Below are 228,242 nucleotides of genomic sequence, written 5' to 3' on the forward strand. Positions count from 1 at the left end.
GGCGGCCTGGCGCGCGGGGATCTGCCCGGCCCCGGCCTGCAGGACCTGGCCCATGATCACGTACTGCACCTGATCACCGCCGATGCCCGCCCGGTCCAGCGCCGCCTTGATGGCGAAGCCACCGAGATCGGCGCCGGAGAAGGACTTGAGCGAGCCGAGCAGGCGTCCCATGGGCGTACGGGCGCCCGCGACGATCACTGAGGTGGTACCGGTCGTTCCTGACATGAGGCACGATCCCCTTCCAGCGCGCAGCTGAGGAGTGAACGAGGGTTTACTTCAAATGTACTGAGCGGTACCGCCCCAGGTCACCGGGCGGCGAGTGTGATCGCGCGCACGTTGCGTAACCACGTCCGGGGCGCTGCACTGGGGGAATGCTGACGCGAATCGACCACATCGGGATCGCCTGTTTCGACCTCGACAAGACTGTCGAGTTCTACCGGGCCACCTACGGCTTCGAGGTGCTCCACACCGAGGTCAACGAAGAGCAGGGCGTGCGCGAGGCCATGCTCAAGATCAACGAGACGTCCGACGGCGGCGCCTCCTACCTCCAGCTCCTGGAGCCCACCCGCGAGGACTCCGCGGTCGGAAAGTGGCTGGCCAAGAACGGTGAGGGGGTCCATCACATCGCCTTCGGCACCGCCGACGTCGACGGCGACGCGCAGTCCATCCGCGACAAGGGCGTGCGAGTTCTCTACGACGAGCCGCGTATCGGCTCCATGGGCTCTCGTATCACTTTTCTCCACCCCAAGGACTGCCACGGCGTTCTCACCGAACTCGTCACCTCTGCAACGGAGCACTGACCTGAGGATTCCCGGCCCGGTAGAGTGGGCGATTCCGGGCCGGGGCCGGGTCGGGGCCGCGCCGCGTCCCCACCGTTGATCTGTCACCATTCCCCGGGGGGCCGTTCGCCGGCGAACGGTGCTCGTACGGAGAAAGTTGCGACCAGGGGACGGATGGGACCGCGCAGTGCGGGGCTACGAACGCCAGGAGAGCCACCGAGCTGACGACGACCACCTTTCGCGGTTCGAAGCCGAGATGGACCGGCTGAAGACCGAGCGGGAGAAGGCCGTCCAGCACGCCGAGGACCTCGGCTACCAGGTCGAGGTGTTGCGCGCCAAGCTCCATGAGGCTCGGCGCGCTCTCGCGTCCCGTCCTGCCTACGACACCGCCGACATCGGCTACCAGGCGGAGCAGCTGCTCCGTAACGCCCAGATCCAGGCCGACCAGCTGCGCACCGACGCCGAGCGCGAACTGCGCGAGGCCCGCGCCCAGACCCAGCGCATCCTCCAGGAGCACGCCGAGCACCAGGCCCGTCTCCAGGCCGAGCTGCACTCCGAGGCGAACCAGCGCCGCCAGCGCCTGGACCAGGAGCTGGCCGAGCGCCGCCAGACCGTCGAGGCGCACGTCAACGAGAACGTCGCCTGGGCCGAGCAGCTGCGCGCCCGTACCGAGTCCCAGGCCCGCCGGCTGCTCGAGGAGTCCCGCGCCGAGGCCGAGCAGTCGCTTGCCGCGGCCCGCGGCGAGGCCACCCGGGTCGCCGAGGAGGCCCGGCGGCGGCTTGGCTCCGAGGCCGAGGCGGCCAGGTCCGAAGCGGAAGCGATCCTTCTGCGCGCCCGCAAGGACGCCGAACGGCTGCTGAACGCCGCCTCGAACCAGGCTCACGAAGCCACCAGCCACGCCGAACAGCTGCGCTCCTCCACCAGCGCCGAGTCCGACCAGGCCCGCCAGCAGGCCTCCGAGCTGAGCCGCGCCGCCGAGCAGCGGATCCAGGAGGCCGAGGAGAAGCTGCGCGAGGCCCGCGCGGAGTCCGAGAAGCTGCTGACCGAGGCCAAGGAGTCGGCGGCCAAGCAGCTGGCGTCCTCCGAGTCCGTCAACGAGCAGCGCACCCGTACCGCCAAGGCGGAGATCGCCCGGCTGGTCGGCGAGGCCACCACGGACGCGGAGGCGCTCAAGGCGGAGGCGGAGCAGGCACTTGCGGACGCCCGCGCCGAGGCCGAGAAGCTGGTCGCCGCCGCGGCGGAGAGTGCCAAGACGGTCGCGGCCGAGGACTCGGCCGCCCAGCTCGCCAAGGCGGCCCGTACTGCCGAGGACGTCCTCACCAAGGCCTCCGAGGAGGCGAAGGCCACCACGCGCGCGGCGGGCGAGGAAGCGGAGCGGATCCGCCGCGAGGCCGAGGCCGAGGCGGACCGGCTGCGTGGCGAGGCCGCCGAGCAGGCCGATCAGCTCAAGGGCGCGGCCAAGGACGACACCAAGGAGTACCGGGCCAAGACCGTTGAGCTGCAGGAGGAGGCGCGCAGGCTGCGCGGCGAGGCCGAGCAGCTGCGCGCCGAGGCGATCGCCGAGGGCGAGCGGATCCGCGGCGAAGCCCGCCGCAAGGCCGTCCAGCAGATCGAGGAGGCGGCCAGCACCGCCGAGGAGCTGCTGACCAAGGCACGGGCCGACGCCGACGAGATGCGTTCGGCCGCGACGAACGACAGCCAGCGGGTGCGTACCGAGGCGATCGAGCGCGCCACCACCCTGCGCAAGCAGGCCGAGGAGACGCTGGAGCGCACCCGGGCCGAGGCCGAGCGGATGCGCGGCGAGGCCGAGGAGCAGGCGGAGAGCGTCAAATCCGCGGCCGAGCAGGCCGGGGCGGAGCTGCGTGAGGAGGCGGAGCGCGCGGTCGCGGCCCGCCAGGCCGAGGCCGCCCAGGAGCTGACCCGGCTGCACGCCGAGGCGGAATCCCGCCTCGCCGCTGCCGAGGAGGGCCTGGCCGAGTCCCGCGGCGAGGGCGAGCGGATCCGGCGCGAGGCCGCCGAGGAGACCGAGCGGCTGCGTACGGAAGCGGCCGAGCGGATCCGTACGCTCCAGGCGCAGGCCGAGCAGGAGGCCGAGCGGCTGCGCACGGAGGCCGCTTCGGACGCTTCGGCCACCCGCGCCGAGGCCGAGAACATCGCGGTACGGCTGCGCAGCGAGGCCGCCAACGAGGCCGAGCGGCTCAAGAACGAGGCGCAGGAGAGCGCCGACCGGCTGCGCGCCGAGGCTGCGGCCGCCGCGGACCGGATCGGCGTCGAGGCCGCCGAGGCGCTGGCCGCGGCCCAGGAGGAGGCGAACCGCCGGCGCCGCGAGGCCGAGGAGACCCTCGACTCCGCGCGCGGCGAGGCGAATCAGGAGCGCGAGCTCGCCCGTGAGCAGAGCGAGGAGCTCCTCGCCTCGGCCCGCAAGCGGGTCGAGGAGGCCCAGACCGAGGCGCACCGCCTCGTCGAGGAGGCCGACCGCCGCGCCACCGAGATGGTCGGCGCGGCCGAGCAGACCGCCCAGCAGGTACGTGACTCCGTCAACGGCCTCCATGAGCAGGCCGAGCAGGAGATCGCAGGGCTGCGTTCGGCGGCCGAGCACGCGGCCGACCGCACCAGGACCGAGGCGCAGGAGGAGGCGGACCGGGTCCGCGCCGACGCGTACGCCGAGCGGGAGCGGGCCACCGAGGACGCGGGCCGCCTGCGGGCGAGGGCTCAGGAGGAGACCGAGGCTGCGGCCGCGCTCGCCGAGCGGACTGTCTCGGACGCGATCACCGAGTCGGACCGGCTGCGTGCCGACACCGCCGAGTACGCGCAGCGGATGCGTACGGAGGCGTCGGACGCCCTGGCATCGGCCGAGCAGGACGCCTCGCGCTCCCGCGCCGAGGCCCGCGAGGACGCCAACCGCATCCGCTCCGACGCCGCCGCCCAGGCCGACCTGCTCATCGGCGAGGCGACGAGCGAGAGCGAACTGCTGCGTACGGAAGCGGCCGAGGCGCTGTCCGGCGCACAGGCGGCCGCGGCCCGGCTGCGCAGCGAGGCCGAGCAGGTCAAGACGCAGGCCGAGGCCGAGGCCGAGCGGCTGCACGCCGGCATCCGGGCCGACGGCGAACAGATCCTGGACGATGCCCGCGAGGCGGCCGACAAGCGCCGCTCCGACGCCGCGGCCCAGGCGGACCAGCTGATCGGCGAGGCGACCGGGGAGGCGGAGCGGCTGCGTGCCGAGGCCGCCGACACGGTGGGTTCCGCGCAGCAGGCCGCCGAGCGCATCAAGTCCGAGGCCCAGAAGGTCAAGGCGGAGGCCGAGGCGGCGGCGGAGCAGATGCGCGCCGAGGCCCGCGAGGACGCCGACCGTACGCTCGACGAGGCGCGGGTGGCCGCGGCCAAGCGCCGCGCGGACGCCGCCGCGCAGGCCGACCAGCTCATCAACAAGGCTCAGGAGGAGGCACTGCGCGCGGCCACCGAGGCCGAGGAGCAGGCCGACACGATGGTGGGCGCGGCCCGCAAGGAGGCCGAGCGGCTGGTCGCCGAGGCGACCGTCGAGGGCAACACCCTGGTGGAGCAGTCCCGTACGGACGCGGACGAGCTGCTCGTCGGCGCCCGCCGGGACGCCACCGCCATAAGGGAGCGCGGCGAGGAGCTGCGGACCCGGGTCGAGGCCGAGATCGAGGAGCTGCACGAGCGCGCCCGCCGGGAGACCTCCGAGCAGACGAAGACGGCCGCCGAGCGCGTCGACCAGCTGGTGAAGGCGGCGACCAAGCAGCAGGCGGAGGCCGAGGCGAAGGCCAAGGAGCTGGTGGCCGACGCCAATTCGGAGGCGAGCAAGGTCCGCATCGCCGCGGTCAAGAAGGCCGAGGGCCTGCTCAAGGAGGCGGGCCTGAAGAAGGCCGAGCTGATCCGCGAGGCGGAGCGGGTCAAGGCGGAGGCCGACGCCGAGGCGGAGCGTCTGGTGGGCGACGGCAAGCGGGAACTCGATGTGCTGGTCCGCCGGCGCGAGGACATCCAGGCCGAGATTTCCCGTGTTCAGGACGTTCTTGAGGCGCTGGAGTCTTTCGAGGCGCCGTCCGGGGGTAGCAAGGAAGGCGGCGGCGTGAAGGCGGGTGCGACGGCGGGGGTTACACGTTCGAGTGGCAAGCCTTCCGAGAGCTAGCCACTCAAAAGGCTGGACATTCTCCAGATCAAACGGGCATCCGCTCGATGACACGCCGCTTTGACCCCTAGGATTCCCCCTAACACCTCACCGGTCTCATTCGACAGGAACCCCATGAGCGACACTTCCTCCCCCTTCGGCTTCGAGCTCGTGCGGCGTGGTTACGACCGCGGTCAGGTGGATGACCGCATTACCAAGCTCGTCGCCGACCGTGATAGTGCTCTCGCCCGAATCACCTCTCTGGAAAAGCGCATCGAGGAGCTCCACCTCGAGACGCAGAACGCCCAGGCCCAGGTCAGCGACGCGGAGCCGTCGTACGCCGGTCTCGGTGCGCGCGTCGAGAAGATCCTCCGTCTCGCCGAGGAGGAGGCGAAGGACCTGCGCGAGGAGGCCCGTCGCGCGGCCGAGCAGCACCGCGAGCTCGCCGAGTCCGCCGCGCAGCAGGTGCGCAACGACGCCGAGTCGTTCGCCGCCGAGCGCAAGGCCAAGGCCGAGGACGAGGGCGTCCGCATCGTCGAGAAGGCGAAGAGCGAAGCCTCTACGCTGCGTGGTGAAGCGCAGAAGGACGCGCAGTCCAAGCGCGAAGAGGCGGACGCGCTGTTCGAGGAGACCCGCGCCAAGGCCGCCCAGGCCGCCGCGGACTTCGAGACGAACCTCGCCAAGCGCCGCGAGCAGTCCGAGCGCGACCTGGCTTCGCGTCAGGCCAAGGCCGAGAAGCGCCTGGCGGAGATCGAGCACCGCGCCGAGCAGCTGCGTCTCGAGGCCGAGAAGCTGCGTACGGACGCGGAGCGCCGGGCCCGTCAGACGGTGGAGACCGCGCAGCGCCAGGCCGAGGACATCGTGGCCGACGCGAACGCCAAGGCCGACCGGATCCGCAGCGAATCGGAGCGCGAGCTGGCGGCGCTCACCAACCGCCGCGACTCGATCAACGCCCAGCTGACCAACGTCCGCGAGATGCTGGCCACGCTGACCGGTGCGGCCGTCGCGGCGACCACCGCCCCCGCCGACGACGAGCCGATCTCCCGCGGCGTCCCGGCGCAGCAGTCCCGCTAGTCCGGCACAGCCCGACTGCGATACGTCTGAGAGTGCCCGGCGCCGATGCGGCGCCGGGCACTCGCGCGTACCCGCAATTGGGGTGGCGCGGGCCACCTTGCCCCCTTAGCGTGGCCGCATGATTGAGCTCGAGGGCCTCACCAAGCGCTTCGGCAGTCTGACCGCGGTCGATCATCTCTCCTTCACGGTCCGGCCGGGCATGGTGACCGGCTTCCTCGGCCCGAACGGCGCGGGCAAGTCGACGACGATGCGGATGATGCTCGACCTCGACAACCCGACCAGCGGCACGGTCAGGATCGACGGCAAGCACTACCGCGATCTCCAGGAGCCGCTCAAGTACATCGGCGCGCTGCTGGACGCCAAGGCGATGCACGGCGGCCGCAGCGCGTACAACAACCTGCTCTGTCTCGCCCAGTCGAACCGCATCCCCGCCTCCCGTGTCTCCGAGGTCCTCGACACGGTCGGGCTTACACCGGTGGCGAAGAAGAAGTCCAAGGGCTTCTCGCTCGGTATGGGCCAACGGCTGGGAATCGCCTCCGCACTGCTCGGCGATCCGGAGATCTTGATGTTCGACGAGCCGGTCAATGGCCTGGATCCCGAGGGAATTCACTGGATCCGCAATCTGATGAAGACTCTTGCATCAGAAGGACGCACAATCTTCGTCTCCTCGCATCTGATGAGCGAAATGGCACTGACCGCGGACCACTTGATCGTGATCGGGCAGGGGCGACTTCTGGCCGACACCTCGATGGCTGATTTCATCCACCAGAACTCCCGGAGTTATGTACGGCTGCGCTCCCCGCAGCAGGAGCGGCTGCGCGATCTCCTGCACACGTCGGGATTCGTCGCCGTCGAATCGGGCCACGGCGTGCTGGAGGTCGACGGCGCCACCACCGAGCAACTGGGCGAACTGGCGGCCCGGCACCAGGTGGTGCTGCATGAGCTGAGCGCTCAACGTGCCTCGCTGGAGGAGGCGTTCATGCAGATGACGGCGGGTTCGGTGGAGTACCACGCGCATTCCACCCACGAGGCGCCGCCACCGGCCGAGCCACCGGGTCCCCAGTGGGGCCAGAGCTACCAGAGCAGCAAGGGAGCCTGACCCATGGCCTCGGTACCCGCGGTCCTCCAGTCCGAGTGGACCAAGATCCGTACGGTCTCCTCGACCACCTGGACCCTGGTGAGCGCGCTCGTCGTCACGGTGGCGATGGGCGCGGCGATCAGCGCGCTGCTCAGGTCGACGTTCGACGATCTCTCCCGCGAGGAGCAGCTCACCTTCGACCCGACGTTCATCAGCTTCTCCGGGATGATCCTTGGGCAGCTGGCGATGGTGGTCTTCGGGGTGCTCGTGGTCGGCACGGAGTACAGCTCCGGAATGATCCGCACCTCGCTGGCCGCCGTTCCGCAGCGCGCCACCTTCCTCTTCAGCAAGATCACGGTGGCGACGGCGCTGGCGCTGGTGGTCGGTCTGGCGACGAGCTTTGTCTCGTTCTTCCTGGGGCAGGCGCTGCTGGGCGGCCACCGGACGACGATCGGCGCGGAGCATGTCCTGCGCGCGGTCGTCGGCGGCGGGCTGTACATGGGTCTGATCGCCCTGTTCTCGATGGGCGTGGCGACGATGCTGCGCAGCTCGATGCTGTCGCTGGGCATCCTGATGCCGTTCTTCTTCCTGGTCTCGCAGATCCTCGCGTCCGTACCGAAGGCGAAGACGGTTGCCCAGTACTTCCCCGACCAGGCCGGCTCCAAGATCATGCAGGTGGTCCCGGACGCGCTGGACAGCGACAAGGCTCCGTACGGGCCGTGGGGCGGACTGGGGATCATGGTTCTGTGGGTGATCGCCGCACTGCTCGGCGGCTATCTGGTGCTCAAGAAGCGGGATGCGTAGAGGGCGGCGGGGTGCCCTGGTCGGGCAGCAGATCGTCGAACTCCCTCCAGCCCTTCCATGACCAGACGTCCTTGGCAAGATTCGGCTCCAGCGGCACGAAGCGGCCGGTCTCGAAGTCGTCGCCGTCCAGGTCGAACCAGCGCTCGTCGACCACTTCGGTCCCCATGCCGACGGTCCGCGCGGTCAGCCGCACGAGCAGCTTCGCCCCGTGCGACTGGGACAGATCCTTGCCCTGGATCCGGGTGACGGGCAGCGTCGGCACCGGAGCGTCGACCGGTATCCACACGGTGAAAGGAGCGCCCCGCTCCACCGCGAGCCATGAGCGCTCGTCGGCCGGATCACCCTTCTCGTCGAGCACCCTGAGCCACTTCTTGTAGATGACCAGGCTGCCGTCGTGCGGGGAGCGCTCCAGATAGCGCAGATGCACCCGCGCTTTCAGATCGACCACCGAGAGGTTGTCGAGGTGGTTGTAGAAGCGCACCGCGATGATCGCGTCCTCGCTCTGTGCGTGGAGCCGCGCATAGCCAGGGAAGTCCGCGGCCCAGGCGTGTGAGATGCTCGCCCGCCGCCGCCAGACGAACGGCCGCAGGGCGAACATCTTGATCAGCACGATGCCGAGCAGCACCGCGGGCGCGAGCGCCCCGGTCAACGAGGCAAGTGTGGCGAGCAGTTCATGGGCCAGGCTGTCCCGCTCGGGGCTGAGACTGTCGGTGCCGACGCAGGCGCGCAGCGCCTCCAGGGCCAGATTCAGCAGCCCTTCCCCGTCCCGCAGCCGCTCCCCCACGCTGCGCTTCGAGTCTTCGGTGAGCGTCCAGGCGACCGCGATGCCCGCAGCGAGCGCGGCCAGCGCGCTGAGCGCCATCAGGATCAGCGCGTGGACGGAACGGCCTGCGATCCACCAGCGAACCGACGTCCGAAATCGGGGGTGCGGCCTGCGCCGCCCCGGCCACCCCGGAAACCATTTCAACTCCCGCCTCCCCACCGTGAGTTCACATCCAGAAGATCCTCCTCCCCGGTTCCCGTCTGCGCCAACCGCATCGCGCGGGAGGGTCCCGTACGCTCGGCAGGGGTAGACCTGAGATGGAAGGCTCTGCCCGCACAAGCGAACAACCCCGAAGGGCGTCTCCCGTGAAGGACCGAAGCCTCGAAGCGCTGGGACTGGACGACGTGCCGGCCAAACAGCCGCTGACCTATCCGGGCCGGCCCACCACCGAGCCCTCGCTTCTCACCGGTGACGAGCTGCTGCAGCTGGACGTCCGCCCGGTGCGGCTCGGCGACTGGTACGTCGAGGAAAAGGCGCAGCAGCAGAGCCTGGACGAAGCGCTCTCCGGCCTCGGCCAGGTCGTGACGGGCCACCGCCACCCCGTCATCGCGGTCGGCTCCAACGCCTCGCCGGGACAGGTCAGCCACAAGCTCACCCGGCTCGGCATCCCGGCGACCGTCCCGATGGTGCCGGTGCGGGTGCGCGGCATCGGCGTCGGCTGCTCGGGACACATCAGCCCGGCCGGCTACGTCGCGGGAACGCCGTACGTCGAGCGGGACGCCGAGACCGTCCTCGTCGTCACTTGGCTGGATTCCACCCAGCTCAAGGCCGTCGACGACACCGAATTCCCCGACTACCGGCGGGCGATACTGCCGGGCGACGTCTTCGAGATGACCATGCCCTCCGGCGAGCGGCTGGGCGGCGCGTACATCTACTTCAGCGCGCACGGCGTCCTCGCGGACCCGGACGGCAGGCCCCGCCCCGGCGGCGGCGACCAGTCCGAACTGCTCGCGGCACTGCTCGCGGCCTCGCCCCGGCTGCGTGAGCTGCTGGGACCCGATCCTGCGGACTGGGTGAGTAAGGCGGGCGCGGACCGGGCGCTGCGTGAAGAAGGTACGCAGATCTTCGGCGACGAGGGCTGGGTGCTGCCGCAGACGGACTTCCTGCCGTATCTCGACGACGGCGCCGAGCTCCGGCTCTACGACGATCTGCCGCCGCTCGGCGACTCCCTCCCGCCGAGACCGTAGCGTTACGGCTTGGCCGGAACCGTCAAGGCCCGGATATCCTCCTAACTCTTACGGGGGCGTACGGCCGGACGGCCTCTGCCCCGACGACCCAAAAGCCGATGGGGCTGCAGAATGATCGAGGCAGTCGGCCTGACCAAGCGCTACGGCGCCAAGACGGCCGTGTACAACCTTTCCTTCCAGGTGCGGCCCGGTGCCGTCACCGGGTTCCTCGGCCCCAACGGCGCGGGCAAGTCGACCACCATGCGGATGATCCTCGGGCTCGACCAGCCCACCGAGGGCCACGTGACGATCGGCGGCCGCCCCTTCAGGCAGCTGCCGAACGCCCCGCGCCAGGTCGGCGCCCTCCTCGACGCCAAGGCCGTCCACGGCGGCCGCAGCGCGCGCAACCATCTGCTCTCGCTGGCGCAGCTCTCCGGCATCCCGGACCGCCGGGTCGACGAGGTGCTCGGTGTCGTCGGTCTCCAGGAGGTCGCCAAGAAGCGCTCCAAGGGCTTCTCGCTCGGCATGGGCCAGCGGCTCGGCATCGCGGCCGCGCTGCTCGGCGACCCGCAGGTCCTGCTCTTCGACGAGCCGGTCAACGGCCTGGACCCGGAAGGCATCCTCTGGGTCCGCAATCTGATGAAGCAGCTCGCCTCCGAAGGCCGTACGGTCTTCGTCTCCTCTCACCTGATGAGCGAAATGGCGCTCACCGCCGATCACTTGATCGTCATCGGGCGCGGACAGCTGCTCTCCGACATGAGCGTCAAGGACTTCATCTCGCACAATTCCGCCGACTTCGCCCGTGTGCGTACGCCGCAGACCGAGCCGCAGCAGCGCGAGAAGCTCTCGGCCGCGCTCACCGAGGCGGGCGGGCAGGTCATGCCGGAGCCGGACGGCGCGCTGCGCGTGACCGGACTGCCGCTGCCGCGGATCAGCGATCTCGCGCACTCCGCGGACGTCCGGCTGTGGGAGCTCTCGCCGCACCAGGCCTCGCTGGAAGAGGCGTACATGCGGATGACCCAGGGCGCGGTCGACTACCGCTCGACGGCCGACCAGAAGTCCGGCCTGATGCAGCAGCAGCCGGCGGGGTACGCCCCGCCCATGCCGCAGATCCCCGAGGTGCCGCAGCAGGGCTGGTACGCCCCGCCGCCGCCCCAGCCGGGACAGAACCCCTACGCCGCCGCGCCCACGGCTCCCGGTGCGCCCGGCGGTGCGCCCGCTCCTGCCGCCCCGCCCGTGACGCCTCCGGCGGCCGCCCCCGCCGACCTGACCAAGCCCGAGGACGCCCGATGAGCACCCCGTACCAGCAGCAGGCGACGTACCAGCAGCACGGCGCGCCCGCCGGGGCGTACTCCTCGCCGATCCCCGTGCGCAGTGCCCACCTCGGCGACGCCCTCGCCTCCGAGTGGACCAAGATCCGTTCCGTACGCTCCACGATGTGGACGCTCGGCGTCATGATCGTGCTGATGATCGGGCTCGGCATCCTGGCCGCGGTGGCCGCATCCGCTTCCGATGCCGATCTCGGCGACCAGTCGCCCCTCTTCCTCGGTTTCTACGGTGTCCTGCTCGGCTCCATCTGCGTGGTCACGCTGGGCGTGCTGACCATCGCGTCCGAGTTCGGCACCGGCATGATCCGTACGACGCTGACCGCGTGCCCGGGCCGCGCGCGGGTGCTCGCCGCCAAGTCCATCGTCTTCTTCGTGCTCGTCTTCACCCTGACCACGGTCCTCGCGGGGCTCGTCGGCGCGCTGCAGAACAGCATCGTGACCACCGGCCGTGAGTCGACCGGCGAGGAGTGGTTCCGCGCGACGGTGGGCGTGGGCCTGTTCGTCGCCGTCCTCGGGCTGCTGGCCCTCGCGATCGGCACGATCATCCGGCACTCGGCGGGCGCGATCACCATCATGATCGGCGTGATGCTGCTGCCGCTGGTGGCCGCCATGTTCATGTTCTCGGAAGCGCTCCAGGACGTACAGCGGGCTCTGCTGGACTACGCGATCCCGAGCCTGCTCATCGCGTTCTACAGCGAGGCCGCGCTCACCGACACGGGCCCCACCGGCTGGACCCCGCTGTGGATCCTGATCGGGGTGACGGCGGTGGCGATGGCCGGCGCCTTCTTCTCGCTCCAGAAGCGCGACGTCTGACCGCTCGGGCTGCTCGGGCTCCGACTGCTCCGGCGTCCGACCGCTCTTCAGTACCTGGGCGCGTTACGGGACCGCTGCACCCGCGTGGTGCGGCGGTCCTTCGCGTTCCAGCACGCCTTGTGCCAGTGCCGCCGGTCCTCCACGCCGCCGCCGTGTTCCGGCCAGGCGACCACATGCGGCACCCCCGAGGGGATCTCCTGGTCACAGCCCGGGCAGCGATACCTCTTGCCCGCGGCACTTGCGCCCGCGACATCGCGGACCGCCCACTGTTCGCCCTGCCAGGACTCGCTCCGGCCGAAGCCGCCGTACCTCTCGCCCGGCTCGCTGGCATGCTCGGTCGGCTTCTCGCCACCTCGGGGGCGGTTGCGGCGCGGGGACACGTGACACCTCACGGGGCAAGTCCGGACAGTTCCCCTCCAGCCTACGGGCCGCTGTCAGGGGTACACGCAACCCACGGCGTGAGACCGGGACACCCACAGGGGCCAGTTACCGGAAAATCGCAACAACTTCACGATTGGCCGTGCCTTTGGCACGTGTCAGACGTTGTTGCCGGTAGGGGGAGTGACGCGTCGGCCGCAAGGAGGCAATAGGCGATGCGCGTGGGAACTTTTGTACTGGCGGCCCAATTCCCGGGCCAGGGGCAGGGGGAGGCTCTGCACCGAGCGGTGCGGTCCGCCGAGGTCGCGGAGGAGTCCGGGCTCGATTCGGTCTGGCTCGCCGAGCACCATTTCGTGCCGTACGGCGTCTGTCCGTCGGCTGTGACCCTCGCCGCACTGCTGCTCGGCCGGACCCGGCGCATCCGCGTCGGCACGGCCGTGAGCGTGCTGCCGAACGCCCATCCCGTGGCGCTGGGCGAGCAGGCGGCGCTGCTGCATCTCACCAGTGGAGGCAGGTTCTCCCTCGGCGTGGGCCGCGGCGGCCCCTGGGTCGATCTGGAAGTCTTCGGCACGGGTCTCGCCGCGTACGACAGGGACTTTCCCGAATCCCTGGACCTGCTGCTGCGCTGGCTGCGCGAACCGCGCGTCGCGGCGCGCGGGGAGCGATACAGCTTCCGTGAAGTCCCGGTCGTACCCAGGCCGGACGAGCTGATCGGCGGCCCCGCCCAGGGCCCCGAGGTGATCGTCGCCTGTACGTCCCCGAAGAGCGTGAAGCTCGCCGCCGAGCACGGACTGCCGATGCTGCTCGGGATGCACTGCGACGACGGGGAGAAGGCGGACATGGTGGCACTCTGGCGTACGCACGCGCTCGCCGCAGGACATCCGCCCGAGGAGGTCCACGGCGCCGGACATGTGTCGGCCGGAGTTGCCCAGATCGGGGACCGCACGGCCGAGGCCACGGAGACTCTCGTCAAGGCGATGCCCGGCTGGCTCAAGCAGGGCCTGGACGCCCATGTGACGGTCGACGGGCGCCCCCGCGCCATGCGCGACCCCGTGGCATACACGGAACTGCTGTGCGGGCTGCACCCGGTGGGCCCGCCACGGCTCGCCGCGGACCGGATCGCGGCCACTGCGGAACGCACCGGCATCACACGCTTCGCCCTGCTCACCGAGGGCTCCGGCGACGTCGCCGCCACCGAGGAGAACGTGCGGCGGCTCGGCACGGAAGTGCTGCCCCTGCTCGGCTGACCGGCGCTTCGCCGCCGCTCGGGAGGTGCTGCCGCTCCGACATCTGTAGCACCTCCCGCGATGCGGAGCGGCAGCAAAAGACGTCAGCAGTCGCGCAGTTCGGGCGACTGGTTGAGCAACTGGCCCCGTATGGAAGTGAAGCGGGCAAGCCGCTCGTCGACCGAGGAGTCCAGCGGGAACACCGCGACGCGGTGGCAGTTCTGGAATGCCAGACGCACCCCGAAATGCCGCTGGAGCGCACCGCGAATGGCGTCACTCGCGAGCGCACGCAGCAGCTGACCACGTGCCTGCTCGTCCGGCGGCGGCGTCTGGTTGTCGGCGAAGTCGCCGCCGTCCACCTTCAGCTGAGCCACCAGAGAACTGATCATCTCCCATGCGAAGGGCAGGGAGGTCCGGACGCAGTCGACGAATGCAGCTTCGTCGACCTCGCCTCGCTCGGCCTGTTCCAACAGCGCCGGTGAGACGTCGAGCGACATGGGTTCTCCTCTCGCGACCCCGGTGAACGGGGTCTTACGGGCAGGGAAGGAGGACGACGGACAACGACGTCGTACGAGACGCACGACGACGCAGAGTGCATGACCGACAACCTCCCGCTTACACGGTAAGTGCGCCGTCCGGAGCGCACCAGGAGATTGGGAGCACAACCGGCCAATAACGAACAGGGCGAAAAGGGGCAGGCAGCCCGAACGACCTCGAACGAGGGTGGCGGTGGGCTACGGGTGGGAGAATCGCGCGCACCGGTCCGCGTCGAGTAGCGTTGCCGACCATGCGTCTTGTCATCGCCCGCTGTTCCGTGGATTACGCGGGCCGGCTCACCGCCCACCTGCCCTCCGCTCCCCGTCTGATCCTGGTCAAGGCCGACGGCAGCGTCTCGATCCACGCGGACGACAGGGCGTACAAACCCCTGAACTGGATGTCCCCTCCCTGCACGCTCAAGGAGGGTGACGACAGCGTCTGGACCGTCATCAACAAAGCGGGCGAGAAACTGATCATCACGATGGAGGAAATCCTCCATGACTCCTCGCACGAACTGGGCGTGGACCCCGGCCTGATCAAGGACGGCGTGGAAGCACACCTGCAGGAACTGCTCGCGGACCGGATCGAAACACTGGGCGAGGGCTACAGCCTGATCCGGCGCGAATACCCCACGGCCATCGGCCCGGTGGACATCCTGTGCCGCGACTCGGACGGCGGGACGGTGGCGGTCGAGATCAAGCGGCGCGGCGAGATCGACGGGGTCGAACAGCTCACGCGCTATCTGGAACTGCTGAACCGGGACCCCCATCTGGCGCCGGTGAAGGGCCTGTTCGCGGCGCAGGAGATCAAGCCGCAGGCGCGGGTGCTGGCGACGGACCGCGGGATCGGGTGTGTGGTGCTGGACTACAACGCGCTGCGGGGCATCGAGGACGACAAGCTGCGGCTGTTCTGAGGCCGCCCGAGCCTGTGACACGAGTACGGCCCCGGACGGCGAGGCGGTCCGGGGCCGTGGTGTGTGGTGACGGGGTCAGATGACGGGTGCGTCGCCGGAATCCGAGGGGGCGGCGCTGCCGGTCATCGGGGCGCTGGCCGAACTTCCCTCTCCGCCGCCCGCCGGGGGCGGGGATGAGGACGGCGGCGGCGAGCTGGTGGGCGGCGTGGTCGTCGGAGTCGGAGTCGGCGAAGACGACGACGGGGGCGAAGTCGGCTTGGTCGTCGAGGACTTCGTCGGCGTCGGCGGCCTGCCCGATGTCGACGGCCTCCCGCCCGGCGTCGACGCGTTCGACGACGGCCGTCCTCCGGGCGTCGACGCGTCGCCCGTCGACGAACTCGCCCCCGGTGTCACCGGGTCCGGCTTCTTCGGGTCGTCCGAGGGCCCGCCGCCCGGGCTGTTGGTCGAGCCGTCCGCTGGCACGTCCGCGTCCAGGCCGTCGTTGCCGTCGTCCTCGTTCGCGGACTGGCCGTTCCTGACCTTGTTGCTCGGCGGGTCCTGCTGGTCCGAGGTCGCCCCGAGCGTCACCACCGTGCCGAGCACCGCGGCGAGCAGTGCGCCCGCGCCCGCGGCGACCAGGTTGCGCCGTGCGCCGCCGAAGACGGCGAGGCGGCGGATCGGCTTCGCGCCGCCCCCGGACGGCGGTGCCAGCAGCGTCGCTGCCTCCCCGTCTTCCTTCTGTGCTCCCCCGGCTCCCGGGCCGGGCCCGATGCCGCGGCCGAGGGCCAGTACGGGCGCCGGCGACGCCGACTGCTCGGAGCGCGCGGCCGGTATCTCCTCGCCCGCCGGGGTACGTGCGGCGACGACGGGCCCGCCCGAGCGGTCCTCGACGAGCGCGAGCGCCCTGCGTCCCGCGACGGTGCCGCGCTTGTCGGAGAGCGCGCCGCGCATCCCGATGGAGGTCTCCAGCTCGGCGCGCGCCCGGTCCAGGTTTCCGGTGCAGAGTGCGAGGACGCCCAGCTCGTGGTGGAAGTACGCCTCTTCGGCCACCTCGCCCGCGATACGGGCCGCTTCGGAGCCGGCCCGCAGGGCCCGCTCCCAGGCGCTCCAGTGCAGGCCCGCCGCGAAGGCGGGCGCCGCGCTGCGGGCGAGCAGGACCGCCGCGCTCGGATGTCCGGCCTCAAGGCCCGGCACCAGCATGCCGAGCGCGGCGAGAACGGCGTCCGCCTCGGCCACAGCCCGCTCGGGGGTGACGGAGGGGTGGCCGGCCCACCAGGTGTAGTGCTGGGCGGCGGTGTGGGCATGGGCGGCCGCCTCGTCGGCGTAGCCCTTCTCCGTCAGCTGCGCCGTCACACCGGCTGCGAGCCGGTAGCGCGTACCGACCGGGGAGAGCAAGCCGCAGCTCATCAGCTCGCCGAGCGCGGCGTCCGCGTGGGTGTCCCCGACGAGCGCCGGCAGATGCGCCTGGTGCGGGACCTCGCCGCCGAGCGCGACCGCGAAGCGCAGGGTCTCGCGGGCGGACTCGCTCAGCCGGGAGGCGAGCAGGGCAGCGGGCGCGGCCCCCTCCCCCAGAGTCGGCAGCGGTACCTCGACTTCCTGGACGCCGTCGAAGGGCGTGTAGTCGTCGAGGGTCTCCGGGTCGGTGCGCAGGCTGTCGCACTGCCGCAGCAGCGCGCCCGCCTGGACGAAGCGCAGCGGCAGGCCCTCGGACTCGAACCAGAGGTCGCCCGCCCAGTTCGACTCGTCCTCGGTGAGCGGCCGCTCCACGGTGCGCTGCAGCAGCTCCAGCGAGGCGCTTCGGCCCAGTCCGGCGAGAAAGACCTCTTCGAGGTGCGAGTCGGCCGCGGGTGCGGCGACATCGGGTGTGGCCGCGACCAGGAAGGCGCACTCGGGCGCGGCGTCGAGCAGCTCGCCGAGGGCGGCGCCGCCGAACTCCAGGTCGTCGAGTACGACGATCGCGCCGATGTCCTTGACGTGTTCGAGCAGTGCGGCGCGGTCGGGCCGGTACAGCGGAGCGCTGTGGACGGCGGCGAAGAGCTCGTGGAGGAGTTCGGTGGGGGTGCGGTTGTGGCCGCTGAGGCGCACGACTCCGTCGGGCGCGAGGTTCGCGCAGTTCTCGGCGACGATGTCGAGCAGGGCGCTGCGCCCGGAGCCCGCGGGGCCGGTGAGCCGGACCGAGCGTCCGTGGCTGAGCAGCCGTACCAGCCGCTCTCGCTCATCGCCGCGCTCCAGCAGCGGGAGCCGCGGCGCGGGAGGCCCGGCCGGTACGGGCGGCTGCGCCGCGCGCTGCCGCTCGCTGCGATCGGCCTCGCTGTGCCGACCCGGCCGGGTGGGCAGCTGCCCCGGCGGGCAGGGCTCTATCTCGCTGCCGTCGACGGGGTTGACGGTGAGCAGGAAGTCGCCCGCCACGAGCTGGACGGTGCGCGCGGGCGCCTTCGCCGACTTCTTGAAGTCCGGGGCGCCGGTGTCGCGCGGGGGCCGGGCCTGGCCCGCGCCATCGCCGAAACTGTCGTTGTCCATGGTCCAAGCCCCCCAGATACGCTTCGCTGAGCTTCGTCCCCGCCGGGGTTGATCGAGTTCTGGCGGCGGAGTCGCGTGCGGATTGTCCCTCCGGCCTTTCTGCACGCCTAGGGCGTGTTTGAGAAGTAGCGCCGTCCGCCCGCAGGGCGGGCCCCGCGGCGTCTGGTGCGTGCAATCGCAAGGCGGAGGATCGCCCTCGTACTGGACGTACTTGGGCGACTCCGACAACACCGCGAGTGCGCGTGCCAGGCGTCGCGGGGCAGGCGCAACTTCTCAAACACGCCCTAGCTGTCGCTTCGGTCCGGTGCCCGCCGCATGGGTCTTTCAATTCGCCGGGCGACCGAACCTTAGACCTTCGCTCAGTATCTACAAAGGGGCGGGGTGCTGCCCCGTCCGCGACGTCACAGTCTTATGAGGATTGCGAGCGTCGTACGGTTCACACCCGGGGGAGCGATTCGGCCGCGATGCCGCCTTCGATGGCAAGAATCCGGTGCAGACGGGTGGCGACCAGGAGTCGCTGCATCTGTGGCGGTACGCCGCGCAGCACCAGTCGGCGACCGCACCGGCCGGCTCTGCGGTGCGCGCCCATGATGACCCCCAGGCCGGTGGCGTCCCAGGAGTCGAGGTCGGTCAGGTCAAGCACCAGGTCGCCGTCTCCGTCATCGACGGCCGAATGCAGGACCGTACGGGCGTCCGCCGCGCTGCGGACGTCGAGGCGGCCCCCGACGACCAGCTCGGCGTGGTCGCCCCTGATGTGCATATGCGCTCCCCGTGAGTGCGTCAGTGCCCTGTGATCTCTTCTGGTTACTCTTCTGGTTTGCTCTTCAATGTTCTGCAACAACTGACTCCCGCATGGGCACAGCAGTTGCGCTTTGTAAGCGAACCGATACCGAATTCACCCCTTGGGGTGATACCAAACCGGTCGATGAGGGTCAGTGCTTGTAGAAGCCCTGCCCGCTCTTGCGTCCGATGTCACCGGCGTCCACCATCCGGCGCATCAGCTCCGGCGGGGCGAACTTCTCGTCCTGGGACTCGGTGTAGATGTTGCTCGTGGCGTGCAGCAGGATGTCCACGCCCGTCAGGTCGGCGGTGGCGAGCGGCCCCATGGCGTGGCCGAAGCCCAGCTTGCAGGCGATGTCGATGTCCTCGGCGGACGCGACGCCCGATTCGTACAGCTTCGCGGCCTCGACGATCAGCGCCGAGATGAGGCGGGTGGTGACAAAACCGGCGACGTCGCGGTTGACGACGATGCAGGTCTTGCCGACGGACTCGGCGAACTCCCGTGTGGTGGCGAGAGTTTCGTCGCTCGTCTTGTAGCCGCGCACCAGCTCGCACAGCTGCATCATCGGGACGGGCGAGAAGAAGTGCGCGCCGACGACACGGTCCGGACGCTCCGTCACCGCGGCGATCTTCGTGATCGGGATGGCGGAGGTGTTGGAGGCGAGGACGGTGTCCTCCCGTACGAGCTTGTCGAGCGTACGGAAGATCTCGTGCTTGACCTCGAGCTTCTCGAAGACCGCCTCGACGACGATGTCCGCGTCGGCGGCGCCGTCCAGATCGGTGGTCGTGGTGATGCGCGCCAGCGCCGCTTCGGCGTCGGCCGCTTCGAGCTTGCCCTTGGAGACGAACTTGTCGTACGAGGCCTTGATGCCGTCCGTGCCACGGGTCAGAGCCGCGTCGGTGACATCACGCAGCACGACCTCCCAGCCCGCCTGGGCCGAGACCTGCGCGATGCCGGACCCCATGAGTCCGGCCCCGATGACGGCGAGCTTCCTGGCCACTGCGGCACCCCTTAACACGCGTTTACATTTCTGCTCTCCGGCGGAGGTTAGCGCTCGTGAGGTGCCCTGTGGCGGTGAAGAGATGCGCGTCACGTCTCGGATGACGGACATCACACCGGTACGGCCCATCAGGCGGCCCGTACCGCGTAATTGAGCGCTTCATGGGCCACTTCGCCCGGCCTGCGGCTGCGGCGTAGGCTCGGCCTCATGGTCAATCTCACGCGCATCTACACCCGCACCGGCGACCAGGGCACGACCGCCCTGGGCGATATGAGCCGCACCGCCAAGACCGATCTGCGGATCGCCGCGTACGCCGACGCGAATGAGGCCAATGCCGTCCTCGGCACGGCCATCGCGCTGGGACAGCTGCCGCAAGAGCTCGTGAAGGTCCTCGTCCGCGTGCAGAACGACCTGTTCGACGTGGGTGCGGATCTGTCCACGCCGGTGGTCGAGGAGCCGGAGTATCCGCCGCTGCGGGTCGAGCAGTTCTACATCGACCGTCTCGAGGCGGACTGCGACCGCTTCAACGAGGAGCTGGAGAAGCTGCGCAGCTTCATCCTGCCGGGCGGCACGCCGGGGGCGGCGCTGCTGCACCATGCCTGCACGGTCGTACGGCGCGCGGAGCGCTCGACCTGGGCGGCGCTGGAGGTGCACGGCGACATCATGAACCCGCTGACCGCCACCTATCTCAACCGGCTCTCCGACCTCCTGTTCATCCTCGCGAGGACGGCGAACAAGGAGGTCGGGGACGTGCTCTGGGTACCGGGCGGCGAGCGCTGAACAACGGCCCCGGACACGCCCCTGCCGGGGGTCCGGGGGTCGCCCCCCGGGAGATGCAGCATCCTCGCGAGGACCGCGAACAAGGAGGTCGGGAACGTGCTCTGGGTACCGGGCAGCGAGCGCTAGCGCTCCACCCGGACCGGTTCGCGCTCGGGCTTGGAGGCCGCCGCCGGGGCCTTCTTCGGCCAGATCGTGTACGTGAGAGCGATCAGGCCGTGGATCCCCGCGGCCCGCAGGGCCGTGAACTGCCAGGAGCTGAGCGAACCGGTCCGGCTCGCGTCGCCGACGTACCAGATCGCGATCTGCAGCAGAGCGACGGCGACCGCGGCAGCCAGCACGGTCCGCAGCCACAGCTTCCCCTCGTGCTTGGCGCGGGCGACTCCGTAGCGCGGCGGCTTCTGCGGCGGCGGGGCGCCCGCGAAGCGGTGGGCGACGTGCCCGTCGATCCACTTGATCGTGTAGTGGCCGTACGCGACGGTGTAGCCGATGTACAGCGCGGCGAGCCCGTGCTTGAAGTCCGGCTCGGCGCCGTTCTTCAGGTCGATCGCCGTCACGACGAGCAGGACGACCTCCAGCAGCGGCTCCAGGAGCAGCAGGCCCGCGCCCAGCCGCGGCATCTTCAGTGCATAGCGCGTGGCGAGTCCCGCTGCCAGCAGGACCCAGAAGCCGACCTCGCAGATCACGATCAGCGTGACGATCACGGCACTCTCCTTTCGGTTCCCCTCCAGCTTCCCGTCCGCCGGGCCGCCGATCGTCGTCGCCAGTGACGAGGTGGCACTGCATCCTTCGATGTACCGGACCATCGCCCCGGACGTGGAGGCCCGCGTGCCGTCCGCCGTGTTTGATGGGTACGTGACCGCTCCGACCCGCCCGCACCGCGACGACGTGCTCATCGCCGTGGCCGGATTCCTCGGCGGCCTGGTGCTCTACGCGCTGGGACTGGACACCCGCAGTGGACACGACGTCGATCCGCGCTGGCTCCTGCTGCTGCCGCTTGCGGTGATGAGCGGGGCGGAGCTGCTGCGCCGGACGATGCCGAACACCGCGCTGGCCATCGGCTGCGCGGCGTTGCTCGCCGACCAGTTCACCGACGGGAATGTCGCCACCATCGCGATGTTCACGGATCTGGTCTACGCGGCGGTGCTGTACGGCACGCCCGCAGCCGCACGCCGTATCCCCGCCGTGTCCATGGTTGCGACGGCCGCCGTGACGGTCACCGCGCTCGTCGTCTTCCAGGACGCGCAGGCCGTTCTGCTGGGCCTGGTCTTCGCGGTCGTCACCGTGGCCCCGGCCTGGACGGGCGTGAGCGTACGCACCCATCGCGACGCCGCCGAAGCCGCGCAGCTGCGCGCCGAGCAGACGGCCCTGCTCGCCGAGATCGACCGCACCCAGGCGGTGACCGCCGAGCGCGCCCGGATGGCCCGCGAGCTGCACGACATGGTCGCCAACCATCTCTCGGCGATCGCGATCCACTCCACCGCCGCGCTCTCCCTCGACGATCCGAGGACCTCGCGCGAAGCACTCGGGGTGATCCGCGAGAACAGCGTCGACGGTCTCGCGGAGATGCGCCGGCTCATCGGACTGCTGCGGGACAGCGGGGGCGGTACGGCCACGGCGGCCGCCCCCACACTGGCCGGTGTGGACGCGCTGCTCAGCCAGGCGGGCACCAACGGGGGCGCCAGCGGTCTGGAGTTCGGGCTCGACGACCACCGCGCGGCGGGCCTCGCGCTTCCGGCGCCGGTCGAGCTCGCCGCGTACCGCATCATCCAGGAGTCGCTGACGAACGCCCTCAAGCACGCGTCGCCCGGCCGGGTCAGGGTCGCTCTGGCCCAGCACGAGGGGACGCTGACGGTGCAGGTGACCAGCCCGTTCGGCGACCGGCCCGGGCCGCGGGCGCCCGGCTCGGGGGCCGGTCTGGTCGGGATGCGGGAGCGGGTGGCGCTGCTGGGCGGGCAGTTCGAGTCGGGACCGGTGACCGACGGGGACGGCAATGGCGACGGCAACGGCAAGACCTGGCGGGTACGGGCCGAACTGCCCGTCGACGAAGGGAACGGCAGGGCATGACGATCCGGGTACTGGTCGCCGAGGACCAGAGCGCCGTACGCGCCGGTCTGGTCCTCATCCTGCGCAGCGCACCGGACATCGAGGTCGTCGGCGAGGCGTCGGACGGCGAGCAAGCGGTGCGGCTGGCCCGCGAACTGTGTCCGGATCTGGTGCTGATGGACATTCAGATGCCGCGTCTGGACGGGGTGTCGGCCACCCGGCAGGTTGTCTCGGAACAGCTCGCCGACGTACTCGTGCTGACCACCTTCGATCTGGACGAGTACGTCTTCGGGGCGCTGCGTGCGGGGGCCGCGGGCTTTCTGCTGAAGAACACCGACGCGGCGGATCTCCTGGAGGCGGTACGCACGGTGGCACGCGGCGAGGGTCTGATCGCGCCGGCCGTCACGCGCCGTCTGATCGCGGAGTTCGCCGCACCGACGCCCGTACGCAGACCGGACGCGCCCGACCCGGCGGTCCTCGATGTGCTCACCCGGCGCGAGCGCGAGGTGCTCTCGTGCCTCGGCGAGGGTTTGTCGAACGCCGAGATCGCCGTACGTCTCGACATGGCCGAGGCGACGGTGAAGACCCACATGAGCAGGCTGCTGGGCAAGCTGGAGCTGCGCAGCAGGGTCCAAGCGGCAGTCCTGGCACAGGAGTTGGGTATCTGATTTTCCCTTCTCCCCCACCCCTTACACCTATGGTCTGGACCTATTGACGATTGGTCCAGACCTTCCTAGTCTCACCGCACACACACTGCGTCGAGCCACGCAGGGTGCGCAGTGCACGGACCATCCCCCGAACGTCCCGGACCTCCTCGAGGAGCACCCGTGAACACGCAACCCCCACTGCACAGAACCCGATTCAGACTCAGATCCAGAGCCGTCGCGGGACTGACCGCGCTGCTCCTCCCCCTGGCCGCCATGGTCGGCCTCGCAGCACCCGCCGAAGCCGCCACATCCGCCACGGCCACCTACACCAAGGTCCAGGACTGGGGCACGGGCTTCGAGGGCAAGTGGACGGTGAAGAACACCGGCACCACCTCCCTCAGCTCCTGGACCGTCGAGTGGGACTACCCCTCGGGCACCGTCGTCACCTCCGCCTGGGACGCCGACGTCACCAGCTCCGGCACCCACTGGACCGCCAAGAACAAGAGCTGGAACGGCACGCTGGCTCCCGGCGCCTCGGTCTCGTTCGGCTTCAACGGCAGCGGCTCCGGCGCCCCTTCGGGCTGCAAGCTGAACGGCGCGTCGTGCGACGGCGGCAGCGTCCCCGGCGACAACCCGCCCTCAGCCCCCGGCACCCCGTCCGCGAGCAACATCACCGACACCTCGGTGGCGCTGAGCTGGACCGCCGCCACCGACGACAAGGGCATCAAGAACTACGACGTACTGCGCGACGGCGCCAAAATCGCGACGGTGACCGGCACGACGTACACGAACACCGGCCTCACCGCCGGCACCGACTACTCGTACACCGTCCAGGCACGTGACACCGCCGATCAGACAGGACCGGTCAGCGGAGCCCGCGCGGTGCGCACCACCGGCGGTGGCCCCGGCCCCGGCCCCGGCTCCACGGTCAAGCTGGGCTACTTCACCGAGTGGGGCATCTACGGGCGCAACTACCACGTGAAGAACCTGGACACCTCCGGCTCCGCCTCGAAGATCACCCACATCAACTACGCCTTCGGCAATGTGACCGGCGGCCGCTGCGCCATCGGTGACTCCTACGCCGACTACGACAAGGCGTACACCGCCGACCAGTCCGTCGACGGCGTCGCCGACACCTGGGACCAGCCCCTGCGCGGCAACTTCAACCAGCTGCGCAAGCTCAAGGCGAAGTACCCGCACATCAAGGTGCTCTGGTCGTTCGGCGGCTGGACCTGGTCCGGCGGCTTCGGCCAGGCCGCGGCAAACCCGGCGGCCTTCGCGCAGTCCTGCTACGACCTGGTGGAGGACCCGCGCTGGGCCGATGTCTTCGACGGCATCGACCTGGACTGGGAGTACCCGAACGCCTGCGGCCTGTCCTGCGACACCAGCGGCGCCGCCGCCTTCAAGAACCTGATGCAGGCGATGCGCGCCAAGTTCGGTACGAACAACCTGGTCACCGCCGCCGTCACCGCCGACGCCTCGTCCGGCGGCAAGATCGACGCGGCCGACTACGGCGGCGCGGCGCAGTACGTCAACTGGTACAACGTGATGACGTACGACTTCTTCGGCGCCTGGGCCGCTCAAGGCCCCACGGCCCCGCACTCCCCGCTCACCTCGTACGCCGGCATCCCGCAGGCGGGATTCAACTCCGCCGAGGCGATCGCCAAGTTCAAGGCGAAGGGTGTGCCGTCCGCGAAGCTGCTGCTCGGCATCGGCTTCTACGGACGCGGCTGGACCGGAGTCACCCAGGCGACGCCGGGCGGCACCGCGACAGGGCCGGCCCCCGGCACGTACGAGCAGGGCATCGAGGACTACAAGGTCCTCAAGAACACCTGCCCGTCCACCGGCACCATCGCGGGTACGGCTTACGCCAAGTGCGGCAGCAACTGGTGGAGTTACGACACCCCCGCCACGGTCACCTCGAAGATGAGCTGGGCGAAGGGGCAGGGCCTGGGAGGCGCGTTCTTCTGGGAGTTCAGCGGTGACACGACGAACGGAGAGCTCGTCGGCGCGATCAACAGCGGTCTGAACTGACACTGCGCACAGCGAAGCCCGGGAGACTCGCTCTCCCGGGCTTCGTCACACTCTCAGGCGACATTCACTCTCTGGCCGGGCGGCGCCGCCTCCAGCCAGGCGAGGAAACCGGTCAGCGCGTCCTCGCTCATCGCCAGCTCCAGCCGCGTCCCGCGGTGGACACAGCCCAGCACGGTCGCGTCCGAGAGCAGCGCAAGCTCCTCCTCGCCCTCGGGCGTACGCCGGGTCACGACCTCGATGGCGGAGCGCTCGAGGACACGGCGGGGGCGGGGAGCGTACGAGAAGACCCGGAACCACATGATCCGGTCACCGCTGTAGCGGGCGACGCCGTACACCCACCCCTTGCCGGAGAGGTCGGTCTCCTCCGGGACGTTCCAGCGCAGACTGCAGTCGAAGGTGCCGCCGGAACGCTGGATCAGCCGTCGGCGCAGTCCGAAGACGAACAGCCCGATCCCCACCAGTGTGACGACGACCAGGGCGCTCACAAGCAGAGCGAGGAACATGTCCACCGACCTCCTCGCATCGTCCCGTAACGGATTCCCACGTGCACCTGCACCTGCATCGCCTCAGCCGCGGCCCGGTCTGGAGAAATCCAGCCCGGGCCGCGGCTGAGGGCTACGACTGTCGGCGGGGTGCTCAGCGCACCGCCACCGCACGCAGCCGGACATCGGCGCGCCGCTCGGCGGCGGCGTCCTCGTCCGACTTGGCGCGCTCCAGCGCACGCTCGGCGCGCCGTGCGTCGATCTCGTCCGCCAGCTCGGCGATCTCCGCCAGCAGCGACAGCTTGTTGTCGGCGAACGAGATGAAACCGCCGTGCACAGCGGCGACGACCGTTCCGCCCTCGCTCGTACGGATGGTCACCGGGCCCGACTCCAGCACACCGAGCAGCGGCTGGTGACCGGGCATGACGCCGATGTCGCCGGACGTGGTGCGCGCGACGACCAGGGTGGCCTCGCCGGACCAGACCTGCCGGTCGGCGGCGACCAGCTCGACGTGCAGCTCAGCAGCCAAGGTTGGCTCCTCGGGTCACCACCCGGCGGTTCTGCCGGGTGTTGGGTCAATTCTACGGGGCGTGGGGAGGGGGGCGGGACGCACCCGCCCCCCTCCAGGAGTCAGCAGACTCAGGAGACGCCGAGCTCCTTGGCGTTGGCCTTGAGGTCCTCAATGCCACCGCACATGAAGAACGCCTGCTCGGGGAAGTGGTCGTACTCTCCGTCGCAGATCGCGTTGAACGCGGTGATCGACTCGTCGAGCGGCACGTCCGAACCGTCCACGCCGGTGAACTGCTTGGCGACGTGGGTGTTCTGGGACAGGAAGCGCTCCACGCGACGGGCACGGTGGACAACGAGCTTGTCCTCCTCGCCCAGCTCGTCGATACCGAGGATCGCGATGATGTCCTGGAGGTCCTTGTACTTCTGCAGAACACCCTTGACACGGGTCGCCGCGTCGTAGTGGTCCTGCGCGATGTAGCGCGGGTCCAGGATCCGGGAGGTGGAGTCCAGCGGGTCCACGGCCGGGTAGATGCCCTTCTCGGAGATCGGACGGGAGAGAACCGTCGTCGCGTCGAGGTGGGCGAAGGTGGTGGCCGGGGCCGGGTCGGTCAGGTCGTCCGCGGGGACGTAGATCGCCTGCATCGAGGTGATCGAGTGACCACGCGTCGAGGTGATGCGCTCCTGCAGCAGACCCATCTCGTCGGCCAGGTTCGGCTGGTAACCCACCGCGGACGGCATACGGCCGAGCAGGGTGGACACCTCGGAGCCGGCCTGGGTGTACCGGAAGATGTTGTCGATGAAGAAGAGCACGTCCTGCTTCTGCACATCGCGGAAGTACTCCGCCATGGTCAGACCGGCAAGCGCGACGCGAAGACGGGTGCCCGGGGGCTCGTCCATCTGACCGAAGACAAGCGCCGTCTTGTCGATGACGCCGGACTCGGTCATCTCCTCGATGAGGTCGTTGCCCTCACGGGTACGCTCACCGACGCCCGCGAACACCGACACACCGTCGTGGTTGTTGGCGACGCGGTAGATCATTTCCTGGATCAGAACGGTCTTGCCGACACCGGCACCACCGAACAGACCGATCTTTCCACCCTTGACGTACGGGGTGAGAAGGTCGATGACCTTGACGCCCGTCTCGAACATCTCGGTCTTCGACTCGAGCTGGTCGAAGTTCGGGGCCTTGCGGTGGATCGGCCAGCGCTCGGAGATCTCGACCGTGGACGGATCCACGTTCAGGACCTCACCGAGGGTGTTGAACACCTTGCCCTTGGTGATGTCACCGACCGGGACGGTGATGCCCGCACCCGTGTTGGTCACCGGGGCCTGGCGGACCAGACCGTCGGTGGGCTGCATCGAGATCGCGCGGACAATGCCCTCACCCAGGTGCTGGGCGACTTCGAGGGTCAGGGTCTTGAGCTTGCCGTCCTCGGCCGGGTCGGCCACCTCGACGGTGAGCGCGTTGTAGATCTCCGGCATCGCGTCGACGGGGAACTCCACGTCGACGACCGGGCCGATGACCCGGGCGACGCGGCCCGTGGCGGCGGCCGTCTCAACAGTGGTCGTCATTACTTGTCACTCCCCGCGGTCGCGTCGGCCAGGGCGTTGGCGCCACCGACGATCTCGCTGATTTCCTGGGTGATTTCGGCCTGGCGGGCCGCGTTGGCAAGCCGGGAGAGGCTCTTGATGAGCTCCCCGGCGTTGTCGGTCGCCGACTTCATCGCGCGGCGGGTGGCAGCGTGCTTGGAAGCAGCGGCCTGGAGCAGCGCGTTGTAGATCCGGCTCTCGACGTACCGCGGCAGCAGGGCGTCAAGGACGTCCTCCGCCGACGGCTCGAAGTCGAACAGGGGCAGGATCTCGCCCTTGGTACCCGACTCCTCGGCCGCCTTCTCGAGGCTGAGGGGCAGCAGCCGGTTCTGCACCGGCGTCTGCGTCAGCATCGAGATGAACTCGGTGAAGACGATGTGGAGCTCGTCCACGCCGCCCTCCGCCGTGTCCAGCTGGACGGCCTCGATCAGCGGTCCCGCGACGTTCTTGGCGTCCGCGTAGGTCGGGTTGTCCGTGAAGCCGGTCCACGACTCCGTGACCTTGCGCTCACGGAAGCCGTAGTACGAGACACCCTTGCGGCCGACGATGTACGTGTCGACCTCCTTGCCCTCGCCGCGGAGCAGCTCGGTGAGCTGCTCAGCCGCCTTGATGGCGTTGGCGGAGTAGCCGCCGGCCAGACCGCGGTCGCTCGTGATGAGCAGAATCGCGGCGCGGACCGGAGCGTCCGCCTCGGTGGTGAGGGGGTGCTTCGTGTTCGACCCGGTCGCCACCGCGGTCACCGCGCGGGTGAGCTCGGTCGCGTACGGCGTGGAGGCCGCCACCTGGCGCTGCGCCTTGACGATGCGCGAGGCGGCGATCATCTCCATCGCCTTGGTGATCTTCTTGGTCGCGGTGACGGATTTGATGCGACGCTTGTAGACCCGGAGCTGGGCTCCCATGAGTCAGGTCCCTTCCGTCGTCACTTGGCCGTGCTGACCGGCGCGTCTTCGCCGAGAAGCTTGCCGTCCGAGGTCTCGAACTGACGCTTGAAGGCGGCGATCGCGTCACCGATGGACTGCAGGGTGTCGTCCGACATCTTGCCGCCCTCGGCGATGCTGGTCAGCAGCTCCTTGCGCTCACGGCGCAGGTGCTCGAGCAGCTCGGTCTCGAAGCGGCGGATGTCCTGGACCGGGACGTCGTCCATCTTGCCGGTGGTGCCGGCCCAGACGGAGACAACCTGCTCCTCGACGGGCATGGGCTGGTACTGAGCCTGCTTGAGCAGCTCGACCATGCGCTTACCGCGCTCCATCTGCGCCTTGGAGGCCGCGTCCAGGTCGGAACCGAAGGCGGCGAACGCCTCCAGCTCACGGAACTGGGCGAGGTCCACACGAAGCCGGCCGGAGACCTGCTTCATGGCCTTGTGCTGGGCGGAGCCACCGACACGGGAGACCGAGATACCGACGTTCAGGGCCGGACGCTGGCCGGCGTTGAACAGGTCGGACTCCAGGAAGCACTGGCCGTCGGTGATGGAGATGACGTTGGTCGGGATGAACGCCGACACGTCGTTCGCCTTGGTCTCGACGATCGGCAGACCCGTCATCGAACCGGCGCCCATGTCGTCGGAGAGCTTGGCGCAGCGCTCCAGCAGACGCGAGTGCAGGTAGAAGACGTCGCCCGGGTAGGCCTCGCGGCCCGGCGGGCGGCGCAGCAGCAGCGACACGGCGCGGTAGGCGTCGGCCTGCTTCGACAGGTCGTCGAAGATGATCAGGACGTGCTTGCCCTGGTACATCCAGTGCTGGCCGATGGCCGAGCCGGTGTACGGCGCCAGGTACTTGAAGCCGGCCGGGTCGGACGCCGGAGCCGCGACGATCGTCGTGTACTCGAGGGCGCCTGCCTCCTCCAGCGCACCGCGCACGGACGCGATGGTGGAGCCCTTCTGGCCGATGGCGACGTAGATGCAGCGGACCTGCTTCTTCGGGTCGCCCGAGCGCCAGTTGTCGCGCTGGTTGATGATCGTGTCGACGGCCAGAGCGGTCTTGCCGGTCTGACGGTCACCAATGATCAGCTGACGCTGGCCGCGGCCGATCGGCACCATGGCGTCGACAGCCTTGTAGCCGGTCTGCATCGGCTCGTGCACCGACTTACGGACCATGACGCCCGGGGCCTGCAGCTCGAGGGCGCGGCGTCCGTCGGTCTCGATCTCGCCGAGGCCGTCGATCGCGTTGCCGAGCGGGTCGACGACGCGACCCAGGTAGCCCTCGCCTACTGCGACGGACAGGACCTCGCCGGTGCGGGTGACCGGCTGGCCTTCCTCGATACCGCTGAACTCGCCGAGAACGACGCAGCCGATCTCGCGCTCCTCGAGGTTGAGGGCGAGACCGAGGGTGCCGTCCTCGAACTTCAGCAGCTCGTTCGCCATGGCCGAGGGAAGACCCTCGACCTTCGCGATGCCGTCGCCGGCAAGGCTGACTGTGCCGACCTCCTCGCGCGAGGCCGCGTCCGGCTTGTACGCCTGGACAAAGTTCTCCAGCGCGTCCCGGATCTCCTCCGGCCGGATCGTGAGCTCCGCCATCTGGGTTCCCTGCTCTCCTTGTTGGGCCCGAAGTTTCTTAGGGGGTCTGGGGGCGACCCCCAGGAATCTTCTGCAATCTCTGCACGGCCCAACCGGGCCGCTCGTACTGCTTGTTCAGTTACCGGCTTGGTCAGCCGGCCATACGGCGTGCTGCCTCGTCGAGACGCTCCGCGATGCTGCCGTTGATGATCTCGTCACCGACACGCACCGAGATCCCGCCGAGGACCTCGGGGTCCACGTCGAGGTTCAGGTGCATCTCGCGGCCGTAGATCCGCGCAAGACCGGCGCCGAGGCGCTGCTTCTGCTCGTCGGTCAGCGGCACCGCCGAGGTGACGACGGCGACCATCCGGTCCCGGCGCGCCGCGGCGAGCTTGGACAGGGACTCGAGTCCCGCCTCCAGGCTACGTCCCCGGGGCTGGGTGACAAGACGGACCACCAGACGCTCGGTGACCGGGTTGGCCTTGCCGCCGAGCAGGCTGCGCAGCAGCTCACCCTTGGCGGAGGCCGGCGCCGACTTGTCGGTCAGCGCGGACCGCAGGTCCTTGGCGGAGTCGATGATCCGGCCGAACCGGAACAGCTCGTCCTCGACCTCGTCGAGCGCGTCGGCCCGCTGGGCCACGGTGAGCTCGGCGGAGGCCGCCAGCTCCTCGACCGAGTCGACCAGGTCACGCGACTGCGACCAGCGAGAACGCACCATGCCGGAGATCAGGTCGGCAGTCTCGCCGCCCACCTGACCGCGCAGCAGGCGTCCCGCCAGCTCGGCCTTGGCCTCGCCGGCCTGCGCCGGGTCGGTCAGGACCCGACGCAGCGACACCTCACGGTCGAGCAGCGCGGTGACGGCGGCCAGCTCCTCGGCGAGCTTTGCCACGTCGACCGACGTGTTGTCGGTCAGCGCGTCAAGGGACTCGCGTGCGGCAGCCAGTGCCTCGCGGCTCGCTCCGTTCATCGCCCGGCCTCTGCCTTCGAAGCGCTGTCCTCGAGTGCGTCGAGGAAGCGGTCGATGGTGCGGCTCTGCCGGGCGTGGTCCTCGAGGGACTCACCGACGAGCTTGCCGGCCAGTTCGGTGGCGAGCTTGCCGACGTCCTGGCGCAGCGCCGCGGCAGCCGCCTTGCGGTCGGCCTCGATCTGGGTGTGACCGGCAGCGATGATCTCCTCACGCTGCCGCTGGCCTTCCGCCTTCATCTCCTGGATGATCGCGGCACCCTGCTCGGTCGCCTCCTGGCGCATCCGGGCCGCCTCGTGGCGGGCCTCGGCGAGCTGCGCCTTGTACTGCTCGAGCACGCTTTCGGCTTCGACCTTGGCCGCAGCGGCCTGCTCGATGCCACCTTCGATGGCCTCTCGGCGCTGCTCCAGAACCTTGTTGATGTTCGGGAGGAGCTTCTTGGCGAGGAAGCCGAAAACGATGACAAAGGCGATCAGGCCGATGACGAGCTCAGGGATCGGCGGGATGAGCGGGTTTTCCGCCTCTTCCTGCGCGAGCTGAACCAGAGGGTTCACGTCAGTGCCTTTCGTCGAATGGGCTGTTCGCGACCGGTCAGGAGGTCGGGTAGACGAACGGCATGACCAGACCGATCAGGGCGAGCGCCTCACAGAAGGCGAAGCCGAGGATCTGGTTCTGGCGGATCAGGCCGGCGGCCTCGGGCTGACGGGCGAGAGCCTGGGTACCGTTACCGAAAATGATGCCCACGCCGACGCCGGGGCCGATGGCCGCAAGGCCGTAGCCGATGGAGCCGAGGTTGCCCTTGATTTCGACGCTGGTGGCGGCGAGGGTCTGGAGAGCAGACATGCCGGTTCTTCCTTCTCTTTCTTGGTCCGGTGGGGGTTGGCCACCGGGTGCTTCAGGAGGTCGGGTGCTCAGTGGCCCTTGGCGAGAGCGCCCTGGATGTAGCTGCAGGTCAGCAGGACGAACACATATGCCTGGACAGCCTGGATGAAGAGCTCGAAGGCGGTCATCACGATGACCATCACGAACGACACACCTGCGTAGGCGATGCCGATGCCGTTCAGCAGGTACCAGGTGGCGATCGTGAAGAGCAGCAGCAGGGTGTGACCCGCGAACATGTTGGCAAAGAGCCGGACGGCGTGCGTGAACGGCCTGACGAGCAGGTTCGAGAAGAGCTCGATGGTCATCGAGAGCGGCAGGACCGGGCCGAGGCTCTTGTCGTAGCCGGAGAAGTTCTTGAAGGCTCCGACGAAACCGTGCTTCTTGAAGGTCAGGCTGACCCACAGGACGTACACGATCGCGGCGAGCGCGGCCGGGTACGCAATGATCGCCGTCACGGGGAACTGGGCGACCGGAATGATGGACCAGAGGTTCATCATCCAGACGAAGAAGAACAGGGAGACGACCAGCGGGACGTACTTCTCGCCGTCGCGCTTGCCGATCGTCTCGTAGACGATGCCTCGGCGGACGAAGTCGTAGCCGGTCTCGGCGACCATCTGGAGTTTGCCGGGGACAACCTGCGGCCTACGGAAAGCCGCCCAGAAGAAGCCGACGATGATGACCGAGCCGAGCAGGGCCAGCAGCATTGTCTTGTTGAAGTACAAGTTGCTGTCCCCGTCGCCCCAGAGGGGCTGGAACAGGAACGAGTGCAGGCCGGGAGCCGGGAATCCACAACCGTCGCTCTGGAAGATGTGGCAGTCGGTCTCGAAGGCGAGCACCTGCGTCGGGTCAGCACTCACCGCGGGCTCCTTCAGCGTGGCGCATAGGTACGGCAACCTCGTTGTGTCGGCGCGGCGCACAGCCGCTGATCGGCACTGGACTGGTGTTACGGATATGGGGGCGGCTGGCAGGCATGGAGCCTCGCGCTTGAGCAGGCGTCAGCTCAGATGCCCGCGCCCGCAGTGCCGCAGTTGGCACCGGACGATAGCAGGATCGCGAACGCGCACTTATACCGGCCCTACCCCTCACGACTTCGACCCCTTGTTTTCGGGCTTCTCGCTCGAGGAGGGGTCGGGTTCGACGTAAAGCAGCTTGGCCTTCATGTGCGCACGGGTCTGAGCGGCGATCCATACAAGGGTCACCGCGACCAGCGTGATCGCGAAGGCCTTCGGGTTGAACAGCGTGGTGTTCTTGAATGCGGCGACGAAGATGAACAGCAGCAGAATCTGCGCCGCATAGAGCATGAGACCCATGGCCTGGAACAGATGCGGAAGGGACTTGGCCGTCCGTTCGAGGACCACAAGTCCCATTCCCATGAAGAGGATCACGATCACCGTCGCGACAACGGCGCCCACAGCTCCCTTGCCACCCGCGACCACGCCACTGATTACGGCGGCAAGAATGCCGGCGCCTGCGGCGGGCAGGGCTGCTTGGAGGAGTGTTCGGGCGTCATTGGACCGCATGGCGGCAGCTCCGCAGGTGGTGGGGGCATGAGTGTCGTCATGGACGAGCGTAGGCCCGGAGCGAGAGTGAACCTCGCGCCAATGGGCCGTCGCACTACGGCCCTTCGGCTCTGTCGCCGGGTTTCGTGAACGGTATCACAAACTATTTGATGAGGTCTTTACCTAGAAGTGTGCCGACCATCACACATGAGAGTGACCCCGCGCGTGTGTGCAGGACAAGACGCCGTTATGTCTGGTATTGGGCGCCCATGTCTCGACACGTCAGCCGCGCGTCCCGGCCTTTCGCCGGTCCGGGAGGCGCGAACGGGCGCCGATGGCAGTCGCTCCGTTGACGCCGTTGACCCCCGCCGCGACGGGCGCGCATTCCTCGGGCTCCTCGTGCGCGGCATCCGTCTCGTACGCGAGCGCGGGCAGCGCGGCCGGCTCGGGCCGCACCGCACGGCGCCGGTAGCGGGGCGGCACGAAGGCCTCCGCCCAGCGCGGGGCGCGCGGGGTGAAGCGCGGCAGCAGCAGAAGCACCAGCCCCACCGCGCTGAGCGCGACGATGAGCAGGACGATCCACATCGACGCCGAGTGCACGGAGTACGCGACCACGCCGAAGGCGATCAGTGCCGACCAGAAGTACATGATCAGGACAGCGCGGCTGTGCGAATGTCCGATCTCCAGAAGCCGGTGGTGAAGATGGCCGCGGTCGGCGGCGAAGGGCGACTGTCCGTTCCACGTACGCCGCACGATCGCGAGCAGCAGGTCGGCGACCGGGATCGCGATGATGGTCAGCGGCAGCAGCAGCGGGATGAAGACCGGCAGGGCAGCGTGCGTGGCCTGCCGGGTGCTGCCCTCGAAGATCTTCAGGGCGTCGGGGTCCACCTGGCCGGTCACCGAGATCGCTGCCGCGGCGAGCACCAGCCCGATCAGCATCGAGCCGGAGTCGCCCATGAAGATCCGCGCCGGGTGCATGTTGTGCGGCAGGAAGCCGAGACACATGCCCATCAGGATCGCGGTGAACAGGGTCGCGGGGGCGGCGGCCTCGATGCCGTAGCTGAACCAGATCCGGTACGCGTACAGGAAGAAGGCCGCGGCGGCGATGCAGACCATGCCGGCGGCGAGACCGTCGAGGCCGTCCACGAAATTCACCGCGTTGATGGTGATCACGACCAGCGCGACGGTCAGCAGCGTGCCCTGCCAACTGGTCAGCGCGACGACGCCGACGCCGGGCACGGGGATCCACAGGATCGTCAGACCCTGGATCACCATCACACCCGCGGCGATCATCTGGCCGCCGAGCTTGATCAGGGCGTCGATCTCGAACTTGTCGTCCAGAACGCCGATGATCCAGATCAGGGCCGCGCCGGAGAGCAGCGCACGCGGTTCGTTGGACAGCTCGAAGACGCTGTTCAGGTTCTGCAGATGGTCGGCGACCAGCAGTCCCGCGCACAGCCCGAAGAACATGGCGATACCGCCGAGTCGCGGTGTCGGCTCTCGGTGTACGTCTCGGGCACGGATCTGCGGCATCGCGCCGGACGCGATGGCGAACTTGCGCACCGGACCGGTCAGCAGATAGGTCACCGCAGCCGTGACACAAAGCGTCAGCAGGTAATCACGCACGGGCTGCCCCACAGGAATCGCTGGCCATCTCAGCCCCACACACTAGCTCTGTAGCCACATGCTTGAGGACATACGGGCGCCGACGACGGTTCCACGGCTCGCGGCTAGCCCTGATAAGGCGGAAATCTACCGGCCAGCGTACGTACTTCCGCACGGACCTCTCGCGCCCCTTCTCCCTCTTCACGCATCGCTGCCGTGAACAGCGCGGCGATATGGGCCATCTCGGCCTCGCCCATGCCCTGTGTGGTGACCGCCGCGGTGCCCAGGCGGATGCCACGTCCGTCGCCGTACGGCAGTGCGCAGGTGTCCAGGACCAGCCCGGCCGCGGCGAGACGGCCGCGGGCCGTCTTGCCGTCCACGCCCAGTGGGGCGGGATCCGCGCTGATCAGATGGGTGTCGGTGCCGCCGGTCAGTACCGCGAAGCCCTCCGCGGCGAGCCCGTCGGCGAGCACGCGCGCGTTGGCGACCACCTGGTGGGCGTACGCGCTGAACGCGGGGGTCGACGCCTCGCCGAAGGCGACGGCCTTGGCGGCGATCGTGTGCATCTGGGCGCCGCCCTGCGTGAAGGGGAACACCGCCCGGTCGATGCGCTCGGCAAGCTCGGCCCCGCACAGGATCATTCCGCCGCGCGGCCCGCGCAGCACCTTGTGGGTGGTGGCGCACACCACATCGGCGTACGGGACGGGGCTGGGGGCCGCGCCGCCCGCGATGAGGCCCATCGGATGGGCGGCGTCGGCGATCAGATACGCGCCCACCTCGTCGGCGATCTCGCGGAAGGCGGCGTAGTCGGGGTGGCGGGGATACGAGATCGAACCACAGACGAGGGCCTTGGGCTTGTGGTGCCGCGCCAGGGTGCGGATCTGCTCGTAGTCGATGAGCCCGGTGTCGGCGTCGATGCCGTATCCGACGAAGTCGAACCAGCGGCCGGAGAAGTTGGCGGGCGAGCCGTGGGTGAGATGGCCACCGTGCGAAAGGCCCATGGCCAGGACCGTGTCGCCGGGCTTGAGCAGCGCCGCGTATGCGGCGAGGACGGCGGAAGAGCCGGAGTGCGACTGGACGTTGGCGTGCTGTGCGCCGAACAGGGCCATGGCGCGCTCGACGGCGATCCGCTCGGCGGCGTCGACGAGTTCACAGCCGCCGTGATGGCGGGCGCCCGGGTAACCCTCGGCGTACTTGTTGGCGAGCGGGGAGCCGAGGGCGGCGAGGACCGCGGGCGAGGTGAAGTTCTCCGCGGCGATGAGCTGAAGGCTGTCGCTCTGCCGGCGCAGTTCCCCCAGGATCACCTCGGCGATCTGGGGATCCTGGCGGCGCAGGGCCTCGAAGTCCGCGCCGTGGTGGGTGATGTGGGCGGCGTCTGGTGCAGCGGTGACCGACATCTTGGGCTCCGGGCCTCGCGTGGTGTGGCGGCCCCTCCAATGTAGGCCGGGCCCCGCCGCCGCGCCCGCCATGACGGAGGTCCGGACTCAGCGGCGCGCGGGTACCCCCGTGAGCGCCGTCACCACCGGATCCAGCGCCTGCTGGATCTCGTCGCCGATCGACCGGAAGAAGGTGATCGGCGCACCGTAGGGGTCGTACACCTCGTCCGCGTCCGGGCTCGGCGCCAGCAGCCAGCCGCGCAGCGCCGCCGCCGCCCTGACCAGGGCACGGGCGCGCTCGACGACGCCCTCGTGCGGGTCCGGCAGCGTTGTCGGGTCTATCGCGCGCACGAGTCGTGTGAACTCCTTGAGCGTGAAGGTGCGCAGGCCCGCCGAGTGGCCCATCGAGATCACCTGGGCGCGGTGGTCCCTGGTCGCCGTGAGGACCAGGTCCGCGCGGATCACATGCTCGTCGAGCAGCTCGCGGCCCACGAACCCGGTCGCGTCCGCGCCGAAGTCGGCGAGGACGATCTCGGCGTTGGCCTCCATCGGGGCGCCCTCGTGGCCCCAGGTGCCCGCGCTCTCCACGATCAGGCCGCCCGTGAGCGGGTCGCCGAGGCGGACGCTCAGGGCATGGCGGGTCAGCCGCTCGGTGATCGGCGAGCGGCAGACGTTGCCGGTGCTGACGTGGAGGATGCGGAAAGTGGAGTTGCTGCTGACGGATTCCGCTATGCCACGCCCCTCAGGGGCGGTCAACTGGCCACCTCGAGGTCGGGTACGACTTTGCGCAGCTCGTCCGGCGAGAGCGCTCCCTCACGCAGCAGCAACGGGAACTTGCCCGTGACATCGACGATGGAGGACGGAACGATGCCCGGGGTCGGGCCGCCGTCCAGGTAGACCGAGACCGCGTCGCCGAGCATCTCCTGCGCGGCGTCACAGTCCTCCGGCGCCGGGTGCCCGGTCAGGTTGGCGCTGGAGACGGCCATCGGGCCGACCTCGGTGAGCAGTTCGATGGCGACGGGGTGCAGCGGCATACGGATCGCGACGGTGCCGCGGGTGTCGCCCAGGTCCCACTGGAGCGAGGGCTGGTGCTTGGCGACGAGGGTCAGCGCGCCCGGCCAGAACGCGTCGACGAGCTCCCAGGCCTGCTCGGAGAAGTCGGTGACGAGGCCGTGCAGGGTGTTCGGCGAGCCGATGAGGACAGGGGTGGGCATATTGCGGCCGCGCCCCTTGGCCGCCAGCAGGTCGGCGACGGCCTCGGAGCTGAACGCGTCCGCACCGATCCCGTACACGGTGTCGGTGGGCAGCACGACCAGCTCGCCGCGGCGGACGGCCGATGCGGCTTCACGCAGACCGGTGATGCGATCCGTCGCGTCGTTGCAGTCGTATCGCCGAGCCATCAGCGGGCCTCCTCGTACACATGCGTGGTCACGTGCTTCGTCATGGCGTTGCCTTGCGCGCGGTCGCGAAGCGCGGCCGCTTGTTCAGATCAGGGTGGTCGGCGGCATCCGCCCAGCCGGCCTCTTCACTGAAGATCCACGGCACCTGGCCGCCCTGCGTGTCCGCGTGCTCGACGACGACGAGGCCGCCGGGACGCAGCAGCCGGTGCGCGGTGCGCTCGATGCCGCGGATGGTGTCGAGGCCGTCCTCGCCGGAGAACAGAGCCATGTCCGGGTCGTGGTCGCGGGCCTCGGGGGCGACATACTCCCACTCCGTGAGCGGGATGTACGGCGGATTGGAGATGACCAGGTCCACCTGCCCGTCCAGCTCAGGCAGGGCGCTCAGCGCGTCGCCCTGGTGGATGGTGACGCGCGTGCCCTCGGCGTTCTTGCGCGTCCACCTCAGCGCGTCCTCGGACAGCTCCACGCCGTGCACCCGCGAGCGCGGCACCTCCTGCGCCATGGCCAGCGCGATCGCGCCCGATCCCGTACACAGGTCGACGATGAGCGGCTCGACGACGTCCATGGCCCGTACGGCGTCTATGGCCCAGCCGACGACCGATTCGGTCTCCGGGCGCGGGACGAAGACGCCGGGTCCGACCTGCAGTTCCAGATAGCGGAAGAAGGCGCGGCCGGTGATGTGCTGGAGCGGCTCGCGGGCCTCGCGGCGGGCGACGGCCTCCCAGTAGCGGGCGTCGAAGTCACCGTCCGGGACATTGTGCAGCTCTCCGCGCTTCACCCCGTGGACGAAGGCGGCGAGCTCCTCCGCGTCGAAGCGCGGTGAGGGCACGCCGGCGTCGGCCAGCCGCTGGGTGGCCTGGGCCACCTCGGCAAGCAGCAGACTTCGGGGGCTTGGGGGTCGCCCCCCAAAATGTTGCTGCACGCTGGTCCTCCGGGCTGGTGCTGTCTGCTGGGTGCTGTGCTTACTGGGCGGCGGCGAGCTTGGCGGCGGAGTCGGCGTCGACGCAGGCCTGGATCACCGCGTCGAGATCCCCGTCGAGGACCTGGTCCAAGTTGTACGCCTTGAAGCCGACCCGGTGGTCCGAGATGCGGTTTTCCGGGAAGTTGTACGTACGGATCTTCTCGGAGCGGTCAACTGTGCGGACCTGGCTGCGGCGGACATCCGACGCTTCCTGCTCGGCCGCCTCCTGGGCCGCGGCCAGCAGCCGCGAACGCAGGATACGCATGGCCTGCTCCTTGTTCTGGAGCTGGCTCTTCTCGTTCTGGCAGGAGGCGACGACGCCGGTGGGCAGGTGCGTGATGCGCACCGCGGAGTCGGTGGTGTTGACGGACTGGCCGCCCGGCCCGGAGGAGCGGTACACATCGATACGGAGATCATTGGCGTGGATCTCGACGTCGATCTCCTCCGCCTCGGGCGTGACCAGCACACCGGCCGCGGAGGTGTGGATACGGCCCTGGGACTCGGTGGAGGGCACCCGCTGCACGCGGTGCACGCCGCCCTCGTACTTCAGCCGCGCCCAGACGCCCTGTCCGGGTTCGGTCGCTCCGTTGCCGCCCTTGGTCTTCACCGCGACCTGGACGTCCTTGTAGCCGCCCAGCTCGGACTCGGTCGCGTCGATGATCTCGGTCTTCCAGCCGACGCGCTCCGCGTAGCGCAGATACATCCGCAGCAGATCACCGGCGAACAGGGCGGACTCGTCGCCGCCCGCGCCCGCCTTGACCTCGAGGATGACGTCCTTGTCGTCGCTGGGGTCGCGCGGTACGAGCAGCAGTCGCAGCTTCTCGGTGAGTTCCTCGCGCTGCTTGTCCAGCACCTTGACCTCGGCGGCGAACTCCGGGTCGTCGGCGCCGAGTTCACGCGCGGTCTCGATGTCGTCCCCGGTCTGCTTCCAGGAGAGGTACGTGCCCACGATGGGGGTCAGCTCGGCGTAGCGCTTGCCCAGCTTGCGCGCGTTCGCCTGGTCCGCGTGGACCGAGGGATCGGCGAGCTTCTTCTCGAGATCGGCGTGTTCGCCGATCAGTTCCTCGACCGCCTCGAACATCGGGGGCTCCTGGTCTTTCGTACGCGAAGGGGGCTGCTCAGAACGGACAAAGCGCCGGCCTCGGCCACCCCGGTCAGGGGCGGCCGAGGGCCGGCGCAGTGGCTCGCTACTTCTTGGCGGAGCCGGCAGCCTTGCCGAAGCGGGCCTCGAAGCGGGCCACACGGCCACCGGTGTCGAGGATCTTCTGCTTGCCCGTGTAGAACGGGTGGCACTCGGAGCAGACCTCGGCACGAATGCTGCCGCTGCCGATCGTGCTGCGAGTGGTGAACGACGCGCCACAGGTACAGCTGACCTGGGTCTCGACGTACTCGGGGTGGATGTCGCGCTTCAAGGTGTCTCCTAGTTTCGGGAGGGCACCGGGTCGCACGCGCGGATTGCTCGTACGTGAACCGGGGCCGACGTACCAGTCTGCCAGGACTGGCCGTAACTCCCAAAACCGGGGTCCGGCCGGAACTATTCCCCCTGGGGGTGGGTCCCGGGGAGCGGCCCGGCTACCGGTTCTTGACGACGGTGCCCGCGTCGCCCTTGTCGCCCGCCGAGTCCTTGACCGCGGAGGCCGGAATCGGCCTGTCCTGCTTGATCGCCGTCCATACCTGCTGGGCCGCGGCCTTGATCGGCACCACGCGGTTGGGGTCGGCCGGGTCGTACTCCACCGGCATCGTGATCATGTGGACGTCCTTGGCTCCGAGGCCGCTGAGCCCCCGGGCGAAGTCCATCAGCTCGTTGACCGAGTCGAGCTCGGAGTCGGGCGTGATCGCCTTGGTGGCGGTGTCGGCGACGTCGAAGAGCCGCTTGGGGTTGCTGAAGACGCCGACGTGCTTGACCTGGTCGATGAACGCCTTCATGAAGGCCTGCTGCAGCTGTATTCGGCCAAGGTCGCTGCCGTCGCCGACGCTCTTGCGGGTGCGTACGAGACCGAGCGACTGCTCCCCGTTGAGCTTGTGCGTGCCGGGCTCGAGGTCGAGGTGGCTCTTGGAGTCGTCAATCGCCTTGGTGGTGGTGATCTCCACACCGCCCAGCTTGTCGATGAGCTTCTTGAAACCGGTGAAGTCGACCTCGATGTAGTGGTCCATGCGGATGCCGGACATCTTCTCGACGGTCTTGACCGCACACGCGGGGCCACCGACCTCGTACGCGGTGTTGAACATCGCCCGCTTCTCGGCGGCGGCGGGCTTGCCCTTCTCGTCCGTGCACTGAGGCCGGTCGACGAGGGTGTCACGCGGGACGGAGACGACGCTCGCCTTCTTGTGGCCCTGGTAGACGTGCACGATCATCGCGGTGTCCGAGCGTGCGGCGCCTTCGTCCACGCCGTACTCGGCGTTGGCACCGGAGCGGGAGTCGGAGCCCAGGACCAGGATGTCCATGGAACCGTTGTCGATGTTCTTGGGGCGGTCGGTGCCGAGTGCGGCGTTGATGTCGACGCCCTGGAGATTGCCGTTGAGCTTGAAGTAGACGTAGCCGAGGCCGGACCCGCCGACCAGCACCAGTCCCGCGACCGACCACCCCGCGACGGTCAGTGCCCGGTGGCGTGCGGTGGGCTGTTTACGGCGCTTGCCACGGCTGCGTATTCGGCTGCCGCTGCTGCTCTGGTCGGCCATGTTCCCCTCGGCTCTCGATGGTCCCGCTACCCCCTGCCGTGGTGTTTCAGGCGCGGTGTCGGCACTGGTTCAGACGGTGAAGCACCAAGAAGGGTTGCACAGGGGGCTGAGAACCCCCTGAGAAACGCCTGGTGCCCACCGCGCATTGCACGGTGGGCACCAAACGGCGTGTGCGCTGGAGCTTTAGCCGAAGAGGTTGTACGCCTGCCAGCCGGTGCCGAAGGCGACACGTGTGGCGAAGATCCCACCGGTGGGCTTGCCGTTGCCCGGGTAGAGCCACAGCTTGCCCGTGGTGTCACGGACGAGCAGGTCGGCGTTTCCGTCGCTGTTCACGTCGCCGGTGGTGACCAGCGCGTTGAAGGAGCTGCCGAAGGTGCCGACGAGACGGCGGGCCGCGAACGTGCCGGTGGCCTTGCCGGTACCCGTGTACAAGTAGGTGGCGCCGCCGGCGCCGCGGGCCAGGATGTCGGCCCTGCCGTCGCCGGTGAAGTCACCGTGGCCGCGGACGATGCCGTACTGCCCCCAGCCGCCGCCGATCAGGATCGGCGCGGCGAAGGCGCCGGTGCCCTTGCCCGGGTAGAGGTAGGCGTTGCCGGAGGAGTTGACCGCCATCATGTCCGGCAGATCGTCGCCGGTCAGGTCACCGGGGACCAGGATCTGCTTGTGCGCTCCCCAGCCCTTGGCGATGAGCTTCGGCGCCAGGTCCGGGTCGTAGGCCCAGTAGACGTCACCGTTCGACAGCCGGTAGAGCAGGTCCTGGTAGTCGTCGCGGTTGAGGTCGGCCTGGACCATCAGGGTCACGCCGCCGAAGTAGCCGTGGTTGTACTGGCGGGTGAGCGAGGTGACCTTCGAGGTCCAGCCGAACAGCGTGCTGTCGGAGGCGCGACGGGCCAGCAGGTCGGCCGTGTGGTCGCCGCTCCAGTTGGCGTCGTTGACGCGGGCCCGGATCGGGGCCGAGTACGTGCTCACCTTGGCGTAGACGCCGTACTTGCCGACGGCCGAGCAGTTCACGTCGCCCCAGGAGACCAGGCCGACGAGCTTGCCGCCGGCCACCAGCGGGCCGCCGGAGTCGCCGTTGCAGGTGGTCTCGCTGGTGCTGTCGTCACCGGTCGGCGCGGCTCCGGCGCAGATCATGTGGCCGACGATGTAGGACGAGCCGTACGCGGTCTGGCAGGCGGCGTTGGAGTTGATGTCCGCGTCGGCGACCTTCAGCGTCTGCGAGGCGCTGTTGGTCACGGTGGAGCTGGTACGGCCCCAGCCGTACACCTTGGCGTCCGTGCCCGGCGTGTACAGCGCGGTGTCCGTGTTCTGCATGATCGGCAGCGGCTTCACGGAAACCGGCGAGGTCAGCGTGAGCACGGCAACGTCGTTGTCGATGGTGGCCGCGCTGTAAGCCGGGTGGTTCCACTGGCGGTAGGCGCCCCGCAGGACACCGCCGTGGAAGTCCCAGGTGCCGTCGGACAGCTCGGTGGGCAGCTGGTCGGTACCGGTGATGACCGTGCCGGTCTCGTACCACTTGATGCCCTTGACGCAGTGCGCGGCGGTGGCGACCTTCGTCGGGGCGACGACGACGCCGCCGCAGAAGTAGCCGTTGCCCAGGCTGTCCGCGAAGTGGAGCTGGGCCATCCAGGGCGCAGCCGAGATGGTCGTCGTCGAACCACCGATGATGCGGGCGCTCGGCGCCGACGTCGTCTCGGACGACGACGAGGAGGAGGGCTGCTGCACGAGAGTGCGCTTGCTGGCCTTGTCGGCCTTCATCGCCTCGATCGTGCGACTGCGCAGTTCCTGCTGAGACAGCGGGTCGATCTGCTGCCGGGAGCCCAGCTGGGGGCCCTCGGTCTCGGCGGCCTGGGAGCCGGACATGGCCAGGCCCGTACCGACGAGTGCCGCCACAACTGCGGCGACGGCCGGTACCGCGATTCTGATGCGGCGCTTGTGACGACCACCACGGGTGCGTATCTGCACTCGGTAACCCCTCGGGTTGAACCGGCAGAGCGCACACGGCCCCACCGGAAGACAAACGGGTGTGGTGGGGCAAACGAACAACAGGGCAGACCGGACCCGAGGCCCCCCGGCCTCTCTCGGTGCTGCGGCGGATTCCCCCCCACCGGTAACCAGCGCATGATACGCACGTCAACTGAGCGTTGACCAGCGGCTGATGGGCCCCGGGAGAAAACGAGACCGCCCCGTCACCTGGGTGACGGGGCGGTCTGTTGAACGAGGACGATGTCAGTCGCTGCCGTTGCCGGCGGACGGGGTCGTCTTCTGGATCTGCAGCAGGAACTCGGCGTTCGACTTCGTCTGCTTCATCTTGTCGAGCAGCAGCTCGATCGCCTGCTGCTGGTCGAGCGCGTGCAGCACGCGGCGCAGCTTCCAGGTGATCGCGAGCTCGTCGCTGCCGAGCAGGATCTCTTCCTTACGGGTGCTGGACGCGTCCACGTCCACCGCCGGGAAGATGCGCTTGTCCGAGAGCTTCCGGTCGAGCTTGAGCTCCATGTTGCCGGTGCCCTTGAACTCCTCGAAGATCACCTCGTCCATCCGCGAGCCGGTGTCGACCAGCGCGGTGGCCAGGATGGTCAGCGAGCCGCCGTCCTCGATGTTGCGCGCGGCGCCGAAGAAGCGCTTCGGCGGGTAGAGCGCGGTCGAGTCGACACCACCGGACAGGATGCGTCCGGAGGCGGGGGCCGCGAGGTTGTACGCACGGCCCAGGCGGGTGATCGAGTCCAGCAGGACGACCACGTCGTGGCCCAGCTCGACCAGACGCTTGGCGCGCTCGATGGCCAGCTCGGCGACGGTGGTGTGGTCCTCGGCCGGGCGGTCGAAGGTCGAGGAGATGACCTCGCCCTTCACCGACCGCTGCATGTCGGTGACCTCTTCCGGACGCTCGTCGACGAGGACGACCATCAGGTGGCACTCGGGGCTGTTGACCGTGATCGCGTTGGCGATCGCCTGCAGGATCATGGTCTTGCCGGTCTTCGGCGGAGCCACGATCAGGCCTCGCTGGCCCTTTCCGATCGGCGCGACGAGGTCGATGATCCGGGTCGTGAGCACACCCGGGTCGGACTCGAGGCGCAGCCGGTCCTGCGGGTAGAGCGGGGTCAGCTTCTGGAACTCCGGGCGGCCGCGGCCGGATTCGGGCGCCATGCCGTTGACGGAGTCGAGGCGGACCAGCGCGTTGAACTTCTCGCGGCGCTCGCCCTCCTTGGGCTGACGGACGGCACCGGTGACGTGGTCACCCTTGCGCAGGCCGTTCTTGCGGACCTGGGCGAGCGAGACGTACACGTCGTTCGGTCCGGGCAGGTAGCCCGAAGTACGAATGAACGCGTAGTTGTCGAGGATGTCCAGGATGCCCGCGACGGGGATCAGGACGTCGTCCTCGGAGACCGGCACCTCGCTCGCGAAGTCGTCGCGGCCACGACGGCCACGGCGGTCGCGGTAGCGGCCACGGCGTCCGCGCCGGCCGCCCTCGAAGTCGTCGTCCTCGTCGACACGCGGGCCTGCGCCCTGGCCGCCCTGCTGGCCGCCCTGGCGCTGCTGGCGCTGGCCGCCCTGCTGCTCGTCGCCCTTGCCGCGCTGGCGGTCGCGCTGACGGTCACGTCCGCGCTCGCCCCCGCGCTCACCACGCTCGCCGCGCTGGCGGTCCTGGCGGTCGCGTCGGCCCTCGGCGCCCTCCTGCGCGGACACGGCGGTGGCGGCCTCGGCCTTGGCCTCGGGCTCCGCCTCGGTCCGTACGTCCTTGACGTCGACAGCCGTCTCGGCCTTGGCCTCGGCCTTGGTGTCCGGGCTGCCCGCCTGCGCGGTGGCCCGACGACGGCGGCGCTCCCCGGCCGGCTGGTCGTCGCTGGCCGGCTGACCCGGAATGTCGATCTGCTGCTGGGCGACGGCCTTCTCGGCCTTCTCAGCGGCGGCGGCATCGCCGGTGCGCGCCTTGGAGGTCGCACGGCGCTTCGGCTTGGTCTCGGCCTCGCCGGTGCCCGCCTCGGCGCTCTTGGGCGCGGAGCCGCCTGCCTGCGCCTCCTTGATGACCTCGATCAGCTGGCTCTTGCGCATACGCGCGGTGCCCCTGATGCCGAGGCCGGACGCGACCTGCTGCAGCTCGGCCAGGACCATGCCCTCGAGGCCGGTGCCGGAGCGGCGGCGCCGTGAGGTGGTGCCAGAGGCAGCACCTGCGGCGGGCGCGGTGGTGTCGACGTTGTTGTCGGCAGTCACGCCCATCAGATCGGTGGTGTCGCTCACGAAGGGTCCTTCCCTGGAGCGGACGTCGGCCTTCTGGCTCGGCGACCGGTTGTGCTGTCCGACAGCGGTTGCGTATCGCGAACCGATGCCGGGGCGGTGGTCCCGCCGGATAGAACGGCGGAAAGAGATTCAGTGCAAGGTCCGGCCCGAGGTCCCCCTGCTCGGCCCACTCCTGGAAAAGCGAGGGTTTCGTGCCGGTTCCGGAGCGTGCTCGAAACTGCTCAGGCAGGCTGCTCAGGCAGTTGGGGAGGCTCCCGGAAGAATGTTGGTCCCGAAGGGGGACACGAAGCTCCGCGCCACAAAGACGTCAGGTGCAGACTTGAGGTTAACACTACCGGCTCCAACAAACATTCCCCCTCTCCCTCACCGGCAATCTCGTGTCACTGCGGGGCGAGCGGCAGAACGCTCGCTCCCGCGGCGTCGAAGGCGAGCCGGTTGGCCGCCCAGCCCTCGCCCGCCAGCCGTGCGACCTTGTCGGCCACACCGTCCTCGGTCAGCGCAAGGACCGTGGGGCCCGCGCCGGAGATGACTGCAGGGACGCCGTCGGCCCGCAGTCGGTTGACAAGGTCGACGCTCTGCGGCATCGCCGGGGCCCGGTATTCCTGGTGGAGCCGGTCCTCCGTGGCGGGAAGCAGCAGCTCAGGACGCCTGGTCAGCGCCTCCACCAGCAGGGCGGCCCGGCCCGCGTTGGCGGCGGCGTCCACATGGGGGACCGAGCGCGGGAGCAGCCCGCGTGCGGTCTCGGTGAGCACCGCCTTGCTGGGCACGAAAACCACCGGAACGACGGAATCGGACGGGTCCATCCTGATGGCGCGCGCCACTCCCCCGTCGGTCCAGGCGAGCGTGAATCCGCCGAGCAGACACGCGGCGACATTGTCGGGGTGTCCCTCGATCTCGGTGGCGAGCTCGAGCAGTGCTGCGTCGTCGAGCTTGGCGTCGCCCCCTATGGTCACCGCGCGGGCGGCGACGATGCCGGCGCAGATGGCCGCCGACGACGAACCCAGTCCGCGCCCGTGCGGGATGCGGTTGGCGCAGACGACCTCGAGGCCGCGCGGCTGCCCGCCGAGCAGGTCGAAGGCCGTGCGCAGGGAGCGTACGAGCAGATGACTCTCATCGCGGGGCAGCGATGATGCGCCTTCGCCCGCGATGTCGATGTGCAGACCGGAGTCCGCGACCCGTACGACGACGTCGTCGTACAGCCCCAGGGACAGGCCGAGGGCATCGAAGCCCGGGCCGAGATTGGCGCTGGTGGCGGGGACGCGCACTCGGACGGCGGCGGCGCGGAACGCTGGACCGGCCATCGCTCGATGACACTCCTTGGTTCTGGCTACGAGATTTTTTCGAGATCTGTGAACAAGAGGTGCGAACACCCGTGGGCCTCAATGGCAACAACACCGCGGCATATGCGGCGGGGCGGGTTCGGTACAGCGTATCGAAGGAAGGTTCAGTGGCGACATAGGGCGCACAGGAGGCGCACGATGCGTGTCGCAGGCCTCCTGTGCCCCTACGTACGCCGATGTCCGGCTTGCCTTGCTTTCCCCGGGGCTTTCGGGCACTTCCGGGACGGCGGGTTTACGCCATCCCGTCGGAGTGCGGGTTTACGCCAGACCGAGCCGCTGGGCGGCGGCTGCCGCGTCGACGGGCACGGTGACCGGCTGGGGCGCTCCGGCGACGGCCCAGTCCGGGTCCTTGAGGCCATTGCCGGTGACGGTGCAGACGATTTTCTGGCCCGGGTCGACCTTGCCCTGCTCGGCCGCCTTCAGCAGACCGGCGACCGACGCGGCGGACGCAGGCTCGACGAAGACGCCCTCCTGCGAGGCCAACAGCCGGTAGGCGCGCAGGATCTCACGGTCCGTCACCTCGTCGATGAAACCGCCCGACTCCTCGCGCGCGGCGAGCGCCTGCTGCCACGAGGCGGGGTTGCCGATCCGGATCGCCGTAGCGATCGTCGAGGGGTCCTTGACCACTTCGCCGCGCACGATCGGGGCCGAGCCGGAGGCCTGGAAGCCCCACATCCGGGGAGTGTGCGTGGACATCTTGTCCGCGGCGTACTCCTTGTACCCCTTCCAGTACGCCGTGATGTTGCCGGCGTTGCCGACGGGCAGCACATGGATGTCGGGGGCGTCACCGAGCGCGTCGACGATTTCGAACGAGGCGGTCTTCTGGCCCTCGATACGGAACGGATTGACCGAATTGACCAGCGCCACAGGGTAGTTGTCGGACAGAGCGCGAGCGAGATTCAGGCAGTCGTCGAAGTTTCCGTCGACCTGAAGGATGCGCGAGCCGTACACCAGCGCCTGGCCCATTTTGCCCAGCGCGATCTTGCCCTGCGGCACGAGGACCGCACAGACCATTCCCGCCCGTACGGCATATGCGGCGGCCGACGCGGACGTGTTGCCGGTGGAGGCGCAGATGACCGCCTGCGCGCCCTCCTCCTTGGCCTTGGTGATGGCCATGGTCATGCCGCGGTCCTTGAAGGACCCGGTGGGGTTGGCGCCCTCGACCTTGAGGTGCACCTCGCAGCCCGTGCGCTCGGAGAGGACATTCGCCGGGACGAGCGGCGTGCCACCCTCACCGAGCGTGACGACCGGCGTCGTGTCCGTCACCGGGAGTCGGTCCCGGTACTCCTCGATGATGCCGCGCCACTGGTGGGTGCCGTTGGTCGTCATGGGTCCCTTACTCCCCTTCAACACGCATGATGCTGGCGACACCGCGCACGGTGTCGAGCTTGCGCAGCGCCTCGACGGTCCCGGAAAGGGCGGCGTCGGGCGCGCGGTGGGTGACGACGACGAGGGAGGCCTCGCCGTTTCCGTCCTGTCGACCTTGCTGACGGACCGTGTCGATGGACACGCCGTGCTCGGCGAAGACCGTCGCGACCTGGGCGAGCACGCCCGGCTTGTCGGCCACGTCGAGACTGATGTGGTACCGCGTCACCACGTCGCCCATGGGGCTCACGGGCAGCTGGGTGTACGCGGACTCGCCCGGTCCGGTGGACTCGGCGAGCCTGTTGCGGCATACGGCGACGAGGTCGCCGAGTACCGCGGACGCGGTCGGCGAGCCGCCCGCGCCGGGACCGTAGAACATCAGCTGCCCGGCGGCCTCGGCCTCGACGAAGACGGCGTTGTACGCCTCGCGGACGGAGGCGAGCGGGTGGCTGAGCGGGATCATCGCGGGGTGCACGCGGGCCGTGACGGACTGCCCGTCGGCCGCGCGCTCGCAGATGGCGAGGAGCTTGACGGTGCAGCCCATGCGCTTGGCGGAGGCGATGTCGGCGGCGCTGACGTCGGTCAGGCCCTCGCGGTAGACGTCGTCGAGGCGTACGCGGGTGTGGAAGGCGATCCCGGCGAGGATGGCGGCCTTGGCGGCGGCGTCGAAGCCCTCGACGTCGGCGGTCGGGTCGGCTTCCGCGTATCCGAGGGCGGTGGCCTCGTCCAGGGCCTCGGAGTACCCGGCCCCGGAGCTGTCCATCTTGTCGAGGATGAAGTTCGTCGTGCCGTTGACGATTCCGAGCACCCGGTTGACCTTGTCGCCGGCCAGGGACTCGCGCAGCGGCCTGATCAGCGGAATCGCACCGGCGACCGCGGCCTCGAAGTAGAGGTCCTTGTCATGTTCCTCGGCGGCGGCGTAGAGCGTCGCGCCGTCCTCGGCGAGCAGCGCCTTGTTGGCGGAGACGACCGAAGCGCCGTGCTCGAAGGCGGTGGTGATGAGGGTGCGAGCGGGCTCGATGCCGCCGATGACCTCGATGACGACGTCGATGTCGCCGCGTTTGACGAGGGCGGTCGCATCCGTGGTGATGAGGCCCGGGTCGATGCCTTCGCGCACCTTGGAGGGGCGGCGGACGGCGACACCGGCGAGCTCGACGGGGGCGCCGATACGGGCCGCGAGGTCCTCGGCGTGCGTCGTCATGATGCGCGCCACCTCTGAGCCGACCACTCCACAGCCCAGCAGCGCCACCTTCAGCGGACGCGTACGCATCATCCGACCTCGCTTCTCATTACCTCTACGGTGTGGACCAGTCTCACTCACCGGACGGAAGTTTCTATCCCCCGTCCGGCATGCGAGACATCTATCTCAACTATCCGACGTCAAGACGCAGGAGATCTTCCTCCGTCTCACGCCGGACGATCACCCGCGCCTCGCCGTCGTTCACGGCGACGACGGGCGGGCGCAGTGCGTGGTTGTAGTTGCTGGCCATGGAGCGGCAGTACGCGCCGGTCGCGGGCACGGCGATCAGATCACCCGGCGCGAGGTCGGCGGGCAGGAACGCGTCCTTGACCACGATGTCGCCGCTCTCGCAGTGCTTGCCGACCACACGGGCGAGCATCGGCCCGGCGGTGGACGTCCGCGACACCAGGGCGACGCTGTACTCGGCGTCGTACAGCGCGGTGCGGATGTTGTCGGACATGCCGCCGTCGACACTGACGTAAGTACGCAGACCCTCGAGCGGCTTGATGGTGCCGACCTCGTACAGGGTGAAGGCCGTGGGCCCGACGATCGCGCGGCCCGGCTCGACGGAGATCCGGGGCGTACGCAGCCTGGCGGCCTCACACTCACGAGTGACGATCTCGCCCAGCGCCTTGGCGATGTCGTGCGGCTCGCGCGGGTCGTCGTCGGAGGTGTACGCGATACCGAGACCACCGCCGAGGTCGATCTCGGGCAGCTCGATGCCGTGCTCGTCGCGGATCTCGGCGAGGAGGCGGACGACGCGGTGGGCGGCCACCTCGAAGCCGGAGGTGTCGAAGATCTGCGAGCCGATGTGGGAGTGGATGCCGATGAGCTCGATGCCGTCGAGCCTGAGGGCGCGGCGTACGGCCTCGGCGGCCTGACCGCCCGCGAGCGGGATGCCGAACTTCTGGTCCTCGTGCGCGGTGGCGATGAATTCGTGGGTGTGCGCCTCCACTCCCACGGTCACCCGGATCTGCACGCGCTGGCGCGTACCGAGCCGCTGGGCGGTGTGGGCGACGCGGACGATCTCCTGGAAGGAGTCGACGACGATGCGCCCGACGCCGGCCTCGACGGCCCGGTCGATCTCTTCCTGGGACTTGTTGTTGCCGTGGAAGGCGATGCGGTCGGCGGGCATGCCGGCGTCGAGAGCGGTGGTGAGCTCGCCCCCGGAACACACGTCCAGGTTGAGCCCCTCCTCCTTGAGCCACCGCACGACGGCCCGCGACAGGAAGGCCTTCCCCGCATAGAAGACGTCGGCGTCCTTGCCGAAGGCATCGGCCCAGGCACGGCAGCGGGCACGGAAGTCGGCCTCGTCGAGGAAGTAGGCGGGGGTGCCGAACTCCTCTGCGAGCCGCGTCACTTCGATGCCGCCGACGGTGACGACGCCGTCGTCGTTGCGGCCGACCGTGCGGGCCCAGACCTTCTCGTCGAGGACATTGAGGTCGGCGGGCGGGGCGGTGTAGTGACCTTCGGGCAGGACGTCTGCGTGGCGGGGCCCGGCGGGGTGTGCGGAACGGCTCATTCTTCTCTCACAGGTAGTCAGGGGCGCTGATGCCGAGCAGGGACAGGCCACCGGCGAGCACCGTCCCGGCGGCTTCGGCGAGCGCGAGCCGGGAACGGTGGGCGGCCATGGGTTTCTCGTCGCCGAACGGCAGGACGTATGGCTGGAAGGCGAGAAGGGCGTCGGCGGTGCTCTCCAGATGCCGGGCGAGCCGATCGGGCGCGCGCAGGCGTGCGGCGGAGGCGAGGACGGCGGGGTGGTCGCCGATGGCGGTGGTGAGAGCGGGGGCGTCGACGTGCTGCTGCGGGTCGCCGGCGAACCCGAGCTCTTCGGCATTGCGGGTGAGGGCCCTCGTACGGGAGTGGGCGTACCGGACCCGGAAGAGCGGATTGCGCTCGTGCTGCAGAAGGAGGTCGGGCCCCGCCGGCGGCCGGTCGTGCGCGGCAACCGAGAGCAGGGCCCAACGGGCGGCATCGGGACCGAGCCGCTCGAGAAGGTCCTGGGCGGGGGCGGGCACGACATGCAGGGTTTCGGGGTCGCCGTGTGTGACGTCGGCACCCTGGGTGCGCAGGAGCCCCAGGACGGTCTCGGCCCAGACGCGGGCGCGGAGCTCGTCGGCGGGCCGGAGGCGTACGGAGCGGCCGGCGGCCCAGTCCCCGTGCCCGTAGGCGATGCCCCGCTCCAGCACCTGCCGTACGAGGGCTTGCTGGACGCCTGCGTCGAGGGTGAAGTTCAGAAACCCCGGTCCGGTGATCTCAACGCGGGCGATCCCGGGGCTGTGCGCCATCCGCCGCCGCAGCTCCTCGGCAATGGCGCGCGGTTGCTGCCGCGCCGGGCCGGCGAGCCGCAGGGCGACATTGGTGGCGTAGTCCCCCCGGCCCCCCGGCCGCGGCCGCTCGACACTGACGCTCTCGGGCACGGGCGCATGCAGCACACCGTCCTGGACCGCGCGGCACACGGCGTGCAGCACGGTACGAGAGAGCTCGGCGGGGGTCACGGGACAAGCGTATGGGAGGGAGGGGGGCCCTTCGCGAACCGGTTTCGCGATGCGGTCAGCCCCGTGCGCTTTCCGCCCGCCCGGCACCATGCCTGCCGTCGACGGACGGCGGGCCCTCCCGATGCATCAACTGCCGTACGAGCCGGACCAGCTCGGCGGGCTCGAAGGGCTTGGCGAGAAAGGCATCGACACCGGCGGCGAGGCCGCTCTCCACCTCGTACTGCGTGCACGCACTGATGATCGCGACGGGCAGATGCCGGGTCCGCGGATCATCCCGCAGCCGCGCGGCGGTGCGCAGCCCGTCGAGACGCGGCATGACCACATCGAGGGTGACGACATCGGGACAGACGCGATGTACGACCTCCAGGCACTCGGCACCATCGGCCGCGGTCACGACCTCGAAGCCCTCCAGCTCGAGATTGACCCTGATCAACTGCCGGATGACCCGGTTGTCGTCGACAACGAGCACACGGCCGGACGCCCCTGACACAACTCGAGAGTAGGTCTGCGGGCAGGGCCGCGTCCGGGTTTTGCCGACTTCTACCCCGCGCGGACGCCGCGAGGGAGGCCGCGCGGCGGCTCGGGGCGTGGCTCGCGGCGCGGCTCGGGAAGGTGGAAATACCTGTTCACGGGGACCGTGTGTGAGCTGGTAGGGTTCTACCCGTCGCCGCCGAAACGCGGCGGAACGCCCCCGTAGCTCAGGGGATAGAGCAACGGCCTCCGGAGCCGTGTGCGCAGGTTCGAATCCTGCCGGGGGCACCCTTTATGAGGTGCCCAAAGACCCCGCCATCAGCGCTTTAGCTGAGAACGGGGTCTTCGCGTATGTGCAGCCGTATGCCACTCAAAGCCGCCGTATGTCGGCGTCCGTGGACTATTCGTGGACAGGAAAGCGGGTCATCCGCGCAGGTCGGCCCGCGACATAGTGGCCCCGGGGACAGATCCAGGGGCTTCGGAGTGTCCCGCCCTGGGCGGATCACTCGTCCTCTGGAAACAGGTCCTCGATCTGAAAGGCCTCAGCCCGTGGCTTTGGCGATGATGCGGTCCATCTCCTCCTGGCCGAAGGCCCGCAGTGTGGTGGAGCGGACGTTGCCCAACCCGGAGACCTGCAGGAGCACCGCAGTGGCGGTCTCGTCATCGGGCGCCTCGACGACGGCCACGATGTCGTACGGACCGACGGTCCAGAAGAGGTTAAGGATCTTCACCCCCAGCTTCTGTGCCCCCGCGGCGAAGGCCTCGGCGCGCTGCGAGGTGTCCTTGTAGCCCCGGACCCCCTGATCGGTCCAGTTCAGCAACGAGACATACGTCGGCATGGTCTTTCACCCCTATGAAGGAGACACAAAACATCGTCGATCAATTCTGAGCACCATGCGCGTAATGCGCATTTAGAAGCACGCCGGACGAGTGATACGAGCGATGAGCAATACTCCTCAAGCAGTTGCCAGCTCGCCAGCACGAACCAAGGTTTTGACCGGAGCGCCGACGGCAACGAGGTCGGTTTGCGACATGGCGAAGGCCCCCGGACAGATCCAGGGGCCTCGGGACATACCGCAGTGGGTGTGTCACTCGTACTCACGTAACAGATCCTCGATACGGCGATTGGCGACCTCCTGACGGCCGTCGAGGCACTTTGCGTACCGACTGAGCAGCACCTCAACACTGTCGCCCGCGCGCTCCGCAACCTCGGTCGGGTCCACGCCTGCGTTGAGCCAAGTGGAGAGCGCGGAGTGCCGCAGCTCGTACGGACGCTTGGCCAGCGGCGAAGCCACCCCGGCCGGCGGGAGAGCCAACGTCCGGGCTTCCTGCCAGGCCCGGTAGTACGTGGATGAGGCAACCACTCCCCCGCCTTCGCTGAAGAACAGCCGTCCATCAGCGGCCGTGCCGAAGGTCTCCACCTGTTCGCGAAGAAGCGCCACGAGCTAAGGCGGAATCGGAGCGCGCCGTACGTCCTCGGCCGGACGGTTCTTCAGCCCGCGGTCGTCGTGACTCTCCCCGGAGTCGGTCGGTCCACTGCTTGCCAGCGCTAGGTCGGGTGCGATGCAGCAGCGCGGTGCCCCAACCGGACTCAGGCAACGCAAGATCAGACTCCGCCAGGCCCACCACCTCGGCAGGGCGAAACCCGCCGAAGTACATCCCGGCGAACAGGCCGACGAGGCGTCGACCACGAGCCCTGCGATAGCCACCGACGTACGAAACGGCGTGCAGCAGAGATCGCGCCTGCTCAGGATTGGCAACAACCCGAGGGTCCACTTCGCTGGACACCTTGGGCTTCTGCCAGCGCACCGCAGACAGCGGATTCTCCCGAAACTCCCCCAGGTCAACCGCGTAGTGCACGGCATTGACGAGAGTCCGACGCTTTCGGCGCACAGTCTCGGCAGCCGCTGCGGTACCGTCCAATTTGATCTTTAACGAATCAAGCACTGCCCGCCCGACAACGGGGTCCCCGAGGTCGGAGAGCGGCCGGGACGCCTTAGCCACCCAAGGTACCCGCAGCCAGATGAGGCACTGTCAGTAGACGTGACAGTTGGAGGACCGAAGTCCCCAACGCCAGCAGATGAGTTGGCCCCTTGATGAGGTCTTTGGTTTCGGCCAGTGCTACTCGTCGCCTCACTCGCTCCGCCCTCAAGGGAGTGGGGAGGTTCAACGAGCGCCCCGCGCTTCTCGACCAGGCCGCCGACTCGTGGAGTGCGCGGCTCAGGGCCGCTCGCTATGTGGCACATGAGGCAACGCATGCGCCATTTAACGTGCCTGACGAGTACCTGCGAGCCAACGTGAGGACACAGTCTTAGCAGGCGTCTGGCGCGGCACGAGCAAGAGCCGCAGCGGCAACTCGCGGCGGAAAACAACGTCGGTGAACGGGCCGGTCGATAGATTTCGACACATGGTTTCATTCAACTGAGTGGAGTACTTCCTGTGAACCGTAAGGAAATCATCGGTGGCACGTTCGCAGCCCTGATGCTGGCGGGTGGGTTTGGCGCATATACCGCCATGGCATCCGTACCAAACACAGGCGGTACGATCCACGCTTGCACGCCCAGCAGCGGTGCATTTCGTTCCGTTTACATTATCAACTACGACGCGGGCGCTCGCTGCACCGGGAGTCAAACGCATCTCCAGTGGAACCCGACCCACGGCGCGGTCGCGGTCGTTCGAGTGACCGCCACCGACACGTCGCCCACGATTGTTGGCACCGAGGGTCCGAACAACATCTACAGCTACGTCCCCGTGGCCGAGTGCCCGGAGGGCTACGTGGCGACCGGCGGCGGCTGGAAGGACTCGACCGTAGACCTGCCCATTCCGTCGGCCGCATTCGACGGGCCTACGGCTGACGGACTGGGCTGGCAGGGCCACGTTCGCTCAGCCCTGGGCGCCGGAACCCTGGACATCGGCGTCACGGTCATCTGCGAGCAGGGAACCACTTCCCCGTAAGTAGCTGTTGTCGTTCCGATCTTGAGGGGTGTGCGTCGAACGAGAGTCTCGATCGGGTGGTTGCCGCCCGCTGCGGGCATGAAGGCAGGGCCTCTTGATAGCTCGGGGTTGCGAAGCCAACCGAGATCCAGGAGACCCTGTTGCCGCAAGTTGTACGTGCTCGCGCCGGTGGAGTTCAACTCGGTTGCACCGTCGTGTGATTGTGTCGCTCACCGGTTCGGGAATGCGGCCGATCACCCGGAACGTGTTCGGCGGTATCCCTCGGACATGACGGACGCGGAGTGGGCCGTGTTCCGGCCGCTGCTGCCGGTGCCGGGCTGGTTGCGCGGCCGGGGCGGGCAGCCGGAGGCGTACTGCCACCGGGCGATGCTGGATGCGATCCACTACCTGGTGGACAACGGCATCAAGTGGCGGGCCATGCCCGGGGACTTCCCGCCGTGGGATCGGTTTTATGCGTTGTTCCGTCGCTGGCGCGATCAGGCGCTGGTCAGGGAGTTCCACGACCGGCTGCGCGCGAGGATCCGCGAGAGGCTGGGGCGGGATGCGGAGCCATCGGCCGGGTTGATCGACTCGCAGTCGGTCAAGGCGGACGCCGTCGTCGGCTCCGACAGCCGCGGCTTCGACGGCGGCAAGCTGATCAACGGGCACAGCAAAGCCGATCACGGCCACCGTCAACCATCAGCTGGGATCGAAGTGTCAAGCATCCAACGGGACCGGACAATCACCTTGAGAGGTCACGCGGACAGAGTTTCCCTACGTCTATCAAGGCTCGCTGCGCTCGCTGCCCGACCCGGGTCCCATCGCAGACCAGCCACACCGGTCGGACGTGCGCCATGCCTGCCATGTGGCCGAGTGGCCCCAGAAGACAGCACGGACACTAGGAGTACCGCGCCCGGGGAAGAGGCGGACGCACGGGAGAACACCACATTGGACGCTCGGGCGTCTGCATTCCCGACCTCCTGAACTGCGGTAGCAGTCTGATCAGAGGTCAGAGGGTGCCGCGCACAGCGCGGCGGCGCCAGCCGGGCGCCCGCCGCCCCGCTCCCCGAACTGTCTACGCCACCGGGGGCGCGGCGGGTCGCCCGCCCGCGCCCACAAAGGGGCGAAAGAACCAGGCCGGGGGTGGGGACGGACGGCTCCACGGCTTTACCCCCACTCCCCGATTCGGGACCCGCGTCGAGCAAGACCAGGGGGCCACTCGGACACATTGCGGGCAGGGGTGAAGCCTGCCCGAGTAGCTGGCAAGCGTTCAGCGACAGAAGACTCATTGGGTTCGGAATCCGCCTGACCTTGCGCCATCCAATCACTGCCTTGCGCTGGCGTATTCGCAGGCGGAACGTCTGGGATCTCAGGGGGCGAAAGTGCGACATGCTCGATCCGATCTTGGGGCGGATGCAGCACATTTGCGCTGTAATCGAACTCCACGGCCCCGACCTCGTAGCCGGCCGAGCGGAGGAGTTACTCCGGCGTTGCGATCACGTCGTAGAGGTGGCCATGGACTGGTCCCTAGAGCCGTCTGCCCAACATCGGATCAAGGACGAAGGCCCGCGCATCCATGAAGCGAGCCGACTATTCGCCGAGGCTGCAAGGCCCTTCCTCGACGACGGTGATGATCCAACCAGTGCCAGCGCGGCGTAGGGATCGGCTCTGCCAGGCGAGCCCCGCTGCGGGTGAGCATGACCGGCAGTCCCGCACCGGGGTCCGGCCTGTGGGACTACAGGTGGCACGGACTGGGCGTTCGTAGGTGTCCGCACGTGGACTGGAGCTTCTCCGCTTCCTCGAACGTGTCCAGCTCCAGCAGCTCGACCTGACACGGCGCTGGCTCCAGCAAGAGGAGGACCGAGCGCACCGTGCCGCCCATGTCCCGCCGCCTCCACCAGACTGGCTGATCGAGTACGGCATCGGAGTCGGTCGCCTGCCGTGCCGCGTCCATGTAGGTACCTGCACCATGCGCGGCGCTCGCTCACGGCCGGCCAGCCGAGAGGAAGCGCTCCGGGCGCTGACCGAGCATGTCGAGCCCTGCACGATAGTCGCCCCGATCGAGAGCTTGGCGTGCTGTGACCGGCGAGCCGTCGCAGCCTGGAGGCATGAGCCACCCGCCGATAGTCGTGCACCGGATCAGCCCGCCAGGGGGCAGACGGGTCACGGTGCGCGATCAGATCATCGGCCTTGCGCACGCCGATACGGATCTACTGGAGTTCCTCAGGCGGGCGGGACTGCCAGACGCTGGGGTACTGCTCGATGACCCCACATGGGCTGAGTGGATCAACGATCGAGCGCACGAGTATGAAACCCCTGGAGATCGAGCCTTGACTCGGCTGCCGGGCAGCGTGATCGGCTAAGCACGCAAGGCTGATCGCGTAAAGTCCCCGTTTTCCGACGACATCAGTCGCTCACACCAACAGCAGCAAACTGAGGCGGATCGCGGCGGACCTCTACGGTTCATCGACCGCGAGCTTCCTGCCATAGAACAGGGCAGGGAGTGACACCCGATCGACCTGATAAGGATGTAGCCGCTGATTCAATTCCTGTTAGCCCGATGCCGACGGGGTGCATTTTTTCATGCACTAAGCGCCCCCCGAGCATCTCCCTATATCACGCACCGCTGCGACGAACCTTGTTCCGTATTGCGCCTCATTTACATTCAGCAGATCACATAGTCTGCCATCTGAAAAGTCCGCATAGAATGATTCGCTCCAGCTGGCCCAGTCGTCACAGGAATCGGCTTCGCTGTAGCCTTTTAGTGCGAAGGTCCCGTCATTAGGTCTGCATTCAATGAGTTCCTGGAGGGTGATGTACGCATAGTCGAGGAAGTTGAGCTTTCTCAGCAAGGCAGCCTCTACCTGTACCCTTTCTTTCCAATTAGTGATTTCATTCAGTGAAATCCCGCTATTCAAATGGTGCGCCAGGGTGGAATTTTCGCCTGACGCTAAGAATTGATCCCACTCCAAGAGTCGCTGATAGACTCCATCAACGCGAGCATTCGCAGTCTGCTTCTCTGCCTCTTTCGATTGTCGCGCCGCCTCGTCCGCCTGTCGCGCATTAGATTCAGTTTGCCTACCTAGAAAAAACAAAGTAACGAGCGTGAGTATCACTAGGGCGAAATGCGCAGCCAGTGTGCACCACTGGAACAGTGACGAGCCCCCAGCTGGCGTGGGTGCCGGGTCTGGGTTGGGGGGAGATCCGCCTGGAGGCGTAGGAGTCGGATTCGACGGAGGCCCTGAAGGAGTTGGGATAGGCGGGCCTGGAGGGGACGGATTAACAGAGGTCACGATTCACCGCCATGAAGCGACGAGCTCCGAGTGTGCGGGCGAGACCGTACCCATGCGCTTTGATCGATAAAGGCTGGCGCCTATCGAAAACTGATTCGACCCGCGAACGAAACGAAGTGTGGGGACACGTTCCTGATGCAGCCGCGAAGCGCCTAACAGCAACGTCGCACAGCAACCACGGCAACAGCGTCCATCCGTTAGCGTCCCACCAGGGCCTCGAAGCGACCGGATGACCTTGCTTACGGGTCCCGCTAGAGCTGCGGATCTGATGCACGTGCCACAACCGCGCCAGATCGGGCGGGAGTCAGGGGGAAATCCGGTGGCTGGCAGGGGCAGCAGCCAGCATCCGTCGAAGTCGTCCTGCCGCAAGTCAGAGCCCAACTCGCCCCACCTCGCTCCTAAAGCGGTGATTCCTCGCCTGCCTGCCGTACGCCCATGCAGGCCACCAGTGCGCCGCCGTCTGTGGTGAGGAAGAAGGTGAAGATCCATGCCCGATCGGCAGCTGTGATCTGTCCGAGGCGCACCGGTTGGTCATGCTGGCGGAGGAGCTGCACCGCTCGTTCCAGCCCTAGAGTCTCGATGCCCTGCCGCCGCATGTTCCGAAGTCGGATCTTAAAGACCTGGGCATGCCGCTCCGCAGGAAGGGTCCCGTCCCACACAACGTGGGTAGCGCCGTTGAGGAGGGCAGCCAGGGCAGCCTCGGACGCCTCGTCGTCACCGGCCAGCAGCCGCACCAACAGATGCCGTTCCATAGTCACCCCCGCCGGGATCCTGCGGTACAGCAGTGCAGTACCGCAACCGCAGCAGCCCTATTCGGCCGGTAGCGCGCCGCCCGGGCCGTACAACGACCGGGAATGGCCATCGCTGACCGATCTCGCTAGGGCTACGGATCGGCGCTTTCTAGGCGCCGTTCACCTGCGATGGGTGTGGGATTTGAACCCACGGTGACCTGGATGGCCGCGGATGGGAAATACGCGAACCGCTGTGGGCGCTCATTCAGATGAATGAACAACACCCCGAATCTCACGGCAAGTTGGTCACGAACCTCGCTCGGGATGCGCATACCGCACCAACGACAGGGAGACCATGAAGCAACGTGTTGATTCTTTACGGCCCTTAGGCTCGAAAGATCGCCTGTGACCAGCATGAATGCAGAACTCCCACTGGAGCACTAGGGCGTATCACGGGACGGGGGGAGGTTGCGCCTGCTGGGCTGCGCCTGTCGCGGTCCTGGCGCCCAGAGACAGAGCCTTCATGTCATCAGGGTCACTACGGCGCAGCGCGTACAGCTTACCCATCGCCAGCAGGCTGGGACCCCAGAGAAATAGCGAAAGCCACCACATGTCCTTGGCCACGTAAACGCCGACGACGAGCATGGCGACACTGATCACGGCGCTGAGGTACAAACCGGTCATCCGGAGTGCGTGCTGACGCTTCTCCTGCTCCAGTCGCACCATGCCTTCCGCAGCGACCCTGGCGTTCTCTTCAGCACGTGCGGTGGCCTCGCGCTGCATGTCCAGCTGCCTGAGGCGGATTAGGTGCTCCCGCTTTAGCTGGGGTTCCAGCGCTTCGAACGCAATTTTGAGTTTCTCCGGCCCGCCGAGGGCGGCGCCCCACTTCATGGCGATGTCCAGGCCCGCCGCGACGACGGGATCGTCCTGAGGGAGGGGCAGAGCACTGCTGTTTTCGTCCGTACTCACAGCCGGGCGCCTCCGTCGCCGTTTCCTGCTGGGGCATATTCGAGTTCGGTCGGCTCGGGAGGCGGCCCGAGCCGTACAAGGAGTCGGGCGAGGGTATGCTCCAGCGTCTCGCCGGCAGCTCTGGCCACCGCAGGAGTCTCGTCCTGCATATGTGGTGCGTATCGCTCGACCCGGTCCTTCCCCCAACTCTTAGCGCGGTACATGGCCCGGTCGGCGTTGCGCAGCAACTCGCTCGCGGCAAGCCCCGGCTCAGCGAAGGCGACTCCGATGGACACGGTGACCTTGACCTCTCCGCCATCGATGGCGGAGGGCTGGGACAGAGTGATTCTCAGCCTGTGAGCGAGCTCGAGGACGTTCTGCTCGCGGGCCGAGTGGTCGCGGCTACTGCTGTCCACGACGAGAGCAGCGAACTCGTCGCCGCCAAGACGGGCCACGGTGTCCTCGTTCCCTACGTTTTGCTGGAGTCTGCGGGCGGCCTGGACGAGCAGCTCGTCCCCGGCCTGGTGCCCGATCGTGTCGTTGACGGCCTTGAAGCCGTCCAGGTCGATGTAGAGGATCGCCGTGCCGCGGTCGGAGGCGCGGCGGCCGGCAAGTGCCTGCTGGACGCGCTTGGTGAACAGGGCACGGTTGGGCAGGTTGGTGAGCGGATCATGCTCGGCGTTGTGCTGCAACTGCGCCTGCAGGCGCAGCCTCTCAGTCACGTCCCGGCTGTTGAAGATGAGGCCGCCGTGGTGACGGTTGACGGTGGACTCCACATTGAGCCAGCCGCCCTCGCCGGACCGGAAGCGGCACTCGATGCGGGTGGTGGGTTCCTCCTGGGGGCTGGCGGCGAGGAAGCGACGCACCTCGTGCACCACGCAGCCCAGATCCTCCGGGTGGATGAGATTGGCCAGTTCGGTGCCCACCAGCTCCTCGGCGGACCGTCCGTAGACCCCGGCGGCGGCCGGGGAGACGTACCGCAGGACACCATTGGGCGCGGCGATCATGATGACGTCGCTGGAGCCCTGCACCAGGGATCGGAAGTGGTTCTCCTGCTGCGCCAGTTCCTGGGTGAGGGTGATGTTGTCGATCAGCATGATGCCCTGGCGCACCACGAGGGCGAGCACGACGGTGGTGCCGGTGAAGAGCACCACGCGGTCCACGCTGCGGCCGCTGAGGACGTTGTAGAGAATCCCCAAGGTGCAGACGACGGCCGCGAGATAGGGCGTGAGCGCGGCCAGCGAGCCGGTGATGGGCCGGGTGGCCGGATACAAAACGCGACGGTCGTCGCGGTCGTGACCATCCAGATGACCCAGACGCCCGCTCACACGATCGGCTCCCTCCGGATGCCCGCCCCGGGGCGCGGCCCAGGGGGTATACGACAGGAGCAGCGAGCCAGCGAACCAGCCCGCGTCTAGGATCTGGCCCGAGTGGTAGCTGCTGTGCAGCAGCGGCGAGGTGAACAGGACGTCGCACATCACGGTCAGCGCGAGCGCCCCAATCGAGGTGTTGACCGCGATGCGTCTGACCGCCGAGCGCCGGAAATGCAACGCAAGCACTATGGAGACCAGCGCGATATCCAGCAGCGGGTACGCCAAGGACAGCGCGGTGTGCACCACGCTGAATCCCTCGAACTTCACCGCCAGGGCGAGGCTCCACGACAGGGTCAGCAGCGAGCCGCCGAACAGCCAGGCGTCCAGCCCGAGACAGACCCAGCCCGCCCTCGTCACCGGCCGCTTGGCAAGCACCAGCAAGCCCACGATGGCCGGCGGCGCGAAGCACAGGAAGAACCCGTCGGCATAGGTGGGACTGGGCACAGGCCGCTGCAGAACGACCTCGTACCACCCCCAGACCAGGTAGCCCAGGGCCGCCATGGCCGAGGAGAGCGCGAACAGCAGCCAGGCCAGCCGAAACCGGATACTGCGTCGACGGGCGTAGAGGAAACAAGACACAGCCGCCGCGCCAGACGCGGCGCTCAACCCGAAGTCGCCCATGATCAAGGCGGCTTCACCCGACCCCCAGCCGACCGCGGAACCGACGGCGTATCCCGCGCACAGCAGGACAAGAACGAGCAGTGCGTACCATGGCAATCCGCTGCCGGGAGCCTGCAGACGCGATGCCGATGCCCCGCTGCCGGACTCCAGCGGGCGAATCCGATAGTGACGAGTGCCCACAGCCCCCCTCACGGCTACTTGCACAGTGCCGAGGCTCCAACTCCAAAGAGATTGGTGGGTCCCGTCTGCTGGCGTGGCATATCGACGGCCACTCGGCGACCTCGTTCTTACAAGCTACGCAGCGGCTTCCGCGCACGGGACGGAATTGACGGTTTCTAACCCGATCGAGTGAAGGCGGCCCGTCCCGCTGGGCGCCTTGCCCGGGCACCGGCACCCGCGTGTGCTGCGTGGTCTGGGTTGTCGGCGTGGGCAGCACGGACAGCAAGTCGCGGAGCCATCCCAGCGGTGCGCCCCTCGGCCCGGCCAGCTACGCCACCTGCAGAGGCCGTGTGCATGCCGTCGGACAGACTTCGGGCAGACCAAGCGCCCTGAAGACCGTCGTCGCCGCCAGCCGACCCGCGGATCACGACCTGCATTCCTGGGGGGCCAACCGCAGCAGTTCAACGATCCGCGATGTGTAATCGGAAAGAGTCGCTCGGTCTCCTCCAGCCACGACACCATGGCCGCCACCCCCGGAACCTGGCCACCCGACACCACGACGATCGGGCAACCAACCCCCGGTCAGCAACCACACAGGTCAAACCCGGAACCGTCAGCGTGCTGTAGAAGTTGACCTCGACCGCCTCTGCCTCCAGTCGCGCATAGTCCCGGAACCACGCCGGATGCCTGACCCTCGCCCGGGCCTTCGCCCGCGCCACGTCATCCTTGGTTGCCTTCAACAGGCCGCCGGCGCCCAGCAGATCGTCCGCCGCGTCCAGCAGCTCCGGCTGTGGGGTCCTGCGCCCGCGCTCCAAGGAAGAGATCAGGTCCTCGCTGTACCCCAGCCTGTCTCCGAGCTCCTTCTGCGTCCAGCCGGCCCGCTCCCGCAGCAGCTTCAGCTGTTTGCCCACCGCCCGGTTCAGATCCGCCGCGCCGTCCACGTCTTCCGGCGGATCGGGGCGGCGCTCAGCGCCCCTCTGATGAGTACCGTCCGTCATGATCACAACCGCCCAACACGCTTACCCGCCCGGCCGGTTACCTCCGCCATCCCGGACAGGCAACCGAACGTACCGGTACGCGCACCCTCCGCACCGATGGCTGACCTGGTCAGCGTAGGGGCATCCGGCCACGCTCTGTCACATGAAGTCGGAAATCCATGTGCCCCAACTCGGCGCCCCCGCAGCTCGCTTCAGCCAGCGGCTCGGTTCCGCCCGGCGCGGCGCCCGCCTCGCACGCGTGCTCGCCGTCCAACAGCTCACCGACTGGGGCTGGGCAAGGGACAGCGAAACGGTGACATCCGCGGGAAACGGCTGCCTGCTCCAGCACCCGATCCTCAGCCGTCGGACGAGTACGGGCGCGGGCTGCTCCTCGTCGAAATGCCTGGCGACGCGGTGGGGGTCGCTCCGCGCCTGCCATCGGGCAAGACCGTTTGGCTGAGGTTCAGGAACGGCGATGCATGCCCGGTCGGGCGCGTAGGTCGAGCCTTCCGAGCCCCGAAAGGGCAGGTCCCTGAGCTGGGGAGCCCTGTGGGCGGGTTCGAATCCTGCGGATTCGCCTCGCCGTAACCACGCGCGAAGGTGGAGGATGGGAGTGAGCGAGTGAAGGAGGCCCGTCATGAAAACCGGAGCCTCGGAATCGGATTACGACACCTGGCTGTATTCGCACACCCCGTCGCAGGCCGAGGGCGAGCGTGACGAACCAGGCGAGCGCAGTGCCGTGGAAGTGCACCCGGACGTGCCCAGGACCGAGCCGTCGCAGGCCGAGGGTGAGCGGGTGGAGGACGTTCCGACCAGGTGACCGCAGCGCCGGGAGTGGCCACTGGGTCGCTCCCGGCTGCCTGGGGCCCGCCGGTGACTGTCGGGTCAGGCGTTGGGGCGCTTGCCGTGGTTGGCCTTCTTCTTCTTGCGGGCGCGTCGCTTGTTGCCTCGTTTTGCCATGGCGCATATCTCCCTCATCCAGGACTTTGTCTGCCTTCGCCAGCTTATTTCGGGGTGCTGCGACCGGCCACGCGACGCACGCTGGACTCATGGCCCCGCACGTGTGGAGGTGAGTCCATGAAGCTCCGCAAGGTGTCACCCGGGTGGGGGGAGCCCCTTCAGCCGCCGCCCGGCTATTTCGGGTCCGAAGGCGGCGTGCCCGACGAGGCGCGGCGGCGTCTCGTTCTCGACTGGGCGGTGAATCAGCGGATCGCGAGCGGATGGCGGGTGGAGTCCCGCTCCGAGAGCCAGGCGGTTCTGGTCCGGGGTGAGCCGGTGAACCATGTGCTGCACGCCATCCTCACCCTCGTCACCTGTTTTCTGTGGGGCATCGTGTGGGTCGTTCTCGTCGCGACGAACACGGTCGAGCGGGTCGCGCTCACTGTGGATGCGCAAGGAAGCGTCGTCGCCGTGCATGCGCCCCTGTCCTAGGTCGGATGCCCACGCGAGCGGGGCCGACCCCCGGACGCAATACTGGAAGCGACCCTCGTCGTGCTCCCCATGAGCCCGACGGAAGGTGCTGCCAATGACCGCATCGGCGATTCCCCACGGGCCGGGGGCCACGGCCTGGGCACCCGAGACGGTGACGGCCGAGCCGTACAACGCGCAGACGCCCTCGGCCGCGCTGGCCAAGCCGGTCACACCCGTCGGTGCCTTCTTCGTACGCGATCACTTCGGCGTACCGCGCACGACACCCGGGCGGTGGCGGCTGCGGCTCGGCGGCACCGTGGCCGCGCCCTTCGACATCGGTTATGACGAGCTTCTTGCGATGCCGCGCCGCGAGCTCGACGTCGTACTGGAATGCGCCGGCAATGGCCGCAGCCTGATGACACCGCGCCCGCCCGGTCTGCCGTGGGGCCAACGGGCGGTCGGCTGCGCGCGTTTCGGGGGCGTGCCGTTCCGTCTCCTCGCCGCCCGGGCGCGGATCGGGCCGACGGCGCTGGAAGTCGTCTTCGCCGGAGCCGACTCTGGTACCGTGCACGGCCGCCGGACCGCCTTCGAGCGCAGCCTCCCGCTCGCCGTGGCCCTGCACCCGGACACGCTCCTTGCCACGCACATGAACGGTGAGCCGCTGGCGCCCGAGCACGGGGCGCCGGTGCGTCTGGTGGTCCCCGGCCAATTCGCGGTCGCCGATGTGAAGTGGCTGGTCGGGGCGCGGGCCGCCACGGAGCCGTTCACCGGCGTCTTCCAGGCCGAGGAGTACGTCTACGTGGCGTCGCGAGGCACGCCCGACGGGCCCGTGACCACCCTGAGGGTCAAGTCAATGATCACCTCGCCCGAGCCCGACTCGGCCGTACGGCGCGGTCATGAGACCGCCGTACGGGGCCGGGCCTGGTCCGGTGGCGGGGTCCCGGTGCGGCGGGTCCAGGTGCGGGCCGCGTACGAGGAAGAAGAGGGATACAGCGACGGGGGCTGGCGGGACGCCGTGCTCGGAGCGTCGGCCGGGGCGTACGCCTGGACGGAATGGTCCTGCCTGTGGACGCCCGCGCGGCCCGGCCGGTACCGGCTGCTCGCCCGCGCGACGGACGAGCACGGCCAGGTCCAGCCGTCCCGGGCGCCGTGGAACGCCCACGGGTACGGCTGCAACCCCGTCGCATCCGTCGAGCTGGTCGTCGTATGAGCGCCCCCGGGGCAGTGAGCAGAGGTGACGGTATGAGCGCTATCGAGATCATGACCACCGCGTCGCTCGGTGACAGCAGCTATCTCCTCGTCAGCGGGGACGAGGCCGCGCTGGTCGACCCCCAGCGGGACAGCTGGGGGCTCATGGAGTCCTGTACGTCCAGGGGGGTGCGCATCCGGTACGTCCTGGAGACGCATGTGCACAACGACTACGTCTCCGGTGCGCTGGAGGTTCGCGCGGCGACCGGCGCCACGGTGGCGGGGCCTGCCCGCGCGCCGTACGCGTTTGATCATCTGCCGCTGGCCGAGGACGACGAGATCGTCGTCGGAGGCGCGACCGTGCGGGCGATGGAGACGCCCGGGCACACGGCGGAGCACACCTCGTACCTCGTGTTCGACGACCCGCGCCTGGCGCCGACGGCCGTCTTCACCGGAGGCAGTCTGCTCGTCGGCGGCGCGGGCCGCACCGACCTCTCCGGTGAGGAGCGTACGGAGGAGCTGGCCCGGGCGCAGTTCCGTTCGCTGAGGCGGCTTTCTCTGCTGCCGGATACCACCCGCGTGCTGCCGACGCACGGAGCGGGCAGCTCCTGCGCGGCCGGACCGGTGTCCGGGAACAGGACGACCACCATGGGCACCGAGCGGCGCAGCAACCCGACGCTGGCCATCGAGAACGAGGAGAAGTTCCTCGGCGAGCGGCTGTCGGGGCTGCCGCCGTACCCCGCGTACTACCGCTACATGGCGCCGATCAACCGGGCCGGTCCCGAGGTGCTCGGTGGCCGGCCCGAGCTGCGGCCGCTCACGCCGGGCATGGTGGAGGGGCTGGTCGGGGGCGGTGCGCAGCTCGTCGACGGCCGCGACCGCAGAAGCTTCGCCGCGGCGCATCTGCCCGGGTCCCTCTGCGACGAGCTGGACGACCGCTTCGCGAGCCTGGTCGGCGAGGTCGTCCCGTTCGGCGCGCGCCTGGCGCTGGTGCTGCCGGAGCCGGAGGAGGAGGCGGCCGACGAGGCGATGATGCAGCTGCTGCGGATCGGATACGAGAACGTCGCGGGATATCTGGCGGGTGGCGTGGACGCCTGGCGGGCCGCCGGCCGCCCGGTGCGTTCCTTCCGTACCGCGGACGTGGCCGAACTGGCGGGACACATCGCCGAACGGCGGGTGCTCGACGTACGGCCGGACCGCCCCGAGGGCGGAATTCCCGGCACGCTCGCCGTTCCCCTCGCCGAACTGCCGCGACGGCTCGGTGAGATGCCGAGGGACCGCGAGATCTGGACGGTCTGCGGGACCGGCCGCCGGGCGATCATCGCGGCGAGTCTGCTCGACCGGGTCGGCATCCCCGTGACCGCGGTGATCAGCGGCGGGGTGAGGGACCTGACGCCTCAAGCCTGAGAGCACAAAGAGCACAGAGAGCAGGGAGAGAAGGGAGAAGACCATGGGCAGCAGCGGCTACGCCCACCCCGAGACACTGGTGGACACCGAGTGGCTGGCCGCCCACCTCGACGACGGCACGGTGCGCGTCATCGACGTGGACGAGGACACTTCGGCGTACGAGCAGGGCCATATTCCCGGCGCCGTCGGCTGGAACTGGGCCAGGGACCTGCACGCCGCCGTCGGCCGCGACTATGTGGACCGCGAAGCGCTCGGGCAACTCCTCGGCAGGGCCGGGGTGGAGGACGACACCACCGTGGTGCTGTACGGGGGCAACAACAACTGGTTCGCGGCGTACGCCTACTGGATCCTGCGGCTGCGCGGCTTCAACAGAGTGAAGCTGCTCGACGGCGGCCGCAAGAAGTGGGAGCTGGAGGCCCGCGAGCTGACCCAGGAGGTCATGGACCGCCCGCGCACCGGCTTCACGGTCTCGGGACAGGAGAACCCGCAGTTCCGAGCCCTTCGCGCCGAAGTGCTGGACAGCCTCGGCAGCTCCGCCCGCATGGTCGACGTACGCTCCCCGGAGGAGTACCGGGGCGAGAAGCTGGCGCCCCCGCATCTGCCGCAGGAGCAGGCGCAGGTCCCCGGCCACATCCCCGGCGCGGCCAACGTCCCCTGGGCGCAGGCGGCCAACGACGACGGGACGTTCAAGTCCGCCGAGGAGCTCAAGGAGCTCTACGCGCGCAAGGGCATCACGTCCGACCGCGAGATCATCGCCTACTGCCGTATCGGAGAGCGCTCGTCGCACACGTGGTTCGCGCTCCACGAACTGCTCGGCTACCCGGACGTCAAGAACTACGACGGCTCCTGGACTGAGTACGGCTCGCTGGTGCGCGCTCCCGTCGAGATGGGATGACGCCTCCGGCGCGTACGCCCGGACAGGACCTATCCGAAGCGGCCCTCCACATAGTCCGCCGTCCGCGGGTCCGAGGGCGCGGAGAACATCGCGGGTGTGGGGCCGTGTTCAACGATCACGCCCGGGGTGCCCTGTTCGGCGAGGAAGAAGGCGCACTGGTCGGAGACGCGCGCCGCCTGCTGCATGTTGTGGGTGACGATCACGATGGTGACCTCGTGGACCAGCTCGCGGATGGTCTCCTCGATGCGGCGGGTGGACGTGGGGTCCAGCGCCGAGCAGGGCTCGTCCATCAGGAGCACCTTGGGGCGGATCGCCAACGAGCGGGCGATGCACAGGCGTTGCTGCTGGCCGCCGGAGAGTGCGCCGCCGGGCTGGCGCAGCCGGGTGCGGACCTCCTTCCACAGGCCTGCCTTGGTCAGGCACTCCTCGACGAGGTCGTCCTTGGCGCCGCCGCCGAGCCGGACGCCGGTGAGTTTCAGCCCCGCGGTGACGTTGTCGTAGATCGACATCGCCGGGAAGGGATTCGGCTTCTGGAACACCATGCCGACCCGGCGGCGCGCCTCGGTCAGGCGCTGGCCGTTCGCGTAGATGTCCTGGCCGTCGACCAGCACCTCGCCCGCCAGTGAGGCGGACGGGACGAGTTCGTGCATGCGGTTGAGGATGCGCAGGAAGGTCGACTTGCCGCATCCGGAGGGGCCGATGAGGGCCGTGACCAGGCTCGTCGGCATGGTCAGCGACACGCGGTCGAGGACTTTGTGGTCGCTGAACCAGGCCGAGATCCTGCGGGCCTCAAGGGTCGCCCCCGTTGCCCCCGTTGCCCCGCTCGCGCCGGTCGTCTCGGCGCTCGCGGCGCTCGCGGCGCTCCGGAAGCCGTCGGCCTGCGCCGGAAGCGGGAGGGTGGTCTCGGTCTGGGTTGTCTGGTCGCTCACGGCACGTCCTTGTTCGGCGGAGACTCGATCACAGAAGGTTGGGGAGGAGCAGCGCGGCCTGGTCGGCGACGGCCAGGCCGAGGGCGCCGAGCAGTGGCACGCCCACCACCCAGGTGTGCCGCCGGCCCCAGCGGGCGTGCGCCCAGGCGACGGCCGCGGCCGCCAGCACCAGCCCCTGGCCCCACAGCACGAGCGGCAGCCAGGCCGTCTGCTGCACAGCCATCGGCTTCTCCTCCTCCGGCAGGGCGCCGGACGGAACGGCGGGCGCCGGAGCGGGCTGTACGTCCGAGACCAGGTCCGCGTCCACCCGCAGAATGCCGCGGGGCATGAACGGCGTGCCGTCGGCGGTGATGAGGGTGAGCCGGCCCCGGCCCCCGGTAAGGGCCGGGGGCTGGGGGTCGCCCTCCCGGCGCGGGCCGATGACCCTGTACGTGTGCTTCCCCTGGCCCGTCGTCACGGTGAACCTGTCCCCGGCGGTCAGGTCCTCCAGGCGCCGGAAGGGCCCCCCGTAGGTCGCCTGGCGGCCCATGATGACGCTGACTCCGGCCTGGCCGGGCAGGGTGGTGTCCCGGCGGTGGCCCGCCCCGCGGGCCAGGTCCTCCGCCGTGGTTCCCTCGCGGACGACTTCGCGCAGCCGGAGTACGGGGATGTCGAGGAGCGCCACCGGATCACCGTGTCCCGGCGCCAGGCCGCCGCCCGAGGACCGGCCGATGGGCGCGACGCCATTGGCCAGTTCGGCCCGGAAGCCGGCGTAGTCGACCTGCCGGTCGCGGGCGTGCCGGAGGTCGCCGACGAGAGCGACGTCGACGACGAATCCGAGCAGCAGCGCGGCGAGAATGCTCAACGCCGTGCTGACGACGCGCAGTCGGGGCCCGGCGGCCGGACGGCCGGACGGCGCGGGGCCGCCGGATGTGCCGCGGACGGCAGCGCCGTCCGCGGTCACGGCGTCGGCCAGGGCCGGTGCCGTCATCCGATCCTCCGTGACACCGAGGTGGCGTAACCCCAGGCGTATCCGGGGCGCTTGGCCGTGATGGTGACGGTGAGCAGGTGGCCGCGGTCGGCCCTGGTCGGGTAGTAGGTCACGCGGGTCGCACCGGTGATCGTCCGCCCGTCGCGCTTCCAGGTGTAGCTGTACGTGGTGGCGGCGGGGGTCCAGGTGCCGGGCCTTGCCGTCTGCCGATAGCCCACCCTGGCGGTGCCGGTGATCGAGGGCCTCGTCACGTTCTTCAGCGCCGGGCCCGCAGCCACGGTCACGACCGGGCTGGTCGAGGTCGTACTGCCGGTGCTGTTGCTCGCGATCGCCCGGCAGGCGGTCTTGTGGTTGTAGTCGGCGGCGACGAGGGGGCGGGTGCGCGCGATGGCACCACTGATCACCGCGCCGTCGCGGAGCCAGAGGTACTTGATCGACGTCGCGCCGCTGAAGGCCACGGTGCAGGTGGCCGTATAGCCGACCTTGAGGGTGCCGGTCACCTTCGCCGGTGTGACGACCGCCGGCGGCTTGATCTTGACCGTGTACGAGAGGGCCGCGGAGGCCGATGTGCCGTACGCCGCCGGGTCGGACGGTGTGAACTCCGCCTTGAGCGCGTGTGTGCCGACGGCCAGAGTGGTGATGGACAGGGTGGCCACTCCGGCGGACACCGCGACGGGGGTGCCGAGTTGGGCCGCCCCGTCCAGGAAACGCACCGAACCGGCCGCCTCGGCCGGGGCCACCGTCGCCGTCAGCTTCACGGCGGTGCCCTGGACGACCGGGCTCACCGGAGCCGTCGCGAGGGTGGTCGTGGTCGCCGCTGCGGGAGCGGTGGTCTGGTAGGCGGTGTTGGACGTGAACCACATGGGGGCGGTGAAATCGCCGTACGTCGTCGAACCGAAGGCGGCCCGGCAGGTCAGCGTGAAGTCGTAGCGCCCCTGCAGCGTGGTGAACCCCGCCGTACTGGCGTAGTCCCGCATCGTCTGCGTCAGCGGCACCACGATGCCGCCGGTGGCCGTGGAGCCGTACGTCTCGATCGGTGAGTTGCTCACCACGATCTGGCCCTCGGCGGGGAATCCCGAACCGGCCACGGAGACAATGAGGTTGGTGGCCTCGGCCGGGCACGGTCCGGGGGTGGTCAGCGTGACCCCGCTGGTGTCCGTACCGGTGGCCGGAGTCACCTCCATCGAGCCGAGGACATCGGCCCTGGCTCCGGTGGTGCCGAGCGCGAGCGCTCCGGCGGCGAGGAGGGATGCGAGCGCTACCGACAGCGGTCGGCGTGCGGTGGAGAACTTCATGGTCGGCCTCCGCCTCAGACGTTCGGGGTGTCGGTGACGGGGAACTCCTCGCGCCGGCGGGTGCGCCGCACGACCGTGATGCCCGTCGCCACGAGGAGGGCCGAAGCCACGCCGGCCATCGCGACGTCGGTGCCGGTGGCCGCCAGGGATCCCTTGCCGCCGCCCGAACCGCCGCCGCTGACGTCGGTGGAGATGCCCTGGGAGCCGCCGCCCGGGGTCGCGGTGTCCGTCGGGGTGGCGGTGTCGGTCGGCAGCGCCGTGTCGGTCGGCGACGCGGTGTCCGTCGGCAGCGCCGTGTCGGTGGGCGACGCGGTGTCCGTCGGAGACGCGGTGTCGGTGGGCGAGGCGGTCCCCGTGGGCGACGGTGAGCCGGTGCTGGTGGGCGCCGTGGAGGACGGCGTGGCCGTCGGCCCGGCGGGGTCGGTGTTGCGGTACGCCGTGTTGGAGGTGAACCAGATCGGTGCGGTGAAGTCGCCGAGGCTGGTGCCGTTGAAGGCGGTGCGGCAGGTCACCGTGAAGTCGTAGCGGCCCTTCAGCGTGGTGAACCCCGCCGTGTTGGCGTAGTCACGCATCGTCTGCGTCAGCGGCACCACGATGCCGCCGGACTGCGTGGTCGCGTACGTGCTGAGCGGCGAGTTGCTCACCACGTTCTGGCCCTCGGCCGGGAAGCCCGAGCCCTTCACCGCGACGATGAGGTTCGTGGCCGTGTCCGGGCACGCCTTCGACGTGGTCAGCGAAATCCCGCTGGTGTCCGTGCCGGTGGCCGGGGACACCTCCGCCGAACCGACGACCTCGGCGTGCGCGACGGTCGCAGTGAGCACCCCGGCCGCGCCGGACGCCGCGATCAGCGATCCGAGCAGGACGGCGGCCGGCCGGGATATCAAGGTGCGGGACTTGGTTGTGATGGACACGGTGTTCTCTCCCTGTGACTGATGGTTCAAGAGGTATGGATGGCGGTGGTGTTCAGTCGCCCGGCTCGGGCTCGGCGGCACGCGCTCGGCGTCCCCGCACCCAGTGGGCCGCACCCATGAGGAGTGCCAGCAGGGCGGCGGCGAAACCGGCCACCGACCAGGCGACGAGCGAGGTGTTGGAGTCCTGGGCGGCGGCCCCCGTCGCGGCGGGCGCACCCGCGGGTGCAGCGGACCCGTTCGCGGGCGCGGAAGGTGCCGCCCCCGCCCCGGCGCCCGCCGCGCTCCCTGTTTCGGCGCCCGTACCGCCCCCCGACACGGTCGGCGGTACGGGCTGCTCTGATTGCCCCGGCGCCTTGGCGTCCGGAGCCTTGACCGCGACCCGCGTACCGTCCTGGTACGCGTCTTTCGCGGTGAACCGCAGGGACCCCGTGAAGTCCCGCAGACTCGTCAGGTCGAATGCGCCCTTGAGGCAGCTGACCGTGAAGGTGTAGGTGCCGCGCAGTGTGGTGAAGCCGGCCGTGCTGGCGTAGTCCCGCATCGTGTACGTGAGCGGGATCGACAGGCCGCCGCCGGGCACCTTCGGATAGGTGGCGAGCGGGGCGTTGCCGACGACGATCTGGCCTCCGCGGGGGAATCCCGCTCCGGTGACGCGGGCGATGACGTTGGCGGTCTTCGCGGGGCAGGGCGCGGCGGAACTGAGCGTGATGGGCTGGGCGTCGCTCCCCCGCGCCGGGCTGACCGCGAGCCCGCCGGACTCCGCCGCCTCGGCGTCGGCAGGAGTGCCCGCGACGACCGCTGAGGCGGTGAGGAGGATCGCCGCGAGGCCGACGGCCTGCTTCGACCTGGCCGCGGCGGGGCGCGGCTCCGGTGCGCTCGTGCCCGCGCCGCGCCGCCCACGCCTGCGTACGAGCAGGAGTGTCAAGGCTCCGGCGGCGACCAGCAGCACGACCAGCATCGCCCACGGCACGGCCCAGAAGTCCTCGACCCGAGTGACCCGTGGCAGCACCCGGTGCTGGATGTCGCCGCGCACGGGCCTCGGGTCGACGGTGACCGTGGTGGTGTCGCGCATGGCCGGGACGACGCCTGTGGCCGAAGTCGTGATGTTCACGGCGGCGCCGGGCAGCAACTCGGGGATGTCACGAGGAGCCGCCACCTTCGCACCCCCTCCGAACAGATAGCGCACGCGCACCGCCTGACGGGCCGCCAGCCGGACGTTGCCGGTGTTGCGCACGGTGTACGTCACGGTCGCGGAGCCGGTGCCGAAGGGGTTGGCCGTGCCGTGGTAGCTCGTGTGCAGGCCCTCGACGGTGAGCGCGGGCTTGAGCTCCCCGGCCACCCGCAGATAGATCCGCGCGCCGACCCGCTGGTCGACCGCGACCTTGCTGCCCTTCTTGTCCGTGCGTACCGCCGACAGCGAGGCGACGATGCCGCCGGTGTGGTCCCCGGGGGGCACCTGCTGCGGGACGGTCAGGGTGAAGGGCACGATGACGTGGGACCGGCCGGGCACACTCAGCACGTTCTTGCCGAGCTTCACCCAGGAGCCCACCTCGGTGGACTTGTGGTTCGCCGCGAACAGGTCGAAGCCGCCGTCGGCGGTGGTGAAGGCGTCGCCGGCGTACACGCGCAGGGTGAGCGGCTTCTTGCCGTAGTTGTGGACGGCGATGTGGTCCTTGACGACGGCTCCGGGGGTCGCCCCGTACGAGAAGTGGGGCCGCGCGTCGGGCTTCTTCGCGGCCGACGGCTGGACACCGAAGGTCGTACGCCCCTGTCCGCCGTCGCCGGGCCGGGTGGCCGGAACCGGGGAGGCGGCCGACGCGGTTCCGGCTGCGGCCGGGAGGACGGCGAGGAGGCATGCGGCCAGGACGGCGGCGATGCGGCAGGCTGAGGTCGTGATCATGTCGGGTCGTCCGTTCGGGCGCGGGACGGGTGGAGCGGGGTGGGTGGGCGGCCGGGGCGGGCATCGCTGCCCGCCCCGGCCCGGGGCGGCTTACCTGGGGGGCAGTGCCGCCGCCCCGTGACCATCCGGGTGGGTCAGATGGCCGTCAGGGTGAGCGTGGCGGTGTAGGTGCCGGCCACGGTCGAGGTCGGCGCGTTGAGCGCCAGGTCCGCCCCGACGTGGGCGGTGCCCAGGCCGGTTCCGTTGGCGAGGGAACGGGAGGACTTGAGTCCGGCCGTGCCCGCGTCCGCGGGGGCGACACCATTGGCGGCCGCGACGGCCGCACCCGGCGTGACGGTCTGGGACGCGCCCCTGTCGATCAGCTTCGGCGTCCAGCCGAGGTTCTGACCGTTGATCAGGTGCGTACCGCCGTCGGAGAAGTCGGTCAGCTGGCCGCTGACGGACCAGCCCGGGTTACCGGCGCGGGTGTCGGTGAGCGTGACCGGGTTGATCGCGCCCGTGGTGGACAGCAGGTCACCGTTGGCGTTGAGCACCGGGGAAGGCAGGGTGACATGCGGGTTGTCGACGCTGATGACGAGCGCACCGGCTTCGACGGTGGTGGTGATGTCCTGCGAGGCGGTGACACCGGCGAAGGCGCCGATCACGTACGGAACGGCACCGGAGTCGGAGCCGAGGTACGCGGCCGGGTTCGTCGGGACGAAGACCGCCGAGAAGGAGTGGTCACCCGCGCCCAGGCTGCTCGTGGTGTAGGCGGCCTGACCCGCGGCGACCGGCACCGTGGCCAGCGTGGTGGTGGTACCGCCCACGGTGTCCTGGAACTTCACGGAACCGGCCGCCGAGGCGGGCGCCACCGTGGCCGACATGCTGACCGGGCTGTACTGGGCCGCCGTGCCGGCCGGCGAAACGGCCAGCGCGGTCGTGGTCGCGGTCGCCGGAGCGGTGTTGACCGTGTACGCGACCGCGTCGGACGCGGACGCGTTGTAGGCGGTGCTGCTCGGCGTGAAGGCGGCCGTCAGCGAGTGGCTGCCCGCGCCCAGGCTGCTCGTGGTGAGCGCGGCCTGGCCGCCGGAGACGTTCACCGGGTTGCCCAGCGCAGCGCCGTTGTCCTTGAACTGCACGGTGCCCGCGGCGCCGGCCGGGCCGACGGTCGCGGTCAGCGTCACGGGAGTACCCGCGGTGACCGGGCTGGCCGGGGACACCGCGAGGGAGGTGGTGGTGTCGGTCTTCACGGCCGGGTCGGTGTTCTGGTACGCCGTGTTGGACGTGAACCAGACCGCCGCCGGGAAGTCACCGAGGCTGGTGCCGTTGAAGGCCGTGCGGCAGGTGACCTGGAAGCTGTACTTGCCGGTCAGGTTGGTGAAGCCCGCCGTGTTGGCGTAGTCACGCATCGTCTGGGAGAGCGGGATGACGAGCCCGCCGTCCGCCGTCGATCCGTAGGTGCTGATCGGCGAGTTGCCGACCACGTTCTGGCCGCCGGCCGGGAAGCCCGAACCGGTCACCGAGACAATGACGTTGGTGGCGTTGGCCGGGCAGGGGCCGGACGTGGTCAGCGTCATGCTGGAGACGTCGGAGCCGGTCGCCGGGGTGATCACTGCGGTGCCGATGTCGGCGGCGTGCGCCGACGGAGCCAGGATGAGGCCGCCTGCAAGCACGGCGACCAGGCTCGCGAGACCGCCCGCCAGGGTTCGCGAGAGGGTGTTCTTCCACACAGTCGTGCTCTCCTTCTTGGAAGGATTCGAAAGTGACGAAAGCGATGTATCAGGCATGGGGGGTTGAGTGACTACGAAGGTGCTGCGGGAGCGTCAGGGGGTCTGCTTGCTGGTGTCGCCGCAGTTCGCGTTGGTCGCGAAGCCGTAGGTGTTGATGACCGTCGGCTGCTGGCAGATCAGAGCGTTCGAGCCGACGAAGACGGTGCTCCAGGGCGCCGTCCCGATCTTGCTGGTCGGGATGACGTTGTAGACATCGCGCTTCACACCGAAGTTGCTGTTGAGCGTGTTCGGCGCGAGGTTGTCGATGGTGCCGAGGATCGCGCGGCCGCGGAGGTCGGCGATGGTCTGCGTGGCCTGCGAGTTGTACTGCGCGATCGAGAACGGGACGATCGACTTGTCGTCGAGGACACGGCCGTCGTGCTCCTGGATGGGGGCGCCGGCCTTGGTGTCCTTGATGCAGGGGTAGACGCCGGCGACCACGTCGGCGTCGGTGATCCCCATCGTGGACTCCCAGAAGCTACGGGTGCCCGAGCCCGCCTGCGGCAGGTACACCGTGAGGCTGAAGTTGGGAGCGGTGCCCACGTAGTTGGGGTCGCAGTGGTAAATGGCCTTGAGGTCGGCCAGGGAGAGCTTGCGCGGCACCGTGCTGGTGGGCGTGATCGAGTAGCTCACCGCGTCCACGGCGAACGGGACATAGGTCAGGCCCGGGTTCGCGGCGCCCAGGTTCAGGCTGGACGAGCGCGAGAAGTCCAGACAACCGTTGGCCGCCTGCAGGGAGTTCAGCAGGGCGGTGCGTCCGGCGCCCGACCCGTTCGGGCGGCTGATGGTACAGCCCGGGGTGGTGGCGGGGTCCTTGGTGGTGATCTGGGCCGAGCCGGTGGCGTCGTACGAGCCGATGACCTTCTGGCCGCCGATGGTGATCGCGTTGGCCAGGCCGTTCATCACGTCCTGCGTGGTGTCGGAGCCGACACCGGAGAGCTGGCGGTAGGGCGGCGGCCCGGAGGGGTCGGCGACGGCCTGGCTGGCGCAGACGGTGCCGGTGAGGAGACCGGTGATCCCGACAGCGGCGAGCGCTATCTTCTTCTTGTTCACGTGCGTTACCTCTCGGATAGGCTTGCGCCGGTGGTGCCCGGCGCGGTGTTCAGACAGTTCGTTGGCGCGGACCTGTCGCTGATTCGAGTCCGGGCATCACCTCCCTTCGCTGCCGGGCCTGTTGGCCCCGGCGCGCCAGGCCGAAAGACCTGCCGCCAGCCGCGGCAGCACCCTCGGCAGGAGGGGGCCGCTGACCGCGGCGGCGAGCCCGACGATGAGCGCGATCAGGAGGGCGTAGCGCACGGCGCCGAGCGCCCAGGCCGGAGTGCGGATGATCGGTTCGTCGGAGGCGGCGGCTGCCGCGGCGGACGGCGATCCGGTCGGCTTCGTGGTCGCTGCCGGGGAGGACGCGGTCCCGCCCGCGCTCGGCTTTCCGCCGGCTGCCGCGCCACCGCCGCTCGCGTCACCTCCAGCCACGCCTGCCGCGGCGCCGCCGGACGAGTCCGAGCCCGCGTTGGATCCGCCGGCGTCACCGCCGGGAGTGTGGGTGGACGGCGAGGTGCCGGCCCGGGACGCGATGGCGTCGGCAGCGGCACGCGCCACGGCACGCACGCTCCCCGGCAGCGGGGCGTATCCCTCCGGGAGGGTTCCGGCCGACACACCCGGCCGCTGTCCGTTGCCCACCGCGTACTTCAGGAAGGCCGCGTAGTCCTGGCCCTCCTGCTTGGTCAGCTGTTCGGGCACGGTCGCGGCGTAGGTGAGCAGGGTGAGCGGGTAGGCGTTCGCGGCCTTCGTGGCCGGGTTGGGGCTCACGACCCCGCCGACGCCGCTGGGCTTCATCGCCGCCTGGCCCGCGAGCAGACCGGCGGTGTCGGGGCCCACGAACCGGCCCGCGGCGTTCTGGAGCTTCGCGGTCACCAGGCCGTAGCGGGCGGCCGTCGCGGTGTCGGTCAGGGCGAGGACGGCGCGCTTGCCGGCGGTCTGCGGCGGGGTCTTCTTGTAGCCGGGCGGCGTGCTGGTGTTGTCCCAGCTCGCGCGGGCCAGGGTGTCGCCGCGGGCGGCGGCGCGGGCGGCGGTGTGCATGTCGGAGGCGTACGGATGCTTGTCCTGGATGCACAGCGGTGGCTGGCCCGGGTTGTTCGGGAACTCCTGGCAGAACGGGTCGCTCTTCGGGAACTCGTTCCTCGGCAGTTCGACCTTCCGGTAGTGCGGGTTGACCTTCATCCCGGAGAAGTCCCGGCTGCCGTACCGCCCCTGATTGTCGGCGGTGCCGCTCAGGAACTCCCGGGCGGCCGGGTCCTTGTCCACCCAGTTCCACAGCTCCCACGCCGAGTCGGAAAGGGCCTCGGGTACGAGCACGTCGCCCAGGCTGCTGCGGAATTCGAGGTCCTTGTAGTCCGGGTTGTACTTGATGAACTCCGGGTCGCGCGCCAGGTTGAACGGATTCTCGGCGGTGCTCGGCGCGAGGCGCGAATTGCCGTCCTGATAGGACTCGGTGAGCAGCTTGGCGACCAGCCTCGGGGTGAGATTGAGTCCGGTCAGCCGTGTTCCGTTGCGCGCCGTGACCGTACCCGGTGCGTTGAATCCGGCCTGGCTCTCGACGAAGAAGCCGATGGTCAGCCCGGACAGCGTCATGGGCGCATAGACGGGACGCCGGCCGGACGGCACCTGGCCGGCGGTGGCCGGATGGCCGAGGAAGACCATTCCGGGCTTGCCGGAGACCAGCTTGGCCCGGGCGGTGTCGTCGGTCACCTGGGCGAAGCCGTAGATCGTCTTGCTCGCCGACTGGCACAGGGCGGGCTGCCAGCGGGAGATGGCCTCGGCGGCGATCTCGTGGCCGAGGGTGCTGCGCTCGTCGGCGCCGATCGGGCAGAAATTGCCCATCGGCTCGAACCCGAGCGGCACGACGAGCCGTTGCTTCCAGTTGCTCGCGGTGAGCGGCGAGGACTGCAGGAGCCCGCTCGGCTGGGAGTGGTACGAGCCGCCGTCCACCTCGCTCTCGCCGCGCGGCACGATGACGAGCCAGCAGGGCCGGCCGGCCGTCGCGTTCGAGGCACCGGCCGCCACCTCGCCGCAGCCCAGACCGGGTGCCTCCAGGGCCGTCTGGGTCTCGAAGTACACCTCGCCCCTGCCGTCGGGGCCGCTGCGGGCGTAAGGGGTCTCGTTCGTGGTGTTCACGTCGTAGAACTCGTTCCAGTTCCCCTTCGTGATCACATCGCCGGTCGCCGACTTGAACGGGACGTACGAGATACCGGTGCTGGTCGGCGGCGGGAGCGTCTGGTCCGGGTCCTTCAGTCCGCCGTAGGTCAGCTGCCGGGTGTTGGTGTACGCACCGGCGGTGCCGGCCGTGTCCTGCGCGGACGAGCCGCCGAACTGGCACTTGTCGGGGCTGTCCCCCCAGCACTGCATGATCTGGAGGTAGTTGGCCGCGTACGTGGTGTCCGAGACCGTGGGTGCGCCGCCCTTCCAGGAGACCTTCACCACCTGGTTGACCAGGTTCCGGGTCTGGCTGACGGTCACCTTCAGGTTCGCGTACGGCCCCCGTCCCGAGACTGTCACCGCGGACTTCTGGTCGGCGGCGTCGGCCGGCCCGGAGGTCATGGTCACGGCGACGGCACAGGTCACCGCGGTGAGCAGGACGAGCGCGACGACGGACGTCGTCCGCAGGAAGCGGCGGAGCGCAGCGATCACGACGTACTCCGCTTCAGGCGCCTGTTCAGCAGCGGAGGTCCGACCGTCACCACGACCAGCAGCACGCCCGCCACCACCATCAGCGCGGTCCGCATGCCGCCCCCGATGCTCGTGGCCGTCGTGACGGGGACGGCGAACGCGTCACCGCTGCCGCCGCCGGCCGCGCCGCCGTTGGCACCGACGACCTGCCCGGTGTCCGGGTCGATAGTGGCCCCGGAGCCCGCGGACGTACCGCCTGCGCCGGTTGCCGCGCCGGCCGACGACCCGGCCGTGCCCTTGCCGCCCGCGCCCGACGCCGACCCGCCGGGGCCCGCTCCGCCGGAGCCCGTGGTGCCCTGGGCGGACCCGGACGAACCGCCGGAGGATCCCGAGCCGTTGCCGTTGACGGTGGTCGGGGTCTTGGCACCGCCCGTGCCGGTCGAGCACTGAGCCGCGCCCTTCTTGTCACAGGCGGGCGGATAAGGAGCCGTCTTGGCCAGGGTGTTGCTGCCGTCGCTGGAGAAGGTCGGGTTGTGGCAGTCCTTGATATTGATCTTCTCGACGTCGACCCCGGGAATCCTGCGGACCTGCTTCAGCCCGGCCTGCACGAGGTTGATCGGCAGTGGCGAGTAGCCGAGGTTGTCCACGTGCTGCTGCCCCTGGCAGAGGAAGTAGTACGCGAAGGCGCCGAGGGTCTTGCCCTTCTGGGCGTTGAAGTTCGACTCCAGCACGGTCGGGACGACCATGTAGCTGTAGCTCGAGAGCGGATAGGCGCGCGCGTCACGGTCGTTGTAGACGTCGTCGAGGATCTGCGTCAGATAGCCGGGCGAGGAGCTGTTCTCGTTGATCCGGGCCTTGGTGAGGGCGACCGCGACGTTCTTCGCGGTCGGCTCTGTGTAGTACCCGGCCGCGTTCAGCACCTTGGCCACCGGGAACCCGGTCGTGTACACCGCGTACGAGTACTCGACATAGGTGATCGTGCCGACGTTGCCGCCCTGGGCGACATAGCCGGACACACCGTTCGAGCCCGACTGGCCGACGAAGCCGCTGCCCGGTACGAGCGGGTAGTTGGACGTCGCGCCGCAGGGCGCGGTGCGGCCCGCCCGGCGGCAGTAGGCGTCCCACAGCGAGGTGTGCTGCTTGCTCATCCAGGTGGTGAACTGCGCGGTGGTGCCCGAACCGTCGGAGCGCACCACCGGGACGACCTTGCGGGCGGGCAGCGCTCCGGCCAGCGCGGGGTTGTCGGCCTTGATCGCCGGGTCGTTCCAGGTCTTGATCTGCCCGGTGAACATCTTGGCGATGACCTCTCCGGACAGCCGGAGGTTGGTCACCCGCTTGTTGCCGATCGTGAGGTTGTACATGAAGGAGGTGCCGCCGGCGACGATCGGCATGTAGGCGTATTTGCGGGACGGCGGCGGGTCGACGACGCCCGAGTCCTTGATGCCGTACGGGATCTCGGAGACGCCGTAGTCGACGGTGCCGTTGCGGAACTGGTTGCGGCCGTCGGAGGACCCGGTGCCGTTGTAGTTCACCGTCATGCCGTACTGCTTGACGTTTGCCCGCCACTGGTCGAGCGCGTTCTGGCTCCAGGTGGATCCGGCACCGGAGATCGGGACGTACGACGCCGCGGCGGCGGGCTCGGCACCCGGCAGCGCGAAGCCGAACAGGAGGACGGCCAGGCAGGCGAGGGCGGTCACGGCTCTCAGGCGGAGGCGTGCGGACTTTGCCGGAGGCGATCCGGGCATGGCAGGTGACTCCTGGTCGGTGTCGTCGGTACAGGGCGGTGCGGAATCCGCGGTGCGGGATGGGGGAGCCGTGCGGGCTCGACGGGTCTCAGCCGGAGGGGCTGCCCGGGGCACCGGGCCGGGCGTCCGGCTCGGGGCCGGACCGAGGGCCTGGCGCGGGGTTCGGGAAATCCCCGGCCGCCGCGGCCGCTTGCGGCACGAGCCGTGCGCGCTTGCCCATGCGCTCGGCGTCGCGGCGGGACGCGACCACGCGCCGGTGCTGCTGGCTACGGGTCAGCGCACCCGGTCCGCGTCCGCCGACCACCCGGGCCACGATGAACAGCAGCAGCACGAGAGCCATCAGGAGGGCCGCGGAGCCGAACCCGCGGGCGATCATGCTGGGCTGTGGCGATCTCACCAACTCGAAGGTCGCGAGCGGCAGGGAGACCTGCGGGCGAGTCGTCGGGTTGAGGTTCAGGTCGGCCGCGAAGCCGGAGGTGAGCAGCACCGGCGAGGTTTCGCCGATCCCGCGCGCGGTGCCCAGGATCACCGCGGTGGTGAGCCCGGAGCGTGCGGTGGGCAGCACCACAGTCCACACCGTGCGCCACTGGCTCGCGCCCAGGGCGTAGGACGCCTCGCGCAGCGAGCCCGGCACCAGCCGGATGACCACGTCGGAGGCGCGGATGATGATGGGCAGCATCATCACGCTGAGCGCCAGCGCGGCGGCGGACCCGGACTTGTCGACGCCGAGGATGAGGATCACCGTGGCGTAGATGAACAGGCCGGCCACGATCGACGGCAGCGCCGTCATCGCCTCGACGATGGTGCGTACGAACCGGGCGTAGCGGCCCGGCACTTCGTTGAGGAACACCGCGCAGGCCAGCCCGAGCGGCACGGTGATCGCCAGCGAGATGGCGATCTGCTCCAGCGTGCCGACGATCGCGTGCAGGACGCCGCCTTCGGTGAGCGGCTGCAGCGGGCCGGTGCGCGACATGTCCTCGGTGAAGAAGTTGAGGTGCACCAGAGCGGACTTGCCGCGCCACAGGGTGTACACGACCACCAGGACCAGCGACGCGAGCAGCAGCATGGCGAGGCTCTGCCACAGCACCGCCGCGACCTTGTCCCGTACCGCCACGCTGTTCTCGTCGAAGGAGACGAGTACGGCGTAGACGACGAGGAAGAGCACATAGGCGACGACGACGAAGCCCAGGATCGAGTCGAACGGGGCGATCCAGGTGAACAGGAGTGCCGTCAGCGCGAGGGAGCCCACCGCCGCGCCCGCGAGCGCGAGCAGATCCGTGGCATGCACCGACGAGGTGTTGCGGCGCACTTCCGGGGACTCGTCCCGCGCTTCGGTGCCGGGCCGCACCGTCTGCGCCGGCCGTTTCTCGAGGAGGTCGGTCATCTCAGGCCTCCGTCCCGCTGCCCGAGCGGCTGCGGGCCGCGATCGAGGATGCGATGAAGTTCACGACAAGGGTCATCAGGAACAGTGCGAGTCCCGCGGCCATCAGGGCCGACATCCCGAAGGCGCTCGCGGATCCGTAGCGCAGTGCGATCAGCGACGAGACGGAGTTGGAGCCGTTCTGGAGGATGTGCGGCTGTACGACGAAGACCGGGGAGATGATCATGTAGATGGCGATCGTCTCGCCCAGGGCGCGGCCGAGACCGAGCATGGTGCCGCCGATCACGCCGCCCCAGCCGAAGGGCAGCACGACCGCGCGGATCATTCCCCACCGGGTCGCGCCGAGCGCGAACGCGCCCTCGCGCTCTCCCGGAGGCGCCTGCGAGAAGGTCTCCCGCATCACCGAGCAGGCGATGGGCGTGACCATGAGCGCCACGACGATGCCCGCGATGAAGGTGGAGGACGTGTAGACGGTCGTCGTCTCCAGCGGGTCGCGCGGATCGCTCCCGTCGACCTTGAAGAGAGGTATCCAGGAGAAGTACGTGGCGAGCCAGCGGGAGAGCCCCACCACATGCGCCTGCAGGAAGAACGCGCCCCACAGCCCGTACACCACACTCGGCACGGCGGCCATGAGGTCCACGAGAGAGATGAACGTCCGCTTCAGACGCCGCGGTGCGTACTCCGAGATGTACAGCGCGGTGCCGAGCGCCAGCGGCACCGCGAAGCTGATCGCCACCAGGCCGATGAGCACAGTGCCGGTGATCACCGCCGCGATCCCGAAGCGGTGGGCATCCGGCTCCCACGCGGAGGTGGTGAGGAACGAGCCCTTGGCGACGTCGAGCGCCTGCAGGGCACGATAAGTGAGGAATACGCCGACCAGGAGCATGATGGCCAGCACGATGGCCCCGCTGCCGCGAGCCACACCGCGGAAGAGCAGGTCCGCCGGCTCGCCCCTGCCACGCACAGCACGCGGCGCGTCCACGGGATCCGGTTCGGCCTGCGGGCGTTCGAGCATCGTTACGGTCATCGCGCACCCGCCCCGGCCCGGACGCCGGTGTGCGGCCGTGCGTGGCCTTCGTCTTCCTGCTCTGCTCGCGTAGATCTGGACCGCTGAGGTCCGCGCGGAGGCAGAGCGCGCGGCCGGGGCCGGCTCGTGACCCCGACGGCCAGCAGGGCCACGGGGACGGCGACCAGGAACTGGCTGAGGTTGTACTGGCACTCGCGCTGGCGCAGATAACGCCGGCCCGACACCGCCACGGCCCGCCCGTCGATCTCCAGGCGCCAGGTCCAGCTGCCCGCCGCATCGCCCATGGTCAGCAGCACACGTGCCGCCGCCACCTTCTCCCGGAGCTGAGCGACCGCTGCCTGGCACTCCGCGAGGCCGCCGAACGCGTCGGCGCTGCGTCCGAGTTCACGGTTGTTGGCGCCGACCAGGCGCCACCCGACCGGCTTCTCCTCCCCGTCCGGTCTCTGCTGCGATGCGCGCACTACGTACAAAAACCGCGGCTGAACCATCAAAACCACCCCCTGCCATCCATGCGTTTCGGCCACAGGCCAAAACCCCCACCCCCAGCGCACTGACAGTCGCTGGTTTGTGTGGGGACTGCGCGCACCACGAGGTGAAGGCCGAACGGAGGGAAAATGAATGGGAAGCTCAGGGGAACTCAAGGTAATCGTGATCAAGTCCGTGGTGACGCTGCGCGGCCTCCGCCGAAGCAGTGCGGGCTCCCGTCCCCCGGACATGACGAAGGCCCCCGGACGTGTCGTCCAGGGGCCCGCGGTCCGGCTCTCCGTCAGTCCTCGCCCTCCAGGTCGCCCTCCGTCTCCAGGAAGACCTGGCGCAGCGCGGCGAGCACCGACGGATCGGGCTTGGCCCACATGCCGCGCGACTCGGCCTCCAGGAGGCGTTCCGCGATGCCGTGCAGGGCCCAGGGGTTGGCCTGCTGGAGGAACTCCCGGTTCACCGGGTCCAGGACGTAGGTCTGAGTGAGCTTGTCGTACATCCAGTCGGCGACCACGCCCGTCGTCGCGTCGTAGCCGAACAGGTAGTCCACCGTCGCGGCGAGTTCGAAGGCGCCCTTGTAGCCGTGGCGGCGCATCGCCTCGATCCACTTGGGGTTGACGACGCGGGCGCGGAAGACGCGGGAGGTCTCCTCGACCAGGGTGCGCGTGCGCACGGTCTCGGGGCGGGTGGAGTCGCCGATGTACGCCTCGGGGGCCGTGCCGCGCAGGGCACGCACGGTGGCGACCATGCCGCCGTGGTACTGGAAGTAGTCGTCGGAGTCCGCGATGTCGTGCTCGCGGGTGTCGGTGTTCTTCGCCGCGACCGTGATGCGCCGGTACGCGGTCTCCATCTCGGCACGGGCCGGGCGGCCGTCGAGTTCGCGGCCGTAGGCGTAGCCGCCCCAGACCGTGTAGACCTCGGCGAGGTCGGCGTCGGTGCGCCAGTCGCGGGAGTCGATCAGCTGGAGGAGACCCGCGCCGTAGGTGCCCGGGCGGGAGCCGAAGATACGGGTCGTGGCGCGGCGTTCGTCGCCGTGGTCCGCCAGGTCGGCCTGGGTGTGGGCGCGGACGAAGTTCTGGCCGGCGGGCTCGTCGAGGGAGGCCGCCAGGCGGACCGCGTCGTCGAGCAGGCCGATCGTGTGCGGGAAGGCGTCGCGGAAGAAGCCGGATATGCGCAGCGTGACGTCGATGCGGGGGCGTCCGAGCTCGGCGAGCGGGATGGGCTCCAGACCTGTGACGCGGCGCGAGGCGTCGTCCCAGACCGGGCGGATGCCGAGCAGGGCGAGCGCCTCCGCGACATCGTCGCCGCTGGTGCGCATCGCGCTGGTGCCCCACAGGGACAGGCCGACCGACGGCGGCCAGTCGCCGTTGTCGGTGCGGTAGCGCTCCAGCAGCGAGTCCGCGAGGGCCTGGCCTGTCTCCCACGCGAGGCGGGAGGGGACCGCCTTCGGGTCCACCGAGTAGAAGTTGCGTCCGGTCGGCAGGACGTTGACCAGGCCGCGCAGCGGGGAGCCGGAGGGGCCCGCAGGGACGAAGCCGCCGTTCAGCGCGTGGACGGCGTGATCGAGTTCGGCGGTGGTGGCAGCGAGGCGGGGGACGACCTCGCGGGAGGCGAAGTCGAGGATGGCCGCGACCTCGGGGCCGTGCCCGGCGGGGACCGCGTCGGGGTTCCACCCGGCGTCCTCCATCGCCTGCACCAGCTCGCGCGCCTTCTCCTCGGCCGCGTCCGCGGTCGTGCGGGTGGCCGCCGACTCGTCCAGGCCCAGCGCCTCCCGCAGGCCCGGCAGCGACGATGTCCCGCCCCAGATCTGGCGCGCCCTCAGGATCGCGAGAACCAGGTTGACGCGGTCGGCGCCCGCGGGCGGGGAGCCGAGGACATGGAGGCCGTCGCGGATCTGGGCGTCCTTGACCTCGCACAGCCAGCCGTCGACATGGAGCAGGAAGTCGTCGAAGCCGTCGTCGTCCGGGCGGTCTTCGAGGCCCAGGTCGTGGTCGAGCCTGGCCGCCTGGATGAGGGTCCAGATCTGCGCGCGGATGGCGGGGAGTTTGGCCGGGTCCATGGAGGAGATCGCGGCGTATTCGTCGAGGAGCTGTTCCAGGCGCGCGATGTCGCCGTACGAGTCGGCACGTGCCATCGGCGGGACCAGGTGATCGACGAGCGTGGCGTGGACGCGGCGCTTGGCCTGCGTGCCCTCGCCCGGGTCGTTGACCAGGAAGGGGTAGATCAGCGGGAGGTCGCCGAGCGCGGCGTCGGGGCCGCAGGCCGCGGACAGACCGGCGTTCTTGCCGGGCAGCCACTCCAGGTTGCCGTGCTTGCCGAGGTGGATCATCGCGTCGGCGCCGAAGCCGCCGTCGGCCGCGGACGCGGCGATCCAGCGGTACGCGGCCAGGTAGTGGTGCGAGGGCGGCAGATCGGGGTCGTGGTAGATCGCGATCGGGTTCTCGCCGAAGCCCCGCGGGGGCTGGATGAGGATGAGGAGGTTCTTGTGGCGCAGGGCCGCGAGGACGATGTCGCCCTCGGGATTGCGGCTGCGGTCGAGGAACATCTCGCCGGGCGGCGGGCCCCAGTGCTGCTCGACGGCCGAGCGCAGTTCCTGCGGCAGCGTCGCGTACCAGCGCTTGTAGTCGGCCGCAGGGATGCGGACCGGATTGCGCGCCAACTGCTCCTCGGTCAGCCAGTCCTGGTCGTGGCCGCCCGCCTCGATCAGGGCGTAGATCAGCTCGTCGCCGTCGCCGGAGGCGAGGCCGGGTACGGGCTCCGTGCCGAAGTCGTAGCCCTCCGCCCGCAGCCGGCGCAGGAGGGCCACCGCGGACGCGGGGGTGTCCAGGCCGACCGCGTTGCCGATCCGCGAGTGCTTCGTCGGGTACGCGGAGAGCACGAGCGCGAGGCGCTTGTCGGCGGCGGGGATGTGCCTCAGACGCGCATGGCGTACGGCGATTCCGGCGACCCGCGCGGCCCGCTCGGGGTCGGCCTCGTACGCCGGAAGGCCGTCCGCGTCGATCTCCTTGAAGGAGAACGGCACGGTGATCAGGCGGCCGTCGAACTCCGGGACCGCGATCTGGCTGGCCGCGTCCAGCGGCGAGACGCCCTCGTCGCTCTCCTCCCACGTGCTGCGCGAACCGGTCAGGCACAGCGCCTGGAGGATCGGCACGTCCAGGCCGCTCAGGGCGCCCGCGTCCCACGACTCGTCGTCGCCGCCCGCCGATGCCTCGGCTGGCCGGGTGCCGCCCGCCGCGAGGACGGTGGTGACGATGGCGTCGGCGGCGCCGAGCGCGTCGATCAGCTCGGGTTCCGGGGCACGCAGGGAGGCGACGTACAGCGGGAGGGGACGGCCGCCCGCGTCCTCGATCGCCGTGCACAGGGCGTCGACGAAGGCGGTGTTGCCGCTCATGTGGTGGGCGCGGTAGTAGAGCACGGCCACCGTCGGGCCCTCGCTCTCCCGCGCGGTGCGCTCCAGCGGGCCCCATGTCGGTGCGGGGGCCGGTGACTCGAAGCCGTGGCCGGTCAGGAGCACCGTGTCGCAGAGGAAGCGGGCCAGCTGCTCCAGGTTGGCGGGGCCGCCGTGGGCCAGGTAGGCGTGGGCCTCGGCGGCGATGCCGACGGGGACGGTGGACGCCTCCATCAGCTGGGCGTCGGGGGCCTGTTCACCGGTGAGGACGACGACCGGGAGCCCGGCCTCGTGCAGCAGGTCGAGCCCGTCCTGCCAGGCGCGTACGCCGCCGAGGAGCCGTACGACGACCAGGTCCACGCCGTCCAGCAGGGCGGGGAGCTCACTGAGGTCGAGCCGCGCGGGGTTGGCGAACCGGTACGCGACCGGGCCTCCGGCCGCGCGGGCACTGAGCAGGTCGGTGTCGGAGGTCGACAGCAGCAGAAGCATGCGAGCGCAGGCCTTCCTCGGGGTGTCCGCGCCCCGGGCGGTGTGGACGGCAGGAGTTCCTGGCTCACCCGGTGTGGACCGGGCTCACAGTGGCGGGACCGCGCCGGATTCGCACCGGGCTTCCTCCATGTCGCCGTCGCAGGCGATGACGGGCCGGCCGGCCCGTCGCCTGAGCATAGTAGGGCTCGGGAGGCGGCCGGGCGGAGTGCTGCGGGTGTGATGATCGGCGCAGGTGGGCGGGAGTGAGGTGGAAAGGGTGGTGGGTATGCTCGCCGCCATGCCGACCGCCCCAGGCCCCCGCGACGCCGGGGCGATACCCCCGAGCCGTGATCGTGGTGACGCCTGCCCCGGCACACTGCGTCTCCACGCGGCGGACGACGGCGCGCTGGCCCGGGTGCGGATACCGGCGGGAGCGCTGACCACCGGCCAGGCGCTGGCGCTGTGGGATGCGGCACAGCGGCTCGGCGACGGTTCGCTGCACCTCACCTCGCGCGGCAACGTACAGCTGCGCGGCCTCGGCGAGGGCTGCGGCGGGGAGCTGGCCGATGTGCTCGCCGCGGCGGGTCTGCTGCCCTCGCCCCGGCACGAGCGGGTGCGCAATGTCGTCGCCTCCCCGCTCTCCGGGCTCGACGGGCGGGGCGAGGCCGATGTGCGGTCCTGGGCACGGGAGTTGGACCGGCTGCTGTGCGCGAGCGAGGCGGCGACCGGGCTGTCGGGGCGTTTTCTGTTCGCGCTCGACGACGGCCGCGGGGATGTGGCGGCGCTGGGTGCGGACGTGACCGTACAGGCGGTCGGCGCAGCGGATGCGGTGCTCCGGCTGGGCTCGGACGACGCGGGTGTGTCCGTACGGGGGGAAAACGCGCCGCGTGCCGCCCTGCTGGCCGCCGAGGCTTTCCTGGATGCCGCGCGGGACAGCGGCACTCGCTGCTGGCGGGTGAGCGAACTGCCCGGCAGCACGGCCGAGTTGACGACCGAGGTGGCCTCGCGTCTGGCGGCGGACGGGATCTCGGGCAAGCTCGTCACGATGCCTCTCACGGCGGTCGGCAATCCGCCCCCGCCGGGCGCAGTCGCGGGCCCCGACGGGCGCACCACCGCACTGTCCGTGGTCGCGCCGCTCGGCGTGCTCACCGCTGCCCAGTGGCACGAACTGGCCGCCGTGGCCGAGCACGACGGCAACGGAGAACTGCGGCTGACCCCTTGGCGCGGTGTGATCCTTCCCGGGGTCGAGGCCGCCGGCGCCCTCGAATCGGCCGGGCTCATCACCTCCCCCGCCTCCCCCTGGCTCGGCGTCGGCGCCTGCATCGGCCGGCCCGGCTGCGCCAAGTCCCTCGCCGACGTGCGGGCGGACGCGGCGAAGGCTCTCGGCCCGGGGCCTTCGAGCCTGCCCGTGTACTGGTCCGGCTGCGAACGCCGTTGCGGCCATCCGCACGGCGACTGGGTGGACGTCGTCGCGACCGCCGACGGCTACGACGTCTCCGTACACGGGGACGAGCCGTCCACCGGCATGCCCCCTTCCGAACTCGCCGCCATCGTGGCGGCTGCGCGCACGAGCGCCGTGACGCGTTGACGAAATGAGCGAGAGCACAGTGTTCGACTACGAGAAGGACGGCGCGGCGATCTACCGCCAGTCCTTTGCCACCATCCGCGCGGAAGCAGATCTCGCGGGGCTGCCCGCCGATGTCAGCCAGGTCGCGGTCCGGATGATCCACGCCTGCGGCATGGTCGACCTGGTACGCGATCTCTCGTTCACTCCGGACGTGGTGGCCCGCGCCCGCGAGGCCCTGCGGGGCGGGGCGCCGATTCTGTGCGATGTCGCCATGGTCGCCAGCGGGGTGACCCGTAAGCGGCTGCCCGCGAAGAACGACGTGGTGTGCACCCTGTCCGACCCGTCGGTCCCCGGCCTCGCGGCGAAGCTCAAAACCACCCGTAGCGCCGCGGCACTTGAGTTGTGGCGCGAGCGGATGGAGGGCGCGGTGGTGGCCGTCGGCAATGCGCCGACCGCGCTCTTCCGGCTGCTGGAGATGATCGAGGAGGGCGCCCCTCGCCCGGCCGCGGTCATCGGGGTGCCGGTCGGTTTCATCGGCGCGGCCGAGTCCAAGGACGCGCTCGCCCAACACCCCTCGGGTCTTGAGCACTTGGTGGTACGGGGACGACGCGGCGGCAGCGCCATGGCCGCGGCCGCGCTCAACGCGATCGCGAGCGAGGAAGAGTGAGCAACGTCAACGCCACAGGCCGGCTGTACGGAGTGGGGCTCGGGCCCGGCGATCCGTCCCTGATGACCGTACGTGCCGTCGAAGTCATCGCCGAGGCCGATGTGGTCGCGTACCACAGCGCCCGGCACGGCCGGTCCATCGCGCGTTCCATCGCGGCGAAGCATCTGCGGGCCGACCACGTCGAGGAGGCGCTGGTCTATCCCGTCACCACGGAGACCACCGACCATCCTGGCGGCTACCGCGGCGCGATGGAGGAGTTCTACACCGAGGCCGCCGCCCGGCTGGCCGCGCATCTCGACGCGGGCCGCACGGTCGCCGTGCTCGCGGAGGGCGACCCGCTCTTCTACGGCTCGTACATGCACATGCACAAGCGCCTCGCGGACCGCTATCCGACCGAGGTGATACCCGGGGTGACCTCGGTGAGCGCCGCGGCCGCGCGGCTCGGCACACCGCTGGCCGAGGGCGAGGAGGTGCTGACGATCCTGCCCGGCACGCTGCCCGAGGAGGAGCTGACCGCGCGTCTCGCCTCGACGGACTGCGCGGTCGTGATGAAGCTCGGCCGCACCTTCCCCACCGTACGGCGGGCGATCGAGCGCTCCGGGCGGCTGGACGAGGCCCGCTATGTCGAGCGCGCCACGATGGCCGGTGAGCGCACGGGCCAACTGGCGGACGTGGAGCCCGAGTCGGTGCCGTACTTCTCGGTCGCCGTGCTGCCGAGCCGTATCGACGCGCCCGCGGTGGTACGGGAGCTGGGCGAGGTCGTCGTCGTCGGCACCGGTCCCGCGGGGCCGCTGTGGCTCACGCCCGAGACGCGTGGCGCGCTTGCCGCCGCGGACGATCTGGTCGGCTACACCACCTATCTGGACCGGGTGCCGGTGCGCCTGGGCCAGCTGCGGCACGGCTCCGACAACAAGGTGGAGGCCGAGCGCGCCGAGTTCGCCCTCGATCTGGCCCGGCGCGGCAGGCGGGTGGCGGTCGTGTCCGGTGGCGACCCGGGTGTCTTCGCGATGGCCACAGCTGTGCTGGAGGCGGCGTCGCAGGACGCGTACAAGGACGTGCCGGTGCGGGTGCTGCCGGGGCTGACCGCCGCCAACGCGGCCGCGGCCCGCGCCGGCGCCCCGCTCGGCCACGACTACGCGACGCTCTCGCTCTCCGACCGGCTCAAGCCGTGGGAGGTCATCGCGGAACGGCTGCGCGCCGCCGCGGCGGCCGATCTGGTGCTCGCGCTCTACAACCCCGGCTCGCGCAGCCGGACCTGGCAGGTCGGCAAGGCCCGTGACCTGCTGCTGGAACACCGCTCCGCGGACACTCCGGTGGTGCTCGGCCGCGATGTCGGCGGGGCGCAGGAGAGCGTACGGATCGTGCGTCTCGGCGATCTCGATCCGGCCGAGGTGGACATGCGGACGATCCTGATCGTCGGCTCCTCGCAGACGCGGGTCGTACGGCGCGGAGACGGCGAGGAGATCGTCTGGACGCCGCGCCGCTATCCCGAGAGCCCCCGGGCGGAGAGCTGAGCCAGCCAGGCGGCGGCCTCGCCCGGTGAGGCCGCCACCGGGACGCCCTCGGGGACCGGGGGCCGCCGCACCACCACGACCGGCAGCCCCGCCTCGCGGGCGGCGGTGAGCTTGGGTGCGGTGGCGGCCCCTCCGCTGTCCTTGGTGACCAGGACGTCGATGCGGTGCCGGCGCAGCAGTTCGCGCTCACCGTCGAGGGTGAAGGGGCCGCGGTCGAGCAGCACCTCCATGCGCGGCGGGTACGGGGGTTCCGGGGCGTCCACGGAGCGCATGAGGAACCACAGGTGGTCCAGGTGGGCGAAGGCGGCGAGCCCCATCCGGCCCGTCGTCAGGAACACCCTGCGGCCGAGCGCCGGGAGCACCGCCGCGGCCTGCTCCAGGGAGTCGGCCGGGTGCCAGTCGTCGCCGTCGGCCGCGACCCAGCCGGGCCTGCGCAGGGCCAGCAGGGGAACATGGGCCTCGGCGGCGGCCGCCGCCGCGTTGAAACTGATCGTCCCGGCGAAAGGATGGGTGGCGTCGATGAGCGCGTCCACGTCGTGCTCCCGCAGCCACTGGGCCAGGCCCCCGGCTCCGCCGAACCCGCCGATACGGACGTCGCCCGCGGGAAGCCTCGGGGCGGCGACGCGACCGGCCAGCGAGGTGGTGGTCCGTACGGTGGTGTGGAGCTGTTCCGCGAGCTGCCGTGCCTCGGTCGTCCCGCCGAGGATCAGTACGTGCATCGGGTCTTGGTCCGTTCATGGATGAGGCGAAGGGCGGGCGCAGCGCCCAACTGAAGCACACCGGGCTGCGGCACGGCTGGACCACCGGCGCGTGTGCGACCGCGGCCACCACTGCCGCGTACACGGCGCTGCTGACCGGCGACTTTCCCGATCCTGTGACGATCACGCTGCCCAAGGGGCAGACGCCGTCCTTCGCCCTCGCGGCGGAGTCGCTGGCGGACGGGCGGGCCATGGCGGGCATCGTCAAGGACGCGGGCGACGACCCGGACGTCACACACGGCGCGCTGATCCGCGCGACGGTACGGGTGCTGCCGCGCGGTTCCGGGGTCGTCTTCGCGGCCGGGCCGGGCGTCGGGACGGTCACCCGGCCCGGGCTGCCGCTCGACGTCGGCGAGCCGGCGATCAACCCCGTGCCGCGGCAGATGATGCGCGAGCATGTCGCGCTCGTCGCCGGACGGTACGGCGGGACCGGCGACGTCGAGATCACGGTCTCCGTCGACCACGGCGAGGAGATCGCCCGCTCGACCTGGAACCCCCGGCTCGGGATTCTCGGCGGTCTGTCCATCCTCGGAACGACCGGCATCGTCGTGCCGTACTCCTGCTCGGCGTGGATCGACTCGATCCGGCGCGGGGTGGACGTGGCCCGGGCTGCGGGGCGCACGCATGTCGCGGGCTGCACGGGGTCGACGTCCGAGAAGACGGTCGTCGCGGAGTACGGCCTGCCGGAGGACGCGCTGCTGGACATGGGGGACTTCGCGGGCGCGGTGCTCAAGTACGTGCGGAGGCACCCGGTCGACCGGCTGACCATCTGCGGCGGATTCGCCAAGCTGTCGAAGCTGGCGGCGGGCCATCTGGACCTGCACTCGGCGCGCTCACAGGTCGACAAGGGCTTCTTGGCGGACCTGGCCCGGGCGGGCGGCGCGGACGAGTCCCTCGCGGCAGCCGTCTCCACGGCGAACACGGGCCTTGCGGCACTCCAGTTGTGCACGGCGGCGGGCGTCCCGCTGGGCGACCTGGTGGCGGTGGCGGCGCGGGACGAGGCGTGGGGCGTGTTGCGGGGGGCGCCGGTCGTGGTGGACGTGATCTGCATCGACCGCGCGGGGGTGGTGGTCGGCCGCAGCGGCCCGCGCTAGCGGGGCCCTGCGGGGCGCTTTCCGGACGGGCTGAAATTGCGCCCCGTCCGGAGGGCTGCGTTGAAGGTCAGTAGGACCTCTTAGTACGAGTGGTGGGCCTGCCAGTACGACCATGCCTGGCAGGGGCTGCCGTACTTCTCGTTCATGTAGTTGAGGCCCCACTTGATCTGCGTGGCCGGGTTGGTCCGCCAGTCGGCGCCCACACTCGACATCTTGGAGCCCGGGTATGCCTGGACGAGACCGTAGGCACCGGAAGGGTTGACCGCCTGATAGTTCCAGGTGGACTCGTGGTCCACGATGTTGCTGAAGCACTGGAACTGGCCCGCGCCCACGATTTGACGCGCCATCGCCTGGATCTGCGCGACGGTGTAAGAGCTCTGGGCCGGGAAGCTGGAGGCGTCGCGTGTGGCGGAGCGGCTGGCCGTCTCCTGGGCCGTCTTGCGCTCCTTGGCTTCCTCTTCGGCCTTCTGTGCGGCCTTCTGCTTGGCCAACGCGTCCGCGGCGGCCTGCCTACGGGCCGTCTCCTCGGCGACCTTCTTGGCGCTCGCGCCGGCGGCGATGGCCTGTGCGTCGGCCTGCTGCGTCAAGGACGCCTTCTGCACCTGAGCCTGCTGACCCCCCGGGATGTCAGCGAGAAGCGTCATGTTGCTTGCCGTCGCCTCGGCATCGCCTCCGGGCTGGCCGGTGTTGCTGGAGACGACACCGGTAACGGCGCCTACAGCGGTGACCGCCGTGGCCGAAGCCGCTGCGAATCCCCGGACCGAAATCCGGCTCACGCCGACCTCCCAGCTGCGGGGTCACAGGCGACACAGGCCACGACAGCGGCGCCGAGACGGCCGGCGGTCCGACCGGCCGAACGGTGCAAGTACATGAGTTCCCCTCCCCATGAAGTCATCGCATCCTATACACACGGGGTCGGCGCATCGGGACTCGGCACAGCGGCCCCAACCACCCGGGACAGCAGGGTAGTTGAGGGCTGCTGGTGTCAGTGCCCGCGCGGCCGGTGAGGCAACCCTGTGGCCCTGCCCCGCCAGGGGGCTGGGGAGAACCCCGCCTTCACGCCACCGGCGCACCCGGCACCGGCGCGCACGGCTCGTGCCTCTCCCGGTCACGCGAGTACAAATGGCTGTCGCGGAACTGCGACGCCCCCAGCGTCCGGCCCACCATGATCACCGCCGTCCGCAGGACCCCCGCCGACTTCACCTGGTCCGCGATGTCCGCGAGCGTGCCGCGCAGGATCACTTCGTCGGGGCGGCTCGCCATCGCGACCACCGCCGCCGGGCAGTCGGAGCCGTAGTGCGGCTCCAGCTCATCGACCACGCGGTCCACGTACCGCGCGGCCAGGTGCAGCACGATCAGCGCGCCGCTGCGGCCGAGCGTCGCCAGGTCCTCGCCCTCGGGCATGGCCGTCGCGCGGTTGGCGATCCGGGTGAGGATGACCGTTTGGCCGACGGTCGGGACCGTCAGCTCCCGCTTCAGCGCGGCCGCGGCCGCGGCGAAGGCCGGAACGCCCGGCACAACCTCGTACGGCACCCCCGCCGCGTCCAGGCGGCGCATCTGTTCGGCGACTGCGCTGAAGACGGACGGGTCGCCGGAGTGCAGCCGGGCCACGTCGAGACCCGCCTCGTGGGAGCGGATCAACTCGGCCGTGATCTCGTCCAGGTTGAGCTGGGCCGTGTCCACCAGGCGTGCGTCCGGCGGGCATTCGGCGAGCAGTTCGCGCGGGACGAGGCTGCCCGCGTACAGGCAGACCTGGCAGGAGGCGAGCGTACGGGCGCCGCGCACCGTGATCAGGTCGGCGGCGCCGGGGCCGGCGCCGATGAAGTACACGGTCATCGTTGATCTCCTGATTTGGTGACGGACCACTGGGTGACCGGCATCGCCTGCCGCCAGCCGGTGAAGCCGCCCACGGGAACGGCGTGCGCCACCGCGAGGCGTACCAGCTCGCCGCCGTGGCGGCGATACCGGTCGGCGAGCAGCGCCTCGGACTCCAGGGTGACCGTGTTGGCGACGAGGCGCCCGCCCGCGGGCAGCACCTCCCAGCAGGCTTCGAGCAGCCCGGGCACGGTCAGCCCGCCGCCCACGAACACGGCGTCCGGCGTGGGGAGTTGGGCGAGCGCCTCGGGCGCGGCGCCGGTGACGACGCGCAGCCCGGGCACGCCGAGCCGCTCGGCGTTGAGGGCGATGCGGGCGGCGCGTACCGCGTCGCGTTCGACGGTGACGGCCCGGCACGAGCGGTGCGTACGCATCCACTCGACCGCGATGGAGCCGGAGCCGCCGCCGATGTCCCACAGCAGCTCGCCGGGCGCGGGGGCGAGCGCGCCGAGGGTCGCGGCGCGCACATGGCGTTTGGTGAGCTGGCCGTCGTGTTCGTACGCGGCGTCCGGCAGCCCGGGCACGGCGCCGAGGCGCAGACTGCCGGGCGCGCGGCGGCAGTCGACGGCGATGACGTTCAGCGGGTCGCCGGGCGGGCGGTCCCACGTCTCCGCCGTGCCCTCGGTCTGCTCTTCACGCTCCCCGCCGAGCTGTTCGAGGACCCGCATCCGGCTCGGCCCGAAGCCCCGCTCGCGCAGGAAGGCCGCGACCTCGCCCGGCGTCGCGGCCCCGGCGCTGAGGACGAGCAGCCGCCGCCCGTCGTACAGGCCCGCGCCCAGCTGCGCGGTGGGCCTGCCGACGAGCGTGACGACCTCGGTGTCCTCCAGCGGCCAGCCGAGGCGGGCGCAGGCGTACGACACGGACGAGGGGTGCGGCAGGACGTGCGGGACACCGGGGCCGAGCGCTTCGGTCAGCGCCCGGCCGATGCCGTAGAACATGGGGTCGCCGCTCGCGAGCACCGCGACGCGGCGCCCGGCGTGGGCCGCGAGCAGCCCGGGCACGGCGGGCCGCAGAGGCGACGGCCAGGCCACCCGTTCGCCCGCACAGGCGGGTGGCAGGAGTTCCAGTTGCCGCGGTCCGCCGATGACGGCCTCGGCGTCCAGCAGGGCGCGCTGCGAGGCGCCGGGGAGTCCGTCCCAGCCGTCGGCTCCGATCCCGACGACGGTGACGGCCGGTGCGGTGGGGGAAGCGGGACTCACGGACGGACACCTCGGGTACGGGGAGAGCTCGAAGCCGCACTCTACTGGGCGGGCGTTCGCGCACGTAGCGGGGCCGGAGGGGCCGCGAAGGCCAGGCGGCGGTGGGCGCGGCGGAGCATCCTGCGGGCGATGGGCGGGTGGAGGCGGCGGATCACCGCGAAGTAGAGCCTGCCGCGCCAGTTGTGGGTCTTGACGACGGTGGTGAGCGTGACCTTGTCGTCAGCTATGAGGACCGAGGCGCGGAAGTCGAGGTGGCCGGCGTCCTCACCGAGCAGCAGCTCGTTCGGGGCGCTCGCCGTGACCTCGAACGGGAGGACATCGCGCCAGGCGTGCGGGGCGCGGGGCATGCCCGGGTCCAGGGCGATCGCGCACGCGTCCGCGAAGTCCGGGACGGGAAAGGCCTGATGGGCCAGTGCGGCCCCGGCCGGAACGGCAGTCGCCTTCGGCCGGTCCCGGACGAGGCTGTGCAGGAAACGGGCCCGGCGGGACCAGCGGTGGGGCCGGGTCAGGGTGCCGGGCGTGGCGGCGCGCTCGATGTTGTCGAGGAGCTCTTCGATCATGGTGTCGTGCAGGGGGCGGATCACCAGGGTCCACAGCAGCCGGGACTTGAGGTCCTGTCGCTGTTCGAGGACATGGCGGACCCGGCAGCTGCCGGGGTCCACGGGCTCTGTCGTGAGGGCGTGGAAGCCGTTGGAGGGCGGGGTGAAGTCGAAGCGGATGCTGCGGCCGGGGTCGTACGCGCCGACCGAGTAGCGGACGAAGCCGTGACCGCCGTCGGCGCCGACGCCCAGGGGGCGATCGAAACGGATGGGCGGCCAGACGGGGCTGGGGCTGAGCGGGTCGTCCGTGGACGAGATGCGGTCGAGCAGGGCGCCGACCACCTCCGCCGGGGCTGCGACCTGTCGTTCGTGAACGTTCCGCACTGTGCGCATCACGCACCTCCATACGGTGGCGTATGTTTCGCCATACGGTAGCGTATGGACATGGCGCAGGCACGCAGGAGACTCACGGCACACGACTGGGCCGACGCGGCGCTCGCCGCCATCGGGGAGCGCGGGCTCGCCGCCGTCGCCGTGGAGCCGCTCGCCGCGCGGCTCGGCACGACCAAGGGCAGCTTCTACTGGCACTTCACCAACCGGGACGCGCTGATCGCAGCCGCGCTGGGGCGGTGGGAGGAGATCCACACCGAGCAGATCATCACCGAGATGGAGACCGAGCCGGACCCGGAGCGGCGGCTGCGCAGGCTCCTGACGAAGGCGATCGCGACGGCGGCCGAGGATCCCCTGGAGGTGTCACTGCTCGCCACGGCGGATCATCCGCAGGTGGCGGCCGCGATCGAACGGGTGACGAAGCGTCGTGTGGGTTACGTGGCGCACCTCTTCGAGGAGTTGGGCTTCGAGCCACAGGAGTCGCGGCGGCGGGGGCTGCTCGCGTACGCGAGCTATCTGGGCCATACGCAGCTGAGCCACGCGGTGCCGCAGGCGCTGCCGGCCGGGGTGGAGCGGGACGTGTACCTGGAGTCGGTGATGGACACGCTGCTCCGACGCGGGTAGCCGCTGCACGGGGCCTTTCCCCACCCCGCCCCTTCCCGAACTGGAGGCAAGCCCCCAGACCCCCGTACGCGCTTCGCGCGTGTCCTCAAGCGCCGGACGGGCTGAATGTGCGGCCCTGCCGCACATTTCAGCCTCGCCGGCGTTTGAGGCGCGGGGTCTGGGGCGGAGCCCCAGTTCGGGAAGGGGTGGGGTGGGGAACAAGCCCGCCGCAGGCGCGCCTTCAGGCCGAGGCGTGCTTCCTCGGGGTCGTCTTCTTCGGCGTGGACTTCTTCGCCGCCGCCGTCTTCTTCGTCGCCGCCGTGGACTTCGTCGCCGCCGCCGACTTCGTCGACTTCGCGCCCGTCGCCTTCTTCGCGGCCGTCTTCTTCGCGCCCGCCGTCGTCGACTTCTTCGCACCCGCCGCCGCCTTGGGCGCGCTCGCCGCCCGCTTGCGCCCCTTGATCGGCGTGACCTCGGCGACCTCCCCGCCGGCTTCGCCGCCCGCCCCGCGCGCCTCCTGCGCCGCCCGCACGCTGCTCTCGAGCGCCGCCATCAGGTCGATGACCTGGCCGCCACCCTCCGCCGGGGCCGCCTCGGGGAGCACCCCGCCCTCGACCTTCGCGGTGATCAGCTGTTCCATCGCCGCCCGGTAGTCGTCGTGCAGGGACGACAGCTCGACCTCGCCGAGGGTGTTCATCAGCGCGTCGGCCAGGTCGAGTTCGGCCTCCCGGACGCTCACGTCGGTCTCCGGAGCCACGCCCTCCGGCGTGCGGATCTCGTCCGGCCAGAGCAGCCCGTGCATGGCGATCACATCGTCGACGACCCGCAGCATGCCCAGCCGCTCACGCCCGCGCAGGGCGAACTTGGCGAGAGCGACCTTCTGGCTGCGCTTGAGCGCCTCCCGCAGCAGCGTGTACGGCTTGGTGGCGGGGACGCCGTTCGCCGACAGGTAGTACGCCGCGTCCATCTGGAGCGGATCGATCGCCGACGCGGGCACGAACGCGACGATCTCGATCGTCTTCGCCGTGGGCAGCGGGAGCACCGCCAGGTCCTCGTCCGTGATCGGGATGAGCGATCCGTCCGCGTCCTCGTATCCCTTGCCGATCTCCGAGGGCGGCACTTCCTTCTCCTCCAGCTCGCAGACCTTGCGGTAGCGGATCCGGCCGCCGTCGGCGGTGTGGATCTGGCGGAAGGAGATGGAGTGGTTCTCGGTGGCGTTCATCAGCTTGACCGGGATGCTGACCAGACCGAAGGAGATCGCACCGTTCCATATGGATCGCACGTTTGATCCCTTTCATCCGAAATTTCGGGATTCGTGGGATTCTCATCGTATGACGCCGATCACGGAGGTGGAGGGGCGGCGCCTCGCGCTCACCAACCTGGAGAAGGTCCTCCACCCGGCCACCGGGACCACCAAGGGCGAGATCCTGCACTACTACGCCACCACGGCCGGTGCGATCCTGGCCCATCTGCACAACCGGCCGCTGTCCTTCCTCCGGTATCCCGACGGCCCGGACGGCCAGCTGTTCTTCACCAAGAATCCGCCGCCCGGTACGCCGTCCTGGGTTCGGACGGTCGCGGTGCCGCGCTCCGAGGACAAGCACGCGCACCAGGTCGTCGTCGACGATCTGGCGTCGCTGATCTGGGCGGCGAACCTGGTGGTGGAGTTCCACACGCCCCAGTGGCAGGCGGGCGAGCCGGGGATCGCCGACCGCATGGTCTTCGACCTGGACCCGGGCGCCCCGGCGACGATCGTCGAGTGCTGCGCCGTCGCGCTCTGGCTGCGGGAGCGGCTGGCGGCGGACGGCCTGCTCGCGTACGCCAAGACCTCGGGCTCCAAGGGGCTGCATGTCCTCGTACCGCTGGAGCCGACCCCCTCCGAGAAGGTCTCGGCGTACGCGAAGAGCCTGGCCGTCGAGGGCGAGGCCGAGCTGCCGGGACTGATCCTGCACCGGATGACGCGCTCCCTGCGGCCCGGCAAGGTCTTCGTGGACCACAGCCAGAACTCCGCCAAGAAGACCACCGCCACCCCCTACACGCTGCGCGCCCGCGCCGAGCCGACCGTGTCCGCCCCCGTCACCTGGGAGGAGGTCGAGGCGCACGAGAACCTCGTCTTCCGGATCGGCGACATCGGGCCACGGCTGGAGCGGTACGGGGATCTGCTCGGCCCGCTCATCAATCTCAACCGCGCCAGGCCCCTGCCATGAGCGTGCCGCGCCCGCCGCTTAAGGTCGCGCTCGCCGAGTCGGTGAGCGTGCTGCCGCGCGGGCCGGGCCTCGCGTACGAGCCGAAGTTCGACGGCCACCGGATGGTGATCTTCCGGGTCGGCGGCACGGTGCTGCTGCAGGCACGGTCGGGGCGGATCGTCACGGCCGCGTTCCCCGATCTCGCGGACGCGGCACAGCAGTTGCCGGAGGGCACAGTGCTGGACGGCGAGGTGGTGGTGTGGAAGGACGGCCGCACCGACTTCGCCTCCGTACAGAAGCGCGCCGCCGCCACACCGGGGCGGGCTCCCGTCCTCGCGCGCCGGCTGCCCGCCTCGTACGCCGCCTTCGATCTGCTGGCCGAGGGCGGCGAGGACCTGCGGCTGTCGGCGTACGAGAAGAGGCGCGCGCGACTTCTCGCGCTGCTCGGCCCGCTCGGGCCGCCGCTCCAGCCCGTACCGATGACGCTGGACGCCGACGAGGCGGCGACCTGGTTCGAGACGCTGCCCGAGATCGGCGTCGAGGGTCTGGTGGTCAAGCGGCTGGACCAGACGTACAAGAGCGGCACGCGCGCGTGGCGCAAGCTTCGGCACACCTCCGCGCGCGATGCGGCGGTCGTCGGCTTCACCGGGCCGCGGACGCGGCCCGCCGCGCTGGTCCTCGTACTGCCGGACGACGACACCCCCGTCGTCTCCACCCCGCTGACCCCGGCGCTGCGGGCACGTGCCGCGGCCGCGCTCACCTCGCTGACCAGTACGAACACCGGCACCGCGACTGCGCTCGGCGTGGGCGAGGTCGAGTACCGGAGGGTCGAGAGCGGCCTGACGGCGGAGGTGGAGCAGGGCACGACGCGGCACACGGTCACCACCGTGCTGCGACTGCGACTGCCCGAGGATCATGATTAATCAAGTTTGACTAGCACGGAGGCAGGGGATACCTCCCTCACGTAGTCAAGTTTGAGGAGACAGTGTGACCCTTCTGCCCGATACCGGATACACCCCCACCGCCGAAGAGCTCGCGAGCATCCAGGACTGGTTCGCGGCCTACGACGCGCACAGCGCCAAGCGCGAGGTCGAGCGCATGGCGGACCTCGCCGTCTTCCCGCTCAACCTGGTCAGCGACGACTCGGCGGGCAACGGCGCCTCGGCCCAGTGGGACCGGCGGCAGTTCGTCGAGACGATGAGCCAGGTGATGGGCGACGGCAGCGACGACATCGCCTTCGAGTCGACGCGTACCCCCGTCTTCCTCTCCCCCGCCGTGGCCGTCGTCTTCACCGACTCGACGATGACCATGGACGGCCGCACGCAGCAGCTGCGCTACGCCGACGTGCTGATCAGGCGGGACGGACAGTGGGCGTTCCAGACCATGCTGCAGAGCGGCTGGGGCGACAACCTCCGCTGATAACCCCATCTAAGCGCGCAGCCAGGTGCGGCGGTCCCGTGCCGTCGCGTACAGCGCTTCGATGTCCGCCGGCTTGAGGACGCCGCCGAGCCTGGCCAGGGCGGGCACTTCGTCGTCGCGGATGATCCGGATGTCGGGCGGCACGGGCAGTACGTCGAGCCGCGCCGCCCCGACCACGGCGAGCACCGGGCGCACCGCCGCCGCCAGCGCGAGGGTGGCGCGCTCGGCCCGGCGGCGGGTCAGCCGCAGCAGCGGCGCCGGCCCGCCGCGTCCGGCCCGCACCATCGGGTCGGCGATCCGCACCTTGAGCCGGCGGGCCGCCAGGGTGTGCACGGCCAGCAGTCCGCCCGGGCCTACGGCCAGATGGTCGATGCGGTCGGCGCCCGGCAGCGGCACCGAGTGCAGGATCCGCCAGCCCGCGCCCTCCAGCCGGTCGAGCGCTTCGCCGAGCAGCTGCTGGGCGGCGAGCTGGACGCGGCGCGGGTCCTGACGGAAGCGGCGGTCGGCGCCCTCGGGCAGCGAGTCGAGCTCCACCAGGAGCCCTTCGCCGGGCCGGTTGGGGGCCAGGTCGTCGTCCGGGTGGAGGGACAGCCGGGCGAGGTCGGCGGAGGTGGGAACGGGCGGCGGTCCGATGCTCACGTCGCCGGTCAGATAAGGGGCGAGGGCTGACAGCACATCGGCGCGGTGGCGCTCGGAGACCAGACTGACCCGGCCGCTGTCCCTGTCGTACCAGGCGACGTTGCGGCCGTCCGGGAGGCTGACGTACAACCGGTCCCGGCCCTGCCTGTGTGCGGGTGTCACGCGAAGCCTCGTCATGCCACCACCCCTCGACCATGGGAACAGCACAGGGGCCTTCGGGGCAATATCCACGCGATGCCGAGCGGTGGTGCACACTCTCCCCAAGCGCAAGGTTCTTGGGAGGGGGCAAGCGTGTTCGGGGGGATCCACGAGGTCGACTGGGCAGCACTGGGGCACGCCTACGGTCCGGCGGACGATGTTCCGCAGATGCTGTACGCACTGGCCTCGGCGGACCCGGACGACCGCGAGACGGCGCTCGACGGCATGTACGGAGCGGTGCACCACCAGGGTGATGTGTACGACTCGACGCTCGCCTGCATTCCCTTCCTCCTCGAACTCGTGGCGAATCCGGCGGTCCAGGACCGCGGCGGCATCGTCGAGTTGCTGACCAGCATCGGCGGCATCGACCTGGACGACGACGAACTGGACCCGGAGGACGAGGAGTTCGAGTACGCCGCCAACTACGCGATGGCCGCATCCGCCGTGACCGCCGGCGCGGACGTCTTCCTGGCGCTGCTCGACGCCGAGGACCGCGGGCTGCGGCTCGCCGCCCCGCTCGCCCTCGCGACCCTGCACAGCGATCCCGGGCTGGTGCTCGCCCTGCTGCGGGAGCGGCTCGCCGCGGAGCCCGACGAGGAGGTGCGCCTCGCCTGCGTCGAGGCCGGGGGCCGGATAGCACTGCGGCACCGGAGGCTCGCCCCCGAAGTCGTGGAGTGGCTACTGGGGCTGACCCGGGTGCCGTCGGGCCCGGGGCTGCGGCTGGCCGCGCTCGCGCAGCTCGCCCGCTGCGCGCCGGACACTCTGCCCGCCGATGTGGTGCCGGGGGTGACGGGGCTGCTGCGTGAGCTGCGCGCCGGGCCGGTGACCTCCTCCCCCCTCGGGGAGCCCGCTTCCGAACGGCCGCCCGCGCCGACCCTGCCGGGGCGGCTGCGCGAGGCGCACGAGGCGGACACGGTGGGCCGTGGCACGCCCTGGACAGCGGACCTGCTGCGGACGCTGCACTCCGGTCTGGGCGATCGCGTGGACGACCGGATCGCCCTGCTCGTCGACCAGTTGTGCAGCCCCGACTGGGGACAGCGGATCGATGCCGTACGGATGAGCAGCGGGCTGCTGGGGACCTGGCGCGGTGCCTACGGTGAGCTGGTCGGCCTGATCGGTGAGCAGCTCGCCGACCCGGAGAAACGTCTCGCCGACGCGGCCGCCGACACCCTCGGGGAGCTGTTCTGCCTGGCCGCGCCCGCCGCCGACGCGCTGGCCGACCGGGTGGCCGCCGACCCCGAGGCCTGGGTGCGTCACTGGGAGGGCGGGCCACCCTCGCTCGGCAGCGCGCTCTCGGCGCTGGCGCGGGCGGGCGACCGGCGGGCCGTGCCGGTGCTGGCGCGGACGCTGGACCTTCCCGAGCCTCCGCACGACGTGGGCCATGCGCTGGACCATCTGGGCGCGGCGGCGGCGCCGCTGGCACCGGCGCTGCGGCGCAGGCTCGGCGAGATCGAGCTGGACGAGCGGCTCTTCGACCGGGCCGGGCCGCTGTTGTACGGGCTGACGGCGCTGCGGGCCGCCGAGGCGGTGCCCGAGGTGCTGCGGGTGCTGCGGGGCGCGCCCGATGACCGCAGGGAGTGGGTCGCCGAGTCGGCGCTGCGGGCGCTGACCGCCTTCGGCCCCGCCGCGGCGGACGCGATACCGGACCTGCGGGCGCTGCTGCGCTCGGTCGGCGTCGGCTCCGGCTTCTCGGCGTCGCTCGCGGCGAGGACGGCGGGCGCGCTGTGGGCGGTCGAGGGTGATGCCGGGGCCGTACTGCCCGTGCTGTGTGCCGCGCTGTCCGAGGCGGACTCCGGCGGACGGCGTTCGGCGGCAACGGCGCTCGGCGCGCTGGGCCCGGCGGGCGAGAAGGCCGCGCCCGCGCTGCGTGAACTGCTGGGGGCGGCCGAGCCGTGGACCCGGGTGGACGCGGCGATCGCGCTGTGGCGGGTGACGGGCGATCCCGGGCGGGCATGGCCTGTGCTGCTCACGTCCTGGGAGCAACTGCCCGCCACCCGGACCGCGATCGCCCAGTGCCTGACCGAAATGTCGGCCGAGGGGGCAGAGCGCATTCTGCGCGAGGAGCTCCATTCCGTACGACGCCACAATGCGATCGACGGCGGCGTGGGCAGTCATGACATCTTTACCGACGAGAAGCTGCTGGCCCTGTGCCGGCGGGCGTTGACGAGGGAGAGACCAAGAGCATGATCATCTTTGGCAGCAGGGGCTACCTCTACCAGCTGGCGATACTCACGCTGGTGTGCGGGCACTGCGGCAATCCGTCCGCGCACACGCTGAGGAAGTACGTCACCAAGTTCACGCTGTTCTTCATCCCGCTGTTCCCGTTCTCGACGAAGTTCTCGACGCAGTGCACCTTCTGCGGCATGGAGCAGCGCATCACCAAGGAGCAGGCGGAGCAGCTTCAGGCGCAGGCCGCGGGCGCTGCGCCGCAGGCGCAGGGGTACGGGCAGCCCCAGCAGCAGCCCGGTCAGCAGCCGTACCAGCACTGACGGGCCCGTGGGAAGGCCGGCCGGGCGCCGGCTCCCTCGGTAAAGCATCATCTGTAGAGCCGTACCTCGGGCCACGCCCGGCAAGGAGAATCTTGAGCCCGAGCTCGAACCGCCTGTTGTACGCCGTGCTGCTCACGGTGTCCGCAGCCGTACTCCTCGCCGGCTGCGGCGACGAGGGACGGATGAAGAGCGCGGGCGCGACCCCCACGGCGGTCGGCCCCGTACGGCTGTGGCCCGATCTGCCACCCGTCACCGCGCCGCCCAACGACTACGGCGAGACGGACACCGAGCGCGTCCCCGGTATCAAGGTGCCGGGCGACGACGTCCGCAGACTCGACGCCGTCGCGGTGGTTCGGGCCGAGGCCAGGGCCCACCCCGATCAGGTCACCGGCGTCGACGGCCTCTACGAGGAAACCGTCCGTCAGCTCGGCGCCTGCGAGGAGAAGCCGAAGTCCTGCCCGGTGCTCGCGCCGTACTACCGCGATCTGACCGGCGACGGCCACGAGGAACTGATCGTCGGCATCAAGATGCCCGAGCAGCAGACGGCGTTGCGTGTCTACATGCCCGACAAGGGCCGCCTGACACGCGTCATGTCCACCTCCGACCAGATCGTCAGCGTGGATCTGGCGGGCCGGGACCTGATCATGCGGTCCGTCTCGGCGGGCATCCCCGGATACGAGTACCGCACCGCCTGGTCCTGGGACGAGCCGCAGCACGCCATGCTGCCCACCCGTGACGAGATCGTCCGCGTCAAGTCCTCCCGCTCCCACGCGCCCGAGCGCCCGGCGGCCCGGCGGTGAATCGGCCCCGGCTCCCCCGCTGGACCGCGACCCTCACCTGGAAGGCCGCGGTCTTCATCACCGTGATGTGCTGCGCGCTGGCCGCGATGCTCGGCGCGCTGGTGCACGCATCGATGACCCGGCAGACGGTGGACCAGGCCCGGGAGAAGGCGCTGGCCCGGCTGGTCGAGGTCACGCGGGCATACGAGTCGGGTGAGCCCGTGCCCCGGTTCGGGGGCGTGGACCCGCCGGGGCTGCCGCACTCGCTGCGCGCTCTCGCCGTCGGCGGGAAGCGCGGCACGATGGTCGAGAGCTACCGGGGCCGCCCCATCATGTGGGCGGCCGGCCCGGCCGACGGGCGGGCGCTCGCCGTCCGCGTCGACTACACCACCAGCGCGAACACGATCACCGGCCTGGACCGGGCGATCGTCGGCTCCTCGGTGCTCGCCATCGGGGCGACGCTGCTGGTGGGCGCGTTCGCCGTCACCAGGATCACGCGCCGGCTCCATCTGACGGCGCAGGTCGCGAGGAAGATCAGCGCGGGCGACCTGGACGCGCGCGTCAACGACCCGCGCACCAAGGACCCTTCGCGCCCCCAGGACGAGGTCGCGACGGTCTCCGGCGCGCTGGACACCATGGCCTCGTCCCTGCAGGGCAAGCTGCTGAGCGAGCAGCGGTTCACGGCGGACGTGGCGCACGAGTTGCGTACGCCGCTGACCGGACTGACCGCCGCGGCCGAGCTGTTGCCCGAGGGCCGTCCGGCCGAGCTGGTGCGGGACCGGGTGCGGGCGATGCGCTCGCTGACCGAGGATCTGCTGGAGATCTCCCGTCTCGACGCGGGCAGCGAGACGGTGGACCTGGACGTGCACGAGCTCGCGTACCTGGCCGAGCGGGTGGTGCGGGCCTCGGCCACGGACACGGAGATACGCGTCCTGCGCGACGCGACCGTGGAGACCGACAAGCGCCGGCTGGAACGGGTGCTCGGCAATCTGGTCGCCAATGCCCACAGGCACGGGAAGCCGCCGGTGGTGCTGACCGTGGACGGCACTGTCGTGACGGTCGCCGACCATGGCACGGGCTTTCCGCAATACCTCCTCGACCACGGGCCGCAGCGCTTCCGTACGGACGGCGGCAGCAAGGGCCACGGGCTCGGACTGACCATCGCGGCCGGCCAGTCGGCGGTGATCGGTGCCGAGCTGCGCTTCTGGAACGCACCCGGGGGCGGCGCGGTGGCCCGGCTGACGCTGCCGGAGTACGCAGGGCTCCTGGACGGCATGGACGACGGGGCCGACAACACGGCCGAGCACGGCCGGACGGGCTGACTTCGGCCCGTCCGGTACCCGGGCAACCGGGTCCGGGGCCGAGCCGCGGCTACGTTGCGAGGCATGACCGCAACGACGACGAGGCCGGCGGACGCTCCCCCGCCCGACCTGCGCCTCCCCAAGCGGCGGGGCGTCGAACTCTCGCTCCTCGTCTGCGCCGTCCTCATCTCCGTCTACGGCTACATCGACGTGGGTCTGACGAAGAACAACGCCGTCCCGCCCGACGCCGCGCGCTACGGAGCGGGCCTCGGCGTCCTGGCCCTGCTCGCCCATCTCGCCGTACGCCTGCGCGCCCCCTACGCCGATCCGCTGCTACTGCCCATCGCGGTCCTGCTCAACGGCATCGGCCTGGTGTTCATCTACCGTCTCGACCTGGACACTCCCGGCGAGGTGGCAGCGCCCGCCCAGCTGATCTGGTCCACCGTCGGCGTCGGCCTGTTCATCGCCGCCGTCGTCCTGCTGCGCGACCACCGGGTGCTGCAGCGGTACGCCTATCTCTCGGTCGCCGCGGCCCTGGTCCTGATGATCGCGCCGATCCTCTTCCCCGCCGTGAACGGCGCCAAGATCTGGATCCGGATCGGCGGACTGTCCTTCCAGCCGGGCGAGTTCGCCAAGATCCTCCTCGCCGTCTTCTTCGCCGCGTATCTCGCCGCCAACCGCAACGCCCTGGCCTACACCGGCCGCCGGATCTGGCGGCTCCAGCTCCCCACCGGCCGGGTGCTCGGCCCGATCGTCGCGATCTGGCTGCTCAGCGTCGTCGTCCTGGTCCTCGAACGGGACCTCGGCACCTCGCTGCTCTTCTTCGGACTCTTTGTGATCATGCTGTACGTGGCGACGGGACGGACCGGCTGGATCGCCGTGGGCCTGCTGCTCGCCGGGGCGGGCGCGTTCGCCGTCGGCTCGCTCGAACCGCACGTCAACAGCCGGGTCACGGACTGGCTCGACCCCTTCGCCTCCATCCAGGCCGGCCAGGGCCCCGGCCAGCTCGCCCAGTCGCTCTTCGCCTTCGCCGCGGGCGGGATGCTCGGCGAGGGCCTCGGACTCGGGCACTCCGTCCTCATCGGCTTCGCCGCCAAGTCGGACTTCATCCTCGCCACCGCGGGCGAGGAGCTCGGCCTGGTCGGCCTGACCGCGATCTTCCTGCTGTACGGGCTTCTGGTGGCGCGCGGCTACCGCGCCGGGCTCGCCCTGCGCGACCCCTTCGGCCGGCTGCTCGCCGTCGGCCTAGCCTCGATCATCGCCCTCCAGGTCTTCGTGATCGCGGGCGGCGTGATGGGCCTGATCCCGCTCACCGGTATGGCGATGCCCTTTCTGGCGCAGGGCGGTTCGTCCGTGGTCACCAACTGGATCATCGTGGCGCTGCTCATCACCGTCAGCGACTCGGCCCGCGCGCCGCACCCCGAGGCGCCCGAGCCGGGCGCACTCGCCCCGCTCCCGGACCGGGAACCGGCCCTGGACCTGGAGGACGAACGGTGATCCGCTACATCCGGCGGGCCGCCGTCCTGTGTCTGCTGCTCCTGGGCGCGCTGCTCGTCAACGCCGCCCGGGTGCAGATCCTCGACGCCACCTCGCTCGACAAGAACCCGGCCAACCGGCGTGTGGCGATCGCCCGTTACGACGATCCGCGCGGGAACATCCTGGTCGGCGGCCGGGCCGTCACCGGCTCCCGGGACTCCGGCCAGCAGCTGCGCTTCGAGCGCACCTACACCGAAGGCCCGCTGTACGCACCCGTGACGGGCTACTCCTCGCAGACCTACGGCACCAGCCTGCTGGAGAGCGCCGAGGACGGCATCCTCTCGGGCTCCGCCCCGATGCTCGCGCCGCTGCCCTTCTGGAACGACATCAGCCGTGGCGAGTCGCCCGGCGGCACGGTCGTCACGACCATCAGGCCCTCCATGCAGCGGGCCGCGTTCGAGGGCCTGGCCGGGCGGCGGGGCGCGGTCGCCGCGATCGAGCCGTCGACCGGGAAGATCCTGGCGCTGGTCAGCAGCCCCTCGTACGACCCCGGAGAGCTCTCCGGCACCGGGCCCCCGGTCAAGTCCGCGTGGGCCAGGCTCAATGCGTCGGGCCATCAGCCGATGCTCAACCGGGCCATCCGGCAGACCTATCCGCCCGGTTCCGCCTTCAAGATCGTGACGGCGGCGGCAGCGCTGGACTCGGGCGTGGTCGGCGATGTCGACGAGCCGAGCGGCGCACCCGATCCGTATGTCCTGCCCGGGACCCGCACCACGCTCCCCAACGCGGCCGACGGCTGCGGCGATGCCTCCCTCGCGTATGCCATCCAGTGGTCCTGCAACACCGTGATGGCGCATATCGGGGTCCAGGTCGGGCTGGCCGGAATGCTGGACACGGCGGACAGGTTCGGCTTCAACGACCCGTCGCTGAGGATTCCCTCGGGCGTCGCGACGTCCAATTTCGACCGCCGGATGAGCGTCGACCAGGTGGCGCTCTCCTCGATCGGGCAGTTCGACACCACGGCGACTCCGCTCCAGATGGCGATGGTCTCGGCGGCGGTCGCCAACGGCGGGGATCTCAAACGCCCTTATCTCGTGGACCGGGTGACCCGCTCGAACGGCCACACGCTCGCGCAGAACACCCCGGTCTCGTACCACCAGGCGATGAGCCCGGCGACCGCCCAGCAGCTCCAGGAGCTGATGATCAGGGCGGTCGAGGAGGGCACCGGCGAGAACGCCGCGATCGAGGGGGCGAGGGTGGGCGGCAAGACGGGCACGGCACAGCACGGACTCGACAACTCCGCCACGCCGTACGCCTGGTTCATCTCCTGGGCCCAGGCGCGGGACGCGATCCGCCCGGCGGTCGCGGTGGCGGTGGTGGTCGAGGACGCGTCCGAAGTACGCGGCGAGATCAGCGGCGGGGGCAGCGCGGCGCCGATCGCCCGGGCGGTGATGGAGGCAGCGCTGAGAGACTGACCGGATGGTGGTGGAACAGGCGCTGGAGCGGATCGGGCGGCTCGATCCCGGGCTGAGCGCGTTCGTCGAGGTCTGGCCCGAGCGGGCGCTCGCTCAGCGTGCGGATCGCCGACTCCCCCTGTCCGGTGTGCCGTTCGCGGTGAAGGGACCTTCCGGAATCCGCTCGTACGCGGCCCGGCGGCTGATCGCGGCGGGCGCTGTCCCGGTCGGCTCGACGTCGGTGCCGGGCGCCGGTACGTACTGGCAGACATGGGGTCTCGGCGCCCACGGCCGCACACGCAACCCGTGGCGCGCGGACCGTACGCCGGGCGGTTCGTCGGCGGGCTCGGCGGTGGCCGTCGCCGCGGGAATGGTGCCGCTGGCCACGGGCAGCGACGGGGCGGGCTCGGTACGGATCCCGGCGGCGTGGTGCGGGGTGTTCGGCCTGAAGACGACGAACGGGCTGCTGCCGTCGCCGGACCGGACGGGCCTGGCGTCGGCGGGTGTGCTGACCCGCTCGGCGGCGGACGCGCGGGCCTATCTGAGGTGCGTCCTGGACGGCTACGCGACGGTCCGGGCGCCCCTGCCGCTCCGTGCGCGCTGGTCACCGGACCTGGGGTATGCCGAGACCGACCCGGAGGTGGAGTCGGTCGCCCGGTCGGCGGTGGACCGGCTGGCGTCGGCAGGTGTCGTACGCGTCGACAGGCGGCCCTTCCCCCTGCTCGACCCGAAGGACGCCTGGCAGTCGACCCGGCGCGGGGAGCCCGCGGCCGCCGCGGACGTGCGGGCGGAGAACGACCGCCGCCTCGCCGGACTCTTCGCGGACAGCGACCTGCTCCTCACCCCGGCGACCCCGAACCGCCCGCACGGCCACGACGGCCCGGGCGAGCTCTACTCCACGGCCCTGACCTGGGCCTTCAACCTGAGCGGCCATCCGGCGGCCAGCATCCCGGCAGGATTCACGAGCGACGGCTGCCCGGTCGGCCTGCAACTGGTGACGGCCCCGGGCACGGACATCTCGCTCCTCGAAATGGCGGTGGCGGCGGAGAGACACACGATTAGGGTGCGCCCATGACCAACCAACCGAAGCCCTACGAACTCGCCCAGGTGAACATAGCCCGACTCAAATTCCCATTGGACTCCACGGAGCTGAAGGACTTCGTCGACGGCCTCGACCCGGTGAACGCCGTCGCGGACGCGGCGGACGGCTTCGTCTGGAGGCTGAAGAGCGAGAGCGGCAACGCGACGGACGTCCCGGTCTTCGGGGACGAGTGGCTCATCGTGAACATGTCCGTGTGGCGGGACACCCACGCGCTCACCGCGTTCATGTACCAAGGTCAGCACCGGGAGCTGCTGAGCCGCCGCCACGAGTGGTTCGAGCGGGTGCAGGAGGCGATGACCACCCTGTGGTGGGTGGACTCGGGCCACCGCCCGACGGTCGCGGAGGCGGAGAAGCGCCTCCTCCACCTTCGCGAACACGGCCCCACACCTGAGGCGTTCACACTGCGGCAGAGCTTCCCGCCGCCGGCCTAGGCTCCCTGCCCGCCCTGCGCGATCGCCTCCTCGACCTCCGAGACCCGGGCCTGCTCCTCCGCGGCGAAGCGTTCGCGGTCGAGCTGTTCGGCGATCTCCTCGTCCTCGGACATCAGGAGGTCGAGGTTGGCGTCACCCAGCTCGAAGACGCCCATGTCCAGATAAGCCTGCTGCAGCCGCTCGCCCCACAGCCCGATGTCCTTGACGCACGGAACGATCCGGCTGAACAGCAGCTTGCGGAAGAGCTGCAGGTATTCCGACTGCTCGGAGAGCTCGGCCGCCTCCTGCTTGGGGATGCCGAAGTTCTCCAGCACCTCCACCCCGCTGAGCCGGTCGCGCATCAGGTAGCAGCCCTCGATGACGAACTCCTCGCGCTCGCGCAGCTCCGCGTCACTGAGCTCCTTGTAGTAGTCGCGCAGTGCCATGCGCCCGAAGGCGACATGGCGGGCCTCGTCCTGCATGACGTACGCGAGGATCTGCTTGGGCAGCGGCTTGTCGGTGGTGTCCCGCAGCAGGCCGAACGCCGCCAGGGCGAGGCCTTCGATGAGGACCTGCATGCCCAGATACGGCATGTCCCAGCGGGAGTCGCGCAGGGTGTCGCCGAGCAGTCCCTGGAGGTTGTCGTTGACCGGGTAGAGCATCCCGATCTTCTCGTGCAGGAACCGGCCGTAGATCTCGGCGTGCCGGGCCTCGTCCATGGTCTGGGTGGCGGAGTAGAACTTCGCGTCCAGATCGGGGACCGACTCGACGATCCGCGCGGCGCACACCATCGCACCCTGCTCGCCGTGCAGAAACTGGCTGAACTGCCAGGACGTGTAGTGCTTGCGCAGCTCACCCTTGTCCTTCTCGGTCATCTTCGCCCAGTAGCGGGAGCCGTAGAGGGTGAGGGCCTCGTCGGGGGTGCCGAGCGCATCGCAGGGATCGACCTCCAGGTCCCAGTCGATGCGCTTGGCGCCGTCCCACTGCTTGTCCTTGCCCTTCTGGTAGAGGGCGAGGAGCCGGTCGCGGCCGTCGTCGTACTCCCAGCTGAAACGGGCGGCGCCGGAAGCAGGGACCTGCCACTGGAGGGTTTCGGGGGCGTGTGTGTAGCGGTCGTACGTCGACACCGGCGACTCCTTCGCCTCATATCCCGTATACCGAAGGCCACTTGGCAGGCTCACACGTTGGTAGACGAAGAGTCAACAAGTCGTACGCAAGGGATTGACGGGCTTACTGACAGGGAGTCTCATAATGGCCATGACGACAGTGACCGAACAGGACATCCGGCTGCTCCGCGACGCACTCGGCCCGCTCCGCGACCGCGAACAGGTCGCCGAGCGCCTGCTCGAGTCCTCCGCCAAGCACTCCTTCGACCCCGACAAGGAACTCGACTGGGACGCGTCGGCCGAGGACGGCAAGTGGTTCTGGCCACCGGAGCTGCTCTCCCTCTACGACACCCCGCTGTGGCACACAATGTCCGAGAAGCAGCGCTTCGACCTGGCGCGGCACGAGTCCGCGGCGCTCGCCTCGCTCGGCATCTGGTTCGAGATCATCCTGATGCAGCTGCTGGTGCGGCACATCTATGACAAGCCCGTGACCAGCAACCACGTTCGCTACGCGCTCACCGAGATCGCCGACGAGTGCCGGCACTCGATGATGTTCGCCAGGATGATCCAGAAGGGCGGGACACCGGCGTATCCCCCACCGCGGCTCTACCACAATCTGGGGCGCGTCCTGAAGACGATCTCGACCACGCCCGGTTCCTTCGCGGCGACGCTGCTCGGCGAGGAAATCCTCGACTGGATGCAGCGCCTGACCTTCCCCGACGAGCGCGTCCAGACTCTGGTGCGGGGAGTGACCCGCATCCACGTGGTGGAGGAGGCTCGCCATGTCCGGTACGCCCGCGAGGAGTTGCGCCGCCAGATGGTGACCGCGCCGCGCTGGGAGCAGGAGCTCACCCGGCTCAGCTGCGGGGAGGCGGCGCGGGTCTTCTCCATCTGCTTCGTGAATCCGCAGGTGTACACGAACATCGGCCTCGACCCGCGCGAGGCGGTCGCCCAGGTCCGCGCGAGCGGACACCGGCGAGAGGTGATGCAGTCGGGCGCGAAGCGGCTGACGGACTTCCTCGACGACATCGGCGTCCTGCGGGGGCCGGGGCGGCGGCTGTGGAAGCGCTCAGGACTCCTCGCCTGATCCCGCGCAGGGCATACGCTGCGAGCATGACCAGTCCCGCTCCAGCGACCCGTGCCTACCGGCGGCTCAGCGTCGAGGAGCGCCGCAGACAGCTCCTCGCGGCCGCGCTCACCCTCTTCGCGCACCAGCCGCCGGACGAGATATCCCTCGACGACGTGGCCGAGGCGGCGGGGGTCTCACGGCCCCTCGTCTACCGCTACTTCCCCGGCGGCAAGCAGCAGTTGTACGAGACGGCGCTGCGGTCCGCCGCGGACCAGCTGGAGCTGTGCTTCACGGAACCGCCCACCGGTCCGCCGACCGAGCGGGTCGCCCGGGTACTGGACCGCTACCTCGTCTTCGTCGACGAGCACGACGCCGGGTTCAGCGCGCTGCTGCAGGGCGGAAGCGTCGCAGAGACGTCCCGTACGACCGCGATCGTCGACGAGGTACGGCGGGCCGCGGCGGAGCAGATCCTCGTCCACATCGGCGCGGACCGGCCGGGACCGCGGCTGCGGATGATGGTGCGCACCTGGATCGCGGCGGTCGAGGCGGCGTCGCTGATCTGGCTGGACGAGGGGAAGCAGCCGTCGGCGGCCGAGCTGCGGGACTGGCTGCTTGACCACCTCATCGCGCTGCTCGCGGCGACGGCGGCGACGGATCCGCAGACGGCGGAGGCGGTCGCGGAACTGGTGGCACTGGAGACGCCGTCGGGGGCGGTGGGGACGCTGGCGGGGCGGGTGGGGGTGGTCGTGGGCGAGGCGGAGGGCTGAGTATTCAGCCCGTCCGGCATTTGAGGACACGCCCGAAGGGCGTACGGGGGTCTGGGGGCTTGCCCCCAGTTCGGGAAGGGGCGGGGTGGGGTGAAAGCCCGCCGCAGGCGCAACCCCCGCCCCCGCGACGTCACAGCTCGTGGCCCAGCCCCGGCCCCACCGGAACCTCCACCCACCCCGTGTCCACCACCCCCGCAAACGCGCTCCGCGCCAGCGGCTCCGCATCCACCAGCAGTGGACCCACCAGATCCGCCGGCACCGTCGCATGCGGAAGAGCCGCCGCCAGATGCGCCGCGGCCAGCGACGCGACGCCCAGTTCCGGCATCGTGCCGATCTTCACCGCGAGGCCCGCGGACTCCGCCACCGCCGCGACCTGCCGCGCCCGGTGGAGCCCGCCGACCTTGAGGATCTTGATGTTGAGGACATCCGCGGCGCCACGGCGGACGATCTCCAGCGCGTCGTGCGGCGACTGCATGCTCTCGTCGGCCATCACCCGCACCCCGCCACCGCCACGCAGCGCCGCCATGCCGGTCAAGTCCCAGCGCGGCAGGGGCTGTTCGACCAGATCGAGGCCCGCGTCGGCGAGCCGGGCCACGGTCCTGGCGGCCGTGCCGGGGTCGTAGCCCTCGTTCGCGTCGAGGGACAGTTCGACGGAGTCGGGCACGGACTCGCGTACGGACCGGACCAGCCCGACATCGAGATCCGGGTCCTCGCCGCCCTTGACCTTGATGTGGGTGAAGCCCTTCGCCGCGTACGCGGTCGCCTCTTCCACCATCTCCTCGACGGTGCCGAGTCCGACGACCCAGGTGGTGGGGACGCGCGGGCGGACGCAGCCGCCGAGCAGCAGATGGACGGGCCAGCCCGCCGCCCGCGCAGCAAGGTCGTGCAGCGCGATGTCCAGCGCCGCCTTGGCGAGATGCTGGCCGCGGATCGCGGCGTCCATCGCGGTGTGCGCTCCGGCCAGATCGCGAGGGTCGCGGCCGATGAGTGCGGGGGCGGCGTGTTCGGTGAGGGCGGCCTCGAGACCGGCGAGGGTCTCTCCGGTGTAGGCGGTCATGGGGGACGCCTCGCCGAAGCCGGACTCGCCGTCGGCGGTGCGTACTTCGACGACCAGGCTGATCAGTTCGGGGCTGGTTCCGCTGCTGATGACGAAGGGGCGCCGGTACGGTGCCCTGACGACGCGCGTGTGGACCGAGGCGATCTTCAAGCACGGCTCCTTCGAGTTACGGCCCGGACCGTAAGGGAGCGAGCGCGTGTGGGGGTGGCTCAGAGGCGTACGCGGTAGACGATCGGCGGGCGGCCGGTCTGACCTTCTTGCCGGCTGCCCGTCGGCACGGCGACCCCCGCCCGCTCCAGGCGTTTGAGGATGCGGCGGGCCGTGCGCTGCTGGACGTCGAGGTGTTCGGCGACGCGGTGGGCGGTGATGCCCTCGTCCGTGTCCTGCGCGGCCAGTTCGCGCAGCCGGTCGAGTGTTGTGGCGTTCAGTCCGACGCGGCGGGCGAGCGTGACCGTGCTCTCCGGGCCCGGGACCGCCGTCCCGGAGGACCGTTCCGCGTCGATCACGATGTCGACGTCGTCGGTCATCGAGACGACCCCGGCGACCGGGCCCACCGAGCGGGCCCGGTTGACCGCGCGCCTGGCGAGCGATTCGGCCTCCGCGGCGGTGCGGCCGAGTCCGAAGCCGACGTGCGCGGCACCGTGCCGGGCGGCGAGATCGCTGAGGAAGGGCAGGCGGGTGAACTGCTCGCTGACCTCCTCCAGGACGCCCCGGGTGGTGACGACCAGCCGCTCCCCGTGCGGCAGATCGGCGAGGCTGCCGCCCAGTACCCGCAGGTCGGCGGCGAGTTCGCGGTCGGCGGCCGGGAGGTCGATGATGCCGAGCGCGACCTGGGCGTCTCCGCTGTGCGCGCCCGCGGTGGCGAGGACGAGGGCCTGGAGCGTGGAACGTATGGAGTGCCGGGAGGGTGCCAGCCGTACGGCGTGCATCTCGTGGTCGAGCAGGTGGAAGGCCGAGCCGAGGCAGGTCAGGGCGACCCTGGTCTGCTTCTTGTCGCGGGCGGTGAGATGGAAGTCCGCCAGGTCCTGCGAGGTCAGCCCGGGCCGGTAGGGCAGTACATGCACATGCTCGGTGGGCAGCTTGGCCTCGGTGAGTGTCTCCATGACCTCGCTGCGGCGCAGCGTGTCGATGGAGATCCGGGACACGTCGTGGCCCAGCCGGAGCAGTTCGACCAGCGCCCGCAGCAGGGTCGCGCCGTTGTACGGGACATACATGGCGGGCCGGTCCAGCAGACCGGCGGCCGTCGCGAGGGTGTGCGGCACGACGCCGGTGAACAGCAGCGCGTCCACGTCGGCCTGCGCCCGCGCGACCACGTCGAGGGTCTCGTCCTCGTGGCGGTACGGGAGCGGCACAAGACGGTCGGCCCCGGACGAGCCGCCGACCGCGACCACTTTGGGCACAAGGTCCTCGGGACCGATCACGCCGACCGTGAGAGCCATCGGCCGGTCTCCGTTCTTCTGGAGTGGTTCTGCGGTACTTCTGGACGGGGTTGACGCCCGGCAACCGCGGTTCTAATTTCGGCCCAGGCCATAACCGCATGCTTGCGGAGAGGATAGTGCCCCGATGCCCGAACGGGAAATGCCACTGCCCACAGTTCTCGACGCCCGCGGCCGCACCTTCGGCGAGGAGGAACGGGCAGCTGTTCTGCGCGTGCTGGACTCGACCGTCCTGTGCAGCGCTTTCGGCAGTGAAGCACGCTCCCTCGAAGCCGAGATGAGCGGGATGTACTCCCGCGCACACACGATCGCCAGCAGTTCGGGGACGGCCGCGCTGCACCTGGCGGTCGCCGCGGCCGGGGTGGGCCCGGGCGACGAGGTCGTCACCACCCCGATCTCGGACTTCGGCACGGTCGCGCCCGTACTGGCACAGGGGGCACGCGTGGTGTTCGCCGACGTACGCGCCGAGGACGGCAACCTCGACCCCGCAGCGGTCGAAGCCGCCGTCACGCCGCGCACCAAGGCCGTCATCGCCGTGCATCTCTTCGGCGGCGCGGCGGACATCGACGCGCTGCGCGCGGTGTGCGACCGGCACGGGCTCGTCCTGATCGAGGACTGCGCCCAGGCCTGGCTCGGCGAGGATGCCGGCGGCCGGCTGCTCGGCACGGTCGGTGACATCGCCTGCTTCAGCCTTCAGCAGTACAAGCACATCACCGCGGGCGACGGCGGACTCACGCTCACCGACGACCCGGCACTCGCCCGCCATATGCGGCTGTTCATGGACAAGGGCTGGGACCGCGCCGAGGGCCGCATCCACCGGGAGCCCGGCCTCAACTACCGGATGCCCGAGCTCGTCGCGGCGGTCGCCCGCGCCCAGCTCACGAAGGTCGCGGACGTCGTACGCGTACGGCGGGAGCGCGCCGAGCAGCTGGCCGCGGCGATCGCCGGGATCCCGGGCGTGGAGATGCCCACGCGCCGCGCGGGGCACGCCTGGTGGGTGGTGCCGCTCCTGGTCGACGACAACGCCCGCTGGGCCAAGAAGCTCCAGGCCGCGGGCATTCCCGCACTGCCCGGCTATCTGGAGCGCCCGCTGTACGCCAACCCGGCACTCACCGGATATCCACCGGGCCTGTGTCCCCGTGCGGAGCGGCTGATCGACCGTACGCTGCTGGTGCTCCAGTGGAACGAGGGGTACTCGGAGGACGACGTGGACCGGATCGCCCATGCCCTGGCCGACGGGGAAGACCGATGAGCGCGTACGAGTGGCTGCATCCGTCCCCCGAGGAGTTCATCGGCTGGGACGTGGACGTGCTGTACGGGCCGTGGCCTCGGCACCACCGCGACATCGGGCTGCCGGAGGTCCGCGAGCGCCTGGGCCGTTCGCCCGTCGCCTGTGCGCTGGCCCTGTCGACGCGCGGCCCTCTCTTCGACGACGGCGAAGGCAACGCCGAGACGGTGCGCGACCTCGCCGACTGCCCGGAGCTGCTTCCGGTCGGCACCATCGACGTCCGCGACGCGCTGACCGCGGAGGACCGGCTGGACGAACTGGCCGCGGCCGGAGTGCGGTTCCTGCGGCTGTTCACGATCGAGCAGATGACCGAGCCCGGCTTCCCCGGCTACCGCCGGATCGTCTCGCTCGCCCTGGAACGCGGCCTGACACTCCTCCACGACGGCGACCCCCGCCGCTTCGGCCCGCCGCTCATGGGTCTCGGCGCCGATGTGGTCTTTCTCGACCTGCACGCCTATCTGCTGGCCGACTTCCTGCTGATGGCCCGCGAGGAGCCCGGATTCCGGGCCACCACCCGGATGCTGTCGGGACCCGACTCCATCGAGCGCGTGGTGGAGACGGTGGGCCCGCGCCATCTCGTCTTCGGTTCGCGCACCCCGTTCATGGACATCTCGCCGCAGACGCTGCGGCTGCGGTACGCGGACATCACGGACGACGACCGGGCCGCGATCTCTACGAAGAACGTCGAGGAGCTGCTGGCCTGATGCCGATCATCGATGTGCACGCCCATGTGGGCCGCTGGCAGTTCCACCTCACGGCCGGTGACTCGGAGAGAAATCTGCGGCAGATGGACCGCTACGGCATCGACCTGCAGCTGGTGTCCGCGTCGGAGGCGGTCGTGTACGACGCGGTCGGCGGCAACGCGGCACTGAGCAAGGTGCTCGCGCAGCAGCCGCGGCTGTACGGATACGCCGTGGTGAACCCCAACCGGCCCGAGGAGAGCGCCGCGGATCTGCGGCGCTGCATGGACACCGGGCGGTTCGTCGGGGCGAAGATCCACACGCACTATCCGGGGCAGCTGCCCGGGGCGCGGGCGATGGCGGAGGCGTTCGACGTGGTCGCCGAGGCGGGCGTACCGCTGCTGCTGCACACCTGGGGCGACGAGGTCACCCTCCTGCCGGAACTCCTGGCGTCCCGGCCGGGCCTGCGCGTCATCATGGGCCACGCGGGCGGCGACGCGTGGCGCGAGGCGGCGCATGCGGCCGCGTCGTGCGACCGCCTCTACCTGGAGCACTGCCGCACCGCGACGGACGCGGGCCGCATCGCCTACGCGAGGGAGGCGGGGGTCCCGGTGGACCGCCTGCTCTTCGGCACGGACGCGACGCTGATCGACCCGTGCGTGGCGTTGGGGGTGGTGCGGGATGCGGGGTTCTCTGCGGAGGAGTTGGAGCGGGTGCTGTGGGGGAACGCGGTGCGGTTGTTCGGGTTGCCTGCGGCGCTTTCCCCTACCCGCCCCTTCCCTTGACCGGGGCTCCGCCCCGGACCCCTGTGCCGGCTTCGCGGCGCGAACTGGGGGCAAGCCCCCAGACCCCCATATGCGACCTTCGGCCGCATGTCCTCAAACGCCGGACGGGCTGAATGTGCGGCAGGGCCGCACATTCAGCCCCGCCGGCGATTGAGGCGCGGGGTCTGGGGCGGAGCCCCAGTTCGGGAAGGGGCGGGTAGGGGAAGGCCCGCCGCAGGCGCACCGCCCACCCCGGACGCCCGCGCCTAGTCGGGCTCCTTGGCCAGCTCCTCCAAGCAGGCGATCACCGATTCCCTCTCCCCCACCGGGAGTTCCGGCCCGTACGGATCATGAGCGGCGTGCTCAGGGATCAACCCCTCCCACACCCCCGCCCACAGCATCCGCTGCACATACCCCTCGATCGGATCCCGGAACGTCGCCTCCGCGAAACGGTCCAGCCGACCCGACGCCCGCACGAACGCCCCGTAATCCCCCGCGTTCCACGCGCCCAGCACCGCCCCCGTCAGCGACACCCTCGCCGCCGCGATGCCCACCAGCGCCGAGTCCGCGCCCCACATCAGGGACGGGCCGAACATCCGGTCCTCGCCGGTGATGGCGAGCTTCCCGCTCGACCTCGCCGCACCGATCGCGTCCTGGCATGCCATCGCGCGGTCCAGCGTGGCGAGTTTGACCCCGGCGGCCGACGGCAGGGCGAGCAGGAGGCGGATGAGGTCGGGCGGGTAGGGGTAGCCGCCCGCCTCGCCGTGGAGGAAGAAGCCGAGCACCGGCAGCCCGCTCTCCTCGGCGACCCGCTCGTGGAGGCGTACCGCCTCCGCCTGCCCGGCCGGCCTGGCGGCGAACTGCGCCAGCGGGTAGACCATGACCGCGTCCGCGCCGAGGTCGGCCGCCTGGACCGCCATGGCGACGGTGGCGTCCCAGGCCTCCCGCAAGTTGCTCGCGCGGGCCGATCGTGGCACCCCCGCACCTGCCACGATCAGCCCTTGAACCGCCTCCCGCCAGGTGCGCAGCACCTGAAGGCGGTCGGACTCGGAGAGGTGGAGGCCGCGGCCGGTGTGCGCCCAGACGGCCACGCCGCCGATCCGCTCGGCCGCGATCCGTTCCGCGTACCCGCACAGTGCGCCGAAGTCCACGACCCCGCCGGGGTCCATGGGCGTGGCCACCGCGGGCAGTACGGTGCCGCGCAGCCGCCGCACCAGGTCCTCCGCCTTGGAGGTGGGCGTCGCGGACATGGGCGATCTCTCCCGTCTGTCGCGGTCGTTGGCGACACGCTAGCCTTTACGGCCCGGACCGTAAAGGAGCGTCCCATGCGTCTCGGCCTGTACGTCAATCTCTACGCGGACGCGGCAGAGAGGCCCCGTCTGGCCGATGCCGTGGAGCAGGTGCGGCTGGCCGAGGAGGCCGGATTCGACTGGGTGGTGCTCGGCGAGCGGCATCTGCACCGGCCCGGCTATCACGAGGCGCTCACCTCATTGGCGTATCTCGCCGCGCACACCGAGCGGATCGGCCTCGCCACGGCCGGACTGATCGCGCCGGTCTACCAGCCGGTGTGGCTCGCCGAGACGCTCGCACACATCGATGTGCTGTCGGGCGGGCGACTGACGGCCGGTTTCGTACTGGGCTACCGGCCCGAGGAGTTCACCCTGTTCGGCACCCAGCCGCGCGAGCGCGTGTCCCGTTTCGAGGAGTGCCTGGAGCTGGTCACCCGGCTGTGGACCGAGGACAAGGTCACCCACCACGGCCGCTGGACCTCGGCGGAGGATGCCTTTCTCTCGCCGCGCCCGGTGCAGTCCCCGCGGCCGCGGATCTGGAACGGCGGCCGGGTCTCCGCGGCCCTGGAGCGTACGGCCCGGATGTGCGACGGCTGGACGACCTCCTTCAACGAGCTCGACTCCGAACTGCCCGGAAAGATCGAGGAGTACCGCTCCTTCCCGCGCGGCGCCGCCAGTCTGGGCGCCGAGGTCATCGTCTGCCGCGAGGGCTACGCCGCCGCCACCTCGCAGCAGGCCCGAAGCGCGCTGGAAGCCCCGCTGCGCGGTCTGTACGACGCCTACGGCGACTGGAAGCGCACCTCGGCCGACGCGGCCCGCTACGCCCAGCAGTGGGACGACATCGAGGCGCGCTCGGTGATCGGTTCGGTCGACGGGTGCGTCGAGCGGCTGGGGGCGTACGGCGAGATGGGCGCCGACGGGGTGGTGCTGCGCATCCAGCCGCCCGGCATGCCGCAGGCGGACGCCCTGAGCGCCATCGAGACGTTCGGCACCAAGGTGCTGCCCCGGCTGGGCGGCTGAACGTTCAGGACTTGAGGCCGCTGGTGGCGATGGAGTCGGTCAGATAGCGCTGCAGCAGCCCGAAGACCAGCAGGCAGGGGACGACGGTGATGGTCGCTCCCGCCATGATCTGGTTGATCGCGACGTCCTCGCCCGCGAGCGTGGCAAGGCCGACCGTGAGCGTGCGCATCGACGAGGACTGGCCGATGACGAGCGGCCACAGGAAGTCGTTCCAGTGCCAGAGAAAGACGAAGACACCCAGCGTGGCCAGGATCGGCCGGATCAGCGGGATGACGATCGTGGTGTAGATACGCCACTCGGATGCGCCGTCGATCTTCGCGGCCTCGAAGAGCTCGTCGGGCAGCTGGTACATGAACTGCCGCATCAGGAAGACGGCCTGGGAGTTGGCCAGGGTCGGCACGATCAGGCCCCAGTAGGTGTCGACGCCGCCCATCTTCGAGACCAGGATGTAGTACGGGATGAGCGTCGCCTGGAAGGGCACCATCAAGGTCGCCAGGAACGCCCAGAAGAGCACCTCGCGCCCGGGAAACCGCTTCTTGGCGAAGGCGTATCCGGCCATCGACGAGAACAGCAGGATGAGCACGACCGAAACGAGCGAGTAGATCAGCGAGTTGAGCGCCCAGCGGGTGATGTCCGCGCCCGCCAGGACGTCGGAGAAGTTCTGCCAGGTCGCCCGGGTGATGTCGAAGGCCCCGGGCAGCGTCTGGCCACCGGGCGGGGCGAAGGCGACCAGCACCATGACCGCGAAGGGTGTGACGGTCACGAAAGCGACGAGGATCAGCAGTACGGGCAGTCTCAGCCGGGCTCCCATCAGTCCGCCTCTCTGCCGATGAGCCGGCGCTGGATGAGCGAGAAGAGCAGGACGACGAGGAAGAGCATCAGGCCGACCGCGCTGGCGTAGCCGAAGTCGAAGTACTTGAAGCCGGAGTCGTAGAGGAAGTAGACGAGCGAATAGCTGGCCCTGACGGGGCCGCCGGCGGTCATCACGTACATCGCGTCGAAGACCTGGAAGGCCTGGATCGCCTCGATGACGAGGACGAAGAAGAGCACGGGCCGCAGCATCGGCAGGGTCACGAAGCGAAAGCGCTGCCAGGCGCTCGCGCCGTCGACGGTGGCGGCCTCGGTGACCTCGCGCGGGATGGACTGGAGTCCGGCGAGAAGGATCAGCATGGTGTAGCCGAAGCCCTTCCAGGCGGAGGTGGCCGCGATGGAGGGCAGCACGAGCGACTCATCGCCGAGGAAGTCGACCGGGCCGAGGGAGAGGGCGCCGAGTGCGGCGTTCAGCAGCCCGTCGTCGACCTCGTAGATCCACTTCCAGATGACGGCGGCCAGCACGATGCTGGTGACGTACGGCAGGAAGAAGACGCCGCGGAAGAAGCCTCGCAGCCAGATGGTGCGATGCAGCAGGACGGCCGTGCCGAGGGCGAGCAGCACCGTCATGGGGACGTAGACGACGGTGTAGAAGGCGGTGACGCCCAGGCTCTCCCAGAACAGGTCGTCGCGCAGCAGCCGCGTGTAGTTCTCGGCCCCGATGAACTGCCATTCGCCGCTCAGCCGGTAGTCGGTGAGCGAGAGGAAGGCCGCGCCCAGCGTCGGTCCGAAGCGGAAGACGATGAACAGCACCAGCATCGGGGCGACGAACGCGAGGCCCACCAGGGCCTCGCGCCGCCGCCCCTGGCGCCGGCCAGGCCGGCGCGCGGCAGCCTCGTGCGTCGCCGTCTTGCGCGTGGCCGCCCCGTCCGGGACCGTCCCGTCCGGGTCTGTCTCGTCCGGGACCGCCTCGTCTGTGACTGCCTCACTCAACGCTGTCGCGCCAGCAGGTCGTCGGCCGCCTTGGCCGCGTCGTCCAGCGCGTCCTTGGGACTCTTCTTGCCCAGCAGCGCCGCCTGGATCTCCGGTGCGAGCAGGCCCATCAGCTGGCGTGCGGCGGGATTGGGCTCACCGGGAGAGACATTGGACAGTGCGGCCTGGTACTGCTTCGCGTACGGCGAGGCGTTCGGCACGCTCACGTCCGTACGGGGTGAGAAGTAGCCGCTGGCCTTGCCCAGGGACTTGATCTGCTCCGGCGCTGTCATGAAGGCGAGGAACTTCTCCGCGCCCGCCGTGTTCTTGGACTTGGCGTTGACGCTGAGCGCCCCGGGGATGCCGAAGGCGACCTCCCGGGCGGGACCCTTGAGCGGCGCACCCACGACGACGTTCTCGTTGCCCCAGGTCTTGGCGGCCAGTTCCGCGTCTGCGAGGACGACGGAGAAGCCCATGGCGGCCTGCTGCTTGCCCAGTGCCTGGTCGGCGAGCAGGTTGGTGTTCGTCATCGACGACTTGGGGACCGAGCCCGCCTTGTAGAGGTCGGTCAGGAAGGTGAGCGCCTCGACGCCCTCGGGGCTGTTGAAGGCGACCTTCTTGCCGTCCTTGGCGAATACGGTGCCGCCCGCCTGCCACAGCAGCGGATAGAAGTTGAGGTTCAGCGAGGCCTCGTTGCTGGCTGAGTAGTCGAGGAGAGCCACGCCCTTCTGCTTGAGCTTGGGGGCTGCGGCCTTGATCTCGTCCCAGGTGGCGGGCGGTGTGGTGATACCGGCCTGGGTCAGCAGCTTCTTGTTGTAGATGGTGGTCGTGATGGTCTGGTAGATCGGCGCGCCGTAGATCTTGCCGTCCTGCTTCATCGCGTCCATCGTCGCGGGCAGGAACTTTCCGGTGCTGTCCTTGAGCGCCCCGTCCACCGGCCTGATGGCGCCATTGGCGGAGAACTGGGGAATCTGGTCCGGCGTCAGCAGGACGACGTCCGGACCCTTTCCGCCGCCGAACGCGGTGGCGATCTTCTGGTCGCGGTTCTCCCACGGCTGCTGCTCGATGGTGAGCGAGGTGCCCGGTGCCGCCTTCTCGAAGGCCTTCTCGATGCCGTCCCAGTAGGCCGCACTGGCCTTCGGGTCGGCGATCACCGGATACATCCAGACGGTGACCTTCTTCGAGTCCGAGCCCGCGTCGCCGTCCCCGCATGCGGAGAGCGAGGCGGCGAGCATGAACAGTGCGAGAGGTGCGGTGGCGCGCTTGAAGCCTGTCTTCATGGGGGCCTCCGGAAGGCCTGATACGAAGGGAGCACGGAGCCCGGCTGTTTCGGCCTGGGCCGAAACTAGTCGCGGGGGATTTGACCTGTCAATGAGTCAGTAACGGGGAACCACCCGGAACAGCTCGGGTCCACGGTTCAAAGAGAAGCTGCCGTCACTGTGGACACACAGCCGCCTGTGCACGAAGCCCACCACGAGCGCCGGTTCATCGTCCTCCGCGTAGGGATCGACCCGGTAGATCAATGCGTTGTCCACGCTCACGTACAGCCTTTCCCGGGAGATCACGATGGACCCCGCCGCGCTTCTGCTGCCCAACCTGTACTGGCGCACCACCTGTTGACTTCCGAGATCGACCGCGAAGAGCGTGTGACCGGCGAGGCCCCACAGCCTTTCGTCGGGGCCGATCGCCACGGCGCTGACCGACCGCTCCGTGGGGACGGGCTCCAACTCCCAGAGTTTTTCGCCCGCTTGCATGTCCCACGCGAACACCGCGCCCGACTCCCGGGTGTACTCGGTGGTGCTGAGCCCTCCGGTGATCGACGCCCCTCCGTAGACCACACCCTCGTGCGCGGTCAGACAGAACACGGACTGGTCCTCGACCACATGGCGGACGAACCGGTAGGTCCCGGCCGCCGGATCGTGGATCGCGAGCCCGCCGCCGAGCCGGTCGCCCTCGGGGACCGTGCCCACGACGATCTTCCCGTCGGCCTCCACCAGGCATTTGGCACGCATCTGCAGATGCGGCGCGAGGTTGAGGACCGGCTCGGGGTTGACCGGGGTGCCGGACGGGCCGCCCGGCGAGTATTCGGGGCTGTTCCAGGGCCGGTCGGGCCGGTACCGGTAGAGCCTGGCCTCGGGATAGAGACCGAGCCATACGGAGCCGTCGGAGGCGGGCAGGATGCACTCCGTCTGCCCGAAACGGTGGGATTCCGTGGCGCCGGTGGCGGTGTTCACCGAGGCCAGACCGCCGTTGAGGAAGCCGCCCGCATAAAGGGTCTCGCCGTCGCCCGCGCCGAGCGCGAGGATCTCGATCGGGCTCTTGGTGATCCCCGTGTCCGTGATCGCGTACGCGCCGGTGGCCGGGTTGTAGCGGAACATCTCGCCGCGCGAGAGCGTGCCCACGACGCTTTGGCCCGGCCAGTCGTCGAGCAGCAGCTCGGCCCAGCCGAAGGAGCGGACGCATTGCATCTTGCCGGTGAAGGTGAGACCGGTGCTGGTGAGCTGCCGGGTGGCCGGGTCGTAGCGGTGCAGTTCGCCGTGCTGGACGAGATGGATGCCACCGCCGGGGTCGGGCGGGGCGACCGTCAGGCCGTGTGCGCCGGGGATCTCGTCGGTCCAGGCGCGCGCCTGGAGGTCGTAGACGAAGAGCGGTCCCGGCAGGTCGGAGCCGATGCGTGCGTACAGCCGTCCGTCGTGGGCGTCCAGGTCGTAGACGGCCTTCGACTCGGCGGAGTCCAGGCTCGGGGGCATGGGGAGTTCGGTGACGGACCCGGTCGCCGGGTCCAGTTCGGCGATGTGGGCGGCCGCGTACGAACCGGAGTAGACCTTGCCGCCGGCGCAGGCGATGCTCCGTACGTACGACTGGCCCGCGACGACCTGCCCGAAGTCGGTGTACTCCTTGGCCGCCGGGTCGAAGCGGAACACCCTCCCCCCGGGGAAGGTGCCGCCCCAGACCGCGCCGTCCTCGTCGCAGGCCAGCGACCAGACGAAGGACTCCCCGTCGAGCGGCTGCCCGAGATCCTCGGCCTCGTCGCCCGCGCCGGGCCGCCAGCGGTACAGATGCGCGTTGCTGTACGTCCCCGCGTAGACGCCGTCGGGCGCGGAGGTGAGGGCCCAGGCGCCGTCCGCGTCGGCGAGCGGCGCGCTGACCAGCTGTTCGCCGGTGGCCGGGTCGACGGCGGTGAGACAGGCGGGCCTGCCCGTGGACACATTCCACAGGGCCGGTCTGCCGCCGGGTCCCGGTGCGACCGTGCCGCCCAGAAGCAGGACGTCGGCGAGCGGTACACCCAGCGGTTCGGGTTCACGCATCAGCGTCTCCCGGGCCGGCGCGGTCTCACAGGAGTAACACCTCCGGCCCAAAGGGGGGTTTTGGCAGTAGCCGAAAGTGATACGCCACTGCTCCTGAGGCGTCAACGGTGCCTGCCGGGCGGGGCGCGCGCTGCACTCCAACGGGTGCATGCCACGCCGCGGCGCGCCCGGTGACGGCGGCGGACGGGCCCTGCGTGAGACTGGCCCGTGTGAGAAGCGAGAACACCCCCTTCGAGGGCGGGCCGCTGGACGGGCGCGTCCTGCCGGTGCTGGTCGGGCCGACCGGCCATCCCCCGAAGTGGTACAAGGTCCCTGTCCCGAACGACGACGGCACGCCGCCGACCGTGTACGCCTACCGGCGCGTCCCGTCCGGCTACACCAAGCGGCTCCGTCTGCAGCGCGGCTGGAAGTACGAGTACGCACCGGGGGGTGTGGAGCGGCGCACCCTCAAGTGGCCCTGGTCGAAGCCGAACGGCGCGCCATAAGATCACTGGACTGTCCGTCAGGGGGGATGCTCGCCATGGAGCCGCTGCAGCAGGACGATCCGCGCCAGATCGGCCCGTACACCACGCTGGCGCGCTTCGGGGAGTCGGCGGTCTGCGTCCGGTATCTCGCGGACGGTGCGGACGGTGCGGTCTCGGTCGTCTCCGTGGCCAGGCCCGAACTCGCCGCCCTTGCGGCCTTCAGAAGCCGCTTCCGCTCGGAGACGCGCAGAACGGAACGGCTCGCCGGCGGCTGGGTGGCACCCATCGAGTCCCGTACGGACGGGGATCCGATGTGGACGGCGAGCCCCTACGTACCGGCACTGAGCCTGCGTGAGGCGATCGCGCTGGGCGGTCCGCTGCCGGAGCGGGCGCTGCGGACCCTGGGCGCGGGACTCGCGGAAACCCTGTCGCGGGTGCACGCGGGCGGGGCGGTGCTGCACGGTCTCGCGCCCGACACCGTGCTGCTCGCGGCGGACGGGCCGCGACTCACGGCCTTCGGCGCCCTGGGCGCGGCGGCCGTCGCCGAGGCGCATCCGGACGGGCAACTGACCGTCAGGCTCGGCTATCTGACCCCGGAACAGGCGTCGGGTTCGCAGCCCGGACCGGCCTCCGACATCTTCGTACTCGGTCTGCTGCTGGCGTACGCGGCGACGGGCACGACGCCGCTGGGCGACGCGGACCGGATCGCGCACGCCGAGCCGGAACTGGACGGCGTGCCCTCCGAGCTGCGTTCGCTCGTGGCGAGCTGCCTGGCGAAGCTTCCGGAGGACCGCCCGTCGGCGGGCACGGTGGCGGCGGAACTGGCCCTGGAGGGCGCGGCAGCCCTGGCCCGGGACGGCTGGCTTCCGCCGGGCCTGGTCCAAGCGGTCCAGGCGCAGGCGGCGGAGGTCGAGTCCCTGCGGTCGGGGGGTGAGCCGGCGCAGGCCGGCTCCGGGCCGACGGATGCGATCCCCCAGCAGCATGCGGGCGGCAGCCAGGGCACGGTGGGCGCACCCGAGGGCGGACAGCTCGTCACCGGCGGCGACACCCTCGTCGTCCGTGGGCGGGGCGTCGACCGGGAGACCGCTGCCCTGGGGGTGCCCGGCGCCCGGACCGCTCCGGTCGCACCTGCCGCTCCGGTCGCACCCGTCGTGCCTGCGGCCGCCCCGGCCCTGCCCCCCGCACCCCTGCCGGTGCCCGCACCGGCACCGGCGCCCCTGTCCCCGCCACCGCCGGCCGCGCCCGATCGGCGTGCGCTGCTCGTCGGGATCGCCGCCGGGGTCGCCGGTATCGCGCTCGGCGGCGGCGCCGTCCACGCCCTCGGTGACGATGCGTCAAAGACCGTCGCCAAACCGGCCCCCACTCCCTCGCGCACCCGCGTCGCCGGAGTGCCGCCCGAGCCCGTCTGGCGCTACGAGCACCCCGGCAAGGAGGACGACGCGCCGCCGAACGCGACCGCTTGGGGCGACAAGGTGCTGGTCCTGACCGGCACCGACCATGCCGTCGGCGTGGATGTGCGCAGCGGACGCCGGCTCTGGCAGATCGCGGAGGCCGCCTCGCCCTCCCGTGCCGTACCCGTGGACGCCGAGCTCTGCTTCGTCGACGGCGAGTCGGAGTTCCTCTGGATCTCCGTACGGGACGGCCGGATCAAGCACCGGGTCGCCAAGACCACCCTCCTGGGCCCCGGCGAGACCCTGACCGTCGGGACCGTCACGGGCTGGGACGGCAGCACGCTCTGGATGACCGGGCACATCAAGAAGGGCGCCGCGACCACCGCGCACTTCCTCGCGTACGACCTGGTCGCACGCACCTGGCAGTGGCGCACGCAGATCACCAAGGGGCAGCCGCCCGCGATCCCGCGGTACGACCTGATCGCCGTCCGCGCCGCCGACATCGTCGTGCGTCAGGACGCGGCGTCGCTGACCCTCGTACAGCGCAGGGCGTCCAAGGGCGCGTCCGTGCTGCTCACCTTCGACCGGAAGACGGGCAGGCAGTTGCAGACGCTCGCGCTCCCGGGCATCGCGCCCACCGCGGCGCTGACCGGCGATGCGGCGGACAAGGTCTTCGCCACGTCGGCGGGCGAGCTGCACGCGTACGCCGGCAGCGGCGGGAAGCGGCTGTGGCGGCTGGCCGGCGCCGCTCTCGCGCCCGGTGAGACCGGGGTCTTCCCCTTCGGGAAGGGGGTCCTGCGGGGTTCGGCGCTCTATGTCGCCAACCGCCATCAGGAGGTGTGCGCCGTCGACACGGCGACTGGCCGCGCCCTGTGGCGGCGCTCCACCGAGGCGCCGGTCTGGAGCAGCGTCCCGGCGACCGCGGTCAGCGCGAGCGGCGGCACGGTGCTCGCGGGCGACGGCGTGCAGCTCACCGCGTTCGCCGGGCGCGACGGCAGGCGGCTGTGGAAGTTCCAGGAGGCGGGTGCGAGCGACGTCCCGGGCGGCCCGCGCTATGTGCCGCTGCAGGGCGGCGGCCGGATGCTCGTCGTCCAGCGGGAGCGGACCTTCTACGCGCTGCCGGTGGACTGACACGCCGGAGGCGGGCCGCACTCCCTCTCGACGAGTGACCGCGTTGCGCTGAATCGACCACCCGCCGGGCGCTCCCGGTTGCGCGCTCCCACGATGGGGCGCACGGCCCACCCCACAGCCGGAGGTGACGAGATGTCAGGCAGCGTGCTCCGATCCGTCTGTACCGCAGCGCTGGCAGCCGCGACCGCTCTCGCGGCGGTGCCCGCCGCGGCCGAACCCGCCGCCGATCCGACGGCGAACCTCAGCCGGATGCTGACGCAGCTTCAAACCCTGTACCGGCAGGCGGAGGCGGCCGGTGAGAGGTACAACACGACGGAGGAGGAGCTCACCGCGCAGCGGGCCGAGACGGCGCGGCTCGGCCGCGAGCTCGCGAAGGCGCGCAGTGCCCTCAGCGCGAGCCGGGGCGAGGCGGGAAGACTGGCACGCCTGCAGTACCAGGGCCAGTCCGAGCTCTCCTCGTATCTGCAGCTCCTCCTCGCCCGGAACCCGCGCCAGGCCCTCGACCAGGACCATCTCATCGAGCGCGCGGCCCTTGGACGGCTGGCGACAACCGCCAGGCTGGAGACGGGAGCACGGCGGGCCGCGGGACTTGAGGCCGCGTCCCGCAAGGCGCTCGGCAAGGAGCAGACCCTCGCGGCCCGGCAGAAGAAGTCGAGCGAGGCCGCGACGGCGAGGCTGAGGGCGGTCGAGGCGATGCTCGCCTCGCTCTCGCCCGAGCAGATCGCCGGGCTGGCCGCGCTCGAACAGTCCGGCACCGACAAGGCACAGGAGGAGCTGATCGCCTCGGGCGCGCTCGCGGGCGACCGCACGCCCACCGAGGAGGGCGAGCAGGCACTGCGGTACGCGGTCGAGCAGATCGGCAAGCCGTACCTCTGGGGTACCGAGGGACCGGAGTCGTACGACTGCTCGGGACTGACCTCCCAGGCCTGGGCGACGGCGGGGCGCGAGATCCCGCGGACGAGCCAGGAGCAGTGGGAGGAGCTTCCCAAGGTCCCCCTGCGCTCACTGCGCCCCGGCGATCTGGTCGTGTACTTCCCCGAGGCCACCCATGTGGCGATCTACCTGGGCGGCGGCATGGTGGTCCACGCCCCGCGCCCCGGAGCCACCGTCAAGGTCTCCCCCCTCGCGGCGAATCCGCTGCTCGGTGCGGTACGCCCGGACCCCGACGGCAGCCCGCTGAGTACGTACACCCCGCCGCCGCTCCCGGACGGAGCCACGGAGGGACCGGACACCGGCTACTCGGCGCCGGAGCCGCCGGACGACGCCGCGGAGACTTCGGCGAGGTAGTCGTTCGCCTTCTCCGGCTCGTAGAAGAAGTTCTCGAAGTCGGCCGGGTCGTTGAAGCCGTTCGCGAACCGGTTGGCGACCGGCTGCAGCTGACCGCCCGCGCCGATCAGGTTGAGTACGTGCTCGGGCGGGACGCCGAGCATCGCGTTCGTCCACTTGGTGACGTGCTGCGCCGTGTCCCAGTAGCGGTCGAACGTGGACTGCATCCACTCCTCGTCGAACGGCCTGTCGCCGTGTCCGGTGATCGAGGCGAGATACGAAGCCGCGCACTTGGACGCCGAGTTGGAGCCCTGTCCGGTGATCGGGTCATTGGCGACGACGACGTCCGCGACGCCGAGGACCAGGCCGCCGCCGGGGAGCTTGCCGATCGGCAGGCGGACGGTGGGGGCGTAGCGCCCGGCGAGGGTGGCGCCCGGGTCGGTCAGCTCGACCTTGGTGGCACGCGCGTACTCCCAGGGCGTGAACTTCTCCATCAGCTCCAGCGTCAGGGAGAGGTGCTCGGCAGGGTCCCTGACGTCCTGGAACACGTCGAGCGGGCCGCCCGGGATGCCTTCCCAGAAGAGGATGTCGGCGCGACCGGTGGTGGTGAAGGTCGGCATCACGAAGAGCTCGCCTACGCCGGGTACGAGGTTGCAGCGGACCGCGTCGTAGTCGGCGTGCTCGGGGCGCGGGCCCAGGCCGTGGACGTAGGAGACGGCGAGCGCGCGCTGCGGGGTGTCGTACGGGGAGCGCGAGGCGTCGCGGCCGAACATCGAGACCAGTTCGCCCTTGCCCGCCGAGACCAGCACCAGGTCGTACGTACGGGAGAAGTAGTCCAGGTCGGAGACGGCGGCGCCGTGGATGACGAGCTGGCCGCCGCGCTGGGCGAAGGTCTCCATCCAGCCGGCCATCTTCACACGCTGGTCGACGGACTGGGCGTAGCCGTCGAGCGTGCCGACCCAGTCGACGGCGCGCGAGGCGTCGGGGGCGGCGACGGAGACGCCGAGTCCCTCGATGCGCGGGGCCTGGGACTCCCAGAAGTTGATGCCGAGATCCCGCTCGTGCTGGAGCGCGGTGTCGAACATGCACTGTGTGGACATGACCCGGCCGGACCGGATCTCGTCCGCCGTGCGGTTGGACATCACGGTGACGTCGTAGCCCTGGGACTGGAGCCCGAGCGCGAGCTGGAGACCGGACTGGCCGGCTCCGACGATGAGTATCTTCCGCATGGCGGGGGTTCTCCGTTGTGTAGCTAGTCGGGGACGGCTTCGAGGGCGTGGGCGACCAGCGTGAGCAGCGACTCGACCACCGTGATCCGGCTGCGGGCGTCCATGATCACCACGGGTACGTGGGGCGGCACCGTCAGGGCCTCCCGCACGTCGTCGGCCTCGAACCGCTCCGTGCCCTCGAAGTGGTTGACGGCGACGATGTAAGGCAGAGCGCTGCTCTCGAAGTAGTCGAGCGCCGGGAAGCAGTCCGGCAGCCTGCGGGTGTCGGCCAGCACGACCGCGCCGATCGCGCCACGCACCAGGTCGTCCCACATGAACCAGAAGCGCTGCTGTCCCGGTGTGCCGAAGAGATACAGCACCAGATCGTCGTCGAGCGTGATCCGGCCGAAGTCCATGGCGACGGTGGTGGTGAGCTTGTCGGGCGTAGCGGTGAGATCGTCGCTCTCCTCGCTCGCCTGCGTCATCAGCGCCTCGGTCTTGAGCGGCGTGATCTCGGAGACCGCTCCGACGAAGGTCGTCTTGCCCACCCCGAAACCGCCCGCGACGACGATCTTGGTCGCGGTGGGCGCCCGGGTGGGGTCCAACTGCCAGGCCTGCAGCTCCTCTTCGGGCTGCGGGCCGGGCGGGGCCGGCAGGGTGCCAGGGGTGAGCGTGCCGGACGCGAGCGTGCCAGAGGCGAGTGTGTCAGAGACGGCGGAGTCCACTCAGCACCCTTTCGAGCAGCGCGCGGTCGGGCTGGCCGGAGCCGTGTCCGGTCCCGAACACGCGGATCCTTCCCTGGTCGGCCAGATCACTGAGCAGCACCCGGACCACACCCAGCGGCATCTTCAGCAGCGCCGATATCTCGGCGACGGTACGCATACGACGGCACAGCTCGACGATGGCCCGCAGCTCGGGCATGACGCGGGAGGAGCCCTTGGGGAGCTCACGGCGCTCGGCCGGTGCTTCGAGCGCGGCCACGAAGGTCTCCACGAGCAGCACATGGCCGAAGCGGGTGCGGCCGCCGGTGAGTGAGTAGGGGCGGACCCGGGCGGGGCGGCGGCCCTCGCCGCGCACGGGGAGCCTGCGGGCCGGTTCGGCGGCGGACGTCACTGGGCGCTCTCCTCCATCGATGTACGCAGCTCGCTGCGGAGTTCGGGGGTGAGGACGTGTCCGGCCCGGCCGACGAAGAGCGCCATGTGGTACGCGACGACGGACATGTCGCAGTCGGGCGTGGCGTGCACGCCGAGCAGTGAGCCGTCGCTGATCGACATCACGAAGACGCTGCCCTCCGCCATCGCGACCATCGTCTGCTTGACGCCGCCGCCTTCCATCAGCCGAGCCGCGCCGATGGTGAGGCTGCCGATGCCGGAGACGATGGTGGCGAGATCGGCGCTGGAGCCCTTGGGTCCTTCCGGGCGCTCGGTGGTGGCCGCCGCGGCGTTGCGGGCGGGGTCGGAGGAGAGCAGCAGCAGCCCGTCGGACGAGACGACGGCGACCGAGCGCACCCCTGGCACCTCCTCCACGAGATTGCTCAGCAACCAGTGCAGATTGCGGGCTTCACTGCTCAGGCCGAATGTCCCGGTCGCAGTCAACTGCGTGCCTCCTCGACTGTGTCCCCCGCTTCTTCTGTTGTTGTACGTGCGCCGGTTGCAGGTGTGCCTTCTGTCTGCCGTGTGATCTCCGCCTCGGCGTCGCGGCGGCCCGAGTCGGCGCCCTGCTGGAAGCCGCCGAGGCGGCGGCGCAGGGCGTCGGCGTCGATGCCGCCGGTGCGCCCGGTGGGCGCGGCGGCGGGCTTGACGATCTTGGGGGTGCGCTTGGGCAGGCCCTTGTCGGTGACGCGTTCCCGGGCGGGATGCGCGGGCTCGGGCTCCACGCCAGCGGGCTCCAAGCCCTCGGGCTCGGGTGCGGCCTCCGGCTGCGGTTCGGCCTCCGGCTCCGACTGCGGGTCCGGCTCCGGCTCCGGCAGGCGCATCGCAAATGTCGCTTCATCGATGCTGTCGGCCTCGTCGTACCTGTCGGCCTTGTCGACCCCGTCAGCCTTGTCGCCGTCCGCCGTTCGCTCGTGCGCGTCCGGCTCCGCCTCGCGGATCGCCTGCTCCGCGGCCGCCACCAGGGGGTCGATTCGCCGCGAACTGCCGGGCAGCGCATTGGAGTTGGCCTCCGCCACCGATCCCGGCAGCTGCAGCGTGGGCGCGGACCCGGCCATGGTCACCGTGGGCGACGCGGGCGCCGGCGGACCCGCCGGCAGCAGACCCTGCGACAGCACGACGACCGCGGCGATCCCGCCGCCCTTCTGCTCGCGCAGCTGGACCCGTACGCCATGACGCGCCGCCAGGAGCGCGGCGACCCGCAGCCCGAGGCCCTCGCCGTCCCGGCCCGTCCGCGTCTGGTGCGCCTGCGGGTCGTCCAGACGGGCATTGAGCTCGGCGATCCGCCCGGCGGTCATCCCGATGCCGCTGTCCTGTACGGAGAGCATCACCTCGCCGCTCTCCAGCAGCCAGCCCGACAGCTCGACCTGGGCGTCCGGCGGCGAGAAGGAGGTGGCGTTCTCCAGGAGTTCGGCGACCAGATGGCTGAGGTCGTCGGCGGCGAATCCGGCGACCTGGGCGTGCGGCGGCAGCGACTGGATGACGACCCGTTCGTACCGCTCGATCTCGCTGACGGCCGCGCGCAGTACGTCGACGAGCGGGACGGGTCCGGGATGCCCGTGGCTGTGCTCGGCGCCCGCGAGGACCAGCAGGTTCTCGCTGTGGCGGCGCATGACGGTCGCCATGTGGTCGAGCTTGAAGAGGGTCCCGAGCCGCTCGGGGTCCTGCTCGCGCTCCTCCAGCTTCTCGATGACGCCGAGCTGGCGCTCGACGAGGCCGAGGGTGCGCAGCGAGAGGTTGACGAAGGTGTGCTGGACGGTGTGCCGCAGGCGTTCGAGCTCGGCGGTCAGCAGCTCGGTCTGTTCCTTGAGCTCGGCGCGGCCCGTGGCGAGTTCGGCGGCGAGCGTGTCGCGGGCACCGGCCAGGTCGCCGCGGTCGCTGTCGAGGCGTTCGGCGCGTACCCCGAGGTCCCGCACCTTGCCGTGCAGGGTGTTCAGGGAGCGTACGACCTGCGCGAACTCGTCGTTGCGCCCGGTGAAGCGGACCGGCTCCTCGACCTCGGGGCCGGCGGCCAGGCGGGCCGCGCCGATCCGCAGGACGGCGAGCGGGCGGGTGAGCGTACGGGCCACGGCCGCACTGACTCCGATGGCGACGATCACCAGGCCGCCGAGAAGCGCGACCCGGATCTCCAGTGCGGTGACATCGTCGTCGCGCAGCTGCTCGAAGCGCTCGATCCGCTCGGCGGCGAGCGTCGACTCGACGCCGCGCATCTGCTCGATACGGGCGGTGAGCGAGGTTTCGAGCTTCTCGCGGTTGGACTTGCGGTCGGCCTTCGAGAGCTCGGGCTGGTCGGTCAGCCGGGCGAGGTAGATCTCGGCGGTCTTGACCTCGGCTCCGGTCACGGTGGCGGCCAGCGAGTCGCGGGCGTCCTTGCCGGCGGCCCGGTCGAAGTCGGCGAGCGCGGCGAGTTCACGCATCCGGGACTGCTGCGCGGCGGCGCTCAGCGCGTTGCGCGCGGGGTCCGCGGCGTCGTCGTCCTCGCCCTCCACGGGCAGTCCGGTGACCGGGTCGAGGTCCGGGCTGCTCTGCTTGGCGGGCAGGGCCAGCGCGGCCAGCAGCAGCCCGCGGGTCGCGGAGGCCTGCTCGACGGCGAGAGCCAGCTCGGCGGGGGCCCGGGTGCCGTGGGCCGCGCGCGGCGGGGTCTTCTCGGCCAGCTCGTCGGCCAGGTCGTGCAGGCTCGCGATGACGGCCGTGTACGCCCGGTGAGCCTCCATCGCCGTGCCCTTGCCGGTCAGCGCGGTGCGGCGGACGGAGGGGACGACGGACAGATCGCGGCCCAGGTCGGCGTGGTCGTCGGGGATGCTGCCGCGGATCTCGTCGATCTGCCGGTCGACGCGGGCGCTCAGACCTGCGGAGACCACGCGCCGGGCGGCCTTGTCGCCCTTCTGGTCCGCGCGGCCCGCGGCGATGTACGCGGTGACCTCGTCGCGTTCGTCGGCGAGGGAGTGGGCGAGGGTGACGGCCTGGCGGTCCAGTCCGGCGAGGGTGACCAGGCGCTGGGACTCGGTCAGCTCGGCGGAGGTGGCAAGGATGCCGGGGGCGCCCGCGGCGACCACCACGACGGTGACGGCGGCGACGCCGGCGACGAGGCGGTTGCGCACACGCTTGGCGCGACCGCGCTCGGCGGGCTCGGGCGAGGGGTCCTGCGTCCGGGACGGCCGCTTGTTCTGCACCGGTGCTCGCAATCTTGCTTGACTCGTCCACCCATGAAGCAGAGATGACGACCGGTCACACGTGAGAGCCCCACCCCTGGTACGGCCTACGACCATTCCAGCGCCTTTGGGAGGGAGACGCGCATCGGCCGCTCCGCCACCCGAAGGAGTGAACATCACTGAGGAGTTGACGAACAACTCGCTCCGGCCACGGAAACGGCGGCGCGCGGGTCCGGGCTGGATCTTCCGGCCGGGCTTTGGCAGGATGCGCGCCCGCAGCTTCCCAAGACCGCGCCGCCGCGCGTCCACGACCCTTCTGACCTGCTAATACGCGCCATTTGCGATTCCGTGCGGGCATCGTGAAGGAGTCATGCAGACTGGGGTCATGCGTATCGAACTGGCTAGCGCACCCGGCACCCCCGAGCGGCTCAACGAGGACTGGGCATCCGTGGCCCTGCCTGCCTCCGGCCAGGGCGGAACGATCGTGGTGCTGGACGGTGTGACACCTCCGGCGGGCGACGACGGATGTGTGCACGGTGTGCCGTGGTTCACCGCCAGGCTAGGCGGCGCGCTGATCGAACTGTCCGGTTCACGGCGGGATATGACTTTGGCTGAAATCCTCTCCGAGGCAATCCGGCGCACCGCCGACTCCCACAGCGACACCTGTGACCTTTCTCACGTGCGTACGCCTCAGGCGACGGTGGTCCTGCTGCGCTGGGGCGGCCCGGCGCACCCCGTGGAGCATCTGGTCCTCTCCGACTCGACGCTGCTGCTGGAGTCGCCGAAAGGAGAGGTCCGCCCGGTGCTGGACGACCGCATCGACCGCCTGCCCCGCGAACTGCTGCGCTCGCACGCCACGGCGGACGCACTGCGCAACGCGGAGGGCGGCTTCTTCACGGCGGCGGCTGACCCGGCGGTGTCGGCGCGCGCGGTGACGGGCACGACGCCCCGGTCCGGGGTCCGCGCCGTGGCGGCACTCACCGACGGAGCCTCGCGCTGGGTCGACATGTTCGGCGAGGGCGACTGGGCCGACTGCATGGCTCTGCTCCGCAAGGAGGGCCCGCAGGGCCTGATCGACCGGGTCAGGTCGATGGAGACGTCGGCGCGGGAGCGGGGTGAGGTGATCCGCTGGAAGCTCCGCGACGACGCGACGGCGGTCTTCGCGGAGCTCTGACGCGTGCGGGATTTCAGCCCGTCCGGCGTTTGAGGACATGCGGCCGAAGGTCGCATTCGGGTTCTGGGGCGGAGCCCCGGTGCGGCACGGGACGGGTCGGGGCCGTATCGATGTGCGGCTCCGCCGCGTGGCCCGCCGCAGGCGGACCGCTCAGCTCCCCGCGCGTGCGTTCAGCTGATGCAGCAGCCGCGCCAGCTCCGCGATCTCCCCCCGGTCCCACCCCGCCAGCTTGCTCATGTACCGGTCCCGCCTCGCGTCCCTCACTCGGCGGAAGCGGAGCAGACCTTCTTCGGTGAGCCGGACGAGTGAGGCCCGGCCGTCCGCCGGATCCGGTTCGCGGGTCACCAGGCCGAGCTCGTCCAGCGCCCGCAGCTGACGGCTCATCGTCGCCTTGCCGACGCCGAAGTACGCCGCGAGTTCGGTCGCCCTCTGCTGCCCGGCCTCCTCCAGCCGCACCAGCAGTCCGTACGCGGCGGGCTCCAGCTCGGGGTGGACCTCGCGGGCCATCTCGCCCGAGGACGCCCGGGCCCGGCGCAGAAAGACCGCCAACTCCCTTTCCAGAGCAAGGAATTCGCGGTCCACACCATTCCCGCCCTTCGAGTTCGCTTCACTCCCCGTACCGCTTTCGTGCACGTCAGCACCCCTCGCGCGCTTTCCGGATTCTGAAAGTTTCTTCCGGCGTTTCCCATCGCCGCAGCTCGGCCAGTATTTCGCAGGCGTAGACCAACGGCGTCCCCCTGCCCCCCTTCCACAAGGGGTTCTACGCACCTAGCTTCATTGCTGACATGTCCACACCATATGGTCCCCCGCCATGGATTTCCGCCACGGCATGTCGACAGATCGCCAGATCCCCCACCGAGGTCTTCGGAGGCACGCTATGTCCGTGCACAGATCCCGAACGACCGGCCGGTCGCATCTCGCGGCAGCCGGCACCCTCATCGCAGTACTGTCCCTGCTCCTCACCCTCCCCGGCGCAGCCGGCGCCGCCGTCGTACCCCCGCGCGGCTCCGCCCACCTGGGCATGGGCGTCATCGCCCACGACGGCCAGGGAGGACTCCCCCGTGACACCCGGGTGGTTCAGACGGAAGGCGTCGACGTCTCCAGTCACCAGGGCAACGTCGACTGGCCCCGCCTGTGGAACAGCGGTGTGAAGTGGGCCTACGTCAAGGCCACCGAGGGCACCTACTACAAGAACCCGTACTTCGGGCAGCAGTACACCGGCTCGTACAACGTCGGGATGATCCGCGGCGCGTACCACTTCGCCACCCCCGACACCGCCACCGGCGCCGCGCAGGCCGACTACTTCGTGAACAACGGCGGCGGCTGGTCCCGCGACGGCAGGACCCTGCCGGGCACGCTCGACATCGAATGGAACCCGTACGGGGCCGCGTGCTTCGGCAAGACGCAGTCCGGGATGGTCACCTGGATCCGCGACTTCCTGAGCCGCTACAAGGCCCGCACCGGGCGCGACGCGGTGATCTACACCGCGACCAGCTGGTGGACCCAGTGCACCGGCAACTACAGCGGCTTCGGCGCGAGCAACCCGCTGTGGATCGCGCGCTACAACACCACGCCCGGCACGCTACCGGCCGGCTGGGTCTACCAAACGATGTGGCAGTACACCTCGTCAGGACCGATCGTCGGCGACCACGACAAGTTCAATGGCGCGCTGGACCGCGTCGTAGCTCTCGCGAATGGCTGAGCAGAGCGCGACAGCCCGTCCCGCGCACGCTCGTGACCCGTCGGTCACGACCAGTGCGCAGGGCGGGTCAGCGCGGGCGGCAGCCTGGTCGCCGCGTCGCCCTTCGCCCCGTTGAGCTGCGGCTGGGTGAGGAAGAAGCTCCCCGTCAGATCCGCGCCCGCCAGGTCCGCGTCCCGCAGATCCGCCCCGATGAGGTCCGCGAGTCGCAGATCGGCGCCCGTGAGGTCGGCCGCGATGAGATATGCGCCCCGCAGATTCGCGCCCCTGAGGTCGGCGCCGCGGAGCCTCGCCCCGATCAGGTCGGCCCCTCGGCGGTCCTTCTTCCTGCGTCCGGCCTCGGCCCGCACCAGTTCGCTCGTACGGAGCAGCAGCACGTTCACGTCCTGCCGGTGCGCCGCCACATCGAGCTTCTCCAGCGCCTCGGGGGCAAGACCGGTCAGGCGCTCGGTCTCCTCCAGCAGCCGGCGGATCTCGCCGTGCAGCGCGCGGGCCGGCCGCAGCGTCAGCGCCTCGGTCAGGTACCAGAGCAGTTCGTGCAGCTGCCGTACGACGGGGAACACCGCGAACATCTGCTGCGCGGTGTCCGGCGCCTGCCGCCAGTCCGTACCGCCGAAGGTGACCTGGGAGACCTGCTGCCCGGCGCCGAAGCAGTCGTAGACCGTGCAGCCGGGAAAGCCGCTCTGCCGCAGCCGGGTGTGGATGCCGCAGCGGAAGTCCGTGCGCAGATTGGGGCAGGGCTCTCCGGCGTCCTTGTTGATCGCGAAGTCCGCCGACTTGGCGAACGGCAGCGCGGCACAGCACAGTCCGAAGCAGTTCCCGCAGTCGGCCTGCAGGGGGTTTTCCATGCGTCCATTGTGAACGACCGCGAAGGACCCCCGGCGCACGGGCGCCGGGGGTCCGTCTCTCATCGGGGCAGGGGCCAGAGCATCAGCCGCACAGGCCCGCGGGGCGTTCGCGGGTGACCAGGTCGGTCCAGCCCGTCGTGCCGTCGATCCAGACCACCTGGCGGCCGGTGACCGCGGCCGGGGAGATCTGTTCGCCGCGGTTGCAGGAGACCCGCTCCTGGCGCGATCCGTCGGTGGTCAGCTGCCAGAGTTTCGGCAGTGACTCGTTGCGCAGCGCCGTGTCGGGCAGTGCGCTGTTCACGGTGACCGCCTCGTCCGAGGCCGTGAGGTCGAACGGCATCAGCGCGGCCGGCTTGTACTCGGAGCTGATGTCCACCGTGTCCTTGCCGTCCAGGCCCGAGCGCCGGATCCCCATCTGGCCCTGGTCGTTCAGGTTCTCGTCCACCAGCCAGAAGGCGTGCGTGGCGTTGATGCCGGTCTGGCCGAGGATCTGCGGTTCGCCGAGCTGCTCCGCGAGGGCGGCCTTGCCGGTCTTGAGGTCGAAGACCTCGACGCCCAGCTTGTAGTCCTCGGGGGTCGGATACAGCTTGGCGTAGGCGAGCCTGCCGTTCTTGATCGCCGGGAGGGCGGTCAGGATCTCGAAGCCGCCGCCGTCGACGAAGGTGGGGCCACGGTCGCCGGGGCGCAGATAGCCGACGTGCCGGTCGCCGAAGATGCCGAAGCTCTCGAAGACGACGACGCCGTTCTCGACGCGCAGGCCGCCGATGTCGGTGGACGAGGTGTACAGCTTCTTGATCGGTCCGCCCGCGAGCGGGCGGGAGAGGATGTCGAGGCTGGTCGTGCCGTACGCCGCCCAGACGACCGTCTTGCCGTCGGTCGCCGGATAGACGTGGTAGCGGCCGTCGTTGGGGCTGATCAGCTTCGGGGCGCCCTTGCCGTCCGTACGGCCCGCGTACACGGAGTACGGCTCCGAGCCGTCGTCGTTGGACTGCGAGGCGGTCCACCAGCCGCCGCCCGCCTGGGCTCCGGTGCCTCCGGTATTGATCTTGCCGAGCAGCTGGTCGGAGTCGACGCCGAGCGCGTCCTCCCAGCCCGGGACGATGCCGTGGGCGTTGAAGGAGCGCTTGACGGCGGTGAGCTGCTTCGCGGTGACGCCGAGGTCCTTGGCGGCGGCGAGCACCGCGTTGCGGCCGTCGGTGAAGCCGTCGAGCGGCGTCATGTACTCGGACAGCGCCTTGTACACGATGCTGTCGGCGAGCTGTCCGCCCACGTCCTGGCGCAGGTCCCACAGCGCGCCGGAGAACACGGTGGAGTTGAGGTGCACCCCGCCGCTGTCGGTGCCGTAGGTGACGCCGAGGAAGTTCTTCGAGGTGGTCGCGCCGTCGTTGAGGTCGCGGAAGGCGCAGGCCCGCGGCTTCGTCGCACGGCACAGGTCCTCGCCGATGAGACCGGCGTCCGGGTCGTCCATGGAGACTCCGGACGCGGCGGTGTCGATCGCGTTGCCGAAGTAGTCGGCGAGCGCCTCGTTCAACGCGCCGGACTGCCCGGCGTAGACGAGGTTGGCGGTGTTCTCGACGACGCCGTGCGTCATCTCGTGGCCCACCACGTCGAGGTCGGCGGAGAGCGGCTTGTAGTCCTCGTCGCCACTGCCGTAGACCATCTTCTGGCCGTCCCAGAAGGCGTTGACGTACGGCGTGCCGAACTCGGTCACGCCGACCAGGGAGTTGATGGTCATGCCGCGGCCGTCGAGGCTGTCGCGGCCGTGGTTCTGCTTGTAGTAGTCGTAGACCTTCCCGGCCGCCCAGTGCGCGTCGACCGCGCCGGACTCGGTGGCGTCCTTGCCGAATTCCTTTTCCGCGTGGCTGAATTCCTTCAGCCCGCCGGGCCAGGTTCCGGCGACCTCGCTGACGTCGCGGTCGCGGGCGTCCCAGGTGGTCAGGGTGTTCTTGGTGGAGCCCGCCATCCGCGTGGAGTCGATCATCAGGTACTTGTTCGCGGCGGTGTCGAGCTGGAGGTCGAGGTCGACCTTGGCCGCATCGAGCTTGACGCCGCTGCCCTTGATGGCGGCGGCCGGGTCGGCCTCGGCCGCGCGGGCGCCCGCCGGGGCCGCCTTCGCGGTGGCGCCGGACGCGGCGGTCCCCTTCGCGGTCAGCGTCTTGATGCCGCTGAACTGCAGCACCGGGTAGCCGGCGCGGGCGTCGATGTAGACCTGCTGCAGCACCGGTTCGCCGGTGGTGGGGTTCGTGCCGCGTACGGTCACGTGGTGGGCGAGGATGCCCTCGCCGCGCGGGATCACCACGAGGCCGCCCGCGCTGCCCGTGAGGGCCGCCGCCTTCGCGGACTTGGCGCCCTTGCCGCGTATCGCGTCGGCCTTGCTGAGCGTCTTGCCGCCGAGGCGTGCGGCGGTCGCCGCGACCGCGCGGCGTACCGCGGTGTCCTTGGTGACGCTCGCCTTGGTGCCGGTCTTCAGACCCGTGAAGTACTTGCCGGAGGTGCCGGTGACGACGCGCTTGCCGCCCTTGGACTCCATCCGTACGACGTACTGGCCCCCGAACACCGGTATGCCGTGGTGCTTCTGCTGAAGCCGCACGGTCTCTTCCGCGCCATTTTTGACGGTCCCCATCGGCGCGAGATCGCGCCGCGCGTCGGCGATCTTGTAGCGGCTCTCCTTCGCGGCGAGATGGCCGCGGGCCGCGTCCGCCGGACTTGCCTTGGCGTCCGCCGTCTCCCTGATTCCGTCGACGAGCGACGGGGTGGCCGTCTCCGCCCCCGGAAGGACATCGGCGGGCGGTGCGGTGGCCGGCGGTGCGGCCGCCTGGGCCGGCAGTGCCGTCAGCAGCAGCCCGGCCGCGCCGAGCAGTGCCGCGAGACCGGTCCCCCTGAAAATACCCGATCTCTGTGTGCTTGTCCTGGCCTTGCGCACAGTACGTACCCCTCCCACGTGCTGGTCAAGCCGTAAAGGTGGTCATGGCCATGCAACCGGTGGGGCGCCAACCGATCAATGTGGCAGGCACGTTGACAAGTGGACACGCACACTTGTGTGGCCCGTGAAGAGGGAGTGAGAATCCGACGCATGAGCGAGGGGGAACTGCAGACCCTCGGCCTGGGGGAGGCCGAGGGACGCATCTACGAGGCACTGCTCAAGGAACGGGCCACCGGGGCCGAGGAGTTGGCACGCCTGCTGGGTCTGCCACGCGACCGCCTCGACCGGGCGCTCGGCCATCTGGTCGAACACGGCCTCGCGCTGCCGGCGGACGGCGACGCGCTGCCGCATCCGGCGGCGCCGGACGCCGCGATCCGTACGCTCATCCATCGCCGCCAGGCCGAACTGCACTTACGGTCGGCCGAGCTGGAGCGATTACGGATGACCGCGGACCGGCTGGCCGGCCGCCTGATGTCGGGGGCGACCGGCGCACCCGAGCGTGGCATCGAGGTGGTGACGGGTCCGCGGGCGATCGGGGAACGGGCGGAGTATCTGCTGGCCACGGCGGAGCGGGAGGTCGCCATCCTGGACCGCTCACCCTGTGGGAAGGGGCCGCGCGGGGACGGCGGTTCACGCGCACCGGCCCTGGACATCGAGGGGCTCCTGGACCGCGGGGTGGAGGTGCGGACCGTCCTGGACCGGGACGGGCTCGCCCGTCCCGGCCGGATGGGCTCGGTGACCGGCCTCGTCGAACAGGGCCTGCGGGCACGGGTCGCGGCGGCGGTGCCCACCGAACTGATCACCGTGGACCGGCGGATCACCCTCCTTCCGCCGGCCGACCCGGCCGATCCGAGGGCCTCCGCCCTGGTGATCGGCGACGCGCTGCTGCGCAACGCGCTGATGCCGCTGTTCGAGACGGTGTGGGACCGTGCCACACCGCTCGGCGGTTCGGGCGGGGCGTGCGACGACGCGGCGCTCGCGAAGGCCCAGAAGGAGCTGCTGGGCCTGCTCGCCTCGGGCCTCAAGGACGAGGCGATCGCCCGCCGCCTGGGCGTCCATGTGCACACGGCGCGCAGAAGGATCAGCCGTCTGCTTCAGACGCTCGGCGCCGAGACCCGCTTCCAGGCCGGAGCGCAGGCGACCTTGCGGGGCTGGCTGGACTGACGGCCGCAAACAGGCAAGATGGCCGGATGAAGTGGATCGCTCCTGGCCGCCGCCCGAAGAGGCTGCTGAGGTGGCCCGTCATAGCCCTGCTCGCCGCCACGACGGCGTGCGGCGGTCCGGTTTCGGCCGCGTCCGACACCGGGGACGAGGCCCCCTTGCCGCCGCCGCCCGAGCCACAGTCGTCGGCGACCGCTTTCGCGGGCCTGTCGTCGGCCGGCGTACTGCTCGACAAGGAGGGCGAGCACTTCTGTTCCGCGAGCGTCGTCGACAGCCCCAAGGGCAATGTCATCGCCACCGCCGCGCACTGTGTCTTCGATTACGGCAGCTATATGGAGAACGTCACCTTCGCCCCCAGCTTCAGCGGCGCGGGTGCGGGCAAGGCGCCGTACGGACGGTGGAAGGTGCGCGCCATCCAGGTGGACGCCCGCTGGCGCGCCGATGCCGAGGACTCCGACTCCGTGGACTACGCCTTCGTGACGCTGGAGCCGGACGCCAAGGGCCGCAATGTCCAGGACGTGGTGGGCGGGACGCCGGTCGACTGGACCGCGGTGCCGGCCCGCCGGATCACGGTCGTCGGCTACCCCAACCCCGACCACAATCCCGACAACCGCCCGATCGCCTGCACCACCGACACCGAGCCGGATCCCGAACTGGCCGGATCCGTACGGATGGACTGCTCCGGTTTCTGGGACGGCACGAGCGGCGGTCCCTGGCTCGCGGGCTACCGGGACCCGAAGCATCCGGGCCGCCTCATCGGGGTGACCAGCGGCGGCGACACGGACAGTGTGTCGACGGCGGTGCGCTTCAACGCGAACGCGCGCAAGCTGTACGACAAGGCCACGAAGCAGTAGCGCAGAGCCGCGGGGGGAAGGCCGAAGACCTTCCCCCCGCGGCTCTGCGATCGTGCTCAGGCCGCGGCCTGCACCGGCACATCCGCCGGTGAGAGCGCGATCTCCAGCACCTGGAGCACATCCGTGACCGGGTGCACGTCCAGCTTCTCCAGGACCTCAGCCGGGACGTCGTCCAGGTCCGCCTCGTTCCGCTTGGGGATCACGACCGTCGTGATGCCCGCCCGGTGCGCGGCGAGCAGCTTCTGCTTCAGACCACCGATCGGCAGGACCCGCCCGGTCAGCGACACCTCACCCGTCATCGCCACATCCGTACGCACCAGGCGTCCGGACAGCAGCGACGCGAGTGCCGTCGTCATCGTGATGCCCGCGCTCGGGCCGTCCTTGGGGACCGCGCCCGCCGGGAAGTGGATGTGCACACCCCGGTCCTTGAGATCGGCGACCGGAAGCTCCAGCTCCGCCCCGTGCGAGCGCAGGAAGCTCAGCGCGATCTGCGCGGACTCCTTCATCACGTCGCCGAGCTGTCCGGTCAGCGTCAGCCCTGCCGCGCCCGTCTCCGGGTCGGCGAGAGAGGCCTCGACGAACAGGACGTCGCCGCCCGCGCCGGTGACGGCGAGGCCGGTGGCCACGCCCGGCACCGCCGTGCGGCGCTCGGCCGGGTCCTGCGCGGACTCGGGCACATGGTGCGGCCGCCCGATCAGGCCGCGCAGCTGCTCGGCACCGATGGTGAACGGCAGCTCCTGGTCGCCCAGTTCGTGCTGGGCCGCCACCTTGCGCAGCAGCCGGGCCACCGAGCGCTCCAGGTTCCGCACGCCCGCCTCACGGGTGTACTCGCCCGCGAGCCTGCGCAGCGCCGACTCCTCGATGATCACCTCGCCGGGCTCCAGGCCCGCCCGCTCCAGCTGGCGCGGAAGCAGGTGGTCCCGGGCGATGACGACCTTCTCGTCCTCGGTGTAGCCATCCAGCCTGACCAGCTCCATCCGGTCGAGCAGGGCCTCCGGGATCGCCTCCAGCACATTGGCCGTGGCCAGGAAGACGACATCGCTCAGGTCGAGTTCGACCTCCAGGTAGTGGTCGCGGAAGGTGTGGTTCTGCGCCGGGTCCAGGACTTCGAGCAGGGCGGCCGCGGGGTCGCCGCGGAAGTCGGAGCCGACCTTGTCGATCTCGTCGAGCAGGACGACCGGGTTCATCGAGCCGGCCTCCTTGATCGCCCGGACGATCCGGCCGGGCAGGGCGCCGACGTAGGTGCGCCGGTGGCCGCGGATCTCCGCCTCGTCCCGTACGCCGCCGAGCGCGACCCGGACGAACTTGCGTCCCATGGCGTGCGCGACGGACTCGCCGAGGGAGGTCTTTCCCACGCCGGGCGGGCCGACGAGCGCCAGAACCGCGCCCCCGCGCCGCCCGCCGACCACGCCCAGCCCCCGGTCGGCGCGCCGCTTGCGCACCGCCAGGTACTCGGTGATCCGTTCCTTCACGTCCTGCAGACCCGAGTGCTCGGCGTCCAGGATCGTCTTGGCGCCCTGGATGTCGTACTCGTCCTCGGTCCTTTCGTTCCAGGGCAGTTCGAGGATCGTGTCGAGCCAGGTGCGGATCCAGGAGCCCTCGGGGCTCTGGTCACTGGAACGCTCCAGCTTCTCGACCTCCTTGAGGGCGGCGTCGCGCACCTTCTCGGGGAGGTCGGCGGCCTCGACACGGGCCCGGTAGTCGTCGGACTCGTCCGCAGCGTCGGTGGCCCCGCCGTTGAGCTCGCGCAGCTCCTTGCGCACGGCTTCGAGCTGGCGGCGCAGCAGGAACTCGCGCTGCTGCTTGTCGACGCCTTCCTGGACGTCCTTGGCGATGGACTCGGCGACGTCCTGCTCGGCGAGGTGCTCACGCAGCTGCTGGGTGGCGAGCTTGAGGCGGGCCACCGGCTCGGCGGTCTCCAGGAGTTCGATCTTCTGGGCGGTCGTCAGGAAGGGTGAGTAGCCGGAGTTGTCGGCGAGCTGCGAGACGTCGTCGATCTGCTGGACGCGGTCGACGACCTGCCAGGCGCCGCGCTTCTTCAGCCAGTCGGTGGCAAGTGCCTTGTACTCCTTGACCAGCTCGGTGACCGAGCCGGGCAGCGGGTCGGGCACGGTCTCATCGACGCGCGAGCCCTCGACCCAGAGCGCGGCGCCCGGGCCCGTGGTTCCCGCGCCGATCTTCACCCGGCCGCGGCCGCGGATGAGCGCGCCGGGGTCGCCGTCCGAGAGCCGGCCGACCTGCTCGACGGTCCCGAGCACGCCGGTCGCCGCGTACGTCCCGTCGATGCGTGGAACAAGCAGCACGGTCGGCTTGCTTGCACCACTGGAACGCGCAGCGGCCTGAGCGGCCTCCACCGCGGCACGTACGTCGTTGTCGGACAGGTCGAGCGGCACCACCATTCCGGGCAGCACGACCTCGTCGTCGAGCGGCAGCACGGGCAGGGTGAGCGGTGTGGACGTCGAAGCCATGATCTCCCCTTAGGGGGTCAAGTTGAGCTGTATGGACTCAATGAAGGAAGCCGCGGAGTTGTTCCCCCGGGGGCGTTCGCTCTGAGCGATCAGGGATGACGCAATTTCCCGCGGGCCCGCCGACCGATCGGCCACACTGCAGCGACGGGCTTGTGACATGTACTCGTGCGATACGGACGGCAGGTGGGCGCGTGCGAGGGACGAGGCAGGGCAGGTGCGGGGCGGCGGGATTGCTGCTGGGTGTCCTGCTGGCGGCGGGGTGCGCGTCGGGCGAGGGCACGGACGGCGGTGGGGATTCAACCCGCGCGGGGTCCTCCGTGCCGACGACGCCCGCCATCACGACGCCTGCCGCCACGACGCCGGCCGCCACGGCGTCCGCCCCCACGACACCTGCCGCCGCGCGGCCGCTCGTCCACGTGACCGTCACCGGTGGCATCGCCGGCGTACACAACGACCTTCTTGTCCGGGACGACGGCACCTACACGACGTCCACGAAGACCGGCCCCAAGGGCTCCGGCAGGATGACACCTGCCGAGCTGGCCGAGCTGCGGCGGGCTCTGGAGAAGGCGGACTTCGCACGGCTTCCCGGTGAGGCCACCGGCAGTCCCGTCGCGGACGGGTTCACCTACCGGATCACATACGCGGGCCATACCGTCACCACGGACGAGACGACGCGGCTACCCGCCCTGCGGGACGTATTCGCCGCGCTCCCCGAGGACTGACCGACGTTCAGACGCACGCCCCCGCGACCAGCGGCGTACGGCGGGCCAGCAGGCGATACCGGCCAGCAGCGCGAGCGGATGGCCCCAGTTGGTGAGCGGGTCCGCGAAGTCCAGCAGGTCCTGGACCTGCATCAGGACGACGAAGCCGAGCAGCGTCCCGCGCTGGATCGGGCCGAGCAGTCCGGCCAGGGCGCCGATGCTCGCCATCAGGCCGAAGCTGATGCCGTAGTCGAGGCGGTGCAGCGACGTGGCGGGCAGATGCCCGGCCATGACGGAGACCGCCACGGGTATCTCGGTGGCCAGGGTCGCCCCGACATGGCCCAGCAGGAACACCCCCGCAGTGCGCCGGCCGCCGATGTGGCGCTCCAGCGCGGTGAGGGTGAAAAGGAAGGCGACGGCGTACGGGGACGCCAGGCCGCCCGCGACCCAGAGGGCGCTTGCTCCCAGAACAAGGAGCGGGGTGTGGGCCAAATGGGCGACATCGGTACTGGATCCATGGAGCATCAAGGAGACGGTCGCCGGGTCTCCGTACTCCACGAAGAGCGAGGTGACGATCAGGACGAGCGCGTAGCCGAAGGTGAACGGCGTGCCGGTCGGCGTGGGCAGCAGCCGCAGCGCACGGCGCCACAGGGGCCATGGCAGACCGGGGGCGGGCGCGGGCGGCAGGGCCGGCGGGGGCGCGAGTGCGGGTGCCGCCGCCCGCGTCACCGTGCGCTGGGCCGGGATGCCGCCCAGCAGCTCCCGGCCCGTCGCCGGGTCGCGAGTTGAAAGCTGGTCCACGCGTGAGGCCCCTCTCGTTCAAGCCCGAACGAACCCCCACCCAACGCGATCACCATGACCCCCGTCTATGACCTGCGCCACACGAGGCAACCTTCGCGCCACCTCGGACGTCGTGTGCACGCCACACTGCGCCGACCAGCTGTGAGTCCACTGTGGATCAGCTGTGAACCGACCGCGAAGCGACTGTGGAGCGGCCGGAGCCACACCGGCCGAAACCATTTGTCCCGCTCGCCCCACCCCGGCACCATGGCCACCTGTACGCGTCCGCCCCGTCGCCAGGAGGTCACCGCCATGCCGCTTCATGCCGACGCACCCGTCACCCTCGACCGCCGTGAGGGGCCCCACGGGGAGGTCGTCCTGCAGCAGCGCGGCGAGCACCACGAGATCATCGCCAACGGGTGCTTCCTCATGGACACCTCCGACGGCCGCTCCGAGCGTCTTCTCGTCGACGCCGCCTACGACGCGCTGGCCACAGGCCGTACCGCTCCCACCCTCCTCATCGGCGGACTCGGCGTCGGCTTCTCCCTGGCGCGCGCCGCGGCCAACCCCCACTGGCGCCGTATCGCCGTCGTCGAGCGCGAGCAGGCGATCATCGACTGGCACCGTTCGGGACCGCTCGCACGGATCTCCGGCGACGCGCTGGCCGACCCCCGCAGCGTGATCCTTCACACGGACCTCGTCACCCATTTGGGCGAGACCACGGACCGCTACGACGCACTTTGTCTGGACATCGACAATGGGCCCGACTGGACCGTCACGGACGACAACGGAAGTCTCTACTCACCGGCCGGACTCGCCGCCTGCCAGGGGCGGTTGGAGCCCGGCGGCGTGCTCGCCGTCTGGTCCGCCAAGCCCTCCCCCGCATTTGAGGACGCGTTGCGGAATGCCGGATTCACCGGGGTAAGAACCGAAGAGATCCGGGTTGCCCGGGGAGTACCCGACGTGGTCCATCTCGCTGTTCGCCCTGCGTAGCCGGGATGCCTTCAATGCCCTTACGCTGCTGACCTACACACGGGGATCTACACCGGCATGCAGCTCGCGAGAACGCGTACAGGGGCGGGGCCATGGAGCAGACACACACCACGCACAACGGCGTCGCGGCCACACCCGGCGCCCAGCGCCGCGTGCTGGTCGTCGAGGACGACTCGACGATCGTCGATGCCATCGCCGCCCGCCTGCGGGCCGAGGGCTTCCTCGTCCAGACGGCCGTGGACGGACCGGCCGCCGTCGACGCGGCCGAGGCCTGGCAGCCCGATCTGATGGTGCTCGACGTGATGCTGCCGGGCTTCGACGGCCTGGAGGTCTGCCGCCGGGTCCAGGCCCAGCGCCCGGTCCCCGTGCTGATGCTCACGGCGCGCGACGACGAGACGGACATGCTCGTCGGCCTCGGTGTCGGCGCCGACGACTACATGACCAAGCCGTTCTCGATGCGGGAGCTCGCGGCACGCGTGCATGTGTTGCTGCGCCGCGTCGAGCGCGCAGCACTCGCCGCCGTGACGCCGCGCAGCGGCATCCTGCGCCTCGGCGAGCTGGAGATCGACCACGCGCAGCGCCGGGTCCGGGTGCGCAGCGAGGACGTGCATCTCACCCCGACCGAGTTCGACCTGCTGGTCTGCCTGGCGAACACCCCCCGCGCCGTCCTCTCCCGCGAGCAGCTGCTCGCCGAGGTGTGGGACTGGGCCGACGCGTCCGGCACCCGGACCGTCGACAGCCATATCAAGGCCCTGCGCCGCAAGATCGGCGCCGAGCGCATCCGTACGGTTCACGGCGTCGGCTACGCGCTGGAGACGCCGGCGCCATGAGCGCCATGAGACGGCGGCGGCCCTGGGACGGGCTGCCCGCTCGCCAGGGCTGGCGGAACTGGCTGCGTTCGGTCTCCATCTCGATCTCGATCAAGACCAAGCTGGGCACGCTCGTCGTCGTCTCGGTCTTCATCACCACCGGCCTGCTGCTGGTCGCCCTGCGCACCGAGACCGAGCTGCGCTTCATCACCGTCTTCTCGGTGATCGCCACGCTGCTGATCACCCAGTTCGTGGCCCACGGCCTGACCGCCCCGCTGGACGAGATGAACACCGTCGCCAAGGGCATATCGCACGGCGACTACACCCGCCGCGTGCGCGGCGCGGACCGCCGCGACGAGCTCGGCGACCTCGCGTCCACGATCAATCGCATGGCCGACGACCTGGAGGCCGTGGACCAGCACCGCAAGGAGCTGGTGGCCAACGTCTCGCACGAGCTGCGCACCCCGATCGCCGCACTGCGCGCCGTGCTGGAGAACGTCGTCGACGGGGTCTCTGCCGCCGACCCGGAGACGATGCGCACGGCGCTGAAGCAGACGGAGCGCCTGGGCCGCCTGGTCGAGACGCTGCTGGATCTGTCCCGGCTCGACAACGGCGTCGTACCGCTGCGGGCCCGCCGTTTCGAAGTGTGGCCCTACCTGTCCGGGGTGCTGAAAGAGGCCAATCTGGCCGCCGCCCAGCGCGGTCTGACCTCGGGGTCCGGCCACCACACCCGTACCGACGTCCATCTGCACCTGGATGTGTCGCCGCCGGAGCTGACCGCGCACGCCGACGCGGAGCGGCTCCACCAGGTGGTGGCCAATCTGATCGACAACGCGGTCAAGCACTCGCCGCCGCACGGCCGTGTGACCGTACGGGCCCGGCGCGGCCCGCTGCCGGAGTCCCTCGACCTGGAAGTGGTCGACGAGGGCCCCGGCATCCCGGAGCAGGAACGCCACCGGGTCTTCGAACGGTTCAACCGGGGCACCGTCACCGCCCCGCACGGCAAGGGCAGCGACGGCGGTACGGGCCTGGGTCTCGCGATCGCGCGCTGGGCCGTCGATCTGCACGGCGGACGCATCGGGGTGGCCGAATCGTCCCGCGGCTGCCGCATTCTCGTGACCCTTCCGGGGATCCCCTCGGCACGCGGTTGACGTAGGGTTCGAACCGGAAGCGCGCATTCTGCGTGTACGTGGTGAGGGCACGGCCGAAATACGGCCAGTACGCCGTCCTGAGTGCGAGGCAGTGGGCCGCAGCCGCGGTGAGTCGTACCCGCGGAAAACGGAACCGAGCTTGTTTCCCGCCATTCCTTGCCCCGAAACCCGCCGATCGGTGTGACTTGCGCGACGATGGCCCGCCCGGCCTGCACCTCTCGGCCAGGGAGGCGTAGCCTTTATTTCCGCTGTCCATCACCTTGTGAAGCGGAAGAGGGCGGTTGCCGCCGTGTCGTCTCAGTCCCCCAGTAACTCGAGCATCTCGACCGACCAAGGCGGGCAGGGTAAGAACCCTGCCGCCGCGTTCGGCCCCAATGAGTGGCTCGTCGACGAGATCTACCAGCAGTACCTCCAGGACCCGAATTCGGTCGACCGTGCCTGGTGGGACTTCTTCGCCGACTACAAGCCGGGCGGCGCGGGTGCTGCCGCCGCAGGGGCGAAGCCGGTCGACGGGGCTCCTGCCACGGATGCCCCGGCCGCCGCGCAGTCCGGCGCCGTAGCCGCGGGGGCTACGGGTGCCACCGCAGCGGCCCCGGCCCCGGCCGCCGCGCAGCCCGTCGCCGCACCCACCCAGGCCGCGCCCGCCGCACCGGCGAAGCCCGCGGCTCAGGCCCCGGCCGCCCCCGCTGCGGCGAAGCCCGCCGCGGCTCCCGCCCCCAAGCCGGCGGCTGCTGCCGGCAAGGCGGCCGAGCCGGCCCCGGCGGGTTCCGAGTACGTGCCCCTGCGCGGCCCCGCCGCCGCCGTCGCGAAGAACATGAACGCGTCGCTGGAGGTGCCCACGGCCACGTCCGTGCGCGCCGTTCCGGTGAAGCTGCTCTTCGACAACCGCATCGTCATCAACAACCACCTCAAGCGCGCCCGCGGCGGGAAGGTCTCCTTCACGCACCTCATCGGGTACGCGATGGTGCAGGCCATCAAGGCCATGCCGTCGATGAACTGGTCGTTCGCGGAGAAGGATGGCAAGCCGACCCTCGTCAAGCCGGAGCACGTCAACTTCGGCCTGGCCATCGACCTGGTGAAGCCCAACGGCGACCGCCAGCTGGTCGTCGCGGGCATCAAGAAGGCCGAGACGCTGAACTTCTTCGAGTTCTGGCAGGCCTACGAGGACATCGTCCGGCGCGCCCGCAACAACAAGCTGACGATGGACGACTTCACCGGCGTCACCGTCTCGCTGACCAACCCCGGCGGGCTCGGCACCGTCCACTCCGTGCCGCGTCTGATGCCCGGACAGTCGGTCATCATGGGCGTCGGCTCGATGGACTACCCGGCGGAGTTCCAGGGCACCTCCCAGGACACCCTGAACAAGCTGGGCATCGCCAAGGTGATGACCCTCACCAGCACGTACGACCACCGGGTCATCCAGGGCGCCGCCTCCGGCGAGTTCCTGCGGATCGTCGCCAACCTCCTCCTCGGCGAGGACGGCTTCTACGACGACATCTTCGAGGCGCTGCGCATCCCCTACGAGCCGGTCCGCTGGCTCAAGGACATCGACGCCAGCCACGACGACGACGTCACCAAGGCGGCGCGCGTCTTCGAGCTGATCCACTCCTACCGGGTCCGCGGCCATGTCATGGCCGACACCGACCCGCTGGAGTACCGCCAGCGCAAGCACCCCGACCTGGACATCACCGAGCACGGACTCACGCTGTGGGACCTGGAGCGCGAGTTCGCCGTCGGCGGCTTCTCCGGCAAGTCCCTGATGAAGCTGCGCGACGTGCTGGGCGTGCTGCGCGACTCGTACTGCCGCACCACCGGCATCGAGTTCATGCACATCCAGGACCCCAAGCAGCGCAAGTGGATCCAGGACCGGGTCGAGCGCGGGCACACCAAGCCCGAGCGCGAGGAGCAGCTGCGGATCCTGCGCCGTCTCAACGCCGCCGAGGCCTTCGAGACTTTCCTGCAGACCAAGTACGTCGGTCAGAAGCGGTTCTCGCTGGAGGGCGGCGAGTCCGTCATTCCGCTGCTCGACGCGGTCATCGACTCGGCCGCCGAGTCGCGGCTGGACGAGGTCGTCATCGGTATGGCCCACCGCGGCCGCCTGAACGTCCTCGCGAACATCGTCGGCAAGTCGTACGCGCAGATCTTCAGGGAGTTCGAGGGCAACCTCGACCCGAAGTCGATGCACGGCTCCGGCGACGTGAAGTACCACCTGGGCGCCGAGGGCACCTTCACCGGTCTCGACGGCGAGCAGATCAAGGTCTCGCTTGTCGCCAACCCCTCGCACCTGGAGGCGGTCGATCCGGTTCTCGAGGGTGTCGCCCGCGCCAAGCAGGACGTCATCAACAAGGGCGGCACGGACTTCACGGTCCTGCCCGTCGCCCTGCACGGTGACGCGGCCTTCGCCGGCCAGGGTGTCGTCGCCGAGACCCTGAACATGTCGCAGCTGCGGGGCTACCGCACCGGCGGCACGGTCCACATCGTCATCAACAACCAGGTCGGCTTCACCGCCGCCCCGGAGTCCTCGCGTTCGTCCATGTACGCGACCGACGTGGCCCGCATGATCGAGGCGCCGATCTTCCATGTGAACGGCGACGACCCGGAGGCCGTGGTCCGCGTGGCGCGGCTCGCCTTCGAGTTCCGCCAGACGTTCAACAAGGACGTCGTGATCGACCTCATCTGCTACCGCCGCCGCGGTCACAACGAGGGCGACAACCCGCAGTTCACCAACCCGCAGATGTACAACCTGATCGACAAGAAGCGCTCGGTGCGCAAGCTCTACACCGAGTCGCTCATCGGTCGCGGCGACATCACGCTGGAAGAGGCGGAGCAGGCGCTCCAGGACTTCCAGGGCCAGCTGGAGAAGGTCTTCGCGGAGGTCCGCGAGGCCACCAGCCAGCCGACCCCGGCGCATGTCCCGGACGCGCAGGCCGAGTTCCCGGTGGCCGTCACCACCGCGGTCTCCCAGGAGATCGTGAAGCGGATCGCCGAGTCCCAGGTCAACATCCCCGAGCGGATCACCGTCCACCCGCGTCTGATGCCGCAGATGCAGCGCCGTGCGGCCTCGGTCGAGGACGGCACGATCGACTGGGGCATGGGCGAGACGCTCGCCATCGGCTCGCTGCTGATGGAGGGCACCACGGTCCGGCTGTCCGGCCAGGACACCCGCCGTGGCACGTTCGGCCAGCGCCACGCGGTGCTGGTGGACCAGGAGACCGGCGAGGACTACACGCCGCTGCTGTACCTCTCCGAGGACCAGGCCCGCTACAACGTCTACGACTCGCTGCTCAGCGAGTACGCGGCGATGGGCTTCGAGTACGGCTACTCGCTGGCCCGCCCGGACGCGCTGGTCATGTGGGAGGCCCAGTTCGGTGACTTCGTCAACGGCGCGCAGACCGTCGTGGACGAGTTCATCTCCTCGGCCGAGCAGAAGTGGGGCCAGACCTCCGGCGTCACGCTGCTGCTGCCGCACGGCTACGAGGGCCAGGGCCCGGACCACAGCTCCGCCCGTCCTGAGCGCTTCCTGCAGATGTGCGCGCAGAACAACATGACGGTCGCCATGCCGACCCTGCCGTCGAACTACTTCCACCTGCTGCGCTGGCAGGTCCACAACCCGCACCACAAGCCGCTGATCGTCTTCACCCCGAAGTCGATGCTGCGTCTGAAGGCCGCGGCGTCGAAGGCGGAGGAGTTCATCAACGGCGGCTTCCGCCCGGTGATCGGCGATGACACCGTGGACCCGAACGCGGTCCGCAAGGTCGTCTTCTGCACCGGCAAGGTCTACTACGACCTGGAGGCCGAGCGGGTCAAGCGCGGCAACACGGACACCGCGATCATCCGCCTCGAGCGGTTGTACCCGCTGCCGGGTGCCGAGCTCCAGGCGGAGATCGCCAAGTTCCCGAACGCCGAGAAGTACCTGTGGGCACAGGAGGAGCCGGCGAACCAGGGTGCGTGGCCGTTCATCGCGCTGAACCTGATCGACCACCTCGACCTGGCGGTCGGCGCGGACATTCCGCACGGCGAGCGCCTGCGCCGTATCTCGCGTCCGCACGGCTCGTCCCCGGCGGTCGGTTCGGCCAAGCGTCACCAGGCCGAACAGCAGCAGCTGCTCAACGAGGTCTTCGAGGCCTGACCGTACGAACCGAAGGGCCCTGCCCGGCGCACACGCGCCGGGCAGGGCCCTTCGGGCTGTCAGGGGTGTCAGGCGCGCAGGGCTGTCAGGGGCCGGCTTCGAGCCGGTCGACCTCCTGCCGGACGAGGCTCGCGGTCTGCGTGCGCGAGGCGCCCGCGGCCGACAGCAGGGACAGCACCGCCCGGTGTTCCTCCAGGGCCCGCCCGGGGCCCGCCGTCCGTTCGAGGCGGGTCGCCCGCATCCACTGGGCGGCCGTCGCCCGCTCCAGCAGCTCGCCCGTGCCGGGCTGGGCCGCGGCGCGGCGGTAATGGGCGGCGGCGTCCTGGAGCTTGGGGTGCGAGGCGGTGCGCTGTGCGAGCAGGGCCGAGGCGAGGGCGCGGTACCACCAGGCGTACGCGGCCAGTTCGGGATCGCCGGCCGCCCGGGCCGTGGCTCCCAGAGCCCAGTCCGCCTCGTGCAGGTCGGCGACGGTCTCGTCGGCACGGAAGCGTTCGATGTAGGCGTGGCCCAGCAGGGCACGGCGGCGCGGGAGTTCCGGATCGGCCGCCGGTGTCTGCTCGATCGCGCCGCGCAGTGCCCGTACGGCCGCGTGGATGTCGGCCGACGAGTCCTTGTCCACACCGCGCTCGGTCAGCTGTCTGCCGAGCGAGGTCAGGACCACGGCACGGCCCGGGTCGTTCCACGGCAGCAGCGGCACCGCCTCGGTCCAGGCCGCGATCGCCGAGTCGCGGTGCGCCCAGCCTCCCGTCGACGCGTACCGCTGCTCCAGGACGCGGGCCATCCGCAGCAGGATGTCGGCCAGGGCGTCCTCGTCCTTGCCGACGTGCTGGCGCGCCTGGTCCAGGGCCTGGAGGATGCGCAGCCGGTCGTCGTCGTCCGGGGTCTCGTGGGCGAATTCGATGGCGTCGGCGTAGTCCAGCCAGGCGCGGCAGAGCTGTGTCCCGGGGACCGCCTCCCAGTCGAGTCCGTCGATGCCCGCGTGCAGGTCCTCGTCGGCGCGCTCGGCGTAGGCGCGGGAGGCGATCCGGTCCTGCTCGTCGGCGGCCCTGGCGACCGGGCCCTCGCCGCGGTAGTGCCGGGCCAGTTCCAGCAGCAGCCCGCCCTCGACGAGCAGCGCCGAATCGGGGCGCTCGTCGTCCAGCAGCAGTTGTACGACCTCCAGCGCGGTCTGCGTGGTCTCGGTGAACCAGTCCTCGGGCCGGACCGGGCCGCGCAGTCCGTACGGGGCGCCGCTCACGGCGAGCCGCCGCAGCACCCGGATCCTGGCGGCCGCCGCCGCCTCCCTGAGCCCGGGAACGTCGTCGAACCGGGGTCGGCTGTCGGTCAGTTCGGCGAGCCCGGCATCCGCGGTCGACAGCAGGACCGACGCCACCAGGCGCACATCGTCGGCTCCGGCCGCCGCCTGCAGCCGTACCCACTCCGGCATCAGCAAAGTGCTCAGCCGGCCCGACTCCACCTCGTCGGCCATCGCTTCGAGCACCTGCGCCAGCGTCAGATACGCCTGCGGCATGCCGGTGAGCGCGTTCTGGGCGGCGTCCAGGGCCTCGCGCAGGTCCTCGGGCAGCGGCCGCACCAGCCAGCGCCGCAGCAGGGCATCGGCCAGCTCCCCGTAGAGCACGGCCCGTTCGGCGGTGCGCCGTTCGGCCTGGGTGGCCGAGCCGAGCAGCCTGATCGCCTCGTCGAGGTCGCGTACGGTGCCGTACTCGCCGAAGTGCGCGAGGCAGGCGCGGGCCTGCGCCCGCAGACCCGCCGGGCCGTCCTTGGGCAGGCCGCCGGGGGGCGCGGCGGGTTCGGGGACGCCGAGCCGCCGCAGCACCTGCGCCGACACCTGGGCGAAGGCCCACTGGCTGCGGCTGCCGGGGCCGCCGGGCGCTGCCGGGTGCGGGTCCACCGAACCGGCAAGAAAGGCGGCGGCCATGGCCGGGAAGTTGCGCACCGTACGCCCGTAGCGGTTCTCGACGTACTCGGAGCAGTGCTTGAGCACCAACGCCGCGCTGCTCGCACCCAGTTGGCCGAGCAGTTCCTCACGGACCCCGTCCAGGAAGACGTACGCGGGGCCGCCCTCCTGCTCGGCCGGCCCGTCCTCGTCCCGCCGCAGCAGACCGCTGAGCAGCACTTCCGCGAGCACATCGGGGCCGCCGCGGACCAGCATGGCGCGCTGGACGAGCTGCATCACGGGCAGCACCAGCGGGACCGCCGACAGATAGACGGCGAGCTGGGCTGCCGCGGGCGAGGCGGTCCTGCGGAAGGCCCGGACGCGCTGGGCGGGTTCGATGTGCCGGGCCGTTCGGGACCGGATCGCGGCGGGTCCGTGGCGGGCCCGCACCAGCGCCGCGGCGGCGTCGAGCGACTGGCCGGTCGCGCCCGCCACCAGCCTGGTCCAGGCGTCGAACGAGGAGCGTCGCAGGGCGAGTACCGGCACCGGTATGCCCCGGTCGAGGCCCGCCGGTCCGGGCTGCTTCGGGGTGAACTCCAGCCGTCCCGCGGGTCCTTCGCGCCGTCGCAGCAGCCCTGGCCGCGCGGGCAGGTGCGTACGCCCCCACATCCGCTGCGGCAGCGGCTGCACCACCGCGACCGGCGCGGTCGACGCCCAGGTGTACAGCAGCCGCTGCATCCGGCCGCTGCGCCACATGGGGCCGGCGCAGTCACTGAGGACCAGAGTCAGCTGGCGGCCGGTCGGGTCGCCGAGCTGGGCGGGCGCGGGCGCGTGCTCGCGCAGGTGGTGGACGGCGACTTCGCGGAACGCCCCTGCGCGTTCGCAGACCTGCCGCAGTTCCTCGAGTGCCCTGTCCCATACGACGTTCGACGAGGAGACGTCCATGACGAGGGCGAGGCGCGCCTCGCGCCGCCGGGCCGTGCGCAGCACCGGCACCACGAGGCCGGTGTCGGCGGCGCGGTCGGCCGTCGCGACCTCGTCGAGGTCGCGGCGGACCGGGCGCATGGGCGGGCGGTAGCGCTGCAGGGGCCGCAGCGCGCGCTGGAGTGCCGCGGCGTCGGGCAGCGCGGCGGCGGCCGGCACGGGCACCCTGCGCATGCCGGCGGGCGGTACGCCTGCTGGTGCGCCCTCCGTCTGCGCCGGGCCGTACAGGTCGATGCGGGGGCCCGGCGGCGGACCCGCCCGCAACGGGGAAGGTGCGGGCGGCTGCGCCGCCTCCACCGGCGGACGGTCCTCCGGACGTGTCCCGGGCTGCCCGTCGGGTATCGCGCCGCCCGGCGGCCTGGACGGGGCGGGCGGCACATGCCGGGACAGCCACAGCGCGTCCGCCAACTCCTCGGCCGTCGGCTTCAGTTCCGCCTCACGCAGCCGGGCGACCAGCGCGGTCAGCGCCGCCGGAGGCACAACGGCAGGCGGAACGGGCGCGGGAGGCGGAGCGGCCGCGTTCATTCCGTCACCGCTGCCGGGTGTCGAGGGGACGGATCAGCAGCTCGGCGATCTCCTCACGCCGCCCCGATTCCGCCCGTACCGCCTGCTGCGTGAGGTAGATGGCGTTGAGCAGCTGGTCGGTGGGGCGCAGCTCACCGTCGCCGTCCTCCCGGGTGAACTGCCCGATCAGATCGAGATTCCGCTCATCCGCCCCGGCACCGAAGTGGGCCTGCACCATGGCCGCGAGCCGCTCGTCGCGCGGCGGGTCGAGGTGCAGATGGATGCAGCGGCGCAACAGGGGTGCGGGGAAGTCGCGCTCGCCATTGCTGGTCATCACGACGAAGGGGAAGGCGTGACAGCGCACTCTGCCGTCCCTGACGGGCACCCGGCGGCCGTCGTCGGTGAGCACCCGTACCTCGTCGTGCCCCGGCCGGTCGGCCATCCGCTCCAGCTCCGGAAGGGCGAACTCCCCTTCCTCCACCACATTCAGCAGGTCGTTGGGCAGATCGATGTCGCTCTTGTCGAGCTCGTCGATGAGCAGCACCCGGGGCCGCTCGGCGGGCAGCAGCGCGGTGCCCAGCGGCCCGAGCCTGATGTACCGGCCGATGTCGTCGGATCCCCGCTCCCCGCCGCGCCCGGCGAGCTGGGCGTCCTGGAGCCTGCCTATGGCGTCGTAGGTGTACAGGCCGTCCTTCAGCTCGGTGCGGCTGACGATGGGCCACTGGAGGACCCGGCCGAGCCCGAGTTCGTACGCGACCGAGTGCGCGAGCGTGGACTTGCCGGAGCCGGGCTCGCCGGTGACAAGCAGCGGACGCCTCAAGTACAGGGCGGCGTTGATGAGTTCGAGTGCTTCGGCGTCCTGGGCGGGCGGGGCTCCCACGCGCGCGCCGAGCCGCCGCGTCGACGAACTGTCGATGGGCGGCGCCGCGTCGGGCAGCGGCACCCCGGAGAAGGCACGCCAGGGGGGCGGCGGTGGCAGGTGGCGGATCCGGCCGGGATCCGGTGCGCCGACGCCTCGGTAGATCAGCCAGTCGTCCATCGCTCGCTCCTCATAGGCGGCCGGTGGGACCCGTGGCGGACCACGGGGGGTATGTACCCACCCCCCGGACTTCTGATACTGCAATTTCCGGGGGACGACCCCCGGACCCCCGGCAGGAAATGCAGGTCAGCCACGCCGCCCGGCGAGGACACTGCGCGGCGACCCGGTGGCGCCCCGGCGCGGCTCCTCATGGCGAGTCCACAGGGCCGGAGTCGTCGGCAGGCAGAGGGCGGCTCGGGTCGTCGTAGAGCATGGCCACCCCTTCCGCCCAGTGCCTGCTGTTCCTCGAACCGCTGATGTCGTCCCTGATACGGCGAAGCCGGTCGGGAAGCTCAATCGCCCCCGCGCTCTGGGCGAGCAGCTGGGCCGCGCCCTGCTGCATCTCCTCGCAGAACTCCGTACAACTGAGGTCCGGATGGCCGTCCGTGTGCCACAGGGCGATGCCGTGCCCGGCCTGCAGCGCCATCCCGATGGCCCGCCGACCGACGCCGCTGCCTGCGGGGCGGCACAGGACGGGCACCGTGGAGGCCGGCATCTCCTCGAAGTGCCGCGGGCGCGGGACCTGCCGCTGCGGCGGCGTACGGGCTGCCGTGAGCACTTCGGCGGTCAGCGTCCCCTCCCAGCGGCGCTGCCAGACGGCGTCCGGTTTCCCTCGTCTCGCGAGATCGCGCAGCACCACCATCCGCCGTACTCCCACATACGCCGGATGGTGCAGCCGGGCCATCTCGGTGAGCTGCCAGCGGTGCACGGCGGTGTCGAAATGATCGACGGGCAGGGCGACTTCGAGGGGAGCCGGGGCACCGGGCGAGTCCACGGAGGCGAAGACCTCCTCCAGCGGGCCGCGCAGCCGCTGCACGATCTGCTCTGGCGGGACGCCGTCGCCGGTCTGCTCCTCGTGCAGCGGCTCGTTCACGTCCTGGCCGTCGTCGACACGGATCCGCCAGTAGAAGCGGGCGGGGCGGGCGTCGCAGACCGGCTCCAGCTCGACGATGACGACGGCGGCCCCGTCGCCGGGCCGCGGATAGCGGACGACGATCCGGTCGTGCCCGTCGGCCGTGCGCTGATGGACGAGTCCGGGCGGCAGCGTCGCCTGGGTGACCACGGTGTGCACGATGCGGGGCACGTCCTGCAGCCGCCGGGCCACCCAGTCGGCGAGCGCGACGGGGTCGCCGCCGCGGCTGCGCTCGTACTCGACGACCAGTTGGAGGTAGTGCAGCGCGGCGATGGCGGCGACGGGCTGCCCCGCCTCGTACAGCAGGCCGTGTCCGTCGCGCCAGATGCGCGGCAGCAGCTGGCCGGGCGGCGCGGCGACTCCGCCGCGGGCCTTCTTGGCGAGTTCGACGACGGGACGGATGGCGGCCGGCGGGTGCACGGCCGAGAGCAGGGACAGCGCATCGCGCCGGTCGCGGGGGCTCCACTGGTCCCCGCTGGTGTGAACACCGGCACCCGGGAGCTGGTGCTGGCGCTCGATCCAGTTGTGGCCGGTGACCTTCGGGGACTGGCCGTGCCAGCGGTCGTGCGCGGCCATGAGGGTCTGGTACGCGGGGCCGAAGCGGCGCAGTGCGGTGGCGGCGATGGCCATGCCGCCGTCCCGGCCACTGCGCCGGGACTTGAGGATGCCGACGACGGCGCCGGTGTGGGCGTCGAGCACCGGTGATCCGGAACCGCCCTTGGGGAACTCGGCCTCCGGCCGAAATCGCATCCCGTAGTCGTCGTCGAAACCGTTGATCCTGGCACCGGCCTTCCAGCGCACGGCCCGCCGGACCTGGCGCACGGGGTCGTCCTCGGGCCGGTAGCCCTGCACGATCCCGCGGCCGCCCGGGTAGTCGGTGCGGTCGGTGAGCCAGACGCACTCGTGCTCGACGCCCTCGTCGACGAGGCGTACGAGGGCGAGGTCCTGCTCCACGGGCACACGCTGCTCGGCGCGCGGTTCACCGTCGAGCAGCCAGGAGGCGAGCCGGGCATCCAGCGGCTCGCCGTCGTTCACCTCGCTGCCGCAGAGGCGGAAGGTCCTGGCCGGGTCGCCCTTGAGGTGGGGGGCGAGTACGTGGGCGCAGGTCAGGACCCAGCCGGGGGCGACGAAGAAGCCGCTGCCCCACATGGGGGAGTCGTCCTGCCGGTGCGAGAAGTGGACGGTGGCCGCGCGGGTCAGGGCGTCTATGACGGAGTCGGAATCGGGGTCGCTCATGCCGGGTCTGCGGGGGCCTGAACCGAGGGCCGGCCGGTCTGCCGGCCGGGCGGCGGGTCGCTCGGCTGGTTGGGCGGCTGGTCGGTCGGCTGGTCCTTGAGCTGCCAGGTGAGGGTGACCTGGACGGACGCCTTGGCCTCCCCCGCCGCCAGTACGGCGAGGGCGACGCCGGACTTGGCGGTGAGCTCGACGCCGAAGGTGACGCTCGCCTCGTCCGGCCTGGCGGCTGCCGCGGCATCGAGAACGGAGGCGCCGACCTGGGTGATCAGCTGCTGGAGCTGCTGGACCTTGGCGGTGGCGTTCTCGACGAAGCCGACGTCCTCGTCGTCCTCGCCGTATCCGCCGCCGGGAGTGGACAGCCGGGCGAGCACGACGGCTCCCCCGGGAAGTTCGATCTGCTGGACGCGTCCGGTCACGGTTCCCCCCGTCGTTGCACGGCCAACTCATCCCAGTGTCACTGCACTTGGATGCTGTGCGAATGGCGACGACGTTACTGGCCCGGGCGGTTGCAGGGGAGAGAGGGAAGTCGCCGTAATCTGAGGAGGTAGACCCCGTCCGTACCAGGAGCATGTCTTGTACTTCACCGATCGCGGCATCGAGGAGCTGGAGAAGCGGCGCGGCGAGGAGGAGATCACTTTCGAGTGGCTCGCCGAGCAGCTGCGCACGTTCGTCGACCTCAACCCGGACTTCGAGGTCCCGGTGGAACGGCTGGCCACGTGGCTGGCGCGGCTGGACGACGAGGACGAGGACGAGTAGGGGGCTTCCGCAGCCGTGGGACCCCCGGCTCCGGGACGGCGCGGCACCGGGCCCTACCCCGGATGCCCCCGCACCCGGTCGTACACCGGCCCCAGCGCCCCGTGCACGATCAGCACCGCCCCCGCCACCGCCCAGCCTCCGCTCCGCCGCCGTACCCCCCGCGCCACCATCGGCACTCCCGCCGTCGGCTGCGCCGCGCTCAGCAGCCGGGCGGCCGGGCCGCGCAGCCACGGTCCGAGCGGACCCTCCTCGACGGCATCGAACTCCGCTCGTACCGCATAGCGCCAGCTCATACGCTAGGCCCATTTGCCCCCGTACAACCGTTATGCGCTCCCCCGCACGCCCGCCGCCACGCTTGACATCCCCTATTCGCGATATATCGTATCTACGAAGAGACGCGATATGTTGCGTCAAGCCCGCCCCAGGGAGGTCAGCACCATGGCAGAGTCGACGTGGGAAGTCGCCGAGCCGAAGAAGCTCACCTTCGACGACCCCGTGACGGCACTCAACGTGCGCATAGTCAACGGAACGGTCAACGTCGTGGGCACGGACGAAGGTTCCGCCCGCCTCGAGGTCTCCGAGATCGAGGGCCCCCCGTTGATCGTGACCCAGCAGGGCTCCACGCTGACCGTGGCGTACGAGGACCTGCCCTGGAAGGGCTTCCTCAAGTGGCTCGACCGCAAGGGCTGGCACCGCAGCGCGGTCGTCTCCCTCGCCGTGCCGACCGGTTCGGCGGTCGAGGTCGGCGTGGTCGGGGCGGCAGCATTCGTATCCGGTATCCAGGGCACGACGGCAGTGCGCGGCGTCAGCGGCGACACCACGCTCGTCGGCCTCTCCGGCGCGGTCCGCGCCGACACCGTCTCCGGGAATCTGGAGGCCCAGTCCGTCACCGGCGATCTGCGCTACAACTCGGTGTCCGGCGATCTGACCGTGATCGAGGGCGCCGGAACCTCCGTACGGGCCGAATCGGTCAGCGGCGACATGGTCATCGACCTCGACCCCGGGGGCAGGCCCACCGACATCCGGCTGACCACCGTCTCCGGCGAGGTCGCGATCCGGCTCCCGCACCCCGCGGACGCGCGCGTCGAGGCGAACACCGCGAGCGGAGCGGTCTCCAACGCCTTCGAGGACCTGCGGGTCAGCGGCCAGTGGGGCGCGAAGAAGATCACCGGGAGACTGGGCGCGGGCACGGGGACGCTCAAGGCGACGACCGTGTCCGGCTCGATCGCCCTGCTGCGCCGGCCGTCCGCACAGGACGAACCGCACGACGCAGCCCCCACCGGAAAGGTGCTCTGACATGCCGCCCGTCTTCGCTCATGGCCGTCTGCGCCTGTATCTGCTGAAGCTCCTCGACGAGGCCCCTCGCCACGGCTACGAGGTGATCCGGCTGCTGGAGGAGCGCTTCCAGGGCCTGTACGCGCCTTCGGCGGGAACGGTGTACCCGCGCCTGGCCAAGCTGGAGGCCGAAGGCCTGGTCACCCATGCCACCGAGGGCGGACGCAAGGTCTACTCGATCACCGAGGCGGGCCGGGAGGAACTGGCCGGGCGCAGCGGCGAGTTGGCCGACCTCGAACTGGAGATCCGCGAGTCGGTCTCCGAGCTGGCCGCGGAGATCCGCGACGACGTGCGCGGCGCGGCGGGCAAGCTGCGCAGCGAGATGCGCGCGGCGGCGTCGGAGACACGCACGACGTCCGGCGGGGCGGAGACGGACTGGGGCGACAAGGAGTCGTGGCGCGCGGCGAAGGAAGAGCTGCGCAAGGCGAAGCAGGAGTGGAAGGAGCAGGCGCGGCGGGCGAAGGACGAGTCGCGCCGGGCCCGCGAGGACGCGCAGCAGGCGCGCCGCCAGGCGAAGGAGGCGCAGGAGACGGCCCGCCGGGAGATGCAGCGCATCGCCAAGCAGGTCCAGGACCAGGTGCAGGACCACTTCGCACGGGGCGACTGGCCGACGGGTGTACGGGAGGGCCTGTCGGAGCTGAGCACGCAGCTGGGCGGCCTGGCGCGGGGCACGGCGTGGCCCCCCTACGTCAAGCCGGACCCGGCGGAAGAGCCCCCGGAATGGGCGAAGGCCCCGGCCGACTCGGACAACCCGGCCCGGGACCTGGACCGCTTGCTGGACCGCTTCCGCGACGACATCCGCGACGCGGCAAGGGACCACGGAGTCACGGCCACCCAACTGGCGGAGACCCGCCGCCACTTGTCCACGGCGGCGGCCCACATCGGCGCACTGCTGCGCAAGCCGGAGGCGTAGCCGCGGGCGCGGGGATCCAGAGTGCCGGGCCGCGGGATGCGGGGTGCGGGTCAGGGGTGCGGGTCCGGGCCGCGGTCCGGGCCGCGGGATGCGGGATGCGGGGCGCGGGTCAGGGGTGCGGGTCCGGGGCGCAGTTCCTCGCCGGGCCGCGGGGTCCGGGGCCGCGGCGGGCATCTGGGCGTGGGTTCCGGGGCGCGCCCTGGCCCGGGTTGCGGGCCACGAACGCGATGCCGCAGCGGCGCGAAGCTGCCGCCGGGGGTGTGGGGGCGTCAGCCCCCACGTCAACCTCTCCCCCCGGGGGCCTGGGGGCGAAGCCCCCAGTTTCGGGAAGGGGCGGGGTGGGGGAAACAACCCCGCCCGCCACCCCGAACGCCCGCACCCCAACCGGCCCCCACCTGCGGCCTGCCGGCTCCGGCGCGAAGCTGCCGCCCCGGCGCCTGTGGGCGAAGCCCCCACCGCTCCGCGAAGCCCCCACCGCTCCCGTCAGGGTTTCGGGAAGGGGCGGGGTGGGGAACAAACCCCCTCACCCCGCCCGCGCCGCCCCACCCCCAAACAGCACTCGCTCCACCGCCTCATACGTCGCCCCATGCTCCGCCAGCACATCCGCCACCACCCCCGGCCGCGCCGTCAGCGCCAGCAGCAGATGCTCGCCCCCGATGCACCGGTCACCCCGGCCCGCCGCGATGCGCAGCGACTTCACCAGCGTGTCCTTCGCCGACGGGCTGAAGGCCCGGTGCCCCGACCATCGTCGCTTCGACGTGGGGCCCGCCTGCAGCGCCCCCGCCCCGTGCGTCTGCTCGACCTTCGAGACGATCTCGGCCACATCGATGCCGAGCCCGGCGAGGGCCTCCTCGTCCGCCTTGGACAGGCCCCCGCGGCGCCTCGCATCCGCGAGCGCGTTCTCCAACGAGCCGCGCCGGTCCGTGATCCCCAGGGACTCGAAGGCGAACGACGTCCGGGTTCCCTCCTGGTCGAGCATGGCCAGGAGCAGATGCTCCTCGGTGGTGGAGTCCGCGTATGCGCGCTCCGAGTGTTCTACCGAGCCCTTGACGACTTCACGGGCGTCCTTGGTGAAGCGCTCGAACATCACTGCCTCCCGTACTTCTTGTGTACGGCCTGCCGGCTGACGCCCAGCTCGGCCGCGATCTCCTGCCACGACCAGCCCTGGTTGCGGGCACTGCGTACCTGTACGGCTTCAAGCTGCTCAAGGAGCCGCCGCAGCGCGGCGACGGCTCGCAGCCCGATCCGCGGGTCACGGTCACCCGCCCGCTCGGCGAGATCGGTTGCTTCGGTCATGCTTGTCAACCTACATTGACAGTTGTCCACAGTCAACCCCGGTTGACAATCTCCCGCCGTACCGTGGTCCCGTGATCGATTTCCGTACGTCCGCACCCGTGACCGGCAGCCTCGATGTCCAGTGGCACGCTGGCTGGCCCTCTCCGAAGCACGACCCGGCTCCCGAGATACAGGTGCACGCCTACTCCGAACACACCGTGATCCTTCGGCAGAACAAGTCCGTGCACTTCGAAGCCCCGTTCCTCTTCCTGCTGTTCGGGAACGAACGGGCGCTGCTGCTGGACACCGGCGCGACCCCGGACCCCGCGTACTTCCCCCTGCGCGCCACCGTCGACGCGCTGATCGAGCAGTGGCTGGCCCGCCATCCCCGCTCGGGGTACGGGCTGGTGGTCGCCCACACGCACGGCCACAGCGACCACATCGCGGGCGACCCCCAGTTCGCGGACCGGCCGCACACCGAAGTCGTCGGGCCGTCGCTCGGCGAGGTGCGGGAGTTCTTCGGGCTGACGGACTGGCCGGACGGCCGTGCCGAGCTGGACCTCGGCGGGCGGGTGCTCGACCTGGTGCCCGGGCCCGGGCACCAGGAAGCCGCCGTCGTCTTCCACGACCGGCACACCGGGCTGCTGCTGACCGGCGACTCGCTCTACCCGGGCCGGCTGTATGTCCAGGACACGGAGGTGTTCGCCGCCACCGTCGACCGGCTGCTCGCCTTCTGCGAGACCACCCCGGTCACCCATGTCCTGGGCTGCCACATAGAGATGACGAGAACCCCGGACGAGGACTACCCCCGTGGCACCACCCATCAGCCGGACGAGCCTGCGCTCCAGCTGACGACCGCGCATCTGCGACGGCTGCGCGACGCGCTCGCCGAACGCAGGACCCACAGCGGGGACTTCATCGTGGTGTACCGGGACTGACGGTGACCGTGATCCGCGCACCGGGCAACGCCCGCACCCGGACCGTGCACGCCCGGCCCGCCGGCACCGTCGGGGTGTCCGTCCACGCCGGGCCGTCCAGGGCGATACGCCGGCCGGACGCGCTCGGCGGCAGCGAGATCTCCGTCGCGCCCCGCCACCCGTGCGCCCGGTACACCAGGCGGTACGTCCCGGACCCCGGGTCGTACGTATCGGCCACGACCCGCCCCGCGACGACCGCCGCGTACGGCGCCGCGGTCTGCTCCTTGTTCGTACGGAACAGGCCGCGCTCGTCGACGGCGCAGTAGCCGCCGCCGTAGCACCAGACATAGCCCGCCCAGCCGGAGCTGTAGCGGTTCAGGGATGCCAGCGCCTCACGGTAGAAACGGCCCATGTTCGGAAGGGAGTTGTTGAGGGGACCCCACTCACCCACAACGACCGGGATCCGCTGCTCCTTCGGGTAGGCGGTCACGGCCGCCTCGTACGACTCGATCCAGCCCGCCGAGGGGTCGTAGTCCGCGCCCGCCTCCATCGCGGTGTTGTAGAAGTGCGGTGCGTAGACGACCTTGGGGTCCTTGATCCTGCCGAGGCCGGTCGGGAGGCCCTCGCCCACGATCGGGGTCGGTTCGACGAAGACCCAGTTGCCGTCGTCGGCCGAACGGACGGCGTCGGCAAGGCGGTTGTACATCGGCGTGAGCTGATCGCGCTCGATGCGGCGGGCCGCGGCGGGGAGGTCCTCGCCCGCGCGCAGCTCACCCATCGGCTCGTTGATCAGGTCGTAGCCGAGAACGGCCGGGTGGTGCTCGAAGCGGTCGGCGATGACCCGCCACATCCGTGCCTGGGCACGGCGCAGGTCCTCGTCCTCGTAGAGGTGGGTGAAGGCGCGCTGCACGGCCGGTTCGAAGTACTCCGAGAACCAGTCGTCCGGATGCCGGGTGAAAGGCAGACCGTCGGTCCGGGTTGCCCATTCCGGAATTCCGCGATGCCCGAAGGCCGGGCCGAACACGTCCTGGTGGGAATCGATCAGCACCTGGATGTCGTATGTCTCCGCCCAGTCCAGAATCCGCTCGATCTTGCGGAGGTACGCGGCGCTGTACTGGCCTCGCCGGGGCTCCAGGTCGTCCCAGAAGACCAGCAGACGGGCGAAGTTGAAGCCCTGGGCGCGCATGTCGCGGAAGTGCTTCTCGGTGATGGCGGACAGCGCCCGGTCACCGCGGTTCGTCTTGTCCTCGACGTTCCAGCCGCGCAGGGTGAGCGTCCGGCTGCGGTCGTCGGTCAGACGGGGAATGGCGTCCGGATCCGAGGGGCCGGCGGCGGAGGCCGGAGCCAACGCCGCCAGAACCAGAAGGAGACAGCAGCCGATCAGTACCGGGATCGTTCGGCGCGTAGGCATGGGACGGATCCCATCAGCGCACCTGACGGTCCATCAAGAGGGCGTCAGCACGATCTTTCCGAAGAGGTCGCCCGCGGCCATCTTCTCGAAGCCCTCCCGGGCTCGGTCCAGCGGCAGGACCTCGTCGATCACGGGACGTACGCCCGTTGCCCCGCAGAAGGAGAGCAGATCCTCCAGCTCGTCCTTGGTTCCCATCGTGGAGCCGACGACCTTGAGTTCCAGGAAGAAGATCCGGGTCAGTTCGGCGTGCGAGGGGCTGTCGCCGCTGGTGGCGCCGGAGATCACCAGCGTGCCGCCGGGCCGCAGCGACTTGACCGAGTGCGACCAGGTCGCGGCGCCGACGGTCTCGATGACGGCGTCCACGCGCCGCGGCAGCCGTGCGCCGGGCTCGTAAGCCTCCTCCGCGCCGAGCTCGACGGCCCGCTTGCGCTTGGCCTCGTCGCGGCTGGTCGCGTACACCCGCAGCCCGGCGGCCTTGCCGAGGACGATCGCGGCGGTGGCGACGCCGCCGCCCGCGCCCTGGACGAGGACCGAGTCACCGGGACGCACCCCGGCGTTGGTGAAGAGCATGCGGTACGCGGTGAGCCAGGCGGTCGGCAGGCAGGCGGCCTGTTCGAAGCTGAGCTCCTTGGGCTTGGGCAGCAGGTTCCAGGTGGGGACGGAGACCTGTTCCGCGAAGGTGCCTTGGTAACGCTCGGTGAGAATGGAGCGCGGCTCGTCGGGCCCGACGCCGTGGCCGCTCTGGCCGATGACGGAGTGGAGGACCACCTCGTTGCCGTTCTCGTCGATGCCCGCCGCGTCGCAGCCGAGGATCATCGGGAGCTTGTCCTCGGCAAGGCCCACTCCCCGCAGCGACCAGAGGTCGTGGTGGTTGAGCGAGGCGGCCTTGACGGTGACGGTGCTCCAGCCGGGCCGGGTCTCGGGGGCCGGGCGATCACCCAGCTCCAGGCCGTTGAGCGGGGCGTCACGGTCGATGCGGGCTGCGTAGGCGGCGAACATGACCATGACGATAGGACGGCGGCCGGACGCGACGGAACCACGCAGAGGTGTGACACGCACCGCGTCCCGCGCGCAGGCGGCGGGTGATCCACCTGTTCGGCGCAAACTCGCACAGAATTTTCCGGCTATGCGCCCGTACGGGCCGTGCCGCACCCCCTCAGGAGTGCCGCACGGCCCGTACGGGCGCATCCGGCGGCGCGCTGTCGCGCCCCGCACCCACTGCCCGGGTCAGCGCCTCGCGACGCCCTCCGCGCGCGCAGCCGCCGCCACCGCCGCGGTGACCGCCGGGGCCACCCGCTCGTCGAAGGGGGACGGGATCACGTAGTCGGCCGCCAGGGCGTCGCCCACCACGTCCGCCAGCGCGTTCGCCGCGGCGATCTTCATACCCTCGGTGATCCGGGAGGCCCGGACCTGGAGCGCGCCCGCGAAGATCCCGGGGAAGGCCAGGACGTTGTTGATCTGGTTCGGGTAGTCGCTGCGGCCCGTGGCCACCACGGCCGCGTACTTGTGCGCGACATCGGGGTGGACCTCGGGGTTCGGGTTGGCCATCGCGAAGACGAAGGCACCCGACGCCATCGACGCGACCGCCTCCTCCGGGACCGTACCGCCGGAGACGCCGATGAAGACGTCCGCCCCGGCCAGCGCGGTCTCCAGGGAGCCCGAGAGACCGGCCTTGTTCGTGATCTCCGCGAGCTCGCGCTTCACGGACGTCAGATCGTCGCGGTCCTGGCTCACGATGCCCTTGCGGTCGGCCACGGCCACGTCGCCGATGCCCGCCTCCAGCAGGAACTTCGCGATGGCCACACCCGCGGCGCCGGCGCCGGAGATGACCGCGCGCAGGTCACCCAGACCGCGTCCGGTCAGCTTCGCGGCGTTGCGCAGCGCGGCGAGGGTCACCACGGCAGTGCCGTGCTGGTCGTCGTGGAAGACCGGAATGTCGACCCGCTCCTGCAGCCTGCGCTCGATCTCGAAGCAGCGCGGCGCCGAGATGTCCTCGAGGTTCACTCCGCCGAACGAGGGCGCGAGCCGGACCACGGTCTCGATGATCTCGTCCGTGTCGGTCGTGGCGAGCGCGATCGGCACCGCGTCGACCCCGCCGAACTGCTTGAAGAGGATGGCTTTCCCCTCCATCACCGGAAGCGACGCCTCCGGCCCGATGTCGCCGAGACCGAGCACCGCTGTGCCGTCCGTCACAACTGCGACGACCTGCGACTTCCAGGTGTAGTCGTGGACGAGCTCCGGCTGCTCGGCAATCGCGCTGCACACCTTGGCGACCCCGGGTGTGTACGCGAGGGACAGGTCGTCCTTGTCTCGCACCGGCACCGTGGCCTGGATGGCCATCTTGCCGCCGCGGTGCAGCGCGAAGGCCGGATCGAAGGGCTCCTCGGGAGCACCCTCCGCACCGTCTTCGCTGTCGCTGCGAGGATTGACGATCTCCGCTGCCATTTTGTTGACCCCTTAAGTCTTCATCAGTTGAGGGTGGCCACTCCTGGTTGAGGAGGGGTGGGCGGGCACCGCGTAAGTGCCCCGCCTCGGCGGTTGGCCCGCCCGGCGGGGGAGGTACGTACGCGCGGGCGCGCCGCACACGCGCCCTGAGCCCCGGATGAGGGGTGTAAGCGTCCTTCTTACCGGACCGACGGCCCCGGCGACGAGTCGATATCAGCTTGCTGACAGGACTCATTGCCCCATGTCAGGACACGTCAGCTGCGCACTCGGAAACCGGTGCGAAGCACCGGTCGGGCCGCAGATTTTCCGGCCGGAAGAAGGTATCTCAGTGAAAGGTCCGGCCTTGATGTACCGGCCTCGTGAGCTTCGGGGGTGTCCCGTTACCCGATTTTGACATGCGCGGCCCCCTGGTTGGGCTAGTCCGAATGGCAAGATGCCGAAAACACTCAAGGTCGCGACACTCGAAGATGAGTGGAACGACTCAATATGTCCTAAATGGCAGCACCTCATCCGCCGGAGGATCACGACCATGACCGCAAGCAACACCTGTCGTACGACCGCAACCAGGGCCCGGATCGCCGCGGTCGGCGCGATCGCGGTCGCCGGGTCACTGATGCTCACCGCCTGTGGTGACCAGACCGACTCCGCATCGACGAAGGAAAGCGGCGCCACCAAGTCCGAAGCCCCACTCTTCGGCAAGCTGCCCGCGAAGTACCAGAAGTCCGGCGTCATCAAGGTCGGCACGGACGCCGCGTACGCCCCTATGGAGTTCACCGAGGGCGGGAAGATCGTCGGCATCGACCCCGACATCGCCGAGGCCCTGGGCAAGCAGCTCGGAGTGAAGTTCCAGTTCACCTCCGGCACCTTCGACGGTCTCATCACGTCGGTCTACACGGGCCGCCAGGACCTCGTCATGTCCGCGATGAGCGACACGAAGGCCCGCCAGGAGGGCCTGGACGACAAGGGCAAGAAGATCGGTAAGGGCATCGACTTCGTCGACTACTTCACCTCCGGCGTCTCGCTGCTGGTGAAGAAGGGCAACCCGGAGGGCATCAAGTCCCTCGCCGACCTGTGCGGCAAGACCGTGGCCGTGCAGCGCGGCACGATCTACGAGACCACCTTCAAGGACCAGGCCAAGAAGTGCGGTGACAAGAAGCTCACCATCGAGGCCTTCGACACCGACGCCGAGGCGCAGACCCGCGTGAAGGCCGGCGGCGCGGTCGCCGACCTGAACGACTACCCCGTGGCCGCGTACATCGCCAAAACCAGCGGCGGCGGCAAGGACTTCGACGTCGCTGGCGGCCAGACCGACGCGGGCCCGTTCGGCATCGGCGTGGACAAGAGCAACACGCAGCTCCGCGACGCCCTCAAGGAAGCGCTGGACGCCATCATCAAGGACGGCTCCTACGCCAAGGTTCTGGAGAAGTGGGACGTCACCAACAGTGCCGTGGACAAGGCCACCATCAACGCCGGCTCCTGAATCTCGCGCTCCACTGAAGGGCAGTCACTGTGACTGACAAGATCAACAAGGGACCGGGCGACACTCCGCCGTCCGGTCCCGGGGCCTCGAATGTCCCCTTCGAGGCCATCAAAGCCATCCCGGTACGGCACTACGGGCGCTGGATCAGCGGCGTGGTCGTAGTCGGCCTCCTGGGCTGGCTGATTTACGCCTTCTCCCAGGGCGACGTCATCTGGGGCACCGTGTCGGACAATCTGTTCGACCCCGAGGTCCTTAAGGGCTTGTGGAACACCATCAAGATCAGCGTGCTCTCGATGGCCCTCGGCCTGGTGCTGGGCGTCCTGTTCGCGGTCATGCGGCTGTCGAAGAACCCGGTGACGGGCAGCGTGGCCTGGCTGTACATCTGGTTCTTCCGCGGCACGCCGGTCTTTGTACAGCTGCTGCTGTGGTTCAATCTCTCGCTGATCTTCCCGATCCTGAATCTGGGGTTCTACAAGAACGAGACGGTCGACGTCATGACCCCGTTCATGGTCGCCCTGCTGGGGCTGGGCCTGAACGAGGGCGCCTACATGGCGGAGATCGTCCGCGCCGGCATCCAGTCGGTGGACGAGGGCCAGACCGAGGCCTCGCACGCACTGGGCATGACGAGCACCCAGACCATGCGCCGGGTGGTGCTGCCGCAGGCCATGCGGGTGATCATCCCGCCCACCGGCAACGAGTTCATCAACTTGCTCAAGACCTCGTCGCTGGTGTCCGCCGTGCAGTACCTGGACCTGTTGCGCGCCACGTCCAACATCGGCACCGCCTCCGGGGCCATCATGGAGATGTACTTCGTCGCCTCCATCTGGTATCTGGCTCTGACCAGCGTGTTCAGCGTCGGCCAGTACTACCTGGAGCGCCGCTACGCCCGAGGATCGCTGCGCAGCCTGCCGCCCACCCCGTTCCAGCGCCTGCGTGCCAACCTCAACCTGTTCCGCCGTACGGAGGTGGCCCGATGACCGTTCAGCCCATGGTCAAGGCCGAGGGCGTCCACAAGTCCTTCGGTCTCGCGCACATCCTCAAGGGCATCGACCTCGAGGTCGCCCCTCGTGAGGTGTTCTGCCTGGTCGGCCCGTCCGGTTCCGGCAAGTCGACGTTCCTGCGGTGCATCAACCACCTGGAGAAGATCAACGCCGGCCGGCTTTCGGTCGACGGCCGGCTGGTGGGCTACCAGCAGAAGGGCGACAAGCTCTACGAGCTCAAGGACAGTGAGGTCGCGACGCAGCGCCGGGACATCGGCATGGTCTTCCAGCGCTTCAACCTGTTCCCGCACATGACCGCCCTCCAGAACGTCATGGAAGCGCCGATTCAGGTCAAGGGCGAGTCGAAGGCTGTGGCCCGTGAGCGGGCCGAGCGTGTTCTGGACCGGGTGGGCCTCGGCGACAAGGGCAAGCACTACCCGTCCCAGCTCTCCGGCGGCCAGCAGCAGCGCGTCGCCATCGCCCGTGCGCTGGCAATGGAGCCGAAGCTGATGCTCTTCGACGAGCCCACCTCGGCGCTCGACCCGGAGCTGGTGGGCGAGGTGCTTGACGTGATGCGGGGCCTCGCCGAGGAAGGCATGACGATGATCGTCGTCACGCACGAGATGGGCTTCGCGCGTGAGGTCGGCGATGCGCTGGTGTTCATGGACGACGGCGTCGTGGTCGAGTCCGGCCACCCCCGCGAGGTCCTGAGCAACCCGCAGCACGACCGCACCAAGGCATTTCTCTCCAAGGTGCTTTAGATCAGTCCTGCGCGTCGCTGCGTTCGTTCCGCACCTGCTGCACGAGGGCTGGACCTCATGGTGATTCACCATGAGGTCCAGCCCTTTTCGAGTCAGCAATACAAGTTTGCCCCGCCGGACAGAATCCGGACGGGGCAAATTTGGTTTAATCGTCCTGATTGGCCGGCAATTACCTGCCCGACGTCCAGGCAGTGATCGGCGCCGTCGCGTTCGACGCCTTACCCTTTGCCCCGCTTCGGCTCTCCACGTGGAATACGAGGATCCCATTCTCCGCAACGTCGTACTTACACGTGGTCGGAGGGTTATTGGCACCATTCGCGTCGTGGCATTCACCGGACTTGCCGTCCGACGACCCCCATACGACAACGGACCGCAGTCCATCAGCCCACATGTCCTGAACTGTGATCGTGTCGCCGGTCGAATAGAAGCAGCCTACGCCCGCCCTCTCGAACGGCATGCTGCAGAACTTCGTCACCGTCGCCGCCTGGGCCGGCGTACCACTTACCAGTACCCCAGCCAACGCGGCCGTCGCGGCGATCACGGCCGGAGCAATTTTCTTGACTCGCATATCCCCCACCTATAACAGCGAATTCTGAGCGCGGTCCACGCCCACATCCATGGAACTTAACCGCAGCTGATCTTGGCCACCACAAATTTGAGTGAAACTTGAGCTTCGAATTCACTCCACGACACCGGCAACGTCGATACCTCACAGAAAGTCCTCTTACATGCAGCTCCGCGGCAAATGATCGCCCCGACGAATACCATAGGCTACGCCTCAAAATCCGGGCTTCCGGGACCATTTGCAGTGCTCCGTCCTTTAGGGGGAGGTGAAGTGAATCTCAAGACTCCTCCGACCCGCAGGCTAGATCGGACGGTTTTGCTGCTCGATGTACTGCTTGACGATGCTCAGGGGTGCGCCGCCCACGGACCCGGCGAAGTAGGAGCCGGACCACAGACGTTGTGCGCGCCAGTAGTGGCGGACCAATTCGGGGTGCTCCTGTCGCAGGCGGCGGGAAGAGACACCCTTGAGGGAGTTGACCAGCTTGGAGATGGCCACCTTGGGCGGGAAGTTCACGAGGAGGTGGACGTGGTTGTTCTCGCCGTTGAACTCGATCAGCTCGCACTCGAAGTCGGCGCACACCGCGCGCATGATCTCCTCCATGCGTCTGAGGTGGGTATCGGTGAAGACCTTGTGCCGGTACTTCGTCACGAAGACCAAGTGCGCATGGAGGGTGAAAGCACAGTGTCTACCAGTTCTGATGTTCTGCATGTCGGCCATAGCCCAAGTATGTAGGGTGAGTTGTCATGCAGCTCCGCTACTCCTTCCGTATCGAGCCGACGCCAGGTCAGCGCATCGCGTTGAGCCGGGCGTTCGGCTGTGCGCGGGTTGTGTGGAACGACTGCCTGCGGGCGCGGCGGGACGCACACAGTTCGGGCCTGGCGTATCTGAAGTCGGCGGAGCTGTCGAGGCGGTTCATCACCGAGGCGAAGAAGACCTCCGAGCGGGGATGGCTTGCGGAGGTATCCGCCGTGGTGCTGCAACAGGCGCTTAGGGACCTGGATACTGCATATTCCAACTTCTTCGCCTCGTTAAAGGGCGCCCGTAAGGGTCCGAAGATCGCCGAGCCCCGGTTCAAGTCGAAGCGGGACAACCGCCAGGCCGTCCGGTTCACCGCGAACGCCCGCTGGTCGATCACCGAGGGCGGGAGACTGAACCTTCCCAAGATCGGACCGGTAAAGGTGCGGTGGTCCCGCCAACTTCCGTCTGTGCCGTCCACGGTGACGGTCATCAAAGACCCGTCCGGCCGGTACTTCTGCTCCTTCGTCGTGGAGACCGGCCCGGCGGATGAGATTCTGCCCGTGCTGGAGATGGACCAGGGCATCGACCTGGGGCTGACGCACTTCGCCGTGATGGCGGACGGATCCCGCGTGAAGTCGCCTCGGTTTCTGCGTCGGGCGGAGAAGAAACTTAAGCGTGAACAGCGGCATCTGTCCGGCAAGGCGAAGGGGTCGAAGAACCGGAACAAGCAGCGGGTCAAGGTGGCCCGCGCCCATGCGAAGGCCGCCGATGCGCGCAGGGACTTTCACCACAAGCTGTCCACGAAGCTGATCCGCGAGAACCAAGCGATCAGCGTGGAGAGCCTGAGCGTGAAGGGCCTTGCCCGCACCCATCTGGCCAAGTCCGTCCACGACGCGGGATGGGCGACCTTTGTGAACATGCTGGAGTACAAGGCCAGCCGGTACGGACGCACCCTGACACGGGTGGACCGCGCTTTCCCGTCCTCTCAGGTGTGCTCCGCCTGCGGTCACCGCGACGGACGCAAGCCGCTGCACATACGGGCCTGGACCTGTAGCGCATGTGGTACCCGGCACGACCGGGACCACAACGCGGGCAAGAACATCAAGCACGAAGGGCGGCGCATCCGCGCCGCACAAGCAGCACCACCCACCCCCGGACCGGGGGCCCTCGCCCGGCAACGAGCGAGGTAAGCGCCTGCGGAGCGCACATAAGACCAGGGCTTGCCCCGGCAGCGCGCACAACCCCCACCCCGGGTGGGGAGGAACCAGGAACCCGACTCAAGGCGGAACCGCACATGCGGATGCCAGGGAGGGAATCCCCACACCCATGTGGGGGAGGAGGTCAATTCACGGCCAGCAGCAACGTGTCGGAGGGCGAGGCCCATACGGCCCGGGCCTCCCCGAATCCGGCGTTCCGCAGCGTCTCGGCGTGCCACCGTACGGAGGGCATCTCCCCGTCGGCGTGCTCGCCGTAGATCTCGTAGCGCTCGGCGGTCGGTCCGGCGAGCACGGGGTCCTTGGCGGCCAGTGCCCACCACTCGGACCAGTCGAGCGCGCCCGCGACCCTGGCCCGGTCCATCTGGGCGTGGCGGTGGGCGCGTTCGGCGGCGTTGATGCGGGGGGTGTCACGGTCGATCATGTGGTCGGCGTTCATGAAGACTCCGCCTTCGCGCACGAGCCCGGCGATCTGTCCGTACAGCGTGGCCAGCGGTCCGCTGCGCAGCCAGTGCAGGGCGGTGGCGGTGAGGACCGCGTCGTACGAGTCGTACGGCAGCTTGGTCACCCAGTCGGGATCCTTGAGATCGGCCGTCACGAAGCCGACCCGCTCGTCGCCCTCGAAGTAGCCCCGGGCGATGGTCAACAGAGCGGGGTCCAGATCGACCCCGGTACTTGTGGCCTTCGGGAACCGGCGCAAGAGCCGGTCCGTGATACTTCCCGTACCGCACGCGAGGTCCAGCACCCGGGGCTCGGGTCCCACCAGCGCCTCGACCATGTCGAGCATCACCCGGAACCGCTCCTCGCGATCGGGCATGTACCACTCCTGCTGCCGGTCCCAGCTCTGCTGCCAGGCCCGCCAGTCTGCTCCCGTCATCGTCTCCGACACCGGAACCCTCCCGTCCGTAATACCCTCGAAGCTGTAGCAGCTGTTACACCGACCCTAGACCGCCGCAGTAAGGACTACAAGTGGAACTGGCCCATTACTCGGACTATGCCGTGCGCCTGGTCAACACCGAGGAGCCGGCCCGCAACAAGGACTCCCTCACCTCGGTCGAGGCCGTCCGGGAACTCTTCGGCGTTTCCGCCCAGGCCGCACGGCGCGCCACCGACGCCGACGTCACCCGGTTCCGGTCCGTACGGGCCAGGCTGCGCGCGGTCTTCACGGCGGCCGACGAGGGCGACGAGACCCAGGCGGTCGACCTGCTCAACTCACTGCTGCTCGAGTTCCCCGTCAACCCGCAGATCTCGGGCCACGACTACCGGGACGAGGACGGCCGCCCCAAGTGGCACATGCACCTGGCCGAGCATCCTTCCAACGCGACAGCGGGGTACGCCGCGATCGCCGCGATGGGGCTCGCGTTCCATCTGACCGAGTACGGAGTCGACCGGCTCGGCCTGTGCCAGGCAGCGCCGTGCCGCAACGCCTATCTGGACACCTCGACCAACCGCTCCCGCCGCTACTGCTCGGACCGCTGCGCGACCCGCGCCAACGTGGCCGCCTACCGCGCCCGCAAGCGCCTCGAGACGGAACGGTCGGACAGCACCGGCCTCACCGCCGAGAACGCCCACGCGGCGACCCCGCGCACGGATCGCTGATCCCGCGCGAGCGGCCGGTACCTGCCGCGTACCCGCCCCAGGAGGAGCTCATGGGGCACCGTGCCGAACAGCCGGCTGTCCCCCTCCGCCCCCGGATTGTCGCCGAGCACCCACCAGCCGTCCTCACGCCGCTCGACGAGCCGCTTGACGATGAGCAGGTCCTGCTGGAGCGGGTGACGCAGCACGGCGACGTCGCCGGGCCGCACCTCCGCGCCGTAGTGCACGAGCAGTTGATCCCCGTGCTTGAGCGTCGGGTACATGGAAGGACCTGTCACTTCGGCGACCCCGAACGGCACTTTCGGCTCCCGCCCCTGATCGGTCATCCGCCACCTCCGAGTCCCACGGTATGTTCGCCCACCAGTCCCATACTGGCCCTGGACTTTTGTCCTAAGCCCTAGGGGGCACTCGCGAAAACACGTCTCTCACGGAGTAATGTCCCACCTGAGAAGACGATCACGAGGAAGGACAGCTCAATGCTCTCCCGCCTGTTTGCCCCGAAGGTGAAGGTCAGCGCCCACTGCGACCTGCCTTGCGGTGTCTACGACCCGGCCCAGGCCCGTATCGAGGCCGAGTCGGTCAAGGCCGTCCAGGAGAAGTTCCAGGCCAACGAGGACCCGCACTTCCGGGCCCGCGCCACGGTCATCAAGGAGCAGCGCGCGGAACTCGCCAAGCACCACGTCTCGGTGCTGTGGAGCGACTACTTCAAGCCGCCGCACTTCGAGAAGTACCCCGAGCTGCACCAGCTGGTCAACGACGCCCTCAAGGCGCTGTCGGCCGCGAAGGCATCGACGGACCCGGCGACCGGCCAGAAGGCGCTGGACTACATCGCCCAGATCGACAAGATCTTCTGGGAGACCAAGAAGGCCTGACCTTCCCGGTCACGTCCTTCGCGTAGGCATATCGCGTACGTACGACAGCACCCGGCATCCGCGCGGAGCCGGGTGCTGTCGGCGTTATGCCGCACCTTCCTCCGCGGACCCGGTCCGCCTGCTGTGCAGGACCACCATGCCGAGCACCGCCGCGGCCAGCAACGCCAGGGCGAGCAGGGCGGGAAGCAGGACGACGAGCGCGCCCGCGGCCAGCAGGGCGAGGCCGCCGATGATGAAGACGAGGGAGCGCCGACCGCTGGTGCGCAGGAGGATCGCCGCCGCCGCGAGCAGGAAGATGCCCACGCCGCCCGTCAGTGCCCACGCCACCACGCCGTGCAGCGGCTCGGACAGGTCGTAGTGCTCGCTGTCCGCGACCTGGTGGAGCACCTTCTTCATGCCGAGCGCGGTGAGCACGATGCCCCCGACGAGCGGCAGGTGCAGGAAGGTGTACGCATCGCGTGCCAGGCGGGTGCGGTCGTCCCCCTCCAGAGCGGTCAGGCGCTCTTCGGCGGGCTCGCTGAGCTGGCGGAAGTACAGGCGCCACAGCCCGGCGACGACCAACAGGCCCGCGGCGGCCCCGGCCAGCACCGGTGTGGAGATGGGGAGGCCGGACACCCCCACCCCGATCGCGACGATCGACTCGCCCAGCGCGATGATGACGATCAGTCCGTGCCGTTCGGCGAAGTGACCCGGCGAGGCGACCCGCCAGCCCGAGGAGCCGGTGATGTAGATGCCGCCGTAGTCGATGACGACCGCACCGAGCCAAATGAGCACCTGTGTCAGGCCGGTGAAGGCGCTGCCGACCAGGAGCAGGACGAACGGCGGTGCCACCGAGAGCAGTGCGGTACGGCGCAGCGTGGCATGGAGCGCCTCGTCGCCGGGGCTGGAGATCCAGTACGTGACGAGATGCAGGACGCGGACCGCGCCGTAGCAGAGGACGAACACCAGCGGTGCGTACAGGCCGCCGGGCAGGTCGTCGTAGACCTCCGGCACCGTGACCGTGACGACCAGCACCACCGCCATCACGGCGACCAGCACGGCGAACATCGGCCCGGAGTCTGCGCGGACGACATTGCCCAGCCAGGCGAAACAGCACCAGCACCACCACAGCAGGGCGAGCACAACTCCCCCGCCGAGCAGCCGAAGCAGGGAGGGGTCCGCCGCCATCAGTGCCGTGACCTGCGTGATCGCGTACACGAACACCAAGTCGAAGAACAACTCGGCAGGCGTCACCCGGTGACCGCCCTCCGTGGCGATCAACCCGGAACGCTCTCTACCTGTCGGCACGGCCTCTCCCCCTCCGGCGCCCATCCCTGGGTCGGCTGATTCCGCGCGGAACAATACAGACGATGCGGGGTCCGCAACCCGTTCATCACTCGTCCAGTGCCCGCCGGACGTTGGCCCTCACCGCTGCATCTCCGCGCGGACCTCCCACCACACCCGCACCGTGTCGTGCTCCGCTTGCACTCGACATCGGCTGTCGCCGTCGCCAGCTCCCGCTCCGTGCGGGTCGTATTGCCGCCGCTGCCCCGCTGCCAGGCCTTGTCCTCGAACGCCTTGTCCGGGTTCCGGTACCGTCCGAGCCCCTTGTCCACCACGCACTGGGACCAGATGTCCCAGGCCTGGCGTATTCGTGCGTCCCTGGGTTCCGTCCCGGTCAGGCTGTGTTGGCGTCCGGAGACGTAGGACCACATGCGCAGGGAGTCCTTGACGCCGCTGATCAGTTGCTTGTCCGCCTCGCCCGAGCAGCCGTTCTCCGGGACCTTGCGGCCGTGGATCGTGGCCGCGCCACCGCTGCCCGGGCCGTGGACGACTCCGTACTCCTCCTCGGTCATCACACGGTCCTTGGGCTTCCAATCCATGCTCTTCTTCGGATCCCAGCCGTAGCCCCAGCGGCAGGCGTCGTCGAGGTCGAGCATTCCGAAAGGACTCGAGGAGACCAGCACCGACATGACCGCCGCCAACCCGCGCTGCGGGTCTTTCGGGTCCAGCGGGAAGATGTTCGGCCACCCGCGAGCAGGTGTCAGGCCGCGGGCGCGTGCGGCAGAGGGCGCTTGTGCCGCAGCAGCCACTGCCGGTACGCGAACGCTCGCAGCGCCGCCTCCCGGTAGGCGGCCGCCAGTTCCGCGTACACCGCCTCGTGCAGCTCCTCGCCGGCTCCGGGTCTTCGGAACAGCAGGAGCCGTACGGCGAGCGGATCGCCCCGCAGTGGACGGATCGCCATGTCCTCGCGCGGGCCCGAGGTCGGCTGGCAGGGTGCCACCGCCTCGCCGATCGCGATCAGGGACGCCGCCGTGTGGTAGTCGCCGTGCAGAACCGGCGGGTTGAGCCCCGCTGCTCGCAGGACGCGGCGCAGGCCGTCCCACTCGCCGTCCACCGTCGGGTCCACCATCCAGCAGTCCTCGGCCAGATCGGCGAGTTCCACAACGGGCGCGGCGGCGGCCGGATGGTCGCGGGACATGGAGATGAACTGCGGCTCGCGCTCGACCAGTACGTGTGAGGTCAGGGCGTCCGGGACCAGGAGGGGGCACCCCTCCACCTCGTGCACGAAGGCGACGTCGAGCTGGCCCGCCGCGACCATCCTGAGCAGGGCGTTCGCGGAGACGTCCACATGCAGCGAGATGTCGGTGCCGGGCAGCCGCTGCCGCAATCGGCGCAGCCAGCCTGCAAGCACCCGGCTGGCGGTGGAGCCGATGCGCAGCCTGGGGCCGCCCGCCCGGGCGGCTGACGCCTTGGCCTCGACGACGAGTGCGGCCATTTCGGCCAGCAGCGGGCGGGCACGGCTCAGCACGGACCGGCCGAGCGGGGTCGGCCGGCAGCCGGTGCGTTCACGCGAGAAGAGCTCCGCGCCCAGGGAGTTCTCGATCCGCCGCAGCTGGGTGGTCAAGGACGGCTGGCTGACGCCCAGTTGCCGGGCGGCTTTGTGCAGGCTGCCGGTGTCCGCTATTGCGCACAGCGCACGGAGGTGCCTCACCTCGAGCTCCATGACCAGAGGGTAAAGCCAGCCCCAACAGTCACACCAGACACCGTAGTTGGGGCACAAGGGACTGACCGGAACAGGGTGATGCGCTCGTGTTATCGGCCATTGGCATCATCCGCGAGGGGCGCCGGCTCCCCGAAACTCTGCCGTACCGAACCCCATCCGCCGGGGTTCACCCAACACGTAGGAGCCCCCCACATGCGTCACCAGAGAACGTTACTCTCCGCCGCACTCGGCCTCGGACTCGCCGCCGCGCTGAGCGCGGTGCCCGCCACCGCAGCCACGAACACAGGCACGTCGGCCAACTCCCATGAGGCCGCCGCCGCCCAGTCCTACGCCGCCTACGAAGGGTCCGCCGAGGACACCAAGGCGACCAAGGCCTTCTTCGACGCAGTCGTGAAGTCGGTCGCCGAGAAGCGCGCCGCGAACCCCGGCGCGCAGGCCGTGACCGTCATCTACAGCGCAGGCAACGCCCCGAGCTTCCGCAGCCAGATATCCCGGAGCACCCAGATCTGGAACAGCTCGGTCAGCAATGTGAAGCTCCAGGAAGGCAGCAACCCCGACTTCCGGTACTACGAGGGCAACGACTCCCGCGGCTCGTACGCGAGCACCGACGGTCACGGCCGCGGCTATATCTTCCTCGACTACCGGCAGAACCAGCAGTACAACTCCACCCGCGTGACGGCCCACGAGACCGGGCACGTGCTGGGCCTGCCGGACCACTACTCGGGCCCGTGCAGCGAGCTGATGTCGGGCGGCGGCCCCGGCACCTCCTGCCAGAACGCCTACCCGAACACGCAGGAGCGCTCCCGCGTGAACCAGCTGTGGGCGAACGGCCTGGCAGCGGCGATCGCCCGCGTCTCCTGACCGGATCACCACGAACGCCGGGGCGTCCCTCCACGAAAGTGAGGGGCGCCCCTCCGCCGCTTCGCGCTTAGGGTGGTTGCATGACGAGCCCGAGTGAGCGTCCCGAGACGCTGTACGAGGCCGTGGGCGGCATGGACGCCCTGCGGCGGCTGAGCGACACCTTCTACGAGGCGGTCCTCGCCGATCCGCTGCTCGCACCCGTCTTCGCCGACTTCACGCGCACCCATATCGAGCACGTCGCCGTCTGGCTCGCCGAGATCTTCGACGGCCCGGCCCGCTTCACAGCCGAACTGGGCGGCCACCAGACTCTGCTCCGGGCCCACCTCGGGCTTTCGATCACCGAGGAGCAGCGACTGCGCTGGATGGAGCTGATGACCGCGGCGGTGGAGAAGGAGCTCCCGGACGACGAGCTGCTGCGCCGCCGGGTGATGGAGTACTTCGACTGGGGTACGAAGATCGCCCGGTCGGTCTCGGCCGACCCGGAGGGCACGGACCTCGGCGATCCGGGCCCGACCCCGCGCTGGGGTTGGAACGGCCTGCGCTGAGGCAGGCCGTAACCGTGCGGCTGGCGCGGTGCGGCGATCACCGTGTGGGGTCACCGTACGGCCGGCGGCGTGTGGCGTCAGGCACCCACCGGCGTCCGCACCACGAACTCCGCGCCGGGCGGCAGCTGCCTGCGTATCCGGCTGAGCGCATCACCGAAGTCGCCACCGGCGACACCGGATTCGTACGCCGCCCCGCCGTAGTGCAGGGTCAGATTGAGGTCCGCGCGGTCGAGCGGCCCGCCGTCCTGCGGTGGCTCGCCGAGGGTCAACAGACAGCTGAGCGTGGCTTGTTCGACCCTCCCGTCCGACTGCACGGGAAGCGGCATGTCCCACTCCAGTACGCAGGAGGACAGCATGCCGTCCGCGCCCACCGGCTTCAGAGCGGCGAAGGTCTCCCCTTCGTACTCAACACCCTTGATACGCGTGCGCAGTTGGCGCCCGCTCGCGGCGATCGTGACCGCTTCCGCGCCCGTGCGGTCGCGGTACCAGCCCGCCCACACTTCCGTCGACTCCGATGACATGGCGCGGACTGTAGCGGTACGCACCCCTCCGCTGAACAGGCGGGATCCCTCAAGCGGTCCCGACCGGGGCGCTGGGCTCGTCGCCCGCCTCACCGCCGGGCTCGTCGGTGTGCTCCGTGTCCCGCTGTCCGCCTCGCTGCTCACCCCGCTGCCCGCCCGGATGCTCTCCCTCGGTGTCGACGGACTGAGGGCATTCGGGATTGTGGCAGGGGCCCGGGCCCCAGAGGGGGACGAATGTCCCGAGAGTCTTGTGCCGCTTCACGACCGTGACGACAGGCTGTCCGCAGGCCGGGCACACATGCTCGGCCTGCGGGTCATGAAGGATCTCACGTCCTTGGCTGCCCATACCTCCAGGATATGGCGGTTTGGGCAACCCCGACAGCTCAGCGCGTGCGCCGGGTGACGAACTCCGCCAGGGACAGCAGATCGCCCGCCGCCGCCAGATCCGGGACCGCGCGGGCAAGCTCGTGGACGGCCCGGGCCATCCGGTCCGCCGCCTGCAGCTGCGCCCAGTCACGGCCGCCCGCCCGGTCCACGGCGTCCGCGGCCCGGCACACCGCCGCCGAGTTCATGGGGCGGCGGTAGAGCTCGGCCAGTTCCGCCGCTGCCTCGGTTCCCGAGGTCAGGGCCGCGACCACCGGCAGGGACTTCCTGTGGGCTGCCAGATCGGCGCCGGCCGGTTTGCCCGTACGCTCCGGGTCGCCCCAGATCCCGATCAGATCGTCGATGATCTGGAAGGCGAGACCGGCCTCCCGGCCGAAGGCGTCCAGGGCGGCGGCCTCCTCCTCGCCCGCTCCCGCGTACAGGGCGCCGACCGCGCAGGCGCAGCCCAGCAGCGCCCCGGTCTTGGCCGTAGCCACGGCGAGGCACTCGTCGAGCGAGACCTCGTGCGGGGCACGTTCCTCGAAGGCGCGGTCCGCCTGCTGCCCCGCGCACAGCTCGATCACACAGGCCGCGAGCCGCTCCGACGCGGCGCCGGCCGCCGGATGCCGGTCCTCGGCCAGCAGCCGCAGCGCGAGGGCGAGCATGGCTTCGCCCGCGATGATCGCGTCCGGAACGCCGAAGACGGTCCAGGCGGTGGGGCGGTGCCTGCGGGTGGGGTCCTCGTCGATGACGTCGTCGTGGAGCAGCGTGAAGTTGTACGCCAGCTCGACGGCGGTCGCCGCCCGCACCGCGTGCCGCGGATCCCCGCCCAGTGCCCCGGCCGCGGCCAGTACGAGCGCGGGCCTGATGGCCTTGCCCGCCGAGCCCGCGGCCGGGGTACCGTCCGCGTGCTCCCAGCCGAAGTGGTACATCGCGACACGGCGCACGGATCCGGGCAGCGTCTCCACGGTGGTGCGCAGTTGGGGATGGACGACGGCACGGGTGCGTTCGAGGAGGGCGACTGCCTCACCGGCCTCGACGGTGTCGGACATGGTCAACCGGGCAGTCCTTTCCAGGCGTTGGACCAGGTGCTCGGGGAACAGGGGCCGGGGGCGCGGGTGCGGTACCGCGTCCCCGGCCGTGCCGCGTCACCGCCAGCGGCTCACCTCGACGTTCTCCAGGACACCGAGCGCGTCCGGCACCAGCACGGCCGCCGAGTAGTAGGCCGTGACGAGGTACGAGATGATCGCCTGCTCGTCGATGCCCATGAAGCGGACGGAGAGGCTGGGCTCGATCTCGTCGGGGATACCGCTCTGCTGGAGGCCGATGACACCCTGGTCGGCCTCGCCCGTACGCATGCAGATGATCGAGGTGGTCCTGGCCTCGGTGATCGGGATCTTGTTGCAGGGGAAGATCGGAACACCGCGCCAGGCGGGCACATGGTGCCCCTCGACCTCCACGCTGTCGGGGACCAGTCCACGCCTGTTGCACTCGCGCCCGAAGGCGGCGATGGCCCGCGGATGGGCGAGGAACAGCTTCGAACCGCGCCGCCTCGAGAGCAGTTCGTCCATGTCGTCGGGGCTGGGCACCCCGTCGTGCGGCTGCAGGCGCTGGTCGTAGTCGCAGTTGTTCAGCAGGCCGAATTCGCGGTTGTTGACCAGCTCGTGCTCCTGGCGCTCGCGCAGCGCCTCGACGGTGAGGCGCAACTGCTGCTCGGTCTGGTTCATCGGCTGGTTGTAGAGGTCGGCGACCCGGCTGTGGACCTTCAGCACGGTCTGGGCGACGCTCAGTTCGTACTCGCGCGGCGCCGCGTCGTAGTCGACATAGGTGTGCGGGACGACGGCTTCGCCGACATGGCCCGCGGAGAGGTCGATCGCCGCCTCGCCGTACTTGTTGGTGCGCTGGTGCGGAAGGGACGCCTGCCCATCCAGATGCGCACGCAGCGAATGCGCGCGCTCCGCGAGGTTCAGCACATCGGCCCGGGTCAGCACGAGCACCGTGCACGTGGTCGCGGCGCGTGCGGTGTACTCCCAGGGGGCGTCCCCGTCGAGCAGCGCGTGGTCGCCGAAGTACGAGCCGTCGGCGAGGACTCCGAGCACCGTCTCGTCGCCGTACGGACCGGTGCCGATCTGCTCCACCCGGCCGTGGGCCAGCAGGAAGATCCGGTCCGCCGCCGCACCGGAGGCGGCGAGCACCTCGCCGGCCGCGAACTCCCGCTGCTCGCAGCGGTTCGCCAGCTCGGTGAAGACCGCCTCGTCGTCGAACTCCCGCAGGGCGGGCAGCTCGGCGAGCTCGGCGGGGATGACCGCCACCCGGTCGCCCGTCTGCACGAACGTCACACGCCCGTCGCCGACCGAGTAGCTCAGGCGGCGGTTCACGCGGTAGGTACCGCCCTGTACCTGCACCCACGGCAGCATGCGCAGCAGCCACCGGGAGGTGATCTCCTGCATCTGCGGAGCGGACTTGGTGGTTGTCGCAAGGTTCCGCGCAGCGGCCGTACCAAGACTCTGCTGCTTCGGCGTCTGCTGTTCGCGGACTTCGTCGCCGACAGAACCAACCGAGCCAACCGACATGGGACTCCCTCTCGATCACGGGTCTGACCTGCGTCGGCAAGCCTTTCAGCACGGAGAGTCCTCGCACCATTACACAAATGGATGGGACTAGTTCGACCTCGGCGGGGCAGGTAGCGCGGCCGCCCGCTGGCCGGATCTGTTCGCACCCCCGTACCAACATATGGTCATTCCAAGGGAGTTGGGAGTAAAAGCGCGGTACGGCACATTTAGCACGCACCCCCTCACCTCCCCAAGGAGACAGCCATGTCCCCACCCATGCCCGCGAGCAGTTTCCTCGACGCACTGCGCGACGAGGGGCTGACAGTCGTCGAGGTCGGCGAATGGCGCACGCACAACCGCAACCACAAGGGCCCTTGGGGCCCGGTGCACGGCGTAATGATCCACCACACCGTCACCCAGGGCACCGCGAACACCGTCCGTATCTGCAAAGACGGCTTCGAGGCGCTGCCGGGGCCGCTGTGCCACGGAGTCATCGCCAAGGACGGCACGGTCCATCTCGTCGGCTACGGCCGCGCCAACCACGCCGGGCTCGGTGACGACGATGTCCTGAACGCGGTCATCGCGGAGAAGGCGCTGCCCGCCGACAACGAGGCGAACACGGACGGAAACCGCCATTTCTACGGATTCGAGTGCGAGAACCTCGGCGACGGCCAGGATCCCTGGCCCGAGGTTCAGCTGGAGGCGATCGAGCGGGCGGCCGCGGCGGTCTGCCGCCACCACGGCTGGACAGCCCGCTCGGTGATCGGCCACCTCGAATGGCAGCCGGGAAAGGTCGACCCCCGGGGCTTCACGATGGACGCCATGCGTGCACGCATCCATGACCGTCTGAAGTGACAATGGGTGCGTGACCAGGGAAGCGCTCGATCTCACCACCGCCCTGCGGCCGCGACTGCCGTCGCCGCTGCAGCCGGTCGAGGACGAGCGCTTCACCCGCCACGGGATACGTCTGCTGCTCAAACGGGACGATCTGATCCACCCGGACCTGCCCGGCAACAAGTGGCGCAAACTCTCCCTCAACCTTCGGGCGGCAGCGGGCCGACCGCTGCTGACCTTCGGGGGCGCCTACTCCAACCATCTGCGGGCGACCGCCGCCGCGGGCCGCCTGCTGGGCTTCGGGACGACCGGCATCGTCCGCGGCGACGAACTGGCCTCGCGGCCCCTGAACCCTTCCCTGGCCCGGTGCGCGGCGGACGGCATGCGGCTGGTGTTCGTCTCCCGCTCCCTGTACCGCCGCAAGTCCGAGCCGGACGGGCTGGCAGCGATCCTGGACGTGGCCCGCGCATCGAGCGCGGACGGGGCCGGGATACCCGGGGACGTCTACGTCGTACCCGAAGGCGGGAGCAACGCACTGGCCGCCCGCGGCTGCGCCGACCTCGGTCGGGAGCTGGGCGGCGCCGCGGACGTGGTCGCCGTCGCGTGCGGCACCGGCGGGACCCTGGCCGGGCTCGCCGCCGGTCTCACACCCGGCCGGCGTGCCATCGGCTTTCCCGTCCTGGAAGGCGGCTTCCTCACCGACGCGATATCCCGCCTCCAGCACGAAGCCTTCGGCGGCAGCGCGGGCGACTGGTCCCTCGACGAGCGCTTCACCTTCGGCGGGTACGCCCGCACCACCCCCGAACTCACCGCCTTCGCCGACGACTTCGAAGCCCGTCACGGTCTTCCCGTGGAGCGCGTCTACGTCGCCAAGATGCTCTACGGCCTCACCACGCTGGCCGCCGAGGGCGCCTTCCCGCCCGGCACCACGATCGCCGCGGTGATCACCGGTCAGGACTCCTCGCGATAGGCCGCCGCCTCCTCCAGGTCCAGTCGGCGCAGCAGCGTACGCATCATCTCGTCGTCGATCCGCCGCTGGTCGCGCAGCTGTACGAAGACCTCACGCTCGGCGTCGATCATCTCTCTCGACAGTCGACGGTAGGTGTCGTCCGCCGACTCGCCGGTCAGCTCGTTGACGGCGCCCAGCCGCTCCCAGACGGCGTTCCGGCGCCGCTCCAGCACGGTGAGCAGCCGGTCCGCGAGCGGCTGCGGCAGCGCGTTGCGCTCGTCCGCCAGCAGCTCTTCCAGCCGCCGCTCCGCCGCATGCGAGGCCTCGCTCTGGGCCTGCGCCTCGGCCAAGGTCTCGGCGTACGCGTCGCGGCCCGGCAACTTCAGTGCCCGGATCAGCGGCGGCAGCGTGAGCCCCTGGATCACGAGCGTGCCGATGACCGTCGTGAAGGTCAGGAACAGCACCAGGTTCCGCGCCGGGAACGGTTCGTCGTCCGCGGTCGCCAGCGGGATCGAGAAGGCGATCGCGAGCGAGACGACGCCGCGCATCCCGGCCCAGCCCACGATCACCGGCGCGGTCCAGTTGGTGTCCGGTTCGCGCTCCCTGATGCGTTTCGAAAGACCGCGCGGCAGGAAGGTCGCCGGGAAGACCCAGACGAACCGCACCACCACCACGGCGGCGAAGACACCGGCCGCGTACCAGAGGGTTTCGCCGACGCCGTACCCGCCCAGGCCCTCGATCACGTACGGCAACTGCAGCCCGATGAGCGCGAAGACCGACGACTCCAGGATGAACGCGACCATCTTCCAGACAGCCTCCTCCTGCAGCCGGGTCGCGAAGTCGACCTGCCAGGCGCGGTGCCCGAGATACAGCGCGACGACGACCACGGCGAGCACCCCGGACGCCCCGACCCACTCGGCCGCCGCGTAGGCGACGAACGGGATGAGAAGCGAGAGCGTGTTCTGCAGGAGCGCTTCCTTCAGATGCGTACGAAGCCAGTGGATCGGCACCATCAGCACCAGGCCGACAGCGACCCCGCCGAGCGACGCCAGCGCGAACTCCGCGATGCCGCCTCCCCAGCTCGCGCCCTCACCGACGGCCGCGGCGAGCGCCACCTTGTACGCGGTGATCGCGGTCGCGTCGTTCACCAGGGACTCGCCCTGCAGGATCGTCGTGATCCGGTTCGGCAGGCCCAGCCGCCGGGCGATCGCGGTCGCGGCGACGGCGTCCGGAGGCGCGACGACCGCGCCCAGTACGAGGGCCGCCGTCAGCGGCAGATCCGGCACCAGAAGATAGGCGAGGTAACCGACAGCGACGGTCGCGAAGAGGACATAGCCGACGGAGAGCATCGCGACGGGCCGCGCGTTCGCCCGCAGATCGAGATACGAGCTGTCGACCGCGGCCGTGTACAGCAGCGGCGGCAGGATCAGCGGGAGCACGATGTGCGGGTCGAGCGTGTAGTCGGGCACCCCGGGCAGATAGGCGGCCAGCAGCCCGGCCGCCACCAGCAGCAGGGGCGCGGGGACCGGTGTCCTTCGGGCCGCCCCGGCGATCGCGGCACTCACCGCGATCAGCGCGATCAGTGGCAGTGCGTCCATCTCGCCGATCCCCTGTCCGTACGTATGTCCGTAACCAGCGTCGTAATCTGGCAATCATGAGCGAGTGTCCGCACGTAGCCGAACTCCCCCGCCCCCAGCCGACCCCGCAGAGCGAGACCTGTGAGGAGTGCCTGGCGCTCGGCAGCCATCCCGTGCAGCTGCGCATCTGCCTGGTGTGCGGGCATGTGGCGTGCTGCGACTCCTCGCCGCACCGGCATGCGAGCGGGCACTTCAGACAGACGGGGCATCCGATTATGCAGAGCCTGGAGCCGGGTGCGCCCTGGCGATGGTGTTCCGTCGACGGTTCGATCGTCTGACGCGTGGGTACGTCAACCCTCCGCCGGTTCCTCGCAATTGGACCGCGCAGACCTCTAGCCACTGTGCGTACTCATGTGCTTACCATGAGTGACAGCCATCGACTGGGGGTCCCGGCGACAGGGCACCATGGATCGCGATAGCGTCGCCGGGCCAGTACCGGCTACGTACGAAACGTAGCGACGGCTTCGGGATCTCCCCTCCCGTAGCCCCGTTTGAGCTTGTGCCACCTTGGAGGTGAGGGTGTCCCAGATCGCAGGCGAGCCCGGGACTCAGGACTTCGTGGAAGTCCGGCTGCCCGCTGCGGGTGCCTACCTGTCCGTGCTGCGTACGGCCACGGCCGGTCTCGCGGCGCGTTTGGACTTCACCCTCGACGAGATCGAGGATCTTCGGATCGCGGTCGACGAGGCGTGCGCGATCCTGCTCCAGCAGGCCGTTCCCGGTTCCGTCCTCAGCTGCGTGTTCCGGCTCGTCGACGACTCGCTCGAGGTCACGGTCTCGGCACCGACGACCGACGGGCGCGCGCCGGAGCGTGACACCTTCGCCTGGACGGTGCTCTCCGCACTGGCGGGCAAGGTCGACTCATCGGTCGCCGACGACCGTACGGTCACCATCAGCCTGTACAAACAGCGCGGCGCGGGACCCGGTCCGGCGTGAGGGACGGGGACGGTCCGGTGCGGAAGGAGCCACCCGCGGTGACGGGCTTCCCGGAGCAGCAGGCGCGGCCGCACCCGGAGGACGGGCTGGACGGCCAGACGGCCGCGGCGGAGCAGGCGCAGGCAGGGCAGGCGGACCGTATGAGCGAGCACGTGAACGAGCAGCAGCACCACGATCCACATGACCGCAGCGGGGCGCGGGCGATGTTCATCGAGCTGCGCGAGCTGCCCGACGGCTCACCGGAGCGGGCCGAGCTGCGCAACCAGCTGGTGCGGATGCACCTGCCGCTGGTCGAGCACCTGGCCCGGCGCTTCCGTAATCGCGGCGAGCCGCTGGACGATCTGACGCAGGTCGCGACCATCGGCCTGATCAAGTCGGTGGACCGGTTCGACCCGGAGCGCGGTGTCGAGTTCTCGACGTACGCGACCCCGACGGTGGTGGGCGAGATCAAGCGTCACTTCCGCGACAAGGGGTGGGCGGTGCGGGTGCCGCGCCGTCTCCAGGAACTGCGGCTCGCCCTGACGACGGCGACGGCGGAACTGTCCCAGCAGCACGGCCGCTCCCCCACGGTCCACGAACTGGCCGAACGCCTGGGCATCTCGGAGGAGGAGGTGCTGGAGGGCCTGGAGTCCGCCAACGCGTACTCCACGCTGTCCCTGGACGTCCCCGACACGGACGACGAGTCCCCGGCGGTGGCGGACACGCTGGGCGCGGAGGACGAGGCGCTGGAGGGCGTGGAGTACCGGGAGTCGCTGAAGCCGCTGCTGGAGGACCTCCCGCCGCGGGAAAAGCGGATCCTGCTGCTGCGGTTCTTCGGCAACATGACCCAGTCGCAGATCGCGCAGGAGGTGGGCATCTCCCAGATGCACGTCTCGCGCCTCCTGGCCAGAACACTGGCCCAGCTCCGGGAGAAGCTCCTGGTGGAGGAGTAGGGCTCCGCGGTAGCGGGCCCGGGCCCGCTACCGCTGCGCGTCCCCCGCGCTGCCGCGGATTCCCAGAGCCTGGGCCGTCGTCGGGTTCACCAGCAGGACCAGGCCGGTCACCGCCATCGCCGCCAGCACCATGCCCACCGGGATCAGCGCCCCCGACGAGCGCAGCAGCGTCCAGGCAGGGATCAGCGCCATCAGGTGCGTGATGATCGCCGGCCCCCGGCTCCAGCTGCGCGCGAGCAGCAGACCCCTGGCCGCGATGAGCGGAATCGCGCCGAGTGCGAGAAGCGTCACCCCGCCCATTTCCGCCTGCGAGGGGCTGTCGGGGCGGCCGAGCAGCCCCAGTACGAGCATGTAGACACCGCCGGCGACAAGTACCAGCCCTTCCAGGCCGGACACCGCGGCCGCGGCGGTCAGGCGGGCGGGGCGGGGGGTCTGGTCAGTGCTCATTCCAGCAGGGTAGCGGCCGTGCGCAGCCCTGGGCTGGGCCAGGTACACACCACTGGGTACGCTGGCGCGCATGCGCGCACTTCTTGTGGTCAATCCGGCAGCAACCACCACCAGTGCCCGCACTCGTGACGTACTCATCCATGCCCTCGCCAGCGAGATGAAGCTGGAAGCCGTCACCACGGAGTACCGCGGACACGCCCGCGACCTCGGCCGCCGTGCCGCTGACTCCGACGACATCGAGCTCGTCGTCGCCCTCGGCGGCGACGGCACCGTCAACGAGGTCGTCAACGGCCTGCTGCACAACGGCCCCGATCCCGACCACCTCCCGCGTCTCGCGGTCGTCCCCGGCGGCTCGACGAATGTCTTCGCGCGCGCCCTCGGGCTGCCGAACGACGCCGTGGAGGCGACCGGCGCGATTCTGGACGCTCTGCGTGATCAGACGGAGCGCACCGTCGGCCTCGGTCTCGCGGCCGGCACCCCGGGCACGGAGGACGAGGGCGTCCCGGCCCGCTGGTTCACCTTCTGCGCCGGGCTCGGTTTCGACGCGAGCGTCATCGGCAGGGTCGAACAGCAGAGGGAGCGCGGCAAGCGGTCCACGCACGCCCTCTATATGCGCCAGGTGGTACGCCAGTTTCTGGACGAGCCCCACCGCCGCCATGGCCCGATCACGCTCGAGCGCCCCGGCGAGGACCCGGTCAGCAATCTCGTGCTGTCCATAATCTGCAACACCACTCCCTGGACCTACCTGGGCAATCGCCCGGTGTACGCCTCCCCGGAGGCCTCCTTCGACACGGCCCTGGACGTCGTCGCGCTGTCCAAGCTGTCGACTACCTCCGTGGCTCGTTATGCGACCCAGCTGCTCACATCCACCCCCGAGCGGGGACCACGCGGTAAGCACGCGGTCACTCTTCACGACCTGACCGACTTCACCTTGCATTCAAAGGTCCCGCTCCCGTTCCAGATGGACGGTGACCACCTGGGACTGCGCACCAGCGTGACGTTCACAGGCGTACGCCGTGCACTGCGTGTGATTGTGTGAGCGGAAGGGCCGGAAGTCCTTTATCTCGAACGTACGGACTGGGCTCCACCCCATAGAAGTACGGCTGTGACCTAGTCGACACCGAGGAATCAAAAAAAAGTTTCCGGAAGGGGTTGTATCCGCCGCCGAGGTTTGCGAATCTCTACATGGCGATCGGGACGGCCCGCAACATCGGCCCCACAGACCGCCAGAACCCCTCCTCAGAACTTCAGGACCACGCCAGTGCAACTGGCAGTCGGCCCTTCCCTTGCGGGGGGATTCGTGAAAGCGTTCACATTCACAAGCAACCTGCATGTAATACCAAGGAGAGGTAGCAGCCATGGACTGGCGTCACAACGCCGTTTGCCGCGAGGAAGACCCCGAGCTCTTCTTCCCCATCGGCAACACTGGTCCTGCGCTGCTGCAGATCGAGGAAGCCAAGGCCGTCTGCCGTCGCTGCCCCGTCATGGAGCAGTGCCTGCAGTGGGCGCTCGAGTCCGGCCAGGACTCCGGCGTCTGGGGTGGCCTCAGCGAGGACGAGCGCCGCGCTATGAAGCGCCGTGCCGCTCGCAACCGGGCGCGTAACGCCAGCGCCTGAAGCCCCTGATACGAGCCTGAGCTCTGGCGGCGCGTACAGAGAGTACGCACTCACCGCCCCCGAGCCGCAGCGCGCAGTGCCCCCGATGCGCATCGCAATCGCAGCGTGAGCAAATACAAGCTTCGAGCCCCGGACCGTTCCACGGTCCGGGGCTCATCGCTTATTTGTCGCCCTGGACGGGGATGTCGAGGACCACGCGCGTGCCCCGCCCCGGCTCCGGCACCCGCACCATGTCGAAGCCGCCGCCCAACTCCCCCTCCACCAGGGTCCGTACGATCTGCAGGCCCAGATTCCCGGCCCGCTGCGCGTCGAAGCCCTCGGGCAGCCCGCAGCCGTCGTCCTGCACAGTGATCAGCAGCCGGCCGTCGGTGCGCTGGTCACTGCGTACGGCCGCAACCTCGACCGAGCCGTGTTCCCCCTGTGCGAAGGCGTGTTCCAGGGCGTTCTGCAGCACCTCGGTCAGAACCATCGACAGCGGAGTCGCGACCTCGGCGTCCAGAATGCCGAAGCGGCCCGTACGGCGGCAGGCGACCTTGCCCGGGGAAATCTCGGCGACCATCGCGATGACCCGGTCGGCGATCTCGTCGAACTCGACGCGCTCGTCCAGGTTCTGGGAAAGCGTCTCGTGCACGATCGCAATCGAACCGACGCGCCGCACCGCCTCGTTGAGCGCTTCGCGGCCACGAACCGAATCCATCCGCCGGGCCTGGAGCCGCAGCAGCGCGGCCACCGTCTGGAGGTTGTTCTTCACCCGGTGGTGGATTTCCCGGATGGTGGCGTCCTTGGTGATCAACTCGCGCTCGCGGCGGCGTAGTTCGGTGACGTCGCGCAGCAGTACGAGCGAGCCGATGTGGGTGCCCTTGGGCTTGAGCGGGATGGTGCGCAGCTGGATGACGCCGTCGTTGCCCTCGACCTCGGTCTCGCGGGGCGCGTAGCCGCTGACGAGTTTGACCAGGGCCTCGTCGACCGGGCCGCGGGAGGGCGCGAGTTCGGCGGTGGTCTGGCCGAGGTGGTGTCCGACGAGGTCGGAGGCGAGGCCGAGGCGGTGGTACGCGGAGAGGCCGTTGGGGCTCGCGTACTGGACGACGCCGTCGGCGTCGAGCCGGATCAGCCCGTCGCCGACGCGCGGGGACGCGTCCATGTCGACCTGCTGGCCGGGGAAGGGGAAGGAGCCCGCGGCGATCATCTGGGCGAGGTCGGACGCGGACTGCAGATAGGTGAGCTCTAGCCGGGACGGGGTCCGCACCGTCAGCAGATTCGTGTTGCGGGCGATGACTCCGAGCACGCGGCCGTCTCGGCGTACGGGGATGGACTCGACCCGTACCGGAACCTCCTCGCGCCACTCCGGGTCGCCCTCGCGCACGATCCGCCCCTCGTCGAGCGCGGCGTCGAGCAGCGGGCGCCGGCCGCGGGGAACGAGATGGCCGACCATGTCGTCCTGATAGGAGGTGGGGCCGGTGTTCGGCCGCATCTGGGCCACGGAGACATAGCGGGTGCCGTCGAGGGTGGGGACCCACAGGACGAGATCGGCGAAGGAGAGGTCGGAGAGCAGCTGCCACTCCGAGACCAGCAGATGGAGCCACTCGAGGTCGGATTCACTCAGGGCTGTGTGCTGGCGTACGAGGTCGTTCATGGAGGGCACAACTGCGAGCGTACCTGCGGGGTGAACCGGTCGAGCTGCCCGCCCGTGCCGCGGGATGGGACGAGAACTATGCTCTGCAAGTGGATGGACAGCGGAGAATGGTCTAGTCCACAATGAATCAAGCTGGACGACTCGGGGGCCACCCCCGGATCCTGATACCTCCGCCCTCCCCGCACAGGAGGGTGGACCGAGGTCCACGGCGCTCTCTGCCCTGACTGCGCCGAGACCTCCACCCGGCCGCGCGGGACCGCACACCTGCCGGCCGGAGCGACTCCGGGCTGCGGTGCCGGACGGGTTGAGGGTCCCGTCAGGCGCCGCGGCCCGCGGGTTTCAGTGAGTCTCTGTCACCTTGGCCAGCGCCCTCGGCGCGTCCGGATCCTGGCCCCGGGCGATCGTCACCTCGTACGCCAGCAGTTGCAGCGGCAGAATCTCCAGAATCGGCTGGAGCTCCTCGGGGACGCCCTCCGTCGGCAGGACGAAGCCCGCCGAGGCCGCCTCTGCCTGGGGAGCCGGGCCCACCACCACAAGGTCCGCGCCGCGGCCGCGCAGGCGGTCCAGGACCGGCTGGAGGGCCTCGCCGCCCTTGCCGTCGGTGACCACGGCGATGACCGGGGAGATGTTGTCCACCATCGCCAGGGGACCGTGCAGCAGGTCCGCGCCGGAGTAGGAGAGCGCCGGGATGTAGCTCGTCTCCATCAGCTTCAGCGCTGCCTCCTTCGCCGTGGGGTAGCCGTAACCCCGCGACGTGATCACCATGCGCTCGGCGAAGCGGTAGCGGGAGGCCAGGTGCCGCACCTCGTCCTGGCGGGCAAGGACCTGCGAGGCCAGGTCGGGGAGGACCTTCGCCGCCGCGCCGTCACCGCCCCGCAGACCCTCCACGAACAGATAGAGCGCGAGCAGCGACGCCGTGTACGTCTTCGTCGCCGGAAGCGCCTTCTCGGGACCGGCCAGGATGTCGATGTGGAACTCGGAGACCGCTGCCAGCGGGGAGTCCGGGTTGTTCGTGACCGCGAGCGTGATCGCGCCCGCCTCGCGTGCCGCCTTCGTCGAGGCGACCAGGTCCGGTGAGCCTCCGGACTGGCTGACCGTGATGACCAGAACGTCCGTCAGGTCGGGCCGGGCGCCGTACGCCGTCGTCGTGGACATGGAGGTCAGCCCGCACGGCAGACCGAGCCGGATCTCGAGCAGATACTTCGCGTACAGCGCGGCGTTGTCGGACGTGCCGCGTGCGGTGAGCAGCACGAAGCGCGGGCTGCGCGCCGCGATCGCCGCCGCCACCTCGCGGATCCTCGGCGCGCCCTGTTCGAGGATGCGCCGGAGCACCATCGGCTGCTCCGCCATCTCACCGGCCATGATCCCGCCCGGCTTTCCGGACATGCGAGGTGCCTCCCTATGGCATTCCCTGTGCCGGGACGGACAGGCCGGCCAGGCACCGCACGGTCCGCGTCGGTCAGGCTCCGACGCCCTTGCCGGTGATGACCTCCGCGGCGGCCCGTCCGCAGACGCGGGCGGCGCCATGGGTCGCGATGTGCAGGGCCCCCCTCGGCTCGGCCCGGTCCAGCCCCATCTCGACCACCACCGTGTCGTCGGGACGGGCCGCTGTCAGGGCGTCCAGAGCGTCCGCCATCCAGGGGTGGCGGTGAACGTCGCGCGCTACAGCGACGATCCTACGGTCACCCGCTGCACCCAGCACCTGTGCCACCAGGGGCGACACATCGCTCGCGGCGGCATAGGTGTCGGTCGTCGTGCCCGGCAGGATCGCGGCCAGCTCGGCCGCCACGCCCCAGGGAGTCTCGTCCCCCACGGCAATGTTCGCGACGGGGGTGAGAGCCGCGACGTACGGGGCGCTCGTGAGGGGCGTGAACGGCTCCGCCGCCGTCACCCGCAGGGCCCGCCGCGCGGCGACCAGACCGATGTCGGCCGGTTCGGTGTCGGTGCCGGGCGCGGTCCCCTCCTGTGAAGCCGCGCCCGGCTCCGCTGCGGCCCCCCTGGCCCGTCGCGTCCAGTCGGCGAGCGCGCGCACCCGCGCGGCCGCGTCGGCCAGTCGCTCCTCGGGCAGTTCGCCGTCCCGTACCGCAGTGACCAGCGCGTCGCGCAGTCGCAGTACGGTCTCCTCGTCGGCCAGGCCGCCGCCGACGCAGATCGCGTCGGCACCCGCGGCGATCGCGAGGACGGAGCCGCGCTCGATGCCGTACACCGCCGAGATGGCCTGCATCTCCATGCCGTCGGTGACGATCAGGCCCTGGTAGCCCAGCTCTTCGCGCAGCAGACCGGTGAGGATCTGCGGGCTCAGTGTCGCCGGGCGATCAGGGTCGAGCGCGGGAAGCAGGATATGCGCGCTCATCACCGCTTTGGAACCCGCCGCGATCGCCGCGCGGAAAGGCACCAGCTCACGGGCGTGAAGCGTGTCGAGATCCACATCGATCCGGGGCAGCGCGTGGTGCGAGTCCACGTTGGTGTCGCCGTGTCCGGGGAAGTGCTTGGTGCAGGCGGCAACTCCGGCGGCCTGGAGACCTTCGATGTACGCGACGGTGTGGCGGGCGGCGAGCGCGGTGTCGGCGCCGAAGGACCGTACGCCGATGACCGGATTGTTCGGGTTCGAGTTGATGTCCGCGGACGGCGCCCAGTTGAGGTCGACCCCGCATTCGGCGAGCCTGCGGCCCAGTTCACGGGCGACGGCCCGGGTGAGGTCCGTGTCGTCCACCGTGCCCAGCGCGTAGTTGCCGGGGAACGAGGAGCCGGCGCGTACCTCCAGGCGGGTGACGTCTCCGCCCTCCTCGTCTATCGCGACGAGCACGTCGTCCCGCTCGGCTCTCAACTGTGCGGTGAGCGCGGCCAGTTGAGCCGGGGAGAGGATATTGCGGCCGAACAGGCCGACGGCCGAGAGGCCTTCGCCGATCCGGCGCAGCAGCCAGTCGGGGGCGGTGGTGCCGACGAAACCCGGCTGGAGGACGGCGAGGGCGTCGCGCGTCAGGGTGTCTGTGCGTACGAGGGTTGTCATGGGGACGGCGTCATCCCTTCACTGCGCCGGCCGTCAGACCCGCGGCCATTTTGCGCTGGACGAGGAGGAAGAGGATCACGATGGGGATGGCCATCATCGTGGCGCCCGCCATCATCGGGGCGTATTCGGTGCCGTTCTTGGTGGTGAAGTTGCCCAGCCACACGGTGGCGGTCTGGTTCTGCTGGCTCATCAGCATCAGGGCGTACAGGTACTCGTTCCACGCCTGGATGAAGCCGTAGACCGAGGTGGCCACCATGCCCGGGGCGAGCAGCGGGAAGACCACGCGGATGAAGGCGCCGGTGCGGGTGCAGCCGTCGACCATCGCCGCCTCCTCCAGCTCCTTGGGGATGTTGACGATGAATCCGCGCAGCGTCCAGACCGTGAAGGGCAGGATGAAGGTCAGGTACGTGATGATCAGGCCGGTGAGCCTGTCGTACTGACCGAGGTCGTTCAGCAGCAGGAAGACCGGGATGATCATGGCGACCAGCGGGATCATCTGGACCGCGAGAATGCCGACGATCACGATCTTGCGGCCGCGGAAGGCGAAGCGGGATATCGCGAGCGCGGCGAGCATGCCGACCGCGATGCCGATGACGACCACGACGAGCGAGACGGTCAGGCTGCGTCCGACCGGTCCCCAGAAGTCGGCGATGTCCAGGGCGCGGCGGAAGTTGTCCGTCGTGAAGACACGGGGGAAGAAGTGCGGGTCGGGGTCGATCGCGTCCTTGGCGGGCTTGAACGCCGTGTTCAGCATCCAGTAGACCGGGAAGCCCGCGGTGACGAAGACGAGGAGGCCGAGCAGATTCCAGCCGAGCCGGCTCTTCCTGGGACGGCGGGTGGCGGCGGGAGCCGCGGCGGTCGAAGTCACTCCACCTCTCCGATCTTGAGCATCTGGCGCATGTAGACCGCGACCACACCGAGCAGCAGGATCACCGTGACGAGAGCGATCGCAGAGCCGGTTCCGTAGTCGTTGACGACGAACGCCTTGTCGTACGAGTACGTGGTGAGCAGCTGGAACTCCGCCTCGGGATGGCCGTTGCGCATCACGAAGACCTGCGGGAAGACGCCCATGTCCCAGATCACCGAGAGCGTCGTCAGCATCACGATGATGGGCTTGAGGATCGGCAGGGTGACGAAGCGGAAGACGCCCCAGGCGCCGGCGCCGTCGAGCCGGGCGGCCTCTTCGAGCTCCTTGGGCACCTGCGTGAGGCCGGCGCCGAGTGTGATCACGACGAAGGGCACGGCGCCCCAGACCACCAGCAGGATGATCACCGCGAGGCCCTGGGGGCCGCTGGCGAACCAGTTGTGGCCGATCATGTCGACCCCGGGCAGCCGGGAGAGCAGCCAGTTGAGTACGCCGTAGTCGGCGTCGAAGAGCCACTTGAAGATCGCGGTGGCGACGATGATCGGCATGCCCCAGCTCGCCACCAGCGCGATGTTGACCAGGGTCTTCACCCAGCCGGAGACTCGCTGCAGCAGCAGGGCGACCAGCATGCCGATGACCATGGTCAGGACGACGGCGCTGAAGGCGAAGACGGCGGTCCGTACGACGACGGTCCAGAACTCGCTGTCCCCGAGGATCTTGGAGAAGTTGCCGAAGCCGACCGACTCCGGGTCCTTGAAGCCCCACAGCTGGGGCTGGCCGAACTTCTGGAAGGAGAGCGTGACCAGCCGTACCAGCGGATAGCCGAGGACGAGCAGCAGGATGAGCAGGCAGGGCGCCAGCAGCAGCCAGGGCACTCCCCCTCCGCCTCTGGTCCGCTTTCTGCCGGGCTTCGCGGGGGTGGCTGCGCCGGTCCCTGGTGGTGGCGATGGCCGCGTCGGCGGCACCGTGGCGGTGGTTGTCTCTGCGGCACTCATCCCGTGCTCCTCAGCAGTCCCTCTCCCGGTACGAAAGGCAGGGCCCCGTCGCGGTGACGGGGCCCTGCCCACAGGTCACTTGGTGTTGATGACCTTGTCGATCGCGGCGTCCGCGGCCTTCGCGGCGTCAGCGACCGACTTCTTGCCGGTGCCGATCTCCTGCAGCATGGTCTTGAGGGTCTGGGCCTTCTCGACCTGACCCCAGCCCGGTGCCATGGGCACGAACCAGTTGGACTCGGCCGCGGTGGCCGGGACCACCGTCTTCGGGTCGCTCTTCAGGGTCGCGAGGTCCGTCTTGTTGTTGGGCAGATTGCCCTTGGCGAGCAGCCCCTTCTGGCCCTGGGCGCCGGTGAAGGCGTTGATCCACTCGGCCGCGACGTCCTGCGCCTTGGACTTGACCGGGACGGCCAGGTCGGAGCCGCCGAGGAAGACCGGGAGTGCCTTGCCGTTCGGGCCGGGCATCACGAAGTTCTCGATCTTGTCGGCGAGCTTGCCGACCTTGTCGTTCTCCGGGGCGGCGGCGGTGCCACCCTCCCAGGCCGCGCTGAAGATGGTCGCGGACTTGCCCTGGCCGAAGACGACCGGACGGTCGGACTCGTCCTTCGTCTTGTCGCCGTGCATGTACTTGTCGAGGATCGACTTGTACTCATTGAGGCCCTTGAGGGACTCGGGCGAGGAGAGGTTGGCCTTCCACTTGTCGCCGTCCTTCTTGGCGATGGAGCCGCCGGCGTCGTACACGAAGGACATCGCGGCGTACCAGTCGGGCGACGGCTGGTACCAGGCGCTGAACTTGTCGCCCTTCTTCTCCTGGATCTTGTCCAGGGCGGCGGTGAGCTCCGCGTACGTCTTGGGGGCGGCCTTCACACCGGCCTCGGCGGCGATGTCCTTGCGCCAGGTGCCGACACGGCCACCGGCGTAGTACGGCACGCCGTAGGCCTTGCCCTCGTACGTGACGGACTCCTTCAGGCCGTCCAGCCACGCGTCCGACTGCTCGAACTTCTTCGGGTCGACCTCGGCGAACGCGCCCTTGGTCATGTAGCCGAGCATCTCGGTGTTGCCCATCTCGACCACGTCCGGAGCCTTGTCCGTGGCGAGTACGGCGTCGAGCTTGGCGTTCTTGTCCGGCCAGCCGTAGTACTCGTGCTTGATCTTGATGCCCGGGTGCTTCTTGACGACCGCCGCGTCGGCGGCCTTCACGAGATCGGGCCAGTTGTTCTGCGCGTCGACCGTCAGCCAGACGGTCAGTTCCTTGGCGTCGCCGCCGGCAGCCTTGTCCCCGCCCTTGTCCGAATCGCCACAGGCCGCCAGACCGATCATCATGCCCGCGACGCCTACCGCCGCGATGAGCTTGCGCTTCACGCCACCCTCCTCAGGGATGCCTGCAACCCCCCGCCCACCGCGAAGACATACGACGAGTACTGCTCGTGGGGCTGGGACCTGGTCTTTAATGGTTTAGACCAGTACCCGGAGCTTGGCCTAGACCTTTAGGGGTGTCAAGGGTGTATAAGAAGGGCTGTCGCGTCCGTTATCGGACCGACACCTGAGGGCAGGCGAGGACCCGGGACCGTGCCCGTGCCACCATGTGAGCCGCAACAGACGGAGGAGCCGGTGACGGCAGCACCACAGGAGTCGGGAAGGCGGGCCATGACCACGGACGGGGGCGGCACCGAAGCCGAGGGCGGGGCAGTGGCCCGTACCGCGCGCGTGCCTAAGTACTACCGGCTCAAGCGCCACTTGCTCGACATGACCGAGACGCTTCCGCCCGGCACGCCCGTGCCGCCGGAGCGCACACTGGCGGCCGAGTTCGACACCTCGCGCACCACGGTGCGCCAGGCGCTTCAGGAACTGGTCGTCGAGGGCCGCCTGGAGCGCATCCAGGGCAAGGGCACCTTCGTGGCCAAGCCCAAGGTCTCGCAGGCCCTCCAGCTCACCTCGTACACCGAGGACATGCGGGCCCAGGGCCTCGAGCCCACCTCGCAGCTGCTGGACATCGGCTATGTCACGGCCGACGACACGCTGGCCGGACTGCTGGACATCTCGACCGGCGGGCGGGTGCTGCGGATCGAGCGGCTGAGGCTCGCGAGCGGCGAGCCGATGGCGATCGAGACGACGCACCTTTCGGCCAAGCGCTTCCCGGCGCTCCGCCGCAGCCTGGTGAAGTACACCTCGCTCTACACGGCGCTGGCGGAGGTGTACGACGTCCGTCTGGCCGAGGCCGAGGAGACGATCGAGACCTCGCTCGCCACGCCGCGCGAGGCCGGGCTTCTCGGCACGGACGTGGGCCTGCCGATGCTGATGCTCTCGCGTCACTCGCTGGACGCGCAGGGCGAGCCGGTGGAGTGGGTGCGCTCGGTGTACCGCGGCGACCGGTACAAGTTCGTGGCCAGGCTCCAGCGGCCGCAGGACTGACACGGCGGCCACCCGGGTTTGCCGGGTGCGCTCGGATCGGACGGACCGTCAGCAGGCCGGACTCCACAACGGAATTCGGCCTGCTGACGAGACGCTACCGCCAAGTCGTTGCCGTACCGATATGCGGACGGGGGGTGACGCTGGTCAGAACCCTCCCCTAGATTTCCTGCGCATTACAACTGGTGATACGTGAGGGGACGGAACCGCCGTATGTCAGATGTGACGGAAGTGCCGGACGAGAAACAACCAGTGATCACGCCTGTGCGCGCGATCGTCGCCCTCTGCCTCTTCGCGCCGTTCGTCGCGATGCTCTGGGTCGGCTCGTACGCGAAGACCGAGCCGACGTTCATCGGCATCCCGTTCTTCTACTGGTACCAGATGCTCTGGGTGCTCATCTCCACCGCGCTCACCGTGGTCGCCTACACGCTGTGGCAGCGCGACCAGCGCGCCCGCAAGGGGGGTGCGTCGAAGTGAACGACGGCGTGAACGGCGTCGCACTCAGCGTCTTCATCTTCTTCTTCCTGGCCGTCACGGTCATGGGCTTCCTGGCCGCGCGCTGGCGCAGGGCCGAGAGCGACAGCCTCGACGAATGGGGCCTGGGCGGCCGGTCGTTCGGCACCTGGGTCACCTGGTTCCTGCTCGGGGGCGACCTCTACACGGCGTACACCTTCGTCGCCGTCCCCGCGGCGATCTACGCGGCGGGCGCGGCGGGCTTCTTCGCCGTCCCGTACACGATCCTCGTCTATCCGCTGATCTTCACCTTCCTGCCCCGGCTGTGGTCGGTCTCGCACAAGCACGGATACGTCACCACCTCGGACTTCGTCCGCGGACGCTGGGGCTCGAAGGGCCTGTCGCTGGCGGTCGCCGTCACCGGCATCCTGGCGACGATGCCCTACATCGCGCTCCAACTGGTCGGCATCCAGGCCGTACTCGACGTGATGGGTGTCGGCGGCGGCGAGAGCACGAACTGGTTCGTCAAGGACCTGCCGCTGCTGATCGCCTTCGGTGTGCTCGCGGCGTACACGTACTCCTCCGGGCTGCGGGCCCCCGCGCTGATCGCCTTCGTCAAGGACACGCTGATCTACATCGTCATCGCGGTGGCGATCATCTACATCCCGATCAAGCTCGGCGGCTTCGACGACATCTTCGCCAAGGCGGGCGACGCGCTGGCGCAGATCAACCCGGCGACGGACAAGCCACGGGGCGCGCTGGCACCTGCGGAGGCGGGCCAGTGGGGTTACGCCACGCTGGCACTCGGGTCCGCCCTGGCGCTGTTCATGTATCCGCACTCGATCACGGCGACGCTCTCCTCGCGCAGCCGTGACGTGATCCGGCGCAACACCACGATTCTGCCGCTGTATTCACTGATGCTGGGCCTGCTGGCGCTGCTCGGCTTCATGGCGATCGCGGCGGGCGTGAAGGTGAAGAACGGTCAGCTGGCCATCCCGCAGCTGTTCGAGAACATGTTCCCCGACTGGTTCGCCGGTGTCGCCTTCGCGGCGATCGGCATCGGGGCGCTGGTGCCGGCGGCGATCATGTCGATCGCGGCGGCGAACCTGTTCACGCGGAACATCTACAAGGACTTCATCAAGCCGGACGCGACGCCCGCGCAGGAGACCAAGGTCTCCAAGCTGGTGTCCCTCCTGGTGAAGGTCGGCGCGCTGGCCTTCGTCCTGACGATGGACAAGACGGTGGCCATCAACTTCCAGCTTCTGGGCGGCATCTGGATCCTCCAGACCTTCCCCTCGCTGGTGGGCGGCTTGTTCACCCGCTGGTTCCACCGCTGGGCGCTGCTGGCCGGCTGGGCGGCCGGCATGATCTACGGCACAGCGGCGGCGTACGGAGTGGCCAGCCCGACGCAGAAGCACTTCGGCGGCTCGTCCGCGGAGATCCCCGGCTTCGGCGAGATCGGGTACATCGGTCTGACCGCGTTCGTGCTGAACGTGGTGGTGACGGTGGTGCTGACGTTCGTACTGCGGGCGGTGAAGGCGCCGGAGGGCGTCGACGAGACGTCGCCGTCGGACTACACGGCGGACGCGGGGGATCCGGACGTGAAGGCGGAACTGCCGTCGGCAACGGCGGGCGCGGGTCACTGACGGTCCGTCTTGGCGCGGGTGCCGCTGCGCGGGGCTGTTCCCCACCCCGCCCTTTCCCGCTGTGACATTGTGCGGCTCCGCCGCGTGGCGGGGCTCCGCCCCGGACCCCGCTCCTCAAGCGCCGGCGGGGCTGGATGTGCGGCTGGGCCGCGCACTTCAGCCCGTCCGGCGTTTGAGGACATGCGGCCGAAGGTCGCATACGGGGTCCGGGGCGAAGCCCCGTCCGGGGTCCTGGGGGCTTGCCCGCAGTTCGGGAAGGGGCGGGGTGGGGAACAGCCCCGCCGCAGGCGCACCCCGCACCCCGTAGCCGCCCCGGCACAACATGTGGTGGGTGCGGCAACTCCCCGCCCCCACATGTATGCTCATGCTCGCTGTCGCCGCAGGGGAATCCGGTGCGAATCCGGAACTGTCCCGCAACGGTGTGATGTGGTGCGCTTTGCCGTACCCCACCAGTCCGAAGACCTGCCGACGGTGCATCCGGCTCGACCGAACCGGGTGCCGACACGTCCGGGCCTCGCGGTTGGGCCGGTGGACGCGGTGAGCCGTCCCCTGACGCGCGCCCGTGACCCCTCCCCCCGCCGGCCCAGAGCCGAGCGAGGGAGAGCACCACGTGACCATCGCGCCAGCCGATCCGGCTTCAGGCATCTCCGAGCAGGTGGCCGACGGCCCCGGGACCGCGCTTCTGCGGACCCTGACCGGTCTCACCGCCGATCTGCCCGACACCGACCCCGGCCGTGTCGCCGCCGCCGCGCTGCGCGGCCGGCACGCCGGTTCGGACGCGGCGGAGCTCCGGAGCCTGGCCACCGACGCGGCCGCGGGGCTGATCTCCGAGGACCCTGCCTACTCCCGGCTCGCTGCCCGCCTGCTGACCCGTCATATCGCAGACGAGGCAGCCGGACAGGGCGCGGTCTCCTTCTCCGCCTCGGTCGCGGTCGGCCACCGCGAGGGCCTGATCGCCGACCGCACGGCCGAGTTCGTGGCGCTGCACGCCGCCCGGCTGGACGCGCTGATCGACCGGGACGCGGACGACCGCTTCGGCTACTTCGGGCTGCGCACCCTCTACAGCCGCTATCTGCTGCGGCATCCGATCACCCGTCAGGTGATCGAGACGCCGCAGTACTTCATGCTGCGCGTCGCCTCGGGCCTCGCGGAGGACAACAGCACCCGCGCCCTGGACGAGGTCGCCGCGCTCTACCGGCTGATGAGCAGGCTGGACTACCTCCCCTCCTCGCCCACGCTCTTCAACTCCGGGACCCGCCACCCGCAGATGTCGTCCTGCTATCTGCTGGACTCCCCGCTGGACGAGCTGGACTCGATCTACGACCGCTACCACCAGGTCGCCCGCCTGTCCAAGCACGCGGGCGGCATCGGCCTCTCGTACTCCCGTATCCGCGCGCGCGGTTCGCTGATCCGCGGCACCAACGGGCACTCCAACGGCATCGTGCCCTTCCTGAAGACCCTCGACGCCTCGGTCGCCGCCGTGAACCAGGGCGGCCGGCGCAAGGGCGCGGCCGCGATCTATCTGGAGACCTGGCACGCGGACATCGAGGAGTTCCTGGAGCTGCGCGACAACACCGGTGAGGACGCGCGGCGTACGCACAACCTCAACCTCGCGCACTGGATCCCGGACGAGTTCATGCGCCGCGTCGAGGCCGACGCCGACTGGTCGCTGTTCTCGCCCGCCGATGTGCCCGGGCTGGTCGACCTGTGGGGCGAGGAGTTCGACGCCGCGTACCGCAAGGCGGAGGCCGAGGGCCTGGCCCGCAAGGCCATCCCGGCACGCGAGCTGTACGGCCGGATGATGCGTACGCTCGCCCAGACCGGCAACGGCTGGATGACCTTCAAGGACGCCTCCAACCGCACCGCCAACCAGACCGCCGAGCCCGGCCGGGTCGTGCACAGCTCCAACCTGTGCACCGAGATCCTCGAAGTCACGGACGACGGCGAGACGGCCGTGTGCAACCTCGGCTCGGTCAACCTGGGTTCGTTCGTCGCGGGCGACGGCATCGACTGGGAGCGCCTGGACGAGACCGTCCGTACCGCCGTGACCTTCCTCGACCGGGTCGTCGACATCAACTTCTACCCGACCGAGCAGGCGGGCCGTTCCAACGCCAGGTGGCGTCCGGTCGGCCTGGGCGCGATGGGCCTCCAGGACGTCTTCTTCAAGCTGCGCCTGCCCTTCGACTCCCCCGAGGCCAAGGCGCTCTCCACGAAGATCGCCGAGCGGATCATGCTCGCCGCGTACGAGGCGTCCTGCTCGCTCGCCGAGCGCAACGGCCCGCTGCCCGCCTGGTCCGAGACCCGCGCGGCCCGTGGTGTGCTGCACCCCGACCACTACGACGTGGAGCTCAACTGGCCCGAGCGCTGGGACGCCCTGCGCGCGCGGGTGGCGAAGAGCGGCATGCGCAACTCGCTCCTCCTCGCCATCGCGCCGACCGCCACCATCGCCTCGATCGCGGGCGTGTACGAGTGCATCGAGCCCCAGGTCTCCAACCTGTTCAAGCGTGAGACGCTCAGTGGTGAGTTCCTCCAGGTCAACGCCTATCTCGTGGAGGAGCTGAAGAAGCTGGGCGTATGGGACGCGCAGACCCGCGAGGCGCTGCGCGAGTCCAGCGGCTCGGTGCAGGGCTTCAACTGGATCCCCGCCGACGTCCGCGCGCTGTACCGCACGGCGTGGGAGATCCCGCAGCGCGGCCTGATCGACATGGCCGCCGCCCGCACTCCGTTCCTGGACCAGTCGCAGTCGCTGAACCTGTTCCTCGAGACGCCGACCATCGGGAAGCTCAGCTCGATGTACGCGTACGCCTGGAAGCAGGGCCTGAAGACGACGTACTACCTGCGCTCACGCCCGGCGACCCGGATCGCCCGCGCCGCCCAGTCGCAGGCGACCATTCCCGTCCAGCAGGCATCCGCGCCCGACGCCGACGCGATCGCCTGCTCCCTCGAAAACCCCGAGTCCTGCGAGGCCTGCCAGTAATGACCACCGAGAACAAGAACCTCCTCGACCCGGGCTTCGAGCTGACCCTGCGTCCGATGCGCTACCCGGACTTCTACGAGCGCTACCGCGACGCGATCAAGAACACCTGGACCGTCGAGGAGGTCGACCTCCACTCCGACGTCGCCGACCTCACCAAGCTCACGCCGGGCGAGCAGCACATGATCGGCCGGCTGGTCGCGTTCTTCGCGACCGGTGATTCGATCGTCTCCAACAACCTGGTTCTGACGCTCTACAAGCACATCAACTCCCCCGAGGCGCGGCTCTACCTGAGCCGTCAGCTCTTCGAGGAGGCCGTGCACGTCCAGTTCTATCTGACGCTGCTCGACACCTACCTCCCCGATCCGGACGACCGCGCGGCCGCGTTCGACGCGGTGGAGGAGATCCCCTCCATCCGCGAGAAGGCCCAGTTCTGCTTCAAGTGGATGGACTCGGTCGAGAAGATCGAGCGCCTGGAGACGAAGGCCGACCGGCGGCGCTTCCTGCTGAATCTGATCTGCTTCGCGGCCTGCATCGAGGGGCTGTTCTTCTACGGCGCGTTCGCCTACGTCTACTGGTTCCGCTCCCGCGGTCTGCTGCACGGCCTGGCCACCGGCACCAACTGGGTCTTCCGCGACGAGACCATGCACATGAACTTCGCCTTCGAGGTCGTGGACACGGTCCGCAAGGAGGAGCCCGAACTCTTCGACGACGAGCTCCAGCAGCAGGTCACCGACATGCTGAGGGAGGCCGTCGAGGCGGAGCTGCAGTTCGGCCGCGATCTGTGCGGCGACGGTCTGCCCGGCATGAACACCGAGTCGATGCGCGAATACCTGCAGTGCGTCGCCGACCAGCGGCTCACCCGGCTCGGCTTCGCCCCGGTGTACGGCTCGGAGAATCCGTTCTCCTTCATGGAGCTGCAGGGTGTCCAGGAGCTGACGAACTTCTTCGAGCGCCGTCCGTCCGCCTACCAGGTGGCGGTGGAGGGCTCGGTCGGCTTCGACGACGACTTCTAGGCCTCACTGGAGACCTCACGGATCTCTCCCGTCACGGGGGGACGGGAGAACGGGCCGGGCGGATGCAGGGGTGCATCCGCCCGGCTTTTCGTTGTTCGTACCGCTCGCCGACAAAAGTAAAGGCAAGGAGGTTTCCCACTCCTTGCCACTTTCAACATATAGCGCACAGGGGGCCTTGCGGCAAGACCCGGGGCATGACGCAGAATCGTCAGCCGAAGCCAGAACCTGCGGAAATCAGCGGTTCGCGAAGTACGCGCTTTTTGGGGGATTCTTGTGATTGACGTGATCATTGCCGGCGGTGGACCGACCGGCTTGATGCTGGCCTGCGAGTTGCGGCTGCACGGCGTGCACGCCCTCGTGCTGGAGAAGGAGACGGAGCCGACCAGCTATGTCCGCGCGCTCGGCCTGCACGCGCGCAGCGTTGAGGTGATGGACCAGCGCGGCCTGCTGGAGCGGTTTCTCGCGCTCGGCAAGCAGTACCCGGTCGGCGGTTTCTTCGCCGGCATCCCCAAGCCGTCGCCGGACCGGCTGGACACGGCACATCCGTACGTCCTCGGCATCCCGCAGACCACCACCGACCGCCTGCTGACCGAGCACGCCACCGAAGTCGGCGTCGATATCCGCCGCGGCTGCGAGCTGGTCGGGCTGAGCCAGGACGACCACGGGGTGTCGGCCGAGCTGGCCGACGGCACGCAGCTGCGCGCGCGCTACCTCGTCGGCTGCGACGGCGGCCGCAGCACGGTGCGCAAGCTGCTCGGCGTCGGCTTCCCCGGTGAGCCCACCAGGGTCGAGACGCTGCTGGGCGAGATGGAGGTGGCCGTACCGCCGGAGACGGTGGCCGCCGTGGTGGCCGAAGTCCGCAAGACCCAACTCCGGTTCGGCGTCGGGCCCTTCGGGGAGGGGGTGTACCGCGTTGTCGTACCCGCCGAGGGGGTGGCCGAGGACCGGTCGGTCCCGCCGACCCTCGAGGAGGTGAAACAGCAGCTGCGGGCGTTCGCCGGCACCGACTTCGGCGTGCACTCGCCGCGCTGGCTCTCCCGCTTCGGCGACGCCACCCGGCAGGCCGAGCGTTACCGGGTCGGCCGGGTGCTGCTGGCGGGCGACGCGGCACACATCCACCCGCCTGTCGGCGGGCAGGGACTCAATCTCGGCATCCAGGACGCGTTCAACCTCGGCTGGAAACTGGCCGCCGAGGTGGGCGGCTGGGCACCGGAGGGGCTGCTGGACAGCTACCACACCGAACGGCATCCGGTGGCCGCCGACGTGCTGGACAACACCCGCGCGATGATGCTGCTGATGTCCCCCGAGCCGGGTCCCAGGTCAGTGCGCCGACTGGTGTCGGAACTGATGGACTTCGAGGACGTGAACCGGTACCTGACCGAGAAGATCACGGCGATCGGGGTCCGCTACGACTTCGGCGAGGGCCATGAACTGCTCGGCCGGCGCCTGCGGGACGTGAAGCTGAAGCAGGGCCGCCTCTACGAGCTGATGCACGGCGGCCGCGGGCTGCTGCTCGACCAGACCGGCCGGCTCTCGGTGGAGGGCTGGGCCGACCGGGTCGACCACGTCGTCGACGTCAGCGAGGAACTGGACGTTCCCGCGGCGTTGTTGCGGCCGGACGGCCACGTGGCGTGGGTCGGTGACGATCAGCAGGATCTGCTCGGCCGGCTGCCCAAGTGGTTCGGCGCACCATCGGCTTGACGGCACACGGACCGCTACTGCGCATTGCACGGGGCCTTCACCGCTGCCGCGTCCCGGCGGGAAGCGGTCGTGGACTTCGGGTTCACGATCGTCCTCGACGGGACTGGCGTGCGCACCGGCGTACGGACCGGAGGAGTGGTCGAGGAACGACGCCGGGCCTCGCGAAGCTCAGCCTGAAGCAGCCTGGCCCGGTGCACGTCCTCCCGTCCCAGCTCCGCCTCGCGCAGCTGGCGGTCGACGATCCGCTCCCTGACGTTTCCCACCAGTGCGGGAAGGAGGATGAGCCCAAGGAGGGCGATGACGAAGAGGTACTCGAGGAATGTGTTCATGCCGTCCACTGTCGTCCTCGCGCGCCAAAAAAGTCAGTGGCAGGACTGTCATGAATCATCGAATTACTGCCACAATGGTTCCATGCTGAAAAACGTGGCCACCGTCCTCCTGGAGGACGTGCATCCCTTCGAGCTCGGGGTCGTCAGCGAGGTCTTCGGCTACGACCGCAGCGACGACGGACTGCCGGTGTACGACTTCGCCGCGGTCTCCGCCGAGGGCCCCGTCCTGCGCACCCATGCCGGGTTCACCATCAGCACTCCGTACGGCCTCGAACGGCTGGAGGACGCGGATCTGATCGTCGTGCCCACCGGCGGGTCCTACCCGACCCGCGAGTATCCCGAGGAGCTGCTCGACGCGCTGCGCAGAGCCGTCGACCGCGGTGCGCGCGTGATGAGCGTCTGCACCGGCGCTTTCGTCCTCGGTGCCGCCGGGCTGCTCGACGGCCGCCGCTGCACCACCCACTGGCGGCACGCCCGTGACCTGGCCGAGCGCCATCCGCAGGCCCTCGTCGACCCCGATGTGCTGTATGTCGACGAGGGGTCGGTGATCACGTCGGCCGGCACCGCGGCGGCGATCGACGCCTGCCTCCATGTTGTACGCCAAGAGCACGGCCCCGAGGTTGCCAACACCATCGCGCGCCGCATGGTGGTGCCGCCGCACCGCGACGGCGGCCAGGCGCAGTACATCGACCGCCCGCTGCCGCGCACTTCGTGCGACACGGTCGGCGAGGTGCTGTCGTGGATGGAGCGGCATCTGGACGTCGAGCTGACCGTCGAGCAGCTCGCCGCCCGGGCCCATATGTCCCCGCGTACCTTCGCCCGCCGCTTCCAGCAGGAGACGGGCACCACTCCCTACCGCTGGCTGCTGCGCCAACGGGTGCTGCTGTCACAGGAGTTGCTGGAGACGACGGACGAGACGGTGGACGCGATCGCGGGCCGCGCCGGCTTCGGCAATGCGGCCACCCTGCGCCACCACTTCCTGCGTACGCTCGGCACCACGCCGCACGCCTACCGCCGCACCTTCCGGGGCCCGCTGCACGGCGTCGCGTGACGCACCGCCCCGGCAGGCGCCCCCGGCAGGATCAGGCGTTGGGGACGGTGTCGTAGCGCGGCGTGCCCTCTTCCATCTGGCGCAGCGCGTCCTTGCGGTCCCGCTTGGAGAGCCGGTCGATGTACAGGTAGCCGTACAGATGGTCCGTCTCGTGCTGGAGGCAGCGGGCGAAGTAGCCCGTGCCGCGCACCTTGATCGGGTTGCCTTCGGCGTCCTGGCCGCGCACCACCGCGTAGTCGGGGCGGGCCAGCGAGGCGTAGGCCGTCGGGACGGAGAGGCAGCCCTCGTTGGAGTCGTCGAGAACGCGCAGCTCCGGCGGCAGCTCCTCCAGGACCGGGTTGCAGACGACACCGGTGTGACGTACGCCGTCGTCGTCGGGGCAGTCGTACACGAAGACCTTGAGGTCGACGCCGATCTGGTTGGCGGCAAGGCCCACGCCCTCCGCCGCCTTCTGGCTGGCGAACATGTCGTCGATCAGAGCCGCGAGTTTGTCGTCGAACTCGGTGACGTCCTTGCACTCCTTGTGGAGCACGGGGTTGCCGACGACCGTGATCGGGCGGGCCGTGCCGCGCTCGCGGTACGCCAGCTCGCGCTCCTCGCAGTTCTCCGTGTCGACGACGAAGCCGTCGTTCACCTGCTCGTCCGTCTGCTGCTGCGCCATGGCCGCTTCTGCGCCTTCCTGGGAACCCGAATCCGATCCCGTACAGCCTACGGCCCGCGGTCAGCAGACTTCTTCGAGATCCCGCCACTCACGGGTTCCGGGGCTGTCGGCGACCCAGCCGTCCAGCAGGCCACGAACCAGTCCGGCGGGGGCGGCGATCCCGCACTCGCGCTCCGGCGACCACAGATCGCCCGCGGTGCGGTGGCCCAGCGGTCCCGGGTGGCCCGGCTCGCTGTGGTCGTGCGGGTCCAGGTGCTCGCCCTCCCCCTCGGCGCTGGGCATCTGGCTCTCGGAGCAGGCCCGGCACAGCAGCCGCACGGAGGAGGACCAGTCCTCGGCGGCGAAGCCCGCGTCGGAGGCGAGCTGCTCCAGGGCGTCCCGGTCGGCCTCGGTCGCGGCTTCCAGCAGCACCACCCAGGTGGGGACGGGAGAGGGCGCCCAGAGCTCGATCTCGTCGAACACGGGGTACGAAGGCCCGGCGGTGGTGGTCCGCTCGCCGTGCGGCACGCCGTCGTGCAGGACGACCTCGCCCCAGCGCCGCCCGGAGGACGGCAGCGGGATCGAGAGCACTTCTATCCGTGCCGGATCGAGCCTGCGGCCCCACACCACCTCGGCCTCGCCCTCGGGCGACAGCCGTACGGCGGCGCTGCCGAGCTCCATGCCGACCGGCTCGCCGTTCGCCGCGGCCGCGCCGGGCACCTTGAGTCCGTAGGCCTGCCAGGCGCGGCGGGCCAGCGGCCAGTCCTGCAGGGCGGTGGCGGCGATCCCGACGTTCCACCAGTCGGGGGCGCCGGTCTCCTTGTCCAGCAGCGCCACGGCCCGCAGGCCGGCGGCGCGGGCCTGCTCCCAGTCGTGCCGGAACTTGTGCAGAAGTGCAAGGTTGAACCAGGACTCCGAGAGCCAGGGCTCCAGGTCCGCCGCCCTTGTGAGCAGCGCGCCCGCGTCCTCGTACCGGCCGTCGCCGATCAGCGTGAACGCGCGGTCGGTGGCCTGCCGCCACGAGGCGGAGGGCCGATGCCGTACCTTCCCGAAGATCCTCACGATTCCCGCCTGCCGGTCGCTCGGGTCACTGCCCCCGGACACGTGTTTTGTGCCTTCCTTCGCATCCAACCATGCCGAGCTGGAGGCTCGCTCATTACCCATGGGTTACCCAGGCGGCACCGGGGCCAGACCGCCTCGGGCGAGGACTCTGGCGAGCGATTCGACGACCTCCGGCTGGTAGTCCCGCCCTGTGCCCAGACGCAGCTGTTCGAGTGCGCCGAGCACTCCGCCCGCTGTTCGTCCACTTCCCCCGGTCAGATCGTCGTATGCGTTGACGGCGCGGACAATCCGGGCGGGCAGCGGCTGTTCGCGGTACGGATCCGCCTGCAGCTCCACGACGACGGCGACGGCGGCCGGGACCCCGGTCTGGCGCACGACCGCACCCCCCAGCAGGGCTATCCGTCGCTGCTCGGCGACGGACAGCAGGGCGGTGGCCCCGTCCGGAACGGGGTCCACGAGCGAGAGCTGCCCGATGTCGTGCATCAGGGCCGCGTACTCCAGAACGGTCAGTTCGGAGCCCGAGAGCCCCAGCTCGCGCCCCACGGCGGTGGAGAGCGCCGCGACCCGGCGGGCATGGCCCGGCTGGGTGTATCCGGCGATCTCGGTCGACCGGGCGAGGGAGGCGATGGTCTGCCGGTAGGTGGTTCGCACGGCCGCGTACCGGCGGTAGGACAGCTGCGTCAGCAGCAGCGGCACACAGAACACGGGCAGCGCCCAGAGCCCTGCGACGGCGACGGAGAGCGCCATCACGACTCCGCTCGCGCAGACGGCCGAACCGATGCCGAGGAGAGCTCTGAGCTCGTCACGCAGCAGCGGTGTGTATGGGATGGGGGCACCTCCCCTGCACTTGGCGCTAGGGGGGAGGGTGCGGGCGTGAAGCATCGCGGCGGCCAGTACGGCATCGCACAGGGCGGTCAGCAGGAGCAGGACGACGAGGAACAGCGCGTAGTACGCCCCGTGTCCGACCCAGCGCTCCAACTCGCCGGAGTTGTAGAGCGGTTGGAAGCAGGCGGCGGCGAAGGAGACGGTGAGCACCCGCCGCGCGACATGATCGAGCGCGGGCCCGCTCCCCCGCGCCACATGGGGTGCGGCGCCGGCGAGCGCTGCCGCGACGACGACGGAGACGACCTGCAGCACGCCGTGTGTCGTGGGCTGCCCGGCGCACTCTCCCAGCAGCGCGTACGCGAGGGCTCCCGCCGCGCCGAGGGGCGCGGGTTCGCGCTCCCCGGGCAGCGCGCCCCATCGGGCCAACTCCCCGACGGCGATGAACACCCCGAAGGCCAGGGCGTTTGCGGGCTGCTCCAGCCCCTGCCACAGGGTCAGCGCGAGGGCCCCACCGGTGAGCAGGGCGGCGGTGGCGTACACCCCGCGAACGGCGAGCCCGGCGGCCGGGCTCACCCCGATCCGCCCGGCGCACCGTCACGCCCGGGGAGCGGCCCGCTGACCGGCACCCGGTCCGGCTGCGGCTCCGGCTGCGGCTCGGGCCGTGGCTCAGGCTGCGGCTCCAGTTGTGGCTCCGGTTGTGGCGGGACGTTTCCGCACGCCGCCTGCGCGACCGGCTCGTCCGATGTCACCGAGGTCTCCCAGCCGTGCCGCGCGAGCGCCCGCACCAGCGCCTGCACCATCTGCGGGTCGAACTGCGTCCCCGCGCACCGCTCCAGCTCCTCGAGCGCCGCGTCCACCGGCCGCGCCCGGCGGTAGGAACGCGTCGAGGTCATCGCGTCGAAGGCGTCCGCGACCGCAACCACCCGCGCGAACTCGGGGATCTGCGGCCCCACCAGACCGTACGGATATCCGCTGCCGTCCAGCCGCTCGTGGTGGTGCAGGATCGCCACCCGCGCCTCCCCCAGGAATCCGATCCCGCGCACCATCTCGTGCCCGTACTCCGGATGCAGCTCGATCACACGCCGCTCCTGCGGTGTCAGCGGACCGTCCTTGCGGAGCACCCGCGTCGGCACCCCGAGCTTGCCCACGTCGTGCAGGATCCCGGCGAACCTGAGCACCTCCAGGCGCCCCTCGTCCATGCTCAGTTCGCGCGCGATCAGCACGGACGCGCGCCCCACCCGCTCGCTGTGCCCGCGGGTGTACTTGTCCTTGATGTCGACCGCCTGCACCAGCGCCCGGATCGTCGCCTGATGCGCGGCCCGCTCGCGGTGGTACTGCGCGAAGATCCAGCAGGAGATGTACATCGGCAGCAGGACGAGGAGCGCCGACAGCGGCCCGTACGGACTGCGCCACAGCACCGCCATCATCAGCCCGGCGAGCCCGTGTACGAGGTGCGGCGCCAGTGAGCGCAGCAGCGGCCCGCGCCAGGCGCTGCGTAAGGGCAGCCGTTCCGCGGTGGCGAGGATGCCGCCGTCGAGCGCGGTCAACACCAGACTGAAGGCGAGGGCTCCGGCCGCGGCCGGCAGCAGCGCATACGGAAAGTCCGGTACGCCCAGCGTCCGCCCGCCGCCGAGCAGCAGATACGCCTGCGCCGCGCCCCAGGTCGCGAGCGAGAGCCGGGCGGCACGCCAGATCCGCCGTACGCCCGCCGGCCGTTGGTCCACCCGCCCCAGCAGCGCGCCGGGGACGGCGACGAGCGCGGCCGCGGGGGGCGGCAGCACAAAGGCCGCGGCGAGCAGCACGGGGAAGAAGGACCCGGCGCCGACCGGCACCCAGTCGCGGGGGCAGCGGCAGCGGGCGGGCATCTCGCACACCGCGTACAGACCGGCCAGCAGCAGCGCGCTCCAGGGCACCGAGGCGCCGGGCCGCACGGCGGGCAGCAGCGGCAGCGCGCATGCCGCAGCGCAGAGCACGACGCCGAGAATGTACGCACGTGCCGCCGCCGGTATGACCGTCACTGCCCAGCCCCCTCCTCAAATCGAGCGCCAGGCTAGCGAGTTGAGGGGTGAACGGCGGGCGGATGCGCTCTGTTCGCACCCACGGGTGACACGTGGGTGAACATACGAGCAGGGTGCGCCGCGAGAATCGCGGCGCACCCTGCACACGTGTACGAGCCTCTGCTCGTCGGCTACTCCTGGGCGAGCGGGAGGTCCGCGCCGGAGACCGCCACATCCTGGTCGGGCACGGCCTGCCCCGAGCGGATGAGATCGATGCGTCCCATGACCTTGGCCCGCAGATCGCTGGGCACGTCGTCATGTCCGCAGCAGCGCTTGACCAGCTTCTTCACGGCCTGCTCGAGACCGTACTTCTCCAGGCACGGCGAGCACTCCTCGAAGTGCACCTCGAACTTCGTGCAGTCGCTCTCGGACATCTCTCGGTCGAGAAACTCATAGAGATGGTCCAGGACCTCTGAGCAGTCCGTCTCGTGCGGCTCTCCGCAGCTCATGAGCCCGAGCCTTTCGCGTTGTTCGACTCCCCCGCACCGGCGGGTACGAGTCCGCGCTCACGCGCGTAATCCTCAAGCATGCCGCGCAGTTGACGACGGCCCCGGTGCAGGCGGGACATCACCGTCCCGATCGGTGTTCCCATGATGTCCGCGATCTCCTTGTACGCAAAGCCCTCTACGTCGGCGAGATAGACCGCGATACGGAACTCCTCGGGAATGGCCTGCAGCGCCGCCTTGACGTCGGAGTCCGGCAGGTGGTCGAGAGCCTGCGACTCGGCGGAGCGCAGCCCGGTCGACATGTGCGACTCTGCGCGCGCGAGCTGCCAGTCCTCGATCTCCTCCGCGCCACTGCGCTGAGGCTCGCGCTGCTTCTTGCGGTACGAGTTGATAAAGGTGTTCGTGAGGATCCGGTACATCCACGCCTTGAGGTTCGTGCCCTCGCGGAACTGGTGGAAGGAGCCGTACGCCTTGGCATACGTCTCCTGCACGAGATCCTCGGCATCAGCCGGATTCCGCGTCATACGCAGCGCGGCCGAGTACATCTGGTCCAGGAAGCCGAGAGCGTCCCGCTCGAAACGGGCATTGCGCTCGGCAGTCGTCTCCTTGGACTGCCCCGCCTGGCCGTCGTCGGTCCCTGCGTCGGTCCCAGTGACCGGACCCACCTCCTCCAACGCTGTGGCGAGACCGAATGCGGACCCGCTCGACTCGGAGGATAGACGACGATCCGCTCCGCCCGCCGCCCGGACAGGGGCGGTCTTGGCCGCAGAAAGCACCGTCCACTCCAGGTCAGCGGTGTTCGAGCGGCTCGGGCAGATGGTCGAACCCATGCTGTGGACTCCCTACTCCGTGCGCTGTGACTGACGTCCCGACACCCGCCTCAACAGTGTGTGCGTGCGCATCATTCCCGGAGCCCGCGAGCCCAGTCCCGTACCGCCTCCGTGATCACCCGAAGCGTCTCGCTCTCGCTGATCCCGGCCCGCTTGGGGACGGCGAAGCCGTGATCTCCGTACGGGACCTCCACGAGCTCGTACGCCCCCTCGGGGAACTCCGCGGGCTTGCCGAAGGGATCGTTGCCGCCCTGTACGACGAGGGTGGGCACGCCGGCGCCGAGCAGCTCGTCGGCGCGGGACTTCTCGGGACGGCCCGGCGGATGCAACGGAAAACTCAGCGCGAGCACCCCGACGGCTCCGAGCTCGACCGCGGTCCGGCAGGCGACACGGGCCCCGGCACTGCGCCCTCCGGCGACGACGGGCAGCCCGGGCTTCCCCAGTACGGGCCAGATGCCGCGCCATCCGGCGTCGAGCGTCTTCGGCGCGGGGGCGACCTTCTTCCCTGCCACCCGCCAGGGCTGCTCCACCAGCGCGACGGTGACCCCGTCCGCGGTCAGCTCCCGGGCGACGGCCTGCAGATCCCGCGCCTCGATCCCGCCCCCGGCGCCGTGCCCGAGCCCCAGCACCAGCCGGGCCCGCCCGGCGGTATGCCAGGTGACACGGGCCTCACCGGCGTCCGTCTCCACGATCTCGATCCGCTTCACGCTTCCATCCTGCCGCGCGAAGCGTGCGACACGGCTGCGCCGCGACGGGGTGCTGTTCAGAACAGCGTCTCCACCTCCGGCGCCGCCAGCTCCTCCAACAGCTCCGGCCCGTTGTTGCGCACATTGCTCACCGCGGTCGGCACCGCATAGGCCCGCATGAGCCCCTCCGGCGGCGGCTCCAGCATCCCGCGCAGTTCGTCCAGGTCCGTCCGTGACGGGTCCAGCCACGCGTCCCAACGGTCCGGTGTCAGCATCAGCGGCATCCGCGGGTGGATGTCGGAGAGCGACCGGGGGCCCTGTGCCGGGGCCACCCCCAGCGGGCCCTTCTCCGCCTCCGTCGTGATCACCGAGCACGTCACCCACCACGCCTGCGGATGATCGTCCGGCAGCGTCCGGTCCCGCCAGAACTCATACAGCCCCGCCATCGCGAACACCGATCCGTCCGCCGGCGTCACGAAGTACGGCTGCTTCCGCGGGCGCTTCTTCTTGCCCTCGACCTCGAGCTCCCGCTCGCCCGCCCCGGTCACCCACTCGTAATAGCCGTCCGCGGGCAGGATGCAGCGCCGCGAGACGAAGGGCTTACGGAAGGACGGCTTCTCGTGAATCGTCTCGGCCCGCGCGTTGATCATCCGCGCCCCGCCCTCGGGCGACTTGGCCCACGACGGCACGAGCCCCCATTTCAGCGCCCGCAGCTGGCGAACCGGACGCGGGTCCGGGGCGTCTTTCACAGGGCGCTCGAGAATCGCGTAGACGTCCTTCGTGGGGGCCACGTTCCAGTCGGGCGCCAGTGTCTCCTTGGGATCCCACTTCTCGACCTCGAAGAGTCCTGAGAGATCCTCGGGCCTACGACTCGCTGCATACCGTCCGCACATGAGTGCCAGACTGCCACTCCTGCCCGCCGCCCGAGGAGCCGCCCGAGAAATGGCCATCACACAGTCCGCCACCGATCTCTGGGACCGCGTCTTCGGCTCTCAGCCCGCCCCCGACGAATGGCTCGTCCTCGTCGCGGGCGTCATCGCTCTCGGCGCCGTCGTACCCCACCCGATATGGCGGATCTCGCGCAACGCCATCACCATCGCCCACGAGGGCGGCCACGGCCTCGTCGCGCTGCTCACCGGCCGCCGGCTCGACGGCATCCGGCTGCACTCCGACACCAGCGGCCTCACGGTCAGCCGTGGCAGGCCCACCGGTCTCGGCATGATCCTCACGGCGGCCGCGGGCTACACCGCGCCGCCGCTCCTGGGACTCGGCGGCGCCTGGCTGCTCGCCGCGCACCACATCACGCTGCTTCTCTGGCTGGCCACCGCCCTGCTCATCGCGATGCTGGTGATGATCCGCAACGCGTACGGGGCGCTCACGGTGATCCTCACCGGCGCCGCCTTCCTCCTTGTCTCCTGGCTGACGGAGCCCGAGGTGCAGGCCGCCTTCGCCTACACCGCCGTCTGGTTCCTGCTGCTCGGCGGCGTACGACCGGCCTTCGAGCTCCAGTCCAAGCGGCGCCACGGCGGGGCCCCGGACTCGGACGCCGATCAGCTGTCCCGGCTGACCCATGTACCGGCCGCCATGTGGCTGTTCCTGTTCCATGCCGTGTCACTGTGTTCGCTGATCGGCGGCGGCCGCTGGCTGCTGGGCCTTTGAACACCCGCGGTCCGGCGGGCGGACGGGCCGGGAAACCTGACCGGCCGAGCCCTCTATCACTCCCCGGTTACGCCCCGATTTCGCCACTTTTGATCAAGATCCTGGCCTTCGCGGAACCACTAAAGTGATGGCCATGACCGAAAGCTCCGTGCACCCTGCCCTGTGGCCCGCCCCCTACGCGACCGGAGCCGTCGAAGCGACGGTGACCGTGCCCGGGTCCAAGTCGGTCACCAACCGGGCCCTGGTGCTGGCTGCCCTGGCCGCCGAACCCGGCTGGCTGCGCCGCCCGCTGCGCTCCCGGGACACCCTTCTCATGGCAGAGGCCCTGCGCGCGCTGGGCGTCGGCATCGAGGAGACGGTGTCCTCCAGCTCCACCGTCGCGGGCAGCCACGACGGCGAGGGCGAGGCCTGGCGCGTCATTCCCGCCGGTCTGCACGGCCCCGCCACGATCGACGTCGGCAACGCCGGTACGGTGATGCGCTTCCTGCCCCCCGTCGCCGCGCTGGCCGACGGCGCGGTCCGCTTCGACGGCGACCCCCGTTCCTACGAGCGCCCGCTGAACGGCGTGATCGACGCGCTGCGCGTCCTCGGCGCCCGTATCGACGACGACGGACGCGGCTCGCTCCCGATGACCGTGTTCGGCAGCGGCGCGCTGGACGGCGGCCCGGTGGAGATCGACGCCTCCTCGTCCTCGCAGTTCGTCAGCGCCCTTCTGCTGTCCGCACCGCGCTTCAACCAGGGCGTGGAGGTACGCCACATCGGCGGCACCCTCCCCTCCATGCCGCACATCCGGATGACCGTCGACATGCTCCGCGCGGTCGGCGCCCAGGTCGACGAGCCCGAGACCGGGGGCGAGCCCAATGTCTGGCGGGTCTCCCCCTCCGCGCTGCTCGGCCGCGATCTGACGGTCGAGCCGGATCTGTCCAACGCCCAGCCGTTCCTCGCCGCCGCGCTGATCACCGGCGGCCGGGTCACCATCCCCGACTGGCCCGAGCGCACCACCCAGCCCGGTGACGCACTGCGCCGGATCTTCACCGAGATGGGCGGTTCCTGCGAACTGACCGAGTCCGGACTGACGTTCACCGGCACGGGCCGTATCCACGGCATCGACGTCGACCTCGGCGAGGTCGGCGAACTGACCCCGGGCATCGCGGCGGTCGCGGCGCTCGCCGACTCGCCCTCCACGCTGCGCGGCGTGGCACATCTTCGCCTCCACGAGACGGACCGCCTCGCGGCCCTGACCAAGGAGATCAACGAGCTCGGCGGCGATGTCACCGAGACCGAGGACGGGCTGCACATCCGCCCGCGCCCGCTGCACGGCGGCGTCTTCCACACGTACGACGACCACCGCATGGCCACGGCGGGCTCGGTCATCGGCCTCGCCGTCGAAGGTGTACAGATCGAGAACGTGGCGACGACCGCCAAGACCCTGCCCGATTTCCCGCGGATGTGGGCCGGAATGCTCGGGGCCTGACGAGAGATGCGGCGCTACGGCAAGCACACCGACGAGGACGACATCCGGTCCCGCCCCAACCCCAAGGGCAACCGGCCCCGTTCCAATATCCGCCCCAAGCACGAGGACGCCGTCGAGGGCATGGTCCTGACCGTTGACCGGGGGCGGCTCACCTGCCTCGTCGAGGACCGCGTGGTGACGGCGATGAAGGCCCGCGAACTGGGCCGCAAGGCCGCGGTGGTTGGCGACCGGGTCGGCATCGTCGGCGATCTCTCCGGTGAGAAGGACACCCTCGCGCGCATCGTGCGCATCGAGAAACGCAAGTCGGTGCTGCGCCGGACCGCCGACGACGACGATCCGTACGAGCGCGTGGTGGTCGCCAACGCCGACCAGCTGGCGATCGTGACGGCGCTGGCCGATCCGGAACCGCGCCCGCGGCTGATCGACCGCTGCATCGTCGCGGCGTACGACGGCGGGCTCACCCCGCTCCTCGTGCTGACCAAGTCGGATCTGGCCTCGCCCGACGAACTGCTGGAGAAGTACGGAGCGCTGGGCGTCCCCCATATCGTCACCACGCACGACGAGTTCGTGGACGGCGCCGCGGCCGACCGGGTCTACGAGCACCTCCGGGGAAGGACAACCGTGTTCGTCGGCCACTCCGGCGTCGGCAAGACGACTCTGGTCAACGCCCTTGTCCCGAAGGACCGTCGGCGGAGTACAGGCATTGTCAACGCGGTCACCGGCCGCGGCCGGCACACCACCACATCGGCGCTCGCCCTTCCACTCTCGGGCGAGGAGGGCGGCTGGGTGATCGACACCCCGGGCGTGCGCTCCTTCGGTCTGCACCATGTCGATCCGTCCCGCGTCATCCTCGCTTTTCCCGATCTCGTTCCGGGTACGGAGGGCTGTCCGCGGGCATGCAGTCACGACGAGCAGGACTGCGCGCTGGACGCCTGGGTCGCCGAGGGGCACGCGGATCCGGCGCGGCTCTATTCGCTGCGGCGTCTGCTGGCCACCAGGGAACGACGCGAGGGGGACTGAGTCCCGCACGTTTGCGGCCCACGGCAGTTGGTAAGTGCATAATCGCACCAAGTCCGACGAAGCAGTCACCGACTGATGCGGGAGGCACAGACCATGGCGTGGCTGCTGGTGGTGGTCGCCGGAATCCTGGAGACGGGGTTCGCGGTCTGTCTCAAACTCTCGCACGGCTTCACCAGACTGTGGCCGACCATCGCCTTCGCCGCCTTCGCGCTGGGAAGCTTCGGGCTGCTGACGCTCGCGCTGAGGAAGCTCGATGTCGGTCCCGCGTACGCGGTGTGGACGGGCATCGGCGCGGCGGGCACCGCGATCTACGGAATGATCTTCCTCGGCGACCTCGTGTCCACCCTCAAGATCGTCTCGATCACGCTCGTGATCGTCGGCGTCATCGGTCTCCAGCTGTCGGGCTCGTCGCACTGACCGCCCCACCGACCCACTCACCGACGGCCCCACCCACGGCCGTGCGCACCAGCTGCCCAACCCCTTCGCCGACGGGCGCGACCACATGGGCGAGCGCGAGCCGCGCCGCCAGCTCACAGCGGCGCGCCACATCGGCCGACTCCTCCTTCGTACGCCCGCCGGACAGCCCTTGTTCCAGCGCGGCCACCGAGCGGTCCCGTACCGCCGCGACCAGCTGAGCCGGGGACGGCGGCCCCGCGTCGGCGCGCCGCTGGGCGGGCACCCCGGACAGCACCGCACCGCGCCGGGCAGGCCTCGGCGCGGGCAGTCGCTCACCCCAGCATGCGGTGAGCAGGGCCCGCAGCAGCGGCCTCGCGCGCGCCTCGGCGACGGTCCACTCGGCGACCGAGACCAGCCGGTCCGCGGCCGCGGTCGGCTCGGCCAGCAGCCGCTCCACGCCATGGAGATATCCGTCGGCCTCACGCCGCACCAGCGCGCGGGCGAGACCGTCCTTGCTGCCGAACTCGTTGTAGAGGGTCTGCCGCGAGACCCCGGCGGCGGAGGCGACATCGACCATCCGCACCCCTGACCAGGGCAGATCGGCGAGCGCCGCGAGAGCGGCATTCAGCAAGGACTCGCGCGCTGTAGGCATCGTCGCCTCCCGGGCCGTACGGCTCTGCGGCCGTGCGCCTGTGCGTCCGTGCGGCACTGCGCTCAGGGTTGACGCGCGGCCATCCACTGTCAAGAGCCGTGCTGGACAGAGCCCGGAAGCCGGGCGGGACAGGGCCCAAGGACCGCCCTCCCCAGCCCGGATAGAGTGACGGCCATGCCCGACTACCACGACGATCTGCGTCTTGCCCATGTCCTCGCGGACGCCGCCGACGCCGCCACGATGGACCGGTTCAAGGCGCTGGACCTGAAGGTCGAGACCAAGCCGGACATGACGCCGGTGAGCGAGGCCGACAAAGCGGCGGAGGAGCTGATCCGCGGACAGCTCCAGCGGGCGCGGCCGCGTGACGCGATCCTCGGCGAGGAGTACGGCATCGAGGGCACGGGCCCGCGGCGCTGGGTGATCGACCCGATCGACGGCACCAAGAACTATGTGCGCGGAGTGCCGGTCTGGGCGACGCTGATCTCGCTGATGGTGCAGGGCGAGGGCGGCTACCAGCCCGTCGTGGGCGTGGTATCGGCCCCGGCGCTCGGCCGCCGCTGGTGGGCGGCGCAGGGCGGCGGCGCGTACACCGGGCGCAGTCTGAGCTCGGCGAGCCGGCTGCGGGTCTCGGAGGTCGGCCGGATCCGGGACGCCTCATTCGCGTACTCCTCGCTGAGCGGCTGGGAGGAGCAGGGGCGGCTCGACGGCTTCCTCGATCTGACCCGGGCCTGCTGGCGCACACGCGGCTATGGCGACTTCTGGCCCTACATGATGGTCGCCGAGGGTTCTGTGGACATCTGTGCCGAGCCGGAGCTGTCACTCTGGGACATGGCGGCCACAGCGATCGTCGTCCAGGAGGCGGGCGGATCCTTCACCGGCCTGGACGGACGCCCTGGTCCGCACAGTGGCAACGCCGCCGCGTCCAACGGTCTGCTCCACGAAGAGCTGCTCGGATATCTCAACCAGCGCTACTGACAGTCAGCGGACAGCCAACTGACGGGTGTATACACCCTTTTCCGCCCGTGCGCGCCCCCTTGCTGCCCCGCCCCAGGGCTGCGACTCTGAGAGTCCCCCCACTTGTGAACTTGTGAATCGGTTCCCGAACGACCGATCACCAAGGAGGTGGCTCCATCCATGCTCGTCCGTGACGCCATGAGCACGGTGGTCCTCACCATCGGACCCGCACACACACTCCGCCAGGCGGCCCGCCTGATGGCCGCGCGCCGTGTCGGCGCCGCCGTCGTCCTCGACGGCGACGCGGGCGGCCTCGGCATTCTGACCGAGCGCGACATCCTGAACTCGGTGGGCGCGGGGCAGAACCCCGATCTGGAACTCGCCGGCACCCACACCACCACCGACGTCGTCTTCGCCGCGCCGTCCTGGACCCTGGAGGAGGCCGCGGAGGCCATGACGCACGGCGGCTTCCGGCATCTGATCGTGCTCGACAACGACGGACCTGTCGGCATCGTCTCCGTGCGCGACATCATCCGCTGCTGGGCACCGGCACGTCGCCACCCGGCAACGCTCGCCGGATAGGCCGGGGGGCCGGATCCCCGGGCGCGGATCCGGCCCTCGTCAGGTGATTCGGACGCGTGGTTCAAGCTCTTCCTTTGGACTTTGTCCAGATCAAGCGAGTGTCCAAAGTCACACCTGTTCGGGAACTGGGTCGTGCCACTGTTAGGCTGGTCCTTATGAGTGACCTGTTGGAACGACTTCGCGGACGTGGCTGGCGCATGACGGCGCAGCGGCGTGTCGTGGCTGAGGTCCTCGACGGCGAGCATGTCCACCTGACGGCCGACGAGGTACATGCGCGCGCCGTGACAAGGCTGCCCGAGATCTCCCGCGCGACGGTCTACAACACCCTGGGCGAGCTGGTCAGCCTGGGCGAGGTCCTCGAGGTCTCGACGGACCGCCGCGCCAAGCGGTACGACCCCAACGCGCACCGCCCGCACCAGCACCTGGTCTGCGCCCAGTGCGGCGCGATCCGCGACGTCCACCCCGCGGGCAACCCGCTGGCGGACCTCCCGGACTCGGAGCGGTTCGGCTTCACCGTCTCGGACGTCGAGGTGACGTACCGGGGCACGTGCCCGAACTGCGCGTCGGCCTGACGCTGAGGTTTCCCGAAAGCCCGGCACCAAGAGGTGCCGGGCTTTCGCTCACCCTTCCGGCACACGACGAAGGCCCGGATCCTGATGGATCCGGGCCTTCGTCTTCAGTAGCGGGGACAGGATTTGAACCTGCGACCTCTGGGTTATGAGCCCAGCGAGCTACCGAGCTGCTCCACCCCGCGTCGATGAATGCAACACTACGTCACCCCGCCGACCAGCGCAAATCGATATTCGTCTCTACATCCGTCGCTACGCCGTGAGCTCCTGGTGGAGCGCGTCGCGCAGCCGTGCCGCACGCTCCGCCACCTCGGCGGGACCCAGTTCGACGGCACGTGCGCACCACCGCTGCCCC

Annotated in this window: 206 protein-coding genes, 2 tRNA genes, 2 pseudogenes and 2 riboswitches (2 of these 212 only partly in view); of the genes and pseudogenes, 90 read left to right on the forward strand and 120 right to left on the reverse strand. The window is 70.1% G+C overall.

Annotated features, from left to right (window positions below):
- On the reverse strand, positions 1 to 225 hold the 5' end (the start) of the coding sequence (locus tag OHA61_RS11395) for an acetyl-CoA C-acetyltransferase (RefSeq protein WP_324981990.1). 984 nt of this gene lie to the left of the window's left edge; the window shows 225 of its 1,209 coding nt (coding positions 1–225); the start codon lies at positions 223 to 225; its stop codon lies off the left edge, out of view.
- Between the two features lie 146 nt (positions 226 to 371).
- On the opposite strand from OHA61_RS11395, the gene mce reads away from it, so the two are divergent.
- The 5 genes from mce to OHA61_RS11420 all read left to right on the forward strand — a co-directional run bounded on the left by mce (position 372) and on the right by OHA61_RS11420 (position 7,861).
- A complete protein-coding gene (mce, locus tag OHA61_RS11400; RefSeq protein ID WP_406302988.1) occupies positions 372 to 800 on the forward strand; it encodes a methylmalonyl-CoA epimerase in 429 nt (142 codons plus the stop codon).
- Positions 801 to 966: 166 nt separating this feature from the next.
- Complete coding sequence (gene scy / locus OHA61_RS11405; protein WP_406302989.1) at positions 967 to 4,926, forward strand: polarized growth protein Scy; 3,960 nt, start codon at positions 967 to 969, stop codon at positions 4,924 to 4,926.
- Between the two features lie 114 nt (positions 4,927 to 5,040).
- Positions 5,041 to 5,979 carry a cellulose-binding protein gene (locus tag OHA61_RS11410; protein WP_324981981.1) on the forward strand — a complete coding sequence of 313 codons (939 nt, stop codon included), beginning with the start codon at positions 5,041 to 5,043 and terminating at the stop codon, positions 5,977 to 5,979.
- 118 nt (positions 5,980 to 6,097) lie between these two features.
- Positions 6,098 to 7,078, forward strand: coding sequence for an ABC transporter ATP-binding protein (locus OHA61_RS11415; protein ID WP_266487501.1), 981 nt, complete (start codon positions 6,098 to 6,100; stop codon positions 7,076 to 7,078).
- Positions 7,079 to 7,081: 3 nt separating this feature from the next.
- Positions 7,082 to 7,861: an ABC transporter permease gene (locus OHA61_RS11420; RefSeq protein WP_406302990.1), complete on the forward strand. Its 780-nt coding sequence runs from the start codon at positions 7,082 to 7,084 to the stop codon at positions 7,859 to 7,861.
- On the opposite strand, the gene OHA61_RS11425 is transcribed toward OHA61_RS11420, so the two are convergent.
- Positions 7,842 to 8,723 (reverse strand): hypothetical protein, encoded by an 882-nt coding sequence (locus OHA61_RS11425; RefSeq protein ID WP_406302991.1) that lies wholly within the window; start codon positions 8,721 to 8,723, stop codon positions 7,842 to 7,844. The two genes, OHA61_RS11420 and OHA61_RS11425, sit on opposite strands and share 20 nt — an antisense overlap.
- Before the next feature lie 266 nt (positions 8,724 to 8,989).
- Between OHA61_RS11425 and OHA61_RS11430 the strand changes: the two genes are divergently transcribed.
- The 3 genes from OHA61_RS11430 to OHA61_RS11440 all read left to right on the forward strand — a co-directional run bounded on the left by OHA61_RS11430 (position 8,990) and on the right by OHA61_RS11440 (position 11,991).
- A complete protein-coding gene (locus OHA61_RS11430) occupies positions 8,990 to 9,871 on the forward strand; it encodes a hypothetical protein (protein WP_406302992.1) in 882 nt (293 codons plus the stop codon).
- 111 nt (positions 9,872 to 9,982) lie between these two features.
- The gene (locus tag OHA61_RS11435) at positions 9,983 to 11,143 is read left to right on the forward strand and encodes an ABC transporter ATP-binding protein (RefSeq protein ID WP_361908247.1); all 1,161 of its coding nucleotides are present in this window, start codon (positions 9,983 to 9,985) and stop codon (positions 11,141 to 11,143) included.
- Entirely contained in the window at positions 11,140 to 11,991 is an 852-nt protein-coding gene (locus OHA61_RS11440) for an ABC transporter permease subunit (protein ID WP_406302993.1), read from the forward strand. The genes OHA61_RS11435 and OHA61_RS11440 overlap by 4 nt, the downstream gene beginning before the upstream one ends.
- Before the next feature lie 47 nt (positions 11,992 to 12,038).
- On the opposite strand, the gene OHA61_RS11445 is transcribed toward OHA61_RS11440, so the two are convergent.
- A complete protein-coding gene (locus OHA61_RS11445) occupies positions 12,039 to 12,371 on the reverse strand; it encodes an ATP/GTP-binding protein (protein WP_361908241.1) in 333 nt (110 codons plus the stop codon).
- 213 nt (positions 12,372 to 12,584) lie between these two features.
- Between OHA61_RS11445 and OHA61_RS11450 the strand changes: the two genes are divergently transcribed.
- Positions 12,585 to 13,616, forward strand: coding sequence for an LLM class flavin-dependent oxidoreductase (locus OHA61_RS11450; RefSeq protein ID WP_406302994.1), 1,032 nt, complete (start codon positions 12,585 to 12,587; stop codon positions 13,614 to 13,616).
- Positions 13,617 to 13,699: 83 nt separating this feature from the next.
- On the opposite strand, the gene OHA61_RS11455 is transcribed toward OHA61_RS11450, so the two are convergent.
- Positions 13,700 to 14,092 carry an SCO5389 family protein gene (locus tag OHA61_RS11455; protein ID WP_266487491.1) on the reverse strand — a complete coding sequence of 131 codons (393 nt, stop codon included), beginning with the start codon at positions 14,090 to 14,092 and terminating at the stop codon, positions 13,700 to 13,702.
- 290 nt (positions 14,093 to 14,382) lie between these two features.
- On the opposite strand from OHA61_RS11455, the gene nucS reads away from it, so the two are divergent.
- Entirely contained in the window at positions 14,383 to 15,045 is a 663-nt protein-coding gene (gene nucS / locus OHA61_RS11460) for an endonuclease NucS (protein ID WP_266487490.1), read from the forward strand.
- A 75-nt stretch (positions 15,046 to 15,120) separates the two neighbouring features.
- Here nucS and OHA61_RS11465 read toward each other — a convergent pair whose 3' ends face one another.
- The 3 genes from OHA61_RS11465 to OHA61_RS11475 all read right to left on the reverse strand — a co-directional run bounded on the left by OHA61_RS11465 (position 15,121) and on the right by OHA61_RS11475 (position 19,325).
- Entirely contained in the window at positions 15,121 to 17,544 is a 2,424-nt protein-coding gene (locus tag OHA61_RS11465; protein ID WP_406302995.1) for an ATP-binding protein, read from the reverse strand.
- A 436-nt stretch (positions 17,545 to 17,980) separates the two neighbouring features.
- Positions 17,981 to 18,304, reverse strand: a complete 324-nt coding sequence (locus tag OHA61_RS11470; RefSeq protein ID WP_266487487.1) for an STAS domain-containing protein — start codon at positions 18,302 to 18,304, stop codon at positions 17,981 to 17,983.
- Between the two features lie 172 nt (positions 18,305 to 18,476).
- Positions 18,477 to 19,325, reverse strand: coding sequence for a 3-hydroxyacyl-CoA dehydrogenase family protein (locus OHA61_RS11475; RefSeq protein ID WP_266487486.1), 849 nt, complete (start codon positions 19,323 to 19,325; stop codon positions 18,477 to 18,479).
- Positions 19,326 to 19,532: 207 nt separating this feature from the next.
- Between OHA61_RS11475 and OHA61_RS11480 the strand changes: the two genes are divergently transcribed.
- Positions 19,533 to 20,105: a cob(I)yrinic acid a,c-diamide adenosyltransferase gene (locus OHA61_RS11480; protein ID WP_406302996.1), complete on the forward strand. Its 573-nt coding sequence runs from the start codon at positions 19,533 to 19,535 to the stop codon at positions 20,103 to 20,105.
- A 122-nt stretch (positions 20,106 to 20,227) separates the two neighbouring features.
- Here the strand turns inward: OHA61_RS11480 and OHA61_RS11485 are convergent, their stop codons facing one another.
- Entirely contained in the window at positions 20,228 to 20,806 is a 579-nt protein-coding gene (locus OHA61_RS11485; RefSeq protein WP_406302997.1) for a hypothetical protein, read from the reverse strand.
- On the opposite strand from OHA61_RS11485, the gene OHA61_RS11490 reads away from it, so the two are divergent.
- The 3 genes from OHA61_RS11490 to OHA61_RS11500 all read left to right on the forward strand — a co-directional run bounded on the left by OHA61_RS11490 (position 20,796) and on the right by OHA61_RS11500 (position 24,829).
- Complete coding sequence (locus OHA61_RS11490) at positions 20,796 to 22,169, forward strand: sensor histidine kinase (protein ID WP_406302998.1); 1,374 nt, start codon at positions 20,796 to 20,798, stop codon at positions 22,167 to 22,169. The genes OHA61_RS11485 and OHA61_RS11490 overlap by 11 nt on opposite strands.
- Entirely contained in the window at positions 22,166 to 22,816 is a 651-nt protein-coding gene (locus tag OHA61_RS11495) for a response regulator (RefSeq protein ID WP_389370323.1), read from the forward strand. The genes OHA61_RS11490 and OHA61_RS11495 overlap by 4 nt, the downstream gene beginning before the upstream one ends.
- 252 nt (positions 22,817 to 23,068) lie before the next feature.
- Complete coding sequence (locus OHA61_RS11500) at positions 23,069 to 24,829, forward strand: glycosyl hydrolase family 18 protein (RefSeq protein WP_406307321.1); 1,761 nt, start codon at positions 23,069 to 23,071, stop codon at positions 24,827 to 24,829.
- 53 nt (positions 24,830 to 24,882) lie between these two features.
- Here the strand turns inward: OHA61_RS11500 and OHA61_RS11505 are convergent, their stop codons facing one another.
- The 26 genes from OHA61_RS11505 to OHA61_RS11630 form a co-directional block, all read right to left on the reverse strand.
- Positions 24,883 to 25,332 carry a DUF2550 domain-containing protein gene (locus OHA61_RS11505; RefSeq protein WP_266487480.1) on the reverse strand — a complete coding sequence of 150 codons (450 nt, stop codon included), beginning with the start codon at positions 25,330 to 25,332 and terminating at the stop codon, positions 24,883 to 24,885.
- A 133-nt stretch (positions 25,333 to 25,465) separates the two neighbouring features.
- A complete protein-coding gene (locus OHA61_RS11510; RefSeq protein ID WP_324976806.1) occupies positions 25,466 to 25,840 on the reverse strand; it encodes a F0F1 ATP synthase subunit epsilon in 375 nt (124 codons plus the stop codon).
- A 110-nt stretch (positions 25,841 to 25,950) separates the two neighbouring features.
- Complete coding sequence (atpD, locus tag OHA61_RS11515) at positions 25,951 to 27,393, reverse strand: F0F1 ATP synthase subunit beta (RefSeq protein ID WP_406302999.1); 1,443 nt, start codon at positions 27,391 to 27,393, stop codon at positions 25,951 to 25,953.
- Complete coding sequence (locus tag OHA61_RS11520; RefSeq protein WP_406303000.1) at positions 27,393 to 28,310, reverse strand: F0F1 ATP synthase subunit gamma; 918 nt, start codon at positions 28,308 to 28,310, stop codon at positions 27,393 to 27,395. Before OHA61_RS11520 ends, atpD begins: the two co-directional genes overlap by 1 nt.
- Before the next feature lie 20 nt (positions 28,311 to 28,330).
- Positions 28,331 to 29,923 (reverse strand): F0F1 ATP synthase subunit alpha, encoded by a 1,593-nt coding sequence (gene atpA, locus OHA61_RS11525; RefSeq protein ID WP_324976799.1) that lies wholly within the window; start codon positions 29,921 to 29,923, stop codon positions 28,331 to 28,333.
- Between the two features lie 130 nt (positions 29,924 to 30,053).
- Positions 30,054 to 30,869 (reverse strand): F0F1 ATP synthase subunit delta, encoded by an 816-nt coding sequence (locus OHA61_RS11530; protein ID WP_406303001.1) that lies wholly within the window; start codon positions 30,867 to 30,869, stop codon positions 30,054 to 30,056.
- Positions 30,866 to 31,420 carry a F0F1 ATP synthase subunit B gene (locus OHA61_RS11535; RefSeq protein WP_324976794.1) on the reverse strand — a complete coding sequence of 185 codons (555 nt, stop codon included), beginning with the start codon at positions 31,418 to 31,420 and terminating at the stop codon, positions 30,866 to 30,868. The genes OHA61_RS11530 and OHA61_RS11535 overlap by 4 nt, the downstream gene beginning before the upstream one ends.
- A 37-nt stretch (positions 31,421 to 31,457) precedes the next feature.
- Positions 31,458 to 31,709, reverse strand: coding sequence for a F0F1 ATP synthase subunit C (locus tag OHA61_RS11540; protein ID WP_324976791.1), 252 nt, complete (start codon positions 31,707 to 31,709; stop codon positions 31,458 to 31,460).
- Positions 31,710 to 31,777: 68 nt separating this feature from the next.
- Entirely contained in the window at positions 31,778 to 32,620 is an 843-nt protein-coding gene (gene atpB, locus OHA61_RS11545; RefSeq protein ID WP_324976829.1) for a F0F1 ATP synthase subunit A, read from the reverse strand.
- A 210-nt stretch (positions 32,621 to 32,830) separates the two neighbouring features.
- A complete protein-coding gene (locus tag OHA61_RS11550; RefSeq protein WP_361907349.1) occupies positions 32,831 to 33,268 on the reverse strand; it encodes a hypothetical protein in 438 nt (145 codons plus the stop codon).
- A 261-nt stretch (positions 33,269 to 33,529) separates the two neighbouring features.
- Positions 33,530 to 34,873, reverse strand: a complete 1,344-nt coding sequence (locus OHA61_RS11555) for an MraY family glycosyltransferase (protein ID WP_406303002.1) — start codon at positions 34,871 to 34,873, stop codon at positions 33,530 to 33,532.
- Positions 34,874 to 34,977: 104 nt separating this feature from the next.
- The gene (gene glyA, locus OHA61_RS11560) at positions 34,978 to 36,249 is read right to left on the reverse strand and encodes a serine hydroxymethyltransferase (RefSeq protein ID WP_406303003.1); all 1,272 of its coding nucleotides are present in this window, start codon (positions 36,247 to 36,249) and stop codon (positions 34,978 to 34,980) included.
- Between the two features lie 87 nt (positions 36,250 to 36,336).
- Positions 36,337 to 36,984 carry a protein-tyrosine-phosphatase gene (locus OHA61_RS11565; RefSeq protein ID WP_324976780.1) on the reverse strand — a complete coding sequence of 216 codons (648 nt, stop codon included), beginning with the start codon at positions 36,982 to 36,984 and terminating at the stop codon, positions 36,337 to 36,339.
- Positions 36,981 to 37,628, reverse strand: coding sequence for an L-threonylcarbamoyladenylate synthase (locus OHA61_RS11570; RefSeq protein ID WP_324976777.1), 648 nt, complete (start codon positions 37,626 to 37,628; stop codon positions 36,981 to 36,983). The genes OHA61_RS11565 and OHA61_RS11570 overlap by 4 nt, the downstream gene beginning before the upstream one ends.
- Before the next feature lie 40 nt (positions 37,629 to 37,668).
- Positions 37,669 to 38,550 carry a peptide chain release factor N(5)-glutamine methyltransferase gene (prmC, locus tag OHA61_RS11575; protein ID WP_361907358.1) on the reverse strand — a complete coding sequence of 294 codons (882 nt, stop codon included), beginning with the start codon at positions 38,548 to 38,550 and terminating at the stop codon, positions 37,669 to 37,671.
- A 40-nt stretch (positions 38,551 to 38,590) separates the two neighbouring features.
- Complete coding sequence (gene prfA / locus OHA61_RS11580) at positions 38,591 to 39,670, reverse strand: peptide chain release factor 1 (RefSeq protein WP_406303004.1); 1,080 nt, start codon at positions 39,668 to 39,670, stop codon at positions 38,591 to 38,593.
- 106 nt (positions 39,671 to 39,776) lie between these two features.
- A complete protein-coding gene (rpmE, locus tag OHA61_RS11585; RefSeq protein WP_266487458.1) occupies positions 39,777 to 40,001 on the reverse strand; it encodes a 50S ribosomal protein L31 in 225 nt (74 codons plus the stop codon).
- Positions 40,002 to 40,161: 160 nt separating this feature from the next.
- On the reverse strand, positions 40,162 to 41,268 hold the full coding sequence (locus tag OHA61_RS11590) for an LCP family protein (RefSeq protein WP_406303005.1): 1,107 nt from the start codon (positions 41,266 to 41,268) through the stop codon (positions 40,162 to 40,164).
- A gap of 183 nt (positions 41,269 to 41,451) precedes the next feature.
- On the reverse strand, positions 41,452 to 43,233 hold the full coding sequence (locus tag OHA61_RS11595; RefSeq protein ID WP_406303006.1) for a trypsin-like serine protease: 1,782 nt from the start codon (positions 43,231 to 43,233) through the stop codon (positions 41,452 to 41,454).
- Between the two features lie 264 nt (positions 43,234 to 43,497).
- Positions 43,498 to 45,504 carry a transcription termination factor Rho gene (rho, locus tag OHA61_RS11600; RefSeq protein ID WP_406303007.1) on the reverse strand — a complete coding sequence of 669 codons (2,007 nt, stop codon included), beginning with the start codon at positions 45,502 to 45,504 and terminating at the stop codon, positions 43,498 to 43,500.
- 380 nt (positions 45,505 to 45,884) lie between these two features.
- The gene (thrB, locus tag OHA61_RS11605; protein WP_406303008.1) at positions 45,885 to 46,805 is read right to left on the reverse strand and encodes a homoserine kinase; all 921 of its coding nucleotides are present in this window, start codon (positions 46,803 to 46,805) and stop codon (positions 45,885 to 45,887) included.
- Positions 46,806 to 47,102: 297 nt separating this feature from the next.
- A complete protein-coding gene (thrC, locus tag OHA61_RS11610) occupies positions 47,103 to 48,173 on the reverse strand; it encodes a threonine synthase (RefSeq protein ID WP_324973454.1) in 1,071 nt (356 codons plus the stop codon).
- 7 nt (positions 48,174 to 48,180) lie between these two features.
- On the reverse strand, positions 48,181 to 49,482 hold the full coding sequence (locus OHA61_RS11615) for a homoserine dehydrogenase (RefSeq protein ID WP_406303009.1): 1,302 nt from the start codon (positions 49,480 to 49,482) through the stop codon (positions 48,181 to 48,183).
- Positions 49,483 to 49,579: 97 nt separating this feature from the next.
- Positions 49,580 to 50,971: a diaminopimelate decarboxylase gene (gene lysA, locus OHA61_RS11620; RefSeq protein ID WP_324973451.1), complete on the reverse strand. Its 1,392-nt coding sequence runs from the start codon at positions 50,969 to 50,971 to the stop codon at positions 49,580 to 49,582.
- 7 nt (positions 50,972 to 50,978) lie between these two features.
- Positions 50,979 to 51,947, reverse strand: a complete 969-nt coding sequence (nrtL, locus tag OHA61_RS11625) for an ArgS-related anticodon-binding protein NrtL (protein ID WP_406303010.1) — start codon at positions 51,945 to 51,947, stop codon at positions 50,979 to 50,981.
- A gap of 55 nt (positions 51,948 to 52,002) precedes the next feature.
- Complete coding sequence (locus OHA61_RS11630; RefSeq protein ID WP_324973445.1) at positions 52,003 to 52,437, reverse strand: response regulator; 435 nt, start codon at positions 52,435 to 52,437, stop codon at positions 52,003 to 52,005.
- Between the two features lie 197 nt (positions 52,438 to 52,634).
- Between OHA61_RS11630 and OHA61_RS11635 the strand changes: the two genes are divergently transcribed.
- Positions 52,635 to 52,706 (forward strand) — tRNA-Arg (locus tag OHA61_RS11635).
- A gap of 254 nt (positions 52,707 to 52,960) precedes the next feature.
- Here OHA61_RS11635 and OHA61_RS11640 read toward each other — a convergent pair.
- Both OHA61_RS11640 and OHA61_RS11645 read right to left on the reverse strand, forming a co-directional pair.
- Entirely contained in the window at positions 52,961 to 53,257 is a 297-nt protein-coding gene (locus OHA61_RS11640) for a GYD domain-containing protein (protein WP_406303011.1), read from the reverse strand.
- 249 nt (positions 53,258 to 53,506) lie between these two features.
- Positions 53,507 to 54,425: pseudogene (locus tag OHA61_RS11645) on the reverse strand (tyrosine-type recombinase/integrase); the annotation flags it as partial.
- 432 nt (positions 54,426 to 54,857) lie between these two features.
- Between OHA61_RS11645 and OHA61_RS11650 the strand changes: the two are divergent.
- The 3 genes from OHA61_RS11650 (at position 54,858) to OHA61_RS11660 (ending at position 57,618) form a co-directional block, all read left to right on the forward strand.
- Positions 54,858 to 55,373 (forward strand): hypothetical protein, encoded by a 516-nt coding sequence (locus OHA61_RS11650; RefSeq protein ID WP_406303012.1) that lies wholly within the window; start codon positions 54,858 to 54,860, stop codon positions 55,371 to 55,373.
- A gap of 267 nt (positions 55,374 to 55,640) precedes the next feature.
- Positions 55,641 to 56,336, forward strand: coding sequence for a transposase (locus OHA61_RS11655; RefSeq protein WP_406303013.1), 696 nt, complete (start codon positions 55,641 to 55,643; stop codon positions 56,334 to 56,336).
- A 781-nt stretch (positions 56,337 to 57,117) separates the two neighbouring features.
- Complete coding sequence (locus OHA61_RS11660; protein WP_406303014.1) at positions 57,118 to 57,618, forward strand: DUF6233 domain-containing protein; 501 nt, start codon at positions 57,118 to 57,120, stop codon at positions 57,616 to 57,618.
- Between the two features lie 322 nt (positions 57,619 to 57,940).
- Here OHA61_RS11660 and OHA61_RS11665 read toward each other — a convergent pair whose 3' ends face one another.
- From OHA61_RS11665 to OHA61_RS11685, 5 genes and pseudogenes are all read right to left on the reverse strand, one after another.
- Positions 57,941 to 58,468: a hypothetical protein gene (locus OHA61_RS11665; protein WP_406303015.1), complete on the reverse strand. Its 528-nt coding sequence runs from the start codon at positions 58,466 to 58,468 to the stop codon at positions 57,941 to 57,943.
- A gap of 575 nt (positions 58,469 to 59,043) precedes the next feature.
- Complete coding sequence (locus OHA61_RS11670) at positions 59,044 to 59,397, reverse strand: hypothetical protein (RefSeq protein ID WP_406303016.1); 354 nt, start codon at positions 59,395 to 59,397, stop codon at positions 59,044 to 59,046.
- A 429-nt stretch (positions 59,398 to 59,826) separates the two neighbouring features.
- Complete coding sequence (locus tag OHA61_RS11675; protein ID WP_406303017.1) at positions 59,827 to 60,345, reverse strand: hypothetical protein; 519 nt, start codon at positions 60,343 to 60,345, stop codon at positions 59,827 to 59,829.
- A gap of 113 nt (positions 60,346 to 60,458) precedes the next feature.
- A pseudogene (locus tag OHA61_RS11680) lies at positions 60,459 to 62,435 on the reverse strand (diguanylate cyclase domain-containing protein); the annotation flags it as partial.
- 503 nt (positions 62,436 to 62,938) lie between these two features.
- A complete protein-coding gene (locus OHA61_RS11685; RefSeq protein WP_406303018.1) occupies positions 62,939 to 63,475 on the reverse strand; it encodes a multiprotein-bridging factor 1 family protein in 537 nt (178 codons plus the stop codon).
- A gap of 616 nt (positions 63,476 to 64,091) precedes the next feature.
- On the opposite strand from OHA61_RS11685, the gene OHA61_RS11690 reads away from it, so the two are divergent.
- Positions 64,092 to 64,274, forward strand: coding sequence for a hypothetical protein (locus OHA61_RS11690; protein ID WP_406303019.1), 183 nt, complete (start codon positions 64,092 to 64,094; stop codon positions 64,272 to 64,274).
- 65 nt (positions 64,275 to 64,339) lie between these two features.
- Here the strand turns inward: OHA61_RS11690 and OHA61_RS11695 are convergent, their stop codons facing one another.
- A complete protein-coding gene (locus tag OHA61_RS11695) occupies positions 64,340 to 64,414 on the reverse strand; it encodes a 50S ribosomal protein bL37 (protein ID WP_100661309.1) in 75 nt (24 codons plus the stop codon).
- A 117-nt stretch (positions 64,415 to 64,531) separates the two neighbouring features.
- Here OHA61_RS11695 and OHA61_RS11700 point away from each other — a divergent pair, with 117 nt between their 5' ends.
- From OHA61_RS11700 to OHA61_RS11715, 4 genes are all read left to right on the forward strand, one after another.
- Positions 64,532 to 64,885 (forward strand): hypothetical protein, encoded by a 354-nt coding sequence (locus tag OHA61_RS11700; RefSeq protein WP_406303020.1) that lies wholly within the window; start codon positions 64,532 to 64,534, stop codon positions 64,883 to 64,885.
- A gap of 94 nt (positions 64,886 to 64,979) precedes the next feature.
- Positions 64,980 to 66,074 (forward strand): molybdopterin-dependent oxidoreductase, encoded by a 1,095-nt coding sequence (locus OHA61_RS11705; protein WP_406303021.1) that lies wholly within the window; start codon positions 64,980 to 64,982, stop codon positions 66,072 to 66,074.
- Between the two features lie 32 nt (positions 66,075 to 66,106).
- The gene (locus OHA61_RS11710; RefSeq protein ID WP_406303022.1) at positions 66,107 to 67,459 is read left to right on the forward strand and encodes a rhodanese-like domain-containing protein; all 1,353 of its coding nucleotides are present in this window, start codon (positions 66,107 to 66,109) and stop codon (positions 67,457 to 67,459) included.
- A gap of 43 nt (positions 67,460 to 67,502) precedes the next feature.
- Positions 67,503 to 68,354, forward strand: coding sequence for a sulfurtransferase (locus OHA61_RS11715; RefSeq protein WP_406303023.1), 852 nt, complete (start codon positions 67,503 to 67,505; stop codon positions 68,352 to 68,354).
- Positions 68,355 to 68,383: 29 nt separating this feature from the next.
- Here the strand turns inward: OHA61_RS11715 and OHA61_RS11720 are convergent, their stop codons facing one another.
- The 13 genes from OHA61_RS11720 to cobN form a co-directional block, all read right to left on the reverse strand.
- Positions 68,384 to 69,133, reverse strand: coding sequence for a phosphate ABC transporter ATP-binding protein (locus OHA61_RS11720; protein WP_406307322.1), 750 nt, complete (start codon positions 69,131 to 69,133; stop codon positions 68,384 to 68,386).
- Positions 69,134 to 69,311: 178 nt separating this feature from the next.
- A complete protein-coding gene (locus OHA61_RS11725; protein WP_406303024.1) occupies positions 69,312 to 70,253 on the reverse strand; it encodes a sortase domain-bontaining protein in 942 nt (313 codons plus the stop codon).
- Positions 70,250 to 71,548 (reverse strand): Ig-like domain-containing protein, encoded by a 1,299-nt coding sequence (locus OHA61_RS11730; RefSeq protein ID WP_406303025.1) that lies wholly within the window; start codon positions 71,546 to 71,548, stop codon positions 70,250 to 70,252. Before OHA61_RS11730 ends, OHA61_RS11725 begins: the two co-directional genes overlap by 4 nt.
- Positions 71,549 to 71,562: 14 nt before the next feature.
- On the reverse strand, positions 71,563 to 72,459 hold the full coding sequence (locus OHA61_RS11735) for a hypothetical protein (RefSeq protein WP_406303026.1): 897 nt from the start codon (positions 72,457 to 72,459) through the stop codon (positions 71,563 to 71,565).
- Positions 72,460 to 72,511: 52 nt separating this feature from the next.
- The gene (locus OHA61_RS11740; protein WP_406303027.1) at positions 72,512 to 74,356 is read right to left on the reverse strand and encodes a WxL protein peptidoglycan domain-containing protein; all 1,845 of its coding nucleotides are present in this window, start codon (positions 74,354 to 74,356) and stop codon (positions 72,512 to 72,514) included.
- Between the two features lie 134 nt (positions 74,357 to 74,490).
- Positions 74,491 to 76,065, reverse strand: a complete 1,575-nt coding sequence (locus OHA61_RS11745; RefSeq protein ID WP_406303028.1) for an Ig-like domain repeat protein — start codon at positions 76,063 to 76,065, stop codon at positions 74,491 to 74,493.
- Positions 76,066 to 76,158: 93 nt separating this feature from the next.
- On the reverse strand, positions 76,159 to 77,157 hold the full coding sequence (locus OHA61_RS11750) for a hypothetical protein (protein WP_406303029.1): 999 nt from the start codon (positions 77,155 to 77,157) through the stop codon (positions 76,159 to 76,161).
- 96 nt (positions 77,158 to 77,253) lie between these two features.
- Positions 77,254 to 79,788 carry a hypothetical protein gene (locus OHA61_RS11755; protein ID WP_406303030.1) on the reverse strand — a complete coding sequence of 845 codons (2,535 nt, stop codon included), beginning with the start codon at positions 79,786 to 79,788 and terminating at the stop codon, positions 77,254 to 77,256.
- Positions 79,785 to 81,512 carry a phosphate ABC transporter substrate-binding protein PstS gene (gene pstS, locus OHA61_RS11760; RefSeq protein WP_406303031.1) on the reverse strand — a complete coding sequence of 576 codons (1,728 nt, stop codon included), beginning with the start codon at positions 81,510 to 81,512 and terminating at the stop codon, positions 79,785 to 79,787. The genes OHA61_RS11755 and pstS overlap by 4 nt, the downstream gene beginning before the upstream one ends.
- An 88-nt stretch (positions 81,513 to 81,600) precedes the next feature.
- Complete coding sequence (gene pstA, locus OHA61_RS11765) at positions 81,601 to 82,896, reverse strand: phosphate ABC transporter permease PstA (protein WP_406303032.1); 1,296 nt, start codon at positions 82,894 to 82,896, stop codon at positions 81,601 to 81,603.
- Between the two features lies 1 nt (position 82,897).
- Entirely contained in the window at positions 82,898 to 83,920 is a 1,023-nt protein-coding gene (gene pstC, locus OHA61_RS11770) for a phosphate ABC transporter permease subunit PstC (RefSeq protein WP_389370272.1), read from the reverse strand.
- Positions 83,917 to 84,408 carry a hypothetical protein gene (locus tag OHA61_RS11775; protein ID WP_361914220.1) on the reverse strand — a complete coding sequence of 164 codons (492 nt, stop codon included), beginning with the start codon at positions 84,406 to 84,408 and terminating at the stop codon, positions 83,917 to 83,919. The genes pstC and OHA61_RS11775 overlap by 4 nt, the downstream gene beginning before the upstream one ends.
- A 278-nt stretch (positions 84,409 to 84,686) precedes the next feature.
- Positions 84,687 to 88,274 carry a cobaltochelatase subunit CobN gene (gene cobN / locus OHA61_RS11780; RefSeq protein ID WP_406303033.1) on the reverse strand — a complete coding sequence of 1,196 codons (3,588 nt, stop codon included), beginning with the start codon at positions 88,272 to 88,274 and terminating at the stop codon, positions 84,687 to 84,689.
- Between the two features lie 53 nt (positions 88,275 to 88,327).
- Positions 88,328 to 88,420, reverse strand: a riboswitch (cobalamin riboswitch).
- A gap of 119 nt (positions 88,421 to 88,539) precedes the next feature.
- On the opposite strand from cobN, the gene cobG reads away from it, so the two are divergent.
- Genes cobG through OHA61_RS11795 form a run of 3 tightly spaced genes read left to right on the forward strand, consistent with a single transcriptional unit; the run spans position 88,540 to position 92,001 of the window.
- Positions 88,540 to 89,841, forward strand: a complete 1,302-nt coding sequence (gene cobG, locus OHA61_RS11785) for a precorrin-3B synthase (protein WP_406307323.1) — start codon at positions 88,540 to 88,542, stop codon at positions 89,839 to 89,841.
- Between the two features lie 19 nt (positions 89,842 to 89,860).
- On the forward strand, positions 89,861 to 90,487 hold the full coding sequence (locus tag OHA61_RS11790; RefSeq protein WP_406307325.1) for a precorrin-8X methylmutase: 627 nt from the start codon (positions 89,861 to 89,863) through the stop codon (positions 90,485 to 90,487).
- Positions 90,484 to 92,001 carry a precorrin-2 C(20)-methyltransferase gene (locus OHA61_RS11795; RefSeq protein WP_406303034.1) on the forward strand — a complete coding sequence of 506 codons (1,518 nt, stop codon included), beginning with the start codon at positions 90,484 to 90,486 and terminating at the stop codon, positions 91,999 to 92,001. The genes OHA61_RS11790 and OHA61_RS11795 overlap by 4 nt, the downstream gene beginning before the upstream one ends.
- Here the strand turns inward: OHA61_RS11795 and OHA61_RS11800 are convergent.
- Positions 91,971 to 92,720: a cobalt-precorrin-6A reductase gene (locus OHA61_RS11800; RefSeq protein WP_406303035.1), complete on the reverse strand. Its 750-nt coding sequence runs from the start codon at positions 92,718 to 92,720 to the stop codon at positions 91,971 to 91,973. The two genes, OHA61_RS11795 and OHA61_RS11800, sit on opposite strands and share 31 nt — an antisense overlap.
- Positions 92,721 to 92,737: 17 nt before the next feature.
- On the opposite strand from OHA61_RS11800, the gene OHA61_RS11805 reads away from it, so the two are divergent.
- Positions 92,738 to 93,853: a cobalt-precorrin-5B (C(1))-methyltransferase gene (locus OHA61_RS11805; protein WP_406303036.1), complete on the forward strand. Its 1,116-nt coding sequence runs from the start codon at positions 92,738 to 92,740 to the stop codon at positions 93,851 to 93,853.
- A gap of 80 nt (positions 93,854 to 93,933) precedes the next feature.
- On the opposite strand, the gene OHA61_RS11810 is transcribed toward OHA61_RS11805, so the two are convergent.
- The 4 genes from OHA61_RS11810 to OHA61_RS11825 all read right to left on the reverse strand — a co-directional run bounded on the left by OHA61_RS11810 (position 93,934) and on the right by OHA61_RS11825 (position 97,859).
- Complete coding sequence (locus OHA61_RS11810) at positions 93,934 to 94,629, reverse strand: transglycosylase SLT domain-containing protein (protein ID WP_406303037.1); 696 nt, start codon at positions 94,627 to 94,629, stop codon at positions 93,934 to 93,936.
- 280 nt (positions 94,630 to 94,909) lie between these two features.
- The gene (cobM, locus tag OHA61_RS11815; RefSeq protein ID WP_406303038.1) at positions 94,910 to 95,689 is read right to left on the reverse strand and encodes a precorrin-4 C(11)-methyltransferase; all 780 of its coding nucleotides are present in this window, start codon (positions 95,687 to 95,689) and stop codon (positions 94,910 to 94,912) included.
- Positions 95,686 to 96,927 (reverse strand): precorrin-6y C5,15-methyltransferase (decarboxylating) subunit CbiE, encoded by a 1,242-nt coding sequence (gene cbiE, locus OHA61_RS11820; protein WP_406303039.1) that lies wholly within the window; start codon positions 96,925 to 96,927, stop codon positions 95,686 to 95,688. The genes cobM and cbiE overlap by 4 nt, the downstream gene beginning before the upstream one ends.
- Before the next feature lie 41 nt (positions 96,928 to 96,968).
- The gene (locus tag OHA61_RS11825; RefSeq protein ID WP_406303040.1) at positions 96,969 to 97,859 is read right to left on the reverse strand and encodes a DUF2867 domain-containing protein; all 891 of its coding nucleotides are present in this window, start codon (positions 97,857 to 97,859) and stop codon (positions 96,969 to 96,971) included.
- 51 nt (positions 97,860 to 97,910) lie between these two features.
- Here OHA61_RS11825 and OHA61_RS11830 point away from each other — a divergent pair, with 51 nt between their 5' ends.
- Positions 97,911 to 98,480, forward strand: a complete 570-nt coding sequence (locus OHA61_RS11830) for a TetR/AcrR family transcriptional regulator (RefSeq protein ID WP_406303041.1) — start codon at positions 97,911 to 97,913, stop codon at positions 98,478 to 98,480.
- 220 nt (positions 98,481 to 98,700) lie between these two features.
- Here the strand turns inward: OHA61_RS11830 and OHA61_RS11835 are convergent, their stop codons facing one another.
- Positions 98,701 to 99,741 carry a Ku protein gene (locus OHA61_RS11835; protein WP_406303042.1) on the reverse strand — a complete coding sequence of 347 codons (1,041 nt, stop codon included), beginning with the start codon at positions 99,739 to 99,741 and terminating at the stop codon, positions 98,701 to 98,703.
- A 49-nt stretch (positions 99,742 to 99,790) separates the two neighbouring features.
- Here OHA61_RS11835 and ligD point away from each other — a divergent pair, with 49 nt between their 5' ends.
- The 3 genes from ligD to OHA61_RS11850 all read left to right on the forward strand — a co-directional run bounded on the left by ligD (position 99,791) and on the right by OHA61_RS11850 (position 102,064).
- Positions 99,791 to 100,666 carry a non-homologous end-joining DNA ligase gene (ligD, locus tag OHA61_RS11840; RefSeq protein WP_406303043.1) on the forward strand — a complete coding sequence of 292 codons (876 nt, stop codon included), beginning with the start codon at positions 99,791 to 99,793 and terminating at the stop codon, positions 100,664 to 100,666.
- Positions 100,663 to 101,568, forward strand: a complete 906-nt coding sequence (locus OHA61_RS11845) for an RNA ligase family protein (RefSeq protein WP_406303044.1) — start codon at positions 100,663 to 100,665, stop codon at positions 101,566 to 101,568. Before ligD ends, OHA61_RS11845 begins: the two co-directional genes overlap by 4 nt.
- Before the next feature lie 64 nt (positions 101,569 to 101,632).
- The gene (locus OHA61_RS11850) at positions 101,633 to 102,064 is read left to right on the forward strand and encodes a nuclear transport factor 2 family protein (RefSeq protein WP_406303045.1); all 432 of its coding nucleotides are present in this window, start codon (positions 101,633 to 101,635) and stop codon (positions 102,062 to 102,064) included.
- A 9-nt stretch (positions 102,065 to 102,073) separates the two neighbouring features.
- On the opposite strand, the gene OHA61_RS11855 is transcribed toward OHA61_RS11850, so the two are convergent.
- Positions 102,074 to 102,880 carry a nuclease-related domain-containing protein gene (locus OHA61_RS11855; RefSeq protein WP_406303046.1) on the reverse strand — a complete coding sequence of 269 codons (807 nt, stop codon included), beginning with the start codon at positions 102,878 to 102,880 and terminating at the stop codon, positions 102,074 to 102,076.
- Positions 102,881 to 102,994: 114 nt separating this feature from the next.
- Here OHA61_RS11855 and OHA61_RS11860 point away from each other — a divergent pair, with 114 nt between their 5' ends.
- The 8 genes from OHA61_RS11860 (at position 102,995) to OHA61_RS11895 (ending at position 111,933) form a co-directional block, all read left to right on the forward strand.
- Complete coding sequence (locus OHA61_RS11860) at positions 102,995 to 105,088, forward strand: PBS lyase (protein ID WP_406303047.1); 2,094 nt, start codon at positions 102,995 to 102,997, stop codon at positions 105,086 to 105,088.
- A complete protein-coding gene (locus OHA61_RS11865; protein WP_406303048.1) occupies positions 105,085 to 105,390 on the forward strand; it encodes a zinc-ribbon domain-containing protein in 306 nt (101 codons plus the stop codon). The genes OHA61_RS11860 and OHA61_RS11865 overlap by 4 nt, the downstream gene beginning before the upstream one ends.
- A gap of 92 nt (positions 105,391 to 105,482) precedes the next feature.
- Positions 105,483 to 106,190 carry a hypothetical protein gene (locus tag OHA61_RS11870; RefSeq protein WP_406303049.1) on the forward strand — a complete coding sequence of 236 codons (708 nt, stop codon included), beginning with the start codon at positions 105,483 to 105,485 and terminating at the stop codon, positions 106,188 to 106,190.
- A complete protein-coding gene (locus OHA61_RS11875) occupies positions 106,187 to 107,491 on the forward strand; it encodes an ATP-binding protein (protein WP_406303050.1) in 1,305 nt (434 codons plus the stop codon). The genes OHA61_RS11870 and OHA61_RS11875 overlap by 4 nt, the downstream gene beginning before the upstream one ends.
- Before the next feature lie 63 nt (positions 107,492 to 107,554).
- Positions 107,555 to 108,967 carry an FtsW/RodA/SpoVE family cell cycle protein gene (locus OHA61_RS11880; RefSeq protein ID WP_406303051.1) on the forward strand — a complete coding sequence of 471 codons (1,413 nt, stop codon included), beginning with the start codon at positions 107,555 to 107,557 and terminating at the stop codon, positions 108,965 to 108,967.
- Positions 108,964 to 110,421, forward strand: coding sequence for a penicillin-binding transpeptidase domain-containing protein (locus tag OHA61_RS11885; protein WP_406303052.1), 1,458 nt, complete (start codon positions 108,964 to 108,966; stop codon positions 110,419 to 110,421). Before OHA61_RS11880 ends, OHA61_RS11885 begins: the two co-directional genes overlap by 4 nt.
- A gap of 4 nt (positions 110,422 to 110,425) precedes the next feature.
- Positions 110,426 to 111,475, forward strand: coding sequence for an amidase (locus OHA61_RS11890; protein WP_406303053.1), 1,050 nt, complete (start codon positions 110,426 to 110,428; stop codon positions 111,473 to 111,475).
- Positions 111,472 to 111,933: a DUF3291 domain-containing protein gene (locus tag OHA61_RS11895; protein WP_406303054.1), complete on the forward strand. Its 462-nt coding sequence runs from the start codon at positions 111,472 to 111,474 to the stop codon at positions 111,931 to 111,933. Before OHA61_RS11890 ends, OHA61_RS11895 begins: the two co-directional genes overlap by 4 nt.
- On the opposite strand, the gene OHA61_RS11900 is transcribed toward OHA61_RS11895, so the two are convergent.
- A complete protein-coding gene (locus tag OHA61_RS11900) occupies positions 111,930 to 113,039 on the reverse strand; it encodes a ferritin-like domain-containing protein (RefSeq protein ID WP_406303055.1) in 1,110 nt (369 codons plus the stop codon). The two genes, OHA61_RS11895 and OHA61_RS11900, sit on opposite strands and share 4 nt — an antisense overlap.
- Positions 113,040 to 113,169: 130 nt before the next feature.
- On the opposite strand from OHA61_RS11900, the gene OHA61_RS11905 reads away from it, so the two are divergent.
- Positions 113,170 to 114,105, forward strand: coding sequence for a diiron oxygenase (locus OHA61_RS11905; RefSeq protein WP_406307326.1), 936 nt, complete (start codon positions 113,170 to 113,172; stop codon positions 114,103 to 114,105).
- Between the two features lie 26 nt (positions 114,106 to 114,131).
- Positions 114,132 to 114,854, forward strand: coding sequence for a TetR/AcrR family transcriptional regulator (locus OHA61_RS11910; RefSeq protein ID WP_406303056.1), 723 nt, complete (start codon positions 114,132 to 114,134; stop codon positions 114,852 to 114,854).
- Between the two features lie 130 nt (positions 114,855 to 114,984).
- Here the strand turns inward: OHA61_RS11910 and OHA61_RS11915 are convergent, their stop codons facing one another.
- Together OHA61_RS11915 and OHA61_RS11920 are read right to left on the reverse strand one after the other, a co-directional pair.
- Positions 114,985 to 116,061: a mandelate racemase/muconate lactonizing enzyme family protein gene (locus OHA61_RS11915; RefSeq protein WP_406303057.1), complete on the reverse strand. Its 1,077-nt coding sequence runs from the start codon at positions 116,059 to 116,061 to the stop codon at positions 114,985 to 114,987.
- Between the two features lie 59 nt (positions 116,062 to 116,120).
- Positions 116,121 to 117,350, reverse strand: coding sequence for a helix-turn-helix domain-containing protein (locus OHA61_RS11920; RefSeq protein ID WP_389370245.1), 1,230 nt, complete (start codon positions 117,348 to 117,350; stop codon positions 116,121 to 116,123).
- Between the two features lie 124 nt (positions 117,351 to 117,474).
- Between OHA61_RS11920 and OHA61_RS11925 the strand changes: the two genes are divergently transcribed.
- From OHA61_RS11925 to OHA61_RS11935, 3 genes are read left to right on the forward strand one after another with little or no spacing between them, the layout of a single operon-like run.
- Positions 117,475 to 118,599 (forward strand): DegT/DnrJ/EryC1/StrS family aminotransferase, encoded by a 1,125-nt coding sequence (locus OHA61_RS11925; protein ID WP_406303058.1) that lies wholly within the window; start codon positions 117,475 to 117,477, stop codon positions 118,597 to 118,599.
- Positions 118,596 to 119,339 (forward strand): hypothetical protein, encoded by a 744-nt coding sequence (locus OHA61_RS11930; protein ID WP_406303059.1) that lies wholly within the window; start codon positions 118,596 to 118,598, stop codon positions 119,337 to 119,339. The genes OHA61_RS11925 and OHA61_RS11930 overlap by 4 nt, the downstream gene beginning before the upstream one ends.
- Positions 119,339 to 120,100 (forward strand): amidohydrolase family protein, encoded by a 762-nt coding sequence (locus OHA61_RS11935; RefSeq protein ID WP_406303060.1) that lies wholly within the window; start codon positions 119,339 to 119,341, stop codon positions 120,098 to 120,100. Before OHA61_RS11930 ends, OHA61_RS11935 begins: the two co-directional genes overlap by 1 nt.
- Before the next feature lie 245 nt (positions 120,101 to 120,345).
- On the opposite strand, the gene OHA61_RS11940 is transcribed toward OHA61_RS11935, so the two are convergent.
- The gene (locus OHA61_RS11940) at positions 120,346 to 121,329 is read right to left on the reverse strand and encodes a dihydrodipicolinate synthase family protein (RefSeq protein WP_406303061.1); all 984 of its coding nucleotides are present in this window, start codon (positions 121,327 to 121,329) and stop codon (positions 120,346 to 120,348) included.
- A gap of 75 nt (positions 121,330 to 121,404) precedes the next feature.
- Between OHA61_RS11940 and OHA61_RS11945 the strand changes: the two genes are divergently transcribed.
- Positions 121,405 to 122,388, forward strand: a complete 984-nt coding sequence (locus tag OHA61_RS11945; RefSeq protein WP_406303062.1) for an LLM class flavin-dependent oxidoreductase — start codon at positions 121,405 to 121,407, stop codon at positions 122,386 to 122,388.
- 4 nt (positions 122,389 to 122,392) lie between these two features.
- Here OHA61_RS11945 and OHA61_RS11950 read toward each other — a convergent pair whose 3' ends face one another.
- From OHA61_RS11950 to OHA61_RS11965, 4 genes are all read right to left on the reverse strand, one after another.
- Entirely contained in the window at positions 122,393 to 123,199 is an 807-nt protein-coding gene (locus tag OHA61_RS11950) for a carbohydrate ABC transporter permease (protein WP_406303063.1), read from the reverse strand.
- A complete protein-coding gene (locus tag OHA61_RS11955) occupies positions 123,199 to 124,044 on the reverse strand; it encodes a carbohydrate ABC transporter permease (protein WP_406307327.1) in 846 nt (281 codons plus the stop codon). Before OHA61_RS11955 ends, OHA61_RS11950 begins: the two co-directional genes overlap by 1 nt.
- 143 nt (positions 124,045 to 124,187) lie before the next feature.
- A complete protein-coding gene (locus OHA61_RS11960) occupies positions 124,188 to 125,450 on the reverse strand; it encodes an ABC transporter substrate-binding protein (RefSeq protein WP_406303064.1) in 1,263 nt (420 codons plus the stop codon).
- A 96-nt stretch (positions 125,451 to 125,546) separates the two neighbouring features.
- The gene (locus OHA61_RS11965; protein ID WP_406303065.1) at positions 125,547 to 127,478 is read right to left on the reverse strand and encodes a hypothetical protein; all 1,932 of its coding nucleotides are present in this window, start codon (positions 127,476 to 127,478) and stop codon (positions 125,547 to 125,549) included.
- Between the two features lie 209 nt (positions 127,479 to 127,687).
- On the opposite strand from OHA61_RS11965, the gene OHA61_RS11970 reads away from it, so the two are divergent.
- The 3 genes from OHA61_RS11970 (at position 127,688) to OHA61_RS11980 (ending at position 131,751) form a co-directional block, all read left to right on the forward strand.
- Complete coding sequence (locus OHA61_RS11970; protein ID WP_406303066.1) at positions 127,688 to 127,963, forward strand: hypothetical protein; 276 nt, start codon at positions 127,688 to 127,690, stop codon at positions 127,961 to 127,963.
- A gap of 35 nt (positions 127,964 to 127,998) precedes the next feature.
- Positions 127,999 to 130,464, forward strand: a complete 2,466-nt coding sequence (locus OHA61_RS11975; RefSeq protein ID WP_406303067.1) for a PQQ-binding-like beta-propeller repeat protein — start codon at positions 127,999 to 128,001, stop codon at positions 130,462 to 130,464.
- A gap of 132 nt (positions 130,465 to 130,596) precedes the next feature.
- A complete protein-coding gene (locus tag OHA61_RS11980) occupies positions 130,597 to 131,751 on the forward strand; it encodes an NlpC/P60 family protein (protein WP_406303068.1) in 1,155 nt (384 codons plus the stop codon).
- Here the strand turns inward: OHA61_RS11980 and OHA61_RS11985 are convergent.
- From OHA61_RS11985 to OHA61_RS12005, 5 genes are read right to left on the reverse strand one after another with little or no spacing between them, the layout of a single operon-like run.
- The gene (locus tag OHA61_RS11985) at positions 131,700 to 132,959 is read right to left on the reverse strand and encodes a styrene monooxygenase/indole monooxygenase family protein (RefSeq protein WP_406303069.1); all 1,260 of its coding nucleotides are present in this window, start codon (positions 132,957 to 132,959) and stop codon (positions 131,700 to 131,702) included. The two genes, OHA61_RS11980 and OHA61_RS11985, sit on opposite strands and share 52 nt — an antisense overlap.
- A gap of 23 nt (positions 132,960 to 132,982) precedes the next feature.
- Entirely contained in the window at positions 132,983 to 133,663 is a 681-nt protein-coding gene (locus OHA61_RS11990; protein ID WP_406303070.1) for a GTP-binding protein, read from the reverse strand.
- Positions 133,644 to 134,051: a DUF742 domain-containing protein gene (locus tag OHA61_RS11995; RefSeq protein WP_266487319.1), complete on the reverse strand. Its 408-nt coding sequence runs from the start codon at positions 134,049 to 134,051 to the stop codon at positions 133,644 to 133,646. The genes OHA61_RS11990 and OHA61_RS11995 overlap by 20 nt, the downstream gene beginning before the upstream one ends.
- On the reverse strand, positions 134,048 to 134,533 hold the full coding sequence (locus tag OHA61_RS12000; RefSeq protein ID WP_389370226.1) for a roadblock/LC7 domain-containing protein: 486 nt from the start codon (positions 134,531 to 134,533) through the stop codon (positions 134,048 to 134,050). The genes OHA61_RS11995 and OHA61_RS12000 overlap by 4 nt, the downstream gene beginning before the upstream one ends.
- The gene (locus tag OHA61_RS12005; RefSeq protein ID WP_406303071.1) at positions 134,530 to 137,262 is read right to left on the reverse strand and encodes a nitrate- and nitrite sensing domain-containing protein; all 2,733 of its coding nucleotides are present in this window, start codon (positions 137,260 to 137,262) and stop codon (positions 134,530 to 134,532) included. The genes OHA61_RS12000 and OHA61_RS12005 overlap by 4 nt, the downstream gene beginning before the upstream one ends.
- Positions 137,263 to 137,626: 364 nt before the next feature.
- Here OHA61_RS12005 and OHA61_RS12010 point away from each other — a divergent pair, with 364 nt between their 5' ends.
- Positions 137,627 to 138,415 (forward strand): hypothetical protein, encoded by a 789-nt coding sequence (locus OHA61_RS12010; protein WP_406307328.1) that lies wholly within the window; start codon positions 137,627 to 137,629, stop codon positions 138,413 to 138,415.
- Positions 138,416 to 138,565: 150 nt separating this feature from the next.
- Here the strand turns inward: OHA61_RS12010 and OHA61_RS12015 are convergent, their stop codons facing one another.
- On the reverse strand, positions 138,566 to 139,048 hold the full coding sequence (locus OHA61_RS12015; protein ID WP_324986123.1) for a MarR family transcriptional regulator: 483 nt from the start codon (positions 139,046 to 139,048) through the stop codon (positions 138,566 to 138,568).
- A gap of 244 nt (positions 139,049 to 139,292) precedes the next feature.
- Here OHA61_RS12015 and OHA61_RS12020 point away from each other — a divergent pair, with 244 nt between their 5' ends.
- Positions 139,293 to 140,117 carry a lysozyme gene (locus tag OHA61_RS12020; RefSeq protein WP_406303072.1) on the forward strand — a complete coding sequence of 275 codons (825 nt, stop codon included), beginning with the start codon at positions 139,293 to 139,295 and terminating at the stop codon, positions 140,115 to 140,117.
- 44 nt (positions 140,118 to 140,161) lie between these two features.
- On the opposite strand, the gene OHA61_RS12025 is transcribed toward OHA61_RS12020, so the two are convergent.
- Together OHA61_RS12025 and OHA61_RS12030 are read right to left on the reverse strand one after the other, a co-directional pair.
- Positions 140,162 to 140,962 carry a pentapeptide repeat-containing protein gene (locus OHA61_RS12025; RefSeq protein ID WP_406303073.1) on the reverse strand — a complete coding sequence of 267 codons (801 nt, stop codon included), beginning with the start codon at positions 140,960 to 140,962 and terminating at the stop codon, positions 140,162 to 140,164.
- Positions 140,963 to 141,044: 82 nt separating this feature from the next.
- Positions 141,045 to 143,885: a M4 family metallopeptidase gene (locus tag OHA61_RS12030; RefSeq protein WP_406303074.1), complete on the reverse strand. Its 2,841-nt coding sequence runs from the start codon at positions 143,883 to 143,885 to the stop codon at positions 141,045 to 141,047.
- 150 nt (positions 143,886 to 144,035) lie between these two features.
- Between OHA61_RS12030 and OHA61_RS12035 the strand changes: the two genes are divergently transcribed.
- Together OHA61_RS12035 and OHA61_RS12040 are read left to right on the forward strand one after the other, a co-directional pair.
- The gene (locus OHA61_RS12035) at positions 144,036 to 145,049 is read left to right on the forward strand and encodes a helix-turn-helix domain-containing protein (RefSeq protein WP_406303075.1); all 1,014 of its coding nucleotides are present in this window, start codon (positions 144,036 to 144,038) and stop codon (positions 145,047 to 145,049) included.
- A 26-nt stretch (positions 145,050 to 145,075) separates the two neighbouring features.
- Positions 145,076 to 145,900 carry a trypsin-like serine peptidase gene (locus tag OHA61_RS12040; RefSeq protein WP_406303076.1) on the forward strand — a complete coding sequence of 275 codons (825 nt, stop codon included), beginning with the start codon at positions 145,076 to 145,078 and terminating at the stop codon, positions 145,898 to 145,900.
- Between the two features lie 56 nt (positions 145,901 to 145,956).
- Here OHA61_RS12040 and lon read toward each other — a convergent pair whose 3' ends face one another.
- Positions 145,957 to 148,368: an endopeptidase La gene (lon, locus tag OHA61_RS12045; protein WP_406303077.1), complete on the reverse strand. Its 2,412-nt coding sequence runs from the start codon at positions 148,366 to 148,368 to the stop codon at positions 145,957 to 145,959.
- 191 nt (positions 148,369 to 148,559) lie between these two features.
- Between lon and OHA61_RS12050 the strand changes: the two genes are divergently transcribed.
- Positions 148,560 to 149,090 carry a protealysin inhibitor emfourin gene (locus tag OHA61_RS12050; RefSeq protein WP_406303078.1) on the forward strand — a complete coding sequence of 177 codons (531 nt, stop codon included), beginning with the start codon at positions 148,560 to 148,562 and terminating at the stop codon, positions 149,088 to 149,090.
- On the opposite strand, the gene OHA61_RS12055 is transcribed toward OHA61_RS12050, so the two are convergent.
- Positions 149,046 to 149,870, reverse strand: coding sequence for a rhomboid-like protein (locus tag OHA61_RS12055; RefSeq protein ID WP_406303079.1), 825 nt, complete (start codon positions 149,868 to 149,870; stop codon positions 149,046 to 149,048). The genes OHA61_RS12050 and OHA61_RS12055 overlap by 45 nt on opposite strands.
- A 291-nt stretch (positions 149,871 to 150,161) precedes the next feature.
- Here OHA61_RS12055 and OHA61_RS12060 point away from each other — a divergent pair, with 291 nt between their 5' ends.
- From OHA61_RS12060 to OHA61_RS12075, 4 genes are all read left to right on the forward strand, one after another.
- Complete coding sequence (locus tag OHA61_RS12060) at positions 150,162 to 150,842, forward strand: spermidine synthase (RefSeq protein ID WP_406303080.1); 681 nt, start codon at positions 150,162 to 150,164, stop codon at positions 150,840 to 150,842.
- Between the two features lie 92 nt (positions 150,843 to 150,934).
- Positions 150,935 to 151,672, forward strand: coding sequence for a response regulator transcription factor (locus OHA61_RS12065; RefSeq protein ID WP_266487303.1), 738 nt, complete (start codon positions 150,935 to 150,937; stop codon positions 151,670 to 151,672).
- 5 nt (positions 151,673 to 151,677) lie between these two features.
- Positions 151,678 to 152,802: a HAMP domain-containing sensor histidine kinase gene (locus OHA61_RS12070; RefSeq protein ID WP_266487716.1), complete on the forward strand. Its 1,125-nt coding sequence runs from the start codon at positions 151,678 to 151,680 to the stop codon at positions 152,800 to 152,802.
- Positions 152,803 to 153,091: 289 nt separating this feature from the next.
- Complete coding sequence (locus OHA61_RS12075; protein WP_406303081.1) at positions 153,092 to 156,931, forward strand: multifunctional oxoglutarate decarboxylase/oxoglutarate dehydrogenase thiamine pyrophosphate-binding subunit/dihydrolipoyllysine-residue succinyltransferase subunit; 3,840 nt, start codon at positions 153,092 to 153,094, stop codon at positions 156,929 to 156,931.
- An 85-nt stretch (positions 156,932 to 157,016) separates the two neighbouring features.
- Here OHA61_RS12075 and OHA61_RS12080 read toward each other — a convergent pair whose 3' ends face one another.
- The 4 genes from OHA61_RS12080 to OHA61_RS12095 all read right to left on the reverse strand — a co-directional run bounded on the left by OHA61_RS12080 (position 157,017) and on the right by OHA61_RS12095 (position 163,938).
- A complete protein-coding gene (locus tag OHA61_RS12080; RefSeq protein WP_406303082.1) occupies positions 157,017 to 160,316 on the reverse strand; it encodes an SAV_2336 N-terminal domain-related protein in 3,300 nt (1,099 codons plus the stop codon).
- A gap of 4 nt (positions 160,317 to 160,320) precedes the next feature.
- Positions 160,321 to 161,334 (reverse strand): MoxR family ATPase, encoded by a 1,014-nt coding sequence (locus OHA61_RS12085; RefSeq protein ID WP_361916445.1) that lies wholly within the window; start codon positions 161,332 to 161,334, stop codon positions 160,321 to 160,323.
- Positions 161,335 to 161,521: 187 nt separating this feature from the next.
- Positions 161,522 to 163,522 carry a trypsin-like peptidase domain-containing protein gene (locus OHA61_RS12090; protein WP_406303083.1) on the reverse strand — a complete coding sequence of 667 codons (2,001 nt, stop codon included), beginning with the start codon at positions 163,520 to 163,522 and terminating at the stop codon, positions 161,522 to 161,524.
- A complete protein-coding gene (locus OHA61_RS12095; RefSeq protein ID WP_406303084.1) occupies positions 163,519 to 163,938 on the reverse strand; it encodes a CU044_2847 family protein in 420 nt (139 codons plus the stop codon). The genes OHA61_RS12090 and OHA61_RS12095 overlap by 4 nt, the downstream gene beginning before the upstream one ends.
- Before the next feature lie 157 nt (positions 163,939 to 164,095).
- On the opposite strand from OHA61_RS12095, the gene OHA61_RS12100 reads away from it, so the two are divergent.
- Positions 164,096 to 164,278: a DUF6104 family protein gene (locus OHA61_RS12100; protein ID WP_014176503.1), complete on the forward strand. Its 183-nt coding sequence runs from the start codon at positions 164,096 to 164,098 to the stop codon at positions 164,276 to 164,278.
- 53 nt (positions 164,279 to 164,331) lie between these two features.
- On the opposite strand, the gene OHA61_RS12105 is transcribed toward OHA61_RS12100, so the two are convergent.
- Complete coding sequence (locus tag OHA61_RS12105) at positions 164,332 to 164,571, reverse strand: hypothetical protein (RefSeq protein ID WP_406303085.1); 240 nt, start codon at positions 164,569 to 164,571, stop codon at positions 164,332 to 164,334.
- Between the two features lie 145 nt (positions 164,572 to 164,716).
- On the opposite strand from OHA61_RS12105, the gene OHA61_RS12110 reads away from it, so the two are divergent.
- Both OHA61_RS12110 and OHA61_RS12115 read left to right on the forward strand, forming a co-directional pair.
- Complete coding sequence (locus OHA61_RS12110; protein ID WP_406303086.1) at positions 164,717 to 165,574, forward strand: DUF4097 family beta strand repeat-containing protein; 858 nt, start codon at positions 164,717 to 164,719, stop codon at positions 165,572 to 165,574.
- Between the two features lies 1 nt (position 165,575).
- On the forward strand, positions 165,576 to 166,526 hold the full coding sequence (locus OHA61_RS12115; RefSeq protein ID WP_406303087.1) for a helix-turn-helix transcriptional regulator: 951 nt from the start codon (positions 165,576 to 165,578) through the stop codon (positions 166,524 to 166,526).
- A 523-nt stretch (positions 166,527 to 167,049) separates the two neighbouring features.
- Here the strand turns inward: OHA61_RS12115 and OHA61_RS12120 are convergent.
- Positions 167,050 to 167,613 carry a Clp protease N-terminal domain-containing protein gene (locus OHA61_RS12120; RefSeq protein WP_406303088.1) on the reverse strand — a complete coding sequence of 188 codons (564 nt, stop codon included), beginning with the start codon at positions 167,611 to 167,613 and terminating at the stop codon, positions 167,050 to 167,052.
- On the reverse strand, positions 167,613 to 167,822 hold the full coding sequence (locus OHA61_RS12125) for a helix-turn-helix domain-containing protein (RefSeq protein WP_040248424.1): 210 nt from the start codon (positions 167,820 to 167,822) through the stop codon (positions 167,613 to 167,615). Before OHA61_RS12125 ends, OHA61_RS12120 begins: the two co-directional genes overlap by 1 nt.
- 71 nt (positions 167,823 to 167,893) lie before the next feature.
- On the opposite strand from OHA61_RS12125, the gene OHA61_RS12130 reads away from it, so the two are divergent.
- Entirely contained in the window at positions 167,894 to 168,739 is an 846-nt protein-coding gene (locus OHA61_RS12130) for an MBL fold metallo-hydrolase (RefSeq protein ID WP_406303089.1), read from the forward strand.
- Here OHA61_RS12130 and OHA61_RS12135 read toward each other — a convergent pair.
- The 3 genes from OHA61_RS12135 to OHA61_RS12145 all read right to left on the reverse strand — a co-directional run bounded on the left by OHA61_RS12135 (position 168,717) and on the right by OHA61_RS12145 (position 172,574).
- Entirely contained in the window at positions 168,717 to 170,129 is a 1,413-nt protein-coding gene (locus OHA61_RS12135) for a glycoside hydrolase family 5 protein (RefSeq protein WP_406303090.1), read from the reverse strand. The genes OHA61_RS12130 and OHA61_RS12135 overlap by 23 nt on opposite strands.
- A 33-nt stretch (positions 170,130 to 170,162) precedes the next feature.
- Complete coding sequence (locus tag OHA61_RS12140; RefSeq protein ID WP_406303091.1) at positions 170,163 to 171,128, reverse strand: zinc-binding dehydrogenase; 966 nt, start codon at positions 171,126 to 171,128, stop codon at positions 170,163 to 170,165.
- A gap of 228 nt (positions 171,129 to 171,356) precedes the next feature.
- Positions 171,357 to 172,574, reverse strand: coding sequence for an NADP-dependent malic enzyme (locus OHA61_RS12145; RefSeq protein WP_406303092.1), 1,218 nt, complete (start codon positions 172,572 to 172,574; stop codon positions 171,357 to 171,359).
- Positions 172,575 to 173,103: 529 nt separating this feature from the next.
- On the opposite strand from OHA61_RS12145, the gene OHA61_RS12150 reads away from it, so the two are divergent.
- From OHA61_RS12150 to OHA61_RS12160, 3 genes are read left to right on the forward strand one after another with little or no spacing between them, the layout of a single operon-like run.
- Positions 173,104 to 174,054, forward strand: a complete 951-nt coding sequence (locus OHA61_RS12150) for an ABC transporter substrate-binding protein (RefSeq protein WP_406303093.1) — start codon at positions 173,104 to 173,106, stop codon at positions 174,052 to 174,054.
- Positions 174,055 to 174,083: 29 nt separating this feature from the next.
- Positions 174,084 to 175,031, forward strand: coding sequence for an amino acid ABC transporter permease (locus OHA61_RS12155; RefSeq protein ID WP_406303094.1), 948 nt, complete (start codon positions 174,084 to 174,086; stop codon positions 175,029 to 175,031).
- Positions 175,028 to 175,795: an amino acid ABC transporter ATP-binding protein gene (locus tag OHA61_RS12160; protein ID WP_406303095.1), complete on the forward strand. Its 768-nt coding sequence runs from the start codon at positions 175,028 to 175,030 to the stop codon at positions 175,793 to 175,795. The genes OHA61_RS12155 and OHA61_RS12160 overlap by 4 nt, the downstream gene beginning before the upstream one ends.
- A gap of 865 nt (positions 175,796 to 176,660) precedes the next feature.
- On the opposite strand, the gene tnpA is transcribed toward OHA61_RS12160, so the two are convergent.
- Positions 176,661 to 177,077 (reverse strand): IS200/IS605 family transposase, encoded by a 417-nt coding sequence (tnpA, locus tag OHA61_RS12165; RefSeq protein ID WP_406303096.1) that lies wholly within the window; start codon positions 177,075 to 177,077, stop codon positions 176,661 to 176,663.
- 26 nt (positions 177,078 to 177,103) lie between these two features.
- On the opposite strand from tnpA, the gene OHA61_RS12170 reads away from it, so the two are divergent.
- Positions 177,104 to 178,288 carry an RNA-guided endonuclease InsQ/TnpB family protein gene (locus tag OHA61_RS12170; protein ID WP_406303097.1) on the forward strand — a complete coding sequence of 395 codons (1,185 nt, stop codon included), beginning with the start codon at positions 177,104 to 177,106 and terminating at the stop codon, positions 178,286 to 178,288.
- A 151-nt stretch (positions 178,289 to 178,439) separates the two neighbouring features.
- Here OHA61_RS12170 and OHA61_RS12175 read toward each other — a convergent pair whose 3' ends face one another.
- Positions 178,440 to 179,189 (reverse strand): class I SAM-dependent methyltransferase, encoded by a 750-nt coding sequence (locus tag OHA61_RS12175; protein ID WP_406307329.1) that lies wholly within the window; start codon positions 179,187 to 179,189, stop codon positions 178,440 to 178,442.
- Between the two features lie 92 nt (positions 179,190 to 179,281).
- Here OHA61_RS12175 and OHA61_RS12180 point away from each other — a divergent pair, with 92 nt between their 5' ends.
- Positions 179,282 to 179,911: a CGNR zinc finger domain-containing protein gene (locus tag OHA61_RS12180; RefSeq protein ID WP_361914722.1), complete on the forward strand. Its 630-nt coding sequence runs from the start codon at positions 179,282 to 179,284 to the stop codon at positions 179,909 to 179,911.
- Here the strand turns inward: OHA61_RS12180 and sodX are convergent.
- Positions 179,815 to 180,234, reverse strand: coding sequence for a nickel-type superoxide dismutase maturation protease (sodX, locus tag OHA61_RS12185; RefSeq protein WP_324973142.1), 420 nt, complete (start codon positions 180,232 to 180,234; stop codon positions 179,815 to 179,817). The two genes, OHA61_RS12180 and sodX, sit on opposite strands and share 97 nt — an antisense overlap.
- A gap of 150 nt (positions 180,235 to 180,384) precedes the next feature.
- On the opposite strand from sodX, the gene sodN reads away from it, so the two are divergent.
- The gene (gene sodN / locus OHA61_RS12190; protein ID WP_215095254.1) at positions 180,385 to 180,780 is read left to right on the forward strand and encodes a superoxide dismutase, Ni; all 396 of its coding nucleotides are present in this window, start codon (positions 180,385 to 180,387) and stop codon (positions 180,778 to 180,780) included.
- A gap of 84 nt (positions 180,781 to 180,864) precedes the next feature.
- Here sodN and OHA61_RS12195 read toward each other — a convergent pair whose 3' ends face one another.
- From OHA61_RS12195 to OHA61_RS12205, 3 genes are all read right to left on the reverse strand, one after another.
- Positions 180,865 to 182,067: a low temperature requirement protein A gene (locus OHA61_RS12195; RefSeq protein WP_361914726.1), complete on the reverse strand. Its 1,203-nt coding sequence runs from the start codon at positions 182,065 to 182,067 to the stop codon at positions 180,865 to 180,867.
- A complete protein-coding gene (locus tag OHA61_RS12200; protein ID WP_406303098.1) occupies positions 182,037 to 182,732 on the reverse strand; it encodes a hypothetical protein in 696 nt (231 codons plus the stop codon). The genes OHA61_RS12195 and OHA61_RS12200 overlap by 31 nt, the downstream gene beginning before the upstream one ends.
- A 71-nt stretch (positions 182,733 to 182,803) precedes the next feature.
- Positions 182,804 to 183,766 (reverse strand): LysR family transcriptional regulator, encoded by a 963-nt coding sequence (locus tag OHA61_RS12205; protein WP_406303099.1) that lies wholly within the window; start codon positions 183,764 to 183,766, stop codon positions 182,804 to 182,806.
- A gap of 192 nt (positions 183,767 to 183,958) precedes the next feature.
- On the opposite strand from OHA61_RS12205, the gene snpA reads away from it, so the two are divergent.
- Positions 183,959 to 184,627 (forward strand): snapalysin, encoded by a 669-nt coding sequence (gene snpA / locus OHA61_RS12210; RefSeq protein WP_406303100.1) that lies wholly within the window; start codon positions 183,959 to 183,961, stop codon positions 184,625 to 184,627.
- 80 nt (positions 184,628 to 184,707) lie between these two features.
- Entirely contained in the window at positions 184,708 to 185,172 is a 465-nt protein-coding gene (locus tag OHA61_RS12215) for a group II truncated hemoglobin (RefSeq protein WP_324973163.1), read from the forward strand.
- A gap of 77 nt (positions 185,173 to 185,249) precedes the next feature.
- Here OHA61_RS12215 and OHA61_RS12220 read toward each other — a convergent pair whose 3' ends face one another.
- From OHA61_RS12220 to OHA61_RS12235, 4 genes are all read right to left on the reverse strand, one after another.
- Positions 185,250 to 185,693 carry a DUF6304 family protein gene (locus tag OHA61_RS12220; protein ID WP_406303101.1) on the reverse strand — a complete coding sequence of 148 codons (444 nt, stop codon included), beginning with the start codon at positions 185,691 to 185,693 and terminating at the stop codon, positions 185,250 to 185,252.
- Positions 185,694 to 185,742: 49 nt separating this feature from the next.
- A complete protein-coding gene (locus tag OHA61_RS12225) occupies positions 185,743 to 186,039 on the reverse strand; it encodes a hypothetical protein (RefSeq protein ID WP_406303102.1) in 297 nt (98 codons plus the stop codon).
- 37 nt (positions 186,040 to 186,076) lie between these two features.
- A complete protein-coding gene (locus OHA61_RS12230; protein ID WP_406303103.1) occupies positions 186,077 to 187,108 on the reverse strand; it encodes a family 2 encapsulin nanocompartment cargo protein polyprenyl transferase in 1,032 nt (343 codons plus the stop codon).
- 96 nt (positions 187,109 to 187,204) lie between these two features.
- Positions 187,205 to 188,629: a family 2B encapsulin nanocompartment shell protein gene (locus OHA61_RS12235; RefSeq protein WP_406303104.1), complete on the reverse strand. Its 1,425-nt coding sequence runs from the start codon at positions 188,627 to 188,629 to the stop codon at positions 187,205 to 187,207.
- A 243-nt stretch (positions 188,630 to 188,872) separates the two neighbouring features.
- Here OHA61_RS12235 and OHA61_RS12240 point away from each other — a divergent pair, with 243 nt between their 5' ends.
- Positions 188,873 to 189,463 carry an N-acetylmuramoyl-L-alanine amidase gene (locus OHA61_RS12240; RefSeq protein WP_361914750.1) on the forward strand — a complete coding sequence of 197 codons (591 nt, stop codon included), beginning with the start codon at positions 188,873 to 188,875 and terminating at the stop codon, positions 189,461 to 189,463.
- A 10-nt stretch (positions 189,464 to 189,473) separates the two neighbouring features.
- A complete protein-coding gene (locus OHA61_RS12245) occupies positions 189,474 to 190,412 on the forward strand; it encodes a 1-aminocyclopropane-1-carboxylate deaminase/D-cysteine desulfhydrase (RefSeq protein WP_406303105.1) in 939 nt (312 codons plus the stop codon).
- Here the strand turns inward: OHA61_RS12245 and OHA61_RS12250 are convergent.
- Positions 190,394 to 191,989: a Na+/H+ antiporter gene (locus tag OHA61_RS12250; protein WP_406303106.1), complete on the reverse strand. Its 1,596-nt coding sequence runs from the start codon at positions 191,987 to 191,989 to the stop codon at positions 190,394 to 190,396. The two genes, OHA61_RS12245 and OHA61_RS12250, sit on opposite strands and share 19 nt — an antisense overlap.
- 56 nt (positions 191,990 to 192,045) lie before the next feature.
- Here OHA61_RS12250 and OHA61_RS12255 point away from each other — a divergent pair, with 56 nt between their 5' ends.
- The 3 genes from OHA61_RS12255 to OHA61_RS12265 all read left to right on the forward strand — a co-directional run bounded on the left by OHA61_RS12255 (position 192,046) and on the right by OHA61_RS12265 (position 193,893).
- A complete protein-coding gene (locus OHA61_RS12255; RefSeq protein ID WP_406303107.1) occupies positions 192,046 to 192,306 on the forward strand; it encodes a UBP-type zinc finger domain-containing protein in 261 nt (86 codons plus the stop codon).
- A gap of 241 nt (positions 192,307 to 192,547) precedes the next feature.
- Entirely contained in the window at positions 192,548 to 192,961 is a 414-nt protein-coding gene (locus tag OHA61_RS12260) for an anti-sigma regulatory factor (protein WP_266487247.1), read from the forward strand.
- Entirely contained in the window at positions 192,958 to 193,893 is a 936-nt protein-coding gene (locus OHA61_RS12265) for an RNA polymerase sigma factor SigF (protein WP_406303108.1), read from the forward strand. Before OHA61_RS12260 ends, OHA61_RS12265 begins: the two co-directional genes overlap by 4 nt.
- Before the next feature lie 27 nt (positions 193,894 to 193,920).
- On the opposite strand, the gene OHA61_RS12270 is transcribed toward OHA61_RS12265, so the two are convergent.
- Entirely contained in the window at positions 193,921 to 194,340 is a 420-nt protein-coding gene (locus OHA61_RS12270; RefSeq protein ID WP_324973196.1) for a hypothetical protein, read from the reverse strand.
- A 70-nt stretch (positions 194,341 to 194,410) separates the two neighbouring features.
- On the opposite strand from OHA61_RS12270, the gene OHA61_RS12275 reads away from it, so the two are divergent.
- Entirely contained in the window at positions 194,411 to 195,379 is a 969-nt protein-coding gene (locus tag OHA61_RS12275; protein ID WP_406303109.1) for a diacylglycerol/lipid kinase family protein, read from the forward strand.
- 319 nt (positions 195,380 to 195,698) lie between these two features.
- A complete protein-coding gene (locus OHA61_RS12280; RefSeq protein WP_003953983.1) occupies positions 195,699 to 195,956 on the forward strand; it encodes a WhiB family transcriptional regulator in 258 nt (85 codons plus the stop codon).
- Between the two features lie 160 nt (positions 195,957 to 196,116).
- Here the strand turns inward: OHA61_RS12280 and OHA61_RS12285 are convergent, their stop codons facing one another.
- The 6 genes from OHA61_RS12285 to OHA61_RS12310 form a co-directional block, all read right to left on the reverse strand.
- Positions 196,117 to 197,589, reverse strand: coding sequence for a sensor histidine kinase (locus tag OHA61_RS12285; protein ID WP_406307330.1), 1,473 nt, complete (start codon positions 197,587 to 197,589; stop codon positions 196,117 to 196,119).
- 339 nt (positions 197,590 to 197,928) lie between these two features.
- Positions 197,929 to 198,975 (reverse strand): SIS domain-containing protein, encoded by a 1,047-nt coding sequence (locus OHA61_RS12290; RefSeq protein ID WP_406303110.1) that lies wholly within the window; start codon positions 198,973 to 198,975, stop codon positions 197,929 to 197,931.
- Positions 198,976 to 199,048: 73 nt separating this feature from the next.
- On the reverse strand, positions 199,049 to 200,599 hold the full coding sequence (locus OHA61_RS12295) for a glycoside hydrolase family 3 protein (RefSeq protein ID WP_406303111.1): 1,551 nt from the start codon (positions 200,597 to 200,599) through the stop codon (positions 199,049 to 199,051).
- A gap of 10 nt (positions 200,600 to 200,609) precedes the next feature.
- Entirely contained in the window at positions 200,610 to 201,467 is an 858-nt protein-coding gene (locus OHA61_RS12300) for a carbohydrate ABC transporter permease (protein ID WP_361917187.1), read from the reverse strand.
- Positions 201,464 to 202,459 carry a sugar ABC transporter permease gene (locus tag OHA61_RS12305; RefSeq protein ID WP_324973211.1) on the reverse strand — a complete coding sequence of 332 codons (996 nt, stop codon included), beginning with the start codon at positions 202,457 to 202,459 and terminating at the stop codon, positions 201,464 to 201,466. Before OHA61_RS12305 ends, OHA61_RS12300 begins: the two co-directional genes overlap by 4 nt.
- Before the next feature lie 75 nt (positions 202,460 to 202,534).
- The gene (locus OHA61_RS12310; protein ID WP_406303112.1) at positions 202,535 to 203,818 is read right to left on the reverse strand and encodes an extracellular solute-binding protein; all 1,284 of its coding nucleotides are present in this window, start codon (positions 203,816 to 203,818) and stop codon (positions 202,535 to 202,537) included.
- A 285-nt stretch (positions 203,819 to 204,103) separates the two neighbouring features.
- On the opposite strand from OHA61_RS12310, the gene OHA61_RS12315 reads away from it, so the two are divergent.
- The 6 genes from OHA61_RS12315 (at position 204,104) to rox (ending at position 212,655) form a co-directional block, all read left to right on the forward strand.
- A complete protein-coding gene (locus OHA61_RS12315) occupies positions 204,104 to 204,868 on the forward strand; it encodes a GntR family transcriptional regulator (RefSeq protein ID WP_324973218.1) in 765 nt (254 codons plus the stop codon).
- 210 nt (positions 204,869 to 205,078) lie between these two features.
- Positions 205,079 to 205,342, forward strand: a complete 264-nt coding sequence (locus OHA61_RS12320; protein ID WP_361917178.1) for a DUF3311 domain-containing protein — start codon at positions 205,079 to 205,081, stop codon at positions 205,340 to 205,342.
- Positions 205,339 to 206,964 (forward strand): monocarboxylate uptake permease MctP, encoded by a 1,626-nt coding sequence (gene mctP / locus OHA61_RS12325; protein ID WP_406303113.1) that lies wholly within the window; start codon positions 205,339 to 205,341, stop codon positions 206,962 to 206,964. The genes OHA61_RS12320 and mctP overlap by 4 nt, the downstream gene beginning before the upstream one ends.
- Before the next feature lie 351 nt (positions 206,965 to 207,315).
- A riboswitch (cobalamin riboswitch) is annotated at positions 207,316 to 207,449 on the forward strand.
- A gap of 125 nt (positions 207,450 to 207,574) precedes the next feature.
- Positions 207,575 to 209,941, forward strand: coding sequence for a ribonucleoside-diphosphate reductase subunit alpha (locus OHA61_RS12330; protein ID WP_406303114.1), 2,367 nt, complete (start codon positions 207,575 to 207,577; stop codon positions 209,939 to 209,941).
- Positions 209,941 to 210,954, forward strand: a complete 1,014-nt coding sequence (locus OHA61_RS12335; RefSeq protein ID WP_406303115.1) for a ribonucleotide-diphosphate reductase subunit beta — start codon at positions 209,941 to 209,943, stop codon at positions 210,952 to 210,954. The genes OHA61_RS12330 and OHA61_RS12335 overlap by 1 nt, the downstream gene beginning before the upstream one ends.
- 273 nt (positions 210,955 to 211,227) lie before the next feature.
- Entirely contained in the window at positions 211,228 to 212,655 is a 1,428-nt protein-coding gene (gene rox, locus OHA61_RS12340) for a rifampin monooxygenase (RefSeq protein ID WP_406303116.1), read from the forward strand.
- Positions 212,656 to 212,669: 14 nt separating this feature from the next.
- On the opposite strand, the gene OHA61_RS12345 is transcribed toward rox, so the two are convergent.
- A complete protein-coding gene (locus OHA61_RS12345) occupies positions 212,670 to 212,984 on the reverse strand; it encodes a hypothetical protein (RefSeq protein WP_406303117.1) in 315 nt (104 codons plus the stop codon).
- An 82-nt stretch (positions 212,985 to 213,066) separates the two neighbouring features.
- Here OHA61_RS12345 and OHA61_RS12350 point away from each other — a divergent pair, with 82 nt between their 5' ends.
- Positions 213,067 to 214,035: a helix-turn-helix domain-containing protein gene (locus tag OHA61_RS12350; RefSeq protein WP_406303118.1), complete on the forward strand. Its 969-nt coding sequence runs from the start codon at positions 213,067 to 213,069 to the stop codon at positions 214,033 to 214,035.
- Between the two features lie 31 nt (positions 214,036 to 214,066).
- On the opposite strand, the gene def is transcribed toward OHA61_RS12350, so the two are convergent.
- The 8 genes from def to OHA61_RS12390 all read right to left on the reverse strand — a co-directional run bounded on the left by def (position 214,067) and on the right by OHA61_RS12390 (position 221,474).
- Positions 214,067 to 214,696 carry a peptide deformylase gene (def, locus tag OHA61_RS12355; protein ID WP_406303119.1) on the reverse strand — a complete coding sequence of 210 codons (630 nt, stop codon included), beginning with the start codon at positions 214,694 to 214,696 and terminating at the stop codon, positions 214,067 to 214,069.
- A 60-nt stretch (positions 214,697 to 214,756) separates the two neighbouring features.
- Positions 214,757 to 215,737, reverse strand: coding sequence for a hypothetical protein (locus OHA61_RS12360; protein WP_324982857.1), 981 nt, complete (start codon positions 215,735 to 215,737; stop codon positions 214,757 to 214,759).
- 105 nt (positions 215,738 to 215,842) lie between these two features.
- The gene (locus tag OHA61_RS12365; protein ID WP_406303120.1) at positions 215,843 to 217,135 is read right to left on the reverse strand and encodes an HD-GYP domain-containing protein; all 1,293 of its coding nucleotides are present in this window, start codon (positions 217,133 to 217,135) and stop codon (positions 215,843 to 215,845) included.
- Positions 217,132 to 218,580 (reverse strand): HD-GYP domain-containing protein, encoded by a 1,449-nt coding sequence (locus tag OHA61_RS12370; RefSeq protein ID WP_406303121.1) that lies wholly within the window; start codon positions 218,578 to 218,580, stop codon positions 217,132 to 217,134. Before OHA61_RS12370 ends, OHA61_RS12365 begins: the two co-directional genes overlap by 4 nt.
- 170 nt (positions 218,581 to 218,750) lie before the next feature.
- Positions 218,751 to 219,068, reverse strand: coding sequence for a mycothiol system anti-sigma-R factor (gene rsrA, locus OHA61_RS12375; protein WP_406303122.1), 318 nt, complete (start codon positions 219,066 to 219,068; stop codon positions 218,751 to 218,753).
- On the reverse strand, positions 219,065 to 219,730 hold the full coding sequence (locus OHA61_RS12380) for a sigma-70 family RNA polymerase sigma factor (RefSeq protein ID WP_361911356.1): 666 nt from the start codon (positions 219,728 to 219,730) through the stop codon (positions 219,065 to 219,067). Before OHA61_RS12380 ends, rsrA begins: the two co-directional genes overlap by 4 nt.
- Before the next feature lie 236 nt (positions 219,731 to 219,966).
- Positions 219,967 to 220,602 (reverse strand): alpha/beta family hydrolase, encoded by a 636-nt coding sequence (locus OHA61_RS12385; RefSeq protein ID WP_406303123.1) that lies wholly within the window; start codon positions 220,600 to 220,602, stop codon positions 219,967 to 219,969.
- Between the two features lie 56 nt (positions 220,603 to 220,658).
- Positions 220,659 to 221,474 (reverse strand): SOS response-associated peptidase, encoded by an 816-nt coding sequence (locus OHA61_RS12390; RefSeq protein WP_324982791.1) that lies wholly within the window; start codon positions 221,472 to 221,474, stop codon positions 220,659 to 220,661.
- Between the two features lie 49 nt (positions 221,475 to 221,523).
- Here OHA61_RS12390 and OHA61_RS12395 point away from each other — a divergent pair, with 49 nt between their 5' ends.
- The 4 genes from OHA61_RS12395 (at position 221,524) to OHA61_RS12410 (ending at position 225,151) form a co-directional block, all read left to right on the forward strand.
- On the forward strand, positions 221,524 to 222,240 hold the full coding sequence (locus OHA61_RS12395) for a M50 family metallopeptidase (protein ID WP_361911350.1): 717 nt from the start codon (positions 221,524 to 221,526) through the stop codon (positions 222,238 to 222,240).
- Between the two features lie 133 nt (positions 222,241 to 222,373).
- A complete protein-coding gene (aroA, locus tag OHA61_RS12400) occupies positions 222,374 to 223,714 on the forward strand; it encodes a 3-phosphoshikimate 1-carboxyvinyltransferase (protein WP_406303124.1) in 1,341 nt (446 codons plus the stop codon).
- Positions 223,715 to 223,720: 6 nt separating this feature from the next.
- Positions 223,721 to 224,734, forward strand: a complete 1,014-nt coding sequence (rsgA, locus tag OHA61_RS12405; RefSeq protein WP_406303125.1) for a ribosome small subunit-dependent GTPase A — start codon at positions 223,721 to 223,723, stop codon at positions 224,732 to 224,734.
- A gap of 93 nt (positions 224,735 to 224,827) precedes the next feature.
- Entirely contained in the window at positions 224,828 to 225,151 is a 324-nt protein-coding gene (locus OHA61_RS12410) for a multidrug efflux SMR transporter (RefSeq protein ID WP_324982863.1), read from the forward strand.
- Here OHA61_RS12410 and OHA61_RS12415 read toward each other — a convergent pair.
- Entirely contained in the window at positions 225,117 to 225,782 is a 666-nt protein-coding gene (locus OHA61_RS12415) for a TetR/AcrR family transcriptional regulator (protein ID WP_406303126.1), read from the reverse strand. The genes OHA61_RS12410 and OHA61_RS12415 overlap by 35 nt on opposite strands.
- Positions 225,783 to 225,956: 174 nt before the next feature.
- Between OHA61_RS12415 and hisN the strand changes: the two genes are divergently transcribed.
- The 3 genes from hisN to OHA61_RS12430 all read left to right on the forward strand — a co-directional run bounded on the left by hisN (position 225,957) and on the right by OHA61_RS12430 (position 227,890).
- The gene (gene hisN, locus OHA61_RS12420) at positions 225,957 to 226,757 is read left to right on the forward strand and encodes a histidinol-phosphatase (protein WP_324982806.1); all 801 of its coding nucleotides are present in this window, start codon (positions 225,957 to 225,959) and stop codon (positions 226,755 to 226,757) included.
- Between the two features lie 159 nt (positions 226,758 to 226,916).
- Positions 226,917 to 227,318 carry a CBS domain-containing protein gene (locus OHA61_RS12425; protein ID WP_361911345.1) on the forward strand — a complete coding sequence of 134 codons (402 nt, stop codon included), beginning with the start codon at positions 226,917 to 226,919 and terminating at the stop codon, positions 227,316 to 227,318.
- 155 nt (positions 227,319 to 227,473) lie between these two features.
- Positions 227,474 to 227,890, forward strand: a complete 417-nt coding sequence (locus tag OHA61_RS12430) for a Fur family transcriptional regulator (RefSeq protein WP_361911342.1) — start codon at positions 227,474 to 227,476, stop codon at positions 227,888 to 227,890.
- Positions 227,891 to 227,998: 108 nt separating this feature from the next.
- Here OHA61_RS12430 and OHA61_RS12435 read toward each other — a convergent pair.
- Positions 227,999 to 228,072, reverse strand: a tRNA-Met gene (locus OHA61_RS12435).
- 67 nt (positions 228,073 to 228,139) lie between these two features.
- Positions 228,140 to 228,242 carry the 3' portion of a sel1 repeat family protein gene (locus OHA61_RS12440; RefSeq protein WP_406303127.1) on the reverse strand. The gene runs 2,012 nt beyond the window's last position, so 103 of the gene's 2,115 nt are visible here — the last part of the coding sequence; its start codon lies beyond the right edge, outside the window; the stop codon is at positions 228,140 to 228,142.

Source organism: Streptomyces sp. NBC_00885, from assembly GCF_045207475.1.
Lineage (GTDB): Bacteria > Actinomycetota > Actinomycetes > Streptomycetales > Streptomycetaceae > Streptomyces.

Coding starts and splice junctions, on each gene's coding strand:
- OHA61_RS11640 (WP_406303011.1), bottom strand. CDS start 53,257: ATGCCGACGTATGTCTCGTTGCTGAACTGGACCGATCAGGGGGTCCGG.
- OHA61_RS11940 (WP_406303061.1), bottom strand. CDS start 121,329: ATGTCCGCGACGCCCACCTCCAAGGCGGAGGACCTGGTGCGGCGGCTG.
- OHA61_RS11705 (WP_406303021.1), top strand. CDS start 64,980: ATGACCGCATCGGCGATTCCCCACGGGCCGGGGGCCACGGCCTGGGCA.
- OHA61_RS11500 (WP_406307321.1), top strand. CDS start 23,069: ATGGTCGGCCTCGCAGCACCCGCCGAAGCCGCCACATCCGCCACGGCC.
- OHA61_RS12035 (WP_406303075.1), top strand. CDS start 144,036: ATGAGCGAGGGGGAACTGCAGACCCTCGGCCTGGGGGAGGCCGAGGGA.
- OHA61_RS12225 (WP_406303102.1), bottom strand. CDS start 186,039: ATGGGCAGCCAAGGACGTGAGATCCTTCATGACCCGCAGGCCGAGCAT.
- OHA61_RS11685 (WP_406303018.1), bottom strand. CDS start 63,475: ATGACGGACGGTACTCATCAGAGGGGCGCTGAGCGCCGCCCCGATCCG.
- OHA61_RS11425 (WP_406302991.1), bottom strand. CDS start 8,723: ATGGCGCTCAGCGCGCTGGCCGCGCTCGCTGCGGGCATCGCGGTCGCC.
- OHA61_RS11865 (WP_406303048.1), top strand. CDS start 105,085: ATGATCATCTTTGGCAGCAGGGGCTACCTCTACCAGCTGGCGATACTC.
- OHA61_RS11895 (WP_406303054.1), top strand. CDS start 111,472: ATGACCAACCAACCGAAGCCCTACGAACTCGCCCAGGTGAACATAGCC.
- OHA61_RS11690 (WP_406303019.1), top strand. CDS start 64,092: ATGAAAACCGGAGCCTCGGAATCGGATTACGACACCTGGCTGTATTCG.
- OHA61_RS11980 (WP_406303068.1), top strand. CDS start 130,597: ATGTCAGGCAGCGTGCTCCGATCCGTCTGTACCGCAGCGCTGGCAGCC.
- OHA61_RS11715 (WP_406303023.1), top strand. CDS start 67,503: ATGGGCAGCAGCGGCTACGCCCACCCCGAGACACTGGTGGACACCGAG.
- OHA61_RS12025 (WP_406303073.1), bottom strand. CDS start 140,962: ATGGAAAACCCCCTGCAGGCCGACTGCGGGAACTGCTTCGGACTGTGC.
- OHA61_RS12170 (WP_406303097.1), top strand. CDS start 177,104: ATGCAGCTCCGCTACTCCTTCCGTATCGAGCCGACGCCAGGTCAGCGC.
- OHA61_RS12145 (WP_406303092.1), bottom strand. CDS start 172,574: ATGGCAGCGGAGATCGTCAATCCTCGCAGCGACAGCGAAGACGGTGCG.
- OHA61_RS11950 (WP_406303063.1), bottom strand. CDS start 123,199: ATGGGAGCCCGGCTGAGACTGCCCGTACTGCTGATCCTCGTCGCTTTC.
- atpD (WP_406302999.1), bottom strand. CDS start 27,393: ATGACGACCACTGTTGAGACGGCCGCCGCCACGGGCCGCGTCGCCCGG.
- OHA61_RS11905 (WP_406307326.1), top strand. CDS start 113,170: ATGACGACAGTGACCGAACAGGACATCCGGCTGCTCCGCGACGCACTC.
- OHA61_RS11830 (WP_406303041.1), top strand. CDS start 97,911: ATGGCGCAGGCACGCAGGAGACTCACGGCACACGACTGGGCCGACGCG.
- OHA61_RS12220 (WP_406303101.1), bottom strand. CDS start 185,693: ATGTCATCGGAGTCGACGGAAGTGTGGGCGGGCTGGTACCGCGACCGC.
- cobG (WP_406307323.1), top strand. CDS start 88,540: ATGCTCGCCGCCATGCCGACCGCCCCAGGCCCCCGCGACGCCGGGGCG.
- OHA61_RS12205 (WP_406303099.1), bottom strand. CDS start 183,766: ATGGAGCTCGAGGTGAGGCACCTCCGTGCGCTGTGCGCAATAGCGGAC.
- prfA (WP_406303004.1), bottom strand. CDS start 39,670: ATGTTCGAGGCGGTCGAGGAACTGATCGGCGAACACGCCGATCTCGAG.
- lon (WP_406303077.1), bottom strand. CDS start 148,368: ATGGCTTCGACGTCCACACCGCTCACCCTGCCCGTGCTGCCGCTCGAC.
- OHA61_RS12395 (WP_361911350.1), top strand. CDS start 221,524: ATGGCCATCACACAGTCCGCCACCGATCTCTGGGACCGCGTCTTCGGC.
- OHA61_RS12125 (WP_040248424.1), bottom strand. CDS start 167,822: ATGACCGAAGCAACCGATCTCGCCGAGCGGGCGGGTGACCGTGACCCG.
- pstS (WP_406303031.1), bottom strand. CDS start 81,512: ATGCCCGGATCGCCTCCGGCAAAGTCCGCACGCCTCCGCCTGAGAGCC.
- OHA61_RS11740 (WP_406303027.1), bottom strand. CDS start 74,356: ATGATCACGACCTCAGCCTGCCGCATCGCCGCCGTCCTGGCCGCATGC.
- OHA61_RS11730 (WP_406303025.1), bottom strand. CDS start 71,548: ATGAAGTTCTCCACCGCACGCCGACCGCTGTCGGTAGCGCTCGCATCC.
- OHA61_RS12290 (WP_406303110.1), bottom strand. CDS start 198,975: ATGTCCGGAAAGCCGGGCGGGATCATGGCCGGTGAGATGGCGGAGCAG.
- OHA61_RS12040 (WP_406303076.1), top strand. CDS start 145,076: ATGAAGTGGATCGCTCCTGGCCGCCGCCCGAAGAGGCTGCTGAGGTGG.
- OHA61_RS11775 (WP_361914220.1), bottom strand. CDS start 84,408: ATGGTTCAGCCGCGGTTTTTGTACGTAGTGCGCGCATCGCAGCAGAGA.
- OHA61_RS12305 (WP_324973211.1), bottom strand. CDS start 202,459: ATGAGTGCCGCAGAGACAACCACCGCCACGGTGCCGCCGACGCGGCCA.
- OHA61_RS12090 (WP_406303083.1), bottom strand. CDS start 163,522: ATGAGCGACCCCGATTCCGACTCCGTCATAGACGCCCTGACCCGCGCG.
- cobN (WP_406303033.1), bottom strand. CDS start 88,274: ATGCTTCTGCTGCTGTCGACCTCCGACACCGACCTGCTCAGTGCCCGC.
- OHA61_RS11805 (WP_406303036.1), top strand. CDS start 92,738: ATGGATGAGGCGAAGGGCGGGCGCAGCGCCCAACTGAAGCACACCGGG.
- OHA61_RS12270 (WP_324973196.1), bottom strand. CDS start 194,340: ATGAGCACTGACCAGACCCCCCGCCCCGCCCGCCTGACCGCCGCGGCC.
- OHA61_RS12415 (WP_406303126.1), bottom strand. CDS start 225,782: ATGCCTACAGCGCGCGAGTCCTTGCTGAATGCCGCTCTCGCGGCGCTC.
- OHA61_RS11570 (WP_324976777.1), bottom strand. CDS start 37,628: ATGGCTCGGCGATACGACTGCAACGACGCGACGGATCGCATCACCGGT.
- OHA61_RS12285 (WP_406307330.1), bottom strand. CDS start 197,589: ATGAACGACCTCGTACGCCAGCACACAGCCCTGAGTGAATCCGACCTC.
- OHA61_RS11910 (WP_406303056.1), top strand. CDS start 114,132: ATGACCAGTCCCGCTCCAGCGACCCGTGCCTACCGGCGGCTCAGCGTC.
- OHA61_RS11960 (WP_406303064.1), bottom strand. CDS start 125,450: ATGAAGACAGGCTTCAAGCGCGCCACCGCACCTCTCGCACTGTTCATG.
- OHA61_RS12140 (WP_406303091.1), bottom strand. CDS start 171,128: ATGTTCGCCGCCTACGCAGCCCGCATCGACCGTGACGCCCCGCTCAAC.
- OHA61_RS11800 (WP_406303035.1), bottom strand. CDS start 92,720: ATGCACGTACTGATCCTCGGCGGGACGACCGAGGCACGGCAGCTCGCG.
- OHA61_RS12150 (WP_406303093.1), top strand. CDS start 173,104: ATGACCGCAAGCAACACCTGTCGTACGACCGCAACCAGGGCCCGGATC.
- thrC (WP_324973454.1), bottom strand. CDS start 48,173: ATGACGACCAACGGCACCCACCAGTGGCGCGGCATCATCGAGGAGTAC.
- OHA61_RS12160 (WP_406303095.1), top strand. CDS start 175,028: ATGACCGTTCAGCCCATGGTCAAGGCCGAGGGCGTCCACAAGTCCTTC.
- OHA61_RS12240 (WP_361914750.1), top strand. CDS start 188,873: ATGTCCCCACCCATGCCCGCGAGCAGTTTCCTCGACGCACTGCGCGAC.
- OHA61_RS12250 (WP_406303106.1), bottom strand. CDS start 191,989: ATGGACGCACTGCCACTGATCGCGCTGATCGCGGTGAGTGCCGCGATC.
- OHA61_RS12275 (WP_406303109.1), top strand. CDS start 194,411: ATGCGCGCACTTCTTGTGGTCAATCCGGCAGCAACCACCACCAGTGCC.
- OHA61_RS11890 (WP_406303053.1), top strand. CDS start 110,426: ATGGTGGTGGAACAGGCGCTGGAGCGGATCGGGCGGCTCGATCCCGGG.
- OHA61_RS12080 (WP_406303082.1), bottom strand. CDS start 160,316: ATGAACGCGGCCGCTCCGCCTCCCGCGCCCGTTCCGCCTGCCGTTGTG.
- OHA61_RS11845 (WP_406303044.1), top strand. CDS start 100,663: ATGAGCGTGCCGCGCCCGCCGCTTAAGGTCGCGCTCGCCGAGTCGGTG.
- OHA61_RS12320 (WP_361917178.1), top strand. CDS start 205,079: ATGTCAGATGTGACGGAAGTGCCGGACGAGAAACAACCAGTGATCACG.
- OHA61_RS12315 (WP_324973218.1), top strand. CDS start 204,104: ATGACCACGGACGGGGGCGGCACCGAAGCCGAGGGCGGGGCAGTGGCC.
- OHA61_RS11710 (WP_406303022.1), top strand. CDS start 66,107: ATGAGCGCTATCGAGATCATGACCACCGCGTCGCTCGGTGACAGCAGC.
- rsrA (WP_406303122.1), bottom strand. CDS start 219,068: ATGAGCTGCGGAGAGCCGCACGAGACGGACTGCTCAGAGGTCCTGGAC.
- OHA61_RS12390 (WP_324982791.1), bottom strand. CDS start 221,474: ATGTGCGGACGGTATGCAGCGAGTCGTAGGCCCGAGGATCTCTCAGGA.
- OHA61_RS11925 (WP_406303058.1), top strand. CDS start 117,475: ATGCCCGAACGGGAAATGCCACTGCCCACAGTTCTCGACGCCCGCGGC.
- rsgA (WP_406303125.1), top strand. CDS start 223,721: ATGCGGCGCTACGGCAAGCACACCGACGAGGACGACATCCGGTCCCGC.
- OHA61_RS11700 (WP_406303020.1), top strand. CDS start 64,532: ATGAAGCTCCGCAAGGTGTCACCCGGGTGGGGGGAGCCCCTTCAGCCG.
- mce (WP_406302988.1), top strand. CDS start 372: ATGCTGACGCGAATCGACCACATCGGGATCGCCTGTTTCGACCTCGAC.
- OHA61_RS12295 (WP_406303111.1), bottom strand. CDS start 200,599: ATGACAACCCTCGTACGCACAGACACCCTGACGCGCGACGCCCTCGCC.
- sodX (WP_324973142.1), bottom strand. CDS start 180,234: ATGACCGATCAGGGGCGGGAGCCGAAAGTGCCGTTCGGGGTCGCCGAA.
- OHA61_RS11880 (WP_406303051.1), top strand. CDS start 107,555: ATGACCGCAACGACGACGAGGCCGGCGGACGCTCCCCCGCCCGACCTG.
- OHA61_RS11920 (WP_389370245.1), bottom strand. CDS start 117,350: ATGGCTCTCACGGTCGGCGTGATCGGTCCCGAGGACCTTGTGCCCAAA.
- OHA61_RS11435 (WP_361908247.1), top strand. CDS start 9,983: ATGATCGAGGCAGTCGGCCTGACCAAGCGCTACGGCGCCAAGACGGCC.
- OHA61_RS11520 (WP_406303000.1), bottom strand. CDS start 28,310: ATGGGAGCCCAGCTCCGGGTCTACAAGCGTCGCATCAAATCCGTCACC.
- OHA61_RS11550 (WP_361907349.1), bottom strand. CDS start 33,268: ATGCGGTCCAATGACGCCCGAACACTCCTCCAAGCAGCCCTGCCCGCC.
- def (WP_406303119.1), bottom strand. CDS start 214,696: ATGGCGCAGCAGCAGACGGACGAGCAGGTGAACGACGGCTTCGTCGTC.
- OHA61_RS11590 (WP_406303005.1), bottom strand. CDS start 41,268: ATGGCCGACCAGAGCAGCAGCGGCAGCCGAATACGCAGCCGTGGCAAG.
- OHA61_RS12280 (WP_003953983.1), top strand. CDS start 195,699: ATGGACTGGCGTCACAACGCCGTTTGCCGCGAGGAAGACCCCGAGCTC.
- tnpA (WP_406303096.1), bottom strand. CDS start 177,077: ATGGCCGACATGCAGAACATCAGAACTGGTAGACACTGTGCTTTCACC.
- OHA61_RS11935 (WP_406303060.1), top strand. CDS start 119,339: ATGCCGATCATCGATGTGCACGCCCATGTGGGCCGCTGGCAGTTCCAC.
- OHA61_RS11465 (WP_406302995.1), bottom strand. CDS start 17,544: ATGGACAACGACAGTTTCGGCGATGGCGCGGGCCAGGCCCGGCCCCCG.
- thrB (WP_406303008.1), bottom strand. CDS start 46,805: ATGGCCGGTCCAGCGTTCCGCGCCGCCGCCGTCCGAGTGCGCGTCCCC.
- OHA61_RS12085 (WP_361916445.1), bottom strand. CDS start 161,334: ATGGACGACTGGCTGATCTACCGAGGCGTCGGCGCACCGGATCCCGGC.
- OHA61_RS11825 (WP_406303040.1), bottom strand. CDS start 97,859: ATGCGCACAGTGCGGAACGTTCACGAACGACAGGTCGCAGCCCCGGCG.
- pstA (WP_406303032.1), bottom strand. CDS start 82,896: ATGACCGACCTCCTCGAGAAACGGCCGGCGCAGACGGTGCGGCCCGGC.
- OHA61_RS11495 (WP_389370323.1), top strand. CDS start 22,166: ATGACGATCCGGGTACTGGTCGCCGAGGACCAGAGCGCCGTACGCGCC.
- OHA61_RS11985 (WP_406303069.1), bottom strand. CDS start 132,959: ATGCGGAAGATACTCATCGTCGGAGCCGGCCAGTCCGGTCTCCAGCTC.
- OHA61_RS11530 (WP_406303001.1), bottom strand. CDS start 30,869: ATGAACGGAGCGAGCCGCGAGGCACTGGCTGCCGCACGCGAGTCCCTT.
- OHA61_RS12425 (WP_361911345.1), top strand. CDS start 226,917: ATGCTCGTCCGTGACGCCATGAGCACGGTGGTCCTCACCATCGGACCC.
- cobM (WP_406303038.1), bottom strand. CDS start 95,689: ATGACCGTGTACTTCATCGGCGCCGGCCCCGGCGCCGCCGACCTGATC.
- OHA61_RS11975 (WP_406303067.1), top strand. CDS start 127,999: ATGGAGCCGCTGCAGCAGGACGATCCGCGCCAGATCGGCCCGTACACC.
- OHA61_RS12230 (WP_406303103.1), bottom strand. CDS start 187,108: ATGTCCGACACCGTCGAGGCCGGTGAGGCAGTCGCCCTCCTCGAACGC.
- OHA61_RS12070 (WP_266487716.1), top strand. CDS start 151,678: ATGAGACGGCGGCGGCCCTGGGACGGGCTGCCCGCTCGCCAGGGCTGG.
- OHA61_RS11505 (WP_266487480.1), bottom strand. CDS start 25,332: ATGTTCCTCGCTCTGCTTGTGAGCGCCCTGGTCGTCGTCACACTGGTG.
- OHA61_RS11440 (WP_406302993.1), top strand. CDS start 11,140: ATGAGCACCCCGTACCAGCAGCAGGCGACGTACCAGCAGCACGGCGCG.
- sodN (WP_215095254.1), top strand. CDS start 180,385: ATGCTCTCCCGCCTGTTTGCCCCGAAGGTGAAGGTCAGCGCCCACTGC.
- OHA61_RS12235 (WP_406303104.1), bottom strand. CDS start 188,629: ATGTCGGTTGGCTCGGTTGGTTCTGTCGGCGACGAAGTCCGCGAACAG.
- OHA61_RS11670 (WP_406303016.1), bottom strand. CDS start 59,397: ATGGAACGGCATCTGTTGGTGCGGCTGCTGGCCGGTGACGACGAGGCG.
- OHA61_RS11540 (WP_324976791.1), bottom strand. CDS start 31,709: ATGTCTGCTCTCCAGACCCTCGCCGCCACCAGCGTCGAAATCAAGGGC.
- OHA61_RS11965 (WP_406303065.1), bottom strand. CDS start 127,478: ATGCGTGAACCCGAACCGCTGGGTGTACCGCTCGCCGACGTCCTGCTT.
- OHA61_RS11415 (WP_266487501.1), top strand. CDS start 6,098: ATGATTGAGCTCGAGGGCCTCACCAAGCGCTTCGGCAGTCTGACCGCG.
- OHA61_RS12410 (WP_324982863.1), top strand. CDS start 224,828: ATGGCGTGGCTGCTGGTGGTGGTCGCCGGAATCCTGGAGACGGGGTTC.
- OHA61_RS11725 (WP_406303024.1), bottom strand. CDS start 70,253: ATGACGGCACCGGCCCTGGCCGACGCCGTGACCGCGGACGGCGCTGCC.
- snpA (WP_406303100.1), top strand. CDS start 183,959: ATGCGTCACCAGAGAACGTTACTCTCCGCCGCACTCGGCCTCGGACTC.
- aroA (WP_406303124.1), top strand. CDS start 222,374: ATGACCGAAAGCTCCGTGCACCCTGCCCTGTGGCCCGCCCCCTACGCG.
- glyA (WP_406303003.1), bottom strand. CDS start 36,249: ATGTCGGTCACCGCTGCACCAGACGCCGCCCACATCACCCACCACGGC.
- OHA61_RS11615 (WP_406303009.1), bottom strand. CDS start 49,482: ATGATGCGTACGCGTCCGCTGAAGGTGGCGCTGCTGGGCTGTGGAGTG.
- OHA61_RS12010 (WP_406307328.1), top strand. CDS start 137,627: ATGCGTATCGAACTGGCTAGCGCACCCGGCACCCCCGAGCGGCTCAAC.
- pstC (WP_389370272.1), bottom strand. CDS start 83,920: ATGACCGTAACGATGCTCGAACGCCCGCAGGCCGAACCGGATCCCGTG.
- hisN (WP_324982806.1), top strand. CDS start 225,957: ATGCCCGACTACCACGACGATCTGCGTCTTGCCCATGTCCTCGCGGAC.
- OHA61_RS12335 (WP_406303115.1), top strand. CDS start 209,941: ATGACCACCGAGAACAAGAACCTCCTCGACCCGGGCTTCGAGCTGACC.
- OHA61_RS12345 (WP_406303117.1), bottom strand. CDS start 212,984: ATGAACACATTCCTCGAGTACCTCTTCGTCATCGCCCTCCTTGGGCTC.
- OHA61_RS11945 (WP_406303062.1), top strand. CDS start 121,405: ATGCGTCTCGGCCTGTACGTCAATCTCTACGCGGACGCGGCAGAGAGG.
- OHA61_RS12255 (WP_406303107.1), top strand. CDS start 192,046: ATGAGCGAGTGTCCGCACGTAGCCGAACTCCCCCGCCCCCAGCCGACC.
- OHA61_RS12350 (WP_406303118.1), top strand. CDS start 213,067: ATGCTGAAAAACGTGGCCACCGTCCTCCTGGAGGACGTGCATCCCTTC.
- OHA61_RS12110 (WP_406303086.1), top strand. CDS start 164,717: ATGGCAGAGTCGACGTGGGAAGTCGCCGAGCCGAAGAAGCTCACCTTC.
- OHA61_RS12135 (WP_406303090.1), bottom strand. CDS start 170,129: ATGCCTACGCGCCGAACGATCCCGGTACTGATCGGCTGCTGTCTCCTT.
- OHA61_RS11450 (WP_406302994.1), top strand. CDS start 12,585: ATGCGCGTGGGAACTTTTGTACTGGCGGCCCAATTCCCGGGCCAGGGG.
- OHA61_RS12020 (WP_406303072.1), top strand. CDS start 139,293: ATGTCCGTGCACAGATCCCGAACGACCGGCCGGTCGCATCTCGCGGCA.
- OHA61_RS12430 (WP_361911342.1), top strand. CDS start 227,474: ATGAGTGACCTGTTGGAACGACTTCGCGGACGTGGCTGGCGCATGACG.
- OHA61_RS11930 (WP_406303059.1), top strand. CDS start 118,596: ATGAGCGCGTACGAGTGGCTGCATCCGTCCCCCGAGGAGTTCATCGGC.
- OHA61_RS11855 (WP_406303046.1), bottom strand. CDS start 102,880: ATGACGAGGCTTCGCGTGACACCCGCACACAGGCAGGGCCGGGACCGG.
- OHA61_RS12065 (WP_266487303.1), top strand. CDS start 150,935: ATGGAGCAGACACACACCACGCACAACGGCGTCGCGGCCACACCCGGC.
- OHA61_RS12120 (WP_406303088.1), bottom strand. CDS start 167,613: ATGTTCGAGCGCTTCACCAAGGACGCCCGTGAAGTCGTCAAGGGCTCG.
- atpA (WP_324976799.1), bottom strand. CDS start 29,923: ATGGCGGAGCTCACGATCCGGCCGGAGGAGATCCGGGACGCGCTGGAG.
- OHA61_RS11655 (WP_406303013.1), top strand. CDS start 55,641: ATGACGGACGCGGAGTGGGCCGTGTTCCGGCCGCTGCTGCCGGTGCCG.
- OHA61_RS12200 (WP_406303098.1), bottom strand. CDS start 182,732: ATGTCGGTGCTGGTCTCCTCGAGTCCTTTCGGAATGCTCGACCTCGAC.
- OHA61_RS12175 (WP_406307329.1), bottom strand. CDS start 179,189: ATGACGGGAGCAGACTGGCGGGCCTGGCAGCAGAGCTGGGACCGGCAG.
- OHA61_RS12060 (WP_406303080.1), top strand. CDS start 150,162: ATGCCGCTTCATGCCGACGCACCCGTCACCCTCGACCGCCGTGAGGGG.
- OHA61_RS11420 (WP_406302990.1), top strand. CDS start 7,082: ATGGCCTCGGTACCCGCGGTCCTCCAGTCCGAGTGGACCAAGATCCGT.
- OHA61_RS12215 (WP_324973163.1), top strand. CDS start 184,708: ATGACGAGCCCGAGTGAGCGTCCCGAGACGCTGTACGAGGCCGTGGGC.
- OHA61_RS11410 (WP_324981981.1), top strand. CDS start 5,041: ATGAGCGACACTTCCTCCCCCTTCGGCTTCGAGCTCGTGCGGCGTGGT.
- OHA61_RS11470 (WP_266487487.1), bottom strand. CDS start 18,304: ATGCACATCAGGGGCGACCACGCCGAGCTGGTCGTCGGGGGCCGCCTC.
- OHA61_RS11455 (WP_266487491.1), bottom strand. CDS start 14,092: ATGTCGCTCGACGTCTCACCGGCGCTGTTGGAACAGGCCGAGCGAGGC.
- OHA61_RS11480 (WP_406302996.1), top strand. CDS start 19,533: ATGGTCAATCTCACGCGCATCTACACCCGCACCGGCGACCAGGGCACG.
- ligD (WP_406303043.1), top strand. CDS start 99,791: ATGACGCCGATCACGGAGGTGGAGGGGCGGCGCCTCGCGCTCACCAAC.
- OHA61_RS12105 (WP_406303085.1), bottom strand. CDS start 164,571: ATGAGCTGGCGCTATGCGGTACGAGCGGAGTTCGATGCCGTCGAGGAG.
- OHA61_RS12115 (WP_406303087.1), top strand. CDS start 165,576: ATGCCGCCCGTCTTCGCTCATGGCCGTCTGCGCCTGTATCTGCTGAAG.
- nucS (WP_266487490.1), top strand. CDS start 14,383: ATGCGTCTTGTCATCGCCCGCTGTTCCGTGGATTACGCGGGCCGGCTC.
- lysA (WP_324973451.1), bottom strand. CDS start 50,971: ATGAGCCGTTCCGCACACCCCGCCGGGCCCCGCCACGCAGACGTCCTG.